The organism is Legionella stuttgartensis (genome assembly GCF_977063405.2).
Genome location: NZ_CDRUHA020000060.1, coordinates 288,357 through 519,042, shown reverse-complemented (window position 1 = coordinate 519,042; position 230,686 = coordinate 288,357). Strand labels below are relative to the sequence as shown.

The window sequence follows — 230,686 nt, the reverse complement described above, 5'->3', positions numbered from 1 at the left end:
AAAGAGTTCGCTTTTACTTTAGCCAGTGCAGTAATCATTTCCGGAGTTATTGCATTAACTCTTTCTCCTATGATGTGCTCAAGGGTATTATCTAAAGATATTAGTAGTGGCAAGCTTGTTCATTTTCTTGATACTTTTTTCAATAAACTCAAAGTAAGATATCAAAAAGCATTACATAGTTTGCTGAACACTCGGGTAATTATGTTGTTTTTTGCAGCCGTTGTTATACTGATGCTGCCTTATCTCTATACTCATACTTCAGCTGAAACAGCCCCCGATGAGGACCAGGGCTTCTTTTTTGTGATGGCGATGATTCCTCAATATGCGACACTTAATTATATTGAATCATTCACCAAGCCATTTGATGACATTTATAAAAGTTTCCCGGAAACAGAAAATTATTTTACTGTAAACAACAGCAGTCAAACCATTTCAGGAATGGTATTAAAACCATGGAATCAACGCAGTAAAAGTCAGTTTGCTTTAAAACAACCCTTGCAAGATAAATTGTCACAAGTTGCTGGGTTAAATGCTTTTGCAATTGTCCCCCCTCCCCTTCCAGGTGGCGGAGGTGGTACGCCAGTTCAATTCGTCATCAAAACCACAAATGACTTTCAAAGCTTACTTGATGTTTCCAATAAACTGACCGAAAAAGCCCAAAAAAGTGGTTTATTTATTTACGTCGATAATTCACTCAAATTCAATAAGCCGCAAATTGTATTGGATATTAATCGCTCCAAAGCTTCAGAAATGGGATTAGATATGCAAGCGGTAGGAAGCAGCTTAACCAGTGCTTTATCCGGTGGTTATGTAAATTATTTTAACTTAGAAGGACGCAGTTACCAGGTAATACCCCAATTAAACCGCTCCTATCGCATGACTCCTGAGCAATTAGGGCAAATATATGTGAAAACAATTAACGGCACCATGGTCCCTCTTTCAACGGTAGTCACCGCCAAAGAAAGAACTGCACCTAACGCAGCATCACATTTTCAACAAATGAATTCTGCGACCATTCAAGCAGTCATGATGCCTGGAAAAACCTTAGGCGAAGGTCTCGCATTCTTACAAGATGCAGCCAATGATACTTTACCTAAAGGCTTTTCTTTTGATTATGGTGGTGAGTCAAGGCAATTTATCCAAGAAGGGAGCGCCCTGCTCTTTGCATTCGTTTTTGCAATCATCATTATCTTTTTGGTACTTTCAGCTCAATATGAAAGTTTCCGCGATCCGCTAATCGTTTTAATCAGCGTACCCATGTCAATCTGCGGTGCTTTAATTCCTTTGAATTTGGGTTTGGCAAGCATCAATATTTATACCCAGGTCGGTTTGATTACCCTAATTGGCTTAATTTCAAAACATGGAATTTTAATCGTCGATTTCGCCAACCATTTACAACGTGAAAAAAACCTGGACAGACGAGCTGCTGTAGAAGAAGCTGCAGGAATTAGATTAAGACCCATTCTCATGACGACTGCGGCCATGGTATTTGGGGTATTACCTCTTTTGATTGCCAGTGGAGCAGGTGCAGTGAGTCGTTTTGATATAGGATTAGTTATTGCCACGGGCTTGTTAATTGGAACAGGATTCACTTTATTTGTGGTTCCTACCTTGTATACCTACATTGCAGAAGACCATCGCTTAAAAAAAGCCGAACCTCAGTTTGATGAAGCAAAAATTCCTGATGTTCAAGTGCCTACTAAAAATCATTAAAAGTAAGAGCTGGGGGAAGCTTAGCCAAACCCAGCATACTTTAAACCAGCATCAGCATAGCAACTAAATATTAAAGCTATCACTATTTGTCTACCTTTAATCCTTATACCTTTTGTAAACAATTCTAAATTTCTTATACTTCATGTAAGGGAGAATTATTATAAAGGGTAAAATCGTGACGCCTTTTAAACGAATGAACTTAAATTTAATATTGCATCTAGATGCTTTATTAACCGAAAAAAGTGTCAGTGCTGCTGCTTCTAAAGCATTCGTCAGTCAACCCGCAATGAGTTCTTCTTTGAAGCAACTTAGAGAATTATTTAAGGATCCGCTGCTCATTCCTGGTAAAGGGGGATATTTTCTTTCTCCAAAAGCAAAAGAATTGCAACCTCAATTAGAACAAGTAATGTTTGATTTAGGAAATATCTTGCAACCTAGCGAACGATTCGATCCCCTTCATTCAAAGAGATCATTTAAGATTGCTTTACCTGATTATGTTGAATTAATCTTATTGCCGTCCTTAATTTCAGCCCTTGAAAAACTACCCCATATTGTTATTGACACCACTATTGAATCTATGGCGGATAATCCTCTTCTGTTTATTGATGATAACGTCGATGTAGCAATAGGGGCTATTAATGAAAACTCATTTCCTTCGGTGCTTAAAGCAGAAAAATTATATGAGGAAGAAATTATTTGTTTTGCGAGCCAAAATAATCCACTCATACACAAGCCATTATCTTTAAAAAATTATTTAACCTGTAAACATATTGCCTTTAGTTTTAATCCAGAAAGATACAGTCATTCAGCAGAATATCTACATAAACGGAAAAAAATACGCAATGATATACTCTTCGTAAAAAATATTTTGCCTGCAATTTTTGCAGTAGCAAATTCCGACACAGTGATTTCCACGGCTCCAAGTTTTTTAATTAATATTTTTTCAGAACAGTTTCGATTAAAAATGCAGCCACTGCCATTCAATTTAGAACCCACCCCTATTTACCTTGTAATGCACAGTAAGAGTCAATATGACGAAGGAGTTCATTGGTTATCCCACTTAATTAGTTCGAGCATTAAAAATTTGAATAAGTGGTAAAAGACTTGCATCCTTTAAATAAAAGACTTTCAAATTTTATCCATTACTGGAATGCACTTTTAGGGCTTCTCCATAAGAAATTTGTATACCTCTTATATAAACAAGCAATTTTTAATAATTACTCAAAGCCACTGTCATGAACATAATGGTTGCTTATTAGCCACATATTCATATCATGATTTGAGTTTATAGAAGTGAAATTTTCAACGCATGAAAAAAGAATGTGTCATGCACAAGCGAAGCTAATCCCACAGACTCTCTGGGAAAAGTTTTTTATAAATGAGCTTCCCGACTATTTAATTCCACTGATGCAAGAAAAGGACAATGATTTATTTCAAATATTAACTGATGATCTAGAAGTAGTTTCATTCTCGAAAAAGAAAAAAATATGTATCTGGCTAGGAATTGCACTCAGTCATCCCGAGCTCAATTCAGAATCCCTTCACAATATAGGAGATATATTGGGGATGTCAGATAAATTGATGTTTGATGCGGCAGTTTATTGGGGGAATAAGAATTATTTTAAAGATTTAATAACAAAATATTCTACAAGTGCATTGCACGCTATGATTGCTGCGAATCATTACAACGTTTTTATTGAGTCTGCGGAGCATGGCCACTTACATATCCTCCAATACCTCGAAGAACAAGATCCTGAAAAACTACCAGAGATGATTACGTCTCAGGACTATTTGGCTTTTAGACTTGCTGCTGCAAACGATCATTTATCGGTCCTCCTCTTCTTAGCTGAAAAAAACTCTGAACAATTGCAAGAGATGATCACAGCTGAAAATTACTATGCTTTTATAGAAGCTACAAAAAATGGTTATTTATCTGTCATCCAATTTTTAGCTTCCTTACATCAAGAATAAATTGGCCCTCAATCAGGACAAAGAGTACGAACGGGCACATCTTCTTAAATTCGGCCACCTTCAGCTTGAAGAACTCCTCGAAACGAATAGCAAACAAAATGATGAAATTCAAAGTGGTTCACTAGGGCCAATCAATTTAGTCTGTTTGCTCTAGCAGAATCATCAACCTCAGATCAAAATACCTCACAATGCGCTATAGTTAATTCTAGAGAAGTTTGAAAATAAGCAAGAGTAGCAACTGCCTTAAAATAAAATTCAAGGCAGTTGCTATAATAATATCCTCTAAATTAATCTAAACACTGAGTATTGTTACCCTTATTAATTCAACTTACGATTGAATTTGTGATAATATTTCGTCTTTTATCAGTACAGGTTTAATCATGGATAAAGTCTATTCCCCTGAAGCAATCGAAAAAGCATGCTATAAAAATTGGGAAAATCATCATTATTTCCAACCGCATGGTGACGGTAAAAGATATTGTATTATGCTCCCTCCTCCCAATGTAACAGGCAGCCTGCATATGGGGCATGGTTTTCAGCATACGATTATGGATGCATTGACCCGCTATCATCGAATGTTAGGGCATAAGACTTTATGGCAACCTGGTACTGACCATGCAGGTATTTCAACGCAACTCGTTGTTGAGCGTCAACTTGAAGCCGCTGGAACCTCTAGAAAAGATCTTACCCGCGAACAGTTTTTAGAACGCGTTTGGCAATGGAAGAATGAATCAGGGAATACTATAACGCAACAAATGCGACGTTTGGGGGCTTCAGTAGACTGGAGTCGCGAACGATTTACCATGGATGAAGGATTGTCCGCCGCCGTACAAAAAGTATTCGTACAACTCTACGACGAAGGTTTGATTTATCGCGGAACTCGTTTAGTGAATTGGGATCCTAAATTAGGTACTGCAGTATCTGATCTCGAAGTACTTTCCGAAGAAGAAGATGGTTTTCTCTGGCATATTCGCTACCCAGTAGTGAACTCAACCGAGTCTCTTATTGTTGCGACCACTCGACCTGAAACGATGTTGGGTGACACGGCGGTTGCTGTACATCCCGAAGACGCACGTTTTAAACATCTTATTGGACAAGAGGTTCATCTTCCACTTTGTGATCGTACGATTCCCATTATTGCGGATGAATATGTCGATAAAGAATTTGGTAGTGGCTGCGTTAAAATTACCCCAGCGCATGATTTTAATGATCATGAAGTGGGCAAGCGCCATGAACTCCCTGTTATCAGCATCTTAACTAAAAAAGCATCTATTAATAAAAATGCCCCTTTAAAATATCAAGGCATGGATCGATTTGTGGCCCGAGAACAAATCATTAAAGATCTAGATACAGAAGGCTTATTAGTTAAAACAGAACCACATAAATTAAAAGTACCCCGTGGTGAAAAATCGAATGTCATTATAGAACCTCTATTAACCGATCAATGGTATGTTAAAACTCAACCACTCGCTGAGCCTGCAATTGCTGCAGTGAAAAATGGCGAAATTCGCTTTATTCCAGAAAACTGGAGCAAAACCTATTTTCAATGGATGGATAACATTGAGGATTGGTGTATTAGCCGTCAATTATGGTGGGGACACCGAATACCCGCATGGTATGACAGCAATGGAAATGTCTACGTAGGATATAGTGAAAATGATGTTCGCTTTAAATATAAAATTAAAGACTCAACGGTGTTAAAGCAAGATGAAGATGTCTTGGATACTTGGTTTTCATCTGCACTTTGGCCCTTTTCGACTTTGGGTTGGCCAGAACGTACTCCTGAATTAGAACAGTTCTACCCCACATCGGTTCTAGTTACCGGTTTTGATATTATCTTTTTCTGGGTAGCTCGAATGATCATGATGGGGCTAAAATTTACCGGAAAGATTCCTTTTAAAGAAGTTTTTATTACCGGCTTAATTCGAGACAGTGAAGGACACAAAATGTCCAAATCCAAAGGGAATGTTCTTGACCCATTAGACATTGTTGATGGAATTGATCTTGATTCGCTTATTGCAAAACGAACCTCTAATTTAATGTTGCAATCTGTTCGTGACACCATCATTAAAAACACTCGTAAAGAATTCCCTGAAGGCATTAGCTCCTATGGAACAGACGCTCTTCGTTTTACCTATTGTTCTCTTGCATCCACCGGCCGAAACGTACGCTTTGATATAGGTCGAGTTGAAGGTTATCGTAATTTTTGTAACAAATTATGGAACGCAGCGCGTTATGTATTGCTCAATACAGCTGAAGAACAAATGGATTTCGATGATGGAGCTTTTCAATATACCCCCGCAGATCAGTGGATTTTATCACGATTGCAACATACCATAAGTAAAGTACATCATTATTTCGAAACCTATCGATTTGACTTGTTATCAAACACAATTTACGAATTTGTCTGGCATGAGTACTGTGACTGGTATCTCGAATTGTCTAAGCCTATCTTACAAGATGAACATGCTTTGAGTGCATTGAAACGAGGTACTCGTAAGACTTTAATTCACGTACTCGATCAGATTCTTAAAATGTTGCATCCTTTAATGCCATTCATTACCGAAGAAATCTGGCAACGTACTACAAAGTTAACCATTGATAACGGTTCCAGCATTATGATCAGTGCTTATCCTCAAGTGAACCCCGAGTTTATTAATGATACCATTGAAGAAGAATTAGAATGGTTAAAAGCAGCGATTCAAGCAATACGTACAATCCGTAGTGAAATGTCAATTTCACCTGCTAAGCTTATTCCGCTTTATATTCGGAATATAACGCCAATCCTTAAAGACCGAGTGGAAAAATATCAACACACGTTAAAAGCATTAAGTAAATTAAGCCAGATCCATTATTTGGAAGCAGATGAAAAAATACCAGTCTCAGCAACTGCTGTGCTTGGTGAAATTGAATTACTTATTCCAATGGCTGATTTAATTGATAAAGAAGCGGAACTGACTCGCTTATCAAGAGAGTTATCCAAATTAGAGAAAGACATTAGTCTTGCTGAAGGTAAATTAAATAATCCTAAATTTACTGATAAAGCACCTGCGGAAATTATTGCTAAAGAACGTGAAAAATTAGCGCAAGCACAACAAACTAAAGAAAAGCTGTTGCAACATAAAATCAGAGTTGAGTCATTGTAAAAAATGGTAGCCTGGGTCCAGGTCCGCAGGACCGGAACCCGGGTTCGATTCGTCCCACCCAAGCTACAAATTATGAATTTGAGTCGTTTCCTTTTCCAACCACTCTATGATTGATCCACCAAGCAAGAAATAAGGTGGATAAAATTCCCAAATAAACACCTATATTATTCCAACTTGGTCCTACCAATTGCAAAGCATCAGGACTTTGGAAAATTGAAAATGGAATTGCAAGCAGGACGTCCATAATAGCAGAACCAGCTACCAAGCCACAGGCAATGAGTGTTCCTTTTTGTTTACGAATTACTGCCTGTTCTTTAACAGGCACTGTACGGTTTAAACGTCTTTCAACAAACAATGCAATCATTCCCCCAATAAACAATGGAAATGAAGAAGAAAGTGGTAAATACATCCCTATTGCAACGCCTAGAATGGATAAATTTAAATAGCGTCGTAATTGCAAAAAGTGATTAAGAAATATAATAATCAAAATAATTGCCGAACCAATAAACATCATGGTCCATGGTAATGAATTTCTGAAAACAGCCTCTGTAATGGCTGCCATTAAAGCAGCAGTAGGCGCAGGTAATGACTGAGTAATATCCATCCCGGCCTGTGGCATAACACCAGCAATCCCATATACATTAAATAATAATTGCATTACCGGCGGAATAACCAAGGAGGAAATTACTACGCCCAGCAACAGCATCAATTGTTGTTTCCATGGAGTTGCACCAACCAACTGCCCTACTTTAAGATCTTGGGTATTATCATTTGCAATCGCCGCAATACCAGTGACTACTGCGCCAATCATAATTGTAATCGCTTCTGCAGCCTTAATTTGTTCGGGCTTTAGCGGTAAGGGTAATAAATGATCTACCGCAACGAGTAACAACCAGGCAGCAAAAAGCATCCCCGAAATAACAACTGAACTTCCAGGACTTGCTGTGACACCAACCATACCAGAAAAATAGGCCGTAATAACTGAAAAAATAAAACCTATAATCAAGACATAAAGAACGGCAATGAAAATTAGGGTTGGAGAATATTCATTATCCAATCCTACTGAATGTAAAGGAAGAACAAGCTGGAAAAAGAGAAACAGGATTGCAGCTAAGGCACCGATACCTATCAAAATATAAGGTAAAGGAATGTCCTTATCCGTACGTGGTACCCGCGCATCCATTCCTTTATACGTATATGTTTTCAGGGACGTCTGGATACTTCTAGAAAGAGGTTTAGCCAATTTTAAAAAAGTCCACACACCAGCAAACAACATAGCCCCTATTCCCAAATAACGCATTTCACTATTCCATAATAGGGATGCAGCTTGCTCTGCAGGGTGCTGATTTAGAAATTCGGGATAAAATTGACTAACAATAGGTAAAGCAATTAGCCACGATATCACTGCACCTAAGAAGATACTGATTGCCATATCATGACCAACAAGATAACCAGCACCGATCATCGTTGCAGAAAAACCTGCGCCTAGACCAAATAGAGAGCGTTTTACCACAAACCAATAATTCCAACTGTTAGCAATTACTTTAAATCCAGTTTGGAATAATTCGATAAGCGCGCCTATTCCCCCACCGATTAATATGTCTTTGATGCCTGTTCTTTCGGCGGACGATTTTAATACTTCAGCAATTGCACGTCCCTCCGGAAATTTCAATGAGGGATCATGAACCAAAATACGTCGTAAAGGAATGGAAAATAATACACCTAGAATTCCACCACATACTGCAATGAAAAAATTGGTCATATAATCAAAATGATTCCAATAACCAATAATTATCAATGCTGGGATGGTATAAACAATCCCCCCTGCAACAGCCTCACCTGCAGAAGCTGCGGTTTGCACGGCATTATTCTCTAGAATGGTAGAGTTTTTAAAAAAACGTAAGACCCCCATGGAAATAATTGCAGCAGGTATAGATGCTGAAGTTAAAATCCCTAGTTTCAAAGCAAGATACGCATTAGACATCGCTAACAACACGGTCAATATGATAGCAAGGAACACCACTCGAAAAGTAAGTTCAGCCACTTTTTTGTCGGCAGCTATATAAGGAGTATCAGCCATTAACGACCCCAAACACTATTCTTTACTTCAGGAATTAGTAAAGAAGAAATCTGTGACAAAGGTATGTTTACCGTTTGCGGACCATAAACATAGGCTGCTACTTGATAGGTATCAAAAATAATATCTATCCCATTTTTTGAAAAAGACCAGATCTTATAATTTTTGTCTATAGGCTTAGTGCCTTCCTCGAGCCATTTTTTGTCTGAAATATTTTTCTCAGCAATTTTTTTACTGCAGAAACTGGCTATAGGTTTTAAATAATCTGTTTCAGGTCGAAATAAATCAGCTAACTGGACCTGGCTTCCATGGATAAAATTCAACACGGCAACAGTGTTTGAAGGATGGGCAGCTCCACGATGATTAATCGAAATATTAAATGCAACGCTCAAAGCATCTTGTGTTTTGTAAGGCAAAGAGTACGTGACATTCAAGCCGGATTTTCCAGGTGCATCTAAAGGCACGTCGGCATCATCAGCAAGCTCTTTAAAAAAACTACTTTTTGTTTTATCGATGAAGTCTTGCACTACTGCACTAATACGTGGATCCTTAAATCCCTGAGGATATTTAACATCAATAACATACGCAGGAGTTTCTTTTTTTATTGATATCGGATTTACGGCCCAAGCAGTAAACGAACTTACGATAATGCCTAAAGAAAGAATGGTTTTAAGTGGTTTTAACATAAATTTTATTCCTAGTAATTATCTGATGTAGAAACCCATTCCCCTGCAATCATCATATGATGGGGTAAGGGATAGGCAAAGTAATAACAAAGAGCCGCACTGTCATTAACAGACCACAATATCAAATCAGCTTTCATGCCTACAGCAATTGCTCCAAGCTCTTTTTGCAAACCTAATGCTCTTGCCGCTTGACTGGTAACCGCTGCTAAAGCTTCGGGAACTGTTAATGAAAAGAATTGACAGGCCATGCTCATCATCAAACGTAATGAAGTAGTTGGTGAAGAACCAGGATTACAATCGGTGGCAACAGCTATACCTACTCCAGCTCGACGCAAAAGTTCTACTGGGGGTTTTTGCTTTTCGCGTAAAAAGTAATAAGCGCCTGGAAGCAAAACAGCAACCGTGTTTGCTTCGGCCATAGCCGATGCCCCTTTTTCATTTAGAAATTCCAAATGATCACAAGACAAAGCACCAAATTCTGCTGCAAGTTCGCTTGCCCCAAGATTGGATAATTGCTCAGCATGACATTTTAAAGGGAGCTTTAATTCACGTGCAGCTGTAAAAACTTGCTCTGTTTGTTTCAGAGAAAAAGCAATGGACTCACAAAATACATCCACTGCATCTACCAAATTCTCTTCACATAATGCAGGCAGCATTTCCTGACAAAGTACATCAATATACGCTTGACTGTTTCCTTGAAATTCAGGACCTATTGCATGCGCGCCAAGGAAGGTTTTTCTAATTCTTAAGCCAGTTAACTCCCCTAAACGCTTAGCTACTCGTAGCATTTTCAATTCATTAGCCAAATCCAGTCCATAACCTGATTTAATCTCGACTGTAGTTACGCCATCATCGCGTAAAGCAAGAATTCTGGGCAGAGATTGTTTGAGCAACTCCTCTTCGGAAGCCTCTCGAGTGTGGCGTACAGTAGATAAAATCCCTCCCCCCGCCTTAGCAATTTCCGCATAACTAACTCCTGCCAATTTCATTTGAAATTCAGCAGACCTATTTCCTGCATAAACCAAATGAGTATGACAATCTATAAGGCCTGGAGTAATTAGTTGCCCCTGACATTCTTCTTTGTCTTGCGCTTCGTAAAATTGCATTGGCAATTGTGCTTGCGATCCACACCAGGCAATAAGACCATCTTTAATCGCAATAGCTTGCTGTGTTAATTGATTTCCCTGAGCATCAATGGTCGTCGCATTTAATAATAATTTGTCGCAGGCAGACATTAAAAATCCCAATGTTGAACTTGATGAGGTGGTTTAAGCCAGGCTTTATGGTGCTTGGTTTCGTATATATCCCATTCTTTAGATACATAAGTTTTCTTGTCTACATCCAACAAAAGCCAAGTCAAAAATTCAGCAACTGTATCCGGTGAAATCAATCGATTTTCCTCTTTCAAGCGCTGATAAAAATTTATGCGCTCATAATCTGGGTTGTCTTCGCTTCGCGCAACAACTTGCATTTTCGTATCAATTATCCCTGGCATAACGCTAGCGAAAGCAATGGACTCAGATTCCAGCTGCCAACACTTGGTTAACATCGATAAAGCAGCTTTAGAAACACAGTATGCAGCCCAACCTCTAATCGCGAAATAGGCGGCTCCAGAACCAATATTCAAAACACGACCATGAGTCAATTTATCGTATATCATTTGTGGAAGAAAAAGGGCCGCATTCAAATTAGTATTTAAGGCATGATTCCAGTCTTTAGAATCAATTTCCTTTATGGGTACCAATGGATTTAAAATTCCTGCATTGTTAACAAGCGCACTAATTTGTTTCTCATTATGTAAACGGTTTTTGATTAACTCTAAACCTTCACGTGTGGATACATCAGCGCAAACATATTGGATGTTTTCAGAAAAGGCGGCTGTTTCTTGCAGTGCCTTCTCTCTTCTACCTACAATTAAGATGGATTGCTCTCGTTTTGCCAAAGAAAAGGCCAATGATCTTCCTATCCCACTCCCTCCACCGGTAATAACAATCACTATATCCTCTTACACTTTTTTATTTAACATGCGAGAAATAATACCAGACATTGAATAAAGTTGGCATAATTTTATGCGCGTGATTGTGTTATCACTAAAAAATGAAAGAAAAATTCAAAATTTTAAAGGGTATGAAACTTCGTTCAATAACCACGCACAAGATGCTCATTTATTCTTATAATTAATTTGATTCTAGGCCACCACCCCTAGCTCCGCATCCTCGAGAACATTATAATGTGTACAAATATATCAATTCTCACTTTTCTAAACCTATGCATAAAGATACGCAACACGCTGTACATTTTATTAAGATAAATTTGGATTTCTTTTGTGCTCCATTTCTTAATCAAAAAGAGTTCCAACGTTGGACTTTGAGTTCAGGACAAGAACAGAATATTAGAAATCTGACTGATTCTCTGATGCTTCCTTTAACGAATCCTACTTCCTACATCGCAGAGTTTATTGATGCATTAATAGGAAAAGCGCTTGAACCTAAAGATACTTCGTGTTTGCGTTTCGGAGAAGAACAACGACTTATTGCTTTATTGGAAAAAAATTGGTCTTTAAGGCGTTCTATTCTGATGATTGCCAAAAATCCTTCAATCCAAAAATGGAATGAAGACCATCCACAATTAATTAACAAAACAAAAAAATTTTTTGCTATATATGAAGCGATAAAAACAATTGAAGAAAAAATTAAGAATCTTGACCAAAAATTTAATGAAGATGTTGAATACTCATTAACATCTTTATCTCTCATAAAACAAGAGCTTTATCATTTAGTGAATGCACAAAATGAACATAAAGAACAATCTGATATTCAGTTGAAATGCTATAAATTGATTGATCAAGCAAAACAAGATTTAACAAAGCGTTGGGGAGAATATCGAGAATTCAAACATATTCTTTTTTTAATTCATGAAGTATCTCATTCTTTGTTCTCCACTGAAAATCCCTATTCCTTTTTCAACGCTCATTCAAGTATTATTCAATCTTTTGGTCAATTAGAGATGACCCTCTCTCTTCTATAGCATAGAAGAGGTCTCATTTGCTCGAGTCACGTGACTCTGCTCTGGAATTTCCACTTCCGATTTATCAGGCAGTTCCTCGATGTATTGAATGAAATGGCTGTCCTCTTCACTCAAAAAAATTGTGGAATTAAAAAAATGGGCTCCTTGTGACGACTTGAAGAAATCGAGCTTATAAAATAAATAAATGCTCCCTTGATTCCCCTTTTTTTGTTCTTGCTCCAGGTAACCTTGTACCAGTTTGGTGTAATGTTGATTCCACTGCGGTGTTTTCATCCAAGAATTGATAATTTCAGCAACAAATGCTAAGAAGGGCTCGGTTTTTGAAAGTACATAATCTTGTTGAATGAGACAACGAATTAAATGAGGAATGAGATCATTATTTTTGTTCTCTCCTGCCTCAATATATAATTGAATAAATAAATGATGCCAGCGATCTTTATCTCTAGCAATCACTCCCTCCCCTACTCTCAAGCTCAACATGAGGTCATTTAAGGCTTCATAAGACGCTAATCGAAACGAACTAAGATAATACTGGATCGCTCTTTCTTGATCTCTGAGAGAAGAAGTGTCGGTATTTTGATGACATCCAGAATAGATTCTAGCCAAATAATGAGCCGCATGCTTATTTTTATTTATGACGGCTTGACTTAGGTATTCTAGTCCGCGCTGAAAAGTTAGTTCATCTGCTTGAGAAGCGGTATGAAATACACCTAAACAAAAAAGAGTTAATGAAGTTAAATCCGTTGATTTTGTCTGAGATAGCGTACATTGCAGGCGCTTAACTAACTCTGTCTTGCTTCCTTCATTTACACATAGTGAACAATCCAAAGCGGTGTGATTTTGTTGGTGGGTGGTAACGTATGCCAGATGCATGGCTATTCTCCATACGTTTTTCATTTCCTCAATAGATTGATAAGGTTGAAGGGAGAAGAATTCCATACCTGAACACCAATTTTAGCAAAACTGGCATTCTACCCTACTCGTCACTTTTATTCCATTTCGACTGGATATCTACCAATATTCAATCAAAAACAACAACACATGTTCGTTTTAAAATCCAATTGTTTATTTTTTGATATAATTATATTTAATCAGACTATTTTAAAGCTGGTGAATATGTTCTCGAAAGATAAACTCAAAAAAACGCTAGAAAACTTTGAATCAGAAGGCGTTAAAGACAACTCTGGTGGACATACAGCCGTGGTTTACAAAAAAAAAACCAAAGATACTGATAAGGTAAGTGCACGTAATAAAAAAATTTGGTTTGTTAAACAAGCATATTCCCCAGATGAACCATTAGAACTGGAAGTGATTTCAGGCGAAGTTTATCGGTTCTGGATTGGAAACACGCAACCTAAAACTCGTCTTGTAAATGACCAATTAGGTAATCGTTATGTCGCCTCCGAAGGCGTTCCTGGTTTTACAACCTACAAGACAATAATGGAGAAAGGATTAGAGCCTACTGACTATAAGACTTTTGCACGTATTCTTGTTAGTGCATTGGTCCTCGCTGAAACGGATCTAAAATCGGATAACATTGGTACTAATTCTAATGAAAGAAGCGTTAAAATTGATCATGACTCTTCTTTATGGCCTTTTGTTAAAAAATTAATGTCCATAGAAAATGATATTAATAATATCGATTTTAGTTTCGAGGATCTCGACGATATTTTGTCACCCAAAGTATTTCACCCCGTTATATGGGCTGGAGGACTTAAAAAAGAAATAAAAGAGAAACTTAAAAAAAATGAAGAATTTAAGCAAGAAGTATATCTTCAAATTTTAAGAATACTTGTTTATCCACCAGATACGCTCGATATGATCCTAGAAGTGAATGCGCCTGCTGATCTTGAGTTAAAAGCAGAGATTCAATCCTTCTTTAAGGAGCGTATAAACACATTTAGGACAGAGGCTTTAAAAAGCAAGGGTTTTAGAAAATTCGTACTAAATTTAAATATTGATAAATGCGAGGCCGATTTCAAAGAAGAATTGAAGCAATATTTTTCTGATAATAGAGCTTATGAAGGATCAGATACATCTCATTCTTTTCATGATGCCCTCCTTAAAATCAAAACCGACGTACAAGTAATACAAGGGTTAGAAAATAATAAAATTGATATTTTAAAAGAAAAGTTAAAGTTAGACCCGCAAAATCCTGAACATCTGAACTATTGGCAAGAAAAAGTATCAGTGGATGGAGGAACAACTGTACAATATGAGGATACCTCTTATAAAGTTCCTATGAGGATAGCTCAAATGATGCAGCTAAAAGTTGACACATTTTCTTCCTATCAAGACTTTAAAGATGAAATTGATAAAATTAGAAAACCCCAAACACGCGCGCTCTTTTCTTTATTTTCCGGAATCAAAAGTAAATTCGTGCGAGATAAAGCAACTCAAATATTATATGAAGCAGAAAATATTGAAGAGGTTAATCTAGAAGATCCAGGCAATCCCTCCAAAAAGATTAAGTAATAAAGAAGCGAACAACTGATAATGCTGCTTCATACTCAATCTGACTTTGAAAAATTACATACGATTTTAGATTCATTATTTATAGAACTTATCTCCGCTAGGTAAATTTAAAATTCATATGCAATAATTAACTGCTGACGTAAATAGATTATTCTGTAAAAAATAACCCAGGAGGTCTTATGTCTCAATTAGGTACATTACTCAGTAAATCAGCAAAACAATTTCCTGAAAAAATTGCCTTGGTTATTGAACAACAGAACTACAGCTACCAACAACTCGATGACTTAACCCAACGTCTGGCTGCTTCATTATTGAAGAAAGGTATCTCACAAGGGGACCGTGTCGCTTTTTTATTACCAAACAGTATTGAGATTATTTTATGCTACTACGCCTGTTTTTTGATAGGAGCTATAGCTGTCCCTGTCAACATTCGATTTAATAATCAACTGATACATTACGTTCTAGAACACAGTAAAGCGCGTATTTTTATAACCACACCCGATTATTATAATCAGTTAGATGAAAAAATATTAAACGAAATTAATGAATGCTATCTCACTTCCAAATCGGACAATTATCCTGGAGTGCACGACTTTCAACAATTACTCTCAGCCTCAACAGGGTTTCTGCCAAATATAGATATTGAATTGGAAAAACCCGCATTGATCTTCTTTACATCGGGGACCACCGGGCTACCCAAAGCCGTTGTACACAGCCATCAAAGCTTAGCTCAAGGGACACAAAATCAAATCAAACAAATCCAAATTAATCATGAGGATCACACGCTAGTGATGTTTCCAGTATGCTATTTGATTGGACTGGGATCACAAATTCTACCTTTTCACGCGGTAGGTGCAACTGTGGTGCTCTTACCTGAGTTTCGTCCCGAGGATGCATTGGTAAAACTACAGGAACATCAGATCACAAAAATATATGGCTTCCCTAAGCTTTATCTGGAACTCATCAATCACGCAGAATCTTCAGGTTATAAAATCAGCACGCTTAATTTTTGTTTTTCAGGAGGTGATGCAACACCAGTATCACTCCAGAACCAATTTAGTGCACTGTTTCATATCGAAATTACCGAAGGCTGTGGTATGTCTGAATTACAGATTTATTCCATGAACCCGCCCTATGGAAAAAAGAAAACTGGCTCAATTGGACTCCCCATAGAAAATATGGAAATGCGCTTAATCGATGAAAAAAACAAAACCATTGGGACCGCAGATAAAATAGGTGAGCTCATTATTCGTGGTAAAAGTATGTGTTCTGGTTATTGGCAAAATGCGGCTCTAACAGAAAAAACCATAAAGGATGGCTGGTTTCATACAGGTGATTTAGCTTATCAAGATAAAGAAGGATATTATTGGTTCGTAAGTCGTAAGGTAGATATTATTCGCTGTGATGAAGAACTTATCTCGCCCATGGAAATTGAAAAGATCTTTTATCAATTGGATGCTGTTAAAGAAGCCGCAGCTATTACTTTACCCAATACACATAAGAAGCTTCAGGATCACATTATCGTGTATGTAACATTAAAAGCCCAAGATCACCAACTAACACCGCAAATATTAATGAATTTTGCTCATGAATCACTGCCAATTAACAAGCGTCCTTATCAGGTCATCATTATGAACCAATTACCCTATGGTTTTACAGGGAAGATTGATCGTAATGCATTGAGGAAACTGGCGAAAAAACAAACCAATTAGCAAAGAGAGTCAAATCTTTTGACACGACGCCCTCATGTTATAATAAATTGAATAAGTACAATACACAAAGGTCAATTAAAATGAAAATTACTATTTGCATTAGCTTCTTTCTGGGATTTATCGGGTCATACCACTTAGCGTCTGCAGCAACAATCCAGTGCCCTCAGACCATTCAAACGAATCAGTCTTTACAGCATGATATAAGCAAATGGCATGGATTCTTAGATAATTTGAATAGTAACAATCATTTTGAACGGATTACATTTTATTCAGGACATCCTAAAGAACATGCAAGCCTTGCACCTGATAGTGAATCTTCTAAAATTAAAAAACTAACATGGACATTTGGAGAACAAGAAACTTGGATTGCTTGTGAGTATACACATACTCAAATTCAATTAATTCAAAAAATACCTGCAGGAACAAAATCATGTACTGTAACTTATAATGCAAATTATTTTAAAGTAGTTGCCATCAACTGCATTTAAGCTCAGAGTTAAAAGAGGGAAAAGAATAAAATTTTATAGGATTTAAAAGATAAGGATAAATACAGATTTTTATAAAACACATCTTTGAATATCATAAATGATCATAGGGGGAATTTAATGTTTGAACATCTTTCCAATTACCAACGTGCCAATCCTGCACTCTGGCAAGGTAGAAAAGATACAATTAATGCGGAGCGATTCTTTCAAAAAATTATTTTTCCTGTCAAACAAACCGATTTAATCACTAAAGAGAAAAAAATGGTTTTTCTCGGTTTCGCCAGTGATGCAGGTGTCCGTCGAAACATGGGTAGACCAGGAGCTAAATTAGGCCCTGATCAAATCAAAACTCAATTAGCAAAACTACCATGCTCTATAGAAAAGCCACTTTTTGATTTAGGTACGATTTTTTGTGAAGAAGATGAATTGGAAACAGCACAAACTCAATTTGCCAATTTAATCAGTTTTTGTCATCAACAAGGCCATCAAACAATTGCATTGGGTGGAGGACATGAAATCGCTTGGGCCCATTATCAAGGTTTAGCGCCCCATTATTCTAAATTAGGTATTATTAATTTTGATGCGCATTTTGATTTAAGACCCCATCAAAAAAATCAGCCGGGTACATCGGGAACGCCCTTTTCACAAATTGCAGCCTACTGCAAAGAAAATAATCAACCTTTTAATTATTGCTGTATGGGTATCCAAAAAATGGGAAATACTCCCTCCCTTTTTGAACGCGCTGATGAACTGAATGTTAATTACCTAACTGCTGAAGAGTTATATTCGAACAGCTTAGCGTGGCACCTGGCTTTTCTTGATGATTTCATGCTCAATCTAGATCATATTTATCTGACTATTTGTTTGGATGTTTTTGCAGAGTCATTTGCTCCCGGAGTCAGTGCGCCTCAACCGTTGGGAGTCACTCCCTGGCAAATTTTACCACTCTTGAAATACATTATTCAAAGTGGCAAAGTAGTTAGTTTTGATGTTGCTGAACTATCACCGCCTTTGGATCAAGAACAAAAAACTGCTAGACTGGCGGCTCTTATTATCGCAGAATTGCTACATACCATTTAAGGAGTCAATTTCATGAAGAACACATTACTCTGGAGTACTCTATTTGCTTTGCTTGGTACTCAAGTACATGCCGATGTTACTCAGCCAACTACGCCATCGCCTCAAACTCCAGGTGCTGTACAACAGACCCCTCCTACACCAACGCCTCCAGGTCAAAATATACCATCAATAAATCCAGCACAGGCACCCGCAGCCCCAATCAATTGTGAGTATAAAATTCCCGCAGAAACCAAAACGATTGATCAATCATTAGTTTTGAAATGGGCTGGGAAAGCAGTGAGCCAAGCTTTTGACTTTGATCCTAATAATTTGGAAACTCAACTACAAAAATTGCAACCTTGTTTTACCGAACAAGGATGGACTGGATTTAATACTGCTTTGCAAAAATCAGGCAATCTCGAAGCCATTAAATCTCAAAAGCTAACAGTAAGCAGTCAAGTAGACGGACCAGTTATCTTAACGGAAGCAAAAGACAATCAATGGAAAATTAATTTGCCTTTGCAAGTTGTTTATCAGAATGAAAAAGAAAAGGTAACACAATTACTTAGCGTGGATGTAACTATAGGTCGTAAAATGACTGGAGACTTGGGAATTACCCAGATGATTGCTGCTCCAAGAGGAACAGTAACTCAAAAACTACCGCCTGATTTTAACCCCAATCCTGCTACGGTGATGAATCCAAACATTGAAAATCCTCCAACGCCAACGAGTTCTCCGGCACCGGCAACAACGACTGCTCCAAATCAAGCAACACCATCAACTCCAATAACAACGACACAACCAACTACTGCAAATCCTTCGGCCACTCCAACACAAACCCCTCCTGGACAACCGACTCTGCCTGAAAATCGTTCCACACAACCATCATTACCCCCCAATACTCCTTAATTAGGAGTATTGTCCTTCTTGTGTTGAGAATTTGAGATACTGTCTTTAAAGCAAGCTAAGTGTTTAAAGACCGTATCTTTGAGGCATTCACAACCACGTCATCCTGAGGAGTTTACGACGAATGATCTCCTGATTTTACCCATATCCATCTTCTGGAGATCCCTTACTGTGCGAGGGAGGACGAATAGTGGTTCAAGATGACGTACTTGCTGCGATTGAAGTTCGATTGAAGCAAACGCGAACCGGGGAAATACGGTTCCATTCATAGCCGTTCACTTAATGGCATCATTTAAAACGTGAAGTATGGAGATCATGAAGCGGATCAGATTCCTGGGTTAAGGCTTACTGCCTTAACCCAGGCTACGATGACTAGTTTCCTTAATTTGTTCCCTTAAGCGGGTACAGCAGCAGGTTTATTGACACCTACTTCATTAGGATATTCTAATACAATTACTTTTGTACCTATTTTGAAAAAGTTTTCACTTAACCACTTTGCAGCACTTGGGAAAATACGTACACAGCCATGGCTCGATGGATGTTCAGGAACATCATAGGCTGCGTGAACGGTATATCCTTGATAAAAGTAGGTACAATAAGGCATTTTAGCGCCGCCATTCTTATCGACAGGATATTCTCCAGATTTACAATCGAGTCCCCGGCGATTATAAACTTTAAACGTTCCAGTAACAGTTCTGCACGACTGATTGGAATTTTCTTCGCATACATCAATACCTGCTGATCCACCGCCAGTCAATAATCGATTACCATCCTCATCGTAAGCAGCCCATGCAGAAACTTTCGGATCAAAAATAAAACGTCTCTCACCAGTTGCTTGAATCTTCTGCGGATAATAATCACGACCTCGTTTATCTTTTGTATAATGAACTGTTCGATGCACATAACCAGCATCATCAGTAATTAAAGTAGATGGATCATTCTCAACGCAGGATGTTAAGCCCCCAATACACAGTAACAAACCTGCCCAAAACAACTTATTCATTTAAATTTTATCTCCACTTAATTAAAACTTTCTTGAAGTTCTTATTCTTTTCCCTATACCCCATTCCCTGCGAATAGCTAAAAAAAATACTGCAGAGTCTAGAAATTAACTAACATATCCTCTAGACCTGCAGTTAGAAATAAGGAGTGATGTTTACTCCTTACCCCCATTTGACAGTTCGTATTCATACGTTCGATTAAAACTTAAGATTCTAATTTTCTGTATTTAATGCGTGAAGGTCTATCGGCTGCATCACCCAAACGGCGTCTTCTATCAGCTTCATAATCACTGTAATTTCCTTCAATAAAAGTAATTTGTGAATCACCTTCAAAAGCCATCAAATGGGTACAGATTCTATCTAAAAACCATCTATCATGCGAAATCACGATAACACAACCAGGGAAATTGAGAATCGCCCCTTCCAACGCACGTAACGTTTCCACATCCAAATCGTTACTTGGTTCGTCAAGTAGCAATACGTTGCCACCACTTTTCAATAATTTTGCTAAATGAACACGGTTACGCTCACCTCCAGAAAGTTGAGCCATTTTCTTTTGTTGGTCTGTTCCTTTAAAGTTGAAACGCCCTACATAAGCACGTGAAGGCATTTGAAAACTACCTACTTGCATTATGTCATGGCCATCAGAAATCTCTTGCCATACTGTTTTATTGGGATCTAATTCATCACGCATTTGGTCTACATAAGCCAATTGTACCGTTTCCCCAATACGAATCGTTCCATTATCTGGTTCTTCCTGGCCCGTAATCATTTTCAAAAATGTAGACTTACCTGCTCCGTTAGGACCAATAATTCCTAAAATACCGCCTTTAGGAAGTTTAAAATCCAAATTGTCGATCAGGATTCGGTCACCAAATGATTTGCTGATTTTTTCACCTTCGAGCACGAGATCACCCAAACGCTCCCCAGGCGGAATGTATATTTCGTTGGTCTCATTACGTTTTTGGAATTCCTTCGAATTCATTTCTTCAAATCGAGCAAGGCGAGCCTTATTTTTAGCATGACGTCCTTTAGGCGAGGTGCGTACCCACTCTAACTCCGCTTTCATTGCGCGCATATGGGCATCTTCTTGCTTTTGTTCCATCTCTAGGCGCTCTTCTTTCTGCTCAAGCCAAGCAGAGTAATTGCCTTTATAAGGTATCCCTTCACCCCGATCCAATTCTAATATCCACTCTGCAGCGTTATCCAAGAAATAGCGATCGTGCGTAATTGCAACAACAGTACCAGGGAAACTTTCCAGGTAATGTTCTAACCAAGCTACTGATTCTGCATCCAAATGGTTGGTTGGCTCATCAAGCAACAACATATCAGGGTTAGAAAGCAATAAACGACATAAAGCAACTCGGCGACGTTCGCCTCCTGATAATTTACCCACTACAGCATTCCAATCAGGTAATCGCAATGCATCAGCCGCAACATCTAATTTTCTATCCAAATCCCAACCGCCACCGACTTCAATATCATTTTGCAACTCACCCTGTTCAGCAAGCAGTGTATTCATTTCATCGTCGCTCATTGGCTCTGCAAAACGCATACTAATTTCGTCAAAGCGTGTAAGTTTTTCTTTCATTTCCTTAACGCCTTCTTCGACAACTTCTCGTACCGTTTTATTCGGATCCAATTGAGGTTCTTGTTCAAGATAACCGATTTTAATTCCGGGTTGAGGTCTTGCCTCGCCTTCAAATTGAGTATCAACACCCGCCATAATGCGTAATAAAGTTGACTTACCAGAACCATTCAATCCTAAAACACCGATTTTAGCGCCAGGAAAAAAACTCAATGAAATATCTTTTAAAATAAATCGTTGGTTTTCAACAATTTTGCTGACACGATTCATGGTAAAAATATATTGTGACATAACTACTCCGTCTTCTTTAAACTGTCTTTATAGCCTGGGTGAGGCAATTAAAATTCATCGTTTCCTACCAATCAAGAATTACTTTGCCTGATTGACCTGATGCCATAATTTGAAATGCATGCTGGAAATCATTCACTGGGAAACGATGCGTTATAACCGGTGAAATATCCAATCCACTTTGTAACATAGCAATCATTTTATACCAAGTTTCAAACATTTCACGTCCGTAAATACCTTTAATTACTAATCCTTTAAAAATAACTTGATTCCAATCAATAGCTGTTTCCTGAGGAGGAATACCTAACATGGCGACATGTCCACCATGGTTCATTGCTTTCATCATATCATTAAGTGCCATAGGGTTACCTGACATTTCCAAACCTACGTCAAACCCCTCTAGCATTCCCAACTCTGCAGTGACATCAGACAGCTTTTCATATTTAACATTTACTGCACGAGTTACACCCATTTTGCGGGCTAAATCCAAACGGTAATCATTCACATCTGTAATCACTACATGACGAGCACCTATATGTCTTACTATAGCGGCAGCCATAACCCCAATGGGACCAGCACCAGTAATCAATACATCTTCTCCAACTACATCAAAAGCTAAGGCACAATGAGTTGCATTACCAAAAGGATCCAGGATTGAAGCCTGTTCGTCAGTAATATTATCGGGAAGGACAATCACATTAGTGGCAGGGATAGCGAGATATTCCGCAAAACATCCAGGACGATTGACACCAACGCCTAAAGTATTACGGCAAAGATGACGTTTACCTGCACGGCAATTTCGGCAGAAACCGCAGGTTATGTGCCCTTCGCCAGAAACTCGTTGTCCGACATGCAGTCCTTGTACTTCCTGCCCTACTGCCACAATTTCACCAGAAAACTCATGGCCTACAGTCATTGGTACGGGGATAGTCGCTTGAGCCCATTCATCCCAGGAATAAATATGGATATCAGTACCACAAATCGCTGTTTTTTTAATCTTTATTAATACATCGTTGACGCCATATTCTGGCATAGCAACATCTTCCATCCATATTCCAGGTTCCTTTTTCGCCTTGACTAATGATTTCATAAAAGTACCTCAAAATAAGCTTTTCTATAAAATTAGAGAAAAGCGCTTTACTTAAATTACAGAAAATTCCTTACCAACGGTTTCAAAAGCTTCGATTGCCTTGTCCAAATGATGCAACTCATGTGCTGCTGACATTTGGGTACGAATTCGAGCCAACCCTTTAGGTACTACAGGATAAGAAAAACCAACCACATAGATACCTAAGTCCAACAGACGATTTGCCATACGTCCTGCCAAGCTCGCATCACCCAACATAACGGGGATAATTGGATGCTCTCCGGGGATTAACTTAAATCCTAATTTAGTCATGCCTTCACGGAAATAACGGCTGTTTCGTTTTAATTTCTCAGCCCAGTGATTATTGGCCATCAAATTATCTAAAACAACACAAGAAGTATGGGCAATAACAGGAGCCAAAGTATTTGAGAATAAATAAGGTCTAGATCGTTGGCGTAACCACTCAACTACAGTTTTATTTGATGAAGTATAACCGCCAGAAGCACCGCCTAAGGCTTTACCCAAAGTACCAGTAACAATATCAATCCGATCACTCACACCGAAATGCTCAGGGGTTCCACGCCCTGTTTCCCCCATAAAACCCACTGCATGTGAATCATCAACCATAACCATGGCATCATACTTATCTGCTAATTCACAAATTGCTGGAAGATTTGCTAAAATCCCATCCATAGAAAAAACACCATCTGTAGCAATCAAGCGAAATCGTGCACCTTTGGCGGCAATCAATTGTTCTTCTAATGCCTTCATGTCGTTATTCGCATATCGATACCGTGCAGCCTTACACAAACGGACCCCATCAATGATACTGGCGTGATTTAATGCATCACTAATAATCGCATCTTCTTCACCTAATAAGGTTTCAAAAAGACCGGTATTCGCATCAAAACATGAAGAATATAATATGGTATCTTCTTTACTTAAAAACTGACTGATTTTCTGTTCAAGCTGTTTGTGAGGGGTTTGGGTACCACAAATAAAACGCACAGAAGCCATACCATAGCCGTACTGAGCCAGTGCTTTTTGTCCTTCAGTAATAAGTTGAGGATCATTGGCCAAACCTAAATAATTATTAGCACAAAGATTGATTACTTCTTTATGATTCACAGTGACAGCAGCTTGTTGCTGGCTGGAAATAACACGCTCTCCCTTATATAAGCCTTCGCTCTTAAGTGTCGCTATTTCAGTTTGCAAATAATCAGTAAATTGCTCAAGCACTGCATTCTCCCATACGTTAGATTATCTTTTATTCCCAGTCATTCATCTCTTGAATGATGTATCGGTCATTATAAATCGGTTAAAAAAACCATTAAAAATTGCAGATCATAACAAACTTTAGACAGAGTAACCACGAAATTTGGGATTCAAACATTATTTCTTAGCACATGCGCTATTTTTTTGCTAAGATTATGCCACAGTTTTGAAAGTGTATTGACAATTCACTGCTGCCATCTCGTTTCACAGCATATTTGCGGAATTTTAAAATCATTAAAAGTAGATCACCGCGAATAAATCGCGAAACGTTATATGGCAAATGAATAGTCAATCTTAACCTAAAACAATCAACCCGGTAGAGCAAATGAGTTATCAAAGCGCACGCATTAACATGGTCAAACAACAACTTCGAACTGGCGATGTTTTAAACGAATCCATACTTAATTTGTATGATATAGTACTCAGACACGAATTCGTTCCCGAACAATTTATCCATTTTGCTTATTCAGATATGCAAATCCCTCTGAATCATGATCAACGCATGCTTACGCCTTTAGAAGAAGGACAAATCCTCCAGGCTCTAGAGTTGCAAGGCCATGAAACAGTTTTGGAAGTAGGAACTGGCAGTGGATTTTTCACCGCTTTGCTCAGTAAGCTATGTAAAAAAGTAATCAGCATAGACTATTATGCCGATTTCACGACCAATGCGGCACGTCTATTAAAGAAACACCACTGCAATAATGTAGAATTGATTACTGGTGATGCCAGCCAAGGTTGGTTAGAAAGTGCCCCTTACGATGTTGTTGTATTCACTGGCGCCAAAGAACAAATAAATGAGACTCAAAAATTACAGATACTTCCAGGCGGGAAATTATTTGTTATTGAAGGAACATCCCCTGTAATGCAAGGTCGATTGTATGAATTAGATCATAGTGAACATTGGCATGAAGCACTGCTTTTTGAAACAAATATTCCTTTGTTGATCGATAAATCTATGCAGAAAGAATTTGTATTTTAGGATTTAGTTTAAATGAAAAAATTGTTGATTTGCTATCTCATGACTTTGTGTCTGTTGTCGCCAACATTTGCTGCAACAGATTTAATGGATATCTATCATCAAGCTCTTGAAAATGATCCTATATTCAAAAATGCCTATGAAACCTATATGGCTAACAAAGAAGCTCTTCCTCAAGCTTGGTCTGCATTGCTTCCCCAAGGGGGGCTTACGGCACAAACATCGCGAAACTTTCTACATGTAAATGATGGCTTTTTTAGTGTCCAAGACGACTATTACAAATCCCGGACGTGGCAAGTTTCCGCATCTCAGGCTGTTTTCAATTATCAGGCCTGGGCAAAAGTAAAACAAGCAAGGGCCTCCGTTAGAGCGGCTCAAGCCACGTTTAACAATGCAGCTCAAGATTTGATTCTTAGAACAGCCAAGGCTTATTTTGATATATTGTTTGCCCAAGATACCTTAAATTTCGCTGAGGCAAAAAAACGTGCAAACATGCGCCAATATGAGCAAGCCAAACAGCGCTTTGAGGTAGGTCTTGATCCAATTACCTCTGTTTATGAAGCAAAAGCAGCTTATGATCAGTCAATTGCTACAGTTATTGCCTCACGGAACAACCAAATCAACCAAAAAGAAAATTTAAGAAAATTAACCAATCATGTTTACGAACTCATAGCACCCTTGCGCGATGGAAAAATTCCTCTCATTAAGCCAGAACCAAATGATGTAGATGAATGGATCGATACGGGTCTTAAACAGAACTATAAATTGTTGTCTGCCAAATGCAGTCTTGAAGTAGCACGTCAAAATATGAAAGCGCTATCTGCAGGAAACTGGCCTACTGTTGCGATCCAAGGCAGCTCCACAGAAACAACAAATGAAGTCAACACCTCAAGCCCTTTCTTGCCGGCAAATCAAAAGCAATCCAGTGTAGGTTTGGCGCTGAACTTTCCTGCCTTCCAGGGTGGACTAGTACTTTCCCAAACGCGGCAAGCAAAGCATAATTTTCGGGCTACCAGCGAACAAGTCGAGCAAACTTATCGAGATGTAGTGGTAAACAGCCGGATTGCTTTTAACACCATTACCGATGGAATTAGTAAAGTAAAGGCAGACAGGCAAACTGTTATTTCCCAACAAAATTCATTGGAAAGTACTGAGGCTCAATTTGAAGTAGGTACTCGCACCATGGTAGATGTGGTCAATGCCCAACAGCGTCTTTTCGAAGCACAAAACCAACTTGCTAATGACCAATACAGTTTAATTAATGCCGTTTTAACTCTAAAATATTTTGCCGGAACATTAAATGTAAATGATCTTGAGCTGATTAATTCATGGTTAGAAACAACTCGTATTAACGGATTAGTTTCTGCTGGAAGCACGACCACTACCACTAAATAACAATTTTTATTCAGGTTTTTAATAATGTCCAATCCCTCTCAAGTTGAAAAAAAACTACTCCATTACACAGGTAAAGCAATTGCAGATTTTAATATGATCCAGCGTGGCGATCGGGTGATGGTCTGTTTATCTGGCGGAAAAGATTCTTTTACGCTTTTAACGATTTTGGATCAATTACGCCGGCGTTCTGGTAATAAATTTGAACTCTTTTCTTTTACTCTGGATCAGGCCCAGCCGGGGTGGAATGATGCAGCATTAAGGCAATGGCTTGCTGATCGCTCCATTCCACATGAAATCCTAACTCGAGATACGTACAGTATCGTTAAAGAAAAAATTCCTGAAGGTAAAACGTATTGTTCATTATGCTCTCGCTTACGTCGTGGGATTATCTATCGTTATGCCGAAGAGCATGGCTTCAATAAAATTGCTCTTGGTCATCATCGAGATGATCTGGTTCGTACTTTAATGATGTCCATACTCTATAATGGTGATATCCGCTCAATGCCTCCCAAATTACTGAGTGATAATAAAAAGCATATAGTCATTCGCCCATTATGTTATGTTCAAGAAAAAGACATTATCAACTTTGCCCAGGAGCAATCTTACCCTATCATTCCATGTACACTTTGTGGTTCTCAGGAAAATTTAATGCGCAAAAAGATAACCCATTTAATTAATCAACTTGCAGAAGAAAATCCCAAAGTTCCGAGTAATATCCTGCATGCGCTACAAAGCATCAAGCCAAGCCAGCTTATGGATCAAAATATGTGGAATTTTAGAAATCTTGAGAATGAATTAATCACCAATCAAAAAACAAATACCGACGAACTCTTTAGCGCAGAAGAATTCGATCCAGTTGAAGTCTAAATTAATCCAAAACCTGGGTGAGGATACAGCCCCTCTCCCAGGTTATTAGCAAAACTTTCTTTCTTTGCTTCATGCTTCACTCCCTCTCCCGCTATTCTCGTTAGTTCCGTATCCAAATCACATTAATAGACATACACAATGTTCTAATACAGATCAATAAGATGGTATCAAACACAAATTCTTAACTAAAACGTAACATTTTAATAACATTTTTGTTACAATGATGTTTTAATAGATAGCACTTTAGTCTAAAATTAGAATAATTTTGCTTAACCCTTTCTTTATTTTGCTAATAGAGGATCTAACCCCATGTTTACAAATACAACGGTTGACTCACGTATATTTCGAATTTATATGAAGCGTTACTTCAAATTTGATTTTGTAGCAGCCATAGTCGTATTTCTCGTCGCCATTCCATTATGTCTAGGTATTGCCTTAGCTTCAGGTGCACCTCTTTTCTCTGGGATTTTGAGTGGAGTTATTGGCGGAATTGTTGTTGGTTGCTTAAGTGGCTCCCACGTTAGTGTCAGCGGACCTGCAGCGGGAATGGCCGCGGTGGTGGTTGCTGCCATTGCTCAACTTGGGGATTTCAATACCTTTTTAGTTGCCCTGTTTCTTGCCGGTATACTTCAAGTGGTTATAGGGAGCTTACGCGCTGGATTTGTCGCTGACTATGTCCCATCTAATGTGGTGCAAGGCTTACTTTGCGCTATCGGTATTCTATTAATAATCAAACAACTACCCCTTGCATTTACTCTTTCTGCAGATTTCAATGAACTCAAAATGCATTTGTTAGAAACTGCGGAAGAGATTACCTTAAGTCCTATTCTTGCCTTGTATCAACATATCAATACTGGGGCAATGCTGATTACGATTCTTTCGCTCAGTACGTTAATTTATTTTGATATGACCAAAAATAAAATATTAAAAGAAATACCTGCGCCAATACTCGTAGTTATTTTGGGAGTGTTACTTAATGAGTTGTTTCAATGGACCGACTCAAGCATGATCCAAAATTCACCACAATTAGTTAACATTCCTCAAACAGATAATTTTCGTGAGCTATTTAATAAATTGGAATACCCCCATTGGGCTGCTTTAACAAATCCCAAAGTCTATCTTTATGCTTTTATTATTGGCATTGTGGCTTCGCTTGAAACCTTATTGAACCTTAAGGCAGGAGAAAAACTGGATAAAAAACGTCGTCATGCTTCCTCAAACCGAGAATTAGTTGCTCAAGGAGTTGGAAACATGACCGCAGGTTTAATTGGTGGAATTCCCGTTACTTCTGTAATCGTGAGAACATCCATTAATATTCAAGCGGGTTCGAAAAGCAAAATATCAGCCATTTTGCATGGTGTTTTTATTTTCTTTGCGGTGATGTTAATCCCAGGAACTTTAAATAAAATCCCCTTATCTTCTTTAGCAGCCATTTTGATCTATACAGGGTATAAGCTAAATAAGCCTTCGATTTACCGCTCTATTTATGCTCAAGGAAGTGACCGATTTATTCCATTTATTGCTACAGTGATCAGCATCATTGTATTTAACCTCTTGACGGGTATTTTAATCGGATTATCCGTAAGTTTATTCTATATATTAAAATCAAATAGTCAGGCACGGATTAATATTCTTAAAGAAATTCATCCGACCGGAGAAATTAACCGTTTAATGCTTCCGCAACAAATGACGTTCCTTAATAAAGCCGCTTTGGTCGCGGAGCTTGACTCCATACCTAGAGAATCACAATTAATTATTGATGCCCGTTATTCTCAGTACATTGATAAGGAAATTACGGAGCTTTTAAAAGAATTTAAAGAAGAGCAAGCTCCCAATAAAAAAATTGCATTGAATCTGATTGGTTTCAAAGAAAATTATAAGATTCATAATTATATTGATTTTATAAATGTAACCACTTATGACGTACAATCGCACCTATCTCCAGCACAGGTATTAAATATTTTATATGAAGGAAACCAACGCTTCCTCAATGACACCCCGATCCACCGTTCAAACCAATTGGACATTAAACTCACTGCGAAAGGGCAACATCCTATAGCCATTGTTCTTGGTTGTATTGATTCTCGAGTTCCTGTAGAAACCATTTTTGATATGAGCTTTGGTGATGTTTTTTGTGTACGCGTTGCTGGAAACGTCGTAAACAATGATGTTCTGGCCAGCATTGAATATGCGTGTCATGTGGTTGGTGTTAAACTGATTATTGTTCTTGGCCATACTCGTTGTGGAGCCATTCAATCTGCGTGTGACGGAGTTGAAAAAGGCCATATCACCGAGTTACTCAATAAAATAAAGCCAGCGATCAATGCTGAAAACGAAACCGAAACAAATCGTCACAGTAAAAATAAAACCTTCGTAGATAATGTTACCGAGTTAAACATAGCTCACACCATGCAAGAAATTTATGATCGCAGCTCTATCTTGCATGACATGATCGAACAAAATGATATAGCCATAGTTGGTGCGATTTATAATGTTCAAACAGGTAAAGTTCATTATAAAAATTATGAGTATGAACTAAGCCAACTTGGTGGAAAAAATTACGAACACTTGGCTTCTAAATTAAATACATTATTAGAAGAATCTAAGATCCACGTATAACTTTATCTTTAGCGAAGTAGACCCCAGGACACTTTGATTTAATAACCTTGGGGACTACCTCGTTGGCCCCAATATCACACATCCATTCCTCTGTTTTTGAATAGAAACTTCTGTATAATGCTTTGCAATTCAGAACAATACTATTTTCAGGAGCAGAAATGCGTGCGTCTCAATGGTTTTTAGCCACTCTCAAAGAAACTCCAAACGATGCAGAGATTGTTTCTCATCAATTAATGCTGAGGACTGGAATGATTCGTAAGCTAGGTTCAGGTCTTTATACCTGGATGCCTTTGGGTTTAAAAGTATTACGCAAAATAGAACAGATAGTCCGAGAAGAGATGAATCGAATCAACTCCATGGAGCTGCTCATGCCCGCAGTACAACCTGCGGAGCTGTGGCAAGAAACTGGACGTTGGGATACCTTTGGCGGGCAGCTTCTTACTATGAAAGATTCTAATGGTAGAGAGTATTGTTATGGCCCTACTCATGAAGAAGTTATCACGGATATTATGCGTAATGAATTGCAATCCTATAAGCAATTACCTGCAAGTTTTTATCAGATCCAGACAAAGTTCCGCGACGAAATCAGACCCCGTTTTGGTGTGATGCGTGCACGAGAATTTATTATGAAAGATGCATATTCATTCCATTTAAATTTAGAAAGTCTTCAAATGACCTATAAAGATATGTATCAGGCTTATTGTCGCATCTTTGATCGCATGGGGCTTAAATATCGTGCAGTCGAAGCAGATACAGGTGCTATCGGAGGTTCTGCATCTCATGAGTTTCAAGTGCTGGCTGACTCTGGTGAAGATTTAATTTTCTATAGTGATAAAGGGGATTATGCCGCAAATATTGAGCAAGCAACCAGTTTAAAACCAGAAAAAGCAACTCCTACCACTCAAAAAATGATCCTGGTTGATACTCCAAACCAAAAAACTATAGCTGAAGTATCAAAATTCTTCGGTGTAGCAAGCAATCAAACCATCAAGACCTTGATTGTAAAAGGAAAAGAACATCCTATGGTTGCTTTAGTTTTAAAAGGTGATGATGAACTCAATGAAGTCAAAGCAATAAAAAATCCCTTGGTACATTCTCCCTTACAATTTATAGATGAAGAATCGGTCTTAAAGAACTTGAAGACACCTATTGGTTCACTTGGACCAGTCAATTTACCGATTCCTGTAATCGTAGATCATCATGCGTTAGCGATGGATTCTTTTATTTGTGGTGCCAATCAAGCAGACAAACATTATCAACATGCTGCTTGGGATAAAGATGTGAGCGACTACCAAGTTTATGACTTACGTAATGTAAAAGAAGGCGATATCAGTCCAGATGGGAAAGGAGTATTACGCTCTTGTCGTGGCATTGAGGTTGGCCATGTCTTTCAGCTGGGCGACAAATATGCTAAAGCCATGAATGCAGCGGTCATTAATGAACAAGGTCAATTAGAGACTATGTTAATGGGATGTTATGGCTTAGGTATCACTCGCGTAGTTGCAGCCGCAATCGAACAACATCATGATGAAAAAGGGATTCTGTGGCCTCAAAATATTGCACCATTCCAAGTGGTCATTATTCCATTAAACGGACATCGCTCCCAAGTAGTCCAAGAACAAGCAGATGCGTTATATGAACGTTTAAAAGAGTTAGGCATCGATGTATTAATTGACGATCGCAATGAAAGAGCTGGTGTCTTGTTTGCAGATCACGATCTGATCGGGATTCCTCATCGCATCATAGTAAGTGAACGAAATATGGAACAAAACTGTGTTGAATATAAAAATCGAGCGAATGGAGAGACGCAACAATTAAGCTTGGATATAGCAATTGAGACAATCTCTCAACTGGCTTCAAAAAAATAGTTCAAACCTGTAGCCTGGGTTCAAACCCAGGTTCCCCTACGTTTCATCCCGACGACACCTTCAGAGAATAGTATCTTCATCTCCAGGATTGCCTTCAGTATTCAAATAAGCCAATACCTCATTGCTTTTTAATGCCTTTATTCCGATTGCAGTGATTTGATTAAACCCCACATCTAAAGTATACAGCGTTGCAGTTTCAGCTAAGGCTAATGCCCCTTCATCTCCAATATAATTATGACTTAAACTTAAATTTTGCAGTGGTGTCGCTTTTGCTAAGCTTTTTGCCCCTTCATCCCCGATAAGATTATTATCCGCATATAAGTTATTCAGCGAACTCATTGTTGCTAAAGCTGCAATACCCTCATCACTAATTAAATTATTGTCGATATTAAGTAAAGTAAGATGACTCAACGCAGATAAAGACTGAGCCCCTTCGCTACCTATGCTACAACCAGCAATTGAAAGCCATTCAAGTGTACTGGCCTGAGCTAGAAATACTGCTCCCTCATTTTGTAAAGGATTGTTATTAAGAATGAGATAAAGTAAGTTGGGTTTTCTTGCTATAATCTCGACCCCCAATTTATCAATATTATTGTTTTCCAAATCAATAAAGTTGAGGGATTGATTTCTATCAAGAGAGGCTATACCTTCATTCCCCAAGTGGTTATTGCCTAGATATAAGCTTTTCAATGTTTGATTCTCAAACAATGCTTTCGCACCTTCAGCACCAATTTGACTTCTTTTTAGAGAAAGATGAATGAGTGATTTATTTTTTGCTAATGATTTGGCGCCCGAAGAGCCTATAGGATTACCATCAAGTGAGAGAAAAATCAAAGTAGTATTATTTGCTAGTGCTTCAGCCCCATAGGAACCAATATGATTATCGCCCAAGAGCAGGTAAATCAAGGAGGTATTATTTGCTAATGCCTCAGCACCTAGTGAACCAATACGGTTCCCTGATAGGAAAAGATATCGAATATGAGTATTAGTAGAGAGTAATTCTGCCCCTTGGTAACCAATCTGATTGTCCGAGATGCTTAAACGTGTGATTTCTGGATGCTCATTGAGATAGGCTAAAATTTGAGGAATATCACGATCATGTAGATGACACTGATCCAGAAATAAACCACCATCGCTAACACGTAGTTCTATATTTTCAACACATTCATTAGATTGGAAATCAGAATTTTTTATTTTATCTTTCGCAAATAGTGGTGAAATCATTACACTCAATACAAGCGCAAGACTTAAAGCTACTTTTCTCATTATGAAACCTAATCCTTTTGTTAAATCTGCTATCCTAAGAGGAACATGGAGTTGTATCACGAAGATAAATAAAAACCAATAACTCAACTTATGAGATTCCTTAAATGCGAGACACAACACCTCCTGGTGCAGCGATTCCATACGAGTGAGATTCTTCACTGGTGACCCGAAAATTATCAAAATCTCGGATAAAATTTGCTATATGATATGCTAACGAAAAATTAGCATGTTCTCCAAAGATATCATGATAAACCTCTTCAGGAGTTTCATCTAATTCAGCGCCACATGCTTTTAGCAGAACATCCGCGTATTTTTTATTTATCTCCCCCCATTTATCCAATATGGCATTGGCCTGAGCAAGCTTATCTTCATTTGTAAAAATACTTAATTTATTGAAATGATATAAATTACCCATTAGATAAAGGACAAAAACCCGTGTTTCCATATATTGCATAGGGATGGCATTCAATACCGAAGGAATAAGAAGTTTAAGCGCTAGAAATTTACTATCGTCTAAATTTCGAATTACGAACAATAAATTCCAGCTGTTGTACAAATGAATCCATTCTTTAGATACATAAAATTGACTGACTCGTTTAGGGAGTCGATTAACGATTAAGTCCGGTAATACGCTATATGTTTCATCCTCTGTAATTGAACTATTTGCAGGCAAAACTAAATCTCTAAAAGAATAACTATGAGATGGTCGAAGGCATTCTAACAGACGAATAAGCGTAGCTCCTGCAAGAGCATTATCAGCCGGTTTTCCATCCTCCTTACTTTTTTCTTCCCAAGTTGCCTCTAAGACATTCAAGCTCACGTTTTTAACTGAATCATCATGCATTTCGCCTAATGGAGGGGGACAAATGTTGGCATTCCACAGTGCTAATCCATGTTGATTAATAAATTCTTTTGATTTTTTAACAATTTCTTCCTGGCTAAGTTCCTCATTTCCCAATGCACGAATAAATGCACCCTCAGTAATCACCGGGTCAACAGAAACTAATTTTAAGCTTTTAAAAATAGAAAAATTATTTTTATTCGAACTAAAAAAGAAATTATTGATAGGATTTCCGGGATAAAAAGTATTCCTTTGTTTTTTAGTAAAACTATATATATCTTCATTAAATGTGAAGCTGTTTACCATAGTCACTGCAAATGCTTCAAATAAACATAATAAATTCAGCTGAATTTGCAGCTGTTCTGACATTTCTTTTAACTCTTGGTCTGTAATTAACTTTTCACGCTCTATAAAAGCAAGTAATTCGCATATGGGTGGATTGTTTAGCAAACCTTCTGTCACAGACTCAATAAGTTGTTTCAAATCAATAGATTCTTCAGTGAGTTTATCCAAGAATTTTTTGAACCCTTGATCACGAATTTTAAGTGAATTTAACCTAAAATCTTTTAGGACTTTTTGGATAATGGATGGATCTGATTGTTTCTTTAAATTTTTAATAACACGCTCTAAAAACTGTTTTGCTAAGAGTTTTGACATAAAAAAATCTATATATTTTTAAAGGAGATAGTATATGTTTATTAATTTAATTGAGGCAAATTTTATATCCCATCCCCCAAGCATTTTACCACCATATCTCATCGTGGAGTTTACAATGAAGGATCTCCTGATTTTTTGTTCAAACACCTTTTGGAGATCCCTCACTACCTTTTCAATTCGCCTTAAGTTTTAATTGACTTATTACACTACCTACGTGCCTCGGCTTATCCGAGGGATCCAGGGATTGAGGCACTAATCTCGCTTTTCCTGGATGCTGCGAACAAGTCTCAGCACATAGGCTCAATGGCTTTCGGAGAACTCAAAGCGAATTGAAAGCACTATATTCTGGATAACGTAAATGTACGAGGGGACGTGAGTTGTTCAGGATTAAGTAAATACTCGATAGTGGAAGTATTCAAAATACGCATCCAAGAGAGCATTTACTTTGCTGTTACTCTCGCAGTATAAAAGTTTAACTTTTATCTTATGAGATAATTAAACTTTAGGGTTCTTCATTGTTGGGAGGGACCACGATAGCAAACGGTTCGCTTGAACTGCCATCTATAGCTTTATTTAATAGCGTAACCCTTACTAAGACCTTCATGGTTTTACTGTCCTCAGAACATGTTGTTTCATTGGGCTCTCGCTTACAGTTTGCCACCTGGTGTACTGTATCTATAGGGCTGTTATCGCTATCAATCACTTTTTGATGTTCCAAATCGATAAGAACTATCTCCAGATGACTAAGCTTCCATTCTTGTCCTTCTGTAGTATATCCAACGCGTCGTTCATGAACCAGGGTAACTTTTTCGCCTCGTTTTAAAGTAGTTTGATACTCCCAGGTCGGCTGTTCTACGGTTAACTCACTTTCCACAATATTATTTCTTTGTTGAAATGCTTTTTCCATATTGAGATAGCCCCAACCATAAGTTCGACTCCAGGCAGAGCCCATGATTTCGGTATGTCCCGAATCCATTGTACCCGCATCAGTCCACGTATCCGCACTATTAATGAGTAAGGCTTTGATGGCCATAGGATTCTGAATCCCTGCATCTTGCAATAACAATGCAGCCGCCCCTACATGAGGGGCGGCTGAGCTCGTTCCCCCCATGAGGCGGTATCCATCTTTGTAGTTCATCGCATTGGAATAGACAAAACCATAAATTTTAGGATCAGGGGCGCACGTCATCGTATCATGGCCTGGGGCAGTTAAATCAGGTTTACGTCGACCAAAAGGTGTAGGGCCTCGACTACTGGTATTCTTTATATGATGTTTGGTTCTATCTACGGTTTTCACCATAGTTTCATTTTCAGCGACAAGCGTGTTCATATTGGCAATGGTAAGCGCATTATAATTATCGCCGGGGACTGTTAATGTGGAGGCAAAAGTAAATTTATGCGCAGGTTCTATATATCCAGCATTTCCTGCTGATTTTACCCAAAGGATTTTTTGTGTATTTACTACATAATCGATGACTTTTGCTAGCCCGCTCCATTCAGGACAAGCAGGACAATTTAAATCGAGCCGACCATTCCCCATGCTGTAATTAATAATAGTGGGTTTCAGTTCAGAACGATTCAACATCCAATCCAAAGTTTCCATCGAACGCATAATACTTGCAGGATCAGCGGTTTCCTCTCCTGCTAATCCAGAAACGATGGCTGAAGCCCCATAAGCAATACCTTTATATTTCTCATGATTACTGGCATAAATACAGGCTACGCCGGTTGCATGGGGTTCTTTTACACCATTAATCGAATTAGAATATCCAGAACCTACATCTTGACGCACCACTAATCGCTTACCGGATAAAGCAGGGTGTAAAGGATCTACTCCTGTATCGATTATGCCAATGACTCCTTTTTGACCCGTATAACCATGATCCCACCAATTACTTACATTAGGGTAAAAGGAAGATGGAGTTAGCTTTAAAACTTGCGCTGTAACATCCAACTCAGGCATAGCCGCTGGATGTGAAGAGATTTGTGCCGCTGTATTTAAATTAGCGATACGATAAAGCAGGTTACGATCTCTAGGAATTTGTATTCCTACTGCAGGCATAAATCCTAAATCTTTTATGTTTACATTAGGAATTTTTTTTATTTCTTCAATAAATGATTCTTTTTCTGAGAAATTATGTAAAAAAACCAGAAGTGATAAAGGAGCATGTGAAGAACTTCTGGAATGTTTAAAAGTTTGGAGGACGTCAGCATCAATAATTGCCTTTGCCGAAAGAATAGGACTTACAGTGAGTAAAATTATCGCAAGATAAGATCTTTTGAGTATCCGCCACATACACTATCCTCATTTTTGAGTTTCAACATATTGAACAAAGTTTACCCTCTCGATTGGCAAATCATTGTTATCATCTCAGTAATGAATAGAACGATTTTAAAGCAAGGCATTGAAAGAAGAAAGCGTTCTGCTAAAAAAATATCATTTATACAAGAACATACTGCTCCTCGGTAATCGAGGAGCGTCCTTGAATATTGGTCAGGAGGAGATGTTTTTGGAATGCGTCGCTCGTTTTGTCATAAAAAACCGAATCAGTAAGAATCCAATAATAACGCCTGCAAAATTTATCCAATAAAATGGCCATGAAAAAATTCCCAGTCCTACAATATTGGGCCCCGGGCAAATTCCACTAATTCCCCAACCGACACCAAAAGCTGTTGCACCAAGAATAAGTTGCCAATCAATTTTTTCTTTAGTAGGTAATTCATACCATGCATTTAATAAAGGTTTAACAAGCCATTTACGTAATTGGAATAAAAGAAAAGTAACCAATAAAGCGGTAACAAAAGTAAGATATAAATTTATTTTGAATGATGCTGCGCCAATTTTTAAACCGGAAATAATAATGTCTGGACTGTACATTCCCGTTAAAATTAACCCTAAGCCAAATATCAATCCAGCAATTAATGAGATTAAAGATTTCATATTTTAACTCCTTAGTGCACGAGCCAAGAGGTAATTATTGCGACAGGAAAGAAGATAGCTACTGCGATTATGGAGCGTTTGCGTAACAGGGAAAGCCCACATAACCCATGCCCGCTAGTACAACCATTACCCAGATAGGTTCCGCCTCCAACTAATACCCCTCCAAAGAATATGAACCAATAATTCGTTTTAAAAATAGCGAGGGGATCGGGAACTGTTTGCAACAAATTAAAAAGTAATCCACTTAAAAATAATCCCATAATAAATAAAAGATTATCGAGATTAGGGGTATACGTTGCAAAATTCCAGGAATTGAATAGTATACCACTGCAACCTAAAATTCTCCCTCGAACCAGCAACATTATTCCGGCCGCAACTCCAAGAAGAATACCTCCGAGAATAACATTTATTTCAATTATCATTATGGCCACTCCTTTATAACTATTCTTTTTGATGATACATAAAAAATAATTTTATTGCTTTAAATACAATGATCTACGATCTCATTTTATTTTTGCAAAAAATTTTTCCTTAAATTGAATTCCTTTTATTCTAATGTTAAATTTTGCCTCTCAATTATTAGAGATAAATATAATGACACGGACGCTTTTTACTTCAACACTCATATTTTGTTGTTCCATTGCCTCTGCACAAGATCAAGTGATTGAACATTTTTTTAAAGATGTGAATCCATCAGTAATGTCTTCCAAGACGAAAAATAATATACAGGCGAGTCATTTCCGCCTTGTTGAAATGGATCTCAGCCAACTCTACGCGGAACTTGAGAACGCTCCCCATCGAGATGAATTAAAATCAGGAGCTGGATTACAAATTGCCCTTCCTCTACCCGATGGGACCACTAAGCTGTATCAGGTTGTTGAAAACAGTACATTACATCCAGAGCTCAGTGCAAAATTCCCCACTATTAAAACCTATGATGCGTCCGGAGTTACTGATCCAGGTGAATTCGTTAAACTCGATCTTACTCCCCAGGGCTTCCATGCGATGATTCTCAGGCCCGGACAGAGTCCAATTTTTATTGATCCCTTAAGAAAAGGAAACACTCAATATTATATTGTTTATAATAAAAAGGATTTTATAACCTCCAAGCGCTTAAAATGCGACGTCCACAGTCCAAATGAATTTGCAACATCACCGGTTAGTTCAAAGCATTTTGCAAATTTTAATCCCTGCCAACTCAAAAAATACCGCCTAGCTATGGCAGCAACAGCAGAATACACAAATTTTCAAGGCGGAACAGTAAATGATGCTTTAGGGGCAGAAGCAACCACAATAAACAGAGTGAACGGTGTTTATGAAATCGATATGGCAATTACAATGCAAATTATTGCCAATAATGATCTCATTATCTATACGGATCCTGATACTGAACCCTACACCCATGGTGTTCCCGGAAAGATGATTGATGAGAATCAAAAGAATGTGAATCAAGTTATTGGTGCACCTAATTATGATATTGGCCATGTGGTCGATTCAGCAGGAAGTGGCCTAGCAGCACTATCCAGTGTTTGTAAGGACCAACTTAAAGCCAGTGGAGTTACGGGCCGAACCAGTCCTGTAGGAGATCCCTTCGATATTGACTATGTAGCTCATGAAATAGGTCATCAATTTGGAGCAAATCACGTACAAAATAACAGCTGTCAAAGAAATGGGCCTACGGCTGTAGAGCCAGGAAGTGGCAGCACAATCATGGGTTATGCTGGAATTTGTACTCCTAATGTGCAAAAAAATTCAGATGCCTATTTTAATGGTATTAACCTTCAGGAAATGGGCACTTTTGTCTCCAGTCCTTCTCATACCTGTCCTGTTACAACAGATATTCCTAGTGCTCCTGTGATTTCTCGGGTTAATGGAGGAGTCATAATTCCTGCCAAAACCCCTTTTGCTTTGACTGCATCAGCAACTAAAAGTGGTCCCAAAGTATTAACTTATACCTGGGAACAAATGAACAACGAAGTCTCTGCCCAACCTCCGGTCAGTACAGCAACAGGAGGCCCCAGTTTTAGAAGTTTCTCCCCACAACCGACAGGTACACGCTTCTTCCCTAATCTCACTGCACTTAGCAATGGAGGTCCTTTTACCTGGGAAGTTTTACCTTCAGTTTCTCGTGTTATGAAATTCAGAGTTTCTGTACGTGGAAATACCACAGGAGGTTCTTGCAATGCATATACAGATACAACGATAACTACAACGACTAACGCAGGTCCTTTTATAGTGACCTCCCCCAGTAGTAAAGGCATCCGTTGGAGGGGCTTGTCATTACAAACAATTACTTGGGATGTTGCAAATACCAATTCTTCTCCGGTTAATGCCAAGAATGTAACCATTCTTTTATCTACTAATGGCGGAAAATCATTTCCCTATACTCTTTTGTCAAACATACCAAATAATGGACAAGAACAAATCTGTGCACCTAATTTAAATACAACTACAGCCCGTATTATGGTGCAAGCAAGCAATGGGACTTTCTTTAATATTTCCAAAAATAATTTCTCAATTACTGCAGTTCCGACTGAAGCACCAGTATTAACGACAGCCGAACGTAATCCAATGAACACCAATGAAGCATTTGTCTTATATTCTAATTGTATTTCCATATCCAATGATGTCTATACAGTGAATGGTTTACCTGGTGCAACCGTGAAGTTGGATCTCAAGAACCATCGTTTCGTCATTGGAAACATCCGGACGCCGAAAAGAGTCCCTAATGTCACGATTACTGCGACGAATGAAAATCACATAAGTCAAACCTCAAACCCAATTACTATTCCCAGTATTTTATAGAAAAGGCTTTATATGAATAAACAATCCATATCAACAATCATCGCGTGTATCTTGTCATGTAATGCATATACAAGCGTTTATTCCGGTCTTAATTTAGGTATTAATGCAGTTACTGTACACAAAAACTTGAGCTATCCTCTTGAAGAGGTGACACCCACTTCTTCAAGTTTTAACAATGCATATACTAATTTTCATGGACAACTTATAGCCGGATATGAATTGCCCTTGAGTACACGATTCTCTACAGCTTTAGAGGTCGATGCAGACCTGTTCACAGGGAAGTCACGATATAAAATCAATGATTGGTTCTTTAGTGAAGATGTTGATGCTGAAGAAAAATTAGAATATGGATTCTCCTTCTTTTTCCTACCTAGCTACCAATATAATGAGTCAGCTCGTTTTTTTGTAGGGCCAGGAATTTCAGGCAGCCGTTTTGCGGTGAACATGAACAATACTGCAGGGAATGTGGGAGTTAGTACGAATTTTAAAAAATGGTTACTCGGTGGCGGTTTAAAGGCAGGAACAATCACCAAACTAAATAATACTCTGGACCTACTCTTAACCTATCAATTCACCCAGTACAGTAGTATCGAACGAACTCAAATCGAACCATTATCTGATGAAACATTGCAAGGTCGCTATAGGCCATATGTAAATACTGTATTACTCGGTCTTAGAGTCCATATGCCAGTCCAAACCGTTCAAACAGTCCTTACTAAATGATAGGTCTTAATAGTGCCGGTTGGATAAACCCAACCGGTACTTGTTAGAAAAAAGTTTTGAGTACGAATTAATTACTCAACAAATTCCAAGCATCTTTCCAAGCCAAACCAACGCCAGGTTCATAATAAAGTGGGGCTTGCGTACACCATCCTGAATAAGGCCAAGGTTTACACTGATAACGTTTATGATCAGTACGCCCCATGACTATAGTACCTGCTTTATAATTATTGATGCCGTCCGGATAGACGTAATCAACTTGACTGTTCGGCTCAATAAAATCAATTACCACATGATAATTTTGGGTCACACTATCACTTAGATAAATTTTATTTGCTTGATCGGGCTCTAAAACGACTTGTCCTGTCTGTGGATCTAACCTGCCAATATGTACTAGATTTGAATTAGCATTGACTATTTGTCCCAAAGCCAAAGGCCATTGAGTTGCCTTATTATTACTGTCAGTGACCGTCAAGCTATTATTTTCGACTTCAACTTCATTCTTGAACACACGCAAGACCACTTTGGTGTTTGCCGCAATATCCGCAGAAGCATAAAAATCTTGTAATTCAAACCAGGAGGTTGGCTGAGATACATTATCTATAAACACATCACTACACGAATAAAATGCTTCCGGACTATCGGATCGCTGCCATATTACATACACTATTTTTTTACCAGTCATATTAGTAGGTAATGGGCAGTCCATTTTGTAACGCCCGTTAGCAAGAGTTACATTAGTGATAGTACAAAATGGGCTGGCTTCTAAATCAGACCACTTTAACGGCTCATTAAAGTTATAACTGTCTTTAGTGATATAAAATTTAAAATACTTTGTTTGATGAGGTGCCGTCGCGATATAAGTAAAGGTAAAATGACCATTAGAGTCAGGTTTAATCGTAGTAGTAGTCCAATCAGCACGAGGAAGGTTAAATCCTTTAAAAAAATCTCTCCCACCTGCGCATAATTGCCCGTCAGCAATGAGATCTTGATGTCGATCATTGGCTGCTGCCTGATTGATTTCATTCCAATTATACAGCGGTTGCGCCCCCCCTACTTCAACAGCAGCGCGACACGCAGCGGATTTTGGATTTTCAGGATTTTCTTTGTAACATTGGTAAGACCTTGAAATAGGTATTTCCATTGATCCATGAGCATATGCTCCACAACTTGCACTAAATAATAGAATACCACTTATTCTAATAAGCCCTTTCATTATCATCCCTTATTTTTGAGTGAACAATTTTATTAGGTACAACAATTCAACTTATAATTAAAAAGCTATTGTCGTCAAGGACTTAGCATTCCGTGATTAAATTTAGTATCTTGAAAAAATTGAAAAAAAGACTCGAGCTAAATTGAGCCTGTTTTTCAATTAATCAATGAGTTATTTTTAAGGTTTATTAACCGAAAAAGAAGTTTGTTCCTGTTCTTCTTTAGGTTCGGTGAGTTTTCCAGTTTTTGAATTTAATCGAAAAATATAACGATGTTGGGGACCTTTAGAGTTATTGTGTTGCGGTGGAATTACATTTCCTGTTTTAGAGTCCCAAAGAAACATATTTTTATCTACAGAAATCTGCTTATCTTCTGTATTTTTTGTCTGAACATCTTTTTGATTCGCCTCTATATCCACATCCAATTCAAACATATATTGTTGCATCTGCTTATGAGGCTGTGGGCCTTTTGATCCGCTGCGTCGAGGATATTGAGTTACCTTTCCTGTTTTAGAGTTCAAAAGAAACATATTTTGATCTGCAAAAACTTGCTTTTCTTCTTTATTTTTTATCTCAAAATCTTCTTGATTAATATTTATATCAAGCTCTAAATTAAACATATTTTGTTGCATCTGCGTATATTGGTCAGGTTCATAGAAATAGAAATTTTTTCTCTTTTTTAAGGAAGGTTGACTTTCATCTTCTGGTTTTTTTATAGAATCTATTTTTCGCTTTATTAAATGTTCCGCTGGATCCATTTCTTGTGACTTTTTACCATAAAAAGCATCTTCTAATTCACTAAGGTCTTCGCTATTTAATTCTAATTTAAGAAAAGAATCGTCAGTTTTTTGTGGCTTTTTGCCATAGAATGCGTCTTTCAGTTGGTTAAGGTCTTCGTCATTTAATTCCAATTTAAGAAAATGATGGTACGGATTAGGCATGATAACTCCTATTTAAGAATATGCAACTGCACATAGTACCGACAAGGCTCATTTTTTGTCAATGAGATTGAAAATTGACACGACGGGGGTGCGATGATCCACATTGCAAACATCACACCAACAGATTAGACACATATACATTAGCTTTTAAGGGGCATCGTCTCAAAAACTTTGACTTCTTTCAGGACGATCAAAGACAATCCTCAACATACTGAACCTCTTCATGATTGCCGCTATAGATTAAGGTGATTACTTTGCCATCCGACTCAAATCGAATACCACGATTCTCAGGCTTTTCAAAAAGAGTGAGATAATGACCTTTGGGATCATAATGATGTGGTTCTATGATTAACTTACCTTTATATAGAGCTTGTACATGAGGCTCAGTATCGCCAATCTTTGCGCCTTTTGATGTCAGATAATCTGGGGAATTAATGTTAATCCGCACAATTTTATTACCTGAAACCATGAAGGATACGTTCTTCACTCCTTTCAAAGTGACATAAAAACATCCTTCATTTTCAGCTTGATCAAGATTGGGTTTTGTAGACTCAAATGTTTTCCCAGTACTACGCTCAACCTGCTTTAGTGTCATATTCATTTTAATTGGACCCAAACCATCTGGTGAAAGAGTCCATTGGGTACTATCAGTTGCAAACACCGGATATGAGGCCATCAATAAAAGAAATAGCGCGGTTCGTCTCATAGATTGCCCTCCAATAAGTCCTAAAACTTTTCTCAATAAATCAAACTTAAAATTGACACTAAAAAATAAAATTGACACATTGAAGTCCAATTTGATATGTTAATCCAATAATAGATAAAATTTAATCAAACTGCTACCAATATGAATCATCGCGATACGAACAAAAGCAATAGCTACGCTGCAGTGTTCACTGCAAAGGTATCGCCATGTCATGACACATTACCGACAACAACCTCTTCAGTAGACATTATTATTATTTTGCCCTCTTTACCCTAGAGCGGTTAGCTGTTTCTTATCCCCGAACCTCTCTAGGGAGGAACATCGGGTGTTTAGAATAACAGCTTTGTTAATACTGGAGGGTATCGTGACTCGAACCAACTTTTTTAATTTGAAAAACAATTGTTTGCCATTTGTCATGTGGTTTTTCCCACTATCATTTTTTGCGCTTCAATTTATTTTGCGTCTTTGGCCGGGATTGATGATGCAAGAAATAATGACCCAATTCTCAATAGATGCAGCCGGTTTTGGTCTTTTAGCTGCATTTTATTATTATGGATATGCAGGAATGCAAATTCCTATGGCCTTATTGCTCGAAAAATTTAGTGCCAAAAGAGTAGTTTTTACCTTTTCTCTTCTTTGCGGCTTAGGCGCCTTACTCTTTACCTCAACCCATAATTTCTATCTAGCCTTATTAAGTAGATTTTTAATTGGGGCCAGTTCTGCGGTTGGCTTTTTAGGAGTATCCAAAGTTATTTCTGAATGGTTCAGTAGTACCCAATACTCCCAAATGGTTGGATTTTCTTTTAGTGTGGGGTTATTAGGAGCAGTCTATGGAGGCAAACCCGTAACGCAACTGATCACAACCTACGGTAGTCAACATGTAGGACAGGCACTTGCACTCTGCTCAATCAGCATAGGACTTTTGGTTTATTTAGTTGTACGGACTCCAAAAAATATAAAAAACACAAAAGCGAATGAAATAAATCTATCTTCTTTATCTGTTTTATTCACCTCAAGAATATTATGGACTCTTGCCCTAGCCAATTTACTCATGGTTGGCGCATTGGAAGGTTTTGCAGATGTTTGGGGGGTATCTTATTTAACTATCGCCTATGGTTTTGCTAAATCTGATGCCGCCCTCCTCGTCTCATTTATCTTTATAGGCATGTTATTTGGTGGGCCATTACTGGCATTTTTGAGCAAAAAACTAGGAAATTTTGCGGTTATAGGAGGATGCGGAATCGGGTTGAGCTTAATTTTTTTCATGCTTCTCGCAGATTGTATGAGTAATTGGTGGATACTTAGTCTTCTATTCTTCGCGGTTGGGCTCATGTGCTGTTATCAAGTAATTGTATTTGCAGCAGGCTCTACCCTGGTTTCCCCCAAACATTTAGGAATAACTATAGCCTTTTTAAACTGTATCAATATGTTTGGTGGATCGTTTTTTCATACAGCAATAGGCAAAATAATGGATCATTACTGGGAGGGAGGTTTCACAGAACATGGTCTAAGACAATACAGTATTCAATCTTATCATCATGCATTAGTGCTTATCCCTTTGTGTGCTCTTTTGGGAACAGCATTGGTATATTTAATTCACAAGCATGCCAAAAATCAAGTATGTGTAGTGTCTGTTGAACAGGCCATAACTTCTTAAATGGGTATCAATTAATTGACTTGAGCTGCATTATAAATTCTTCTTCTATTTTATAATGCAGGCAGTTATTTTGTACTTTTTCAATATAACCTAATTCCTCCAGTCTATTTAAAGCTGGGAGGATATCTGGAGACAATTCATATCGGAATCGAGGTACAGCAGAGTTCAATATCGCGTCCTTATCAACTACAAAGAACTCTTTTATATTTTTACAATTAGGATTGGTAACGTCATTTTTAATGACACTCATAAAATGAGGATAATCATTAAAAAGTCCATCTAAATCCAATATTTTTTTCTTTTTTATATGTTCCGTTTTATTCCTATTATTCACGAATTTTTGTACTTGCCATCCACCTAAAGCAGTAGTAAAACACCCGCTTAAAAAGCCAAATAAAAATGAAGTATCCATGTTTTTTTAAATTAAGATGTTGATGATGCGAAGCATATCATTGAACGATTAAAAGTTGGTTAATTATATATCAAAATATTAATAAAAGTAACGATACTTTATATAAGATCCTGGATATTCGAGCTCAAACACCCGCTTGCTTTTTCAATTAGGCATTAATAAACTACGCCAAATTTGTTCTGTTTGACACTCATCTGCATTTTATATGGCCACCATGTCAGAACTACTACTTCACATAACTCACCAAAAGAGGATAATATGCTTCAAAAATTCTTCATTGCTTCTATTTTAGTTCTAGCTGGCATGTTGACTGCCTGTGGTCCCATCTATAATACCGAATACAGTTTTGTTCCGCCAAAATCAGATATTTCAAAAATGTGTACTGCCCAATGCATTCAAAGTAAAAATGATTGCGAACAAAGTTGTCGTGTAGACAATGAAAACTGTCGCATGAGAGCCCAACAAAATGCGATGTTTGAATACAAACAATATAAAGAAGATCAAAAAAGAATGGGCCTACCGATTAGTAAATCTGTAACTGATTTTGATCGAAGCAGCAGTTGTAACAACTCGTGTCACTGTGAATCGACCTATAGAGCATGTTATTCAGAGTGTGGCGGCGAAGTCAGAGAGCATAAAGTATGTGTCGCTTTTTGTGACAAACAACAATAAAAATTTTTACCTCTCCAACCTAATCAAAGCAAAACCAGCAATTGATGGAGCTCAAATTGCTGGTTTTAAATTCTTTACTTTTAGCACGAACAAATAGCCAAATTATTTTACAATTTAAGAAACTTTTGCCACACTTTATTTGACCCATTGTAACAAGTAGAAATAATAATGAAGAAAATAATCCTCTATTTTTTAGCCTTCATTGGCTCTTTGGCTATATTATTTTTTATCGCCCAATGGTTTAGCACAGCCGGAACGACAATGTATGGGGGAGCTCCTGCGCCCATGCCAGCGGTAGTTGGAAAACCGGATTACGCTGTTGGGACTGTAGCAATGAGTACTACAAACCCGGCTTCTGGAACTCAATCCTCAGAAAATGTGATGCGAGGAATGATTATTCGTAATGCGAATATTTCCTTGCAAGTGAATAACATTAACTCTGCGATGGAAAAAATCACTCAATTAGCGGAAAACTCAGGTGGTTATGTAGTCAGTTCCAATGTAACTCAAGATAATGATGCCACTAATAATACTAATGCGAATATCAGCATAAGAGTACCCGCTCAAGGCTTAAATAAAGCATTAAGTGCATTGAAGTCACTCGCAACCCAAGTTATGCAAGAATCAGTAACTGGCGAAGACATTACCCAACAATTTGTCGATTTACAAAGCCAACTGAGCAACTTACAAAAAGCCAAAGAACAATTATCAAAAATTATGAATAGTGCGACGAACACATCCGATGTTCTGAGTGTATTTAAGCAATTAAGCGATACCCAAGGACAAATTGATGTGATCCAAGGGCAAATTAAATATTTCAAAGAGTCTGTTGCTTATTCATTAATCAATATTAATTTAAGCATGAACCCAATCATTCAAACAGAACAACAAAAACAATGGAAAATCACCGAAACATTCATTGACTCCTATCATGCATTGATTGATCAATTACGCAATTTTACCTATGGTTTGATCGCCTTTTTTGTGTATGTTTTACCATTGCTCTTATTATGGATTTGTATCTTTTTGATTGTTTTTTGGATAGGGAAGAAAATCTGGAATAATTTCAAAAAGAATAATCTCGCGAAATAGGAACACTGTATTTAAGAAATAAGTCTGTATTAATTGGGCTATTATTTTAAATACATGATAAAACTGAAGGGAGTGTTTTGTGTTACGTCATTTTAAATCAAAACAGTTCCTTGCTTTCATAGTCGCAGGAGCAATTGCAGTTATTGTTAATTTCTACAGCAGAATTTTCTATAACTATGAGTTCAGTTTTTCAACATCTATTATCTTAGCATATATTACCGGAATGATTGTATCTTTTACTCTTGGTAGATTATTTGTATTTAAGAACAGTCAGCAAACTTTTTTACGTTCGATTATGTTTTTTATCCTCGTCAATCTAATCGGCATGCTACAAGTTTGGCTCGTTAGTTTGTTCCTTGCCTATCATATCCTGCCTGATTTAGGCATTGAATCATTTACTCTGGAAACAGCACACGGAATTGGCCTGATTTTCCCCACTTTTACAACCTATCTGGGACATAAGTATTTGACTTTTCGAGAACATATTTAATCTATTCAGCGAGTTTTTGCAAAATTGTTTAAAAATTCAGTCAGTCTTTTAACATCTTTTAAACTAATGGCATTGTAAATACTGGCCCTGGCACCCCCAACGCTGCGATGCCCCTCCAAATACAAGAGTCCTGCTTTTTTTGCTGCTAAGAAAAACTCTTCCTCCAAATGAGGGTTTGGAAGTTGAAAAGGAACATTCATCCGTGAACGATATTGAGCTGCTACTGAATTATGATAGAAATTACTTTCATCAATACATGTATAAAGCAATTTGGCTTTGGCCAAACTTCGTTTTTCCATCTCTGCAACCCCACCTTCTTGCTCAACCCAATCACATATAAGTGATGCTACATACCAGGCAAAGGTGGTAGGCGTTGCTAAAAGTGAATGATTTTTATCCTGCATCGCGTAATTAAATACCGCGGGTGTTTCAGGTAAAGCCCGCTCCAGTAAATCACGACGGACAATTACCAAACTCATGCCTGCAATACCAAAATTCTTCTGAGCACATGCATAAATACACCCTAAACGATTAAAATCTACCGGCCTTGAAAAAATATTGGAACTCATATCACTGACTAATACCAGATCACTCACTTGCGGCACATCTGGGAATTCAATCCCACCAATTGTTTCGTTATCAGTGAAATGTAAAAACGCAGCATCTTGTCGTAGATCCCATGTTTCCTCAGGAGGAATAATCTTAAATTGCTGCTCCTTACTACTTGCTGCCAAATGTACTTGAGTGTATTTTTGTGCTTCTTTTATAGCCATACCTGACCAATAACCTGTTTCGACATAATTGACACATCGAAAACCTCGCGTTAAATTCATCGCGATCATTGCGAATTGAATTTGTGCACCACCAGGTAAAAAAAGAACAGCAAAATCATTAGGAACATGAAGCAAACGTCGTACTGACGCTTCCAGCCTCTCTCCTAATTCAGAAAATTGGGGAGTACGATGACCAATCGTTAGGATTGAAACACCTGTATTGTTCCAATTGAATAAATCTCTATTAATAATATCCAATACCTGTACGGGTAGTGTTGCAGGTCCTGCATTGAAATTAATTGGTGTGTACATATTATGTGTCCTTTATCATAAACAGCGCATCAACTACAGTTTTTATTTGAATCTTTTAATTATAGAAAATAATCAATTTATTTCTTGGTTTTCCTACATTCCTAAAGATTTAAATCGATTTTAGAGAGACTGCAATAAATAGGGATTACTGGAGGGACAGTTTCTATTAGATTTAATAATCAGATAATCTTGATTATTTAACGAAGTAAGCAGATTAGTATAAGGTTGCTGATTACTGGTGCATACGTTGACATTACTCACTCCCCCCAACAAGACCCGGCCACTCCAACTTGAAGCCATAATGCAATTAAAAGCGGCTGAAGTTCCAACGTAAAAACATGTGGCAACCTGAGAATTGGATGAATCAACGGATATAGTGACATTAGACAGATCAACAGAATTAGGAGGCGCATTGCCTCCTGTACCCAGAGCAATCGTTCCTGATAGCGTTACTGCGTGTTCACTATTAATTAACGTGACATTATTATTTGAATCATAAGTGAGCACAATATCAGAGTTAGGAACTGTAACCGTGTAGGTAGTTCCAGATGGAACAGAAGGAGGGTTCGGGTTTGGATTTGCATTAGGAACTCCTGAACCTATAGCGGGTAAGCTCGTAGTCGTGTAAGTAGAGTTAAACAATTGACCACTGAGCGCCGGATCATTTTGACTAATATAACTGGCGGATACCAGAGACAAGGTTTCATTATTAGAATTGGTCCAGGTAACAATATGATCCACTTTTTTATATTTAGAATTATTGGTAATTGTCCAGGTGCGGTAAAAAGTTGAATCGAATTCGGTGGTGACATCGGAGCCCGTTGTAATGCCATTATACCCTGCAATAGTGGAGTAATTACGTAATTGCTCCATTTTTTGGTTAAACAATTGCGTTGATAGATAATCTTGATTGGTATTGGCCTTAGCTTTAATGAGATGCACCTCGGTCTTGCTGCCAGCTACCATTCCAAAAATCAATAACGAGGTCACAACCATGGCTTCAACCAATCCCAAGCCTTTCTGTTTGCCAGAGGTTGAGTTGAATTGATGAGTGCTCATCGCTCGCTCCTCAACTATCAAATCCTTAAAAATCTCGCCAAGATCCTGGAACTTTGACAAAAGATCCAACTTTGTTCAATTGATTCAGGACCGTTGCGCTATAAGTAATATTCGGTGAACCAGTAGATGTTATAGAACCCTCTACTACAGCTCCTCCGATTATATCCAATGTTCCCCCCCCACTATTATTCCAATCTCCCATGATATAAACCATACCGTAAATCGTAGTAGTACCATTAGCTTGCAGAGGACCATTAACCACTAAGACAACCGGATTGGTAGGAGAACCTATCGTAGCATTACCCGTGAAAGTAGCAGAACTTGCTCCTGTTTGGTTAATCCAAATAGATTGACTCACAACTCCATGTAAGAGTCCACTGTAATTTGTAGTACTACTATTAGTATAGGTAATATCTGCAGATTGTTGTGCTAAAGTTTTTGTAGTCCCAAAAAAATTACTAAAAAATTGATCTGCGCTCAAGCTGCTTAAACTTGAATCATTGTGCACCACATCAGTTTGCAGACCACCACTATTAGAGCCAGAACTTGCATTTGAGGTTGTACTTGCCGAGCCGCTCAAAATCGTATCCCCTCCACTCCAAATAGTTGTTCCTGTTGTCGTATTGCTAATAGTCAGCGAACCACTTAAATTCACATTATCTTTTACAAGGAGCGGCACGGGTGTAGGCGTTGGTACAAAGGGATAAATCTGCATGATTTGTACGATAGTAGTTGAAGCACTGTTATTATCAGCAGTTCCCCTCGAAGATACTGTAATGCGGTTGAAATTAGTATATACCGGGTTGCTATAAGTGACGGTATAATTGGTATTATTACTAAAAGGAACATTGGTTATCTGAGCGTTGGTGTAGGTATTTATAAAACCATCATTGTTCGAATCAACAAGAATGGCTGTTTTATTAGCTTCAAGATAAGCTAATCCATATTCTAAACCGGCTTCAGCAGCCATAAATGATTGGGATGTGCGATAAAAGTTATTTTCGATTTTTTGATCAAAATCGACTGTTTTACTGGTTAATAGTGCCGTTATTGCAATTCCCAGCAGAATCATCACTGATGTAGCAAGCAGGACATAGCCCCGTTGATGTTTCATGACAATAGACCCTCCTAATTCAGGGCTGAAATTTATCGTTACGTACTCGTATTTCCTGGACAAAAGTTCGGCTCGCCGAAGTGTCAGAAATCAAATTCCCCGTTAAACTAACAGTAACATTTCGTATCGTAAGTGTGCTTACTCCGTTACTTAATGTGAGGACCGTAGGGGTCAGAGTGAACGCTAAATTAGTCACCTGGATCTGACTGGGATCTGTTAAATTGATCCAACTGCCGTTAGTACAATCAAAGAATGAGTCCGTTGATGCCCTTGCTTGTAAGACATTATTCGAGAGCCTAAACCCAAAGCGTTTATCATAGCCAGTTGAATTTAATGAAGGCATAGCTCCATTTGAGTCGGTATCATAGGTGAATAAGATACAACTGCTTATAGGAACCGTAATATCATTAGCAGAGGCAATAAAGGGATTAGTAATAGTTCCGGTTCCTATATCATTAGCGGCGTTTGCAGAATATCCCGCTCGTCGGATTTCGATAACCATCATATTCATTGCAGAACGTAATTGTTGATCAAGTCTATTCACTGCTATGACATTGTAAAAAGAACGCATTAAAGAAATATAAATCGCGATACTGCCTCCCAATAAGAATAAGCCTATGCTAATTCCTATGAGTATTTCGAGCAGGGTATAACCCTTGTGCTGCTTATTCGATATTAAGGACATGTTTGGTATCCTGAAACAGTATTGGAACACACAGTAACCAACCCCATACTGTTGGCATTAATCGTGGCCGATTTATCTGATAAACTAACGGTGATAGAACCAGCAGAAGTAATTGTTCCATGAAATCCGTCAAAAACAATGTAAGGGGCAGAACCTGTGCCTGAAAATCCAGTTATAGAAAGAGCAACCGGATTACCTGAATAATCACTACTTCGTACTATGGTTTGGATGCCATTAACCAAACAACTATTTACTACAGTGCAATCACATGGAGCTGTATCACTAAGCCCATAACACCATGTTGTTGGTCTAAAACTAAGATAAAAAGTATTCTTTGTAGTAAGAGCCTCTGATTGCGCGATTTTTATAAAATTATACAACTCTTCCGTTCCTGTCCTCACACGTTTTTGATTCATAAAATTGGTGTATGCAGGAAAAGCTATCCCCGTGATGATCACGAGTATTATGACGGTAATCAATAACTCGAGAAAACTAAAGCCCATCATTTTATTGGTGCCAATCCTTTGAACGGTCATAAAGAAACTCCATTTACTAACCAATCAATTCAAAATGGGTAATATATATTATTAGTTTTATATTATTAGTTTAGTCTAAGATTAAAGAGGGTAACTAAGGAGAGCCTTTAAAATGGATAATTTCAAGAAAAAAAAGGGATTTTCATTGATTGAATTAGTAATCGCCCTGGCTATCATTGCTATTCTTGTAATGATTAGTATGCCAAGTTACTTTAATTATGTTATGCGTTCTAGACGAACAGAAGGAATTAATACTCTAAACAGCATCCAACTTGCACAAGAAAAATACCGTGGTCAAAACACAACTTATGGTACTTTAGCAAATGTTTGGAACGGAGTAACTACCACAGAAAATGGATACTATGCTTTGGCAGCCACTAATAATACCGCAACGGGGTATACGCTTACTGCAACCGCCCAAGGTGCCCAAGCTAATGACACACAAAATGGTGTTTCGTGTGCCACTTTAACCTTGACTGTTAATGGACTCAATACCACAAGGACGCCACAGGCTTGTTGGTCACAATAAAAGTGAAATGAGACCATACTTATACCCATCATTCCGTTTGTAGGGAATGAGGGTATTGTCATTATGCTCGTTGAAATACAATGGAAATTTGCATTTATCTGGAACAATCTACCCATTACATGCAATTCATTTCATGTCCTATACTTATTGAATAATAACTCTCAACTGTGTGAGATTTAAAATGGAAAACACATGGAAAGATCAGTTGCATAAAAAATTAAGAAAACAATTAGGTACGAAAAAGGGGAAAGAATTTGCTGAAAAATATCTTCCCGCATTATCAATGAGTTATTGTGAACAACACACCATTGAAGAGGCAATAGAAGATCTCTCGCAAATTGATAAACTATCACTAGAAAACCCATTGGCCATTGTTTTTTATGAATCACCACGCGGTGAACATCCTTTACATATTAAACTGTATCGATATGGCGGTTCTATTCCGTTGTCAGATATCTTACCCATGATTGAAAACATGGGATTACGAACTTATACCGAAAGGCCCTATAAAATCGCCATAGAGTCCAATCAATTTATTTGGATTGGTGATTTTAATGTATCTTATTCCTATCCTAATTTACTGACTCTGGATCAAGTAAAAAATAATTTTACTGAAGCCTTGATAAAAATAAATGTCGGTCTTTGTGAAAATGATGGGTTCAACAGATTGGTTTTAGGTGCGGGATTATCTTGGCGTGAAATAATGATCATTCGTGCTTATGCCAAATACATGCAACAAATTGGATTTCGTTTCAGCCAACAGTATATTGAAAAAACCATCGCCAACTATTCCCCTATTGCCAAAAAACTCATTGAACTATTTTGTTTAAAATTTAGTTTGAAACAGAATACCAAAATTAAAAATAAACGGATTGAATTGGAGAAAGAAATTCGAGCCGATATTGATGCGATTACCAGTCTAGATGAGGATTATATTATCCGTTTTTTCTGGTCTTTAATCAAAGCAACACTTCGCACCAATTATTTTCAGTTAGGAGCTGATGGAAACCCCAAAGATTATTTATCATTTAAACTCAATTCTGCCAAAGTTCCTGATTTACCCCCCGGTCAACCCATGTATGAAATATTTGTCTATTCCACACGTTTTGAGGGCATACATCTGCGCAGCGCAAAAGTAGCTCGTGGTGGTATTCGCTGGTCCGATCGTCCCGAGGACTTTCGTACTGAAGTTCTTGGTCTGATGAAAGCTCAAAAAGTAAAAAACTCAGTTATTGTACCCTCTGGAGCAAAAGGAGGTTTTATTTTAAAGAAAGCTGCCAATCTGCTTGATCGAGAGCAAATAAAACATGAGGTCATTGCGTGTTACCAATCATTTATCAGAGGTTTGCTGGATCTTACAGACAATTTTGAGGATGACCTTGTTGTCTCCCCCCTGAATACCATTTGCTATGATGATGCCGATCCCTACCTTGTTGTCGCAGCTGATAAAGGAACAGCCACCTTTTCCGATATTGCCAATGGCATTTCAAAAGAATACAAGTTCTGGCTTGGCGACGCCTTCGCTTCTGGAGGATCTGCGGGCTATGATCATAAAAAAATGGGGATTACAGCGCGTGGAGCCTGGGAGTCCATTAAACGGCATTTTCGTGAAATAGATATTAATATTGAGAAACAAGATTTTACGGTTGTTGGAATTGGCGACATGAGTGGAGACGTATTTGGTAATGGCTTAACCTATACCAATCATTCCCTTTTGCTTGCAGCTTTTGATCATCGCCATATATTTCTTGATCCTAATCCCGACGGTCGTAAATCTTTTGAAGAACGTCAGCGTCTATTTAATTTGCCCACCTCATCTTGGGAAGATTTCAATCCTCGATTAATTTCTAAAGGTGGGGGTATTTATCCACGTTCAAGCAAATCCATTACCATTACCCCCGAAGTAAAAAAAGCACTCGATATTCAAGCTGACTCTTTAACGCCCAATGAACTTATTCAGGAAATATTAAAAGCCCCTGTCGATCTACTATTCAACGGCGGTATTGGTACCTATGTAAAAGCATCCACTGAATCCAATGCTGATGTAGGGGATAAAACAAATGAATTCTTACGTATTAACGGTAATGAGCTGCGCTGCAAAATTGTGGGCGAAGGCGGTAATCTTGGATTTACTCAACTTGGAAGAGTTGAGTTTGCACTTACCGGTGGTCTGATTAATACCGATTCAATTGATAATTCCGCCGGGGTAAATTGCTCAGACCACGAGGTGAATATTAAAATTCTCCTCAATAAAGAAATGAGTCAAGGAAAGCTTACCGAAAAGAAACGCAACCAACTGCTTACAAAAATGACGGAACAAGTTGCTCAACTGGTTTTACAAGATAATTACAACCAAGCGCTGGTATTAAGCTTTTCTGCGATAAACGCACTCGCTTACAGCGGTTTATATCAGGTTTATATTAAGGAATTGGAGAGCATGGTCCATTTAGATAGAACCGTCGAATTTCTTCCAGATGATAAACATCTTTTGGAACGTAAAGCTGCTGGCCAAGGCCTAACGCGTCCAGAGCTCTCGATTATAATGGCCTATACAAAAATTTATATCACGAGTGAATTATTAAAATCTGATTTACCTGATGATCCCTACTTTGCAACCATACTGGAAACTGGTTTCCCAGCAATGTTGATGAAATCCTATGCCAAATCGATGCAGAGGCATCGTTTGCGACGTGAAATAATTTCCACGCAACTCAGTAATCAGATTGTGAATAGTATGGGTATTACCTTTATGTATCGCTTACAAATGGAAACGGGACAATCAGTCGCAGACATTGCACGTGCTTATATTATCGCTGCCAAAGCATATGGGATAGATGAATTACATCAATTAATTGATTCGCTTAATTATAAAGTAACAGTACAAACTCAGTATGAGTTACTTCATCACGTCAGACAATTGATGAATTTGGCAACTCGATGGTTCTTGCACCATAAACGTCTTGCTGGCGGAATTACCAATAATATTGCCCATTACAGTCGATCTATAGCCAAACTTGAACAATCCATTCCCAGTTTAATGGCTGGGGTTACCAAAGAATATCTTGATAAAATTGTCATTCAGTTTGTAGACATTGGTTTGCCCGAACAAGCCGCAAAAAAAATCGCCGCTACTCGTGCTATGTATACCGTATTAAACGTAGTGGAAGTAGCGACACAAAATAAATTTGACTTGGGAAGAACTGCTGAAGTTTATTTTAAAGTAGGCAGCAGATTTAGTTTGGTCTGGTTCCGTGACCAAATTGGTAATGATTCTCGAGAAGGACATTGGAATAGCCTGGCACGCTTATCTTTGCGTGATGAATTGGACAACTTGCAACGTCGCCTCACCATTGTCATTTTAATGAACAATCAAAAAGGACTAAATTCGGAGGAGCTAATTTCCTACTGGTTCTCAAAAAATCCTTTTATTCAACAGCGATGGGAAAAATTGCTGGAAATGTTACTTGGCAGTTCAAGCATTGATTATACGATTTTCTTTGTTGCACTACGTGAATTATCTACCCTAATTGCAGTAGAATAATAAAAAAATAGTTACTATAATCCAAATATCTCTAACCAACGTCCCCAGGCTTATTGGGGGACATTGGTAGAACCCGCTCAGTAATCACAGGTGCAGCAATACTCTCGGAATCTTTTAAAATACCAATTCACGCACATCTTCTCATTTTCGATTAAACGTAAACTCATAGTATTATTATATGCGTTGATGATACTTTGAGGATATTTAATATAATGCGATAAGGAGATCTTATCCATGCATCAATATTGTAGAGTTTTTTCATCCAAAAGATATTTGGTTATCTAATCCAGACTTATGCGCAGCAGCGCAGGCAGCTTATTTAGAAGCAGCGCAAGAAGACGAAGAAATATGCTTCAAAATACATCAGGGCCGCAAAGGACTTTATGAGCAAGGAAATGACCAAGCAGGCCCCTCCCCCCTTATTGGAAGCTGCTCTGCCACATTTTACAAGTTCCTCGCCCAAAAGATAAAAAAGAATAATAAAAAATAGGTTCTTTCAGTTTAATGCCTCGGTTTCCTGCACTAATGCACTCATTAACTCTTTTGCACTCGTGTTTCTGCATAACTGAGCCGATTGACCTGCCCACATGGACATAAAATCGAGATTGTTTTGCTCTTTTGCTTTTTTTCGCATCCCAGTCGTTAAGGTATTTTGAATAGGGTAATCAAGAATATTTGTTTTTTTTGCATTCATGCGCTCGATAAATTGATTGCGTATTCCTCGTGCTAATTTACCAGAGAACGCTCGTGTAAGTACGGTATTATCCTGCTTTTGTGATAGTAAAGCGTGTTTATACACCTCAGGAATCCCTGCTTCCAAACAACTTAAAAATGCAGTTCCCATTTGTATGCCTTCAGCACCTAAACTCAGTGCTGCCGTAATTCCTCTGCCATCCATAATTCCACCAGCAGCAATAATAGGAAGGTCGATTTGATCTACTAGTTGAGGTATCAAGCTAAATAGACCGATCAATCCATCCTCCGCTGGACCTATAAAAGTTCCTCTATGCCCGCCCGCTTCACTTCCTTGAGCAACAATCGCATCGATTCCACATTCTGCAAGTACATGTCCCTCAGCTAAAGTGGTTGCTGTACCCACTAAAATAGTGTGATTTCTTTTAAACTCGGCTATCCATTTCGAATCCAACAAACCAAACGCGTAACTAAAAACAGGGATTTTTTCTTCAATTAAAACGTTTATTTGTTCCTCAAAAGATTGTGCATAAGGTTCTGAAACGGCCTCAATCTCTATATTTAACTCATGGCAAGATTGTTTGATATCAATACACGATTTTCGAATTTGCTCTGCAGAGGCATAATGGTTCTCGGGAATAAAAAGGTTCACTGCAAAGGGTTTATTCGTTAATTTTCGAATTGTTTTGATCGCACTTTTTATTTCCGTTGGAGGCATATATCCCGCACCTAATGAACCTAAACCACCCGCATTGCATACTGCTGCGACTAATTCTGGGGTAGTGGCACCACCTGCCATAGGGGCCTGGATAATTGGAAATTTTAAATCTATTTTTTTAGCCAATCTTGTCTGCCACATAATTGCTCATCCTTTTTTAACTTTTTATTAATCATAGACTTGATGTTTAATGAACACTATAGTGAAGTAAAAATCAACTATGCCAATTTGCTTTTACAACTGCTATTCTAAGTGCTCAATTGCAAAGTTAATACCCCAAAAAACCCATAGAAAGCTAAGGGTCGCTGGAAAATGTTCTGCGTTTTTTTTAGAATGTTATTTTGCATTAAGGAAGATAGATTTTTCTGCTCTCTTCAATTTTTTAATAAACGTCTGGTGCATCAAGTTAGGAGGACGCTATGAAAGCACAAGCAATATCATCTTTTGGTGACTCTTCAATCTTTGAAACGATTGAACTCCCCACTCCCCAAATTAAACCCGGCTATGTGCTCATTCGAGTTGTGGCAACTAGCGTAAATCCTGTCGATTGCAAAGTTCGCTCTGGGAAATACAGCCAAATTTCCCCTCCATTTCCTGCCGTTTTACATAGTGATGTAGCAGGTATTGTTGAACAAGTTGGTGAGTACGTTACTGAGTTTGCTGTAGGTGATGAAGTTTATGGATGTGCAGGGGGATTCCTCAATGAAGCGGGTGCTTTAGCTGAATTTATGCTTGCTGATGCCCGATTAATCGCAAAAAAACCTAAAACATTGAGTATGGTTGAAGCCGCTGCATTACCTCTGGTAGTAATCACCGCCTGGGAAGCATTATTTGAAAAAGTTAAAATTAAATCCGGACAAAAGGTATTAATTCATGCCGGTACTGGAGGAGTTGGACATATTGCGATTCAGCTTGCCAAATGGGCTGGCGCTGAAGTATATGCAACGGTATCTTCTCCAGATAAAGCAGATATAGCAAAATCGCTCGGAGCCAAAGAGACAATTAATTATCGGCTTGAATCTGTGCAAGATTATGTTAATCGACTAACTCATGGCAAAGGGTTTGACATCGTATTTGATACAATCGGTGGAGAGAATCTCGATAAATCATTAGCTGCGGTTGCCTTATATGGAAATGTGATCAGCATTCAAGCTGCTTCGAATCATGATCTTTCACCCTTACATAGTAAATCGGCCAGTTTACATGCAGTATTTATGTTATTGCCATTATTACGTAACATTGAACGTGAACGTCATGGCAAAATTCTAAAAGAGATCGCGACATTAGCGGATGAGGGTTCTTTAAAGCCGCTTATCGATCCCCATCTTTTTTATTTCGAGAATATTGATAAAGCCCATGCATTGCTCGAATCAGGAAAAGCAGTAGGAAAAATTGTAGTCCAGGCTTATTGATACCGTAACCCGGGTGTAGCGCAGCGAACCCCGGGAATCCAACTAACTAAACCCGGTTTCCACTCGCTACACCCAAGCTATACCTCTAACTCATGCTTTATAGGCTGAAGCAAATTCTTATTGTGTTCACAGTAGAGAATAGTACTTGCTATTACCGCGGCAGGCATGGTCAAGAAATTTAAAATGGGTATAAAACTGGTCAGATTTATAGAAAAACCCAATCCAAGTGAACACATTTTATTACGAGAAAGTGTTCTGCGAGCTTCTTTGAAACTAATAAGGTTATTATCCATCGCAAAATCCTGGTATTGGATACTGAGTATCCAGGCATTAAAGATAAACCATAAGAAAGGATAAATAGGCTGGATAAAGGGTACAAAAAATAAAATACCTATAATGAAAAACCGGGGCAGAAAATAGCCAAGAAACTGACCTTGACGCTTTATACTGCGAAGTACGACTTGATAAAATGATAAGGAAGGAATTGCACTTCCAAAAAGCACTTTTTGTGTTTTCTCAGCTAATAATCCGTTAAACGGAGCTGCGATTAGATTAAAAAACACGGTAAAAAGAGACAAAAACATTAAGAAAAAACTCAGGATAAAAATGATAAAAAATATGCTGCTAAGAAAACTGAGCCAAGAAGGCAACTTATCAAGATAATGATAAGCATAAGGCAACACATAATGATATATCAGATAAAATAAACCGGCGAACATTATAAAATTAATTGCTAAAGGTAATAGAACAAAACGTCTCAAGCCTCGAGTAGAAAGATTACGAACCCCTCGAACCAAAAAGCTCATACCGTGAAAAAAATCCCACATTTTTATCCTCAATCAAAATCATCTCGATGCAATATAGCATTACCCACTATGTTTTAGAGAAGCGCAAGAGAATGTATATGACTGAAGCCGAGTGAACTTGCAATGTCTTATAAAATATAGTGGGTAATGCGATACAACGAATCCATAAGAACCATTAATCGTATAGCATAAATCATTTTGTCAAAAGCACATATTTTTTAGGGGCTGTTTACATTTCACGCGCTTGGGCTAAAATTACCTGTTTTTTTGAGTATTGAAGCACAACGTGCACGGGTAAAAAACAAACATCCGGATAGTTTGACCAAGTGAGTAGATCGAAACAGATCCTAATAATAGATACAAAATAATAAATAATTACTCATTAATACCTCATTAGATTTTTACAAAGGGACCTAATTATGCCAACGCAAATACCCAAGCTAATAACTCTAGCAGCACAGAAGCTCGAAAAAACAAATCCTCATCTTTTTTTTACTTTTTACAAGAATAAAAAATTGCCTCCTGAACTGGAAAATCAATATATTAATCCTTCAGTACAAAAGCTCGTGAGCCAAGAGGAGCGAATTTATTTAGCAAATGTAAAAGAACGAAAAGAAACGATTAATGAACGATCTTCAAAACTTAACGACAATTGTTGTTATAGAAAATGCTCAACCCTTGCTTCGATGGCACTGGGTTCTGGAGTTCATCTTGGTATTTATTATATTCTTCGCGCAACCGGAACACCTTATTCAACGACTATGACGTTCCTTGCTACAATACCTGCCACGGTAATAGTTACAGGATGTTTCAGTCCCTGTGCCTCTATTTTATTATCAAAACTTATAGCACATTGCAGCACGCCTAAGGTTCCTGATGGAGTAGTTGATTTAACTGAAGTAGTTACTCAGAAGGAAACTGAAATAGCTGCACAGAAAGAATTAGAACAACAAGCGAAAATGAACTGGCGATAAAATGCACAAATCCGATTCATTTTATAGATTGTTAATCACTTTGTAACAACTTTGTTACAAATTCAGATCATCTTGTTATATCCCTGTTACATTCATTATTTAGACTAGGCAGCAGATAACAATTAAAGAGGGGAATATACGAATGATGCTCAAAAAATTATTGCTGTGTGGGATGTTAGGCGCGGCTACTTTATTTTCCACTGCATCCTTTGCTTTTTATCATACTCATGATTATTATCCACGATTTAAAAATTTCCGCCATCACCATCATCATTCAAGATGGAGAAATGCTCATCGCTGGACACCACCAAGAGATTATATTGTAGTGGAAAATGGTGCACCCTACCCTAGATACCATCAACACTATTGATTATAAAAAAACGTTTTCTTAGGAATGGCCAAATTGGCCCATTCTTAAGAATTAAGAGATAAAATTTTCACTTATAGCCCACTCTTTTTGTTCAGCCTCCACAAAGATCTGCTAAACTTTTCCTAATGATTACGTCAATTATTTTGAGAGCAACATGAAGCTGTTCATGGAAATCGGTATTTTTCTCGTGCTCACAGCCATTGCTATTTATTCTTTTGTGGCAGTGTATGTTATGAAAAATGCGGAAAAAGACGAAAAAAGACAGGCCGATGTTATTTTAGTTCTTGGAGCCAAAGCCTATCGCGATAATGCCTACAACCTTTGCCTCGTGGCCCGCGTAAAACATGCTGTTGATTTATATAAAGAGAACTATGCCCCAAAACTTCTTTTTTCAGGCGGTACAGATATGGAAGATGGCGTCAATGAAGCACAAACCATGAAGAAAATTGCTGTATCCTTGGGTGTACCTGCCAAAGACATTCTGCTTGAATCTGCCTCAACCTCCACATTTGAAAATCTTCTTTTTTCTAAAAAGTTATTACAAGCAAAACAATTAAAATCCATTATCTTAGTAACTGAACCTTTTCATGCCCCCAGAGCCATTCTCGTAGCTCAAAAACTGGGACTTGAAGTATTCAGTTCTCCTGCAGTAACGAGTACATGCTGGATAAAGAACAAATATTCGCGTTACTTTTTCAAAGAACCGCTTGCAATAATTTTTTATAAAATAAAAAATAGGTTATGAGCCTATTTGCTCTTCGTGTTGTGTGATTATTGAACGTTATGATCAACAATATGATTTAGTCAGAAACTTAGTAATGAAAAGGGTTACCCTCAAGGTAACCCTTTATGCTTTTTTGAATTAACTTGATTATTTACTTTTAGTACAAGTCTCTGTTCCAAGTTGATTGTCTGATTGCAAAACCCAATTGGATTGTAATGAACCATCTGGTTTGATTTCTATCATTTGAATACCAATTACGTCTGGTTTCCTTGGATCCCAAAATGAAGAAGCAACCACATTAGTTTGATTTGGATGCATAACACCGGTACCGTAAAGAACTGGATCCCCGTTACTATTATCCCATTCTAAAGTATAAGTATCTCCTGTTTTGGATACTGTAAGAGGATAAGCAGCAGTATTATTTGCCCCATCAACACGTTGACATTGATAATCCCCTAAAAAAGTAGAAGCCCCAGCCTTACCTGTCGAAGCATCACTTGACGCAGGGGTACTTGTAGGAGTGCTTGAGTTGCTTGGCGTACTCGAACTACTACTAGGAGTACTCGGAGTAGTTGTGCTCGCATTATCTGTATCTGCATAAGCTGTTAGAGTGGGTAGGGATAATGCAGTAACTAAGTAAATACTTTTCATTACAGTTTTCATAATAAATTCCTTTTCTCACCTTTATGCGAATAAATCTACTATTGGGTTGACTTAGTACATGTTTCAGTACCACCTTTATCCTTGTTACTTTCTGCAAAAACACCATCCAAAGAACCATCAGGCTTCACAGTAAAAATTTGGATTGTTGTTACAGATGGGGACTTGGGTTGCCAAAATATGTAGCCAATCGCATTATTGACATTTTTATTAAAGATGCCTTTACCAATGTAATATGGAAATACGCTTCCAGTAGGAATACCTGAAATTTTATAAACATCACCATTTTTTTTGAACACTACGGTTTCAGTCCCGTCATTGGGCGTTGTAAAAGGATCGTGATACGAACATTTATATGAGCCAGAAATATCAGATGTATCTGCAGAGTAGATACTGGGTGACACTGCTAAAATACCTAACATGGTTGCTAGGGAAAGTTTATTGATGACACGCATAAGAACTCCTTTTCTTAATAACTTAAAAATTATTTTAAGATACCTAAGCTAATAATAAATATATGTTACGCAAAATGGAAAAGCAAATTTCAAATGGAATAATTTTTATATAAAACAATCGTTTTAATTCGATATAAAAGTTAATTAGATAGATAAGAAGTGTAATCTTCCAAATCTAAGGTTTGCTCCTCATCAAGAAAATTATCTACTTTTTTCAAACGCCCTTGATTGATGGCTAAATTTTCAAAAAATCCCAGCCTGACGGGTTTGCCAAGAATTGCTAACTTTCTTTTTTCAGCAGCTTGGCATTTCGTGTCTCCGGAAAGTGACCATACAGAATATTTGTCGCGCGAATCCTCTTCTCGATTTTTCTTATATTCTTCCAAACAAAACAAACGAGTTGCTGAACGAACTATTTTTGCTTCTTGGCTTGTTAGAATTCGTGCTTGCCGATTAACTACGGACGCAAAGCTTAAGCTTGCAGCAAGAGATTTATCTTTTCGAGTTGCAAAATCTAGCTCTAACAAATCAAATGTTTTTTCTATTAAGTTCTCTTCTGCCTCGCTCTGCTCAAGTCTTCTTTGCTGAACAAAGGGATAAAGCCAACGACTTTGGTTCGTAGCACATAAAAAATCAACACGTGAGGGTGGAATTAAATGAGCGACCTTTTGCAAAGCATCAATGAGCTTAATTGAGCGGGTATCTATGAATTCATCATGTTCATTGAAAAACTTGATGCATTCAATTGTATTTTGGGTTAACCAATTAAAAATTGCCAGCTCGGAACGTCGTTCTTCATCTGTTGTATGGGAACGAAAATAAATCAGGGTTGGTATTAAAGAACATTGTTCAACGGTGCAGTATCTATAAATTAAATAAAGAAGTGTTCTTAACAAAAACATTTCATCTTTTATTTTTGCAATCACCTGAGGCTTTTCTGAAATTGTCCCTACCTCCAATCTTAGGAGAGGATAATCCTGCTCATTGACCTCTTTATAACCTAACAGTCGACTAGCGGAAATAATTACCTGCATGAGTTCGGTTATCATCAAGCGATTCCCTGCTAGATGATTAAAATGATTGCATAACTCTTCATATAAAATAGGATGATGGATGTCAGCTTCTAACAAATTTGCTTTAACCAATGACTTTTGGAATAAAAGCCAATGCGTAACGAGCGTACCAGTTTGCCATTGGTCATAAGGAACATTATTAATAACCCATAACCAGAATTGCTTGATGAGTTCTTTAACAGGAAACATCTCATTCGAATCGACATCTTTTTCGTCCTCGAGTAAGGCAATCATCTCAGTCTTTCTTGAGAGTAATTCAACGATGTCTTTAGGAGCTCCTAATAATTCAATATTACTTTTAAGTTCACCAATTCGTATTTTTAACTCACTGACTTTCATTTTTTACTCCATGTCTGATTGAGTGAAGGCTATACGGGGAAAATTTTATGAAATAACACAAGCAAACTTACACTGACAACTGTTTCAAATTATTGACATTTTATCTAAATATATAACAAAAGATTTATTTTAAATCTATAGCAATATGCTGTTTTTTATTACATAAAACAAGCCACTTTAACTCCTAATGAAGTCAATTTTTCACAAATCTACCGCAACAACTGGTAATTATTCTCCATCAACAATTCCTGGAAGTGCATTATTATGGCAATATAATCAGCCTCTACTATTACATAGACTTTATTGTGGCAAGAAGGATACTTATTCAAAATGTTTGATTTTACCGGAAGTTATACTGATCTATATCAACTGACTATGGCACAAGTTTATTTTCTAAAGGGACACAAAAATCATACTGCCATATTTGATTACTTTTTCAGAAAACTTCCTTTTGATTCCGGATATGCAGTCTTTGCAGGGCTAGACGATTTATTAGAGATATTAAAAACCTATCGTTTTAATGAACATGATCTCGATTTTTTACAAAGTAAAGGAATGCATTCAGATTTTCTCAAATATTTAAAAAGCTTTCGCTTTAATGGAACTGTTTATGCTTCGTCTGAGGGAGATTTGGTTTTCCCTAATTGTCCAATTTTGACCATCGAAGCCAACATGATTGAAGCACAATTGATTGAAACAATACTACTGAATGTATTGAATTTTCAAACACTTATTGCAACAAAAGCAAGTCGCATACGAAACGCTGCAGGTGATTGTACATTAGTTGATTTTGGTTTACGTAGAGCCCAAGGACCTGGGGGGTATTACGCGAGTCGTGCTGCAATTATCGGAGGATTTAATGCGACCAGCAATGTATGTGCAGGACGTGATTATGGGATCCCAGTTTCTGGAACTATGGCCCATTCATTTATCCAAAGTTATGACGATGAATTAGCTGCATTTCGTGATTTTGCTGAGATATGGCCTGAGAATTGCACCCTTCTCGTGGATACGTACAGCACGCTGGACAGTGGCGTACCTAATGCTATTCGCATAGGCAAAGAGATGGAGCAACGTGGTCAACGATTGCAAGCCATTCGTTTAGACAGCGGTGATTTGGTTGAGTTAGCAAAACGATCCCGTCAACTGCTCGATGAGGCAGGATTGCATTATGTTAAAATTGTAGTCTCCAATCAACTCGATGAGACCAGGATAAAAACGCTCCGGACACAAAAAGCCCCTATCGACATTTTTGGTGTAGGCACAAATTTAGTTATTGGCGCCCCCGATGCCGCCTTGGATGGAGTATATAAACTGGCTTTTGCTGATGAAAAACCGAGACTTAAACTTTCTGAATCAATGAGTAAAATTACGTTACCTTATAAAAAACAGGTTTTCAGGCTATTAAATCAAAACACATTTCTAGGTGTTGATGTTATTGGTTTTATGGATGAGACCGATTTTGATGGAGTTTATGCGCCCTTTGCATCTGAAAAATTAATGTCTGTTGTTTCTGAGCAGCAAGAGCCTTTGCTGCAAAAAGTCATGGAAAACGGCAAACAGTTAATACCCTCGAAAACACCGCAACAAATTGCAGAATTTAGCAGGATGCGCTTGAGTCAACTACCCGAAGAATACAAGCGACTTGATAAACCAAATACCTATCAGGTTGGATTAAGCAAACAGCTTAAGATAAAACGCGATGTGTTAATTAACAATATAAAAAATAAACCGAGCAAATGAAAACCTTAATTGTTATTGATGTACAAAATGATTTTATGCCGGGTGGCTCCCTGGCAGTACCCCACGCCGATTCTATTGTTCCAATCATTAATCAAATACTTCCCAAGTTTGAATTGATTGTTGCTACTCAGGATTGGCATCCTTCAGAACATAAGAGTTTTGCCTCCAATTATCCTGGAAAAAAACCGTTTGAAAAAATTATGCGGCATGGAGTAGAGCACGTATTATGGCCTGATCATTGTGTCCAGGGAACCTTGGGCGCAGAATTTTATCCCCAGCTTGAAACAAGGCCAGTAGCAGCTATTTTTCGTAAGGCCATGGATCCTGAAATCGACACTTATAGTGCCTTTTATGATAGCGGCCATAAAAAAAACATCGGCTTGGCGGGTTATCTTAATGCCCAAGGAGCTAAAGAACTTTATTTCTGTGGATTATGCGCCGATATTTGTGTGTATTTCACTATAAAAGATGCATTGGAAGAAGGATTCAAATGCTATTTGATTGAAGATGGTACCCTACCTTTGAACGAAGAGGCTTTTAAAAAAATCAAACTGGAACTTCTAGGGCAAGGCGTCAAATTCGTACGTAGCAGTGACATTGAGTCGTGAAGGGCTTGCTGTTAAACCCTCACCCCTGCCCCTCTCCCTAAAAGGGAGAGGGGGTATATCTACACTTGCGAAGAAACTTGACCAGAAACCAACTGTATCGCTGACTTTATCGCTGCAGAGACCCGCTCTCCTGGCAACACAATTCCTACCAAATTAAGGGGATCTACAGAGGAAATAATTTGTGGTACCTCATCAAGCTCCTCATTTCGCATAGCCCGTAAGGAGTCCACAGCATAAGGTAATGCAAATTGTTCGCCTAAGAATCCGTCAACAAAACGCCCCCCGCGCACCTCACCACGTAATTCGAGACGTCGCAAAAAAATCAATAGATCACGCCAGCGAGGAATATTTTTCTCACGCACGAGCAAATCACGAAATACTACGCCATAGCGCTTCAACAGCATCCAACATGCAGCTTCAACACGTTTTTCATAATCAGCTTGTGCGTGAACATGCAACAAAGACCAACGTCCTGTACTAAGTGGGAATAATGGTCTGCGACGATGTCTACTGCTGCTTTTACGTTTTGTACTAATCAAAGTACGCACATTATCAAAGCTATCTGCGGTGACCATACCTGCTGCAACCAACTCCCATAAACCGTTTTCTACTTCAACTTTTAAATTTCCCGTGCCACGGACAATATCTGCATAAAAGGAGGCACCGTATTTTTGTAAGAATTGATAAATATTACGTGCAGGATGACTCAAGCTATCCACCTCTTCGATATTATCCACAAGTTCATGAGGAGGAATCCAATCGGCTTCTTCTCGGACAAAAAATGTAATCGGTGCATTTCGAGTTGGTGCTATACGCCTTGATTTTGTTCTTTCCTCTTCACTAACCACTATAGAAGGATGAGGAGACATCCGTCCCCATCCCACAAGACCACTCATACACAACTTATCAAGCATTAACAGATCATAATCATGCACGCGTGCAGGAAAAATCTCGGATTCCCAGGCATTTGCAGCGAGTTCAAAACCCTGTAGTTGTTTAATAACCTCCAACAACCCAGCCTCACCGCGCATTTGATTTCCTTTTGCCACATGTTGCCATTTAAGTAACCAAGCCATAAATTGCGCCCGAGTAACGGGTTTTATCTGTTTACGCAAGGATTCTGTAGTATAACGATGGATACGTGCGAGTAAACGACGCTCACACCACTCGATTTCTCCGACATGCTCTGCACGAAAATTCCCGCGTAATATATACCCACTGGCTTCCAGTTTGAGTAAAGCATGCTCCACATCCAAAGAGGAAAGCTGCAAACACTCACTGAGTATATTTTGGGTAATTGGACCTGTATGTAAAAGCCAACCACGTAACGCATTCAGAATACTCTCATCTTGTGAGCTGGGTTTATTCTCAATATCAGCAATTTCGTTAGCAAAAGTTGCTTGTGGGAAAATGCAATGAAAAGTTTTCTTCTTTTCAGCCGGCACATAATAGTTTTTTCCTGCAACTGAAGCTAAAACAGCCCTTCCCTCTTGCTGTAACTCAATAAAATAATGTTCCCATGTAGGCAAAGTAGATTGATACTCAGACAATTGTATTGTTTCAGGAAAAACAATTACCGTCTGTAAGACATCATGTAATTCATCTGCAGAACGAATATCGGGCCAAGCTTGTTCTTGTACTTCAGAAATTGCTTTAGGATCCAGTTTACCCACCTCCTCCAAAAGTGCTTCGGGAAGTACTCGACGCATTTCGACTGCTCGTGAGCGTCGCTCTTCTAAAGGTGCATCATCTAAAAAAGCGTAGGGATTAGCATTTAAAATTTCATGGGAAAATACCGAGGGAACTGGAGTATCCACTGCAAGATACGTAATACGCTTGGACTCAATTGCCTGGATAACCTCAGCAAATCCATCAATATCTAAAGCTTCCTTTAGAATATCTTTCATGGTCTCTTCAATCAGTGGATGCTGGGGCAAGATGACATCACGTCCACCCAAATTATCCTGACATGCCGCCGCATCTGGAAAAACAGCAGCCAATAAATCTTCTGCCAACATCCGTTGAATATTTGGAGGAGTTTTTTTACCGCCCCGAAAACGTAATAGAGATAATGAACGTGAGGCCACTGCACGAAATCGCACACCTAATAAAGGAGATTGCAATACTGCTTGAGTGACTACTTCTTTTAACGTGTTGGTATGCAAAAAATGGAACACATCAGCTAAAGGAAAACTATGTTGTTCTGCCAAAGAAATATTTAACCCATTATCAGTTGCAGCAGCCTGTAATTCAAAATTAAATGATCGACAAAATTTCTTACGTAGAGCCAATCCCCAAGCTTTATTGATACGCGCACCAAAAGGTGCATGAATAATCAGTTGCATACCGCCACTTTCATCAAAAAATCGCTCTGCAATCACTGTTTTTTGGGTCGGGACAGCCCCCAAAATTTGTCGACCTAATCGAACATATTCCAGTAATTGCTCTGCAGCCGAACTATCCAGTCCACAATGACTTATTAACCATTGGATCGCGGTTTTAATTTCAGGATAATGTTTTATATCAACAAGTTGAGGGCATTTTTCTGGTAACAATTCACTTATTTTTTCGCGCATCTGCGAAACCTGTAGTGATAACTCGATGCTGCGTGCCGGTGCTTCTCCTAGCCAAAAAGGTACACTTGGTGGAGCACCATGTGCATCTTCCACAAGTACGCGTCCATTTTCAATGCGGAGTACTTTCCACGAGTTAGTCCCTAATAAAAAAATGTCACCACGATTGCTTTCTACGGCAAAATCTTCATCCAACGTCCCTACCATGGCATTATCAGGCATCGCAATAACAGTAAATAACCCATTATCTGGAATAGCTCCGCCACTTGTAATCGCTGCAAGGCGGCTGCCTCGCCGGGCTTTAATCACATGATTCACCTGATCTCTATGAATATATGCACCATAGCGTCCTCGCGAGCCAGCGATTCCTTCTGATAACATCATAAGAATTTCATCAAACTTTTCCCAAGTTAAATGATGATATGGATAAGCATTTTTAAAATAATTAAAGAGCGATTTTTCTTCCCAATCCTGAGTAGCACATGCGGCCACAATTTGTTGTGCCAAGATATCAAGCGGCTCTTGGGGAATAATGAGTTGATCCAAATCTCCTTGCCGTATTGCATAGACTAATGCTGCACATTCTAATAATTCATCGCGCGTGGTTGCAAAAATACGTCCCTTAGAAATCGCGGCATGCCAGTGCCCCGCCCTCCCAATGCGCTGTAATGCGGTGGCAATAGCACGTGGTGAACCTATTTGGCATACCAGATCAATACTTCCAATATCGATACCCAACTCCAAAGAGGCTGTAGCAACTAATACTTGGAGCGTTCCATTTTTTAATTTTGTTTCTGCCTCGAGTCTTAATTTTCGCGATAAACTACCATGATGCGCTAAAACTTTATGCTCCCCTAAACGTTGCTCTAAATGATGAGCAACCCGTTCTGCCAATTTTCGAGTATTGACAAATACCAACGTAGAACGATGCTCTCGGGCGTAAGCAGCAATTTTTTCATAAATTTCATCCCACATCTCATTGGAAGCAACAGCGGCTAACTCACTGTCTGGCACCACAACGTGTAAATCCAATTGGCGCGCATGGCCTATGTTTACAAGCTTCGCTCTAGTTTTCTTAGCACCCGTTAAAAAATGGGCCACTTTTTCCAAGGGTTTTTGGGTCGCCGATAATCCAATACGAATAAATGGTTTTAAAGCGAGCGCCTCCAAACGTTCAAGAGATAAAGCGAGGTGCGTACCTCGTTTGTTGTTGGCCAAAGCATGAATTTCATCAACAATTACCGTATGAATACTTGCCAAATTGATACGACTTTTTTCAGCAGTTAATAAAATATAAAAAGATTCAGGAGTAGTTATAAGAATATGCGGTGGTTGCTTAAGCATTTTTTGGCGCTCACTGCTGGGGGTATCCCCAGTTCTCACTGCAACCCGAATTTCCTGCATATGCATTCCTCGTTCCCTGGCTAATTCAGTAATTTCTTCGAGCGGTACGAGTAAGTTTTTTTGTACATCGTTACTGAGTGCCTTGAGGGGTGAAACATACAAGACCTCAGTCATATCCTGTAAATTTCCGGATACAGCTTGACGCACCAAACCATCCAAGCATGCTAAAAATGCAGCCAGAGTTTTTCCCGAGCCTGTTGGTGAGGAAATCAGCGTATCGTTCCCCGCCAAAATAAATGGCCATCCTTGCTTCTGTGGCTCAGTAGGTTTTCCTACGTTCTGAATAAACCAATCCTGAACGAGCGGATGGGCCCAAGCAAGGCTCTGATAGTTTGGTGAATTCATAAGAATAATGGTAAATGAGCAAATTCAATACATAGTATAGGCGATATTACTAGAATATAGGATCGCTCATACCTTACTTTTTATCGATTATGTATTACTCAGCATCTATCAGAATTTGCTCAATTTCTTTATTTTTAAATACTGCATGTTGATGCAAGCCTGTCGCAATTACAGCGGGTGCCAACTCTTTCATAGTCTTAATTGCGTCTTCTTTTTGTATTTCTGTACTATTGTGTTGTTCAAGAATCTCTGCATTTGCTAAAAAAGCAGCAATAGTACCTTTTCTTACAATTGTGCCGTTGATGGATGTGTTATCCACTCCATCGGGTAATATATCTTGCGGGCGAATTGAATTATGATTTGACACCTTTTCCTCCTTATTTTTAATGACAAAACTTTCTTGTTATCAGAAACTTAAGGTAAATGCAGTTTCCTCCTCTAATTGAGCGTCGTCCCCCCTGCTTTCCCTTAACTCTTGCATTACGTTCATTTGATTGTCTGCCCATAATGACGATGCAGCATGAATTTCTTTGTGCTCAGAAATAATATTCTCAACATTTTTTTTTGTTTGTTGCACTATATCAAGGGTAGAATCTTTACCCGCCTTCTCTATTACTTCTGTTCCTGCATTTAACGTTTCTTGAGTTCTTTTAAAATTAATCCCCTGTCGCATATACATTTTTAGCATTAAAATCACCCTATTTATTAAATAACAACTGAATTTGGTATTGTTTGATCACAATTAAAACGCAGTGTTTTTATTATTTCAAGGTAAAGAATGATTATTATTGTTTGTGGTACTTCATCCTCAGGGAAATCGACTCTTTGTCTAGAGTTGCAAAGCCGACTTGATGAAGGCTGGCTCAGTTTTAGTACTGATGGGTATTTGGGTATGCTCGGAGATAAATTTGAGGGATTGCATCCTGATAATCCTGAGGTATGTGTCCCTAATGATATTTGTTATGCACGAAAACATACTGATGGAACTTATGAAATTATGCCGGGAGGGCTCTGTTCAAAACTCTATTTAACGATACCTAATGTCTTGAAACTCCTGGCTGAACAAGGATTTAATATTATTGTTGACTCATTTATTACTACCATGGATGAGTTTAATAGCTACAAAAAAACATTAGAACCCTATGGAATTTTATTTGTTTATCTTTATGCCTCCGAAACAGTAATCGCGCAAAGAGAGGAGGCGCGAGGCGACCGATTAAAAGGCTCTGCTCTTCATTGGTTAAAACGATTCGATTTTCAGGATCACTGTGAATTATGTATTAATACTGAACAAATGAATATTCATCAGATTTGTAGTGAGGTTTTTCAAGCTATAGAAACTTGTCTTACGCGGGCTAATACTTAACGATTTTATTACGATTTTTTTACACACATTGCTCTATAAACCTGCGCATGCAAAATATAGAATCAGCTCCTCACGTTCAAAGATGTTTTTATGAGCACTATGAAGAACTATGAAGAACGACGTATCCATATTCCAGGTTTTACTCTTGCCCTAAAAATTTGGCACCCTGAAAAACCGGACCCTATTTTATGTTTGCATGGAAAACTGGATAACGCAGCAAGTTTTGATTTATTAGCTCCGTTAATACCTGATCGACAACTTGTAGCTGTTGATTATCCGGGTACTGGATTTTCAAGTCATTACCCACCAGGAGTCTTACCGCATTGGAAAAATGACGCACTACTTATGTTGCATTTAATCAAAGAACTCAAATGGGAGCATTTTGATATCATTGCGCACTCATTGGGCTCGTTACTGGCAACAACCATAGCAATCATGCAACCGCAACAGGTTAGATCTTTGATTTTTCTAGATATTTTAGGACCAAAAATTAATTTTATAGAACAAGCAAAAGTCAATTTACAACGCGATGCAGCAACTTATTTATCCTATAATCCGCAGCAAAGAACCATGTTTAATGATCGCGTTTCCGCCATTCAGGATCGTATGAAAATTGGTCCGATCAGCTATCAAGCAGCCGAAGCATTGGTATCTCGAGGTGTTGTACAAAGTAAAGAAGGTTGGCATTGGACTTTTGATAAACGTTTACATTGTGTTGGGTCTACGCTTCCTTTTGAAGATGAACTAAGGGCGATGTTTGCAGCAATTGAAACACCTGTATGCCTTATACGGGCAAAACAAGGACTGCTCTATCCAAATGAAATTTTTCAAGAACGTATGAAAACAATAAAAAATTGTGGTCTTTATGAGATTGACGGAGGACATCATGTCCACATGGAAGATCCAATATTAGTGGCAAAAATCATCTCTGATTTTTTATATGATAAGCACTGTTTTTAGCCAGTTAGATGCTATTTTTTCCATGACTATTAATTTGTGATCTAGTTGTGCTAAAATGCCGCGGGCTTCTCTTCTGTTAGAGAAAATTTGATTTTTTTATAATGAAAGTAAGGGGTGGTAAAATGGCGGGATTTTTTGGTTGGACTTGGGGTGAAAAGAAATTTGATCAAGTTACAAATGCACTCAAATCATTTGATAAGCCCGATATTTATGGAACGATTGGGAAGCTAATGATCGAAATCAAACAAGAAAAAGGAAAATCAAAGCACTCTCACGATATTAGAGAGGCATTAGTGCAACTGGAAGCTAAATTAGATGAAGCAAGAGAGAAATTTGACAATGAGACCAATAAAAAAATGACTGTCTTGCAATTTGGGTTGGTCTGTCGAAATTTTGCCGAAGAATGTCGCTCTGCTTTGTATAAGTACGAACCAACATTAATGGCAGCGCCTGGTTGGGGAAATAAGTTCAAAGCATACTTCAAAGCATTTTTAGAAGAATATTTCGGGTTGGTCACCGATTTTGAAGTTACGAAAAGTACACTTGGGCTCGAGAAGAACTTTAGAGATCCATTTAACAAAGCAAAAACTGATCTTATGCCCCCGCAGGATGATTGTGAAGATCCATGTAGCTGCATGCCTGGATTCTAAGTTACCTATTTTCGTGTGACCTGGCTGTTATACAGTCCGATTCTTACTTGTAGCCTGGGGGGCAGCAAAACGTAACCCAGGCTACAAATTCATAACCTCAAAATTCATTTTCAATGAATAAATTTCACCATCCTTATTTTTAATTCTTATCCTCACCAATCAATGCTACTATTGTGATCTCAAATCAAAGAATGTGTATTATGTTCCGCGAGATACCTAAAATAATTTATAGTTTTCTGCTCGGCCATCCCATTTTTCAGGAGCTAGTTTATGAGCCGCATGATTCTGTTTACATCTGGTTTAATAATTATATGGATAGTTGGTTATTTTTTGGTAATAGGAAGCCATGTATTGATTCCTTTTGTGATTGCAGTGTTCATTTGGTATCTTCTTAATACGATAAGTAACATCATTCAACGAATACCCGCGATACCTAATTGGCTAAGTATGATCTGTGCCTTTGCAATACTTGGGGTGTCCTTTTTAATTTTTATCAATATTATTACCAATAATGTCACTAATGTCATAACAGCATCCAATCGCTATCAAGAAAACCTATTAACAATTTTTAACAATATTGATCAAAAATTTCACATTCAAATATTAGCAAGTATGAATAGCATGATCAAAAGTCTAAATTTTCAAACGATTTTTACGAGTGTCTATGGAGTATTCTCAACCCTTGCCAGCTCTACAGTACTCATTTTATTGTATGTTGCCTTTTTATTTGTCGAACAACATTTCTTTCTCAAAAAAATTGATGCGCTGTTTCCCTCTTTGGAAAGTCGTCTTTTAGTAAACAATATCATCAGCCATATCGCGAATAACACACAGACCTATCTGGGAATTAAATCTATTTTGAGCATTATTACTGCACTTTCAAGCTGGATAATCATGAAATGGGTAAGATTAGATTTTGCAGAATTTTGGGCACTCCTTATCTTTTTTCTCAATTTTATTCCCAATATTGGTGCCATTATTGCTATTGCCTTTCCAGCCTCTCTGGCTCTAGTTCAATTCGCTAGTTGGCTTCCTTTTACTGAAATCATTCTGGCTTTAGGAACCATCCAATTTATTGTAGGAAATTTGATTGAACCACGTTTCTTAAGTAATTCATTGAATTTAAGCCCATTAATTATCTTAATTGCATTAGCCGTTTGGGGCGCGATATGGGGCATATTAGGCATGTTTCTCTCAGTACCCATCACCGTCATGATGATGATTATCTTTGCCCACTTTGAAAAGACCAGACCTATAGCGATTCTTTTATCCCAAGACGGAGATATCTTCAAAACTTATGAACTATTGCCTATAGATAACTCACCCGAACAAGATTGGGTTCAATATTAGAGCAGTACTCTAAAAAACGGGTCTATACTTTTAAGTATCTTGAATTAAAAGGGACTTAAAATGGATTTTATTAAAAAGACCATTGAACTGGCCAAAGAGAATGTAAAACAAGGCGGCAGACCTTTTGCTTGTTTAATTGTAGAAAACGGTAAAATCATTGCTGAAGGAACCAATCTGGTTGCCCAAACAAACGACCCTACCGCACATGCAGAAATTGTAGCGATAAGAAAAGCTACCGCAAAACTGCATACCGAACACCTTCATAACTGTGAGTTTTATATTTTAGCCCATCCATGCCCTATGTGTTTGGCTGCGATGTATTATTGCAGTCCGCTAAAAGTAACATTTATTACTTTAAGGGATGATTATAAAAAATATTATATTGATGATCGCAAATATTTTACCTTAGACAATTTTTATGATGAATTTGCTAAGCCTTGGCAAGAAAGAAGTTTACCAATGACCTATCATGCCCATCCTGAAGGAATCAAAGTATATGAGCTTTGGCAAGAACTCAATCAAAAGAAGAACAACGAGTCATAAGATTCAGAGATTCGTGGCCAGGCACGGCGATTGCGTTGTACTGTCTTGCCTATATCCTGCGGCTTGTCCGCAGGACCCAGGTCGATCTCTAGATCCCGCGGACAAACCTAGGGACGTAGGATCCAATCAGACTAACTAAAAATCATTTACTTTGTTTCCCAGAATGCAATATGAGCCCCTGTAGGATCTTTAATAATCGCAAAAAGCCCCATATCTCCAACATGGGTAACTTCTTTAATTTCTTGAGCTCCGTTTTGTTTTGCTTTTGCTAGAGTATCGGCAACATTATTCACCAAAATATAAGCCATCCAATGGGGTGGAATTTCATTTTGTTGATTTTTAGGAATTTGCCATATGCCTGCAAATTCTTTATCGTTGGCTTGAATCAGAGTGTATGTCATTTCACCAGAATGTATTTCTTTAAATTGCCACCCCAGTACTTTGCTATAAAACTCTTTCGCTTTGTTCACATCCGCAGTAGCTAATTCATTCCAACAGAATTGACCCATAGAATTTTGTGACATAATCATTTCCTTATTTTATTAGAGGTGCTTGAATGATAGCTCATAATCACAAAAGATGTTAGAAACTATGAGCTGGAAATAAAAAATATGCCTTCTAAGCAGCTGGTGCAGCTTTAGCGGCTTCTTTTTGAAATTCCTCTAGACCTGGAAGAAGATTTTTGCGGAATGTAAAGAGATTTGCTTCAGTGGATGCAGCAAAAAATCCAGGCTTATAAGGTTTTTCCTCTTTATAATATGCCTCATAGACAGGAGCAACAATATTTTTATCTATCCATTCCATAAATTGATTGAGATAACTACCTGAAGAAAGTTTTGGAAGATCTTCATTAAATCTGTTCGTGAGGTCCTGAACTAAAGTATCCACTTTCCCTTTATTATTCACTGCAACACTTCTTAATTGTTTTTTTGAATCTTCCAGATTGTCCAGACGCAGAGCTTCCTGAGTTTCATGAACGCTTGCTGCCAATTGGTCTATTTCTGCGTTGTGCTCTGTAAATGTTTTCCGTAAATTATCCAATATCGTGAACTTTGCATTTTCTTCTGTGTCTGATAAATATAGTTGTCCTAACTGGAATATTTCTTGATTTATCTTCTGCAAAACTTGCCCCACCATGTCCGCTCTCTTTTGTATAAGCGCACTTTGTTTTTGAAGTGACTCCATTAATTCGCTAAATTCATCAATTTTGTTAAGAGGACTTTTTTGCGGCAGCTCTGAAAGTAATACTTTTATAGTCTCTACATTCTCGCTGCTCTGAAAAGCTAGCATGAGTTGATCATAAGTTTTGTTATACTCTTGGACTTGTTTTTTAAGCCCCGCATTTAGAAGATAAGTTTTCTCCTTATAAATCAAATTTCCTGACTCATTTAAAGTAAGATGTGAGTATTTTGAAAAATCACGTATTAAAGCGCCAAACTCTACTTGCTTTTCAATAAATTGAACAATATTACGATGATTATCTAATAATCGAGTAAAATTTGATCTTATCTTCTGTAAAGACTCTAAATCTATCTCTTTTGAAGAGATTGACTTCGAAGAGAGCTCATCGCGTAAAGTATTAGTTAAGGTCTCATGAAGATGATTATACCTATCAACTCTTTGTTCGGTAATGTCATCTAAAGGATAACTCCTTTCTTGAATCCGTAGAGAGGTTCCATTTACAGTAAACAGGGAAAATCCTGAAAGCTCTTTTTGTATCTCCAAAAGCTCTTGTCTTCGGTTTCTTTGCTCCTCAAGATAAGCATTGATATTATTTTGATTTTCCTCTAACCGGGTAAACCGTTCTTTTATCTTCTGTAAGAATTCGGCATTTAAAGGTTGGGACACCAACGAAAACTCATTAAAAATCTTAGCCAACTGTTCATATTGGTAATTATGCACCACCACCATTTGTTGCGTAGTATAATCCAGAACATAATTAGCACCTTCAAAAGGTAGAGCGTTTTCCTTTAAGATAATTTTCTGTAAATTTGATAACTTTTCTTTTATTTCTAAAAACTCTAGCCTGTTTTTTCTTTGCTCTTCAAGAAACGCAATAATGATTTTTTGATTTTCTTGTAATGCAGCGAACCGCTCTTTTTTATCCCTAAATGAAATTGGATCTACTGAAAATTTTTCGCCATTTAAGTCTTCGGATAATAGTTTATGAGCAAGATTATATTCTTCAACCAATCTTTTAGTTTGAATATCCAGAACATAAGTTCCTCCTTGATATTCTAATGAGTCATTCTGCAAAGTGAATTTAAGAACAGATTTTGAAAGTTTGCTTTTTACCTCTAAAAGATCCAGTCTGTTATTTTTTTTCTCTTTTTTATACGCAACAATATACTGTTCAATTTCAGTTTTACTTTCTCTAAGAGTCTTTAATTCTTGTTTAAAATCAATATTATCAGTATAACTGACCGATTTCTCTCCCGTCTCAAAAGCATCAACAATCTTTGCATGTGCTAAAGTATAATGCTCTATATTTTTTCTAATCGTATCGGAGATATAATAAGACTTGTTATCGTAATCAAAAAATTTTCTTTTTTCTGTTAGGAGTGGAAAATCTTTTTCAAATTGCTCTTTTAATTTCTTAATGTCTCTGCTTGTATTTCTAACATGGCGAACAATAATACAGTCTTCAGGGGAATCGGGTGAGAAACCTAAAGTATAAGTTAATAGTCTATGTAAATACCATTGTGACTTCTCATCATCTATTCCTTGTTCAAAATTATAGTCCAACACTTTTTGGTAATTCTGAAACCGTTGGTAAAACTCATGAGGAGCATTGGTAAATGCTTCATAAAGACTGGTCCTTTTTGCACAAAACTCTAAATCCTCGGCAATTAAATTTTTAATAATGTGCTGATGAGTTACGATAATGCTAGTAACTTGGGCAATATATTTTCTTTTCTCAGCTAATTGAGCAAGTATATTTTGTCGCTCTTTTATAATTTTTTCTCTGGTGTCTAGATCATCATCCCATTGCATTGAGGAAGTAAGTAGTTTTGCTTCATAGTCCGTAGCATTAAAACTTAAATTAACCGATCCTAAATCTGTGGCTAAATCCTTCGTACCTCTATTTGTATTATGATAAACAGAATCAATAATCCCTTTCACAGCAGATAACCCTTGCTGTCGGGTTTTAAGCTCTTTAATCTGTTTCCTAATCTCTGCATCTAATGATTTGGATATCTCTAATTTGTCTTCAATTAGTTTACAGACTTGTTCGAAATCAAATTTTTTCTTATTAATCTCATATACTTTATTAGCCATGTCCGCATATAAGTTGGAAGTTATTCTTCCCCCTTTTAAATTCTCGTAAATTTCGCTTGTTTTCTCCGTAATTTGCTCTATTTCCTCAAGAAGTTTTTGCAAACGTTCCAGATCTGCCCGAATTGCGTTCTGTAAACTAGGATCAATATTTTCTAGTTTAAATTGGATTTCAAAACTGCGTTGTTTTAATCGGGCATAAAGTGAAGCAACAGCGCTTTTGTTTTTTAAAAAAAGAGCACCATGTTTTTGAGGATCAAGTGTAGGGTATAAATCCTCTTCAATAGCAACAAGAGCCGTTTCAATCTGGCCTCTCTCTGCAATTGCTGCTTTCATCAGTTTATTATGATTCTGAAGTAAAATAATGCGCGCACTTCTGGGCATACGCTCTTCAAGACGCTCTTCGATCGCCTTTATTTGCTCCAGTAAATGAACGGTACAACTATTGAATTTCGATACTAAGGCTTTTGCATCTTGATTGATTTCCACACAGCGGTAGGTTTTTTGCTGAGTAGTTACTACTTGGGCCAATGCTTCAGCTTCGTCCGTTAAATGTTTTTCTTCTTTGTACTCCAGATCAGGTGAAAACGATTCAATTATAGGTGTCCGATTTTTTCTTTGTTTCTGTTTCGTTTTGTTATCTTTCATATAAGATACTCTTGTTTATTTGCCCCCACACCGGGTGATTATAAATTACCCACATTAAGTAATTATTAACTAATAATGTAAATTTTTAGAAAATTTGTTTATAAATTTGAAATATGAAGTTCAGCACTAGATCTATCTAAAAAGAGATTGAATATGCGTGAAAAAGAATTGAAGGAGTACAAAAAATATAATAATGAATACAGGGACAAATAAGGCTAAATTTCCTTTATTAATCGGTTTTGCTCCGCTATTGACGTTGACATTCATACTGTCTGAGTTGGTTGAATCATAAAAAGTATCTTTATCAACAACAATTGCCTGGGGTGGTAATTGTTCTGATTCTGTTCTGATACGATTGTTCTTTTTAACAGCTGTACCTATAGCCAGAAACTCGATAAGACCATTACCTAACTGATACACATAGGTTTTAACCCCTACGACATCATCGGCACCTATGGCCTGCGCTTCGTCATTGATAATTGCTAATGCATTCTCACGTGCATGATAAATCATGCGCGTCAGTTCATTAATTTCACCGCGCACAAATGCTTTTATTGCTGAAGTAATTCCTCCAACCAAACCGAGAGAGTAAACCGATGTACCTAATAATAATTTCACAGGAGCATACCCTAAACGAGCCATATTCCACATCTCAATATTCGTCATATCACTCGTTACGACATCATTATCAACATTGGTTATTAATTGAGGATTTTGAGAAGCGGTGCCTATCATGAGCATTTCATTCACTCCTCCAAACGGCAACACTGTTGTTTTAATACCCAATACCGCATTTGCTTTGTATTGTCGTGCATGATCAATAATACGATTTAAAGCCAGGTGCCTGGTTTTATTAAAAATATCGGAGTACTCCTTGATTTCACCACGTCCTAAAGTTTTTAAACTACCGATTAATCCCCGACCTAACCCCATAGAATAGGCGACATTACCAAAAGAAAAACAAATTGGTTTATAACCCGCATCAAGTTGTGCATATAACTCTTGTCCATCCGCCGAAGTTGAGAATGTTTCCTTATCCGTGTTACTTTCAGCATAAATCACTGAGCCTATTGATAAAAATTCAACATTAGCACCATGTAAAATCAATTGACTTGTAACTCCAGTGATTCCAGTTGCATTTTTGCTTACAGCTTCTTCTAACAAGCGCTTATAAGCAGTTTCTCTTCCTTCCGCAATAAGTGATGTAATCTGGTTTAATTCACCACCTAACATTGCTTTAAAACCCGAGCCAACACTGCCTATAATTCCTAAGGAATGAACACTGTTTCCCACCACAATAACACCCGGAGAATAATTTTTAAGTTGCAAACAAAATAGTTCGTTTCCAGATAATCCTGTGGTTACGGCCATAATCTATTCCTTAAAAATTATCCTTTTATATACATAGTGTAGATGGGATTTTGTCATTGTTATAAGAATGCGCTGCAGCTAACACAAGAGACAGTTGATGTAGACAATATATGATGTAGTAGCAAATTAATTATAGGCAAACTCTAAAGAGGTCTCTGATTGCTCTGAATCAAGATCTAAAATACGATAAACCTCTTGAGGAGTTTCCTCCTTAGGATGGAGTTGTTTTTGATAAGCATCATTTAATCGATACCCTATAAAGATAAGGGTTACCCCCAACGCGACTGGCCAAGAAGCTACGGCCGCAGTAATAAGAAATGCAATTCCCCCAACATTGAATGCCAAGTTTTTCAAAAATTCGAGATAATTTTTGCTGCATTCCTCATTGAGTTTTTTTAGGATTTGCCGATGATGTTCATCGTCCAAGATTGTACCATTTGTCAACTCACGTCGTACTGCAATAGAGGATCTTTGGTACTGTTTATATTCCTCTGAGGTGTTATACAGAGCATTCCCTAGCATACTAAATAAGGCTAGTCCGGCTAAAGCAAGTGGACCGCTACATAACATACTGATTGCAAAACAGGTGGCAATTATATTGGCTCCTACTATGTTAATTGCAAAATAAGTGCATTGAGCCCCCCATTCATCATTGAGTACATCAATTTGACGTTGTATGACTGCTTTTTCGAAGGGGGTTGCATCCTTTAATTGTGCCTGCAATTCGTGCATATGCTCCTGGTATTGGCTGGCTTCAAAAAGCCACTGCGCTAGAAACAATAATGTATCAAACGTAAGGAACACAACCGTGATTAGTGGAACAACAGAATCCGCTATATGAAAAAAGTTATTATAAGTAGTTAACAAACCTACTACCCCCCAAACTAAGTCACTAGCCATGATAAAACCGCGCTTTTCCATTTCTTGTTGCAGTACTTTCTTTGTTGATAATTCCTCACTTATTGCAGACTGGAGAATATGCTTGAGCATCAAGATTAAATTAATCATAAACCGGAACATATAGAGCAAAATACCCAGATCAGTAATGGCTTCACGTGAGTTATTCAGGAAATTAAGACCTTCGATAAAACTGTATTGATTACCAAGAACCTTATTGATCTCTTGAATCAAGTCGGATAAAGAACTCTTTTGCAGATAAATAATTACATAATTTGCAAGACCACGACTGTAGGAAAATTGAGAACGCCTAGTATTTAGTGTACCGATCTTTTGACGTAGCTTGGAAATACTAATGAAGGAGGACAGATAATCTAAAATACTTGTTTGAAATTCCTCTGCAATGTACCCAGGGAAACTATCAATTGATCCTCGCTTGTCTTGTGCAAGATCTATTTTATAAAATGCTTCTATATTTTTTCGAAGTTGTTTTAATTTTTTCAAATCAGAATCAACAAAATCGAGTTGATAGTAAGAAATCAGTAAATCACATAAAAAGTATAAATAATGTACTGTGGCACTCTCTTCGGTCCAAGAAGACTTATTCGATATAATCACTTGATTTAACGATAAGAACTCATCCTTTAATCGATCTAAATGAAACTCGTCTTCTTTAAAGGAAAAATCATTTTGTTTAAATGAATTATTAAAAAAAGTATGCTTTATGAGACCAATATTTGATTTTCCCATAAAAGAACTCTTTGAGATGAATTGTGAAGAATTGCTCAATTGTACTATGGGTCATTAAAAACAGATTAAATCAATACTGTTAATTTTCTGCAAAAAAACAGTTAAAAATAAAGAAATGATCAAAATAAAAATTAAACGGATGATTTAAGTACAAAGCCCCCCTCTTTTTTTTATAAAGACTAATTGATAAACTCACACCCCAAATAATCTATAATCCCGAGAAATAAAGTTGACTTTTGATGCAAATAATTCCTCTGATTCCATTGAAAAAAATTCTTTAGAAAAAGAGACAGTGGTTATTATTATTCCAACGCATAATGAAGCATTGGTCATTCAATCAACAATAGAACAAGTATTTGCATCAGTAGAACAAATTGAGCAACATGATGTGCATGTTTTAATTTTTGATAGCGCCTCTACAGATAACACCAAAAATATTGTTACTTCGTTACAGAATAATTATCCCAAATTACATTTACAAAATGAGCCCACTAAATCTGGCCTTGGGTCTGCGTACTTGCAAGCCATGAACTATGCATTAACTGCTCTGAATGCAGATATTGTTTTTGAGTTTGATGCAGATCTTTCCCACCAACCCAAATATATTCAACCCATGTTAGATATGTTACAAACGTGTGATTGTGTGCTGGGAAGTCGTTACGTCGAGGGAGGGAGTATTCCGGATAATTGGGAATTACATCGCAAATTATTCTCCGTTTTAGGTAATTACGTTGCTCGAGCAGTACTCACACCTAAATATAAGGATTTTACCAGTGGTTTTCGTGCCACTCGCCGGCAGCAACTTTTAAAAATTCTACCTCATCAATTTCTTACAAATCACTATGCATATAAAATGCAGTTGTTGTGGCTTTTACATAAAAATAAAGCAAAAATTCGTGAATATCCCATTGATTTCATCGATCGGAATAAAGGATACAGCAAATTACCTAAAAACAGCATTGTCGACTCGCTGCGTGTCGTTTTTACTTTGCGTTATCATGAAATTAAACGTTATTTAAAAATGTGTCTTGTTGGCTCGTTGGGTATTTTTGTACAATTTATTATCTACAATGTGTTGCGTGAATATTTTCAATTCTCACCTTTTGACGCGTCCCAAATTGCGGTATGCGCAGCAATCATAAATAATTTCGTTTTGAATAGCAAAATTACATTTAGCGTTCAAAAGAAATCACCATGGCCATTGAAAATAAGGCGTTTATTGTTTTTTTCTATTTATTCCATATTTATAATAAACTTACAAAGTTATTGGTTACGCCTAGGAGTTGTTTGTTTTGGCGCCGGCCCCTTACGTGAAAATATAATCATGGGTATCGGCATCGGTTTAATATCTCTTTTAAATTACTATACTTATTCACGTCATATATGGGCAGAAAAATATGTCTCTAGTAATTAAAGATAACAATTGTCACAAGAATGAATCAATCGGGAAATGGATATCCATCAGGGAAAAGAGCACACTATAGGCTTATTTCGTGGGAATTTTTTAGCTCACGAAGCGTTTATCTGTTTTTAACTCTGTATTTTATCATTTTACTCCTGTTAGCACCTATTAATGTATTATCGCTTGATACGTACTATTATTGGGATTGGAGTCGCCACTTGGCATTATCCTACTATGATGGCTCTCCTATGATTGCCTATTTCATTAGGTTAGCAACTTCATTATTCGGAGATAACTTATTTGCATTGAGCTTTATAGGCATTATCTGCATTGCATTAACGAGTGGGATTATTTATAAAAGTGCTCGATTTTTTTTATCCCGCGAAGCGAGTTGTATTGCAATGTTATCGTGGCTATTATCTCCACTGGTCACCTTAGATATTTTAAAACAAACAACCTATGATTCGCCCCTTACTTTATTTTGGTCATTAACTCTGTATTACACTATAAAATTTATTAAAACCAATAAAATAAAAGAACTCTACTTAATAGGGATTAGTGCAGGCTTGATGATGTTATCCAAATATAGCGGCATCGTTTTAATCCTTTCTCTGCTTATTTTTTTAATTTTTAGTACTTATCGCTCAATCTTGAAATCGAAACATTTTTATTTTGCTACGCTTCTAGCCATTATTATTTTTAGTCCAGTGATGCTCTGGAACTATCAAAATCAGTGGCAATCATTTATCTATCAGTTAACTACTCATAAACTTAATTCTGGAGTAAACCCTTTTTATCATACGATAGAAACATTTTTTACCTTATTTGTTCCTTCATTAAATATTATGCTGCTTCCTCCATTTTTAGTACGAAATCAAAAACTGGATGAAAAAAGTGCATTAATTATTAGATTGTGTCGTATCATTTGTATTACTTTTCTCTGTTTTTACTTATATACCGCAAGCCAAGCTGGGATAAGAGAGTTCTGGCTAACGCCTTATCTAATTAGCAGTGTGATTTTATTGGGATATTGGCTGACCACTTTTCCTTATCGTAAATTCGCTATTTTATTGCCTATATTGTACGTACTAATTAGCTTGTTCATTCTCATAGATAACACCTCTAAATTTAATCTTATCAAATCAAAAAAACTTATTTTCTATCATTTAATACAACAATTGAATGCGACAAATCCAAAATTACCCGATACGATTTTTACTTCTGGTTGGTTTGCAGCACGCATGCTCTTTTTTCTCCAAAACAAGCCTATCATCTATACTCTGGGTTGTGGCACTGAGCAAAACCAATATGCATTATGGAATACTGACATTAATAAAAAAATTGCAAATAAGACATTGAAAGAAATAGTGTATATTGATCAGTATGATCGTCAGAATTGCTTGGCACAATATTTTGATCAATGTCAAAAAATACCAACACATATATTTCCTTTTAAGCATAAGGAATATGCACTGAATGTTTATAAATGCCAGAACTTTTAAGAATTCAGTATAGCCTGAGTGAAGGCTCAGCCGAGCAGGTCCGCCTGAGTGCAACGAGAGATAGCCCTCTGTAGCTCTATGTTTCGCTAGAAGATCTCTCGTTGATGATGTAGGGCGTCACAGTTGACTAATCTTTTTTTAACGTATTTAACGAATTATGATACCATCCCTGTTATTAGATCTTGATAAGGACTATCGATGCTTAAATTACTCTTTCTTTTTATTACACTGATTTCTTCAGTATGTTTTGCTGATGAAAAAGAAATTGCCATCACTATAGATGATTTGCCCCTTGTCGCTTCAAGAATGGACACTCCAGGAAATCGCCAACGCTCCACCGAACGTTTTAGCCAAATCGTGCAAACATTCCAAAAATATAAAGTTCCAGTCACGGGATTTGTGATTGCAGGAGCGATTGAAAAAGGGCAATGGGATTTCTTAGAGCAATTCCAGAAAGCAGGCTTTATGTTGGGAAATCATACTTATTCACATTATAACCTGAATCAGATCAGTGCTGATAAATATATTGCTGATGTGGCTCGTGCCGATAAGATTCTTACGCCAATAATGACCCAACCAAAATATTTTCGCTATCCCTATCTCGCAGAAGGCAATAAAGATAAAAAGCAAAAAGTATTTGATTATTTAAAAGAACATAATTACACCATTGCCCCGGTAACCATTGATAGTAAAGATTTTGACTTTAATGAAATGCTTTATAAAGTCCCATTTCGTTCCCGAGAAAAATATGTTCAAAAAATAAAACCACGATATTTAGCTTATATATGGAAACAAACCTTAAGAGCGGAAAAAAATGCTAAGGGTGAAAACAGCAAGCAAATATTATTAATTCATGCCAACCTTCTTAATAGCTATTTATTAGGGGATATTTTAGAAATGTATCAAAAAAATGGATATAAGTTTATTAGCTTAGCTGAGGCGCTGAAAAATCCAGCACCAATCATTAATTTCTCTCCCTCTATGAAAAAAGATACCCTTGGGGAGCAACTGGAAAGCGAATTCTTGAGTTTTCCAAAGCCAAAAGAAAATTATGTAACACCTGAGTAAATTCGTTTACTACCTGGGTGCGGCGAAATGGAGCCCAGGTATTTCTTAAGCAGTCCCCGGGGTCCTCTTCGCTGCACCCAGGTATACAATGTGAACAAGTAAATCAGTACAGGAGATTATATGTTAATAATTGCTATTGTTTTTTTTCTTCTTGCAATAGTGTGTGGCTTTTTTCTTTTTACAGCAATACTACAAGACAGACCTGTAAATAGAACGGTGAGGAATTTACATGCAGTTTTTGCAGCCTTAGGTTTGCTCATCGTCATTGTTCACACGTCTGCATTCATGACAGGTAAAGCGACACTACTTGTCGCGAGCTTAATTCTTTTAATTATTGCTGCATTGGGTGGATTAAGCTTGGTTGCACTTGCTAAGAAAGGAAAACAAATTCCTAAATTGGCAGTACTCGTTCATCCTATAATGGGTCTTGCCGGATTAGTTTCTTTGATATTCTATGTATTACCCTAATTATTCCGGTTCAAACTTATTTTTCAAACGTTCACGAAGCGATTGAAGCAATATTTTTGATGCTTTATCTGGTGATCCTGAATCAAAAGGTGGTTCGGGATCATATTCCAAACCGAGCTGTAAACTTTGCGCTACGTTTTCGTCTGTCAGTTTTGCAGCAAGAAACAAGGCCATATCGATACCCGCTGAAACCCCAGCTGCAGTAATGATTTTTCCATCGGTTACAAAGCGTTTATGCATCGGTATGGCACCCCAATTTTCTAATCGATTCATTACCGCCCAATGCGTGGTTGCCTTCACCCCAGATAAAATTCCTGCAGCACCTAGGATCAAACTTCCAGTACATACTGAGGTAGTCCATAAAGTATGCTCATGAATCTCTTTGATCCATTTAAGGATTTCAGGACATTCACGTAATGCAGTTGCATTACCAGCACCTGGAATCAACACAATATCAGTATGGGAGATATCCGTTAATGCATGCTCAGCAATGAGTGTGAGTCCGGAACAAGTACGTACCGGTCCACTCTTTAAAGCAACCCGTTGCACAATTACTTCTGGCAAACGACTAAGTACCTCATAGGGACCAATAGCGTCCAGAGCGGTCATCCCTTCATAGAATAAGAAAGTAATGTGCAGTGGTTTATGCATCTCTGTTATCCTTTTTTAACAAATTGAGATTTTAATTTCATGGCACCAATTCCATCAATTTTACAATCAATATCATGATCCCCTTCAACCAAACGAATATTTTTTACTTTGGTACCAACTTTTACTACTTGAGACGATCCTTTTATTTTTAAATCTTTGATTACAGTAACCGTATCTCCATCTTGCAGAATCTGACCATTTGCATCTTTAATCACGCGTAGATCATCGTGAATCTGTTCTTCTGCTCCATCTTTTGCCCATTCATAGGAACATTCAGGACAAATTAATTGATTACCATCTTCATAAGTATATTCTGAACTACATTTAGGGCATTGAGGTAGAGAGGACATAGTTTGTTCCATTCAAAAAGAATAATAGTATAGCAAAAACTCGATTAGTCTCCTACAACGGTAATAAGCAGGTGCCGTTCTTGCGCTTGATAGCGATGCTCATAGAGATAAATCCCCTGCCACGTACCTAAAGCTAATTGCCCATTTTGTATAGGTAGGGTTAAGCTGGTTTGAGTTAATACAGTACGAATATGTGCGGGCATATCATCTTGCCCTTCAATCACATGTTTAAAAAGTGGATCCCCATCGGGAATTAATCGAACCAGAAACTGTTCCAAATCCTTGCGAACTTGAGGGTCATAGTTTTCACAAAGCATCAAAGAAGCGCTTGTATGCTTGAGAAATAAATGACATAAGCCTTTTTGGATTGCGGCTTTTGATTGCACAGTCTTTACGTTAGCAGTAATATCCTGAGTACCTCGACCTGAAGTATTAAAGGCTATGGGGAATTGTTCAATTTTCATAAGATTGTCGATTACGTTATTAGTCCATTTACTATCGCAAAATTCACGTTACGATTCAAAGCAAATCATCAGGATCTACCATAGAACCAATAATAGACAGTACTTTATGTCTGGATTTATCTCCTCGTTGCAAGGTTATTTGTCTTATTGGTACTTTAAATATCTCTGCAATATATCTCAAAAGTGCTTTATTAGCGCGACCTTCAATAGGTGGTGTATTTAAGCGAATTTTAAGCTCACCCTCATGAAGACCGACAATCTCTGTTTTTTTTGCACCTGGCTGAACATATAAACGAAGGGTTAACCCTTCAGCATCGTGTTGATACCACACTTATCCCATCACCCTTTGGCGTTTTAAATAACCCAAGTTAAAGGATTTATTAATGGGTTACAAGATAAATTAGCTTAGAGAAGATCAGATCCTGGGCTACAGCTTCGCATTCACCCAGATGATCCAATTGATTTAGTTAGTAAGACTAATAGAAGACGCTACTTGTTCCATACTACTATAATTTTTTCCAAGTAATCGGATATCACTCTCTAACATACGTCGATTAGCTTCCTCCATCTCCTTTTGAGCATCTTGCATTTTACGTGTATTAGAAAAGAACGAATCGACCGTACTTGCAATGCTTATTTGGTTTTTCCCAATTTGAGATTGAAACCATGATGTAACACGAGGAGCAGGACACTCTTTAGTGATTAGGCGCACGGGAAGTTTGCCATCGCTTAATGGTTGAGCCAAGTTATCCCCTGCTTTTTCTAAACGCTCCAATAAAGAAGGATCATTTGTTTTAATTGCATGGCGTATAGTCGCGTCACGAATGATTGTCAGCATTTTTGTGTATTTTTCAACCTTCTCTTGTGCTGCACCTTCTACGAGCTTCTTGGCGGCTGTATAAGCTAAATTCTCACCATCAAAAATAATGTGAGGATCTTTTGCAAATATTTCTAAAATTTCTGGACGACCTGTGGATAAAATAACACTCATAGTCGTTTTAGTGGCTTTAGGATTTTCAAAGCTAAGATCAGGGTGTTGTGCAATAAACTCTATCAAATCTAACGGAGGTGTTAAGAGAAGAACGACTCGCATCAGAAGACTTCTTCCACTGGTATTTACTGCATTGATTAACTCTGGATGATCATTAATCAAATTTTTAACTTGTTCATATTCTTTTTTAGTTACAGCTTGCCATAGTGCTTCTTCATGTGGCGTCATTTTTCTCTCCCTTTTATAAAAAATTAGACACATTATAGCAAAAAAGAGGCATGCTGTGGTATAAAATTTCAATTATGATACAAAAATCATTTACATTCCCACACCACTTTGTGGGCTATTTTTGAGCTGAAACATAGAGGCAAGGTTATCTTTTACTTGATTTAATGGTTCATAATCAATGCCTAAATTACATGCCTCACAAATTTTTTGAATGTGGGATGGGCTTCCTTTATCAAAGCCAATGGATTTTACATCTTCAATGAGATTTTCGATTCTTTTTATTTTTTCTGCGATTTCTGGTTCGGCTTCTTCATTCAATTCACTTAAAACAATGGATAACTCTTCGATCATTGATTCATAATTACGCTGTTTTTCCGGATCAAACTCAATGAGCTCAGTACCATCCCTGATGGTATTCATAAAGAATCGATATCGTTGAACGTGTACTGAATTACGTGGTTCTTCACTAGGAATAACTTCAGACCCCTCTTTTTTAGGACTGGCAAGTTCAATAACAGACGTATTTGGTTTCGTATCAATATTTTGCGCATCTGGAATAGGAACACTATGAGGTTTTTCATCAAGGCTATCCTTAGACGCTCCATTCATCACCTCAACAGTAGAGCTGCTCGATTTTAGGTCAACGTCTCGCTCAGTAGACATAAAAGGAATGGAAGTATGTTCATTAAGGACCGTAGAATCATGCGGTTCTTCACTCATGGGCTCAACAGTAAGGGTACTTGATTTCAGGTCAAGGTCTTGCTCTTCAGGTATGGAAGCAGAGTGGATTTCATTGAGTACTAGAGAATCAAGCGATTCTTCACTCACAGGTTCAACAACCGGTATACTTGATTTCAAATCCAAATTTTGTTCTTCAAATTCAAGGTTAGTAGGCATTTGAGGAGATGTTTTGGAATCCACATTGAGAGATTCTGGAGCTATAGAAGAATTTTTTGGAGTTAAGATAAACATTGTTTTTATTAAATTTACATTAACATCAAAACGTTTTTTTGCATCTTCTGCTAATATTGGTTCAACAATACTCACTATATTTTCTAATTCTTGATTACATTTATTTAATAAAATCTGAGTAGAATCATAATCTTTAACTGTTTTTAATTCTTCTTTATATTTTTCTAATTGCATAACGCTCATATCAAGTTTGTTAATCTGCTCCTCATTCAATTCATGAACAGGACATTTTTTTAATTCCTCTATGATTAAACTCAAACTACTATCTACATCCTCTAAAGCATGAACACGTGCAGTTTCATAATGAACAGTAAGCTCCTCCATCGCCTGTTTCCATTCGCTTTGAATCGCTTGACTTTCCTTCTGAAAATTCATGGTAATTGTTTGGTGTTCTTCATAAATCTTTTGTAATTGTGGTGACTCATGACGAACTTCTTCAAAAAATGCTTCCAGAGCTCCTTGCGCTTCTTTAAATTTTTCTTCTTTGATTTGATGCTGTTTTTCAAGAACCTGTATTTCTAAAGGAGCTTCTCCATCTACTGAAGTTATCTCCAGACATTGTGCATCCATTTCCTCTTTTATTACTACTAACTTCTTATAAAGTGATAGCGCTTTTTGTTTTGTTTCTTCATTAATATTTTCATCTTTATTAATTATATTTAAGGTCTCTCGCATTAGTTTAAGATGTTGCTCATAAGATGTATCGATTTGTTTTATTTGCTTTCCATGGTAGATATGAGTAATTCGTTTCATTTCATCTTCATAATATCGATACAACTCCATATTAGTTAAACCATAAAGCGATTTTTCCCATTCAGAAGTGGGGGGTGGAAATGATTTATGTGTTTCAGTTTGTGGTGTTGATGATTCTTTTTTTCGGGGAACAAACACAAAATCCTGTAGCTGTGCTGCTGCAGCCTGAGCTTGTTCTTTTTCTATTTCCTCAAGCAAGGCAATTTCTATTGCCAATAAATCTTTATCTTCAAAAAGCGAGCGGATAATATCAAACTGGCCAGTCACCGTAAGAAAAAAGAGTAAATTGTGCTCACACAAATGAATAAATTCACTTAAAAATTGTTCATTTTGACGAATCACATCATTTTTATTTTTGATCGAATTTAGCCTTCTAAGCCATTCTAAATAAGAAATTAAAAGAGGGTAGGTTGCTTCAGATAACTCACGTTGTTTTAAGATGGCATCGCTGGGATCGCCCATTACACGCTTTAAATGCTCATCTGGTGATATATGAAGAATTCCCATCAGTGATTACCCGCTTTATTGCTCATATTTCAATAAAGTATAGTATTTTTTATTCTATACGATCTAATTATGGGCAATCGAGTAATGGTTTTCCAATTTTAAAGAGGAATAAATCGAGCAAATCTGTGTTCAATGCCGTACATTTTTAGGTAGATAATTCATCACGCAGTAGCTCAAACATTTTGCATTGGTAATCTCAAGGTCACGAAAATAGGTTATTTCTTTTAAATAAAAATCGAACGTCTCTTGAATTGCTTCAAAATAACCTTTAATGACAACTGAATAACGCATTTTTTCGGTGTAGTGCATTTCGAGTAATTTAGAATATAAAAAAGTAACTTCATAAGCACATTGTGTATGCGCCATTAGAGAAACATCAAAACAATTTGCTTCAAGTAATTTAGCTTTCAGCCTATTTATATTGGTAAGAATGTTGGAAATGTAGAAATTAATTTTCTCTATCTTTTCTTTATAAACATCACCTACTACCTCCGGAATTGAATGGACCATATCACGTAAGAAATTTAAATCTGCAATATAATTCCCTAACACATTACTTTTCTTCATTTCTATAAATCTTGCTTGCCATTCAACTAAGTGCAGCACAATACGCTTATAGGCAATGAGTTCCTTTTCTTTAGAATGATCTTCTGTAGGAAATTGGTTGCTGGTTTTTATATGCTCGATATGTCCCATCACCATAAAACATGCATTTTTTATATCTTCAAAAGTTAATGACTCAAAATTACTTGTTTCGATTTTTTCGCTTATAGTATCAATAACTTTTATTACATCTTGAGATAACATTGCCATTCCAAAATTTCAACATCACCTAAACTTGAGTATAGTTCAATATTTAAACAAAAAAGACAATTTTGTTCGGAAGATTACTTATTTTTAATACGTAGTTGAATCAGCTTTATAATTGGGAAGCGCGGTTTCCCGCGCTACAGGTAATTACATGACCAATGTTACTGATTCAAGTTTTGTGTCAGGAATATCAATAGGTACACGTGATGGTAATACATTAGATTTTGGAATCTCTCGGCGAGACGGTTTAGCTGCTTCTTTCGCTTTAACAGCCATTAGTTCATTTTCAAATTTAAAAAGCTCTGCTACATCGGTAATTCGCAGGGCATAAATCCCTTCTTTTTTCTCTTCCTCATCAATTTTCTCATACAAGAATGCAACTTGTTGTTGCAGCGACTCAGCTTGCTCTCCCATTTGTTGACGTAACTGGTCGAGTTGACCCGCTAATGCATTCTGTTTTTTTTCAATATCCAGACGAAATGCATCATTCAAATGTCTTACAGGTCTTCCCATCAATTCATCAAACTCCAGACGCCAATCTTCCATATTTTCGGGGGTAAATACGTAAGCATAAATATTACCCCATAAAGTTTTGGGCTTCATCCCCTCTACGATTCGTTCATGCAAGTCCCTGAATCCGATTCTTAGCATTATATTTTCAATTTGTTCAATTTTTTCTTCCTCTAAATCAGGAAAATCAAATGTTTTGATTAACTCTCTGTCACGAAAATGCTTGCGAACTGGTTCAGGAAAAGAATCCAAATTTTCCGGCATTTTCTCAGCGATCAATCCTTTTAAACCAAGAATTTCTTTGACCTGCTCCTGAAATTGCTCAGGAAACTTAGCCACATTTTCCTGAGTTTGTTCTTTCCATTTAAGTAGCGGTACGTATTCTTTAATCAATTGATCTAAAGCCCTCATCTTTTCTTGAGTTTGCATTAAACTTTTTTCTAAAGAATCTTGTTGCTCCCTTAAATCCTGAGTACGTGAATTATAATGAGTAAAATGTTGCAATAGTGGATGAAAACCGGTGCCTTCAATCACCAAATCAAAATAATCGCTAAAGCCATTACTCCCCTCCTTGAGCTTAACCTCGCGGACACTAAACCCGTTTAGTCCATTAAGTTTTTCTTGGAGATTTTCAGCCTTACATCTCAAATACTTACTTGTATTAAGTAATTCTTTATGTTCCTGGCTTAATGATTCACAAAGATGTCGCACCTCTCCTCGTAGTCGAGCTAGAGGTCCCTGCAATTTAGAATTTTTTCTAGCGAGCTCTTCCATTTTATTCGAGAGGACAAAGTACATCTCATGAAAAGCATAGATCGAATTGCTCTCGGCTCGTATTGCATTTAATGTATTCTTGATTGAAATCCAATCTCTGTTTTTCTGTAAACCTATTTCCGCCTCTTCTATGGCTTGGATCGCAGAATTCAATTTTCCTTTTGTTACTGCACAAATAGACTCTTCTTTACAATCATGGATGAAATCAGCGTCTAGTTTATTTCTCTTTGTGCCAATAGCTGTTAGTCCATCAAGGGTAGCTAATGTTTCTTTAATTAGAGTGCGTGTATTCTTATGTCCCCAGGGAAATATCCATAAATCTTCAAGTTTCGCTTCATGCTCTGCCAATACTCGATACAAATTCTTCATTGCACTTTGTTGCGAAAGAATTTTTTCTTCTTCGTCTAGTGTATCATCTTCGTTTAGTTTATTGGCTTCACCTAACAAATTTGCAGCGTTTAATATGTCTCTAGCTGCATCCGTTACAGCGGTACGCTCAAGCAAATATCCTAAACCACGATGTTTATCGCTAGCCCAGGAAAGACTGGTTTGCAACTCATCAACCAGTTCGGCTATTACTCCATCAAAATAAACTGCTTTTAAATCCCCCAGCTCGCTTGGCGCTTCAAGGCCAGCTTCTTTATATACCCGGAACAACTCTTGAATTACTGGTTGCATAGCGTATTTATCAGTAAATCGATCTTCAGGCAATCTATTGGCATACTCCAATAAGTGATCAATGAGATTATCTAAATTTCTTGCATCCTTCACTTGTTGAACCAATAGGGATCGCACAATGCTCTTTAAATGAGGATTATTTTCTATAAGACCACTAATGTCCTTAACAAATAATTTCACTTGGCTTGTAGCAAAAGCTTCACGATAGCTTTCTAAATTACTATCAGCAAATCGTAACATTGCTCCGTTTATATCTAATCCGGATTCAACATAACGACGTGTTTTTTTCTTCTGAGCAAGCATTTCTTTCTTGCTTGTACGTAGAGCCAATCGATTAACTTTTAATTGTTCATCTAAGGAGACCTCATCCAGATACTGACAACGTAATGCATTAATTGAACCCTCTACTAGAAAAGTCTCAGCTTTTTCTTTAAGAAGCGCCCGATGCTGATCCCAAACATAGCGTGCAGCGACTTCATAATCGGCTAGTGATTTATCTAATGCAATAGTCTGTAACTTCTTATTTGCAGTATGGCGAATATATGGATTAGGATATTTTTTTTGTGGTTTAGAATTTTCTAGACATTCATCCCAATGTTCACTCAAGGAACGAATCAAATCTTCTCTTTGTAGTACTAAGCCTGCATCTAGTGTGCGCCACTCGGTTTTTGGATAGACAAGATGTAAAAACTCTTTCCAATCTTGGAATTGTTGCAGAACAACTTGTTGTATATTACTTACTGTTTGCATGTAATGACGGGTAACAGCAACTTCCTCATTTTGCTGACGTTGCAATTCTGCTAAAGAAGCAAGTAGTTCTTTCCGTTCACTTTGGGTCTTGTAGAACCCAGATTGTAAAACGGATGCACCTTGTGTTTTATAGAGTACAACGTAATTAGCTGGCCTATCTTTTCCACCAAGACACCGTGTGACACGTTGTGCTGCACGAACATCCAAATATGTTTGAATCCCTAAAAATCCCTTCGGATGTTGTGTCTTAAAATGAGCATCTTGTGCTAGTGTTGCAGTAGTAATCGTTATGGTATTTTGTTTTCCAGACTGATTGTTAATCCATTTTTTTCGTTCATCTACTGATTCAGTACCCGTAAATGCTGCAATATGGCTTTCCCTGAATCGTGTTTTTAGTTCTTCTTCAAGAAGTTTGACTTCATTAACATCTTTCGCAAATAGGACAATAGGTTGCCCGTCTTGTGCTTGATTAATCGCTGCTGTTATAACGCGTACATGAGCGTTTTTATTTGCAATAACTGTTGTAGCCAGTTCCTCACGTTTAATTCTTCTATGCGATGATATTGTACATGCGATATCCATATCGAACTTATTGCATAGTTCAACTAACCTCTCTTTTCGACCTAAAGTATTCGAGAGGCTAATAATCCGCCCCGGTTTTTTATAGTGATCAATAAAATCCATGGTTGAAACAGAATCAATACAATGCATCTCAGGCTCAATAACGAATTCCCAATCAGGGTATTTCTTTTGTAATCGAGCATGCAGAAATTGATGCACCATAAAGCTTAACTCATCTTGAGAGGCTTTTTGATTTAAGGGAATGGCTGCATGACGTGTTGTTTTAGACGGTGGAATAATAAAATCTACCCCTTCAACGAAACGTCGCGCCTCTATAGCGGCATTAATCCATAGACTAAATTTCTTATCAGGTAAGGCGTTTAACTGCGCTTTATGCGAACCTGTTGGTGCATGCCGGTCCAAAAGCTCTTTTAACTGGGTTATATCCCGAGTTTCGCTCCAGCCTTTGTCGAGAATTCTAAATCCTTTGTGATTAATGAATTCATTAATTAAAGGATAAACCCAGGCATAAGAACTATCCTCATCATTTCCATCTCCCTTAAGAGCGAGATTAAACAAAGTCTTTTCATCTAATTCAGAGAAATCAGCTCCATAAAGAATTAGATTACTCGATAGAGGATGACCATCCTTATACGCTGTCATGTCTTCATTTTCGAGCCTGGCCCGAGAACTATATGCAGCCAGATCACCTATAGTAGAATAATTTATCCCACCAACCTGATAAGTTCCTTTCGGTGAACCCACCTCAACACGCCTGAAATGAATACCTAGAGAAGCAAAAAAATCTTCATCATGTTGAGAACTCTGAATCATCAAATCGCGATTGGGGGCACATACATCAACAGATCCACCATCAGCTTCAACCCATTGCATTACAGAAAACAGTGCAGTGGCAATGCTACCTTCGTCCGTATTGAGCTCCATCAGCATATTGTTTTGCTGATTTTTTATTGCCATTAAAACGGCAATGAGCTGTGTGGTATCAACAAATTTACCTGTAGCCCGGAAATACTGTTCTCGTAGCACAGCAAGCAATCTCAACTGATTTTTTAGTTTATCGTGGGCATCCAGATGCGGTGCTCTTATTTCGGCAATCAGTGTATCTGATAATTCACGAAGTTGCGCACGACTGACTTGCGTTAAATCATGGTGGTTTTTAATTTGGTATGTTGTTGGTCTTCCTACTGCATTGATATAGATAATTTGTTGAGCTAAATCATATTGATCCTGACTACTTAACGCGGTTCCTTCAACAATATTTTTAATATCAGCAATAACTTGAGCAACGCTTGCGGTCTCAAATTGCTCCTTCAGAACTTGGTCTGCATGTTTTATAATAACATCAAATGCATTTTTTTGTGGGGCACGTCCCGATTTAGGGTCCTTATCAAATGCATCAACATAATCCCTAAGATCGTTAACATATCCATTTAGCACATTAATAAACGGCTCCATCTCTGGATAAGGAGGATAAGTAAATAATCCCGCAAGTTCTGAAAGGTTCAACGGATTTAACTCCAGTCCTGCTTGAACCGCCAACAAGCGATGAAGATTTGCATCCGTTGTATGCTTACCCAACACAAGTAATATTTTAGCCCAATTACTTAAATCAGAATTATTAGTACCTTCTAACGTGCAGACTAAGTTATAGTAACGACTTAATTCATCCTCATCGCATTTAGTGCATGATTGCATTAATAAAGTAAGCAATGGGACTAGTGAACGCACCTCTGCCTTCGACTGAATAACCGATACGGTTTTATTAATAACTTTATTTAGTAAGTTCTCATCAACTTTCGGACCTGCTTTTTTTATTCCATTGATTAACGCATGGAGCAAATTTTCTGAAAGTTGTTTGTCCACACCTTCTAAAGATTTCAATTCAATCATGTTTTTTAATGGAAATAAGGATTGCTGAGTTAAATTATGACTAAATGAACAACGCAATAGGATTTCATATGCCTCTTCCCCAAGCATTTCTCGGTATTTTGTTAAATAAGTAACCTCGCTCAAAGCATTTTGTAGCTGGTCTGTTGAGAAATCCGGTGTTTCTTTTAATATCTTGCATAAAATGGCTAAGGGGGACGCCACTGTACAAGTTTTTACTTGACTTAAATCATCCAGTAAATTCTTTATCTGAACTACTGTTTGAGAATTTTTTCCAAGTACTGTGGACTTAATTACATTTGTTAATAATGGAATAGAGCGGTGAAACTCAATGTTATTTTGGTTTTTAATGCGAATTAATGAATTAATTAATCCATTCACTGCATTTAATTGCTCTTCCAATTTCAACAAGGCTTCATCAATAGGTAGATCAGTATCTAATTCTTTAACCTGCTTAAATAAAATACGGTCAAAATCTTTATTTGATGTTTGTAATGTATTTATAGCGGTTCTTAAACTGGCTTGGCAACCAGCGTCTATTCTGGGTCTCAGTACTGCCAGGAAGGATTTCTGTGTAAAAAACTCGTTGCCCAAAACCTGATCCATTTGTTTTCTTTCTTCTGGAAATCCAGATAAAGTCCAAAAAAACCACCTACTGCTTAACAAATTCTTTGCGTCTTGTTCTTCCTCAGCCAAAGCCTCGTGCACTCTTCGGGCATTCACGGGACGTTGTCTCAAATACCACAAAACAGATTGATGGGAGCCTATCCAGGATTCCAAATATCCCTCGAGTTTTTCTGGAAAATCTTCAAACTTACTTTGGATTTTCCAATCATCATAAGTTTGTTCAAGCACGCTAAAGAGGTTAATTTCTGTTTCGGTAATCCCATCTTTTCCTATTTTTACCTCAGGCAATTCAGCACGAACCATAGCAAGAAGCGCTTTATTTTGATTTTCAACGCTAGCAAAGGTATCTAATTCCTTTTCTGCCTCGGTAACTGAGTTAACAATTTTTATAAGTTGCTCAAGAGAAGGCAAACGATAAGAAGCCTCTATATTAATATCAGTGAGAATTGCTAATAACTGTTCTCTACGCTCAGCCCGCATAGCATTTATGGCTTCTGCCAATGCTTTTATTTTTATTTCAAATTCACTTTCGTCTTGTTCATGTTGTGATGCTTTGGTTACTTCATCACTTACCAAAGAGAGGAGCACCAAAAACGGAGATAATGACTCAGTTTGATCATGAAAAAGCTCAGATAAAGAAGTGGCTAATTTAGAAGGAAGAACTAAATGTTGAAGCAATGAAGAAAAAGGAAATTTCTGAATGGGGACCGTTTGAGCCTGTTCTATACCCGAACGCAGTTCGTAATTGTTGATAATAGATGAAGCCGCATCACCATGTTGTATCATGAGACTCAAGGCCAGAGAACATGCTTCATAAAAATCACTCTGGTCTTGTTGTGAGATTGGGACGTTCGTTTTTTGCATGAGCGACAAGAAATCAATAAGTCTTATTAACTCATTAATGCTAGGCATTAACTCCCAACTTGAATACCTTAGAGCAGTTAAAAAAACAGGAAGCACCTTTGATAACTGGTCACTCATGTGCTCATCAAAACGATTGGCTATGGCCGTAAACCTGTTAAGCAAACATGTAAAGCTGGTATAAGGGTCTTCTGTTTTAGTACATGCCTGCTCCCCCGTAGTCATCAACGCAGCGATATTGAGTAATAATACTTTATTGTCGACACTCCACTTTGAATTGTTACTAATTTCCCGCTCAATCTTTTGATATACATCCAGACTATATGCCCACTCTTGCGTGCCAATAAAACGATAGAAACGAGTTACAACCTCCTCGTAGGGAAGGTTCATGGGGCATAACCATATACCCAGCTCCTCCGGCATTGTAGGGGTTGAATAATCAAGAGTTTCTGCATCAACATTGGATTTTAAATTCATTTGCCTTGATACCAGTTTGTAATTGTTATTACGACTGGCATGATAGGCTCCATTAAGATCTAATCCATCTAAATAAGTCAACTGCTCTTCTGGATCACTGCTGTTATTTATAATGAACAATAAGCGATCTAATGTGGGCTTCATAGGACCGATATTTTCTAATGTACAGGAGAATGGCAAGGTCAGATTTTTCTTCTCCAGTTCCCCAAGAAAATAATTATAAGCTTCAAATAAATCATTAAATTCAGTATGAACACTTGTTGCTTTATGTTGAGAAACCAAAGCAATCCACCATATTTTCTGTTCAGGGCTTAATTCACTCAACTTTTTAAGATTTGCCAAACCTTGGGATGACATTAATGCAAGATAGTTTTCGGGTTGATCAAGAAATAACTTATCAAAGTCTTGAAACAACTCCTTATCATGTAATTCCTTAAGATGTTGCAATAAAAGTAAAACGCCATCAGTTCCAGTATGAATTAACACTTGAGCCAGACCTTTATAATTAAGATCAGCTAAAGGTACTATCTGGAGTAGTCGTTTTATCTTCTTTAATTTTGGTGCATCAGGTTCTGTCACGTCAGACAAAAATAAAATAAAAGCCTCTTGCCGTTGTTCCGGCGAGCTGCTTTCACTCAGTAAATCATTAAACTCTTTTCTATAACGAGCTCGGTCTTCCAAGTCATTTTTCAAGAAACTGAATTGGCGGTAAGAACCCACGATATTACGTGGATTTTCTTGAGCAAACTCAGGAACTTGCGTCAAAGGAGTCCCTTGTTCTGGATGTTGATATGGTGGTTCCTCATTATTTTTACGCTTACGCAGCGTCGCTTTTCGTTCTTGATGCAGAGCTTCATGTTGCGAGGGAATTTGATATTGGAGTTGTAAACCCATACTGGGAGTTTTTATACCTTCAACCCAATTTTTTTTAGCTTTTCGTACTCTATTCGTATGGGGATGAAAAGCGATTGCTGAGTTAGAAAACTCTTCTACTTGTTGTTGGAATTCGAAAGAAAATTTTTGTCGTTTACTGATAAGATATGCATTATCAAAAGCTAATTGATATCGAGTCAGCGGAGGGGCAATTTCAAATTTATAAGGTCTACGTCCTGGTTTTGAAAGAAAATCAACCAACTTGTTAAAGTCTTCTTGGTTAAATGCATCACACGTCAATAGTAAAGTGACTTCTCCAGAACCCAACTTATCTTGCTCGTAGGTAGTTTCTAAATAGGCAGTAAAATTATCGATCTCATCAAAGATATATTCGCCCAGAGTGATTCTCATGCAGCCATGTCCCCCAAATAATAAATACTAAGACTTTATTATCCATATAGTGCGCAAATATATCACATTTTTAATGAATAAAATATGAAAGAAGAACATTACTGACTTAAATAGGTGAATTAAAAAACATCCAAAACAGCATTCAAAAGCTGTTGTGTATAGGCTTCTTTAGGACATTTAAAAAGAGATTCACAACTCCCAAACTCGACGCCAACTCCATTCTTCATGACTAATACTTCATCGGCAATATAGGAAACCACCCCCATATTATGCGTGATAAATAAATAAGAAATGCCTGTTTCTTGCTGTAACTCCTTTAATAAATTAAGGATCTGTGCCTGCACTGAAACATCCAAAGCACTGGTTGGTTCATCACAAATCAAGATATCTGGTCCTGTAGCTAAAGCACGAGCAATGCAAATTCGTTGTCTTTGCCCACCTGAAAATTGATGAGGATAACGGTGCAAGCTACCGCTTGGTAAATTCACCTGATTGAGTAGTTCCTTTTGTCTTGCACTAATTAATGAACGTTTCATCCCTTGGGCATGCATGCCTTCGGCGATTATTTCACCTACTGTCATGCGCGGGTTCATAGAAGAAAACGGATCTTGGAAAATAATTTGTACTTTTTTTCGGTATTCTCTTAATGAACGCCCTTTTAATGCCAACACATCCTGTTCTTTATAGTGTATTTCACCACCGCTAATGGGTAATAAACGCAACAAAGCACGACTTGCTGTGGTTTTACCACACCCTGACTCACCCACCAAAGCCAACGTTTTTCCTTGCAACAAACGAAATGAAAGACCATCTACAGCTTTAAATAAAACTTTATGACGACTAAATAGACCTTTTTTCTGGATAAAACCAACGGATAAATCATTCACCGTGAGTATTGTTTTTGCCTCCGTAGTCGCCACATCCCAAACTATTTTGTTTTTTTGCAAAGGAGGTAACTCTTCAAAGTCAGGGTAGAGATGACATCGTACCAATCGGCCCTCTTGTTCTTGTAATTGCGGCTCCTCCACGGGACAGCGTTCAAAAGCATAAATACAACGAGGATGAAAACGACACCCCGTCGGCATTTCATCCAAAGCAGGTACCAATCCACGAATTACTGACAAACGTTCTTCGCGTTTTGCCAAAGAAGGTATAGAAGCCAGTAACTGCTGGACATAAGGATGTTGTTTAACTCGCGAAAAAAATTCTTCTACAGAAGATTGAGCTACCACCTGTCCTGCATACATCACACAGACCCGTGATGCCATGGCTCTCACCACTCCTAGATCATGAGTAATCAATAATAAACTCATCTGATGGGTTCTTTGTACTTTTTTTAATAAAGCAAGGATTTGAGCTTGAATTGTAACGTCCAAAGCGGTTGTTGGTTCATCAGCAATTAAAATATCAGGCTTACAGGCTAAAGCCATAGCAATAACTACCCGCTGTTTCTGTCCACCGGACAATTGATGCGGATATTGATGGATTTTAATTTCTGGTTGAGGCATTTCCACTTCATGAAGCAAAGATAATAATGCTTCTTGCAACTCTTTAGCATTAAATGAGTTACATTTTACTAAGGCCTCTGTTAACTGTTCTCCTATTGTCATTACTGGATTAAGTGCAGTCATTGGCTCTTGAAAAATCATAGCCATCTTACGACCTCTTAATTGGCGCATCATGTGTTCTGGTAAATCCAAAATATCTTGTCCATCCACATGGATTAAACTATCAATGCCATAAACACCGGATTTAGGTAACAAGCGCATTAACGCCAAAGAAGTGAGGGATTTGCCACAACCTGATTCACCCAATAAAACTAAGGTTTCACCAGGACATAAATTAAAGCTGACTTCATCCAAAGCAGGCACCGTTTTATGGTGTTGTTGAAAAGCTACAGATAATTGGTGAATTTCAGCACTGTTTTTTTGCATATGTCTTCTATTTTGCCTGGCCTAATCAAAGCGTGCATCAGGAAATCATCTTGATTCATTTCCCAGATTAAGGCTCGCCAAATCCAGGCTGCAATAACTCATCCTGATTTCTCCCGCTTGCAGAACAGGGGATCTTTATAATAGATTTACAAAGGAACTATTCGTCTTTCGTCTACTGTATCATAATATATGGTAAAATAAACCTAACTTTTATTTGAGAAATACCCATGTCAGAAAACTATACTGCCCAAGCAATTGAAGTCTTAAGTGGACTCGAACCTGTTCAACGACGCCCTGGCATGTATACCGATACGACGCGTCCAAACCACTTGGCCCAAGAAGTGATTGATAACAGTGTGGATGAGGTGCTGGCTGGCTTTGCAAGTCATATCCGCGTCACACTTCATGAAGACGGCTCTATTGAAGTGGAAGATGATGGTCGCGGCATGCCTGTGGATTTACATCCACAATTAGGCTTAAGTGGTGTCGAAGTCATTATGACTCGATTACATGCCGGAGGTAAATTTTCTGATAAAAATTACAGCTTTTCAGGTGGATTGCATGGAGTGGGTGTTTCTGTGGTAAATGCCCTTTCTGACCGTCTTGATGTAACCATCAAACGCAATGGCATTGTGTACCAAATGTCTTTTGCAAATGGTGATAAATTATGCGAATTAAATGAAACAGGTATCACTAAAAAAAGAGATACCGGCACAATTATCCGCTTTTGGCCCAATCCTAAGTATTTTGATACGACACGTATCTCCGTAAAACATTTAACCCATGTATTGAGAGCAAAAGCCGTGCTTTGCACGGGTTTATCTATGACTTTTATTAATAAGGCAACTAATGAGGAAATGCATTGGTGTTATGAACAAGGACTTATTGATTATTTAAATCAATCATTGTCCGATGGAGATTATTTACCTGAAGAACCCTTTACCGGTGAATTCAAAAGCGATGAAGCCACTGTTGACTGGGCCTTGGTTTGGTCTAATGGGTCAAATAGTGGTTTTAGTGAGAGCTATGTAAATTTAATTCCAACCATCCAAGGTGGTACTCATGTCAATGGCTTACGCTCCGGTTTATTTGATGCGATGGCAGAATTTTGTGAGCTAAGAAATCTACTTCCCAGAGGAATAAAACTTACAGCAGATGACCTATGGGAACCCTGCCAATATGTATTATCGGTTAAAATGAAAGAACCGCAATTTGCAGGTCAAACCAAAGAACGCTTAAGCTCCCGCCAAATCTCTGCCTTTGTCAGTAATGTAGTTAAAGATGCTTTTGCACTATGGCTCAATCAACATCGTAACCAAGGTGAAGCTATCGCTTCTTTGGCAATCGATCGCGCACAGAAACGTTTAAGACAAGCGAAACAAGTAGCACGTAAACGCGTGAGCCAAGGCCCCGCTCTCCCAGGTAAGTTAGCTGATTGTTTGCTGACTGATCTTAGCCAAGCTGAATTATTTTTAGTGGAAGGTGATTCCGCAGGCGGATCAGCAAAACAAGCGCGCAATAAAGATTTCCAAGCGATTTTACCGTTGCGCGGAAAGATTCTTAATTCATGGGAAGTGGATTCCTCCCAAGTCTTAGCATCTCAGGAAATTCATGATATTTCCGTCGCTATAGGAGTAGATCCAGGCTCTTCTGATCTAAGCGGGCTTCGTTACGGTAAACTATGTATTCTCGCAGACGCAGACTCAGATGGTGCCCACATTGCTACTTTGATTTGTGCTTTATTTTTACGCCACTTTAAACCACTGGTTCAAGCCGGCCATGTATTCGTCGCGATGCCGCCACTTTATCGAATCGATGCAGGTAAAGAGGTTTATTATGCCCTGGACGATGAAGAAAAGACTCGTATCCTTAACCATTTAACAACTCGAGCGAAACCCAATGTGCAACGCTTTAAAGGTCTAGGTGAAATGAATCCCATACAACTACGTGAAACAACTATGGATCCCAATACCCGACGATTGGTTCAACTCACGATGGAAGATGAGGAAGGGGCTGAAGCAATTATGGATATGATGTTAAATAAAAAACGGGCAAGCGATAGAAAAGTTTGGTTAGAAACTAAAGGTAACTTAGCTGAGGTTTAATCTTTAATGACTACTTGCTGTTTGGATTCAAACATCCTATCGATAGCAATGAAGCTAAGTGATACCGGGGATTCACTTCCATTAAGTTAAGAATTTTTTGTCATTCCCGCGAAAGCGAGAATCTATCTTAGATTGGCACTACGTCTTGCTAGAAATGGGTTCCTGCCTTTGTAGGAATGACATTCCTTAACTTAATGGCAGCCTAGAATCCTTACCTTATTTCAAGTTACACCTTCCCCGTCCTACCATAGATGTCACCATTTTAATAACGGGATAATGTTAGAATAATCATCAGTCCATAAGATTTGTTCATCACCTTTAAAAAACTGCCAATTCGTCTCTTTCGCCAATTGAAACGCCAAATGTTCATTCGCAGTCAAAAAAGCCCATTCCGAATCAAATTGATTCAAGGACAGACTACCTTTGTTATTTATATAAAGCATCTTCAGCTGTAAAAACTTTCCTGCCGCATTGATTACTGGCAATAATTGCAAATGTCGATTACTTAAATGAATCAATATGCCCCCGTCTTTTGTAATTTTCTGTTGGTATAAAGTGAATGCTTCAAGAGTTAATAAATGTATTGGGATTGCATCTGAATTAAAAGCATCCACAATAACTAAATTTTGGGAGTGTGCAGGTAATTGCTCCACTCCTAGACGGCCATCATTTTTTATGATGGTCACACCTGGGCAATCGCGTAAATAAGTAAATAACTGGGGATTCTTTGCGAGATCAATGACTTGATCATCAATTTCAATAACTTTCACCCGGTCCTCTTCTCGAAATTGACAGACCATTGTACCAATACCTAAACCAATAATTATTACTGATAAAGAGCTCCTTTGGTGTTGCATGGCAACCACGATGGGGTTAATTGCTCCATAATAAGAAGTCATCCCATTCGGCTTTTCTCCTATAACTTGCAGTCCATGTATCGTTGATTGATTAATTAAGACATGGGTCTCTTGTTTATCTACTACTTTTTTTACCCCATAAAAATCACGTGCCTGCATCAAAATAGTGTCATTTTGTGATAATGGTGAAAAAATAAATCCAAATAAAATCAATAAAGATAAAATCAAACTAATTTTACTTTTTTGCCAGACAACTATAATAATTAACGTCAATAGGGCACACACTTGAAAAGAAGAAAAACCTCCAGGCCAATGAACACCAGGGAGGCAGTAGTGAAGCAACAAAGTAATCAGAACTACAATAGGAACCCACCAACCATTCTTCTTGGGCAATTGCGGCAAAGCAAATAAGCTCAGTAAAATTGCTAAAGGATATTCATAAATCCCGTTGAACCAATGGGGCGCCAAAATCCCATTAAATACTCCCGCTAATACACCACCAAGAGCCAAACAAAAATAAAACAATGTCAGCATTTGGGGTTTAGGCCTATCTAAAAATAGCTGGCGATGACAAAGTAAGGCCAAAATGAAAAAATTCAACAAATGAAACAAAATACTTTGCCAAATATTTATTTGCCCTGCATTTAAAATAAATCCAATAATTGGAAAAATAAGGAAAAAAATACTATTTCTTGCGATCCATGGAAATGAAATCAAGGGTTTATTAGTGAATACAAGCACAAAAGTGAGCAGGTATAGAGCCAGGGGTAGCACCCAAAATAAAGGGGTTGCTGCAATATCCGTAGTAATATACAAGGTCACTCCAAGCATTAAACTGCATGGGACAAAACTTAAAAAAATCCAATACAGCATGTTTTCCCAAGGCAAGGAGATAATAATCTCATTCTTTTTTTTCAATGATTGATAACGATTAGCATAGAGAATAAAGAACAATAGAGCGACATAAATTCCATACCCTATGCTCCATAAATAAAATTGATTTTTTATTCCGATAAAACGCTCAATTACCAAAGGATAAATTAATAAAGATAAGAGACTCCCCAGATTAGAAGCAACATATAAAAAATAAGGATCTCCGGCGTCCTTTTCTTTGCTCTGGCTGTAAGCAAATTGCAACAATGGAGCTGAAGCGCCAATAACAAGTAAGGGAAATCCCAGTTGGGTTACCAAATTAGATAAAATATTCCATTCAGGAGATCCACTCATAATCAAGGGCTGAAATAAAAGAGGCAAGGCAGTGAAACTCAAAAGAATGAAAACACTATGTATCGTTCGCCATATTATAGGTTTATAAAAAAAACCAAGCACAACAGCATATCCATAGGCGAGAAGCAACAATACCTGAAAAAAAAGCATGCAAATGGTCCAAACTGCCGGTGTTCCTCCATAAACGGGCAATAAAGATTTAGCCACCATGGGCTGTATGCTAAATAAAAGAATGGCACTTAAGAATAAGGTGATGGGGAATAAAAAACGCACCAAAGCATCCTTGACTCGAAAACCTCTCATAAAGAACATTGTAAAGTTTCAAAAACTGTTATTCAACTTATCATGTTTTAGGTTATTATTTTTAAGCTTTCAAAAACGCCAAGCAAATGAAAACTAACGTGCTTTTAAAGACAGTTTCTACGATGCATTCACGACCACGTTATCCTGAGGAGTTTACGACGAAAAATCTCCTGATTTTTATTTCTACCCATCTTCTGGAAATCTCTCACTGCGTTCGGGATTAACATATCCTCGGTTTTTTGGTCTACCGTTTAAAAATAAAGCCCAGGGTCCCGCTTCGTTTCACCAGACAACGATTTTCTGTCATTACCCTCATTCCTGAGAAGATGACTCGCCAATTCTTTTATAATCTTTTTCACCAAAAATGGCTGATCCAAATTGGTAATATTTAAATTCCAGCAAATTATTGCTGGGATCTTTCAAGAAAAAAGATTCATGTTCAATTCGAGTATCTTTAAAACGTATTTTCAATGGAATCTCAAAAGAAATCTGTTCCTTTTTAAGATGTTCCACAAAGGCATCAAACTCATCTCGCTCAAGAAAAATTAAACCAAAATGTCTCGGATAGATGCCCTCTTGTGGGGGAAGAATAGTGTCAATTTTATGGGCAACAACTTGATGATTACCAAATTCTAAAATCAATGCATGTTCGGATTCACGTCCTAATGAAAAACCTAATTGATGATGATAAAACTGTTTCGCTAAGGCGAGATCATGCACTGGAAACGCAAGATGAAATAAAGTCTTCATCATACTCCTTGTAATAGTATTTTATAAAAGAATAGCAAAGCAAATTCCCCTTAAGATATAAAATTTATATTAATTAACAAATAAGTGTGTAAAAATATTTACTCTATTTAATCCAATGTTACATAAAATGCATTTGAACTCTATTTTTGATTACATAATTCATATTGATGTCTATTTAAATACCATCGTTTCAACTTATGGTTTTTGGACCTATTTGCTTTTATTTGCGGTGATTTTCTGTGAAACAGGGCTAATAGTGACCCCATTTTTACCAGGTGATTCCTTGCTTTTTGCTGCAGGGAGTATTTCAGCCCAAGCTGGAAACCCATTAAATATTTCGATTTTATTTTTCCTACTTTTTCTTGCTTCAGTTTTAGGAAATCAAATCAATTTTATGATTGGACGCTTACTCGGACCAAGAATTTTTTCTGCTGATAAGTCCTGGTTACTTAATAAAAAACACTTACAAGAAACTCATGCATTTTATGAAAAACACGGAGGTAAAACGATCATTTTTGCCCGTTTCCTTCCAATCATACGTACTTTCGCTCCTTTTGTTGCGGGTATAGGCTCGATGCGTGTTCTTCATTTTACCCTTTACAATTTAGTAAGCGCCTTAATATGGATCCTAAGCCTATTGAGTTTAGGTTACTTCCTAGGTTCAATTCCCATAGTTAAAGAAAATTTCTCGATAGTAATTTACGGCATTATTTTCATCTCTCTATTACCTCCTGTTCTTACTTTACTAAATCGAAAGCGAACTTTGGGCAAATAGAAAGTAACCTGAATTTTACATTCAGGTTACAAACCCTAATCAACTATATTGGTACGCCGCATCTGGAATTAACAACTCTTGAAATTCGGCCAATATATCAGAATAATTTTTAGAAATATCTTTAAGATTCATTTCTCTTTTTAATATATCTTTTAATAAACCCTGTAAGAGCATCGTCCTAAATGAATGCGGATGAGTGTTACCGTTTTTACTATCGCGTAGATAATCAATTAGCATTTTTTTGGCTTGAGTAAGAGATGTTTCAGCAACAAATTCTCCACCAGTCTTAGATAACCCATCATTAAACTTAGTGAACTCACCATTAAAATTCCGAGCTCGTACCCTACCGGAATTACTATGTCTATGAAAAATTGAAAAAAAAATTCCTTCACTGTAAGAACAATAGTCCAGGACCGCTCTATTTACTATTCGGATTAACCGATTCAATTCTCTTTGCTCTGCTTTTGAAGTCATCAACTCCAAGGGTATCTCTTCACGTTGACTGAAAAAATTGCGTTTATCAGAAAAATCTTGGGGTCTACTCGGCTTTTTGTTATGCCCTTTTGCAACATTCATTCGTACAGGCTGAATTTTACCTTGAACACCCGGTTTCTTTTTCTGTGAGTCTACATCTAGAACAGTTAATGTAACCGTATCTTTCTCTTTCCCAGTTTGATTTTGGACATGAGGTTCCGAGTCCAAACTTTTTATGTTCTTTCTGTTTAAACCGAGCGAAGTAACTCCAGAGGAATCGTGAGATTGAGCGGAAGCTTTTCGGGATTTAGTTATTGCTACTTTTGTAGTCCAATGAATATTATTCTGGTTATTTAGCGTAATAGTATGTTGCGAAGGTATATCCTGGTATTCATATCGCTGCATCCCATTTTCCAACGTATGCAGATTCACCTCAAATGCATTAGCTAAATAATCCAGTTCCAAATGAGTTGCCCAAACAGAATCTTGAGTAATGTTTTGTAATGCCTGAATTACTGGGGAATTAAATTTAGGTTCGGTCAAGAGTGTAATAGTCCCTGGAGCGACCTCTTCACCATAAATTAATGAGATAAATAATGGTACCAACACCAATGCTTCGTGTTCCTCCACAATGCTGGAATGATTAATTTTTTTAAACGCTTCTTTAATGGCAGCGGATGAAAGAAATTGGTTGAAACGGGGATCTAAATCAGTTCCATGATACATTTCAGCAAATTTTCTATAGGTACTTATTGCTACTAATGCTCTATATTCATCATTTTTTTGCGCCGATGTGCATGCCCAGCGTAATTCGTCGATCTGCAAATTATAAGTCATTAATCTTAATGCTCTTTGCAATACTTCGAGTAATTTGTTATCAGGTTTGTCAAAATCAAATTTGCAAATGGCCTCATAATAATCTGTTATTGAGGGGTCCAATTGAGTCCATTTGTAAAAAGTTATTCCATTTCCTTCTTGTTGAATAATATTAATTAAACCAATTGCGAAGGCATAATAACCACAATTACCTTTGGCAGGATTATCGATTATTCTTTCTTGCAACTCTATAATAAGGTTATCTTCGGGGCTGAGATTAGCCGTGGATTGTTCCTTGCTACTTTCAGTTTTACTCATAGACATTGATTTTTGCTCCCCCCCCGATTTCACATCTAGGAATACAAGATGCTCACATATTATGCTACGAGAGAGGTTAACTCGCAATAGTAAGTATTCTGTTTTAAGAACAAGTAGGCTAATTTACAATGAGCAATTGCGATAGCATGCCCTTTTGAATCCAGCCCTTTAAATAAGAAGCAGCCGTCATACCCACTTCTTCAGGTTGTATCCATTGACATAATCCTTCACAAAGAGCACCAAACGATAGTCCTTGCGATAAGCCATCCAAAGCCCAAGCTTCTTCTTGAGATAAACTGTAAAATTGAATTTTATATTCTGGTGCACGCCAGACGACCCAAGCAGTGGACTCCGAACTTTGTTGCAATTCAGGCAGTTCCCGATCATGAACTAAAGCCTGCCAAAGGGGAATGATGTTCCATGAGTAATTGATTTTTTGTAGGGATGGATGAAGCACAAATTGTAAATTCGCCCACGCCTCAGGAGGAATAGTAGCCATATCCTCAACCCGTACAACCTGGTCATCAGCAGCATCAAAAGCCCAGTTCATTTTCCATTCAAAATCAGCGAGTTCTGCTAAATAAGGATATTGCGAGTAATTGTGTTTAATGAAATCAGATAATAAATCACCATACCAGCGAATTGAACGATAAGAAGAAGGGTGGGCGTCAATATAATAAGTTGCTAACGTGTTAAATTCCTCAGTCCCTAAATAAGCATATAGGGCAGGAAAATTAATACTCAAACTTTCAATAAGTCGAAGTTTGTACGCATCACGATATATGCTTAAACGAGTATCTACCGAAACCAATTCAGTTTGCACAATGGACTCACGAATTGCTGCCTGACCTGATAATAGAAATTTTTGAAATTGATCTTCTAACTGTAAAAGTCCACTCATACATGCACCTCCTCAATCAAAATTGATTCAGCAATCCGCCTTGCATGATTGATTTCCGCAAGCAACTCTGCAAAAGGAGGCATGTTATCATCCCGTTCAATCATTGACGATATTGGCCCCAAACGCTGTAATGTTGCAGCGTAAAGATCCCAAACGGGTTGAATTACGGGTGCATCATGCGTATCAATAATGTAATTCCCATGATTCGAATGTCCTGCTAAATGGATTTGGGCGACACGCTCAGGAGGCATGGCAAAAATATAATCCATTGGATTAAACTGATGGTTGACCGAACTGACATAAACGTTATTCACGTCTAATAAAATATAACAATCCGCTTGTTTTACAATTTCCAGGATAAATTCCCACTCCGACATTTCAGATTGTTTGTATGTTAGATAACTGGAAACGTTTTCAATTAAAATGGGCCGTCCTAAAAAATCTTGTACTTGTTGGATTCTCGATACAATGTGACTTACAGCTTCGCGTGTATAGGGTATAGGTAACAAATCATGTGCATTAATTCCGTTAACACCTGTCCAGCATAAATGATCAGAAATCCATACGGGTTCAATTCGAGTTGCGAGTTTCTTTAATTGCTTTAAATAATCACTATCCAGTGGATCAGTACTTCCTAATGAAAGGGATACACCATGCATTACGATGGGATAATGGGATCGTATTTGGTCAAGATAATAAAGTGGCTTTCCGCCCGGAACCATATAATTTTCAGTGAGTATCTCAAACCAATCTAAATTAGGCTTTTGCTGCAAGATTTCTTCATAATAATCGGGTCGTAATCCCAATCCAAACCCTAAGAAAGGCATTTTTTTAGTCACTTTATATTTTGGGCTTTCCATACATTAAATCCGAGGAATAGATAAAACCAGGCATGCATTTGCATACCTGGAATAATGCGAAACTCAATTGAAATTATTGAGCTACAGTACCACCAGCTTTTTGGCAGTCTTCTTTAGTCATTTCAGCGATTCCCTTGCCTTTGCAAGCATTTTGGCCTTTGCAAGCATTGTCAGCAGTTTTGCAAGCGCCTTGTCCTTTACAAGTGTTACCACCTTGGCATTTTACCATACCAGCAGCAGCATCATCTGCTGCAAAAGCAGGAGCAATAGCAAACATAGAAGCAGCACCAATTGCTAAAGCAACGCCAGTTAATTGTAATTTGTTCATTTACTTAATTCCTTTTAGAGTTAGTTAAATAAGCTATAGGCAAAATATAATTTAGCCACTTGCATTTTAGGAAGTAAAATTTAATTTTGTCAAGTTCACCTTTGAAAAATAATGGTTTTCCTTAAAGTGTAATCTTCAATGCAGCACACGCTTTATCATAAATTTCGATCATGTCCTTCATGTCGGTGCGCGTAAATGGGTGTAAATCGACAAACTCTCTAATTGCTGTTACCTGACGCAGAATCGCAACACGTTGCTTATCGCTGCGCAAATGAGGTGCGATGCGGGTAAAGTTTTGCAACATCCGTATTAGAATTGCCGGATTACTTCCCCCTGACTCTCGAATCATATCAAATGCGGCACCAACGAGACGGGAAAATTGTACAGGCACTTCAATAAGTCGAGTACGCCCTGCTTCATCTTGCCAAGATTCCCCAGTTTCAGGCAGATCAACTAAAACACTAATATTGTTAGTAAGCCAATCAACACACGCAACCCCGGTAAAAGTATCATTAATTGCATCTCCCAAAGCACGAGTCCCAATTTCAACAATTTGGGCAATAGCAAATTCCGGATCTTGTGATAATGTTCGATTTGGTCCTATGCGCAAAGTGTCATGGATGGTTTTTATTAAAATATGACCTTTTTCCTTGGGGATAATCTCAGCCAGGGTTGTATCAGTAATGACAAAATGACCTGGGCGAACTTTTAAAATAATCACCGCATCTTCACGTGTAGCAGCTTTGATTAACTTACTATAATTGATTGACTGTAAATAGCCTGGATTACTAGCAAGAACTGAATATCCCTCATCCAATGAGCGTTTACGTAATACCTCAGGATGCTCCTCTGCTGCGATATTTGCACTTTCCTTGGTGCGCTCCTTCCTCAATGCGACATAGTTAGTAATTACCCGAGACAAATCTTCATCAACTTTAGCAATCAAATTTCCGGTTTGAATCTCTTTGCGGATATTTTGGCTAAAATTAATCAGTGCTGCAAATGAGAGAATCATCATCAAAACAGCAGTTAACGTAGTCAAATGAGGTACAAATTCATGTCCATCCTGATACCGAACGACGACTAAGGTAAATAAACTAAAAAGAAACGTAGATGAGAATAGGCCTATTGTTCCTTGTCCATTCTGCTCAATGATAAATCGACGTAAAAGACGAGGGCCAAACTGAGTTGATGCCATGGATAACACCAGAAGTACAACAGAAAAAACAAGGCCCAGAACGGTACTCACTGCACCAATAATTGCAACAAGCATCACTCTGGCATCATCAACATCACCTATTGAAATCCAGCCTGGGTATTTGATATTACCCTTATGAGCCTGGACATCAAGAAACATGGTTAGGGCAAATAAGGCACAAGCAAGCAGACAGATACCCAGAACCGCGATACGCAAGTCTGTTCCAGTTCGTTCATCAGCATCAAACTCACTGTAATTATGTGACACGCTCCCTTTCTCCTTTTCCCTGGTAAAAAGAATAACTTATAAATTAAAGATTATTATTTAAAGGCTTTATCCTTGCAAGGCACCCTTAATTAAAAACATGTCTATAATTAAGGATAATTAGCGGACTATTAATAATAAAATATGAATCAACCCCTATTCACACCAAAAGAGATTTTTGAATTCATTCAGCAACATGAGCCTTTTAGTTTCATGAGCGAAGCATGTCTTTCAAAACTTTCCCGTGTTTTGGAGATAGAATCTCGAACTGCTGATTCCCTTTTGATTCAAAAAGGGGAAAACATGAATGATCTTTACATTCTAATTAAAGGCCGCCTTTACTATCAGGTAACAGATTCCGAAGGGAATGTGACGTTTCAAGGCGAGTTACATGAGGGCGCAATCATCGGTGAAATGGCTCTTTTATCTGATTTGCCCCGCTCTGCTAATGTCTATACATTACGCGACAGCATCATCTTGAAATTATCGAAGAAAAATTTTTTAAAATTATGTAGATCCTATCCAGAACTACTTAATAAAATAACTCAATTCACAATTAAGCGATTAACCGATTCACTACAGGGAATGCATGCTGCCTCCTCACGGAATAAATCAATTGCTTTAATTCCTATACAACCCATAAAAGACCTCGAATTTCAATTACAAGAAATGATTTTTCGTTTTTCTTATGGGGAAAAAATTCTTTTATTAACCAGTAGTTGCTTAGAGAAAAGACAAGACCTCTTAGATGACAATGGGAATATGAGTAATGAGGGAATTTTATGGATTAACCAGCTCGAAAAAGAGTACTCTTTTATTTTTTATCTAGCCGATGAAACAATAACAAATTGGACTAAATTTTGTGCCCGTCAAGCAGATTCGCTCGCCTATTTAGCGCTTGCCGAAGAACATGAAGCTGACTTATCTGAAGTAGAGCATTACATGTTAAATATGCAACATAATTTTATTAAACGAAATGTATTAGTACTTCTTCACCAAACTGCAAACCCACCTAGAAATACTAAAAACTGGCTAGAAAAACGAGCCGTAAATGGCCATTTTCATGTTCGAAGCAATACAGATGAAGGTATTTCTCGCATGATGCGAATCTTCACTGACAATACCATTTCTTTAGTTCTCAGCGGTGGTGGAGCACGCGGTCTTGCGCACATCGGTGTTTATCGCTTATTAGAAGAACGGGGAATACCGGTAGATTACATTGCCGGAACAAGTATGGGTGCAATGCTTGCCGCTGTTTTAGCGAAGGGATATTCTTCGAGTGAGCTCTTAAAATATGTAGAAGAATATTTAATCAAAGGAGCGAAAATTGATTTTACCTTCCCATATATTGCAATTGCTACCGGCAGAAGAGCCACAGACAGCTTAATTGAACTCTATGGTGAGGACAGTCAAATTGAAGATTTGTGGCTGAACTACTTTTGTGTCTCAACGGACTTAATCAGCAAAAATTTATATATTCATGATAGAGGACGGTTATGGGAATCAATTCGCTCGAGTATATCCTTACCCTTTATCTACCCACCGGTATCATTTAATGACAAACTGCTTATTGATGGTGGAGTATTGAATAACATACCTACTGATGTCATGAGACGGTATTCTCACAGTAGTAAAATTATTGCTTCGAATGTGAATAATAATAGTAGCCTCTTCAAATTAACGCCAATACCTTATTCACTTTCAGGTTGGAAGTTGCTTTACAACAAATTCATGGGGAAAGAATCAATATTGCCCATTAATTTAGGTGAGTTGGTGTTGCGATTATTAACCATCAGCTCCCATCAAAATACGGCAAAAATGATGGCCATGGCAGACTATGGTATTACTTTAAAAGTAGACCAGTTCGGTATTTTGGATTTTAAAAAATACAAAGAAATTACCGAAGCAGGCTATGAACAAGCAAAAGCTCAACTTACCGCTCAAAATTTAGCTGAGTTATTAAAGAGAAACCCTTCGTATCCTACGAGCAATGCAATGTAATTTGAGCTTTAAATTCAAACCTATTTTTTTGCCTTACGCGCCATCACCTGATCAAAGATAGCTCTTTTTTCTGGAGGCAAGGACTCTCGCCGCAAAGCCATCATTTCTTCAAGAGAACCTTGGATGCAATCTGGAGTAAGACGATCGAGAATTAAAAAGCCATTTAAATGATCAATTTCATGCTGTAAAACCCGAGCATAAAATCCTTCCTCCATATTCTGATGAAACTGGCCTGACTCATCATAATAGCTCACTGTAATTTGCTCATATCGAGGGACCTTTCCTGATTTGCTGGAAACAGAATAACACCCTTCGAAATCATGATGCATGACAGAACCTGACACTGGCTCATAGCTTGGATTAATCATCGCATGCATAGAATAGAATTTTTTAACATTATCCCTTAATAAAGTTGCCTCTTCAGGAATGTATACGGTAATGATTCTTCTTGGAAAATTAACCTGGGGAGCCGCCAAACCAACACCACCTAACTCATACAATTTACTTTTCATAGCAGTGATTAAATCTTTATCTGCTTGACTTAAAGGAAACTGAACCTCTTGGGCGTTACTTTTTAGAACCTGACGGTATTCAGGCTGTTCTATAGTTACTATATCCATAATCATACTCATTGAATTCCCGATTAAGAATAAAAATAGCATAATGCCTAAGCATAATCTGTCCATGACTGAAAGAAACTCGAGCATGAACTAAAAATAGTCTGTAGATTAATCATCGCAAATATCTTCAAATGATTGTATACATGTACTTATATGATGCAAAGCATGTATGGATGATAAATTGACAATGATTGGCATGATTATTATAAGCTGTTATTTTTTCGCGCAATCTTACTCCAAAAAATAGAGTGTTTCAAATTAAGAGTTACCCTTAATTCTTGACAATAAGAACTGTGGTAGAATTTCCTATTTCTCAAGATGCCTATCGCCCATGCACAGTACAAACAAGATATACCTGCGCCAATTAAATCAATATGATGAAGCGAATTTTCTCTTGACCATGCAAAAAAGCCGGAACTTCCACTACCCTTTTGTTACTGCACCCCAAACTCGTGAAGAATTCCAAGCCTATATACAAAAATTCGAGCACGAGGATCGTCGATGCTTTTTGGCATTAAATCAACACGATCACATTATCGGTGTCTTCAATATTAATGAAATAATTCAAGGCGTATTTCAAAGCGCCTATATGGGATATTTTGCATCAGTAACTTATGCGGGCCAAGGCTTAATGAGTCAGGCATTAAAGCTGGTTTTAAAAGAAATTTTCTTAGAACTAAAACTGCATCGGATTGAAGCAAACATTCAACCAACCAATACTGCATCCATCCACCTAGCCACCCAAAATGGTTTTCTCAAGGAAGGGTTTTCACCAAGATACTTAAAAATTAATGGCATATGGTGTGATCATTTTCGTTTTGCTCTCACCTACGAGGATTGGTTAGCCAATCAATAACGAAATTTACCACACCCTGCTTAATAATTGTCGATAACCTGTAATGACTTGATCTGCAAGCAAAAACTGATTTCGACCATATGTTGTGGTCAAACCAATTACCTGCATTCCGGCCGCTTTAGCTGCCTTTATTCCATGCAGTGTATCTTCGATGACTAAACAACGTCCTGGGATCACATTGAGACGTGTCGCCGCTAATAAATACCCTTCAGGAGATGGCTTTCCGCTTTGTACGTCCTCGGTTGTCACAATTGCATCAAAATAAGCCTGCAATTTACCCTGTCTGACTCTAGAAAGTACTGCCGATATTTCACTACGGCTGGATCCACTACAAATGGCAATTTTATTTACTTTAGAAGCTATTTTAAAAATAAATTGTTCAAAGTCTACAATCAGCGGCAACGGGTTGCAGGTATTAATAATATGAACGTAGACCTCGGATTTCTGTTGAATCAAACGTTTAGTTTCCGTATCAGAACTACTAACACCCTTATTGTGCAATAGCTTAGGGAACAGATCTTTATCGGCTAGACCTAAATAGTTTTCCATATATTCAGAATAACTTATGCTTATTCCTAGGGGCTTAAGAACATAACAACAGGCGTCATAATGAATGGGCTCACTATCTAAAATAACACCGTCAAAATCAAAGATAATCGCATCATACATGATATTCCCAAGTACCTTATTAAGCTGAGTTTCATAGAAACTTTAGCATCATTTTATAATTACATAAATCTGATTATAAAGTTGCTATCAAATCTGTGTGTCCCTATTAGAAATTTTTCACGATTAGAGGCTGACTCTCCTGATGTTGTGTTTTTGATTCGGTAGGTCTCTCAATACTAATTGAAGGGGTAATCGATTGTTCTATTTCGTTTTCTGCTGTTGGAATAGGCATCCCTAAATTGGCTATAGCCGTTGATACATTGGGGTATGCCTCTTCCTTGGATGAAACTGATGAAGTTACAGACTCCAGTTGTAGGGAGGTGCCAATTTCCCCAGTATATTTTCCTTTTATTTTTCCCGTTTCTTGATCAATGAGCATCACATAGGGAGGAGCAAATAATGACGATTTATGATCCTCATCTTCTATCTTATAAACACGGCGTGTTTCACCATAATCAAAATCTAATGTGATACCTAAAACTGTTTGAAAAAAGGCTTTGAAATTTTTTCCATGTCCAAACAACCAACAATCTTGCTGTTCCAGGTTTCTAATAAAAATATTAGTCTCTTCTATTTTGTCAGCCGCGTAATCCAAATCTTGGTACACATCATCATGTTCCTCGAGAAGAATCTTATTACCATGCTCCTGTATTTTTTCAGCCGCATGTTTTCTCTTTTCATAAAGCCTAACAAAGTCTTCCTCACTATAAATCCATAAGGACAGTTTTAAAAGAAGCTTTTTGATAGGGGATGTCCAAAAAGAGAGCTTGTCATATAATTTCTGCATATCAGCAATTGAACGAACATCATAGCCGGAGGGTGCATTACTGTTTTCTGCCAAAAAAGGCAGAACAGCGATTCTTGCATTTTTAATTTCCTTAGGAATCACCCATCCAGCGGTTTGCAGTGCTCGATTCATCGGTGAAATGGCAATTGACAAAGGCCGCTCACTTGTTGAATAAAATAATAAGTCACTAGTGGATTGACTGGTTTGTTCCATGTTTCGTTCAGCTTCTTCAGAAAGAGCAGCATTGGGGCTTAAACCAAATTTCTTTTGTTCCCAACCGCTGCATTTTCCATGACGACTAAATAAGAAATGACCAGTAATTTGAATCCCTTTTAATTCAAGATAGAGTTGGTCTGTTTCTTTAATTTGCTTTAATAGTTTGCTGCGTTCATCCTCTTGGCTTTGGTTTAATTGTTCTATGAGACAATTAATTTCTTTTATATAGACTTGGTGAATCGTTGTCAAAAGCTCAACGCGTTGTTTTGGTTCGCTGATCTCATTCAGTTTTAACCGCTCAATTTCCATTAATTCTTTAAAAGACATTCTTAATCTTATAAATAAACAAAATATCCATTTATTATACAAGCAAATAATCTATTTGATAAGAACTGTGTGCATCAGAAATTCTAAGTATTAAACTTGACAAAGTAGGAAGATGAACCAGAATTTAAGAACCAGAAGATGTTATGAAAAAACTATATAAGTCACGGGGTTTATGTGGAGAGAATTATGGCTACTTCAAAAAAAGTTAAGGAAGAAACGGCCCTAATGAGTGAAATTGACGCAATCTATAAACGTCGCGCTGTACGTAATTATAAACCGCAAAAACTGGATCAAGCGCTCATTCATTCATTGCTTGATGCTGCAGTACAAGCACCTACTGCGATGCATGAAGAACCCTGGTCCTTTGTGATAATTCAAGATCAGGATATCTTAAATCGCTTATCAGACAGCGTGAAAGCCTTGATTTATACTGAAGCCCATAATTATTCCAAAATGCAAATGAAATATCTGCAAGAACTGGTTAATAATCCTGATTTTCATGCGTTTTATAATGCAAGTACCCTTATTGTTATTTACAGCAAATTACATGGTCCTTTTGTAGCTGCTGATTGTTGGTTAGCGGCTGAAAACCTAATGTTGACTGCTTGTGCTCAAGGACTAGGTACTTGTGTTATTGGCCTTGCTGTTTCAACTTTGAATACTCCAGAGTGGAAAATGAAACTCAATCTTCCCTCTGATATCACAGCAATTGCCCCAATTATTGTAGGGATTCCAGCTGGTGAACCATCTGAGGTTTCACGTAAATCCCCAGAAATTCTAGCTTGGAAATAAAGGATTTGGGTTATTGTAACAAGCGCAGAAAGGCTCATTATCAAACAATGAGCATTAAACTCTAGATCGTTCCAAAATACGAATATTTAGATAATACGCATCAACTTTAAAGTTGATAGCTCTCATGAACTTACTTGTCTGCAAGCAAATCATGAGTCGCTTTTTGATAGGTGTTTAAAAAGTTGTCTTGAACAACCACCGCCATATCATTAATCGCTTGCACAGTATCCGTTTTTTTAAGAACTCCGGTTTTAAATTGCCAATTAGCAGGCAACTTCAATTTTGAGCCCAATTGCGACAGAGATTGCTTGGTTTGTGGGATTTTTTGAACACTATAGGATTGCATTACAAACACATTACCATCAGGGTCAATAAGTTCATAAACAGGTTTTCCACCTTCATAGATCCATGTGGTTTTACGCGCAACATCCAGAGGCCGATAAGGAGCATCTAATAATAAATCTTTTAAAGGAATATGGAGTATACCCGCCTCTCGCATAGCTAACCCGTTAAATGTTTTGACATTAGAGTTCACTAAATTGGAGTTTTGCATCCCATCTATCATCCAGTAGCGAGGACCATTTAAATGTACGTGAGTAGATCTCGTTTCTTTTTTTACATCTTCAGTGGTTATTTTTTCCCAAATTTTTTGTGGGCAATCATTAAGACCGATTGTATTGTATACCGCGTACTCACTGAGGCTTTTAGAAATAATAATCTCACAATAACGTTCTCCACGTAGATGAGATTTTTGTGCTGCCAATGAGGGCGTCGGAAGAATAAAAAAAGTCAATAAAGCAGCACTAAGAGACTTTGAAAAACCAATTCTACGCATGGGTACCTCCTGTAAGGTGTATTGCAGATGATCTTTAAAATAATACAGAAGAAATTTGCTAAAATACAGCGGCGACACAAAGACAAATGATCGTAAAAACTCAGCTAAGTTTACGTTTTGATTTTATTTTTTCACCAAATACGTTTGAGCGAGATGACAAAATATCACTGAGCCGAACCCTATGAGTCCACCCAATATAACATGCGTCAAGCGTTCTGATGCGACACTGGCTGAATGAGTGACTAACATCACTGTTGTTGCAACAAAGAAACAGCGGAAAAAATATGCAATGACATAACGACGGAAGGCAACCAAAGTTAAGAAAATGCCACAAATGGCAAGGGTCAAATCAAAAGGCGTACTGGGTAGAATCAGTCCGAATATAATGCCTAAGGGGACACCTAATGATACCCCGATAACGCGTTGACTCAATTTTTGTGGTGAGGTCGTTACGTTACCAGTAACCACACTGGCAGTCCCCCAAATCATCCACTGACCGTTTTGCATGTGAAAATATTCAACCAGAAATGCTGAAATACAAACGGCGATTGCCATAGCGATCATACTTTCAACATAAGGATTTTGCGCTCCAAAATCATTTAAACCTCCCAATCGCAATGGATGGTAATGAATCTCTCGTTTTTTGTAATATGCGCTTATTTCATCAAATTGAGCAAGCAATAAAGTAGGGACTAATGCGATCAATAAATAAGGTAAAAATTGAGGAGCCCGATGTAACATTTCTGTAGGATTAGTTTCCGCAGCAAACTCTGTAGCAAGAATTATGGCCGGAATAAAAGTCCAACTCCCTAAAGGACGCAATTTCTCCCCCTTCATCGTCACCAAAATTACTGTCGTAGCCGCGAGGGTACATGAGACAATATACAGCACTGGCATAAGTTGAGTTAGAAAAAGTAAATAAAACATTACAATGATCATACAACCATGAAGTAACACCCCTAATGCAGTCAACTCAAGTCGTTCTTCTACAATAAGGGTCGACATAGTTAAAACAGAAGATTGAAGCCAAATCGGATTATTGGTAGTCAAATAAAGAAGGGCAAAGGGCAACAATACAATGATCCCTCGCAGCAAAGATCCAATCTGAATTTCATCTTTTAGTGCTTGTATTGTCTTAGAAATAACATGCATTAGATACCTTTTAATTCATTTACGGTGACAATTTGCGCTATTTTTTCCATTAATTGGATGGAGCCTTGATGTTCCTCCTGATTTGCTGCCGCACAAATATCCTCAACGATACACACTTTATAATCCCGATCATGAGCATCGCGAGCCGTGCTTTGAACTGCCCAGGAAGTACTTACACCCCCTAGTATCACTCGTTCAATTTGATTTGCTCGTAACGCTGAATCAAGAGCCGTTCCATAAAATGCGCTAACTCTTGGTTTGACTATTATTAAACTATTACCAATCTGTAATTCTGGATGAAATTCGGTTCCTTTGGAGCCAAGCTTTAGTGCGTCCAATTCATGAACCTTACCAAAGATAGGTGAGTTCTTTGGTTGTTCCGTATAATGTGCACTAAAACCAACTTTTACCATTATGGTTAACCAATTTTTTAACTTTGCAATTTCAAGAGCTTTATTTACCTTTTTAATTATATCACGTTGCTGGGCATGCGCTGCCGAACGCGCAATCTTGCCTTGTGGATGCATAATATCAATAATATAATCCAGACCTATAAATGCGGTACGCATCATATTTACCTCCTCGAGTACCAATATCAATAAAAAATTAGAGTTTTTTTATCAAATAACACCCTATGGAGTCATTTGCATGACCAGGCCGCTCATACTCGATAACAAAACCCAACTTTTGATACCAAGAACATGCTGGCCAATCTTTTAATGTAAATACGCTCATCATCTTGCATCCTTTATGTTTCGCCCACTCTTCTGCTTTAGCAAGTAGGGCTTTTCCATAGCCTTGCTCTCGATACCGTTCATCGACCCATAAACCACCTATTTCCGCTGGTCCAAAGTTATCAAAACCAGAGATTGCGGCAATTATGTTGTTCTCATCATCGTACGCCACATAAAAATAACCGCCTGTTCCAGCAAGGCCGAGTTGAGCTGCATACTGATCAATTCCCTTGCATATAGCGCCATGATCTTCTTCACTTGGATTTTCTATAAAAACTATGGGACTCATTTTATTAAATTCTCTCATTACGTTTACTCATTGATTCATATGAAAAAATCAATTTTTTTTCATATTGTTCTTCTTGTATAAATCAGACATAATTTCATGATGCATCATAGAATTATGACTTAATTATGCAAAATAAACATACAAAAAGAATGATCGGGATCTTCCACAGCAAAACACTGAGAAGCGAGCAAGCTAATATTTCTTCAATTTCAGCACCGCACCAATATAATAGAACATAGCAACCGAGCAAGTCTCGAAAAGAGACTGATTTAGAAAGGACAATTTTTTATGCAATGGAAAGGGATACTGCATTCTTGTTTTAGTTTAGTAATCTTATTGTTGGCATCATCAGCACTAGCTTACGATGAACCGGTTGTGAATCTCGGTTATACAAGTTTTTATGATGGAAGTCCGCCTTCTGGACCAGGCTTTTACTTCCAAGATTATTTACAATACTACACCTCCAATCGCTTTAACGACAACAAGGGTAACAAACTTCCCCTGCCCCGTACTGATCTTGATGTGGTTGCAAATATAACCCAGCTTATTTATGTTACAACAATAAAAATTTTCGGAGCTAATTTAGGTTTTTCTACGCTATTACCTTGGGTAGTTAATGACCGTGTAGATGATGGATTGGGGAATACAGTATTAAAAGCAGAAAATGGCCCAGGTGATTTGTGGATTGGGCCTGCACTGCAATTTGCTCCGATTATGCGAAAAGATGGCAAAGGACCTTTATTTGTTTCGCGCCTCGAACTGGATATTGTCGCTCCAATAGGACGATACAGTAGCATTAATGCAATTAATGCCAGCAGCCGCTTCTGGTCTATAAATCCCTATTGGGCTTTTACCTTTTGGATGACCCCTAAATTATCTACGTCTGCGCGATTTCATTATCTGTGGAATGATGTCAATCATACTCCTAATGTTGCCTTTGGACCAAATGTTTCATCTATCCAAGCAGGACAGGCTATTTTTGCAGACATTGCTGTAGGTTACGCAATAATAGAGAAGTTTACTGTGGGCGTTAATGGCTACTTTTTTAATCAGATTACAGACACCTTGGTTAATGGGGTTGGCTTCCCAGGTCGTAAAGAAAGTGTTTGGGCGATTGGTCCTGGTATGGTCTATAGTCTTAGCAAAAACCATTTTATCTTTTTTAATGTCTACTCTGAACAAGATGCCAGAAATCGTCCTCAAGGTACAAATGGAATTCTGCGCTTTGTGGCTCATATTTAATGAGCCCATACCTTGCCTATGAGCCGCGCATAAAGCGCGCGGCAATCAGAACTTGAGTATATTTTATTTAATAACATTAAGTTATGCCCCTACCCCAGCATCCAGGTGTTTTAATCACAAGAAACTATTCATAAGAAAAATGAATAACTATTTTCCTTTTCCTGAAATTATGGCAAAACATATGAATATATTGCTTTCCTGAGAATCTAATGACTCTTCCATTTAAGATCATTGACTTAACACATACTCTTACTATCGAGAGTCCCTCATGGGACGTTGGCTGTGGGTTTAACCATAAAACAATTCTGAATTACGAAGAATGTTCTACTACTGTTCAATTTAAGGTACAAGAAATCAGCATGCCCGCAGGAATTGGCACTCATATTGATGCCCCTGCACATTGCATCAAAAATGGGCTTCATGTTGCGGAGCTAAATCTTGTTGACCATCATTTGATTACTCAATGTGTGGTGATTGATGTAAGTCATCAATCACATGAGTGCTATAGCATTGCTCTGAACGACATTCTGAATTTCGAGAAAATCCATGGCGCAATAGCAGAACATACTTTCGTTATTTTTTATACTGGATGGGAAAGACATTGGCATGATGCGAAGCAATATAGGAATAATTTAATTTTTCCCTGCGTTAGCAAAGAAGCCGCTCAATTATTAGTAGAACGAAATTGCGCAGGTATTGGTATTGATACCTTATCCCCAGATAGACCAGAAAATGACTATATCGTTCACCAAATTATGCTCGAAAACAAAAAATACATTGTTGAAAATATTTTTAATGCAAACAAATTACCTGCTTCAGGAGCTTTCAGCATGGTTTTGCCTATGAAAATTGCTGGTTTAACTGAAGCTCCTGTGCGTTTAATTGGTCTTTATTGATTTTGTTTGATTACTTTATATAATCCACTGTATTCATTCAATTTCCAGGAAGAAATTACATTGAAAGTCGGTATTATTGGTGGTTCTATAGCAGGTTGCGCCCTGGCCTTATTATTAAAAGATCAATTCCAAGTTACGGTTTTTGAGCAAGTAGATAATTTACATTCGCGTGGAGCGGGAATTACGATTTCTATCGAATTGCTGAACGCTCTACTCGCCAAAAATCTTATTGATCAAGACACATTATCTCATACATGTACCGCACGCAGTTTTTATTGCCAAGCAGATAATGAATCTGTTTATGGAAAATTTTTATGGCAGCAGGGAATTTCTATGGCAAGCCTGCACTGGGATACTTTATTTACTAATTTAAGAAAAAGGATACCCGAGCCGATATACCGCTCTGGCGTTAAAGTCGTGGACGTACAACTCAAGGATAAGGGTCCTGGACAAATTACTTTAGAATCTGGCGAAACACTGCAATTTGATTTAATTGTTTTTGCAGATGGGATTCAATCTGTAGGTAGATCATTGATATCCAATGTTAAACCAGAATATTCAGGTTATGTTGCTTGGCGGGGTACCCTAGAATTTGAACGAATAAAAAATCAAGCGCTTTTTAATGAGCAAGGACTTTATTACTGTTTTAATAAAGGACATTTATTAACTTATCCGGTATATCATCACCAAACAAATAAATTAAACTGGGTTTTTTACGAAAAAATAACACTTGAAGATCTACAAGACTTGGGTTCAACCTCTTTAATCGACTTCTCTGTAAAAGCAAAAGAACATCTTTATCAATTAGCACATGAAAAATTACCTCAGGCGGCAGCACAAATAATCCTTGATACCCAATCTCCTTTTATGCAGAAAATTGTTGATGTCTGTGTTCATCGTCTTGTGACTCACGGAGCTCTGTTATTGGGGGACGCAAGTACCATATTACGCCCCCATGTCGGAAATGGTGCTTCCTTAGCCATTCAGGATGCATTTAGCCTTAGCGAACATCTCAGGAAATATGATGATTTTCAGCAAGCAATTATTGAATGGGAGACAGACTCTCTTCCTAAACGAATTGCCATGTATGATTTATCAAAACGAATGGCTGATGCTTTGGTGTTACACCCTGTACAATGGCAAGAAATGAATGAGTCAACAATGCCCTCTTGGTGGGAACAAGTCATCCGTGGGGATAAATGGTATACGACTACCTCCACACAAAAATAACTTGAAGGAACTCATATGGAGCTGATAGCTCCTTGTCAGGGTATCAAATTATAAAACTAATAGCAGAAGAGTATCGTGTTAGAACTCTTCTTCGCTTTTTTTGCAAACTGGGTCTCTCAGACCCCAAAGTACTATGCCACAGACAATAAGCATTGCAAACGACAAAGAAATTAATCCCAATTTAATGAGCACTTCTTGCCAGCCTATCCCATGAAAACCACCTCCAGCAATTGGCATCATTCCTGCACCTGCCCCCCAGATGCCCGCTAACAAAGTGGTTGCCCAATTGGTATAGGTACCAAATAGGGAGAGAATGAATCCATAACTTTGTATATATGTTGATAAGTTTAATTGAGGCCAGATTAATCCTAATAGAATTAAGAAAATACCATTGAGTACTCCTTCAAGATGGCTGGAAAGCCCCATTCTAGGATTATGCATTAAAGGTAATATAAAGCCGGTTATTAATCCTAATAAAAATAAAAAAACGCCATATCTTATCAATTTGCGGCTGAGGTTTATTGCATTATTGTTCAATATTATTCTCTCTGGTAAGGCATCAATTATTTTTTATAAACCTCTAGCCCTCATCCGTCCTTACGGACACCTTCTCCCCCATAGAGAGAAGGGAGATTTCTATTTGCTCTCCTAGCCGGGGAAAACGGAACTTCTAAAAAAATCCTCTATCTCTTTTTTGGGAGAGGGTGAGGGACAAATTAAACCTTATCAAACCCTTCAGAATTACTCATATTCCATTGCCTCCACGTTCCTTGATACCCCTTCAAACGCTGTTGAGCAAACCGATAAAAATGAGCAAGGAATAAAACTCTCTGCTTATAATAAGGTGTAAGGGAAGGCTCTGCTCGATTGACTTCAAACAAATTATAATAAGGCGGTATTGAAGCGTGTCGCGCGATAATTTCTTCGAAACTCACTTTGTCTGCATTTTTTAACATATCGTACATCACAAAAAAGCTCGTTGTCCGCCCTTTTCCTCCTCTACAATGGATGTGAAACCATGTATCTTTAGGCGCATTTTTTATTATGGTTAGAAATGTATCCACTTCTGAATCGGACGGTGCACTATGATCTGTAACGTATACGCGATGATATTCAAAACCCAATCTTGAAACTAATTCCGCTTCATTTTTTATCTTTTTTACCGAGATGTTTTTACCACTGGAAAAATCCTTAGCAGCAAACTGTTGTGAAGATAAAATTCCGCTTATCTTTTTCTGAGTTTTTAATGAATTCAACCAATTTTCTTGATCTGTGAGACTTTGATCATTTGTTTTTCCGCGATTGATCCAATCGTATTCACTTACTAAGGTAATCGCTCTGCCGTTAAGATAGCCATGGCTTTCCTGACGAAGGTCCAACACCACGACTGGTTTACCCTTTAAATGCCCATGTCTGACTATATAATCAGAAATATCTTTCCATCCCTTTTCGCTTGGCTCTTCACTACCAGAAATGGTCAATTCGTTAATGCCTATTGTATTCCCTTGATACACATTAGCAATCATTGAGGCATCACGTAACCATTTTAATGAAGAAGATGAAAATTCAGTGTCTTGCACAATACAGGGATTATAAATACTCGCATCGCATATCCTCGTTTCTATATGTGTTTTCGCAAAACATAATCCCTGAGTTAACAATAAAGTATTAACAAGAATGGTAATGTGCTTCAAATAGGTCATCCATAACCCCTTAACAAGAAACATAAACCATTCTATGTTAATTTTTTTTCCTACTGCAAGAGTATTGGTTCAAAATTTATCAAATTTATTATTGTCTTTGGATTTCCATCCATTTTTTATACAGTCTTTTCCAAGCCTCTTTGCTTTCTGGATTAACCCAATCATATCCTATTAACTTCCAATCCTGATCCTCAGGATTAAAGCCAAGATTACGAATATAGTCCGCATCACAAATAAAAAATTGATTTTTATAGGGTAATAAGAAGCCCCCTTGTGCGTGCTGATGCGATTTAGCTTCGGTATAATGTGCAAACCATACATTAAGAAATCCGCCACGAATGAATGGCAATTGACATTTTAAATCGCTCCAAGAACTAAAACCTTTTCCAAGGGCGATAACAGCAAGTGCATGTTTACGCTTAATATCGGCGTGAATTATTTCTTCAAGAGAACAATTTCTAAACTCAGGTAAATTTTGAAAACGTTTTGCGGCGTTTTGTACTGTTGTCTGATTGGTAGCGCGTAACGATTTTAATAAAATAGAAGCTTGAACTTTACATTCTTCAACGCTAAATGATGGGTGCAGCTTATTCATGTGAATCCCCTTTGCTATCGCCAGACACCCACTTCTCTAGCAACAAAAAGGTTAATGAATAATTAATAAATCAATTACTAACCAGGGTGAGATCCTCTTTTGTGGGTATAGGCGTCCCATGAAGCCTATATTCATAGTACTTGATGAATGGAGTTTTGTAAATATTTTATGCGTTTTGCTCTTAAGTATCCGCTGTTGAGATAAAGGATTCTCGGATTACGGCTTAGGTCTCACCCAGGCTACCCCGAGGATATCGTTCAAGGACATGTTTGGAATCCGCGCCACAATAAGCATGAATAAAATGAATGACCGTCTCTGCAAATTGATCATTCCATAAGTTCTGATGTCCTTTATCCGAAAACTCAATCCATTCCTTAGGTTGGTTGGCTTGATGAAATAAAGTTAAACCTTGATTGTAAGGTACCACCCCATCCAGTTTCCCATGCAACATTAAGATGGGAACATGAATTTTTTGAATCCGTGATAAAGAATCATACTTATCAATCATAGGCATGGGTATCCAGGAGTAATGATAGCGAGCCAATGCCGTTAATGAGGTATATGGTGATTGCAGAACTAAGGCGCAAACTGGGAATTCTGTCGCCATTTGTGTGGCAACCCCGGTTCCTAAGGATTCCCCATAGAGAACGATATTATTTCCCTTAATCCCCTGTCGTTGCAAAAATTGCATTGCAGCTCGTGCATCTTTATATAATCCTGATTCAGTGGGCTTACCTGGATTTCCTCCATATCCTCGATATTCAAGTAATAACACGCCAAAACCTTGTGAGAGGAACTGTCGAACAAGGGGCATACGGTAACCAATATGTCCTGCATTCCCATGTAAATAGACAATTATTGGTTTCGTATCCAGTGGGGGTTTATACCAAGAGCTTAAAGTCAAACCATCCGCAACAGGGATTTTAATAATTTGCATATCTTCTGCCTGAAAATCTTGCAGCTTAGGTTCTTCAGCAGATGGGAAATAAATGAAATAACGTTGCCAAAAATACGCTACGGTAACAATTAAAATAACAAGAAAGAGACCCAGCAACCATTGCTTTAGCATCGTTTCATTCCATCCACATCATTGATTTGATTTTAAAAAAGGATAATCCGTATAACCTTTTATACTACCACCGTATAAAGTTGCACGCTCTAATTCATTCAATGGTGCATTTTTTCTAAATCGCATGACCAGATCGGGATTGGAAATAAAATATCTTCCAAAAGCAACAAGATCAGCATAACCACTAGTTACTGCTTCGTCGGCCATTTCCAATGTATAACCATTATTTACCATCCAGGGGCCATTAAATTCTTTGCGTAATGCCTGGAAATCAAAACCGTAATACTCGCGAGGTCCTTGAGTTTCTCCTTCAATAACATGAACATAAGCCAATTCAAGTCGGCTCAGTTCTTGTACAAGTGGAAAAAAAACAGCTGCAGGTGAAGTATCTGTGACTCCATTGGCATGACTTACAGGAGCAAGACGGATTCCTGTTCGATTTGCGCCAATTTCAGCGACAATAGCATCGGTCACTTCCAGCGCAAAGCGCAATCGATTTGTAATTGAACCACCATATTGATCCGTTCGTTGATTTGTCCCATCACACAAAAATTGGTGGATTAGATATCCATTTGCGGCATGAATTTCCACCCCATCAAATCCCGCTAAAACCGCATTTCTGGCAGCAGATCGATAATCTTCAATAATACGAGGAATTTCACTAAGCTTTAATGCGCGCGGCGCTCCGACTTCGACAAAAGTACCGTTTTCAATAAAGGTGCGCTGTCCTGTTGCCGGGATGGCAGAAGGAGCCACAGGAGCAATACCTCCGGGTTGCAAGGAAGGATGTGAAATTCGTCCTACATGCCAGAGCTGTAAATAAATAGCACCTCCTTTGGCATGAACTGCATCCGTAACTAATTTCCATCCCGCAATTTGTTCTGAGGAATAGATTCCCGGAGTCCAAGCATATCCCTTTCCTGTCGGCGAAATTTGGGTTGCCTCCGCGATGATTAAGCCTGCATCTGCACGCTGCGCATAATACTCTGCATTAAGCTCTGAAGGAGTATCAATTCCATGGATTGAACGATTTCGCGTTAGTGGGGCCATAACAATGCGATTTTTAAGCGGGAGCCCTCTTAAATTGAAGGGACTAAATAAAGTTTCATGGTTCATAGTATTTTGCCTCATGCGGTTGTTCATCAAAAATAATTCATTTATTTGTTTTAGCTTAATTAACCATTCTATCTATGTTTCATTCTAGATTATAGGTAAGATATTCCCCATAAGTGGAAATCGTTACCTTTATAAGGAAATAGAAATGTATCAAAATATTTTAGTTGCGATTGATGAGAGTGATACATCAATGCAAGCCTTCCAGGAAGCCATTAAGCTGAGTAAAATGCATAAGGCAAAATTACGAATTGTACACATTGCGAATGAATTTTATGCTCCTTATGTTGGAACTGGAGTTGATTATGAGAAGTTAGAGGCTTCATTCAAAGAATATGGCCAACAATTTTTGGATAAAATGCAAACCATGGCAAAAAAACAATATGCCGATTGTGAAGCGCAACTCCTTGAAATAAATCCGTCCAAGGAAAAAGTTCCAGAAAAAATCCTTGAAGCAGCAAAAAATTGGCCTGCTGATTTGATTGTCATAGGAACTCATGGTCGTCGAGGTTATCAGCATTTATTACTGGGTAGCGTCGCCGAAGGAGTTATTCGCAATGCACCCATACCAGTTCTTCTTATCCGCGGCAAACAGTCCTAAAAGAGTTGATTGCAATAATTTGTTAGCGAAGGATTATCCATATGCGAGCGTGCTAAGAATGGAGAATTCTTTCGCTGTCTTGCTTTGATAGCAATTAACACAAGCAATTATTGTTGAAAAAAATCCGTTCTCGTGGAGTATTTCTTAACTGACTTTTAATAAAGCATAGTATCCTCTCATGGGTTTGTTATAATGCAAGCAAAAATCGCTTTGGATTTATTTTATGCAAAAACTGATTAATGATTTTCATGAGTTGGAGCGGCATTTTTTCTCACTCATTAGCTTAAATTGCCTGAATCATCCGACCATAACTGCTTTTGAAACCGGAGTTCTCGCAGCCGGACTTAATCCTGCTTTTGTAACCCAAACAGACAAGGAATTTTCAACCGACCTCGCACATTGCAGATCCTACTTCGTTCAAAAGAATTTACCATGGACCATTGTAATTTCAGAGCATACACAAATTGGTTCCCAACAAAAGAGTCAATTTCTACACGATTATGAATTAACCGATAATGGTGTAGGCATGATATTCGATCTTTTATCAAGCCCACTACAAGGCTTAGATAATCAACTTGAATTCAGAGAGATGAATGATGAGCTACATACCTGGGGAATCCCTATGACTTATGCTTTTCAATCCACTCCCGAAATTAACCAGGTTTATATACAAAGACACGATGAAGCATTGAAAAAATCCCAAGGGATTTATCATTTTTCTGGTTTTTTTTCGGGGGAAGTCGTTGTATCTATGACATTAACGGTAAAAGAGCACCTTGCCCGCATCGATGATTTAGCCACAATGCCGCACTTTCAAAAGCGTGGTTTTGCTCATGCAATGATGATTTATGCCTTAAAAAAAGCATTGGATTTAAAAGTTCAAACCTGCTTTTTAGAAGCATCCAGTTCAGGGCTTAATCTCTACAAACATATTGGTTTTCAACCACTTTTTACAAATCACTACTATGAACTTAAGTAGTTGTAGCTTGGGTTAAGCACAGCAGAACCCATGCAGATAAGGATAAATCATGATGAAATATGCATTAGTTTTTTTATATACCTTATTTTTTTCCAATGCTTCTTTGGCCAATCTTGATTTAATTACTTGGAAAGGAATTTATTATAAAGCAGTCCCGCATAAAAAGGGGGTTACAAAAAAATACTGTAAGGAACATAGTCCGGGTACTTTTATTCACACCATAAAGGATGGAATTGCTCGCCCTATTATCACCAATAAAGGCATCAATCTGAAGCAGATATCGTTTAACATGGATAAAGTTGACGGCATTTATCTTATTAATGGGAGTCTGATTGCATCTGGAAAAACAGCAAAAACTGCCTGGCACGATCGAATTGATTATTTTTTATACAAATACAGTGAAGCAGGAATCACTCAAGGGGTTTGGTATAGTGATCAATGTAAAGGCTTTTATAAAGGGCTGGTACTCAACGACAGAAATAAATAATTGATGTAGAAATTTTACCTAACTCTAAATAACTGAATCGCTTCTTACTCTTATATCAGGCCAAGATAAATTTTGATTATTGAGGTTTAATTTTGATTCTAAATTCACAAAAGCCTGAGAAATAGTCTTTTTATAACACTTCATCATTCATCCCTTGGTATATACTGTATAAAACCAGTTCGTTTTTCTACTAATAAGATAATTGTCTTAAATTGGGGGGAGTGGTGGAAAATAAACAATGGCAGTTTTCGCTCTGGTATGTTCTGATAATTTTCTGGATGATCCTCTTATTCCAGAATTTTTTTTTCGCATCACATCCTGTAGATATAGCTTATAGCGATTTCATCAAACTTTTAAAAGCAGAAAAAATAGACAATGTCGTACTTACGGAAGACTACATTACCGCAAACTTAAAGCCTGAAGGTTTAACAGAATTACTTCCAGAAGATAAACTCACTGAAATCAAAGAATACGGTGGCAAAGACCCTCAGGTCACTACAGTTCGCATTAATGATCCCTCTCTTGTTTCCACCCTAGAAGCAGCGAAAGTCAAATTTAAGGGAAAGGCTGAAAACAAATGGCTAACCATGCTGCTCTCTTGGATTATTCCGGCATTGCTTTTTTTTGCTTTGTGGAGTTTTTTTATAAGACGCATAGGCTCAGCGGCTGGCGGAGTTTTAGATGTCGGGAAGAGTAAAGCCAAAATCTACATGGAAAAAGAAACCCATGTATCATTTCAAGATGTTGCCGGAGTAGATGAAGCAAAAACCGAGCTTATGGAAGTAGTCGAATTCCTCAAAAATCCGCAGCATTATACTCGTATCGGAGCTCACATACCTAAAGGAGTACTTTTAGTTGGACCGCCTGGAACCGGTAAAACATTGCTCGCAAGAGCGGTAGCCGGTGAGGCAGGAGTACCATTTTTTTCAATTAATGGTTCAGAATTCGTAGAAATGTTTGTTGGTGTTGGGGCAGCTCGTGTACGCGATCTCTTTGTCCATGCACGCGAAACGGCTCCGGCAATTATATTTATTGATGAACTTGATGCTCTAGGGAGAGCACGTGGTGCTTATCCTATTGGCGGTGGACATGATGAGAAGGAACAGACTTTAAATCAGTTACTTTCAGAAATGGATGGCTTCGACCCCAGTGAAGGATTAATCTTACTCGCCGCGACGAATCGACCAGAAATTCTTGATCCCGCATTATTACGTGCTGGACGCTTTGATCGTCATGTACTCGTAGATCGACCCGATAAAAAAGGCCGAGTAGATATTTTAAATGTCCATCTGAAAAAAATAAAACAAGCCGCTGATGTTGATCCTGAAAAAATTGCAGCCTTAACCCCAGGTTTTTCTGGTGCGGATTTGGCAAATCTAGTCAATGAAGCCGCTCTGCTTGCTACGCGCCATGATGCTGACTCTGTTAGCATGGATGACTTTACCAACGCTGTTGAACGAATTGTAGCAGGTTTGGAGAAAAAGAATCGCTTACTCAACCCCGAAGAGCGAAAAGCAGTGGCCTATCACGAAATGGGACATACTTTGATAGCTCTCTCTTTACCTAATGTAGACCAGGTCCACAAAGTTTCCATTATTCCACGCGGTATAGGGAGTTTGGGTTATACCATTCAACGCCCTACTGAAGACCGCTATCTGATGACTGAGGAAGAATTAAAAAGTAAAATGATGGTGCTGCTCGGAGGTAGGGCCGCAGAATTTGTTGTCTTGGGTCGATTTTCGACGGGAGCAGCAGACGATCTCGCCAAAGCAACAGATATTGCACGAAACATGGTCATGCGCTATGGCATGGATAAAAAACTAGGCCCTGTAACCTACCAGAAAGAAAACTCACCATTTTTAGAATCTCCTATGGTACACCACGATCGAGAATTTAGTGAAGAAACTGCCCGTGAGATTGATGCAGCAGTCCGAAAAATTATCCAAACTGCATTTGACGATGCCGTAGAAGTTATAAAAAAGCACATTAAAATTTTAGAAAAAGGTGCAGCATTGTTATTGAAAAAAGAAACACTGAATGAAGAAGATTTAACGACATTAAATATAAGTAAGTAGCCCAGGGGCACTGCAGCGAAACCCAGGATTCCTGGGATACTTCAATTAGCCACCCGTCATCCCAAATGTAGAGAGGGCTCACCAGAAGATGGGTATGAATAAACTGAGGAGTTCCTTCTTTGTAAACTCCTCAGGATGACGCAGTAGGATCTACACTCCGAAAAACAACTTCTTTTTGTTTCATTGATTACCCATAACCTGCTTTTGACTTAATGGGTGTAAAGCACTCGTTTTATCAAAATGAATTAGCCCGTCAAACTGATAAGGAAGTCGGGTAAAAAAGTAATGACTAAAGCGCTCGGTATCTGGAAGATAGATCACGCCTATTGCCCGCTGCAAGCGAGGAATATTTAAATAGTGCTCCAATTTCTCATTATTTAGTAAATTTAAGAAAAAATTTTTGCATTTTAATTGATGAAAAAGTTCCTCAAAACTTCCTTGCAAACCAGGTCTTACTTGCTTTTTCTCTCCAGGTCTTCCCCAATCGGATGCGGCCATAACAGTGCCTTCATAAGTTGAAAAACCCAAAGAATAAGCATGTATGCCATATTGCTCTCGCACTAACCGACCTAGATTAAGTTCGTCACGTTCACCCATTTCAGTCGCACGCGAATCGCCCACATGAGAATTATGTGCCCAAATGATTATTTTAGCCGGTTTATTAAATCGTGTTTCCAAATGATCTGCTAACACATTCAGTGTTTCTGCCATATGAGTGTCTCGAATATTCCATGTAGAAACCCTACCTTCGAGCATGGAGCGATAATAATTTTCTGCATTTTTTACCAATCGAGCATTTTGAGTTGCAAAAAAATACTCATCTTCAGCAGCAATTCCATCACGATGCACATACTCAAAAGCACGGTGTTGCAAATCCACTAATTGAGCCACAGCCTCATTAATACAGGATTTTTTAACGCCGGCGTTAATTAAATAACCATACATTTGAGGATCTTGATTAAGATGATCAAAACACGCATAACGCTGTTTGGCACGTTGTGCCGCTTCAGGATCGACTTTATTTAAAAAATCAATTACAGCTTGCATAGAGGAATTTAAACTATACAAATCAAGTCCATAAAATCCAATTTTTTGTGCTGCAGGCAAACTGTCATTATAGAGACGTAACCAATGAAGAAATGGCGGAAGCGTCGTATTACGCCACATCCAGGTTGGAAATCGTTCAAAAGCATCCAACGAGCGCTCACTATGAGCTATAGATCCTTCTCCTCGTAAAAAACGATGGACACGATAAGCATCAGGCCAATCCCCTTCAATTGCAACCGCCATAAATCCACGCTCTTTAATAAGACGCTGGGATATTTTGATACGAGTCTGATAAAATTCATGCGTTCCATGGGATGCTTCGCCAATCATCACAAAGCGAGCATCTCCTATTTGTTCAAGTACCGCATCGTACTCTTCATCTTGGGCATCCAAAGGTACAATGGTATTATTCAATTCATCGACTAGCTTGTGCAGAGCATCCTTATTCATAAAGCCTCCTCGGTCACAAACATTATTCAATACAATATTGGTCAAACCATTTTTTGGCTAAGTTTGAAACCTCCTGTAATGTTCCAGGCTCCTCAAACAAATGAGTTGCCCCAGCGACTAGTTCCAATTGAGTGATACAGCTCATTTGGTTCATCGCTTGCTGATTAAGCCCAATAACTACCTCATCATTGCCACCAACAATAAGTAACGTAGGGGTTTTGACTCGAGGTAAATAGGCTCCGGCTAAATCAGGCCTTCCACCACGTGAGACAATCGTTTTAACTAAATTAGGCCCCTGTGCAGCGGCTACAAGTGCTGCACCTCCTCCGGTGCTCGATCCAAACAAACCAATTGGAAAATGATATGCTGCAAATTCTCTAGTACACCAATGAATGACATCAAGAAGCCGAGAAGCTAATAAATGAATATCAAAACGAAACTCACGAGTGACATTATCAATGACATCTTCTTGTGAGGTAAGGAGATCAAAAAGCAAGGTTGCATATTTTCCTTCGTTTAAGATACTTGCCACATATTGATTTCGACTACTGAATCGACTGCTCCCACTCCCGTGTACAAAAATCACCATTCCTTTCGCCTCTTCAGGGATAAATAAAAACCCGTTGAGATAAACATTTTTACTGGGAATAGTTACTGGATGTTGGATGTCTACAGTATAAGCGTTCATGGGCATTCCTTTACCTGAACCAATATTATTCCAAAGTATAGACTGATTCCTTCCGGTGCGACGTTAAGCCTTAATTTATCTAACATCCAGGAAACATGAATTTAGGACTAGAATTATTGCATAGTAAAAAAAGAGCCTATATGATTAAGTTGCCATAGAGTCATATCAATATGATGTATATAGAGCTATTCCATAAATATAGATGGTACAAGGTATCTTTGTCTTAGAACCTACGTTTTGGGACTTGTTTCGCGGAAACTAAGGAATGGAGGCTCTTAGGTGAGAAAATATGGAAAAATACTCATAACTTGCCATTAGAATATATATGGAGTAAAGGAGCACCTCAGAAACAAAGAGATAGAAGTGCTCTAATTAATAACTTAGGGATAAGGAATTATAATGGGCAAAAACAATAAACAGACAACTTCGTTTATAAGAAAAAAGAATTTTGATATTCCTACAGGATTAGTTGCTCAAAGAAGAGCAGAGTTAATCGCCGCTAAAGAGCAATTAAGATTAAAAGAGATGGCCTCCATTAATACGGATGAGAATAATACTAATCCGAGAATGCTCACTCATCTTACTAAATTTAGGCCCCAAATAAAGCATAAAAAACCTTCACGTTCACAGCGAAACTCCACATCAATGCATGATTTTTTTAAAACAAATGAGCAAATAGCAGATGAAGCAACGGATATGGACGTAACTGTAGACTGGCTTAAAGAATTGAAAAATACGATATCGGATGCATGGGTTGCTTATAGTAATTACTATAAACTAGGTATCAATAATCGCCAACCTAATGGTTGGTTTAGTTGGTGGCGCCATTCTGATGATGGGCAAAAAAGAGCAGAGAGAATCAATGATGAGGCACTGGCAAGTGAGGATACTAATAAAATTATGATACAGATGGAGCGATTTTTCGAAGAGCCTTCTACTCGCTATGAGAACCACTCTTTTGCCTCTTATTTATTTGAAAAATTCGATCGCCTGTTAGAGCGCCATGAATATAAGCCTCAACCAGAGATAATTTATGATAAAAACTATTGGCATACAATTGCGGCACAATTGCACTTATTAATGACCAAAGAAGAGTTTAACCATAACTCAGGAACACCTGTTCTATGATCCTTAGTTTAAAAATAAGAGCTATTATTCATGCCTAATCAAAATCCCTGGGCTTTAAATACACCCATTGATAGTTTTTTCTTTGATTGTGATGGTACCCTCTCTCTTATTGAGGGTATTAATGTCTTAGCAACAACCAATGGGGTTGCAGAAAAAGTACATCAGATTACTGCACGATGTATGGGTAAAACCGGCATGACACCCAGTGATTATCGTCAGCGCTTGGATTATGTACAACCCACCCGAAAACAAATAGAAGAGTTGGCAAAGAGCTATAGACAACATATTGCTCCTGGAGCACAAGAACTCATTCAACTATTACAACGTTTGAATAAAAAAATCTATATTATTTCCGCAGGGATTAGGCTTGCAGTAGTTCAGTTTGCCAAGAGTTTGGGAATTCCTGCGAGTAATGTACTCGCAGTGGAAGTATATTTTGATGAGCAAGGTAACTATCTAGGATTTGATGAACAAAGCAATATGACCCAAGGAAATGGTAAAACGATAGAAATTGCCTCCGTACTTAAACCTGGTGAGCACTCCTTATTAGTAGGTGATGGCGTAAGTGATTGGGAAGCTCGAGAAGCAGTAACACGATTTGTTGGTTTTGCAGGCCTAAGCCCTAAAGAATGGGTGAAAAATCATTCTGATTTTTATATCAGTAATGCAAGCTTTTACCCAATAATACCTTTAGGGTTAACTCAGGATGAGTTGAAAAAATTGCCTTCCCAATATTATGCTTATTATGAACAGGGACTTACAGAAATTTACAACTCTAGTGTTCTGATCAAGGGAGATAATCATGTTTATCATTCAAATTCTTGATAATATATCGCCACAGGGTTTGAGTTTGTTCCATCCTGATATTTATCAATTAGGTCTTAACCCTGTTGATCCCGATGCCATACTGGTACGTTCCCATAAATTACATAACCATCAATTTTCAAAAAGCTTAAAGGCGGTAGCACGAGCCGGAACTGGTACTGATAATATCCCTATTGAAGTACTTACGAATATGGGGGTTCCGGTATTTTATGCTCCTGGAGCAAATGCCAATGCAGTAAAAGAATTGGTGATGGCAGCCATGATAATGGGTTATAGACATTTAGACGAAACGCGCTCATTTATTACTGAACTGTCAAAAGAGGATAATCATTTATTCAATCGAGAAATCGAAACTAAAAAAAAGAAATTTATTGGGCATGAAATTTCAGGTAAAACTTTGGGCGTTATAGGCTTAGGGAATATAGGCGTTAAAGTTGCTAATGCAGGACTGGCTTTAGGGATGAAGGTATTGGGTTTTGATACGAATATGACGTTAACTAATGCTCTGGCATTGATGCCGGGCGTTGAAAAAGTTATGGAAATGAATACATTGCTTGCTCACGCAGATATTATTACCCTACATATCCCTTTAAATGCAGCGACCACCCATTTAATTAATGAAGAAAATATTGCCTTAGTTAAACCCCATCTGCTGTTACTTAATTTTTCACGCGAACAAATAGTAAGCGAAGCGGCGATTTTGCAACAATTAAATAACCAGCAAATCATGGGATATATCACCGATTTTCCAACAATTAATTTGGCCGATCACCCCAATGTTTTGTCCTTCCCCCATTTAGGAGCAAGCACTCAGGAAGCAGAACAGAGTGCTGCAGAGATGGTCATTAGCAATATTTGTAATTATTTAGAACATGGCATTATCGAATATTCTGTTAATTTCCCTAATATATCCCTCTCTGCAACCCAAGTACCCAATTGTTACCGTATCTTAGTGATCAACAAAAATACCCCAGGAGCTATGGGTAAAATCACCCAAAATATATCTAAACTAAAATACAACATTGAACAAATGGAAAATAAATCCCGTGGAGAAATTGCTGTGAATCTGATTGATATATCTGGACCTAAAGACTCATTAACTCAACTTTGTGACCTATTAAAAAATATTCCCAATTTAATAGATGTACGATTAGTTACTAACACTCAAAAATAATAAAATTAGCTTTTTTTGAAATACTCTATTTTCTTTACTACACTTTTATAGGTTGTTCCCTTATTTAGATATTCTTTATTTTTATTTAATAAGGATTGCTGTGCATAATATTGAGTTACTCGCCATTCGTGATCATAAAACAAATGGCATGGCGGTTTGTTTAAAGCCTAAAATTCCTTATATTATTACACCGTCTCTGGTACATGAGATTCGTAAGCTGCAAAATAAAATAGCAGAGCAGTACTACGCCAAACCCTGGGATGGAGTTTACTACCTGCTTTGGTATTTACATTCTGGTACAACACCATGGAAAGGACTAGATTTTCATTTTATTCACGAAGCATTGTTAAGTCATCATGAGCATAAAATAGAACTCTACATCGAAAAAATATTTGAATTGCTTTTTATTAATTATGTAGGCTTTGGCCTTCCCTTAATTAACTGCTCTTTTGTGAATAGAAAACTAAGCGGCATTTCTCAGGATTTTTTCTATTTAAATCGAATAAACTTTATAAAACGATATAAAGAATTGAATTGCTCCTGCTTCAATAAACTCCCTTTTAGTAAATTGGATTTTAATACCCAAATAAAGAAGGCATCATTTCCCTTTAAAATTTATACTCGTAATAATTTTTATGCTTTTGATGCTATCGATTTGAATTCAATGAAAAAAATTCTGCATTCGCATCGATATTTACCTATTTCGCAGGCCCAACAAAATGAAATAAGACTTATTTTCAATCAAATTGGCCAGAATACCATCTCGAGAATTTATCAATTGGCCTCAGAAAACATCCATTTAATTGAGCGTTTCTCCTCGATCCAATCCATGGCAAGTCAAAAGTAATCATGAATATGGATGGCTTGTAGCCTGGGCAGAGCTTAGCAAACCCGGTCATCCCGAATGCAACGAGTGATCTCCTATTGGAACACCGTCCTACAGCGTGTGCACCAGGTTAGGATGTCTAATAACTTATAAATAAAAATAAATGGCAGGTGCTAACATTTTGAATGCAATAGAGTATAATATGTAAAAATTTTATACATACCAAGGTAAATCAATGTTCGGCCTGAACGAAAAAGTAGGAAAATCCTTTTTTAAAGCGGCAAATCCAGGAGAGCTCTTTGTTACCAGTCGTTTTTTTACTTTACAAGGAGAAGGACCTTTTCGAGGTCATCCAGCCTATTTTATCCGTCTAGCCAAATGTAATTTAGCATGTTCTTTTTGTGATACTTACTTTGATGTGGGTGAATGGAGAAGTTTTACTTCTTTATTAGAAGAGGCCGACGCTCTAATTGATGCTTTTTTTCAGAATCGCAGCCTCCCTACTCCATCCTGGGCGCAGGGACCAGCAAAAAAAATAGTTTTAGTCATTACCGGTGGAGAACCCTCACTACAACAAAATTTATCAGCATTTTTAGAGGAAGCCAAAACATATTTCCAATATACCCAAATTGAATCAAATGGTATTTCTATTTTATCTGACCTTCCTAAAAGCACCATATTAGTAGTGAGTCCCAAATGCTTGGAAAAAAATGGAAAAACGATTAGATACTTGGAGCCCAATACCAAAATGCTGGAACGAGCTGATTATTTGAAATTTGTCATGTCAGCCCCCGAAGAGGAACAATACAAAGCCTATAGTGAAATACCTGCATGGGCACATGAGTGGGCAGAAAAAACAAATAAACAGGTTTTTGTAAGTCCCATGAATATATATCAAAAAGAACCTCAGCGTGTTCGTGCCATCCGTGATAAAGGCCACAATTTGACTTTGGCAGAACGCTCTGAAATCAATGAGGTGGTGAGCTTTTGGGAGCCGGATCTTTTAGATCTGGAAAAAAATCAACGTAATCACGAATATGCAGCAGAGTATTGCATGAAATATGGATTCATTCTTAATTTACAAATCCACCTGTTTGCAAGCCTACCTTAGATGTTAAGGCCTGAATACGTTTGTAGCATGAGTAAATTGCGCAAGCCGTGCCTCAAAATCACGTAATCCTCAAGAATCTACGACGAAGGATCTCCCCGTTTTACCCTGGAGATCCCTCACTACCTTTGGGATGACATATCCTAATTTAATCAGAACATACCATGTCATGACCACAACATGTTGGTGATTTAATTTGCCCACACCCATGAGGACATTTTGATACCTGAACCTTGCCATGGTCCGTTTTTACAACATCACTAACTAATAGGGAATTGCACTTGCTGCACGTTAAGTTTTTCACACCCATTCCACATTTATGACATTTGTATTCCATTACAATTCTCCTTGTCAAAATAAATTTTTTTCAACACGAAAATCTCGCAGAGTTAGTACCTATAGCTTGTGCAATAGGTCTCATCACTTTTTCTAGGTTAAATATAGACACAATATAATGGACTTGTAAATTACAGATTAGCCTTTTTGGGGTTTACCTTAATGCAGCATGTAATGCCTCATCAATATGGTTTTCATCGAATACCTGCACACCGTGCTCAATTAATAATGCGGCCGTAACGCCTTCGCCATGCATTAATGTGCGTGTAAAAGATCCATCGTAAATCCCACTTGCACCGCAAGAAGGACTTCTGGCCTTCAAAATCGCAACACGTATGTGATATTTCTTTACGAGCTCGAGTGCTTTTTGTGCACCTTGAAGAAAATAATCAGTCACATCCTGATTGTTTTTTGTTTTGACTAAAGCATTGTTCTTTAATACATCTGCACCTGACTTTTTACCCTGAATCTCAGCTGGAGGTCTTGGTGTAGGTAATCCACCAGCCATTTCCGGGCAAAGGGTAATTATTTTTCCTTCTTTAAACCATTGCTGTAACAGTGGATGATTTTGCAAACAATCGCCCCCATCATAACGAACTTTTTGGCCAAGAAGACAGGCACTCAGGAGTATTTTAGGCATAAAAACTTTTGTATCAATTAAAGCACACCGATAACGAAACTATAGTTTATAGCATGCGTTGAAACAAGGCTATTTACAGTTCGACTCTTCGTAATCTGAGCGCGTTAATAATCACCGAAACAGAACTTAATGCCATTGCAGTTGCGGCGATAATGGGATTTAGCAGTAATCCTGTTACTGGATACAACACTCCTGCTGCTAAGGGAACTCCTAATCCGTTATAAATAAAAGCAAAAAATAAATTCTGACGTATGTTGCTCATTGTTGCTCGAGACAGATGGTGGGCTTTAACAATTCCATTCAGATCACCATGGAGCAAAGTAATTCCGGCACTCTCAATTGCAACATCAGTCCCTGTACCCATCGCAATACCAATATCTGCAACAGCCAAAGCAGGTGCATCATTCACTCCATCCCCTGCCATTGCTACAATAGAACCTTTCTCTTTGAGCTCACTTACGATACGGCGCTTATCTTCAGGCATAATTTCAGCAATTACATTATTAATACCTAACCGACTCGCCACTGCCTCGGCAGTTGTTTGACTGTCTCCAGTGAGCATATAGACCTCAATCCCATTTTTTTGCAACTCAAGTATGGCATCAGGTGTGCTCGGCTTGATAGGATCCTCTACTGCCAGAATCGCAACCGTTTCACCAGAGATGGCCAGAAACATCACAGTTGCTCCTGCAGCACGTAACTCATCTGCGCTATCAATAAGTGAGGTGTTATTTGTTCCATATTCTTGCATCAATTGCAGATTACCAAGCGCAATGTTTAAACCATCGACCTTGCCAATAACACCTTTTCCTGAAATTGCTTCAAAATCCGATACTTTGGTAAGTGATAATTGTTTCTCTTTTGCTGCTGTCATGATTGCATTGGCAAGTGGATGTTCACTTTGATGTTCGAGTGCAGCCGCTAAAGCCAGTATTTCATCAGCCTCAAACTTTTTTTCCGTAATTATTTGAGTTAATTTGGGGTGTCCAAGCGTTAAAGTACCCGTTTTATCAACAACGAGTATTTTAACTTTCTCCATTTGCTCCAGAGCCACTGCATTTTTAACTAAGACACCGTTCTGCGCACCTTTGCCCACACCAACCATAATGGACATAGGTGTTGCTAAACCGAGCGCACAAGGACAAGCAATAATCAGAACCGAAACCGCAGCAAGTAAACCATAGCTAAACGCAGGTTGCGGGCCTAAGAAGAACCAAACGAAGAAAGCAAGTACTGCGATTAAAATAACAATTGGAACAAACCAACCTGAAACTGTATCGGCCAGTCGTTGAATAGGAGCCCGACTGCGTTGTGCCTCACTTACCATATGTACAATGTGTGAGAGCATGGTATCGCTGCCAACATGCTCTGCTTTCATTATAAAACTGCCATTTTGGTTTATCGTAGCTCCAATCACTTTTGAGCCCACATCTTTACTTATTGGCATCGATTCCCCAGTAATCATAGATTCATCTACATTACTGCGTCCTTCGAGCACTTCACCATCTACAGGAATTTTTTCGCCAGGTCGAACACGAAGTTTGTCTCCAACCTGGACTTGATCTAAAGTTACTTCTTCTTCATTGCCCTTCAGATCAATTCGGTGGGCACTTTCGGGAGCTAAGTTTAATAAAGCACGAATAGCACCACCTGTTTGCTCTCGTGCTTTTAACTCCAGCACCTGCCCGAGTAAAACCAAAGTGGTGATGACTGCAGCTGCTTCAAAATAAACATTGATTACTCCTTGATTATGCAAAGCTGCAGGAAAAAGATCGGGAAACAGTAGTGCGATGGTACTGTAAACCCATGCAACACCTATCCCCATAGCAATAAGCGTAAACATGTTCAGTTGGCGTGTTTTCAGGGAAATAAAACCGCGCTGAAAAAAAGGAAAACCACACCATAAAACTACAGGTGTAGCCAATACAAACTGAATCCAGGCAGATTGATTAGCGGCGATAAAGTGCTGGAATAGATGGCCACCCATTTCTAATACAACTACCGGGATACTCAAAACAAGCGCAAGCCAAAACCGATGCTTCATGCTTTTGTATTCAGGATTTTCTTGTTCTGCAGAAACGGCTTCCGGTTCTAAGGCCATCCCACAAATAGGACAATTCCCAGGGCCAGACTGACGAACCTCTGGGTGCATAGGACACGTGTAAATTCCTGTTGCGATTATATGTTCAGGGAGGTGTTGCTGTTTTGTCGCATGATGTTGATGACATGACGGAGGCACGCTTCCTTGTTCTGATGAATTTTTCTGATGCTTATGCTCATGTTCACAATGTCCGTGTTTCATAATTTACCTTCCCTTAACTTTAAGAGCACGTCCTCTAGCTTGGGGCAAAGGGAAATGCATCATTTCAATATCGCTATTCTTTTTTACCCCATTTTTCGTCGGGTTGCACAAAATCCTCTAAAAAAAGATCAATAGAAACTTTTTTGGGATTCGCTACTTTCTCATACGCTACAGAGCCCTCAACAAATTGGCATAACCGATCAAAACTCCCTTTTTTCGCTTGAAAAGCAAAAGGTCCCTGAATTTTATCAGCATTTTCATGTAACGATACACCATAAATATTGACAAGCCTATTAACCAGTTCCTCATAGGGAATTTTATAGAATTGACAGGGACCGTTTAGTGGGGCCGGAACATTAGGGTCCATTAAATAAACATAATTCGCTTCTTTTCCTCGTTCTGCCCCAACAATTAAAAGCGAATGACTGCCCTCAATAGTTTCCTGGGGCCCCTGCTTCTCAGTATAAATTTGGTATTTCTCAGTAGCACGCTCGATGGTACATTTCCCAGGAACAAATACCACACAAGGTTGGGTATAAATAACCATAGGGCCATCCCCTATAAGGACATCCATGAGCTCATCAATTGGTTGGGAAGGATCCCACCCGGAGCCCTCTAATTGATAGCAGTAGGCAGCCTGATTGACCACTGCCTGATGATAAAATGGTGCCATAAACTCGGGATTATCTTTAGTTAATTCTATATTCTCACTATAGTGCTCATGAGAATTGACCACTGATTTCACACAGGATTGTAAATAACTTTGCATTACATTTTCGGGATCAAGTCCAGTGATATAGTGTAAACTGGTAAGCGTTTTTTTTGCTAATGCGACACAGTCCGCATATTCTTTTTTATTGAGGTATTCTTCAAAATCAATATATTCATCTTGCTTCTTGAGATAATCAGCACTCAGTTCGAGATAAGTTTCTATCTCTTTTTTCATTTGCCGGGTATCCGTTGAAAGCGACTTAAGGCTCTCCAGCTCCTCCTCCCACTTTTTAATGAAATTTTTTACCAATTCCGGAGGGCTACTTGTATCTTTTGTTTCTTGAATAAAATCATCAAATTCTTCTAATAATGTTTTTGCAATTTGTTTATCAGATTCAATTTTATTTAATCCACGACGATAATCAGAGAAAACTAACTCACTAAATCGTTCTTTTTGATGTTGATTATCCTTTTTACCAAAACGAAAACGCAATGGATTTAATGCATATAGGGCGCAAGTACCTCCCTTTTGTGCATGCTGTTCTCTAAGCACTGCCGGCTCACCGACATAACGTTTACCTCGAGGGACATCAAGCAATAAAATATCGGCAGTTTTGATAAGGAACTTAGGCATAATGATTATACAAAAAAAACAATAAGTATATTAATTATACAGAACCAACCAAAATATGTCTATTTATTGGGCATTCGGTATTTTATTGAATCAAGTTGTCGTGGTTATATTTATCCTTAACACAGATTTAAATCTTTCATAAACAGTAGACTTGTGTTAGTTAAGATTATCGAACCAAATCTTCCACGATATATTCCTCTCGTTCTATTACCCTCGCGATCACCTTATTAAATTCATGGGCAATTAACTCTTTGCAATGAGTGGTTACGGGCCCATTAATCGAAATTAAATACTCACCTTCCTGATTCCTGGAAAACAAAATCCATAAAGATCGATTACTTACAGGACGATCCTCACTTCCAAAATGGTTTGCATATTGAAATTTAATCGATGTATTACTCGATTCTGGAGCTGCTTTACTAAAAAACGAAGGGGTAATATTCACTAAAACTCTTAATCGTTCTGGTTTTTTCAGGGGGACATTTAATTTAAATAATTTATTAACTTTTCTTTTAAGTAAGGTATTGAAACTAATTGTCTCCGCCCAACTTAAATATTTAAGGTAAAAATCAATAATACCCGAATGAAGTTTACTTTTCTTAAATTGCTTGGTTAACCAGAGTTTATTCCATCTATAAAATAAATAATGGCTCATTGTTAATCCCGAATCTTTAAACTCACTGTTTTTAATCACATGAGAGCACTTTTGAAAAGAAGCAGTTTTTAACTGTTGCTCCTCAATAGCCTTAATAAAATCAATGAACGTGTATTGATCCTCTACAGCAATATTTACTCGTTTATATTCTGAAAACAAACCGACAACCCAATTATATTGACTGCCCTCTCTACCACTATGAATCTGGATAAAGGGTATTTTCTTTTGCCGGCTTAGCTTATAAAAAACAAGATGGCATGCAGCAATTAATCCGGTGCTAACATTCATATTTTTAGCTCGATGCCACTCAATAAATTGTTCAGCCTGATGCGAATCAATAGGATAATGGAATAAATACTTTTTCTGACTGTCTATAGGCATAAAGTATTCAGGTCCAAGATACAGCATTTTGAACCCTTTATTATAATTCTGCCAAAAATTAATTTTATGATTTAAATTCGCCTCATAAAGATGATTATTTTTTTTGACAAAATTAAGAAACGAATCCTTTTCTGCCTCCAGAATCAACGGTTTTCCTTGTGCGAGCATTTCATAATATTTTTTAAATTGACTCAATACCAGATCGCATGAAGGACCATCAACTATGATATGAGGGATTATCATGTGTAGTTCATGCAGATCACTATTTATCTTATAAAGAAAGACTCTAATCAGCGGTTGATGTGTTAGCAAAATCCCACATCTCATATTATTTTGGAATTCTTGATCGAGTACTGTCTCTTCATTGTCTAGGGAGATGTCTTTATAGATTAATTCAAATTTTCCTTTTTTCTTTAACACTTGGGTTGGCACTTCGGTATTGAAGTTCAACCAAAAAGTACTGTTTTGTTTCACCACAGCATCGAATGCTTGAGCAACATAATCCTTATTCAGCTTGCCTTGAATTTGTAATTGCGTTCCAACATTATAAGAATAGCCTTGTCTATTAAGGACCCAAAAAACGTATTGAAAATCACATAAAGGCACTTCTTCGCCAACGAAGTTTATAGCGGCATGAGGTGCTGCTTTATTATCAAAGTTAAATAAACTTTGTAATTCATTCGCAATATTTTTAGCAATCTTGCTAATACTTGGCTCATTAATAAAGTATTCTATGGATAAGTTCAGGGTAGGACTTTGTAATTTGTCATGAATACGATTGCGAATTTCTATGGCCATTAACGAGTCTAAACCTAATGAAAACAAACCATCGCCCACTTCAATTTGTTCTATATCATCTAACCCTAAAACATCCACAGTAATTTCTCGTAAAACTTGACTCAATATGGCAATAGACTCTTCCTTAGTATGTTGACGAAGAGAGTTTAAGAAATGCTGATCGGCTGGATGCGTATGCTTCATAAGCTCAACCAACCATGCCTGTTTTGGTGAATATTTAAAATAAATGTCCCAGTTGATAGGACATACAGCAATTTGCGCCAAGTGAGCGGTTAATAAAACATCAAGAACGTCGATAATGTCCTTATCTAATAAATTAAAGCCACGTTGTTGGATTGCCTGGCTTAAGTTTGCAGTCATTCCCGTTGCATGAAAAGGTCCCCAGTTAATTGAAATTCCGGGCAATCCTTGTTGTTGTCTTAAATAAGCCAATCCATCGAGAAATCCATTCGCTGCCACATAATTTGCCTGACCTCTGGCACCTAATACTGAAGCTAAGGATGAAAACAAAACGAATAGATCCAGTGGGATATCTTTGGTTAATTGATGCAAAATCAAAGCACTATCCATTTTTGCACTTAATACATTTTGCATCTCATCATCGCTTAAGTTAACCAATAAACCATCTTGCACAATGCCCGCGAGATGAAAGACGCCTTGTAGTGGTTTGGAGCTCTGTTCGATCTCTTTAATGATCTGTTCCATTTGCTGATAATTACTCGCATCTGCCTGATGATGTTTAATAAATACTTGTTTTTGGCGGGCCCGTTCGATAAACGTTTTGGTATCCTCAGAACATTCAGATCTACTGGTGATGACAATGTGATGCGCCCCTCTACGAATAAGGTATTCAATTAATGTTGGTGCCACCCCCCCGGTCCCACCTGTGATCAGATAGGTTGCATCACTCTTAAATAGCTCTTGTTGCACAAGATTTGCAGAAACCGATGCTTTCTTTAGTCGGGGAATATAGAATGCGTCGCGGATTGCAAACTGATTTTCAAGGCTGTTGGTAGCCAATAAATACTTTAATAGCTCTGACAAGGTACTCTTGGTATCCAAGTCGATTGAATAATTGTTAACAAGTTCCAGTTCATTACTAAAGGTTTTCCAAAAAGCACATGCCATAGTATGGTAAGGATTAACCTTATCTGTTTCATGAATCGCATATGCATTTTCTGTAACAAGTATGAAGCTATGAGGCCGCGACCTAAACATTTTTTGACAACAATGAAATAAATCATTGAATTGGCTTTGATTGTATAAGAACACTATATCTTTATTCTCAATAGGTCCCAACTCATCCAGACTAGATATTAATTGATAATCCAGATCACCCAATAGCGTTTTTGCTTTTTCTGGCTCATTGGATATCACCAATAACATGGGAGTCTGCTTTTGCGTCAGTCCATTAAACTTGAATGGAATCCATCGAGTTTGGTACAGATTCTGTAGATAGGATTCATAAGGAATAAAATGACTTTGTGTCACTCTTCTTAATTTAAACTGTTCAATATCACCAATCAGCAAACCTGAATTATCATAAAATTTAACATCAAAACACAGTTCATTATCATGCTCTGAGGTTCTTTGGGTTACACAGGTCCACACACTTCGAGGAACTTCCTGTATTGTAGTCATTCGTGCAAACGTATAAGGCACATAGGTGGAATGCTCAAACTGATTCATTCTGAGTAATAAAATACTTTGCATCACCCCATCAAGCAAAATAGGCGGATAATAATAGTTGAGGCCTTGGCTGCTTTTAGTTAGTGCTATTTTGGAAAGAATGCGGTCATGATGTAGGTAACTTTCTTGCAGAACCTGGAGTTCATCTCGATAAAAAAGCGCATGATTTTTAAAATACTCATAAATTTTCGATAAATCAAAACGACGCTCAAAAGATAATTTTAATTCATTTATATCAGCCGATTCAGAAAGCGCCGGCGACCGCGAATTGATTTCCATTTCAGAAAATAATTGCCAATTATCATCTTGCTTCGCAAAAATATTAATTTTGTATTGTTCGTCGCTTTTCGGTTTGACTTGCAACTGAAACTCTTGAGCCTGCTTTGGGTATAATGGACGTTCAATATGAAATTTTTCAATAGAAAAAGCATTGCGTTGCAATACAAGTTTGGCGGCCGCCAAACCCGACTCAATAAAAGCGGTTGCCGGAAAAACAACTTTATCAAAAACGAAATTCTGATTGATGTAGGTTAAATGTTCTAAGTCCAGCTTGTTACTAAATAAAAACTCATTTCCAGGCAGCGACAACATTTGTCCTAAAAGAGGATGCACGACATCTGGAGGTGACTGAGTCGAGTTTTTTTTATCAACCCAAAATTCAGTCGCATCAAATACATAATGAGGTAAATTAACTTTGTTAAATTCATTACTACTATTTTTATAATATAGATTCCAGTCGACTGATTTATCTTGCATGTAACTTGTCACAATGGACTTGAGTGTAGGCTCATTTTGTAAATCAAGAGTAATGCTTTTTCCGTGAGATAGAGCAAACTGACCTAATTTCAACAATTGACTGGCCTCTTGAGCGGTATGAGCAACCAACGCCAATCGATAAGTATAATGCGGACGACAGGTAGATGCTGTAAAACAAATATCGCTAAAATCATCTGATGTTTTTGCCAGATAGCGCTGATAACTTTGAGTCAAATGTTCTAGAGCGGTTTGCGAACTCGCCGAGAGGACCAAAAGTTGGGCTTTAGTGGATTGAACTGCCTCCTGCTCTGCAGTTTTAGGAAACTCTTGTAAGATAAGGTGAGCATTTGTTCCGCTAAAACCAAATGCACTAACGCCAGCACTTCTTAGTTTTGAGTTTGTTTCCCATTCTATGTTTTGCAAGGCGAGACGAGTATCTCCGAGATGAATATGGGGATTTAATTTTTTAAAATGGAGCAACTTATAAATTTTCTTCTTTTGCAGACTAATCACGGTTTTTATAACACTCGCTACACCAGCAGCACTTTCAAGATGGCCAATATTGGTTTTTACAGTACCAAGGTATAAGGGATTATTGGGAGCGTGTCCCGTTCCATAAACCTGATTGATTGCATGGACTTCTATGGGATCGCCCAAGGGTGTACCTGTTCCATGCGCTTCAATATAACTGATATCACCACTGGATAAATCCGTTTGACTCAATGCTTTTAGCATCACTTCTTCCTGGCTTTTGCCATTAGGAACAGTCAATCCAGCAGAGCGTCCATCACTATTTACTGCCGAAGCTTTTATAACAGCTAAAATGGTGTCTTTATCACGTAATGCATCAGATAATCTTTTCAGTAGCAGGACACCACAACCCTCTGCTCTCGCATATCCATCTGCATGTTCATCAAAAGTTTTACAGTGACCATCAGGGGCTAACGCTTTGGCTTTGCATAAAGTAATATTTGCTTCAGGCAATAAAAGCACATTGACACCACCCGCAAGCGCATAATCAATTTCTTGGTTTTTTAAACTTTGACACGCGTAATGAATGGCGACTAATGATGATGAACAGGCTGTATCCACACTGATGGATGGGCCTTTCAAATCAAAAGTATACGCTACCCGTCCTGGAATTAGATTAGATACATTCCCCGTTATCGAGTAAACACTGAGTTCTTCGTTAGAAAAGCCTGATTTCTCCAGCTGGGCATAGTATTCATTCGGACCTACCCCTGCAAAGACGCCCGTTAAACTACCCCGTAATGACTCTGGCAAATAATTTGCATTTTCTATGGCCTTGTACGAGCACTCTAAAAAGATTCGTTGTTGAGGCTCCATTAACTTTGCCTCACGAGGACTAATGCCAAAGAAGTTTGCATCAAAACATTTAATGTTTTCGATTAACCCTAGTTTATTGACATAAGACTTCCCTGGTGCATCCATATTGGGATCATAATATTTTCGATTATCCCAACGCTCCAGGGGGATATCCTTCATCCCACTTTTGCCCTCTTCAAGGAGCGTTTCAAAGGCCTCAATATCGCTGGCATTGGGAAAGGTACAACTCATGCCAATAATTGCAACTGCATCATAGGCTTTCTCTACCATGGGTTTGGGGGCTTGTTTAATAACTAAATGTTTCCCCAATTCCGACTCTATATGCTGAGCCAATTTATTAATTGATGGATAATCAAAACCTATTGTCGCAGTCACTTTAAGGGTTGGTGCTAGTTTTTCTTTGAGCTTCGTAGCCAGCTCGGTGATCATCAATGAATCGAAACCAAGCTCAAAAAATCCCTCATCTTCATCCAGCTCATCCACCTCAGTTAGCTCAAGAATTTCCTTACAAATAAAACGCACCAACTCGGTACAGACTTGGAGTCGATTCTCTGGGTTAATTTCCAAATAATCATTAAGCCATGAGGATAAATTCTTATTTGCAAATTGCTCTGAGACATGCAGATTATCAGCTAAATATTTGTGGAAACCAGGTACCGGCTTAGGAACAAAATCAAGCATAAATTTGAGATAATCCGGGGAAATAATAACTGCATGGCTCAACAGGTCATTAATAAGAATTTTAATGAACGTATGACCTTGTTCATTACTGATTAAAGACTGTTTCAACCCTTGGTCTTGAGATCGTTTTTTAGCCATCCCCACCTCGCCCCAAGGCCCCCATTCAATGGCGCTTCCGACCAATCCCAAACGTCGACGTTCCGCAATCAAAGCGTCTACGAAACTATTAGTACCACTGTAAACGGACTCTTTATTGCTGCCAAATACTGAGGAAATCGAAGAATAGACAACAAAGAAATCCAGATCGAGGTTTTTAGTTAACTCATGCAAATACCAACTGCCTTGTACCTTGGCAGAAAATAAATAATCTATATCCTCATTGTTATGTGCCAATAAAGGAGCTTTAATTGCCACACCGGCTGCGTGAACAATGCCTTTTAACAATCCATCTGCATTCAATTCAAGAAGCAAATCACGTACTTTTTCTTTATCTGTAACATCCAAACTCACAGGACGAATAATTCGCCCGGTATAACTGTATTGAATTTTTTTAATGGCTTCTTTTACTGCGGGTTTATCCACATTTCGCGAACTAAGGATAACCTCTCTTGCACCTGCTGAAAGCAAAGCTTGCGCGGTGATCAGGCCTAAACCGCCACAACCGCCGGTAATTAGATAACGACCTTCTCCATAAAGCGATCTTCGCTTATCAACTAATTTGGTTTTTTGCAATCGCGCAATAAAACGTTTGCTTTCACGATACGCGACGATGTGTTCATAGCATTCTTCAAAATTATGCCTGATTTCATCTACAATTTGTCCCGCATAATTTTCATCTTCGGTTTTTTCGGTATCAATCAAAATGGTATTCAATTGCGGCAGCTCTAATACCAAAGTTCGGCAAAATCCAATCAGTGGGCTATCGCTCAGATTCAGCGCTCCTGATGCAAGTTCAGCAATTGCATTGGTGGTAAGCACAATGAGTTGCAATTTAATAGCTTTATCATCGAGCTCTTTAACAAGCCCTAATAACTTTTTAAGGGTGTTTTTTTGAAAGTCGATGCTGGACTCAATATCTGCTGTTGAAGGAGCATCTAAACCTGCCGCAAAAATAATTCCATCCAATTGTTCCAAAGGCGGGTTTTCCTCCTCCCTCAGAATATCTAATCCCTGAGCAATTAAACGTGGAGCGAGTTCTTGTGCGCCGATTAAAAGCCAATTATTTCCCTGCATTTTGCGATTATTGCGAGTACAAAGTTGAGGCAGCCATTGCAATTGAAAACACCAATCTTGAGGTAAAGGTGCATCTTTTAATTTGTCTTTGGTTTCAAACCAATGTTCTTCACGAGCAAATTCGTATAAAGGAAGTTTAACTTTTATAAACTTGGTATTGAGTGACTGATAAAACTCAACCCAATGAATAATTAGCCCTGCTTGATAATCAGCCTGTAATTGCGTCAATGACCTTGGTTGTAGCAAAGAAGCTGGATTGCTTTTTTCTCTTTTAATCTGAGCGAGCGTGTACTCATTTTTTTCAATCATTTCAGCCGCTTCTTTCGCTGTACGTGCTTTAATAGCGACCCGAAATAAGAAATGACTTCGACATGTTGCAGCGGTATAGCATATATCCGCAAATTCATCTTTTGTATTAGCTAAATACTTTTGATAACTTGTTAAAAGCAATTCAAGGGCAGTTTTACTTTTAGCTGAAATGACTAATAAGGACTCTTGCGGCAATGTGCGTACTTCTATGGTTGGTACAGGGGCCTCTTGCAGCACAATATGTGCGTTCGCACCACTAAATCCAAACGAGCTCACACCGGCACATCGCAATCCATCTTCCTTAACCCAATCCATGGTTTCTAATGGAATGACTGTATTTTTTAACTTAATTTCAGGATTTAATTTCTTGAAGTTGAGGTGTTTGAATATCTTATGAGCGTGTAGACTTAAAACCGTCTTAATAACCCCAGCCACTCCAGAAGCACTTTCCGAATGACCTATATTCGTTTTTACCGAGCTGATATAAAGTGGATTTTCTGCGCTATGGGACTCACTAAAAATTTTGCTCAGTGCATTCACTTCGATTGGGTCGGCCAAAGGCGTACCCGTACCGTGTGCTTCTATGTAATCAATATCTTTTGGTGATAATTGTGATTTGGCAAGAGCACTGCGAATTACCTCTTCTTGAGCAATACCATTAGGGACAGTAAAACCACCACTCTTGCCATCGCTATTTATGGAAGTTCCTTTAATTACCGCAAGAATATTATCATTATCTTTTAGAGCCGTACTTAATCGCTTTAAAACGATGACACCACATCCCTCACTACGCGCATAACCATCTGCATCCTCACTGAATGTCTTGCAACGGCTTTCGGGGGATAACATTCTGGCTTTTGAAAGAGTGATATTTGAATCGGGAGCCAGCAAAATATTCACACCACCAGCGAGCGCCATATCACAATCACCGTTTTGCAAACTCAAACACGCATCATGAATGGCGGTCATTGATGAGGAACAAGCTGTATCAATTGCTTGTATTGGTCCATGAAAATCAAATGCATAAGCCACTCGGCCAGGTATCGCATTTAAAACATTCCCCGTCGCAAAATAAATATTTAGATCTTCTAAACCTACACCAAGGCCTGCTAATAATCGTGGATACTCATTCGTACCACATCCCACAAAAACTCCCGTTTTACTGTCTTTAATCGTAGCTAGGGATAAGTTTGCATCTTCCAAAGCATGGTAACTCGTCTCCAGAAACACGCGTAATTGTGGCGACATGAGTTTGGCTTCGCGTGGGCTAATATTAAAGAAATCCGCATCAAAATTTTTTATATTTTCAATTAAGCCAAGTTGTTTAATATAGAGTCGACCTAAAGCATTCACGTCCGGATCATAAAACTTCTCATTATCCCATCGCTCCAAAGGTATATCCGCCATCCCAGTTTCGCCACGATCCAATAGGGATAAGAACGCATCAATAGTTTCTGCCTTGGGAAAACGGCAACTCATTCCTATGATAGCAATCGGTTCATTACTGAGTACATTGACTGTAGGCTGTCGATAAACGGGTTCTGGCATCTGGACTTGTTGTATGTGTCTGGCCAACTTATCCAAAGTTAGAAAAGCAGGAATGGACATTTTATAGGAAAACAGTTCATAAACACTCTGCTCGAGTTCGGTTAATGATTCCTGGTTGAACCCTAAAGAACCGAAATCCTGATGTTCTCCAATGTGTCCTTTTTTTAAAAGAAATTGGATGTGAGAGGCAAGCTTCTCTTTGATCGATTCGACTTGTTGTTCTTTGGGTTGCAGCGATAAAGTATTTAGCCCATTCTTCCTAGACTCATGCCAATAGGGTTTTCTATCAAAATAATAAAGTGGTAAATCAGCTTTATTATATTGAACATTATTTGGATCAATCTTTATATTAAATCCTGCAAGATACGCCTCATGAATCTGATGTGCATCAGGAGTTATTTTTTGTATTTCTTTTTTTACAGTAATCTTGTGCAACTCATAATCACCAGACTCAATCTTTTGGATCAATGTTCCTTTATTTTGAATCACAATGGCACAACGATATTTATAATGATCGCGACAGTTGATGAGTGTAAAACAAATATCATGCAAACTCGTCGAGGTCTCTCTAAGATATCGCGAATAGCTTTCTAACATTTGCTTTAATGAATACTCACTATTTGCTGAAACAACAAAACATTTTGCTTGTCCATCATCTAATGATGCAGAGGGTACGGTATCATTGTCTGCTTCTTCAATGATGGCACTTACATTAGTACCACTGAAGCCGAAATTAGATATTTGTACATGTCTTTTTTTATTTTTTTGTTTCTTAAAAGCAATTGCTTGTACCGGTAAAAGCGCCGGTATACTTTCAGGATCTATAGTTTTGTTCGGTTTTGTATAATGTAAATTGGCTGGAATTGTTTCATGCTTCAAAGCACCAATTGCTTTAATCAGTGATGCGACCCCAGATGATGCAATACTGTGGCCTATATTACTCTTCACTGCGCCAATAATTAGAGGTTTATCTTGAGTATGATAACCTTTATGGATCTGTTGGATTGCATTAAACTCAACTGAATCACCAACAATTGTACCTGTTCCATGAGCCTCAATATAATCAATATCACTGGGAGTTAAATGAGCTTGTGCCAGCACTTCATGGTGCATTGCAATCTGTGACTTAATATTTGGAGCCACCAAAATCGTCCCATCATCACCATCCTGATTCATGGCAATACTTTTGAGTACTGCATGGATTGTGTCTTGGTCTTTAATCGCATCACTTAAGCGTTTTACAATCACAACACCACACCCTTCGCCTCGGACATAACCATCTGCATTGATATCAAAACTGCTGCACTGATCCTGTGCAGATAACATGTTGGCTTTAGTAACACTTATAAAACTTTCAGGACAAAGACTGAGATGAATTCCACCAACAATTGCCATAGAACATTGATTCATTCGCAACGAATTTGCAGCAACATATAGCGCTGCTAATGAAGAAGAACAGGCTGTATCCACAGCCATGCTGGGTCCTTTTAAATTGAGAAAGTGCGAAAGTCGTCCTGCAGCAGCACTACTGGCGGCACCAATCTGGGTATAAGCATTAAATTCAATATTGTCTTTATAATTGAGTTGACTGTAATCCTGAGTAGAAGCGCCATAAAATACCCCTGCATTTGAATTATTTAATGAGTCCAGTGAAATATTGGCATGATTTAAAGCACGAATTGCCACCTCTAAAAAAAGACGATGTTGCGGATCCATTTGTTTGGCTTCGACTGCAGATATTTTAAAAAAAGACGCATCAAATAATTGAGGATTATTAAGAAAACCTCCTTTACGACCAATTATTTTATCGGCTTTCTCACGATCAGGATCATAATATTCATCAACATCCCAACGATCTTTTGGCATTTCTTTAATAGGCGAAAGCCCTTTGAGCAGCATCGCATAAAATGCCTCAACATCTTCTATATCCGAATCAACACCAGGAAATTGGCAATTCATTCCAATGATTGCAAGAGGTTCATTAAGAATGTCTTTTAGATTAAGTTCCTGGTTTTTTTTCACCACTTTAAAATACTCCCATACCACCAGAGACAATGCCATTAAATTTAATGGCGGTGACCACCAGAGGTAGTACACAAAATAAAAATAAAAAATAGCAATAATAAGGACTTATAACAAGACACTGAATCTTTGCGCGATAGGATAAACACACCTTAATTCTATTTATTGTTGAATATCAGTTTCTTTTATATGCTTCTACAACATATCCCCACTACCTTTATTCCATCTGAACACAATAACGTTATAGCTCAAAAATTTATTCATAAAGTGCCTTGAAAATGAACATCTCGACACTCATACTTATTTAATAGCACAAAAGATTCAATAGAACAAAAAAACAGAGCAAGAATACTTCTTTGTCGCAGTTGAAAAGGAGTTGTATTTGATTAATACAACGCTCCATGATAGGTTATTTAATGCGTAATTTAATCTCGGAAAATAACATTAAAACGTATGGCCAGGCTTTAAAGCAAATTCGTTCCTTATTGAGACGAACGATGCTTCATTCCTCCGAAGTAAAATTAATTAAAAATCAAATTCAAGAGAGCTATAAAAGTTTCGCACATATTATTTTTGATAAATCCTTTTTGAATTGGGGCTTATGGAATAAACACGTATATAAAGAATACGCTGCATTGAACTTTGATTTTTCAAAAATATGTACGATACAAGATATTTATTCTCCCTTACTGGTCTTTTATCTAATAAGACCATTAATACAAAGGCAATTTTTTGATAAAAAACTGCTTGAAGTTGGGTCTGGTAATGGGATTGGTTTAAGAGTTAGTTCCGAATTACTAAAAACAAAATATGCTTTAGGTGTTGATTTAACAAACGAATTAGTAAAACATGCACACCATAATTTCTACCAAGAAAACAAAATCAATTACATACAATCCGATGCTGAGTATTTACCTTTTGCAAATAACAGTTTTGATATTATAACAAACCTTGAAAGCTCTCATCTTTACCCACAAATTGAGCTGTTTTTTTCCGAAGTAGAACGGATTTTATCTCCTAATGGTTTTTTTTGTTATTCTGATCTTAATATTAAAGATAAATTACAAGCACAAAAATTAGACGAATATCTTAAGACAAGCAAAACGTTAAAAGTAATTCAAAAGGTAGATATAACTCGAATGGTTCAATCGGCTATTTTTCATCGCTTGGTTGTAAATGAGAAAAAAATATTACCTTATATTCATTCGATGCTCGATGATGATGAAGAGGGAATGAGTTCAGAGCTTTCAGATTTCGTTGGTTCTATGGGATTAGCATTCCTTCCCTGGTGGGTATTTTTGTTTAAAAAGTCATCTCTTAGCCGTATTGCAAAAAAGGAACGTAAAAAAAACCTTATCTATGGTAAAAAACTTTATTTTTATTATTTAATTCAAAAGGTAAATCAATGAAGATCATGGATGTTAAGACCATAGATTATTCTTATGGCGATGAAGAGAAAATCAAAAAAATTCTATACAATTCAACCGAACCTCTGCTCATAAAAATAAAAAACTTTAGGGGTAACTTTACTTTAGATTATTTTGAAAAACACATTCAGGCAGATACAACTTATGCTACCTTTGAAAATAATCGTCGGGTCGCACATCAACCTGCTGATTTTGGAACAATCATAGCTAAAATAAAACAAAATATGCCCTATCGAATCTTTGGCCAAATTCTTACTGAAAAACAGTCAGCTGAGATTGAAAAGCATATACCCCTTTGGCAACATATTCCTTTAAGACCAAGATACTTTAATAAGACTTTAAAAGTAATCTATTTTTTTGGTGGCCAGAACACTCATACCTATATGCATTATGACAGAGAGCATTGTAGCAATCTTCATGTATGTTTAAGTGGAAGAAAGAGGTTCTTATTATTTACTCAAGATCAGAGCGATGCGCTCTATAAACTTCCTTTTGTGAGCGATAGCTTGATTGACTTTAGCCAACCCTTGGAGGAAATTAGTCAACAATATCCAAGAACAAACCAAGCTAAAGGGTATCGAGTTACGCTTGAAAAAGGTGATATGTTATTTATGCCAAGAAATTGTTGGCATTATACTGAATATCTCGAGCCTTCTTCTTCTGCGTGTTATATTTTTTATCCTAAAAAAATACTGCATATTTATGGATATTTTACAGGATATTTTTTCCTCGGATTTAAAGAGCCAACTGGTTTTTTAATTAGTAATTGGCCAATCGTTAAAAAGTTTAGTGAACGTTATGCTTTAGCGACAGGCGTAAAAAAATATCTGATGAAAATAATTGAATGTATTTTATTTCCAATTATATTGCCTATTGTAAGTATACTTGCCATTATTGCTCATAAATTAAAGCCCCGCCGCGTTTATTAGAAATCATTGGGCTTCAATTAATTACGGCCTCACTGCTTGCTAAGATCATCTAATTTTGTAGCTGTGGATTTGCACGAAAATGCTGAGGAAACGTAGCATACATTAAAGGCACTAAGTTAAGCTTATTATTCCTAGAGCCTACGTTCCGCGACGTGTTCGCGGTACGTAGACAGAAAACAAATATAGAAAAATATTCTTAACAAAGTGCCATCAGAGCATACAGAGTATGCGAAGCTTCCGAAGTAATATTTTCGCGAAAGATAGGCTAAATACAGCCGCTCAGTGAAGAGAGCGTAAACGTTAATTAATGTTTTACCAATTGACAAAATACATTCATCATCGCAATTTGCTCGACGTTCGTTGGGATCGCATCAAGCAATGAAGGCGAATAGACAACAATCGCCAAACTCTGGGCTCGAGAGATGGCAACGTTTATTCTGTTTTTATCAAAAAGAAAATTAAGTCCCCGAGGCGATTCATCTGCATTGCTCGCACACATACTCAAAAAAACGATTGGCGCTTCTTGTCCTTGAAATTTATCGACGCTTCCTACTTTAGCCTGTTCACCAAGTGCAATCCTTAATTTATTCACCTGATGATTGTATGGGGCCACAAAAAGGATATCCTCCCAATCGATTACTTTTTGTGTGCCATTTTTATCCTTAAAAGTTCTGCCTAACAGTTCTTTGCTTAACAATACAATCTGCTGGACCTCTTCATCACTGGCTTGAGTATTTCCCTCATGAGTGACGGGTACAGGGATAATTCCTGCTTCTTTATTCAGCAACCCCTGATATCCCTGAGGAACGATGACTAATTGATGTTCATTTTCAGGGGCAGTTTCCAGTTTGCTTTCATAAATCGCATCACTGATAAATTGATTTACTGCAGGATGCATTCTATAGGTAGTACCCAGAAAAACTCCCATAGAATCTGGAATTGTTGGGGTGGTGTGTAACAAGTACTCTAATATGGATAAACCACTTTCTTCAGGATGACTTCCTTGGGAAGGTTGTCCCAACTGCATTTGGTCGCCCATTAATATAATATTGTGCGTTGAACGACTCATGGCAATTAAATTCGCCACACTCACCTGTCCAGCTTCATCAATAAACAGATAATCAAAAGCACCAGCTAATTCCTCTCTACTCAACCCCCAAGCGGTAGTGCCTACAACACACCCAGGTTGAATGAAATTAACAATATCTTTATTCTCCAGTATAGCAATATCCAAAGCGTCAATTTTGCCATCGGTATTACGTATACAAGCAAAGTGTCCTTTTATTCCTTTTTTGTGGCAATAATCGGCGGTACTCAATAACAAATTATTGATTGCTTTATGGCTATTTGATGAAATGCCTACTTTTTTTCCTCTCTGAATAAGCTCGGCGATCAAATGTTTCCCGGTATAGGTTTTCCCCGCACCTGGAGGTCCTTGAAGTGTTAAATAACTATTATTTAAATTTAAAACAGCACGAATAATTTCATCTAATCGTTCCTCGGGATGATGACTTGGGGCTATCGCGAATCCTTCAGGATGATCCTTAATTCGCGGGTAAGATTTGTTCAGAAAATCCAATATCGCAGTATTTTCAAGTAAGCCTTGTTCAAATAAAGCAGCCTGTTTGGCAATTGCATCAGGAATCGAATGAGGATCTACATATTCATTTGGAATCAAGGTAACGGGATCATCTACTTTATTTTTCATTTGTAAGACAATAATCCCATGTTCTAAATCACTGTCTTTTTCATAATAATTGGCAGTAACTGTTTTCCCCTCTGCTGTTTCCTGACCTAAAATAAAATATTGCTGGGCTCCTCCTTTAAACTCCTGTTCTGGATCAAAAAAATACTCATAAGCCATATTGCGCGATTTTGGTGAAGGCTTATACGGTGGTTTAGGAGTTCGTCGGCAATAGGCCAAGCAATCAATGTCATCTAGTAGTTCTTCTCCAGTCAGACCCAGACGTTCAAACATACGCCAGAACACGGGTTTGGCTTCACGTCGATGAAACTCAATTGACCATGCTAAAATCAAATTGATTTGGGCTAAGGGTAAATTACCCTCTGCTTTTAAGGTTTCTGCCTTAGCCAGTAATCGATCGCGTAATAGAATACGCTCACTCAATTCTTCCTTGACCTTGAGTTCAACAGGTTCCGTTTTACCTAAATAACTAATACCTTGTTCTTGTTGTCGCGCTCTTAACCAATCAACCAACTCCTGAGTGGAATAACAATCATCAATATTGTAAGCGCGAATATCATTTAATATTTTTGACGTTTGCCAATTTTCTCCATCTGGATTTTCTCGCCAATGTTCGTAAACAACGACTGAATCCCCCCCAGATCCCACCTTCGTATCCCGTTTGGCTCGATATAAATGCTCTATATTTTTAATGGAATAACGCGGCTCACCAATAATTAGAGACGCTTTGACGATTTTATATAAGTCAACAAATACTTCATTACGTAAAAGCTGGTCCACCTCCTCTTCGCACACACCATATCGCCCCATGAGTCGGCGACATGCAGAAATTTCATAGTTGGCATAATGATATATATGCATTTGCGGATTTTCTTGCCAACGCTGATAAACCCACTTTATAAACGCTTGAAAACTTTCTTTCTCTTGTTCTGAATTATGAGCCCAAAAATCCTTATACTGGCGTTGACCTTGCTCATCAAAATAAGCAATCCCCCAAAGATACTCCAGTCCTCCTTCTTCAAGAGGAAACCCTTCAATATCAAAAAATACATCTTGGGATGATCCAAAAGGTAAAAGCGCCAAGCCTTGCTTGTGACCTGGAACATGATGGATCATTTTATATAAAGGAATGTCCTTGCCACTACTTTCTTTTTGGATTTTAGCTTGTTCTTGCAAACGCGCAAAACGATCCGGTTTAATTCCTTTTACCCAGGAACAATCTGCATGAGCTAATGCAGTCATGGTCTTAATATCCGCCTGATACAGCTTTTTGATTTGTCCTGCCGTAATGGTTGCAACCTGAATTAGATGATCTGCATTGACTAATAATTCCTCAGCATAAGTGCTCCATCTTCCCCAACTTTTAGATGCCGCAGGATCAGGACATGCAGTAGGATCAAAATTTTGCTGCGCCAATAAAAACTGGTGTTTCAAATTCTGATAAAAATAAAAATAATCGGCAGTACGGAAGCGTCTCTGCTCCTTATTTCCTAAAACGACGGTGATGTATTCTGTTCGACAACTCTGCATGGCTTCGAGCATTTCCGCATAGCAACATAATTGCAACAGAAAACTAGGTTTCACCGAGCGGGCAAGTTTGGTATCCCAAACCTCATAACTGTACTCACCAAATCGACTTTTCCCTGCAGTTTTTATTAAAAAATCTGCATAACCTTGAAAGGGAAGCAATTGCAAATGAGCCTGATAGATCACATCGACCCCATCATTCATGGCCGTTAATGTTGCTTCATATGAATTGGTCTGTTGATGCAAATTCGCAACAGATAATCCTTGTTTTTCAAAAAAGGCCAAGAGCTCTAATTCATGTTGATGACCTAAATGCTGCAATACATCAATTAAATCATCTTTCTCATCAGGCGGAGGTAATAAGTTAGGGTGCACCACGGCAAGATGCTCTATCCAAGAGACGAAAGGACTCTCCATAAACTGAGTGAGATCCGATGGTGAAAAAACTAATTGACTGGATTTAATATACATTTTGGCAAAATTGAATATTAGATTAATTCAAAGTATATCAAAACATCCGCACTGTGAACTATTTCAACTAACTTATTGATTTTATGGTGGTTTAAAATTTTGAGCAAGAGCATCGAAAATAATATAAAATCCAGCTCTATAATGCCCTTGTACTTAGTCACAATATAAAAATGATGAATAAAAACGAAAAAATATCCCCAGAGGTAAACATATCCCCAGAAAGTCAAAAAACATTAAATCGAACAGTTGGTTTTTTAACCAGCTCTTTAGCGCTTTATGCCCTACTTCGCAAAGGCAATTACAGAGCAGCTTTTCTTTTGTATGAGAAAAGCGGTGGAGGTGGCTTCAATATTTATAAGGAACTGGGAAATGGCAAATTAAGACGCTGTTTTGCCATTGACTATCATCCGTTTTGGGATAAAAAAGCCAATCAATCGGTTTGGAAATTACATTATCATCGCGGTGAAAATGAAAGCCAAATGAAGAAACATAGACCCTATCAGGGGGGATGGTAATCCACTTTCACGGCCACGTCATCCTAAGGAGTTTGCGACGAAGGATCTCCTGATTTTGACACATAACAATCTTCTGGAGTTCCCTCGTTGCGTTGGGGATGACGTATTCTCCGCTTTTTGTAGCCTGGGTGAAGCGCAGCAGAACCCAAGATGGTTGCCTAAACATTCACTGCGCTTCACCCAAGCTGCAGAATAGAAAGGAACAGTGCAATTTGGGTTTACATGGCTCCTTAAATATCCTCAACAGGTTGTTGTTCTAAACTCTTCGCTCCAGCCCAACGTGGAAAAAATGGGCCCAGCTTTTTGATAAAATCATAGGCCATCAATAATGCACCTAGAGCAAATACAACATCCCCAGGTAATCGTAACCATTGCCATAACAAGGTTGTATTATAAAATTCAAGGCTTCGTGAATGAGCAAAACCATGTTCATACACATCCATCAACTGCGCCCAACCAATAGGAAAGAAATTCAATACAATCCATAAAACAAGACCCAGGTTATATAACCAAAAGGCCCAAATTCCTAAACGATCACTCCAGGGGTAGCGATCTCCTGCGGCATAACGTAAGCAAAAATAAATTAAACCAAGACCCAATAAACCAAATGCGCCAAATAATGCGGTATGGGCATGATTTAAAGTGAGAAAGGTGCCATGCTCATAATAATTTACAAGTGGAGCATTGAGCGTACCGCCACCAAATACCCCTGCACCAACAAAATTCCAAAAAGAAGCTCCCAATATATAGATGTAGGCCAGGTTATAAGTAAATGCACGCTCTCGTTTAATCAATTGACGATGTTCAATGGAATCAATAATAAGAAGAACCAAAGGCAATACTTCAATAAATGAAAACATAGTGCCTAAAGGCACCCAGAGATCAGGAGTACCGGTCCAATACCAATGATGACCCGTGCCAATAATACCGCCTAAAAATACTAAAATTGTTTCAAAATACATTGTTCGTTCTGCTAGAGCACGGGAAACTAGTCCTGTTCCCATTAAAAGATAAGCAGTAGCGCAAGCTGCAAAAAATTCAAATGACTGCTCCACCCAAAGATGGACCACCCACCAACGCCAAAAATCAGTGATGGTGAACGACTTTTCAATTCCGGTTAACGGAATCATGCCAAAACAATATAATACAGCGATATTTATCGTGCTTGCCCAAAAAAGATGCTCTAAACGAATACGCCCTGTCCAAAACTCAACGGTTGCGGTTTTTAAGCCACTCCACGTCGGCCACATCCCACGGAACACGATAAAGCTCCAGAGGAAAAGCCCCAAACAGAATCCAATTTGCCATAATCGACCGAGCTGCAGATAAGATAATCCCTGATTACCTATCCAAAACCAGGATTCGTTCACATACCCCATAATTCCCAAGTAATTACCAACAATGGCGCCACCAACAATAAACAGAGTAACCCAAAACAGAATGTCGACAAGAAGACCTTGTCTTTTCGCTTCTTTTTTACTAATAAGCGGGGCCATAAAAACTGCAGCGCTCACCCATGAAAGAGCAATCCAAACAATCGGGGTTTGGATGTGTACATCACGCAAGAAATTAAAGGGTAAAAATTCATTAATATTTATTCCATAAAAACCCGTACGCTCTGCATAATAATGTGCCATAATTGCGCCCACAGCGATTTGAATCAGCAAAACAAGTGCAACAATTACAAAATACTGCCCCACCTTACGCTGACTCGGCGTCAACGGCTCAAATCCCCAAAATACAGGCGTTTTGAATGCATCATCAGGCCCACTTAAAAAGCGATGATAAATATAAAGTACTGCGCCAAATCCTAAGAATACGAAACAAAACGATACCCAAGTCCAGAAGAAAGTATTGGATGTAGGTGTATTACCCATTGTAGGTTCATAAGGCCAATTATTGGTATATGAACTATTTTTTCCGGGTCTATGGGCAATCGTAGTGAGCGAAGAATAAATAAGAAAATCAGCCGTCTGTAAGGCCGTTTGCTCATTCAAACTGTACGCTTTAGTCCAACCTGCTTCTGGATCATGATTGAGTAGCGTTTGTGAAATTTGATTTCGTAATTGTAATATTGCATCAGCAACTGGCTGCGACAGCATGCTGGTTGGCTCACTCAGATCCGTCTGCTGTAAATCTCGTTGCATTGTTTGGCGCACCACATATTGATTCCCTTCGTCCAGACTCATAAAAGGTTTGCCAAAACGTTGTTGTGCTATTTTATCCTCTGTAATTCGACCAAGGCTTACTAAATATTTTGCCGTATAATCCTCGCCAAAATAAGAGCCCATCCCATAAAGACTTCCATAATCCATAAGGTCTGCACGTTGAAAACCTGCTTTACCCGCGACTATATCATCTGCGGTCATCACGATCTGTCCCGAAGGAGATTGAAATTGCTGCGGTAAGGGAGGAACAAGTTGATAGGTTTTATAGGTGCCCCAAATTAATACAATAAAACAAATGATTGCCGTAATTAAAAGAACCCATTTTAATACGTTGGAGACTTGATTCGAGTCTATAGGCTCAGCATTTGAGGGTAGACTATCCATTGGACACATTCCTTATGTGAATATTCTTGTTTGCTCATAAATAAGCTCATAATTTTATAGAAGATTTATTGCAAAACAAAGTCCTTCATCGAATTGATTTTTGAGCTTGAATCATTATTTTAGAGCTCTTTTTTCATATAACTTTTTTAATAACAAATGAAAATAAACGAGCCCTGCATAGGGGTACAGTTTTGCAGTAATTTCCGCTATTTTTTTATAATCAGGCTTCTTATCCAGATGGAGCAATTGATATAAATTGTTTTGTGCGCCCACATCATCACCAGGAAAAATATCAATTCGTCCCAAACCGCGTAATATAGCATATTCAGCAGTCCAACGCCCTATTCCTTTAAAATGACCTAAAAAGTTAATGATCTCATCATTGGATTTATTCTTCAAGGAACTAAAACTTGAAGGATCGTCCACGATTGCCGCTGCGAGTTGAATTAATGTCTCACTTTTGTGAGTGCTATAACCTATTTTTTTAAGTTCAGAAACAGTGCAACTAGCAACCGCCTCTGGTCTTGGAAATGCATAAAGCACTTGCTCTTTATCCTGTAGGCTTATACTTAAGAACTCGGTCAATCGATTTTGAATTTGTAACCCTGCATCTAAAGATATTTGCTGGCAGGAAATCGCATTAACCAGTGCTTCAAAAATGGAAGGGAATCGTGGTGGTTTAAGGCCCTTAAATTGGCAAACAAGGGAATTTAATTGAGTGTCGTTTTTGATGATTTGATAAAAATCATCAAGATTTTGTTTTAAACCCAGGACCATCTCTAGTTCATCAACGATTCGGTTTGAAGGTAGCTCGTGGCATTCGCTTTCTAGAGAAAGCAACAGCTCCGGCTCATTGAGCCCTTTTTTTTGTTCAATAACCACTTTGACAGGTACATTGTCTATGACTAATAGTCTTGTGTAATGTTGCCCATCCCAGAGATCCACATTATTTTTGGTTCTTCTGCGTAAAGCAAAAACAGTATAATCCAATCTAAATGGCGCCACCGGATGTAAGATAAAAGAGGCGTTCATCTCAAATTAACCTACCCTTTCGTTGAAAATATTAATTAATCCTTTTAATACACTAGGCAAATAACGCTATAATTTCCACTTGGGGATCTACTCACCTATTCTAGTCTCGAGGAGAATGCATGGCTGCTTTTAATGACGATTTGATTTGTTATAAACAATTACAAATAACCCATGATGGGAAGCTTAAATTCTTTCTTGAAAAACACAGCACCAAAGAAGGGACTTGGGGTAAGTTACATGTTCATACCGGTGAAATTGATTTTGTTTTTTTAGATGGAAATGGAGACGAATTATCTCGCCATCGCTTGAATAAAAAGAATGCACAAATCATAATTCCCCCCGCTTCGTGGCACAAAATAATACCCATCAGCCCGGTTTTTAATGCAACTTTAGACTTTTATTGTAAAGCCCATCGCTATTTTGATAAAAAATACAAATTAGGTAATGTACATACTGATTTATATTATGTTTATACCACCTACCTCCAGCAACAAAACAAATTAAATGTTCTTGATGTAGGCTGTGGTTCAGGAAGAAACCCTCTTTTCTTCGCACTCAAAGGACATGCGGTAACTGGAATGGATCATAATGAGGCGGCAATAGAGAAAATTCGTCAAATAGCTCATGATGAAAAAATAACCACCCTTACTCCCGTACTTCACGATCTTCATCATCCGTTAAAGCTTAAAAAAGAAGCTTATGATTTAGTCATTGCAACCGTATCGCTACAATTTTTAAATGCGGAACGAATTCCATCACTTTTGCACGAATTACATGAAGCAACCGCAGTGCAAGGATTTCATTTTCTGGTCTTCCCTATTCGCTCAGAGCAATTTGAATTACCTTCATTCTTTACTTACTTGGCGGATCCCGAAGAACTCTACCATTATTACCAAGACTGCGGCTGGGCAATTTTAGAATACAGAGAAACCCTGGGAAAACTGCATAAGCTTGATGAATCAGGCAAACCTATTCAGGGCCTCTTCGGGCTTTTACTGGCGCAAAAAACGCAATAACTATTGCTTCATGCCAGAAAAGATTCTGAGTCTTTTCTGGAAGACTTATCATGCCCCTATCGATTAATTTTACGGATGTATCGATTGCTGAACGCTAGGTCGGTCAAATCCCATTTTTTCGATAATATTGGCAACTCTATCATCATCGTTAAATTTTTGTTTGAGAAACCGCAAAGCTTCTTTAGGAATTTCTGTGTTTGGACCTTTATTCTCGAATCGAACAATATGATTCAAAGTTTTCCCAGAAGACTCCATTGGATAACGCTCATTATTCCCGAAATAAGTAGTTTCAAAACCCTGCTTTTGCAGCAAGCTTCTAAAAACAGCAGCATCTTGAGGGTTATCAAAAGCAATTTTGAATGTACCATTCATTGCCCCCTTCCCAACCACTGGAATATCTGGAATTGAAGAAGAGGTCGTCATCAGCGTGCGAATCATTGTACTGACTTCCTTATTGGAATCAGGGGTGGGGGGGTTGTGAGTCAGTTGGTGCAACGAATTTTTCACGCGCGAAGAAGGAAAGCTGTCCTGTTTTGGCATGGCGTCAGGCAAATGCTTACTGAGATGAATAAGATCCGTTTTGCTGTGATTTCGGGTCATAATACCACGAGCTCGCTCAGATAAATCTCTGGGATTTTGAACGACTAAGGCGGGATGACCTTCTTGTTGATGTATACGATTGCGCTCTTCCATCAATAAAATTCCAAGCTTATTACCTGTTTTAGAATAAGCCTTGATTTGCCCCCCTGTTTGCCAACCCCAATTACCATCCTGATTTTGAGGGCTTCTACTCCCTGTATCTTCTATAAGACAAGCATTTTCTGTTTCTTTCAGTGCTTTTCGGACTAAGGGATTTTCTAATTTTGCCTGAATTGCCCTTTTCATCGCCTCGTCTGCTAATTTAAAATCTGCCCATTGTTTATCTTGCCCTAAATTTCTCGCATTCTGCGCGTCTCCCTTAAGAATCTTCTTTAGATATTCTTCATCCTTAGGATCTTTTTGATATTGGAAATAATGCTCGACCGTGGGAAACGTTCTTTCTCCAAACGGAGTTTGCATTTTAATGGGGATTTCTGCGTAATTAGATAGAATTCCCCATCCCTCATCTTCTCTATCAAAAGCTACTACATTAACACTATCCGAACGACCTTGGTAACTACTATGATTTGAAGAACCACTTAATTTTTTAATTGCACCTTTATATGATCTGGCACTCAAAGGCATAACAATGCTCCAGCTTATCTCTACTACAATATCCTTATTATAGTTGATTTATTTTTGAACACCCTGTGTATGGAGATTGTCTTTCAAAAGGATTTTTTTTCGATAACTTATAGTGTTTGATGAGTGCAGAAAAATTCAATAATAAGTTCCTATCCTTTAACACAAACAATGGGTATAAGCTTAGCGACTTTTTTTGTTAATCCCGATGCCTGGGCCGAATCAACAACAAAATCAACATTTTTGTACGCCCCAGGAGCTTCCTCTGCGACACCACGATAAGAACTACTGCGAATTAGAATGCCTTGTTGTGCTAATCGCTCAATGATTTCACTACCCCGCCATTGTTTGGTTGCTTGATGTCGACTCATCGCCCGTCCTGCACCATGACAAGCAGACCCGAACGATTTATGTTCAGCACTTGCTGTTCCAACAAGAACATAAGATGAAGTTCCCATACTGCCACCAATAATCACCGGTTGGCCTACATGGCTAAAGGCCTCGGTTAATTGGGGGTGTTGCGGACCAAAAGCTCGCGTTGCTCCTTTGCGATGAACAAATAAACGCATCATTTTACCCCCTACCTCATGCATTTCTTCCTTACAGGTGTTATGCGATACATCATAGATGAGTTTTATTTTCGTTCCTGGCATCTCATTCTGAAAAACCTCACGCATAAAATGAGTAATAATTTCACGATTTGCCAGAGCACAATTAATTGCTGAGCGCATCGCGCCTAAATAACGCTCACCCATTGGTGAACGAATTGGCGCGCAGGCTAATTCCCGATCAATGAGTTGAATACCATGTTGTTGTGCATTAATTAACATGGAACGCAGAAAATCAGTTCCAATTTGATGGCCTAAGCCCCGAGAACCACAATGGATACTTACTACCACGTCTCCTTTGGCTAAACCAAATGCGGCAGCTGTTTTTTCACAATATATGGTACGTACCTCTTGAATTTCTAAATAATGATTTCCTGAGCCTAAAGTACCCATTTCACTTTTTTGTCTCTTTTTGGCATGTTCTGAAACATGTTCGGGTAACGCCCCTTCTACTCGACCATTATCTTCAATTCGTTCCAAATCTTCACGTTCACCATATCCTTGCTTGACAGCCCAAACAGCGCCCCCACGCAGCATATCATCCATTTGCTTCATCGTTAGATTAATACGACTTTTGCTACCTACACCTGCAGGAATATGGGCAAAAAGCGCATCGGCCAGTTGCTCCTTGTAAGGTTCAAATTCTTCGCGTTTAAGACCTGTAGATAAAAGTCTTACGCCACAAGAAATATCAAAACCAACACCACCAGCAGAGACCACGCCGTCATTATCTGGATCAAATGCTGCAACACCCCCAATTGGGAATCCATACCCCCAATGGGCATCAGGCATCGCATAAGAGCCACGAACAATGCCTGGTAAAGTCGCTACATTGGTAACTTGTTCATAGACTTTCATATCCATATTGCGGATCAACTCTTCTGAAGCAAAAATAATCCCAGGCACACGCATGTTCCCATGTTTGGGAATTCGCCACTCAACATCACTTATTTTTTCTAACAGATTTAAGTCCATTAGCTTCCCACCTTAATTCCTAAGGGCCTATTGAAAATGAATTTAAGTTTTACACATCAACTACACATTGTGCGACCCAAGAATTATTGCTGTGATACACTTTTAATTCGGTGAACGTAGCACCTTTGACTTCTACTGCAGGTTGATGCCGTTTGATATCTACTGACTCTCCTGCAATTATAGCAGTTAACTGCAAATCCCTAATGGAGACATCGAACTGACTAAAGAGCATATTATGAACTGCCATTTTATAAATAATGGCATTTAACCAGTCGACGAATAAAATCTCCTCGCTTGGAGCCTCACACGTTATATGCAAGGTCTTGGCAGGTTGGACCAATTGTGCGTTAGTAATCACGTTGGTCAGAGCTAAAGCCCCCATGGCAAAAGCGGAGGATAAAGTAGAACCGTAGCCTCTCACCCCTATATCTGATTCGTGAGAGAAATGCTCCCATGTTTTTTGCGCACTCATTAGAATCCCGTTCTTATTTGCTTGAGAATGACCTGAATTAGCGAACCCTAGTTCAGGAGAAAGATACTTTAACCTTTGAAATAATGATGATCCAAATCCAAAATTTCTACCGAAAACATGATATTTAATTTATTTTCTTCTGTTTTAAAAAAATCTTCTAACAAATCAAAAAGCTTTTTAGCAATGTTTTTCTTCTTCGCATCATCTCTTCCCGGAAGTATTTTCAGAGTTAAATGTACAAATGCATTTTCTGCACTTTGATCGCCAATAAAAAACAAGGGATGCATAATACATCTGCCCCTACAATTTGATAATTGAGTAGGGAGTTTTTCTGCAAGCATATGGTGTAATTTATCAAATAACTGATTTAAAGGCCGAGACTTAATATTATTGCTTAATTCTAAAATCAAATGAGGCATAATAATCAAACTTAAAAAATTAGCATTGTAAATCATAACGTGGTTGGAGGAGATGTTGCAAAGTAAATCACCCTCACTAGCCTAACGCTTTGCATATACCCCAATAGATAGAATAACCATTCCCATCCCTATAGATTGTCCAGAGGTCAAACGCTCACCAAGCAGCATCCAGGCAATAAGTACTGTAGCCAAGGGCATCACCGCCGTAGATAAGGAAGCCATTACTCCATCTACTTTTTGACAACCAAAATTCCAAAAAACATAAAACAAACCCGAACTTAAACCTAAAATGATCAAAATAAGCCAATCTACAGGATGAATGGTTAAATCGACCCACGAACTAAAACTCAAACAAAACAATAATAAAACGGCATTGATTGCATTCAGCAATGAAGAAATTAAAAAGACTGGCAACGTATTCGCATGCATTTTACTTAAAATATAATAGGTTGCTTCAGGCAAAAGAGAAATTAAAACAAGTGCATCCCCTTTAAAAGAATGATTCACTCGCATCCCAGCAAGCTTATCACATGCAATCACAATTAATCCCAGTGTGGCAAACCCTACACAAATGGCTTTCTTACCAGAAATTTTCTCACCAAGAATAATCCAGGACATAATCGCAATTATCGCAGGCAACGCACTGGTAATAATACCTGCCACATTTGCATCCGTAGCATTTAATCCCCATAGAATAAGGAAATTAAACAATACCCCTGCAGAGACTGCCTGCGCCGCAATAAAACACCAATCTTTGCGTGTCAAACGCGAAAAATAATAACCAACCGGTTTAGTTTTAGCTGCTGTAAACCAGTGCAAAGGAAATAAAATGATCGCCGCCAAAGTAAAGCGAAGTGTTAATATAACTAAGACTGGAATTGAAGAGAGGACGTACTTGGAAAAAACAATATTTACCCCTACCATAATTTGAGCCAAGATAAGGAAAAACATACCCTGTAAAAAAGAAGCACTGGATTTATTCATAATAAATTACTTCATTGAAGGACACATGAAACGAATTCATAGCTTATCAATTTTGAACTTAATTTGAATTATCCATTTCACGCATTTTATGTGCTGATAACGCCTTTATTCTCCATTGTGACGGAGAATCACCAAATACGTTACTGAATCGTCGACTAAACGCAGACACATTTTCATAACCTACGGCTAAAGCTATGGCCTCAATAGAACAATCTTTAGAGGACAGTAATTTCTGAGCATGGTGTAATTTTTTAAATCGCCAATACTCTCCCATACTACATCCTAGAGCAAGTTTAAATCGGCGTTGCAATTGGCTTACGCTTAGATAGCAGTATTGTGCCACGTTACTTACATCAACTGGATTGGCGAAATTTAAATCAATCCAGTTTTTTGCCTTAATCGCAACGTGATCCAACTCAGGAGAGCACGATTTAGTGGCAAAATGAATTAGTAGTTGATTAATTAAAGAATCAGCAAAAATATCCCCTTCATGATCTGCCAAATAATGATGGGTAAAATATATGAGTTTTTTAATGTTCGCAGTTAAATCAAAAGCATGCGATCCGCGTTCTTCGAGCAGATGGTTTTGGGTAGGCACATCAATCACTAAAAAAAGATTTTCCCTACTCCCAGCAAAACAATGCCGTTCATTAGGCGCAATAAATACGCCAACATGATTATCCACAACCCCAGAATAATAACCAGCTTCTAACTCCATAGAGCCAGAAAGAGGAAGAACCCATTGTGCAAAATCATGGGAATGACTACAACTTTCAGTATGATAGGAACGAAGCTCCATACGATTGGTAATCAATTTAACTACTCACTAAAACAGTTTCAAATTAAAACGACCTATTATATCAGGAAATGAAATATAGTGTCCCAAAGATACACGTCATCTGACCTATTTATACTTAAACATGAGCGTATTCTCGCTTTAAAAAGCCTTTACAGTTGAGCAAGTTCACCACATAATGGTCAAATATTTGTTTTACTCATATTAACCCATTCGTCTCAATCCTATTTTTTGGAGTCTGCTGTGCAAGGTAAAAATGATTTAGCCAATCAATCCCTATTCTCTTTAGAAGAGCTCTTTGAGGAAACTGTAGAGATACACCATGTGGGTTCTACAGCAACTTCGGCCATGAAGATATTAATGTTACGCAACCAACAAAGTTATCTCAATGAGATCAATAGATTAGCCACTATATGCGCGCAGTTAATAAAACAAGGTTCTACAGTTGCCCCTTTAGTACAGACGATGAAATCCAGTATGACTGCCGGTTATCAAGATGCATTGAATAAGGTAACCAGTGAAATTGGTCTAGGACAATTTCAATTGAACCGCACCAATCCACAAACAGTTGCTGGACAAAATTTGGAAAAACGCATTAGATCCATGAGACGCTATAAAGATGAAATGTCACTCACAGACATTATGGAAGCAGTGATCACCGATACCCTGGTTCAAGCAAGTGCAAAATTTGGCGCCGATCTTGGTGATTTTGACTTTTTGAGCTGTAGCTCGCCAGTTGTTATATTATAATTTTTAATCATCGTAGCGGCATTCACAACCACGTCATCCTGAGGACTTTGCGACGAAGGATCTCCTGATTTTGACTCATATCGATCTTCTGGAGATCCCTGCTTTACCCAGGTATAACTAATGATTAATATTTGGTTACTACAATTTCATTACTAATACATCGGTAGGATGAGAATATAATTGATTCTCTGCAATAACTTCGGTCTGGGAATTTTCCTTGGCAATCCCATAAAATCGATTTAATGAAGGTTTTAAAGTATCCAGCATGATAAATTCTGCTTTCTGTGCTTTTGCTATTTCTTGCGCCGCCTCAATTATCTGCTTACCCAATCCTAATCCGCGATAGGGTTTGTCCACATAAACATACATTAACTCACTCACAGCAGGCGCTTTAAATTTCTTGTTATTAAACTCCGCCGCCATTTCTTTAGGAAAAATAGCAAAGAGCGCGACAGGTTCACCACCCAAGGTTCCTACATATACATAATCCTTCAAGCCATTAAGAACCGTCTGGCGAAATGCAACCCCTTTATTGCGAATATATCCCCACTCACCTTCTATCCAAGTTGCAGCTAGAGACAAATGCTCCATACATTCTGATAACGGAGTAAACTTCAATTTATGGTTAAATAACGCCGTGCTAAAAAGTATCATATTACATCCCCATACTTATTTATTTTATCTTGCTCTCTATGGAAGATCTTATCATTAATTGAGTAATCCCGTAATCCGCTTTGCTCCTTACGGGCTATGCTTGCTATAATCTCATAAGATATACTGATTAAGAACTGGAGTCTTTTGCCTCATGTCTCTCTGGAAAAAATTTAAAGAGTTTTATAATGCTTCAGCGGAAAATAGAATAGGATTTTATAACTTTCTTGCCTTTCTCGTTATCCCTATTCTAGGCATGACAATTTTGTACGTTTTAGTTCGTTTTTTTTGGATAAAATCCTGAGTAACTGCAGTAGTTAAGGCAGGGCCCCTAGGCCTCCTCAACTGTTTACAGTTTAAATTTGATGGCTCAAACAACCTAAGTTATTGTCACCTAAGTCCTTATATTGTCATTCCCGCGCAAGCGGGGATGACATAATTACCTTGATGATAATACCTAGGCTCCTATAGCCTTACTATAGGACCATTATAAAACTATTTGGCTTGTTCAACTTTTATATCGTGAGAACCTGTTCTAGATTCTGTTTTTTTAGGTAAATCAACCCAAAGCATTCCTTTTTTAAAGGTTGCCTTCGCTTTAGCCAAATCAACAGTTGAAGGTAAAGAAATAGAGCGCTCATATCGTCCAAAACTAATTTCTCGGGAAATATATTTTTTACCTTCATTTTTTTTCGAACTGGATTTTTCGCCACTAATAGTGAGCACGTTGTCAGATATAGCTACTTTAATATCTTTTTCATCCATACCAGGCATTTCTAATTGAACACAAAAATGCTCTTTATCTTCAACAATGTCCATTGAAGGAGCAAGATCCATTTTTTCAAATTTTCCCCAATTAAATCGAGATGGAGAAAAAAAATCATTAAAATCGCTAAATAATCTATCCACTTCATTTTGAAGACTTAAAAACGGATTTTGTGGGCGATTAATTTGAACGGAAGATCCTTTACTGGACGAACCTTTACTTGGGGTTCCTTTCTTAAATTGTGTCACTTTGCTCATGATGCACCTCCATATAATCTATGCTATTTATAAAATTTTGGTACATATAGTAGTTTTGTCAAATGAATGTATAGAGCAAAAACAGCGAGGAATTGCGCTCAATTCGTCTCCACCCAACGAGGAGGATTTCGATATTGCAGCCAGAGTAATAGAAAAGCGAGAGCAGGCATTAGAATATCAGTCCAAAATACAGTACCCGCATTACCTGGTTCGAAATTATGGGCAGTAAACATTTGAGAAAGATGCACAGCTGCAGCCCCCCATAAGAATACGGCAGGAGCTATAATCGTTGCAGCACGAAACGCTATGTTGCTTCTAAAGCTAATTATCCCATTGATAGCAATTCCCAAGCTTACAAACCCCAACTCCATTTGAAATGGGCTTTGTGGCCAGCCAATAAACTGTGCGGTAAAATCGCCAAAGAACACATGCATGATAAAGTTAAATATAAAGGACAGACCAATATTAAACAGCAAAAACCAGGAAAATATAATTTCAATAATTTTGACTTTATCCATAGGCCTGGATTGGATCAACCATCCTGCGAGCGAGAATAACAAACCTAAAATAAAAAAAGTCACTGTAGGATTGCGCGCTGCCAAAATAATCAGATTGGTCATAGTACCTTCCATAGATAAGATATTGTATTTAAATATAAATTACCTAAAAAAAACTGCAAACACAATTCAGGCTAAAAAGGACCTGGAACTTTTACTAGTGAAACTCATTTGTTCTTTTTATGGCGTTGATGAAACACATAATACAAACCCGGCAAAACCAGTAGTGTTAAAAAAGTAGAAGAAATAATTCCGCCAATGACTACGGTTGCTAAAGGTCTTTGTACTTCTGAACCGGTGCCCGTTGCCAAAGCAATAGGTACAAACCCCAAGGAGGCAACCAGTGCGGTCATTAATACGGACCTAAGTCTTGCCAAAGAACCCTCCAATACTGCATCCTTTAAATAGTACTTTTTCTGCTCCCGCAACTTATTGATAAAAGTAATCATCACAAGACCATTTAAAACAGCCACCCAGATAAAGCAATAAACCCCACCCCGGCAGAAATAGATAAGGGAATCCCTCGTATACATAGTGCAAATACGCCCCCAGTGAGCGCAAGAGGAATACCTGAAAAAACTAAGAGTGCATCACGAACATTTCCAAAACTCATGAATAATAATAAAAAGATACCTAATAAGGTAACGGGGTACCACAAGCTCTAAGCGTTGTGATGCAGATTGCAATTGCTCAAACTGCCCTCCCCAAGTAATCCAATAGCCACTGGCATCCCTTACCTTTAATTATTCCATTCCATAATACTGTTTCAGTGTAACCTGATTTACTCTGGTTTTATACCATTTAATTGCTATAACTGATTCAATAAACACAAACTTTTTAGATCATTGCATTTTATTAGGATTTGAATGAAAGGAATATCGATACCTAGATAATCTAAGAAACAAAAATTGGCTAAGTACCATAAGCTATTATTAGTATTATGAACAATAAAACGAATACCAATCCAGGATACTGGTATGCCATTCTTTCTGCCGTATTATTTGGCGCCGCGACACCAGCGGCTAAATTTTTATTAGATAAAATTCATCCATTGTTGTTAGCGGGATTACTCTATCTCGGGTCTGCTATTGGGTTATTCTTTATATTTTTTATTCAATCCTGCTTATCAAAATCAGCAACAAAAGAGGCATCGCTGAAATATAGTGATGTACCTTGGCTTTGTAGCGCTGTATTCCTTGGGGGTATTCTTGGCCCGATTTTTTTGATGATCGGCTTAATGAGACTTCCTGCTGCATCGGCCTCATTGCTATTAAATCTTGAATCGGTATTTACCGCCTTAATTGCATGGTTTGCTTTTAAAGAGCACGTTGACCGCAAAATCGCTTTAGGTATGCTGTCGATTGTTGTTGGAAGTTTCATGTTGTCCTGGAAAGGGAATTTAAATTATCAAAGCTTTTCAGGTCCGTTACTGATCGCTGCTGCCTGTTTGTGTTGGGCAATGGATAATAACTTTACACGAAAAATTTCTGCGGCAAATCCTCTGCAAATCGCAATAATTAAATGCCTTGTTGCAGGATTGACTAATACGTCTATTGCTCTGATCTATGGAGCCATTCTTCCTGCATCGGTGTTTGTATTCTTTGCAGGAATAGTGGGTTTTCTAGGTTATGGGTTAAGTTTATTATTCTTCATCCTAGGCTTACGTTACATAGGTACTGCGCGAACAGGGGCTTATTTTTCCCTGGCACCGTTCGTTGGAGCAGTATTTGCAATTCTCTTTCTAAACGAAGCAGTAAGCATTCAGCTTATTCTTGCGTCTCTCTTTATGGGATATGGTATTTGGTTACACGTTTCAGAGTTTCACGCTCATGGACATCAACATGAAGAAATGGAGCATGAACATCGTCATGTTCACGATGAACATCACCAACATGAACATCAACCTACCGATCCACCCGGCGTACCTCATACTCATTGGCATAAACATAAGCCTTTATATCATTCCCATCCTCATTTTCCAGATATTCATCATAGGCACAAACACTAAAAAGACCCTCTTTTCAAACCTGTTATCGCTCATATCCAACCGTTGCCATGGATCTCACTAGGGGTTATCCAGAATAAACTATAAAGATCACATCGATTACTATGATCGTTCTTTGTGTAAGAAATGATTAAGAACTAGGTTTTCCCAACACATCGAAACAAGATAATCAAGCTATCTTGATTTAATGTATATTTGTTGGGAGTTAAAATGAAAATACCAATTCAAAAAAATTCACAAATGAAAGAGCTTTTAAACCTGATCCACGATTTAAATCAACCATTAACAGCAATTAAAGCCTATCTTGGCGGTTGTGAACTCAGACTACAAAAAAATGACCTACATCCAAAACAAATGCTCGGGGTCTTGCAAAAAATTAATGAACATACTGAGTTATTAAAAAGTAAAATTGAATTCATGAAAGAGCTTTCAACGCAAGAACGATTATTGGAAGACTCTATTGATCTTCAAAATATTATCACAGAGATTATTTCTCTTTATTCCTATGAAATAGAACAACACAATATAAAATTAACCCTGAACTTCCAAAAAAATTTTTCCGATTTCCATATCAATCAATTTCAGGTCAAACAGGTTTTATTTCGTTTATTGAAACAATGTATTAATACCATAGAAAAAAATAAGATTCCTGAAGCAAAATTAGAGATTCAAACTCATAAAGAAAAAAATGCAGCGAAAATTATAATAAAAAGTAATTTTTTAATAAGAGAAGAAGATGTTGAAAGCGAACTAATTTATTGTCGTACCTTACTTAATAAAGATAATGATAACCTACTTGCTGAATTGTTTATGGATGCAAGTTGTTTTCAATTAATTCTCACTAAGGGTAATGGATATGCCTTCTAAAAATGTAACTGTTTTTATTGTTGATGATGATCCTGAGATATGCCAATCATTTCAATGGTTATTTGAATCGATTAATCTTTCAGTTCAAACTTTTAAAAATGCTAAGGATTTTCTTGATAATTATACGAATCAACCCGGGTGTTTAATCATCGATGTGCGAATGCCAATAATGAGCGGTTTAGAATTATTGGAGCATTTGAACTCATTAAATGCTCCACTTCCAGTGATTGTAATCACGGGTTATGGTGATATTTCAATGGCAATACGGGCTATGAAAGCAGGAGCTGAAGACTTCATTCTAAAACCGGTCAACCATCAGAGTTTATTGGAAACAACGCAAAAATGTCTTAAAAAAATTAAAAGCAGTACCATTCCATCGCAGTCTAATTTTCACGATCGCATAAATAGTTTAACCAAACGTGAAAAAGAGGTTATGGATTTAGTTGTTGAAGGCAAATTAAATAAACAGATTGCTTATGAACTTAATATATCTATATCAACAGTCGAAGTCCATCGTGCGAATGTTATGAGAAAAATGGAATCAAAGTCTTTAGCTGAGCTTATAAAAATTAACCTGATGTATGCTAGAATCATCGATTCGCCTACATAAAACATAGCTCAATTGATTTTTTTTTGCACTCCTATAAGTGAGGAACTAAGTTATATGTCAATTGCAGTAGAATATAATTTACTTCAAACCTAATTTATTAAAGGTATTGCTGCGGCAACACATTTTTTTAACTTTACTACTATAATCCATGCAATTAGAAAAAAAAGAGCAATTCATTTTATTGGTTGAAGACAACTGCGCGGTCCAAGAAGCTTTAGTTTGGGCTTTAGAATATGCAGGATACATAACTATGACTGTTCAAAATGGTGAAGAAGCATTAAATCTGCTTGATAAGGATCCTCTGCCGATGGCTATTTTTTTAGATCTTATGATGCCTGTTCTCGATGGCTTTGAATTTCGAGAGAAAAAAAAGATATCTCCGCGGCTAAAAAATATCCCAACAATTATAACCTCCGCTAAAACTAATTTGGAACAAATGGAAAAAATGCCGTATGAAACTTTTTTACCCAAACCTTTTGAACTTAATGATTTATTTCATGCCCTAAAAAAAATCTTGTAATTCAAAGATTTTACTCTTTGTGCGCATATGCGACTTGTTCCATTTTTTATAGACATCGAAATAAGTCGCCATATTTAGTTTATAGAGTAGGTAGGAACGGAAAAATTTTAAATCAAACAATTAAGCACGTTATTTAATAAGTTACAAAATTGCTTTTCAATTTAAAAATATAACATTGATAAGAAAAAAAATATTATGTAATTCATTCGATGAGCTAAGGTTTACCCTATATTTGAATCAGCAAATTTGAAATATAGTGGATCATCTTAGGAGGAGCACAGATTGTATAAAAGTTATGCTATTTTAATCGGTTGTTCTGCTGGCGGGATCCAAGCTTTACAAAGCTTAATTGCTCCTTTCCCTGCTGAATTTCCTGCAGCAATACTTATAGTAATGCATGTTCATTCGATTTGTCGATTAGATCAAATAATAAGTCGTTATTCTAAAATTCCTGTAAATAAAAATCGAGAAAGAATTTCAAATTACTAAAGAAATGGAAGGTCACATCATTAGTACGCCTCCATTTCCCGCCCTGGTTTTAGATAAACAGTTTAAGATCCTTTTAGCTAATGAGCACTTTAAAAAACAAATTTAATGAACATAAAGAAAACATCCTGGCCCAAAATATTTTCAAATCAAAATTAAAGTTAGATAAAGATAAATTGAAACATTTTTTAGAGGAATTTAGCACCAAACAAATTACCTACTATGAAGGGATGCTAGGGATTGATAATGATTCTCTTGCAAAATAGCAATTCAAAAATTATTGGATTATGTATTAGTTCTTTTTAAAATGGGTAAATAGATAAATAGATAGATATCGGTGGAATTCAAATTCATTTGAATTCCCTTACTAGCTTAGGATTTTTAAGAACGCGTGTTCTAGGAAATAGAAGAATTTTTTAATCCGACTTTAAAGGAAACTATAATGGATTCAACGGTTATTGAAGAGTCGTCGTCCCAAATTCAAAAAGAAATTAAACACTTACAAGACCGCCTGCTATTCAAAAGAAATAAGTTAAATGAAAAAGAACAAGAAATAAGCTCCCTCCATACAGAAATAGATGAATTAAAAAATCAATTTATGGAATTTTATGATTTCAATTCCTCAGCTTTTTTTACTATCGATGAGAACTTTCTTATTCATGCTGTAAATTTTCAAGGCGCTCTTTTACTCGAATACACCCGTAAGCAATTAATAAATCAGAATATCTTAAATTTTATTAATCCTTTTCACGAAAATACATTAAAAAAATGTGTCCAAAGCCTAATCAAAAAAAATGTGAAACAAGTTTGTGAAGTAGAATTATTACAAAAAGGAGGGAACCGAAGATATATCAATATCGAATGTTTCTTTACCAAAGATAAGTTAATTCTTTTGCTTCTTAGAGATATAACATATATACGTCAATTAGAGTCACAGCAAGTTCAATTAAATCAATCAATTGAGACCATTACCAATTTATTGCAAAATGTTTCGGACTCTATAGCTACTTTAAACAGTGAATTTAATTTTAAAGTAGTCACCCCATCTTTTATTAACTATTTTTCTAAAATTTTTGCCCTAAGAATCGAACGGGGAATGAATTTCTTAACGCTTATTTCTGCTTTCACAGAATATAAACAGCAGTTTACTCAAGCGTGCCATCAAGCGCTTTTAGGAATAGGAACCAGTATTTTAATTGAAAACCCTTGTGGGATACCTGAAGCTAATTTTTGTTTTGAAATAAATTTTAATCCCATCCACAACCACACTACCCAAAATACTGAAATTATTTTGCTAATTAAAGATTTAACCGAGTTTTATTTACAAAAAAAATTAAAAATGAAGGAACAAGCAAAATTAGTGGACTCTATTCGATTAAATACGATGGAGGGAATGGCATCGGCCTTAGCACATGAAATGAATCAACCTCTGACGGCGATTTTTTTATACAGTCAAACATGTCTTTTGCAAATAAAAAAACTTGTTGAAGAAAATCAATTAGATCCTAATTTATTATCCTTAATGAATAAAATTATTACACAAGCAAAACATGCTGGTGAGATAATGAAACGATTGAAAAGTTTTATTTATCAAGATGTGTATTTACTCGAGTTAACCGATTTGAATTCACTAATTAAAGACACAATCATTTTTTTAGATTATGAACTAACTAATTCAAAATTAAAAATCAATTTAGAATTGGACCAAGATCTGCCTCAGATAAATATGGATAAAATTCAAATAATGCAAATCATTATTAACTTAACTCGAAACAGTATTGAAGCAATGCAAGAAATTCCAAATCATACCCCAGAACTCACCATTCAAACCAAAAATGAAGAAGAGCATGTTGAAGTTCATTTTCGTGATAATGGTAAAGGGGTAATTCCGGAACACATAGGTAAAATTTTCAACTCCTACTTTACCACAAAAAAACAAGGAACCGGTTTGGGTCTTAATATTTGCAAGAATCTCATAGAAGCCCATGAAGGAAAACTTTCGATACGAAATCATAATGGAACAGGGGCCTGGTTTGTTTTTACTTTACCCAAGTAGCTTTCTTGTTGTGTAAATGGGATGCCGTTATTGCCTCATAATGATACACTGTCAACTTTAAATCATCACAACGGATTTAATTCGACATTTATTGATTAATATAGGATCTTAAATATGATAACAGCATTAGCAAAAAACATTACGTTGGCGAGTCTTCTTACCGGAATTTATATCAACGCATATGCACATACTCATCATGAAACAAGTTCTATAGGAAAGCCTGTGGCGGCAACAAAAAAAACCAAAATCATAAAGGTAACGGCTTCAGATGATATGCGCTTTACGTTTTCAGAAAAACCTGAACCTCGTGAGGGTGAGATTATCACATTTGAAGTGACAAATACGGGAAAAGTCGCCCATGAGTTTTCCATAGGGGATGAAGAGGAACAAAAAGAACACCAGAAAATGATGCGTGCCATGCCAGGAATGGTTCATGAAGATGGAAATACAATTACCATTAACCCAGGCGAAACCAAAAAACTGACTTGGAAGTTTCAATCTAGCTCAAAACATGAAGTGGTTTTTTCTTGCAATATCCCAGGTCATTTTGAAGCAGGGATGTATATGAAAACAAACGTTGCAAAAATTTAAGATAAACTACTAACCATAAAATTGCATCTCCTGAGGAGTGGGACTTCGGTCACGTTGACCCTTGCTCATTTCTACATCAAGCCCCCTTCTCACAATTTGCAACGCATACCTGTTTTCCTTAATTTTATAAGTACGATCAATGATGTTAAAAATAGTAGATAGAACTTAAAATGGCAACAATTGCTGCTTAAGAAATTCAATAACACTTTATTCCGGAAAATGAATACGCTAGAATGATTTTCAATCGATTTTTATTTGATAATCAAACAGACTTACTGATGTGCCAGTATAGTATCAATGTTTCATAATAGCTTAGTTGCGCTGTATCTTGATTAATACATCGAAGTAACCTAAAGAATGGAGTCATTATGGATAGTAAAAATAAAGAAACGTTTGAAGAAATAGACAATCAAATCGATGGAATCGTGGTTTATCTTTTGAAAAAATACGCAATGAAAAACGAATTCTCAGCAAAAGTTGATGCTGATTTGCCAGAAGAAATTGAAGCATAAGCGCAAGTTCAGTGATAATACATGTATTTTGTTTCAATTTAACAAAAATTAATGTGGATTTTACAAGAAGCTCCGCGGACGATGGCCCGCGGAATTTCAATGGTGGGTTTTTCATTAACTTATCTAATTTTACAACGTTTAGCCTATCAAGAAAAAAATAAAGGTGCCATAGATAAACTAAACCACTTGCACTTCCTCCGCTAAAAGACCTTTCTGTCCTTTACCTTGTTTAAAGACAACCGCATCACCTTCTTGAAGTGTTTTAAAACCATCTCCTTGAATGGAACTAAAATGTACAAAAAACTCCTGATCATTGCTTTGAATAAATCCAAAACCTTTGCGTTCATTAAACCACTTTACTGTTCCTTTTATTTTTTCTGACATTTCATATTCCTTTATTATTAGCAGTTCAAAGCAATGGTTTTTTATTGAAAAAATACTTAATGAAAACTAGTTTTAAGTCCGTTTAAATGACTATGAATCCAGGATAATTCATTTTAAATTCTAGGTATTTTTTATACAATGGCGGTTTTACTTAAAAGAATTAAGGTAAATGGGCAGTTCCGCTAATATTTTTAAAAATTAACAGTAGGATTTATTATCCTCCTACTAAAAGTTTTTCACAGTTACTTGTGGTTGTACAGTCATCGAAACTACATATTCTGCTTCTAATTGGATGTGATATTCTAAACCAGCATGCAATAAAGCCAGATTATTTTGGGCATCTTCACACATTAACTCTCTTAGCTCCGGATTACTTACGATTGCAGTTGCTCTTTCTCGTGCCAAATCTAATGGTGATTTCATAAAAAAAGCATTTGGATCGATGCTGGTACCGTCACCATACTCTTGATTGAACACTTCCTCTCTCGCCATAAAGAAATTTAACGGAATAAAAATTGGTTTACCATTAAAGTCATAAAGTTGCCGATCATCAGCACGTGTACAATAATAAGGAATTGAAGCAGAGGCCGCTTCGTTTAATAGCTCTTGGTTATAATTATTCTCACCAGCATAGATAACTGCCTTAGGTAAAGGCATTACTGGCAAATATCTTGATATCTTATCTTCACATTTTTCTTCCCTATCTCCCTTATCTTTTTTTTGAGATTGAATTTTCTCATACTGACTTAAATCATCTTGATAGGTCTGTAAACCTACTTTTAACTTCTTCTCAGCATATTCCTTAAATGATTCATAAGAAAAGTTTTGGCTACAATATTCAATATTTTGTCTTCCAAAATCTTGGGTTGCAAAAGGAATAACACGTATACACATCTCTCTCACTTTGTCTTGATCAAACCATTTTAAAAAATCATTATCTTCGGTAATAACATTTAAACCATGCCGATAACCGGCCATAAAAGATTCTTGATTTACAGCATAGGAAGTTAATTGTTGTGTATCCGCATCATAATAATACGCACGATTTTTTGCCGTAAACTCGCGCGCTCCTTCAACTTTATTATTAATATCACTATGATAATAATAGGTCTCGCAGTTCATTGAAAATGGAGAGATTGCTCCTGTTAAAGGGCCTTGTAGTGGCTGAAAAAGAAAAGAACAACCCGAAAATGTCGGAGTTACAAGCGGATTAAAAATACACTCTGCATCAATAATGGTGGGTTTTTTTCGAGAAATAATCAAATTTTCATGATGAAAATCAGAGCCAGAAACAGACTGAACTAATAGAACAGTCATTCCCATGATGTATGAAAATTGTTGAGCTTCCTTTTCTGTCCTCAAAATACAAGAAGAATTCTCATCTTGAGCAGCTAAAGATAATGCTTCGCTAAACTTAGCCCGCCCTACTTTTGTTGCCATATCATGGTCCAAATGCGATTGTGAGGGTAAAAATTCAATATAACCATAGTGCTGAGTAACAGATTTTGAGGCGGGATCGTCAGTTCTTGGTAAGATTAAATAAGTTGGGATAGTTTCTAATGCACGCCTATTAAATATTTCTGCTAAACTCTCATGTCCTTCATAACTTGCATCTAATTTTTTTAGACTGTTCACATCACCGACGAGCATAGCATCGGCTTGAACAGAGGTTGGCTTATAAACAATTTTAAGTTCTTTTTCATCCTTGTCTCTAAATGTCAAAAAATAAACTTGTTGGCCTTGCTTATGCATATCGCTACCGCTTGGTGTAATACCAACTAGTTTTGGCTCGTTCATCGTACTTAAAAAACCTTTTTCTAGTACTGGGAAATCATGTTCAATACGTTGAAGCATTTTCTCGATATTTCGTATCGCATCTTGCTGAATTTGACGAAGCGATTGTTCCATTTGAGGATAATGAGCAAAATATTCAGCAAAATCTTTGCGCTGTGCATAATATTTTTTAAGTTCATCTCTCAAAAAGGCATCAAAATACGCATTTTCCTCGTTTTCTGTCATTGGTTTTTTTTCCGTCCGACGATTTAATGCGATTTCCCTCATGAGTTTGTTTATCGTTTTATAATCAGCATCTACAGGAATTCCATATTCTTGTTCCCGATATTGTTTTAAGTCATGTTCAATAAACGATACTATGTGTTGATCCATCACTCCTGCCAAATGTTCAAGGATCACACTTAAAGACTTTTTATCTATATTAAATATTTTTGATTGAGGTTCAAAGAATTGCAGCGTATATGACTTTAAAGTTTTTTCATTTTTAACAAAATAGTTCTCGAGTTGATGAACTAAATCTCTTAACAATACAGCATATGCACTAACGTGCCTCGCATCCGGTGAAATAGCCTCTATTTCATCTAATTTTTTCGATTCAAATAACACTCGGGCTCTCATGATGACCTCTATCAGCACATCCTTATTATATTATAGACATGCAGGTCACAGTATTGAGCCCCACTGAGTCCTTGAAAATCCGCTTCACCTTGGTTAATAGATATCTCTTGTTAAAGATTAAACAAGAGATGTATGAGTTATATATTCATTGGGAGCTATATCATATTTTTCTCGGTTTTGCTTTAAATATTCCTTTAAACTATCTGGAATTTTATCATCCAGATGATTGTCATACAGAAATGTAACTAGCTTTGTAGGGCTATTTTCATCAAAAGAAACGTGTCCTTTTTCAGTAACTTCACCTAGTTGTTGAGCAAGCTTGCTGTTTTTACCAAATCTTTCAGTTGCAATAATCTTATCATGCACTAAACGTGCCGCTTGTAACCTAATAAATTCATTACAATCTGGGTGTTGAGATATGGAATTTAAAAAATCAATTTCTTGAACTCTATCGCTCTGTCTCAATACATTTATCTTAATCCAACGCCAAAATGATTTATGTTCATCATGATATGCTTGTTCGTATACCTTTTTTACATGGGGAATCACTTCTTCAAGCCGTACCTCTTCTCCTTCCTCAATATCTCTTAATTGATGATCGGCTATAGCTAACGCGACCTCCTCTAATGTGTTTTTATATGAAGTGATATTGCCTGCAAGTGTTTTATGTTCTTTTTCTAAGTTTACCATTGATATTGATTGGTTGTGTATGCCCAGGTGGCACTCACTAAAAACTTTTAAAGCGGCATAGTACTGCATTGTTGATTTTTCAAATTCCTCCTTTTTTTCTTTAAAACCTCCTTCTTTTATTGATTTTGCAGCATCCTTTTTTTCTTTAAAACCTCCTTCTCTTATTGATTTTGCAGCATCCTCAAATTTTTTCTTGGCTAGCTCAAACTCTATTATAAGCTCTGCATATTGATCCCCTCTTTTTTCCCGATTATCTCCCTTTATAATCTCATCCTTTAGTTTGTTCATGACAGATGAGAAGGATGATTCAAAAAATCGCGAGGCTCCCTTTGGCAGTTGCATTTTTATAAGAGCATCATCTAATTGTTCAATTTCATGTTTAGAAAGAGCCATTTATTTTCTCCTCTTTGCTTGGAGTACCACTAAAAGCTAATACTTACTCACTCAACGAATAGAAATATAAAAAACATACCTCTTAATTTTCTAATTATAAGCCATTTTTTGTTCTTTCATAAAACACTATGAGCGTATAATTGACCTAGCAAGGAAGCTTCTTACACTCATTCACTTTTTATCATTATAAAATACGATTGATTAAGAACTGATTAACGAATATTTAGTTTGTTAAGAAAAACGAAAACATTAAGCATCTTTCCCATATTTGAACAAAAATATAGTTTGAATAAGAAAGCGGTACTGCGGTCAACTCTTTGACCTCATTTTTTTATAACCCAAATGATTATCAACATTAATAAAGCCACTGGGGTAATAAAAAGCATCATTAATGGCCAAAGATTCGAACCCAGGAAGAGCGCAAAAACAGTATAAGCAAGCAAAGGAAGGCTAATTAATAAAGGAATGCAAGCATACGTTCTCCTTCTACCAGACCATGTCCATAACAATCTTATCTGTAAAATCCAGTATATGGGTATCGAAAAAAAAAGTAATTGTACAAAGAGAATATCCCAAGTTGAAAGAGATTCTGTGGGTCTCACACTGGCTTGCTGTTGCTGATTCAGCTCATTGACCCAAGGAGCCTTGGGATTCGATAAAGTACTGTTATCCTCCTGCCAGACTGCTGAAAGTGAAATGGATTGGGTTTCCAAAGGCTGCCAATTGGCATTATAAACCGTGACCATTACGGAATCGATTTTTGCCCCCTTAGTATAAGATACCCAAGCAATAGCTTGCCCCTCACCTACAGAGTAGGCTTGGGAGGGATTCATATGAATATTATCCTTTATCTCCTTTCCAAGATATGTTCCTATAGCCTGGAAACGTAATGGCTGCTCACTTTGATAATGAATAAGAACATACAGCGCTTCGTCTTGATGTAATACTGCAGGTGATGCCGGACTTGTCTCACTCAGTTCTACATTCAAAGCCCTCGCTATGGTGGTATATGATAACAATAGTCCGATAAAAACAATTAGAACCAATTTACTTCGAGATACTCTAGAACGAACGAATGATTCATTGCTAGAGTAAAATGCTCTACTAAAGGAACGATTCCGTGTCATGGTATACCTTGGATCAAGTAGATAATTACAGATTAGTATGACAAAACCTATCGGTCAAACCGGAACTGTCCTGTTCGCTCAGACAGCAAATTGTTTAAAAGAATGTTGAGAAAGGTGAAATAAAATCCCGTATTATGTTTTGTAATACGGGATTTTTGTAATTAGTGTCGTGCTTTTTCTTTTGCTTGACCGAATAGCCAATCAAAACTAACTTCAAGCTCATCAGCAATTTTATGCATAGAGGGAGCATCTAGAGCAACCACACCATATAACAGCGCTTCTATTTTATATTTAGGTAATTCAAATAATTTAGAACATACTTGAACTCGTTCTGTCATTAAGGCTGGAACACCTAGTTCATCAAGCTCATAGTTCAAACGTTCAGTGAGTTTTTTGTTTGACATGTTAATCTCCTCTTGCCTTTTCATCAGTGTAAAACAATTAAGCTTAAGGATTGATTAACAAATAATTTTTTTATAAAAAAATTGGGTCATTCAATGGAATCTATTTAACTCCCTACTTGCCGCGCTTTATGCGAGGTATCCAAAAGATGTTATTGCAGCACAGAAGGTTCTGATTAGGATAGACCGTTGTTCTGGATACCGCGCATAAAGCACGGTATGTGGGGGTTTAAGATTTCGCGTGGATCGCTTAGGGACAAACCGCGGGGCGTAGGAAATGAATGAAGAGGATACCTCCGACTTTTTCATGGCTAAGAGAAATTAAATAACACCAAGCCATTATTGTCTTCTCCATTACTTATAGCGCAAAACCAATCGACAACTAATTTTTGCTTATGCAGAATTGGGTCGAAGAAATCCACGTGCAGTGTCGCGGTATTATCATCAAAAACACTTAAGCGACCAGAAAGCGTTAAGAACTCCCCTGAAGAACTCTCTATCAAAATTTTCATGGACGTAGTGACAGTATCGAAAGTGCGATCTTCAATCTTTACTTTGCCATGAAAAAACTGAGTAAAATTAAAGCGAGTTGTAGCTCCTTCTAATTTTCTTCTTATTTGATCCTGAAGTGCGGAGCCTGTCACTTCACAGTCATCAAAATGAATAATTGCGCGGACATCATTACCACTCTCAACCGCTGCCACTAATTGAAGAAAACTAGTGATATTGTTAGTAGGCGTAAGTGGGGTGATGTTCGTTTGCGCATTGGACTGACTTAAGGAAAGCAGCAGTACAATTCCAACCACAATTGATTGCCAAATTCTCATTATATCCTCCGTGATACTTTACTTATTTGGAGTTTTTCCTCATATAGAGAGAAATAACTCCATCATTTATTTTGCCATTCAAACAGGAGACTTTAGATACATTAAGTGTAGTTCCATGTTCCATTTTGTCCATATTTTCTTATTTTTATAAAGTTGCTTTCATTTACAGATTATGATTTGATTTGGTAAAGGAATTAACTAATTAGTAAAATGATATACGCTCTCTTCGTGCTTATCTTAATCTTTCTACTAATTCTGGTGCACAAGCATTTCATAGCATTTAATCGAGTACTCCCAACTTTATCCTCTTATACATCCCAAGGTAATACTTTAGAACACGAAGATTTGTTGACTCTTTTTGATAAATTTAATTATGAACACGATGACGGTGTGTGCCATGGTTTTACCTTAACCTGGGCTCAAGAAGCAGCATTGGGTTTTGACTATCAATTTTATAATCGCCTAAATCTGATTAAACGAGAAAAGCAGACCTTACCCAATAGCCTATACGCCATCACTGAAAAAATAAAATTAAGTCAAACTCTATCTGAAAAAGAACAAAAACGGAATGAAATAAGGCCTTTTTTGGAGGCCATATGCCTGGCTCAGTCCCCTAATGATTACTATGAGTTCTATGCTCAGGCACTCCAACAATCGAATATCGATGCAATCTACAAAATGATCCAACTTCATCTCTGCAGAACTAAAAATACAGTTAAAAACTTATTTGGCAAAACAATGAGTTTTGCATCTCCTCGAGATGTAACCCAATTTTTATATCAGCTCAACGAACTCCTCTTCACTAAAAATGATGTCGTAATAGTCTGTAGTAGCGAAGAACACACTGTAGGTTTTAAAAAGTATAAAAACAATGAATGGTTATTCATGGATATCAACCACTTATATGAACAAAGTGAGGATTATCCTTATCAACTTTTAACAAGTGAAGAACTTTGTCCCGTATTATATCAATCTCTTTTTGAGACCAGTAAACAATTAGTATTTCATTGTTCCTTTATTGCCAAACCTGGCCAACGAAATTTAACCCAGCAAATAAAGTCTCTTGATGCGTTGTACCCCATCAATTTAAGGAACGCTCAAATCAGCAATTGTCGCGGTTATGGTGCACTGGCCATTGGAGTTCAAAATGATGACAGGAACACGGTTTCGAAAATACTGAGATTACATAATACATTTCCTGTAATTAGCCAATCTGAATTAAAACATGCATTCTTTTATGCTGCGGCCTGCAATCGCTCGCATATTATGAATCAACTAAAAAATATTCCAAAAATTGATATCAACAGTCCTTGTGATAATGGGAGCTCGCCTCTTGGTGTTTCCTGCGAGTATGGAAATGAAAGCGTGGTTCAACTGTTGCTTCGGGATAGTAATATTAAGGTGAATATCAAGGACTCCGAAGAAATGACACCATTAATGCTGGCATGTCAATCATCATACACACAAAAAAATCCTGCATTATTTAAGTTGCTTTTAGACGCTGGAGCCGAAATCGAGCTCACAAACCTCAACGGAGAAACCGCTTACGAGATCGCAAAGAATCACAATAATCAGGCGGCATTGAGTGTGATGACCCCTTATAGTTCAAAAACTCATCACCTCACTCCTGATGCCTCCTATGCGCGATCCGTTGCAACACGTCTCCAATCAACGCGGATGCTTTCCTCTTTAAAACATACTTTTTTTGATACCCAAGACTCGGCGCCGACTGCAGAAGAGGCATTACGTACTGCTGGGAATTCAAACGTTAGATAAGGTGCAAAATACTCTTAAATCATGGTATTCGAATGTTCTTCTTGTCATGATTCAGTAAATTACTATACTTATTTTATTTATTAGTTCTTAAGGATATAAGCTAATGCAAAAAATAACACCCTGTCTCTGGTTTGATAACCAAGCTGAAGAAGCGGCTAATTTTTACATTTCTATTTTTAAGAATGGGAATATTGAAAAAACTTCTTATTATGGAAAAGAAGGCTTTGAAATCCACAAAAGACCTGCCGGCAGTGTTATGACGGTAATTTTTAATCTCAATGGCCAAAAATATATGGCACTTAATGGCGGTCCTCACTTTAAATTCAATGAAGCCATTTCATTCATCGTGAATTGTGATACTCAAGAAGAAATCGATTACTTCTGGAAAAATCTTTCTAAAGGTGGTGAAGAAGGACCTTGTGGTTGGCTCAAAGACAAGTTCGGTGTTTCCTGGCAAGTGACTCCAACAGTTTTGGATCAATTAATGCAAAATCCTGCCACATCAGGAAAAGTAATGAATGCTTTATTGAAAATGAATAAACTGGATATAGCAAGTCTTAAAGCAGCTGCTGACCAATGACTAAAGTAGTCATAATCTCTATCTATGAGTCCGTAGATCCCGAGGACAAGCCGCTGGACGTTGAAGTTGAATATATTTTGTTTAAAACATTAGGCTCTAGCCCAGGACTACCAACATTTTGCAACTGTAAACACATTGCCAATTGTGCTATTTGTCTAGAAATTAAAAATTATTCAATATTTTTAGTAAGTTACTGTACTTATTCAATAATCAAAATTAAATTGAACAGAACTCTTTTAATTCTCCAAGAAATGTGGCATCTATTCATCTTGCATATTCAAGATGATATCAACACTGATAAATTATTTGACGTTTATGCAAGTTAAAAAATAGGGCTCCAACCTAGATACGTCGAGCCAATTTATATTCATTTTTTAAGCGAAAATAGACACAGGAGAAGGATAAAGATATGAATTTCGAAGAATATAGTGTTCAACAAACACTTGGAAAAGATGTAAATCTCAAAATAACTCAGCAAGAATTTGAAGTAAAAGGAGTCTGTAAAAGCTCTTTATTTACGAGTTCGAGTCTTTATAAACATAAAAGGAAGCAACCCTCATGAATGAAAATAACGATTCAGTACAATTACGTTCAAACGAAGAATTAACTAATTTCAGAAAAAAACATTTTTTACCTACCGCAGGATTTTACCACAAAGAACCAATCCAACTCGTCAAAGCCCAAGACACTTATGTATGGGACTCAGAAGGAAAACGTTATCTTGATGCCATAGGCGGAATTGTTTGCATCTCAGCCGGACATAACCATCCTAAAATCAAAAAAGCACTGATTGAAGCTCTTGAAAATGATGTCCCTCAGCACACAAGTCTTCTTTATTTAAATCAAGCACCCATTGAAGCTGCCGAACGCTTGTTGGAAGAGGCCCCATATGGTATGGATAGAGTATCCTTTACGAATTCCGGTTCAGAAGCCAATGAATTGGCAATCATGGCAGCACGCCATGCGACAGGAGAAACTATGGTCGTGAATGTACGTCATTCTTACCATGGCGGAACCTCTGCTGCCCTTGCCTCATGTGGCCATTCAATATGGCGATTCAAGGCACAACCCGTCACCGGCGTAACTTCTGCGCTTGAACCCTACTGTTATCGCTGTCCGTTTAATCAAAAACCCGATAGTTGCGATCTATCATGTGCAAAAAATGTTGAAACAACCATTCAGAATTCAACCCATGGAAAAATCGCAGCCTTTATTCTGGAACCAGTGATGGGTGTAGGTGGCTTTATTACTCCTCCCGATGAATATTTTAGTGAAGTGGCCCGTATTGTTCATAATTACGGTGGCAAATACATCAGTGATGAAGTACAAACTGGGGCTGGTCGTGGGGGAGGTGATCTCTTACTCACAAAAACCTTAGATATCGATGCTGATATGGTGACCATGGCTAAAGGCTTAGGTAATGGTGCTCCAGTCGGCGCTGTGCTTATGAAAAGTGAAGTTGCGGAAACAATGACTGGCAAAACATATTTTAATACGTTTGCAGGCGACCCACTACAAATGATCCAATCTAAGCTGACATTGGAAATTATTAAAGAAGAACAACTCGTTGAAAATGCACGTGCCATGGGAGACTTGTTAAAAGATGGTTTCTGCCAGCTACAAAAGAAATATCCTCTCATCGGCGATGTTCGAGGCCGCGGTTTACTTTTGGGAATTGAATTAGTCAAAGATCCCCAAACAAAAGTACCCGCTTCTGATGAAGCATTTCAATTAATGGATCTTTGCAAGGACAAAGGGCTCTTAGTTGGAAAAGGAGGACAGTTTGGTAATGTCTTCCGAATAGCGCCACCTTTAACAATTAATCGAGAGCAGGTCAATTTCATCCTTGAAACACTCGATCAGGCGTTATCAGAACTGTCACACGCTTATATTTCATAACAACCAACCCTAAGGTTGGGTCATTGACCCAACCTTAGTGAATTTTCGAAAGAGTTTAGATGTTTAGTAAAATTGGAAAAAAACTAAGACTCAACATGTACTTCGCGTACTAGAGCTAACCATGCTTTTGCGGCATCAGAAAGATAAGCATCGCGTCTCCAGGTCATTGCCATATTCCATTGAAACTCATCTCCTTCCAATAACGGAAAGGAAATTTGAGGGTTTGACTTTTCACGAGCAATCATTCTTGGCAAAAACGCAACTCCAAGACCTGCAGCAACAAGCTCCAACATAAAATCAATCTGACTGCTTTGGGAAACTACTTTGGGTTCAAAACCCGCCCTATGGCTCGCATCAAGTATAATTCGATATAAGGCAAAACCACTACCAAATAAGATAAATGGCGTATCTTTAAGCTCGGATAAAGAAATTGAATGCCGAGTTGCCAAAGGGTGACTCGCAGCTAGAAGAGCAACTAATGGCTCACTACGGATTAATTGGTTATCGAATTCATCAGAAGTAGTTAATAATGTTCCAGCAAAATCAATTTCCCCAGCCCGTAAACATTCGGCCAGCTTTACGCTTCCGTGTTCAATAAGTTCTACTTCAATACCAGGATAGCGTTGGTTATAACGAGCAAAAAGAGGAGCAAATAGAGTACTGCTTCCCACTGGGGCAATACCAAGTCGCAATCGTCCTTGCTTCAAACCACGAATTTCATCCAATTCTTTAAGAAGATCATCGCGATCGGCGAGAAGTTTAATCCCTCGACGATAAACAATCTCACCCGCAACCGTTGGTACACTACCCTTTTTAGTGCGCTCAATAAGAGGAATACCAAGTTCTTCCTCAAGCTGCTTTATCGCCTTACTCACGGTTGACTGCGTCGCAAAAAGAGTTTCTGCTGCTTTAGAAAAACCACCTTGTCGAACAACCTCAATAAATACCCGAAGTAATTTTAATTCCATGATTATTCCATTTTAGAATGATTATTAGTCTATAAATTCATTTTATTCATATTATGAAAAAGTGTACACTTTATTGAAATGGGAATAATCATAATGAATAAATATATAACATCAAAAATCCAGCACAATTCATTTCTCCAAGTTGGATTAGTATGTCTCTTCTGGTTGTCTAGCGAACTTATTGTTCACTTTTTAAAGCTTCCATTTTCCGGAGGAATTTTTGGTTTGGGAATGGTTTTACTACTTTTAGCAACAAAACGCTTAACCCTCAACCTCATAAAACATGGAGCTGAATTAATCCTTGCAGATATGCTGCTTTTTTTTATTCCTGCGGTACTGGCACTCCTTGAGCATCACGAGTTCATTGGTCTTTTGGGCCTTAAAATTCTCTTCGTTATTTTACTTAGTACCCTTTGTGTTATGTTAGTCACCGGGACTATTGTAGATTACTGTTATCATTGGAGGACTGACCGTGTTAAGTAACATTCGTTCTGGGCCAATAATACAAGCCGTCTTCTGGTCACTTATAACCATTAGTATGTATTTTATTTCCAAAAAATTATATAGACGTTGGCCATTTTGGTGGTTGATGCCACTGGTATTAGCTCCTATCATTATTGCCAGCCTTGTTCTTTTGCTCCATCAAAATTATCAGGATTATTTTCGCGGAACACAATGGTTAGTCCAATTGATTGGACCGATGACCGTTGCGTTCGCAATTCCCATTTATGAGAAACGTGCCCTCATTCGCCAACATTGGCTTGTATTATTAATTGGAGTATTTGTCGGAAGTTTGACTTCCGTATTATCGAGTTGGGAATTAGCGAAACTGGTAGGACTTGATAAAAACATACAATTAAGTCTGTTACCTCGCTCTATCAGTACACCCTTTGCTCTTGAAGCCTCACATAGAATTGGAGGTAACCCTGAATTAACCGCCATATTCGTGATCATTACAGGAATATCGGGAGCGATTATTGGTGATCTCATTCTCAAACGGTTTTCATTCCATTCAACCTTAGCTCGCGGGTCTCTTTTCGGTGCGGGAGCACACGCAGCAGGGGCAGCACAAGCCCATAAAATAGGGAACCCCGAAGGAGCGATTGCGGGCTTAGTTATGATTTTAATAGGTCTTATAAATGTAGTGCTTCTCCCTCTTGCTACCCATTTTCTGAACTAAGTATTGGATACAAAACTGTAGACTGTGAAAATTTTTTGACGCTTCACTCCCGAGGAGTAAAAATTTTCACAAAAAAGTCTAAGAAGCGTGTAAAAATAGATTCCATTAATACAAAAAAAGCTTTAAATTCTATCTTTCGTCTACTAATACTAAGAACTATTTCACCATGCGCTTAAGACTTCTATTTTTATTTCTCTTCTTTGCTAAAGCTGCAATTGCAAGTCCATGGTTCACAGGACCATTACTTGCACCCGCTGGAAAAACCATACCGAGGGGGCATCTAAATTTTGAACCCTATGCATTTTATAGCGGCTATCCACAAGGCTTTAGAAACTTTGAAGTGGTTCCAATTCTCAGCGTCGGAGTATTTAGTTTTGTAGATTTACAAACCTCTGTTCCTTATGATTTCAGTTGGGATAAAGGACAGCATGGAGATGGTGTTGGAGATTACAGCTTGGCTCTAGGATTTCAAGCTTTGCGACAAACAGAAGGTTCATGGCTGCCAGATCTCCGTATAGTTGTACAAGAGGTCTTCCCTACAGGACGCTTTGATAACTTAGATCCTAACAGATTGGGCACCGATCAAACAGGTTTAGGATCTTATCAAACTTATCTTGGCTTTAACTTTCAAAGATTGTTTCTGTTGAAAAATGACCATTATTTACGGACTCGTTTGAGCTTGGTCGGAGCGAAGTTTTCTGATGTCACAGTTCAAGGTGTGAATGTTTTTGGTGGTAGTCCTACGACCGAAGGTAGAGTAAAACTTGATAATAGTTATTCTGCTGACTTAGCGTTTGAGTATACGTTAACCCAAAGCTGGGTTCCTGTTTTTGAAGTGTTGTATGTACACAACCCCAGCAGTCATTTCGAAGGTAATCCAGGATTCACTCCTGGCGGTACTGTTGCAGGTATCGGCGGAAAAGCAAACGAACAAGTATCGCTTGCTCCTGCAATTGAATATAATTTTAACTCCAATCTCGGCCTTATTGGTGGTGTTTGGTTTTCTGTAACAGGACCCCATGCAGCTAAATTCGTAACTGGTGCACTAGCACTTAATTACTACTTATAAAACTCCCATCTTGATGCTTACGCTCTGACCGCTTCTTAAGCAGCCGGAGCGTTCAGTAAGCGAGTTTCGCCTTCTTCTTCCGATAATTTCTTAGCAAACCAATGATCTTTTAAATCCACTTCTCGATCCGTTTTTACCTCATTAAGAAACCTACTGAAAAAGAAAGGATTACCTGCAGCTAAGCGCCCTAACCCTATAAAAACACCTAAGCCAAAAAGAGTGAAACTCAAAATCATAGCTATATCGGCAATTAGACGGGGAGCGTCATGACGAGGTTTAAACTCAGTGTGAGCAGCAATCATTATGTCATCAGCTTGTTTTTTAATGGGAAGCTCTGACAATCGAATATCCAACGCTTTTTTATAAAATCGATCAATTGATTGATCGTATTCGTTTTCATATTCTTTCTCTTTACTTAGGGCAATTTTTTGATCGCGGAACTCTTTTAGGGTTAATAGATCTTGAAGCAAAACTGAGGTGATTTTTTTATATTTCCCTTGCCTTAGAATTGCTATCTTAAAAATTTTATCCTGCAACACGGCGTTCATTAATTGACTTTGAAGAGGCTCTTTAATGCCATCAAGTATTGGTCCGAGTTGTTTTAGAAGTAAATCTAGAGACTTGTTTGAAGATTCAAGTGAAATAACTTTGGCCTCAAGAAGCTTTTCATAAATAATTTTGATCATCGTTAATTGCTTATGAATTTTTTTGGCGCATTCAGCAGTTACTGCAGGATTTAATTGTTCAAAATTCATTATGATGCTAGAAAATAATGGATTATCAAATATAAGTTTTTTTTCCTTTACAGAAGTTGCTCTTCTTAGCTTAGAATATAATCGATACAAACTATCCTCTGTTTGTTTTATTTTATGTTCAACTTGAAACGGTTCTGCTGGTAACTCTCCAATTAATTGATTTAAGAAAGCAAAATTTCTTCCTCTCTCAGTAATCGTTTGCGCTGAATTGATTCTTTCAAGATACGTCTTAAAAGCAAGTGCTGTGCACTCGCTTAATTGAGCAGCATAATATTCTTGCTCTTTTTCTGGAAGCATCTGATATTTTTGTTTCAATAATTTAAGCGCTGCATTTTTATCTTCCTCTTTTGAAAAATTGTGCAGGAGCTCTAGGAATTCTCGTAGGTTTGCGAGCTCTACCTGAGCATTTTCAACGGCTTTGCTCGCTTCAAAAATAAAGGAAAATTCTTGGGATAATTTTTGCAATTCTGTAAAAAATTTCTCTTTGGAGATTAGATCGGCATGTTCTTTAAACTGACGAACTTGCTCTCCAAAATAGTGGATTGTGCGTAATTTAATAATTTTCTGTTCAACATTATCTTTACGCTTTTTGAAATCAGCCTCTTCAGTTTGAAGTGCTTTATCCATACGTTGCCACAATTCTTGATTATTCGTGACACGTTGTACCAAAACACTCGGCATTTCTGCATGTAACTCTTCCAAACATAGAGTAACAAGTTGCACACCATTCATTTGGTGTAGTGCTTCATCACTGATGAAATAGAAAAAAGGACTTTCAAAAACTTCGTCAGAAGGTTTTTCTATAGCACCGAGATGCTTTTTTGCTATCAATTCATTTGCTTCTTTAAATCGCTCTACGGCTTCTTGAAACATATCTACTGTATCCCTCATATCATCCCATGAGGCTTTATTCGTCTGTTGTTTTTTTAAAGTTCGGAGCATGGCAATCACATCAGAGCCTGCAGTAAGAAGTCTACTGACCTTGCTCCAATAAGAAGAAGGATGAGATGTTTCATATAGCTGGGCAGGATCTTCGTAAGGTTTAAAACGCAAAGAACCAAGATCTTTAAGATCAAGAGTAAATAAACGTCTTAAGATAGTACTTTCACGATACTGAGGTACAAAAGCATGTCCAAGACTAAGCTCTGCATTTTTATTCCAGTAGTCAACGAAAATATTTGCTGTCTGCGAAGAAGCATGCTCCCAAAGATTAAGTGTTTCTGCGTTTTGTGCTAAAAAATCCACATATTGATTAAATTGCTTAGCCAGATTATTTAAATCTAATCTCGTATAATCAATAAGATTGATTTGAGCATGGGGTAAGAGATTTTGTTGTATTCCTGATATCAGTTGAGGAAAGGAAATTTCTTCTTCAGGAGTTAAAGTAATTGGTTGAATCAATACCTTAGCTTTATCTATGATCTTTCTCAGTTTATCAATTGAATCCATGCTGATAGAAACTGGTTCATCGCACAACACCCAGCTCGTACTCAAATCGGACATCGCTTCAAGAGAAGATGGAAATGGATTTTCCAGAGTCTTAATTTGCTTTTCAATCTGTTGAAGAAAGAATTGCAGTGCTTCTTGCTCTTGGGTAATCGGCTGTTTTTGAAAATGTTTCTGAATAATCAATAACTTTTCCAAGACAACTTTACTTTCTTCCTGTAAATCATCGTATTGATTTTTTAGTAAAAGTTCCTGATGAGTTTGATTCAGTTTCGGATCAATCTTAAGCTGTAACTCAAACAACTTCTGGATACGATCTATTGCCTTCTGATAAGGAAGTGGAATATTTTTTAATTGAATAATTTCTGAAATCTGATGTTTCAACGTTTCATAACTTTCAATATGACCTTGTTGTAAATTTTTAATCGTCACTAATAAATTAGCTTGTAAATTGGAGAGGATGAGTTGACTCTCAAGATCCAATTGACACTCAATAATGAACACTTGATAAATACGTTTCAAATAACTATCAAAATCAAGCGCAATGTAACTTAAGGAACTATTTTCAATAGCTACAGCACTTTCGGGTTTGGTGAGCAGGAATGCTAGTAAATTTTCTTTATGATCTTCGTCAGCCAGTAATCTGAGTTTATCTAAAGTTTTTTTGATCTCCGGCCAATTCTTATCGGTAATTGTGACTTGCATTGCCCCATATTTATCCGGTGGAAAAACTTTTTTTTCATACATTAGCTTTGATTGATATATGGGGTCACTAAAATATAAGGAGCCGGCAGCGGTATAAGTGTCAGAGGCCCCCTTTAATGAATGGCCTTGACCGAATTGATCATGATCTTGCTGGACATTATCAGGATACTTCTTTGTCCCCATTAAAAATTCTAATGCTGAAGCGGCTGGTGCTGTTTGCTCAAGACCAAGCATAAGTAAGCAATCACTGTCATTGCGGTGAAAATAAAAATGACCACTGTAACCATTGGCTGATATTTTTTTTCCGTAAAAATTATCTTGCCCCTCACCGCCCATAGCGATATTAATACCAAAATCTTGGGGGGTTTTGATAAGTCCAGGTAATTGCCCCATTAAACCCAGCAAAAATCCCTTCCCTTCGACAACTTTGTCGTCCTTACCGCGACGCACATTATGCGTTGCTGAGCGCGAAAAAACATTTTTTCCATCAGGAGGAAAATAATTTAATAACTCCTCTCTATTTGCTAAAGTTAACCCTTTATAGTCAAGAGTAATACGACTGGCATGAGATAAATAATCAGCGATGGTTAATTGATCCGAGGGGGCTTGTAGTTCTGAGGATTTGGATAAATAAGGGCGTACCTTGAAATCACCAGAAGCTAAACAAGACAGCAATAACTGGGTCATATTAACGGCAATATCATTCTTTGGATTATAGATAAAGGTTTTAACCCATTGCTGAGCAACAGCAACCTGATCTTGCTCAATGGTACACGAAAGGATATCGAATTTTTTCTCAAACATTTTTTTAAACAATATTGAATTTGAGCCGAATAATAACAAAAAAAGCGTATGGATACAAAAAAAACCAATTGTATAATTGATGATCCAGTTAAACTTAAGTGTTCACTATGGAGTCTGGGGTACCGCAAAAAGAATTCGGTAGTTTTTTGCCGCTGATATTAAACACCCGGGTTCTGCTTTGGGGCACCCAGACTAGATTGTATTGCTAATGGTTAATATTTAAAAAATCATCATAAAAATCAATCAATAAAAAATTATCAGATAAATGGAAAGAACTCGAGAATTATTCTATTCTTAATAAACTTGAGTCATCGACTCAAGGAGATTACTTAAACAATTTATTATAAGGATAGTAATAATGAATGCATGGAATAGTGTAATTTTTGTAAAAAGTAACAAGTCAATGTCTGATATGAATGCAATGGCAAAATGGGATGGCGTAGAAAAAATGTGGTCTACATCAGGTGAATGGGATTGGTGCATCAAATTAGATCAAAAATCATCAACTCCTGAAAAAGCTGAGGAATTTGTTGCTCGTATGCGTGCAGGCCACTGGGTAACAGAAACCAAAACAAATTGGTGGAAAGAAATTGCTGCAAAATAGTAGTCTTAGCTCGGAGCAAGGGCTCCGAGCCTCGCACGAGATACTCTCATCTAATTTTCTCATAACTCAAACTTACTCGACTCCTCATTATATGCGCATATTTTAAACTCAGTGATATGCTATCATTACATAGAGTTCAAGGAGATAAAGACTGACGATGTAACGGTCCCCCTCTTCTCAATCAAGTTCAAACTTAGCAAGTAGGTACGAATATGTATGGATTTTTTGATTTTAAGAGATTGGGTATGTCATTAAAATTAACAGCACAAGATAGAATTTTTATTTATCTTTTTAACCAATCAAATCGTGAAAAACAGTTGGGGCTGATTAAAAATCAGAAGATTGAAACAATTGCGCGCATCGCCTCTCACATTCCTTCTATCGAAGTTTTTTGCAAAGATCCAGAATTAGATGAATACTGGGGGAAAATATGGAGTGCCTATGGGATAGCTTTAGCTGAACAAAATAATTTACCTTTGATGATGTTTTTTTCTCAACCCCAATTAAATCAATTTGATTTAGTACGGGGAGCCTATTTTTTTCACCTCTCGCAAGAACTAAGAAAAAATATAAAGAACAATTTTGGATTTTCTGAGCTTGAATCGCTCAAATTTGCAATTCGATATGGTTCTGTTCATGCAATTCAACGTTACAATGAATATATTTATCTAAAACTGCAACAGGCTAGCACGGAAGAATCTTATGCTCTTTATCAAGAACTAATCGCCAATAGTAAACTGATGCTTCCACATTATGGCAGTTATGGCTATATGGTTTTAGCAGAAGCAATATCTCATTACTGCTTTTGGTTGCTCAATAATTCTAAGACTGAAGAAGCAAAGTCCGAATATGCTCATGTTATAGAAGCACTGGATTATGCAGAGTTAATTTTAAAGAAGAGCGAGTACAGCATTCAAAATGCAAGTATAGGTAGGGGCCTTAAATGCAGTAATTCTATGGGATTTGAACTACCCCCACAAGCCAAGGATTTTTTTATTGCACATTATACAAATTCTATTGCAGCTAGCTCAGATCCGGGCTCGAACAGCTCAATTTCTGATCTAAAATAGCACAAATGGTCTATATTATAAATAATTACAAATGATTCTTATTTTAAATGAATAAGGGAGGTTCTGGTCATGTCCCCTAAAATTTATATCTCTTACGCAATTACTCCCAAAAAAGAGCTATTTATCTCAAGCTATCACGAAAAAGTCCAATCCATGGTTAATGGCTTCGCTTTAGTTAAAAATGATGGCTTAAAACCAGGAGACTTAAAAAAACTAGATAAAGAGCTTCCTGAGCAATATGATAATAACGATGTAAAAAATAAGCTCCTTGAATTATTAACAACCATTAAACAGAGTGGAGATTTTGATAAAGTAACTTATAGAGGCGATTTAAATCTATGTACTCACAAAAAGGAAGAGTTGGCGCCCTTTTTATTTGATGGCACGATAAATAAATTTTTCGCTGGAAAAGAGGTTAAGTTAATTTTGGAGTCAGCTAATGTTGAATATGTACAAGGTGCAATAGATTTTGCAAACACAATAGAACTAAGTAATGTAATTTTGCAAACGAAAACAGCAACTAAAGATGGGATATCTAAAACCTATCCACCACTAGATGCCAATAACAATCTGGTAGAAACATCTGTTCCGGTACCAGAGTCCGGTGCGCTAGCTAGATCATCTGTTAATATTAAAGATCCTCATGCTTTAAGTGATGCCCTAGGTAAAGTTGGGATTTTTAATGCTACAAATAGTGAGACCACTCCCACTGAAACCAATAATTCTCCAAGGCCTGGCTTTTCAACCGAAGTAGAATAAGTGATCAAGGGGAGGCACAACCAAGACCTCCCACCACCTTAAGTACTAATTACCTGATACCAGAATTCAATAAAGCCATAAATTCATAAGGACTTAGTTGGTTTGAGAAATAAGTTCCTTGTCCATATTTACAACCATATTGTTTCAATTGTTCTCTAATTTCCTTATTTTCTACTCCATCAGCCAAAACCTCTAGCTCTAAGGTTTGTGCCAACTTAATAATGGCTTCAACAATTTTAGATTTCTTCTGATCTTTAATCATGTTTAAAATAAGGGACTTATCGATTTTTATTTCATTGATTGGGAAATTGACTAAATAAAGAATCGAAGCATAACCACTACAAAAATCATGTATTGAGAGCTTCACACCCAAACTACTTAATTGATTTAACACTTCAATTGATTGTTCCTGATCCGATAAACAAGCGCGCTCATTAAACTCTAAGGTGAGATACTCAGGAGCAATTTTATTTTCTTTAAGTAATTTCTCTACAAACTTTGGTAATTTTTTATCAATCGCATCCTGAACGGAAAGGTTAACGGATGCAAAAATTTTATGTCCAGCCTGATGCCAAAGCGCTAATTGTTTCGTAACATTTATTAACATGAACGAGGTTAATTGTTGGGTTAGAGTCGATCGCTCAATAAGTGGCATAAATTTTTCCAGACTGATTAAGCCATATTGTTCATGCACAAATCGAACCATAACCTCAGCCCCAATGATTCTCCCTGTTTTCAGTTCCACAGAAGGTTGATAATAGATTTTCATCTCCTGATTTTCTATGGATTTCTTTAAGGCATTCATTACAATTCGGTTGGTAGTAAAGTCCTCTTCCATATTTGCATTATAAATAGCAAAAAGCTTTTCTTTCTTTCTTGCATGAAAAACTGCTGTTCGTGCATGACTGATTAACGAAACATCATCTTCTCCATCACGAGGATAAATGGCAGCTCCGGCAGTGGTACCAATATTTACATGAATACCATCTACTATAAAATCAAGAGTCGTGGTTTCAACAATGGTTTCCAACAGGTGATTATAATTAACATGTTTATTTAGTCTGGGTAATAATAAAGCAAATTCATCGCTTTCTACCCGAGCAATAATATTTATCCCCATAGTAGCCTTGAGCATAAAAGGATTAATTAACATATCTTTTAATTTTTTAACAAACTGAATTAAAACACTGTTGGCATTAAAATTACCGAAATTATCGTGAATCACCTTAAAGTCGTTTAATTTTAATATAATGACCGCCAATTCATTTAATTCTTCCATTTTACTAATAGCTTGTTTAATTTGCTCACTAAACAGAAAGGCATTAGGTAACTGTGTAAAATAATCATGTTCGCTTTTATATTTTAGTTTTGATTCAAGATCGCTACTTTTATATAGAAGAGCTTCAGTTTTATCAGCAACAAGTGATTCTGTGGTATTCACCAATCCATGGAAAAATGATTGTCCCCAATAAGCAAAGAGGAAAGGAGTTAAATCGAGAATCCAAATGGCAGGGTTTGTTGTTTGCGCCCTAACAAAACCATTCAGATTGACAAATCCGGTTATTTGATAAGACACAACCAGGGAAGCGATTAAAATACTGCAAAACGAAATGCTTAATCCTATATAAGCATACTTGCTCACGTATTCTTTTAAAATAATTGAACTTCTTGCGAGCTTGTAATTTATGTCCATATAAGTGAAGGTAAAGTGTATCCATAAGTTAATTTTAGTACTTTAATTTATAATTATATGAAATGAATCTACAGTGTATGTAATTCCTTATTAAATCAATAATCGAGCCCTAGAACTACCCTAATGTATATACTTCTAATCACTTAGTCGGTTTGGGCTTTACTAAAAAATAGGTTGGCATATCCCCTATTCCCTTAACTAAAATGGTTCCTCTTTTTTCAAACTCAAAGAGATCTTTAAGCAGTTGATAAGTTTCTTCACTTACATGAATTCGATCGGCCTCACCATGAGACTCCATGCGGCTGGCTATATTGATGGCTTTTCCCCACAAATCATATGCAAATTTTTTCTTTCCAATAACCCCACCTACTACAGCGCCAGTATGAATTCCTATGCGAAGATGAATGGGAAAAAGAGAGTCTTCATTTACCGTCTTAATCTTTTCCAGGACACTGCATGCAAAATTAGCTACGCTTTCAGCATGAAATCGGTTATTGATTGGTGCCCCTGCTACCGCCATATAACAATCGCCTATCGTTTTAATTTTTTCAAGACCGAATTGATCCGTAAGCTCATCCATAGCTGAAAATATGAAATTTAACATCTCGATTAACTCACTGGGAGTCAGCTTGTCAGCTAATTTCGAAAAATTGACAATATCAATAAATACGGCTGTGACCGAGGAAAATCGCTCAACTATTGTTTGTTCGCCCTGTTTTAAGCGCTCTGCAATAGCACCTGGTACAATACTCAACAATAGATCATCTGATTTTTTCTTTGCTTCTTTTAATTGGGCAAGATAAAGTTTTTCTTTATCCCTTAGCATTTTTTTCTCTATGGACGATTCTATTCGTGCTTTAAAAATAACCGGATTAAATGGTTTAAGCAGATAATCATCAGCTCCCATTTCGAGGCAACGTACAACTGCATCAATTTCTTTAAGAGGAGAAATGACAATCACAGGTAGGTAGTAATAAAGATTGTGTCCTCTAATTCTTTTTAAAATTTCAAAGCCACTTATCCCTGATGTAATTATGGATAAAAGAATTAAATCGAAATTGCCAATATCGATTTCGTCAAGTACTTTGGAAGCATCCCCGCAAGGTGTGGCATCAAACCCATAATGCTTGAGACGGCGTATTAATAAGTCTCGTGCCATTTCATTATCTTCAACCACCAGAATAGAGCCTCTGTATGCTTTAGGTTGATATATAATTTTCTTTTCGAGGGGGGGAATAGAGATAATCACATCATGAATTATTATGTTCGACTTCTTAAACTGCGCTAATAAATCAGAACCCTTCCATTGTACTTCAGCTAGTTTATTGATTTCGTCAATGTACTCAATAAAGAATTTTGCTGCCAGAAGAATTTTTTCGATATCATGAACAAACTGTTCTTGCTCTCTTGAGAACTCTTCATCTAAAAGTAACTCACAATAGCCAATCACCGAATTGAGCGGTGTAAGTAAATTAAATTGCAAATCACTGCTAAATGTTTTCAAATTAAATGCTTTAGTTTTTCTCGCAATCGTCCCAAAGCTTAATACTTCATCGACACGGCTTTGCAAAAGTTTTCCTGATTGTAAAATCTTTTTAAGATCATCCTCATGCATGTCAAGTTGATAGAATGCAAGTTCATCGAGTAAAATCTCAGCATAGCCAATAATAACATCCAGAGGTGTAGAGAACTCACTCCGAAGACTGGCAAATAAAGCTTCTCGTTCACGTGTCCGTGTTAAGTCACGATCTTGCTTTGTTTTTTTATTGAGACTCATTCTATTCCTAATCGAGTTAATCCTTTTTTACTCTGCAGGTTTTTCTACTAAGCGCTCAATTTTCTCAAGTAAACGCGGAAGCTCTATAGGCTTTACTTCGTACTCGTCACACCCTGCAGCGACCGCTTTTTCCCGATCCCCCACCATCGCATGGGCCGTTAAAGCAATAATAGGGATAACTTGGGTTTTGGGATCTGACTTGAGTTGTCGCGTCGCCTCATAACCGTCTAAAACAGGTAGACTTAAGTCCATTAAAATAAGGTCAGGATGTTCAGTTCGGGCCATGATGACTCCTTTTTCTCCATCGATTGCGCTGAGCACCTCATATCCCTTACGTTGCAAACGTCTTGATAGCATATCAAGATTCAATTCATTATCTTCCACAATCAAGATCTTTAGCGCCATAGCACTATCTCCTACCGTTTTTTAATTATTTGCCCAATCTGCTCTGTAATCGTTGCAATAAGTTGCTCGCGATTATAAGAATTTTTTTGTAAAACAACTTTACTCGAATTCATTAGAAAATCGCGTTCTTCCTGAGTTAATTCTTTTGCAGTGACGATAATTACTGGAATTTGAGCCCATTTTTCATTTTTTTGTAATTCGCGAATCACAGCAAAACCATCCATCTCGGGCATGAGTAAATCCAAGAGGATAAGAGAAGGGGTTTGTTCAGCCAAAAGAGCTAAAGCATCACGACCATTTTTAGCCTCCAGCACATTCCCATTCGATTTTTTGATGGATCGTCGCATGATTTGCCGCGCATCCGCTTCATCATCCACAATTAATACGGATTTGAGTGCATCCTGAGGCAGGATGTGCTCAATTTTATCCATAAGTGCTCTTGGCTCAATCGGTTTATTAAGATAGTCAACTGCACCTAAAGCAAAACCCAGGTCTTTTTCTAGCAACATAGAAACTAAAATCACGGGAATATCGACAAGATTGGCATCAGATTTTAATGCCGATAAAGTAGCCCATCCATCCATCATGGGCATAATAACATCAAGAGTAATTAAGTCAGGATGATATTTTCTTGCCAAAGAAAGACATTCTTCACCATGGAACGCATGCAATACACGAATTCCAGATTGATTCAGACTTTTTTCCAATATTTTATGTATTTCAGGATCATCATCGACCACTAACACCGTTTTAACTGCAGCCTCATCCTTGACCGTCAGTTTTGATAATTTTTCCGTGGGCATTTTCTCAACGCCCACGGTACTAATCGTTGGTAACATAATAGTAAAGGTCGAGCCTTTACCATATTCACTCTCAATAGTGACATCACCCCCTAAGATTTTAGAGAAGCTTTTGGTCAGATAAAGACCTAATCCAGTACCACCAAATCGACGGGATGTGGATGACTCTGCTTGAGAAAACGCTTTGAATAATGTTCCTAATTGCTCACGGGTCAAGCCAATTCCCGTGTCACTGACCGCAAATTGGATGTACGATTTACCATTACTCATTATCTGCTTCACGGATAAAACGATTGTGCCCTCTTTAGTAAATTTAGCTGCATTGCTTATTAAATTTAATAGACATTGCCTGACTTTGACGAGATCGGTGTGCATGATATTCACTTGAGGATCAAGCTCATATTTAAATGAATTCATATTCTTATTCACCAAGGGAACAATAATAGCCTCCAGCTCCTTTATCATATTGGGAACGTTGACATCTTCCAGAAAAATGTCCATCTTGCCCGCTTCCATCTTCGATAAATCCAATATATCGTTGATAAGGGACAACAGATGTTTTGCTGAGGACTCTATTTTCTTGAGGTCGTCCAAATAACTTTCATGTCCCTCATCTTCCATCTCTTCTTCTAATAATTCGCAGTACCCTATGATGGCATTAAGCGGGGTACGTAATTCGTGACTGGTATTAGCAATAAATTCAGATTTTGCTTTATTGGCTACTTCCGAATCTTTTTTCGCTTCGTTTAATTGAACCACCAGCTTTTCCAGGTTTTGATTTACATTCTTCAGCTCCATGGTTCTTGACTCGACCAATTCGTGTAAATGCTCTTGCGTGTATTGTAGGCTTTCAGACATTGCATTGAACGTTGTCACGACCTTGTTCAGATCCTCGTAGGGAGTCATGTGTAAACGATGTTGTAAGCTATTATTTTTAGTTATTCTTTGCATTGCCGCAGTCAATGTGTTCAATGCCTTAGAAATAGCATGGATTAAAATGGACGCCACAATAATCGTTAAAAACAAAATTCCAATGGGTAAACTGATCATAATCATACGATTGGTGGAAATAAGCTTTTGAAACCTCAATAATGATTGCTCCTTTAAATTCTTTATTATGGCATCCAAGTTGTCAAATTGCTTCGAGAGACCTACTAGATTTTTTTGTACTTCGCTGTGATTTATTTGTAATTGCACATGGAAATTATTGAGTTCTTTCCTTAGAGAAATAATACTTCCAGAACCTTTAGTTAATTGATTAGCAACCACATCAAATTGACGACTTAAATCTAATGCAGATTGATGGAGTTGTGGATTATCCTGTAATAAATTGATTAATTGCTGCAACTTAGAATGAATTAACGGTATCAGTGGTAACAATTGATTCTCTTCTAAATTATTCAATTCATCTGAATTCTCTTCTTCCGCAAGTTGCTCGATTAATCCTATCAGCAGCGCCAGTTCGGTATTAATTTTTTCATCTACGCGGAAGGCATCTGAAATATTATTAAAAATCAAATCTTCTAAAGTTTTATTAAGCTGGTCACTGTGTCCCAGTTTCCCCTCCTGAAGGTAACCACGAAGTTGGCGGATATTTTTTTTATATTGATACGTCAGAAGACCACTGATATTTTCTGACTGGTTGTGGATGGTTTTAACTTCTTGATCAACCATTTGTTTTTGTATAGTTAATTCCTTTTTTACTTTCAGGAAAGATTGAGTCAATATCAATAATCTATCATCGATTTTTAGAAATTCCTGATAGATGACCTTAAGATTTTTCAGGGCTTGCAAAACAGAAGCAGCTTGACTGGTCACCCTAGTTAACTTTTCTTGACCTTCAATAAAACGAATCTCTATAGGTAGACGAGGCTCTAAATTCAATAAATCACGCTCTTCACGTGCTGTTAAAATGTTTTGTTGTCTCACTAAAAATAGCGCGCGAGCATTACTCATTTTAAACCGGGCACTTTCGATTGAAAAAACGGTTAATAAAAGATTCTGATTTTGAATCAGTTGATGGTTGAGATATAGCGCCGCCGAGCTAAGAATCAGTGTGAAAATAAGGGTAAGAATAAAAAATAACAGAAACACATTGGCCAATGATAATTTTAGTTTCCGGTACATTAATGCTCCTTCCATTTATTCTGAACTGGATTTAATTCAGTCCATTCGAAAGAGGTAAATTTTCCATTTCTTAATATAGTAGGCCAAACCGTATGCAAGGCCTGGTGATTGTTTTTATCATAACTAATGGAAATACCGATTCCTATGTCCACATCATTCAAGTGTTCCATGACATCAACAATCCCTTCTCGTGTCAACTTATTCGCATTTGCAGCTCTTTGTAATGCCAACACAAATAACTTCGTCGCCAGATAACCTTCCAATGATATGTGGTCAGGAGCGGCATCCTTTGCATATTTTTTTAGACTTTCTCGATACTCTTTGACGGCGGGGAGATCCGAGGCATAATTCGGGACCACTTGGGTCACGATCACACGATTATTTCCAGCAGCTCCAAGTTCCTTTGCTAAAGTTTCACTTCCTACAAAAGAAACATTAAGAAACAAGGTATGTGGCAAGTCTTTCATCGCCAACTTAATGAATTGGGCAGCGGGCTGATAAGGAGCAACGATAATGATGGCTTTAGGAGTTTTTTTTGCATCCAGAATCTCTGATAACCCCTCTTCCACATTTAGTGTATTTCTGGTGAAGCGGCCATGGGCCAATTTGTTTGAATCTTTATAGCCGGCCTCTTTTAATGCGGTTATAGCCCCAAAATATCCAGAGTCCCCAAATAAATCATTTTGAGTGAAAAATGCAATCTCATCCGGTTTAATTCCTGCTTTCAGTAACCCTTTTACCATGGAAGCAGTTTCTTCTGCATAACTTGCCCGAAAATTAAAAACGTATCGATCAGGGGGAGTTTTACGGAGTACTTGCGCCCCAGCGTAACATCCATAGAGTAATGTCTTTAATTCTTTAGCGATAGGAACTGAAACCGCCGCTGTAGGTGATCCCACATTGCCTATAATAGCAAGTACCTGCTCGTGAGTAATTAATTTGCGCATGTTAGGCGCCGTAAGCGAAGGTTCATATGAATCGTTAAGTACGATCAATGTTAACTTTCGACCATTGATCCCTCCGGCAGCGTTTATTCTGTCAAAATATAATTTTTCACCAAGAGTGATGCCTTGTCCCAGGGTTTGTGCTGGTCCCTCTAAGGCCGTACTACTTCCAATCTTGATAGGTATTTGACTACTCGCTTGGATTTCTTGGGCAAATGAGGGCTGAACAAGATTAAGAAATATGAATATAATCCCGCCCACACTGCCGAATAAAAATGAAATCCGTCCTTTTTTCATTTACTTATCCATTAAAAAGCGAACTTTATAATAAAAAAATTATAGTTGATTAAATGAACCTCGGCATTATAAATAAGTATATTTTTAGGAAATAAATTAAAGTTTTTCGGATGAACTTCTCGCATAATCCAAGTGCTTTGCAGTATCTTGGATTACGGTTGCCATACTCTATCTTTATTCAAATTTCTACAGCTTGGGGCCAAACGCCACATTGAACCTGCCCAATATGTTTTTTCTGTAACAAAAGCATTACCAAGCGCGACTGACCAATACCGCCCCCAATTGTTTGCGGTAAAGAACCGGATATTAATTTCTGGTGCCAATCAAAATCCAATCGATGTTGGCACCCTGTTAATGCCAGTTGGTATTTTAAGATGGATTCATTAACGCGAATACCCATAGAAGAAATTTCAAAAACATCTGAAAGTATCGGATTCCAAACTAGAATATCTCCGTTTAGTCCAGTTAATCCTACTTCATTCACCGTACTCCAATCGTCATAATCCGGGGCTCGTAAATCATGGGGTTTTCCATCCGATAGTGCCCCACCAATTCCAATTAGAAACACTGCCCCATATTTTTTAGTAATAGCCCGTTCTCTTTCTTTTGGTGATAGATGCGGATACAAGGCGAGTAACTCTTCAGAATAAATAAAATGAATATATTCGGGGAGAAATGGTTTTAATCCATATAATCCACTAACCATTTTTTCCGTTTTCTTTATTGCTCCATAGAGCTCAATAACCGTTTTTTTCAAATAACTTAAACCGCGATTTTGATTATCAATGACACGCTCCCAATCCCATTGGTCTACAAAAACTGAATGGGTGGCACTTAACACTTCCTCGTCAGGTCTTAAAGCACTCATATGAGTATAAATACCCTCTTCTGCTTGAAATCCAAAGTCTGCCAATAATTTTCTTTTCCATTTCGCTAATGAATGAACAATCTCAAAAGAACGATCCGGTATGGCTTTCACCTTAACAGAGACTGCTTGTTCTGTGCCTGATAAATTATCTTGTACACCATCCCCGACACACGTTAATAATGGTCCTTGTACCTCAATCAGTCCTAATTTTTCTTCCAATTCACGAGAAAAAAAAGCCTTAACAAAGCTTATTTGTTTTTGTTTTTCGATAAATGCCTGTTTCATAATTCAACCTTCAAAATTAATAAAGTTAACATTATATTGCTTTTTTTGATTATATTTATTGTGTATTTAAAATAAATATAGATAAAGAAAAAAATATTCATTAAAATGGCAATATTTTTATAATTTATTTAAAAAACTACCATGAAAGACCTTGAAAATTATCAAATCGATGATCTGGACAAAAAAATACTTAATGCCTTAATAAAAAATGCGCGTACCGCTTATGCCGAATTAGCTAAAGCGTATGCTGTAAGCCCAGCTACGATTCATGTACGTGTAGAGAAAATGCGTCAGGCCGGAATTATTGAAGGGGTGCATGTGCATGTTAACCCTAAACGATTAGGTTATGATGTCTGTTGTTTCATTGGAATTACTCTTAATCATGCAAAAGATTACCAGGCAGTCTTAAAAAAACTGGAAGATTTAGAGGAAGTCATTGAAGCTTATTACACGATTGGCCATCATTTTAATATCTTCATTAAAGTAATGTGTCATTCAATAGACACGTTACAGCAGCTCTTAGTTAACAAAATTCAGCTTATTGAGGAAATACAATCAACTGAAACCTTGATCTCATTACAAAATCCCATCATGCGCTCAGTAACTCCTTAAGTGAGATATGATGGAGCTAATTATGTGGGGTAGTCATGCTTAGCGTGTCTTCTTTGGTTACCTCTTCTTTGGAAGAGGATGGTGAATCTTGGGGGATTAGAGGTATCTCTTTAACCGTGCCTATGTTACTCGTAGACAGAGGAGTCATATCTATAGGCTCATCATCCTCTTCCAGTGAGAGAGATTCCGTTTTACTCTGCTCAAGTGATTCAGATTTTGAATTACTTTTCTCAAGGGATTCAGAAAATTTACTCATAAAACTGGAAAAACCACCGACCACTGCATTAACGGATTTTTCTTTTAAATCTTTTCCTTCAAAACTTTGAAAGAATGACTTTATTCCCTCTAGTCCCGCGTTAACATAGGCTTTAGTCATAGTCCATAATTTTGATGGGAAACTTTGTTTTTCATCGTCAAGTATCCGATTCAAATTTTTGGTGACATTTAAAGTGTCTTTACCTAATTTCTCTAATACTTGTGGGGTAACTTTTGAAGGATTCTCTGCTTTTGAAGTATCCTTTTCTGCTTCGTTTGATTCTTTAGTGGTGTCATTTTGTGCAAGAACTGCCCGTTGCAAGAACGATAGCCCTGTGCTTTGCAAGGAGGTAGCTGCATTGCTCAATTGTAATACTTCTAAAGAACGAACTGTTTTAGAAAGATCTTCTTTAGAAGTGCTGGAGCTTAATTTTCCCTCCAGTTCTTTTAAATAGTCTTCCTCTGCCGCAATGACTTTTTTTCGCGCATTTTTCATCAAGTCTTTATCATCAGGGTCATTCAGTACCTTTTTATGTTCAGCTCTAATATCCTCTATAATTTTCTTGGCCCTATCTTGCTCATCTAAGGTGCTCATCGCAAGTGATTTAGTATATCCCTTCATGCCTTGGTCAAAACTACCTGCCCACATTTTTGCGGCCGTATCAAAAAAACCTTTGCCTTCTTCATAACCTTTTAAAGCTCCCTGACACATACCAATAGTCCCTTGAATGCAAGCCTTTGCAAAACCGATTGCTTTTTCTTTCAGCGACTTAGAATCATCGAAAGCAAAACCAGTAGCCAAGTTCCAAGCGATTTTCATCGAATTTTTAGCGTTACTAAGAACTGCACCAGGATCAATTTTTTCGTCTTTAGTCCGCTCATAAGTCATAATTACAGCGTTACTTAACAATTGTGCTTTGTTAGTATTACTATGCAAGGTTTCGAGCGACTTATGCGCTTGATCGACCTTAGTTACATCCTCTATATCTTCTTCTAACTGTTTGACTTGCAATTTAATCGCTTTTCTAAGCTCGTCCTTTGCCTGGCGATATTGAGGAGGCATTGACGAATGCTTCCAATCTTCAAGATTTTGTTTTATTTCTGAAATTAATCGTTGGGAATCCGATTTACTTTGTTTACTTTGCATAATCATTTTTCTAGCAATATTCCATACCCAAAAGTATAGCTTAAGAAGTCGATATATGCTGTTCCAAACAGCATCTTAAGCATCACTTAATAATCACTATGCTAATATAAAAAACAAACCACCTCTGGGGTAACAATAAAAATGAGAAACGCTCTAGCTGGTATATTGACCCTACTTTTATTACCCTTCACTGCACTTGCAAGCGTTGCAATAGTTGCATTGTTGCTTGCCATGCTCGCCCTTGTTTTTCCCGTCCTAGTTCTTGGCGGTACTTTCAAAGGCGCAGGGTATCTCTCAGAGAAATTTACGGAATGGTTATTCCCAAACCAAAATAAGGAATTAGATCCAGGAAATGGGCCTCTAATTAGCTCAATATCAACAACTCTCCTCTTCCTTTTATTACTCCCAGCACCCGTTGCTGTAGGAGCGGTTCTTGCAGCAGGGGTTATTTGCACTTTATTGATCCCCGCCTTAGCCGTGAGTAGCGCGTATCTTCTTGCAAAAGATGCAATAAGTCGTCTTTTTACGGCACTCGATATGAATAATGACGAAACGCCGATAAAACACAGCTACAGCAAATTACCAAAAAATTCAGATGAGGTTCTGGAAACTCTAGAGGATATCCCTTGTTTCGGTTCTTTATTTAAACAAATACCATCGTTTACCACCCCCAAAGAGGCACAGAACACGGTCGAGTCTCTGCCTGATTCATCTTCTCAGTATAATAGGTATTAATTCACTTAATTTTCTTTAATGGCATTTCTCATAATTACAATTTTTTTACCCTCATTTATAAAGAGTATTTTTGTAATTTCTACCCCAATGAAGAAAATTTGCGAAGAATAAAACATCCATATCAAGATAATAATTAAAGAGCCTGCAGCTCCAAATATAGAAAATTTATGAAATTGAATCAGATAATATTCAATGAGAATTTTACCGCAGCTAAATAATACCGAAGTGATTAATGCGCCTAACCACACATCACGCCATCGCAAAATCACATCAGGAAGAACTTTAAATGTCATAGCAAATAATAATGTAATTAGAACAAACGAGAGCAAATGGCTGATGATAAAATCCATTAAAATACTTGTACCTACAATATAATTTAAATACTTACCTAAAAGTGCTAAAAAAGTACTAAAAATTAATGAGACTAATAATAAAAAAGCCACACCTAAAACAATTACAAAAGGAAAAAAACGATTTTTTATCTTGGTAAACCATCCCCTGTTCGGATTAATTTTGACGCCCCATATCTCATTTAATCCCACTTGAATTTCCGTGAAAACGCCCGATGCACTAAACAAAAGAATAATGAAGCTTACTATTTTAGTAATAAAGGAGTTGGTGGGCTTGCTCGCATTTTGAATTATTTCTTGAATTTGTAACGCAGGTTCTCTTCCTATTAAACTGCTTGCTTGGGACAAAATTTGGCCACGAGACGCTTCCTCTCCAAATACCATACCAACAATGGAGATACAAATTAATAAAATTGGAGCAAGTGAAAACAGCATATAATATGCTAGGGCTGCAGCCTTACTTGAAACTCTATCGTCACTCCAATTATTAAATAGTTCTTTTAAAAAACTCCAAAAACTCATTAAAATCATTTTCGTCCTTATTTAGCTGAATTATTTAATATTATTTTGTTACAATCTGCAGCTGTGTTTTCCATTAAAAAATAGAACGACTTTTATAATCTTGGATAATGATTAATGAATCAATTTAAATTTATAAAAATAATTAATTATCAACTAAATACTTACGAATTGATAGCCGCATCAATCCAAAGAGACATATCGCTTTTAGAATCGAAGAACAACCAGGAACAAACAAGAGATGAAGCAAATACTCTCGAGTGTTCTAGAGAACGTTTAAATATCTTGATTGAATCGACTTTTCTACAAATTTATTCCCAATTAGAAGCAGCCTTGTATCATCAGTGCAGTGCTCATTTAATTAAGAAAAACGCAAGTATATCGCGATTTGAAATGGCCCTTAGAGAACTAGGATATCGTATTGATAGTGAGTACTGGAGCGCATTAATCGATATTTCTAAAGTTCGAAATTGCCTCGTACATGGAAATGGAAGATTAGATTCAGACCGATATGGAGTAGATACCAAAGAGACCATAAACTCTCTTAACTCAGATGCAAACGCCTCTCTAATTGAACTAATTAATTTGCAGAATCAGGAAGAAGGAGTTTCTCGAATTAAACTCAATGAACAATTTCTTCATTATTGTTTTATCAAAATTAAAGCTTTTATTGATTCGCAAAAATAAAGTTTTAGTTAGCATCAATACACAAACAACGTAGATATTTTTGATATCTTTATAAAAGAAAGGATTATGGGGATTAGATATTCGAAATCATACTAAACTATACTGTCACTTACTGCATAAAAAATAATTTTGACATTTCATCACTTGCAGAGGCACACCACAAAATATTTAGCGCATCCGTATACTGCAGAGGTTTGATAATACAACCAGATACATGCAAATCCCTGGTGATGAGCTTTTCTTCCGTAGTGTATACGCTAGTAAGCACAAAAACCTTTATATCGCCAAAATCAAAGCCTTTCCTTAACTTTTTCAAAAAATCAATGCCGTTCATTTGAGGCATGTTGAGATCAAGTAATATCACATTTGGCTTAATCTTATTCTTACCATGACGTCCATATAGCAGATCCAGCGCCTCTTTCCCATTTTTTGCTATAGCAATCCCGACTGCCTTATTCATTTTGGTAAACTCACGTTGCATCGTCTCAATATCCACCTCATCATCTTCTACATACAAAATATCAACCTGAGTAGTCATGTTGCGTCTCCCTATCTGGTACATCGAATCGAGTAGCTAACTCCATATGTACTACATTAATTATAATATACATTGGCGCCCTCGTTTTTTCTGCGGGTTTATTCCAGGATAGAATTAGGTATCTACCCGCAATTTGTTTCATTTTTCGTCATAATTCATGGGGTAATTATTTATAAGTAATAAACGTTAATTCATATAAATGAACCCCAGTATGACCCAACCAAGATAAATGCTTGATAATAATTCAGTTTGATTAAATTAAGATCAGCTACTACACTAAAGTTGCATTTATCACATGGAGGTCGTAATGAATAAAACTATCAATTTTGTATGTATTGCTTCAACTATGCTGGGTCTAGGTGCTTGTACTACAACGGAGTCTGTTAACTCACCTGGATACCGTACTAACTATGCCTATTCTTCTGGCTATGTTTCACCAGGATATACTAGAGGTTATCATGGAGTAGGATGGAATAGTGGCTACTACAGCAGTCCTTATCGCTACTATAATACTTCTTCTTATAGGTATACACCTAACTATTACTCGGGGGTCGGGTATTACTCTAACAATTTAGGATATAGCACTGGAAACATAGGATATTATTCCGGCTATAGAAACTATAATAGACATATTGGATACCACAATAATTATGTTGGATATGGTAATACCAAGTATTATAACCACCACTTAGGATATAAAAAGAACCAGGTCGGTTATCAAGGTGGTCAAGTCAATTATCAAAAAAGATATAGACATTCCCAAGTTAATTACCAAAGTAATCAGCTAGGCCAGCAAAATACCCAGTTTAATTATAGTCAAGGAACTTATCAAAAAGGACAGGTAAATTATCAGGCTGGTCAATCACAAGGAACATATAGAAAAAGCCAAATGGTTCCTCAAAATTGACAGGTAGGTTATTAATAAAATTACCAATTCCGAAACGTAGGTTAGGACCAGAGCTTGGTCCTAACCTGTTAATACCTCTGCAAATACTAACCCTGCCAAAGATATCTATAATTAGAACGAATAGAACGTAAAAAGTATGACCACTTTTAAAATCTATTGTAACCAATGTAATTAATACTTTTTACTCTGAAAAAGGAACGATAAAATGTTAACCGCAGCTTTTATTTTTTTAGTTATAGCGATTGCCTCAGGATACATTGCATTTAAAGGAACCGATCCTGGGTCCATAGCTAATGCTAAAATTGTATTTTATATTTCTACAGTGATTTTTCTCATTGTACTGATTATATATTTGTTTCATTCCCCCGCACCAGAGGTTACGATAATTCAAAATCCTCTGTTAGATTAAGCGATTTTTGCCGCTTGAAAATTTAATACATTTTAAAGCGGCAAAAGATAGAGCACCGGTATTATTTTACTGGGTTAGACTATTGTGCTGAAGTGCTTCAGAAACAGGAACGAATTGAGGCTCGACTGGAGTTTTAAGAGCATAAATACTTCCAGATAATAATGATGATTTACTAGTTTGAAGCGAGGCCGGCAACTTAGATGCTGCTTCTTTATCAAGTATTATCGTAACATCTTTATGAGCATACAAAGCGGTTGCAGGAATCTCTTCATTCGGTGAAGAGGCAGCATAAACAGCAGAAATAATATCTGCTTTGGCCGGACCTGTCGCTAGCAAATAACAGGCTTTGCTGTTTTGCAAAATCGTTCCAATTCCCATGGTTATTGCATGAGTCGGAACCTCGTTTATTGTTTTAAAAAATCGTTGATTCGCTATACGAGTCTTATCATCTAGCTCGATTAATCGTGTTATCGAATTAAATGGGGAGCGTGGTTCATTAAAACCAATATGACCGTTTAAACCTACACCTAAAATTTGAATATCTATGCCACCAACCTTTTTAATCATTTCTTCATATTTTTTCGCATGCTCTTCAATTAACTCAAGTGGCACAGTTCCATCAAGCATATGAATATTTTCTTCTTTGATATTCACATGATTGAAAAAATGATGATGCATGTAGTAGTTATAAGATTGATTATGGTTTGCTTCTAAGCCCCAATACTCATCTAAATTAAATGTAATCACTAATGAAAAATCTAAGTTTTCTTCTTTATGCAGACGAACTAATTCTTTATATAAAGGTTCAGGAGTACTTCCTGTTGCGAGTCCTAAAACTGTTGGTTTATTTTTCTTATTATTTTCTATAATTTTCTTTTGAATTTCTCGAGCAGCCCTACTTGCCATACCTTCAGGTGTTTCCCTAACAAAAATGCGACTAAACATAAATATTTTCTCCGAGAGTTCGAGGCGTTATATCCGATATAAACAAGAATTCAGAATAAAAAAGAGTGGCTGACTAAAAGCGACACAAACCATTCATTCATCTCACTCTTATATTTTGTTACAATTACGATTGCGCAGGATGCCAATGAATAGTAAAACACTTGATTTATCGACTTACGATTCTAGCTAATTTAGCAGCGGAACTCTAGGGCATTTCCTGAGGGGGTTAAGTTCTTAAAGATATATTTTAGATTATTTTAGATCCTTAACTGGAGTTTATCCCTATGAGGGTATTTAGATGCTAATTAAAAATATTTATGTTTATAACGATGAAGGGATTAAAGAATTAAAGCATGTACAAGTTACCAATGAGGGTGTCAAAGTATTATTCAATTTAGAGGATGATTTATCGCTTCTGCAAGAGGAAAAAATTATTGATTCTAAAGGCTCCTATTTCTTAATGCCAGGGATGTTAGACGCTCATGTTCATGGTCAAGGTGGTATTGATTTCGCTGACTTAAACAATGAAATGAGTGACGAACCATTAGAATGCATCGTTAAAGCTCTAGGAAAAACCGGACTTTCTTACGCATTAGCAACTTTAGTATCTATGCCAATTCCCGCCCTAAAAAAATCACTGATAAAAATTAATGATTTTATTCTGAAACAAGACCTTTCCCCTACCGCAGGACACACTCAAATTGTTGGAGTGCATCTAGAAGGCCCCTTCATTGCCAAGAGTTGTAAGGGAGCTCATGCTGAAGATGCGCTCCAAGACAGTATTTCTCTAGAAAAATTTAGAGATATTATTAGCGTGGCACCTAATATAAAACAATGGAAAATTACCATTGCCCCCGATTTACCTGGTGCAGAAGAATTTATTAAACAAACAAAAGCGCTTGAGCAAGAAGGCATTTTTGTAAAAGTATTCATTGGGCATTGCAATCCAAGTGATAAAGAGGTCATTGGGCGTGCTGTTGCAGCAGGTGCCTGCGGATTTACCCATCTCGGTAATGGCTGCCAAGAATCATGTAGCCGAGAAACACGAGAACTTACTTTAAACGATTCGAAAAGTCACGTTGTCCAATGGATACTTGAAAATCCGGATCGTTGTCCCGCTGGCGTGGAGCTCATTGTTGATGGAGTACACTTATCACATTCATTTATTTCTCTTATACAAAATACAATTAAAAACAAAATTATTCTTGTCACGGATGCTTTAGGTCCCACAGGTTGTAAAGATGGAGCCTATAAACTAGGAGCCTTGGATATTTTCAAGGAACAAAATAGTTTCTATTTGGCAGATAATAAAGGTGATTTTCTTCTGAAAAAAGGGATTTTACCCTCAGGAGAGTACGGATTAGTAAAAACTCTTGCAGGCAGCGCAGCCCCATTATCCCTTTGCGCGCAAAAATATTTTGAATCGATGTCTAATGAATTGCTAGAAAACCGTATGGACTCTATGTATGCCGCCCTCATCACCAATCCCAGAATGACCTCCTTATCTGTGGAAAGAATACAAAATTTACCGGATGACAAAAATTTTTCTATTTTTAATCGTAATGGACAACTTATTTTGAGTTCGTGTAATGGTAAAGTAATGGAGCATCAGCAACTACAATGGCCTTTATCAAGCATGCTTCAACATGGCTTTTTATCAAAGCCAAATACTATCGACAACAATCCCAATATAGAAGCCCATTGCACGTACAATTAGAGCGGCTGGAAAATTTTCTCTCCTGCCACCCTACAAACGTTATCTATTAATATGGAAAAATAGGTGTTATCACAATGACACTAAGTTCCGCTTATTCTCCTGGAGCCTACGTTCCGCTACGTGTTCGCGAAACGTAGGCTTTCTAGCTGGATCCCCCGAACAAGTCGCGGGACGTAGGCAGACAGGATATAGAAAAGTATTCTTAAATTAGTATCATTAAGGTTGACCTTAGTTCTTTGGTATTAACCTTCATTGTGAAAAAGGCCTATGCTATATTTATATTAATTTAGTTATTGCGAATAATTAACAATTAAGAGATTTAGAGCCTGTTTTGCAAGCATGCATCTAAAACATGGAGTAGGTTAGATGAGCACTCAGCAATCCATTCGTGTTGGACAGTCCTCTTCGAAAGAACCGCATACCGCAGTCAGGGAGTTTCATGCCGCAGTATGTCAGCCTAATATGGAACTTGTTCTATTTTTTTGTTCAAGTCATTATGATCTTAATGGCATAGCTAATGCAATAAATTCCCTTTTTCCAAATGTGAAGGTGATTGGATGTACAACCGCAGGTGAAATTGGACCCCATGGTTATACAGATCATACTCTTTCAGGGGTTAGCTTCGCATCGGATGGATTTACAGCCGCTGCTGGATACCTAAGCGATTTAAAAAATATTAATTACGATAAAGGGCAGGTGTTTGTGAATAACCTGCTACAGCGACTTGAAGCACGAGCGCCTTCTACTAATTCTGAAAATAGCTTCGCCTTTTTGTTAGTGGATGGATTGTCTCAACGCGAAGAACAAGTAACTAATGTATTACAAGATATCTTAGGAGAAATTGCCCTTTTTGGTGGTTCCGCCGGCGATGATCTCCGTTTTAAGAAAACATGGGTCTTTGCTGAAGGTGCTTTCCACACTGATTCTGTAGCCCTTATCCTGATTAATACGATCTATCCGTTTAAATTATTCAAAGCCCAACATTTTGTTTGTGGAACCGAAAAAATGGTCGTGACCCAAGCAGATCCCGAACAACGTATTGTGAATGAAATTAATGGCTATCCGGCAGTGGAAGAATATGCTCGCATAGTAAAAACGCAAGTGGATAAACTAGATCCCATGCAGTTTTCTGCGACACCCTTAGTGATACGCATTAACGGTGTTGATTATGTGCGCTCGATTCAAAAAGCTAATCCAGATGGCAGTTTAAAGTTTTACTGCGCAATCGATAACGGTTTAGTGTTTATGGCTGCTCACGGAATTGATCTAATAAAAAATGTAGAGCAAACATTCCAAGACATTCAAACATCCATTGGCAAGCCACAATTGGTCCTGGCTTGTGATTGCATTCTCCGTAATTTGGAGATGCAACGTCAGGGACTGAAACAAGACGTAGAAAAGATTTTTCAGAATAATAACGTTGTTGGCTTTAGCACTTATGGAGAACAATTCAAGGGTATTCATATAAATCAAACCATTACTGGCCTAGCTATAGGTGCATTACAGGAAAACCGCGATGCCTGAAAAGAGCACCCTTAATAACAAAGAATTGCAGGCGGAAATCGAACGCCTCAATAAAATTGTTAAGGCGTTGATTGATAGAGCAGAACAAGATATGAATGCTCCACGTACCGATTTTGGAGTATTTCAAAATACTATTATTCTTGAAGATAAAGTCAGAAAACGCACCCAAGAATTAGAAGAAGCACTCCAAATAAATGCAAAAATAGCCCGTGATTTACAACAAGCCAAAAAGCAGGGGGAACAAAGTGAACAATATTTACGTGACATTACATCTGCACTAGGCGAGGGATTATTAGTTATCAATAAAGAAGCTAAGATCGAGTTTGTGAATGCCGCAGCGTGCAACATCCTAGGTTATGAAGAAGCCGAAATGCTTGGTCAAAACGCCCATCAACTATTTCATTACTCCTACCATAGTGGCATCCCCTATCCAATCGAAGATTGTAAAAATTTGGAAGTAATACAAACAGAAAAACCTTACATGAGTGATGAGGATTATTTTTGGCGTAAAGATGGTACCTGCTTCCCTGTTTCTCTAATTACAACGCCAATTAAGTTAAAAAAAAATACCCACGGGATTGTGGTCGCATTTCATGATATTACTCAATCCATGCAGGAGAGAAATCGTTTACGTGAAATGCAAGCGGCTATCGAACAAAGCCCCGCATCAGTTCTGATCGTTGATAAACAAAGAACAATTATTTACGCCAATCCGCAAATTATCAAATTGACAGGCTATTCCAGAGAAGAATTGCACGGTCAAAAAACAGATATTTTTCATGGGAACATGACACCAAGAAATGACTTAGCTAATTTATGGAAAACAATTAAATCGGGTATGTGCTGGAGGGGAGAGCTTCTCTACCATCGAAAAAATGGCATTACCCTCTGGCAATCGTGGAGCATTGCCCCTGTTTTTAATACTCATGGAGAAATTCAACATTTTGTGGGTGTAGGTGAAGATATTACTGAAAAAAAGAAGCTCCAAGTTTTACTACAAGAAATGTCATATTTGGATGGATTAACCGGGATAGCGAATCGTCGTCGATTCGATGACTTTCTTCAACAGGAATGGAGCCGTGCCTTGCGGTATGCCAAACCCATAGCAATTATTATGATGGATATTGATTTCTTTAAACGTTACAACGACAGTCTTGGTCACCTGGCGGGTGATGATGCTTTAAAATATGTCGCTCAAGCATTAAAAAACAGAGTTACCCGTAGCACTGATTTACTTGCACGCTATGGTGGTGAAGAATTTACCTGTATTTTGCCCGATACTCAAATTGCCGATGCAATCAAATTCGCCGAGTCATTACGACAAGCCGTTTGTAAGTTGGAGCTCCCCCATCCAGATTCAGATGTATCTCCTTTTATAACGATTAGTGTTGGTGTAGCTGTTTGCATTCCCAAGGAAAATAATTCAACCAGTCTATTAAATCTTGCTGATGATGCATTGTATCGTGCAAAAACGCGAGGACGAAATCGGGTCGAGTTCATTGAGGCCTAGGATTGGACATTTTAATCAAGCTTGATTCGAGAAAGAATCCATTCACTTAATGCCCTGGTTTTAGGCGATATATGGCTTTTAGATGGGAAAACTAAAAAGAGCTCCGTATCAGTTTGCAATTCGATTCTTGGAACAAGTTCTTTTATCGTGCCAGCCTCAACTTCATTTTCAAATATTAAACGAGGTAAGAAACCAATACCAATACCTTGCATTATCAGCGTTCTTACTGCAGTAATGTTATTTACTTGATACGATGCTATTTTATTCGGTGAAAATTCAAATTCTCTTCCTTCCTTTTTTATTTTAATTTTATTACCTGCTTTTTTATTATGGGGCTCGAATAAAATCCAAGGTAATTGTTCAATGATATTAATAGAACAATTTTCGAGATTAGGAATTTTCAATTCGGGCGAAGCAAACGCCCTAAAAGAAGCTTTTCCGATCTTTCGAATTACCAGAGAGTCTTCAAGTGGACGACCCGCACGAATCACTAAATCAAGTCGATTCTGCAATAAATTTCTTTTCTCAGAAGAAAAATCCCATTCAATTTTAACTAACGGATAAGCTTCAAGAAAACCTGGCATAACATGCTCAAGCAAATAAAGCCCTAATTCTACAGGTGTAGAAATCCTCACCGTCCCATGCGGAGTACTTTGAGTTGATTGCACGGATTCAATGGCCTGATCAAAAATATGAACCCCATCGCGAATCTCTTGAAAAAAAGTCTGACCTTCCTCTGTAAGTGCTACCCTGCGTGTAGTCCGATGAAATAGCCTGACTCCAAGTTGTTTTTCAAGCTCAGCAATATGCCTACTCAGTAATGATTTCTGAATATTCAATTCATTGGCCGCCTGCACAAAACTTAATTTTTCCGCAACCTTATTGAAATATTTAATACTTTCGTAATCGACTTTCATAGTTCTATTATTGCAATAGTTTAATTCCAAATCAAATGATTATCCCATAGATAAAACATGCTATCTTTTAATAAAAGGAAACATTTAAGGATCGTTTTATGAACACTTTAAAACTTATATCGCCCCTAAACAAATTGAATCTTCAATTTAAAAATCGAGTCTTTATGGCACCAATGACGCGGTCTAGAGCCACTACCCAAATACCTAATGATCTTATGGCAGAATATTATGCGCAAAGGGCTTCTGCAGGTTTAATCTTTACGGAAGGAACACAAATTAGCCCAGAGGGAATTGGTTATATTTTCACGCCAGGAATTTATACCGAAGAACAGATTAAGGGATGGCAAAAAGTAACTCAGGCAGTACATGAAAATGGAGGCCAAATATTTGCTCAATTGTGGCATGTGGGAAGAGTATCTCATCCTGATTTTCAGGGAGGAAAACTACCTGTTGCCCCCTCTGCGATTTCATTTAAAGGACAAGCATTTACTCTGCAAGGGCCTAAAGATACCCTGACTCCACGTGCACTCCTCCTTGATGAAATCAAAAATACAATTGAAGAGTATAGAAAAGCAGCTGAGGCAGCCCAATTGGCAGGATTTGATGGAGTAGAAATACATGGTGCCAATGGGTATTTACCCCATCAGTTTTTAGAAGATGGTTCAAATCATCGTGATGATATGTATGGTGGATCACTTGAAAATAGAGCGCGATTTTTACTTGAGGTCACCGATGCGGCCATTAGTGTTTGGGGACCTGAACGCGTTTCTGTCCGCTTATCGCCGAGGAATCCCTTTAATGGTATGAGTGACTCAACACCTGAGCAAACCTATTTATACGTAGTAGAGCAACTGGAAAAAAGAAAACTGGGAATTCTTCATTTTATGGAGCCTACCCATCTACCTAAAGAGATACAACCTCTTGCTCCTCAGATACGAAAAATATTTTCTGGCATTCTCGTTTTGAATATGGGCTACACTAAAGAAACAGCTGAAGAGGTTCTCTCACAAGGGCTCGCAGATGCAATATCTTTCGGCTCCTTGTTTATTGGAAATCCGGATCTTCCTGTACGGTTTACTGAAAATGCTCCTCTTACTGTGGCTGATAATAGGACTTATTATGGTGGTGGAAAAGAAGGATATACTGATTATCCAAGACTTCGTTAAACACCATTTTTACTGGTCAACCCACAGCGATTTGAATTTTGAGAACACTGAATTTTTAATTATGAGCTGTGGGTTTTAAATAGAGCACACACAAAATACTCGCAATCAATGCGGTAATACAACATAAAACAATGGGCAAAATAATGGATACAACAATCAGTAAGCCCCCGGTAAAGCAAATAATAGCATCACCTAATGTCCGCAAACTTACTTGAGCGCCCATGACTTCCCCCTGAATGGTAGTATGAGACCTATTTGAGATATGTATTGTC

At 37.5% G+C, this 230,686-nt stretch carries 189 protein-coding genes and 1 pseudogene (2 of these 190 only partly in view); 88 read left to right on the top strand and 102 right to left on the bottom strand.

Annotation, left to right across the window (positions count from 1 at the left end):
• From ACWTEW_RS21595 to ACWTEW_RS21580, 4 genes are all read left to right on the top strand, one after another.
• Positions 1-1,713, top strand: partial view of an efflux RND transporter permease subunit gene (locus tag ACWTEW_RS21595; RefSeq protein ID WP_454780572.1) — the 3' portion only. 1,377 nt of this gene lie to the left of the window's left edge; 1,713 of the gene's 3,090 nt are visible here — the last part of the coding sequence; its start codon lies off the left edge, out of view; it ends in the stop codon at positions 1,711-1,713.
• 172 nt (positions 1,714-1,885) lie between these two features.
• Positions 1,886-2,812: a LysR family transcriptional regulator LelA gene (gene lelA / locus ACWTEW_RS21590; protein WP_454780730.1), complete on the top strand. Its 927-nt coding sequence runs from the start codon at positions 1,886-1,888 to the stop codon at positions 2,810-2,812.
• A 194-nt stretch (positions 2,813-3,006) separates the two neighbouring features.
• Positions 3,007-3,684, top strand: a complete 678-nt coding sequence (locus tag ACWTEW_RS21585; RefSeq protein ID WP_454780571.1) for a hypothetical protein — start codon at positions 3,007-3,009, stop codon at positions 3,682-3,684.
• Between the two features lie 380 nt (positions 3,685-4,064).
• Positions 4,065-6,830 (top strand): valine--tRNA ligase, encoded by a 2,766-nt coding sequence (locus ACWTEW_RS21580; RefSeq protein ID WP_454780570.1) that lies wholly within the window; start codon positions 4,065-4,067, stop codon positions 6,828-6,830.
• Between the two features lie 70 nt (positions 6,831-6,900).
• Here the strand turns inward: ACWTEW_RS21580 and ACWTEW_RS21575 are convergent, their stop codons facing one another.
• Genes ACWTEW_RS21575 through ACWTEW_RS21560 form a run of 4 tightly spaced genes read right to left on the bottom strand, consistent with a single transcriptional unit; the run spans position 6,901 to position 11,589 of the window.
• Positions 6,901-8,910: an OPT family oligopeptide transporter gene (locus ACWTEW_RS21575; RefSeq protein WP_454780569.1), complete on the bottom strand. Its 2,010-nt coding sequence runs from the start codon at positions 8,908-8,910 to the stop codon at positions 6,901-6,903.
• Positions 8,910-9,593 (bottom strand): DUF3298 and DUF4163 domain-containing protein, encoded by a 684-nt coding sequence (locus ACWTEW_RS21570; RefSeq protein ID WP_454780568.1) that lies wholly within the window; start codon positions 9,591-9,593, stop codon positions 8,910-8,912. Before ACWTEW_RS21570 ends, ACWTEW_RS21575 begins: the two co-directional genes overlap by 1 nt.
• 11 nt (positions 9,594-9,604) lie before the next feature.
• Positions 9,605-10,828 carry an imidazolonepropionase gene (gene hutI, locus ACWTEW_RS21565; RefSeq protein WP_454780567.1) on the bottom strand — a complete coding sequence of 408 codons (1,224 nt, stop codon included), beginning with the start codon at positions 10,826-10,828 and terminating at the stop codon, positions 9,605-9,607.
• Positions 10,828-11,589, bottom strand: coding sequence for an SDR family NAD(P)-dependent oxidoreductase (locus ACWTEW_RS21560; RefSeq protein ID WP_454780566.1), 762 nt, complete (start codon positions 11,587-11,589; stop codon positions 10,828-10,830). The genes hutI and ACWTEW_RS21560 overlap by 1 nt, the downstream gene beginning before the upstream one ends.
• Before the next feature lie 272 nt (positions 11,590-11,861).
• Between ACWTEW_RS21560 and ACWTEW_RS21555 the strand changes: the two genes are divergently transcribed.
• The gene (locus ACWTEW_RS21555) at positions 11,862-12,620 is read left to right on the top strand and encodes a hypothetical protein (protein WP_483099561.1); all 759 of its coding nucleotides are present in this window, start codon (positions 11,862-11,864) and stop codon (positions 12,618-12,620) included.
• Here ACWTEW_RS21555 and ACWTEW_RS21550 read toward each other — a convergent pair.
• Positions 12,615-13,493, bottom strand: coding sequence for a hypothetical protein (locus tag ACWTEW_RS21550; RefSeq protein ID WP_454780564.1), 879 nt, complete (start codon positions 13,491-13,493; stop codon positions 12,615-12,617). The two genes, ACWTEW_RS21555 and ACWTEW_RS21550, sit on opposite strands and share 6 nt — an antisense overlap.
• Before the next feature lie 243 nt (positions 13,494-13,736).
• Here ACWTEW_RS21550 and ACWTEW_RS21545 point away from each other — a divergent pair, with 243 nt between their 5' ends.
• The 5 genes from ACWTEW_RS21545 (at position 13,737) to ACWTEW_RS21525 (ending at position 19,260) form a co-directional block, all read left to right on the top strand.
• A complete protein-coding gene (locus tag ACWTEW_RS21545) occupies positions 13,737-15,095 on the top strand; it encodes a hypothetical protein (RefSeq protein WP_454780563.1) in 1,359 nt (452 codons plus the stop codon).
• Between the two features lie 179 nt (positions 15,096-15,274).
• Entirely contained in the window at positions 15,275-16,807 is a 1,533-nt protein-coding gene (locus ACWTEW_RS21540; protein ID WP_454780562.1) for a class I adenylate-forming enzyme family protein, read from the top strand.
• An 80-nt stretch (positions 16,808-16,887) separates the two neighbouring features.
• Entirely contained in the window at positions 16,888-17,295 is a 408-nt protein-coding gene (locus ACWTEW_RS21535; RefSeq protein ID WP_454780561.1) for an STY0301 family protein, read from the top strand.
• A gap of 117 nt (positions 17,296-17,412) precedes the next feature.
• The gene (hutG, locus tag ACWTEW_RS21530) at positions 17,413-18,372 is read left to right on the top strand and encodes a formimidoylglutamase (protein WP_454780560.1); all 960 of its coding nucleotides are present in this window, start codon (positions 17,413-17,415) and stop codon (positions 18,370-18,372) included.
• 12 nt (positions 18,373-18,384) lie between these two features.
• The gene (locus ACWTEW_RS21525) at positions 18,385-19,260 is read left to right on the top strand and encodes a DotI/IcmL family type IV secretion protein (RefSeq protein WP_454780559.1); all 876 of its coding nucleotides are present in this window, start codon (positions 18,385-18,387) and stop codon (positions 19,258-19,260) included.
• Positions 19,261-19,651: 391 nt separating this feature from the next.
• Here the strand turns inward: ACWTEW_RS21525 and ACWTEW_RS21520 are convergent, their stop codons facing one another.
• The 4 genes from ACWTEW_RS21520 to ACWTEW_RS21505 form a co-directional block, all read right to left on the bottom strand.
• Positions 19,652-20,260: a L,D-transpeptidase gene (locus tag ACWTEW_RS21520; protein WP_454780558.1), complete on the bottom strand. Its 609-nt coding sequence runs from the start codon at positions 20,258-20,260 to the stop codon at positions 19,652-19,654.
• A 203-nt stretch (positions 20,261-20,463) separates the two neighbouring features.
• On the bottom strand, positions 20,464-22,137 hold the full coding sequence (ettA, locus tag ACWTEW_RS21515) for an energy-dependent translational throttle protein EttA (RefSeq protein WP_454780557.1): 1,674 nt from the start codon (positions 22,135-22,137) through the stop codon (positions 20,464-20,466).
• Positions 22,138-22,201: 64 nt separating this feature from the next.
• Entirely contained in the window at positions 22,202-23,224 is a 1,023-nt protein-coding gene (tdh, locus tag ACWTEW_RS21510) for an L-threonine 3-dehydrogenase (protein ID WP_454780556.1), read from the bottom strand.
• A gap of 51 nt (positions 23,225-23,275) precedes the next feature.
• Complete coding sequence (locus tag ACWTEW_RS21505; protein WP_454780555.1) at positions 23,276-24,460, bottom strand: glycine C-acetyltransferase; 1,185 nt, start codon at positions 24,458-24,460, stop codon at positions 23,276-23,278.
• 361 nt (positions 24,461-24,821) lie between these two features.
• Here ACWTEW_RS21505 and ACWTEW_RS21500 point away from each other — a divergent pair, with 361 nt between their 5' ends.
• From ACWTEW_RS21500 to ACWTEW_RS21480, 5 genes are all read left to right on the top strand, one after another.
• The gene (locus ACWTEW_RS21500) at positions 24,822-25,475 is read left to right on the top strand and encodes a protein-L-isoaspartate O-methyltransferase family protein (RefSeq protein ID WP_454780554.1); all 654 of its coding nucleotides are present in this window, start codon (positions 24,822-24,824) and stop codon (positions 25,473-25,475) included.
• Between the two features lie 12 nt (positions 25,476-25,487).
• A complete protein-coding gene (locus ACWTEW_RS21495) occupies positions 25,488-26,867 on the top strand; it encodes a TolC family outer membrane protein (RefSeq protein WP_454780553.1) in 1,380 nt (459 codons plus the stop codon).
• Between the two features lie 24 nt (positions 26,868-26,891).
• Positions 26,892-27,734, top strand: coding sequence for a tRNA 2-thiocytidine(32) synthetase TtcA (gene ttcA / locus ACWTEW_RS21490; protein WP_454780552.1), 843 nt, complete (start codon positions 26,892-26,894; stop codon positions 27,732-27,734).
• A 309-nt stretch (positions 27,735-28,043) separates the two neighbouring features.
• Positions 28,044-30,353: a bifunctional SulP family inorganic anion transporter/carbonic anhydrase gene (locus ACWTEW_RS21485; RefSeq protein ID WP_454780551.1), complete on the top strand. Its 2,310-nt coding sequence runs from the start codon at positions 28,044-28,046 to the stop codon at positions 30,351-30,353.
• A gap of 158 nt (positions 30,354-30,511) precedes the next feature.
• Positions 30,512-32,221 carry a proline--tRNA ligase gene (locus ACWTEW_RS21480; RefSeq protein WP_454780550.1) on the top strand — a complete coding sequence of 570 codons (1,710 nt, stop codon included), beginning with the start codon at positions 30,512-30,514 and terminating at the stop codon, positions 32,219-32,221.
• 60 nt (positions 32,222-32,281) lie between these two features.
• Here the strand turns inward: ACWTEW_RS21480 and ACWTEW_RS21475 are convergent, their stop codons facing one another.
• The 5 genes from ACWTEW_RS21475 to ACWTEW_RS21455 form a co-directional block, all read right to left on the bottom strand.
• On the bottom strand, positions 32,282-33,487 hold the full coding sequence (locus ACWTEW_RS21475) for a leucine-rich repeat domain-containing protein (protein ID WP_454780549.1): 1,206 nt from the start codon (positions 33,485-33,487) through the stop codon (positions 32,282-32,284).
• Between the two features lie 100 nt (positions 33,488-33,587).
• The gene (locus tag ACWTEW_RS21470) at positions 33,588-34,985 is read right to left on the bottom strand and encodes a hypothetical protein (protein ID WP_454780548.1); all 1,398 of its coding nucleotides are present in this window, start codon (positions 34,983-34,985) and stop codon (positions 33,588-33,590) included.
• 502 nt (positions 34,986-35,487) lie between these two features.
• Positions 35,488-37,281: a S8 family serine peptidase gene (locus ACWTEW_RS21465; protein WP_454780547.1), complete on the bottom strand. Its 1,794-nt coding sequence runs from the start codon at positions 37,279-37,281 to the stop codon at positions 35,488-35,490.
• Positions 37,282-37,479: 198 nt separating this feature from the next.
• Positions 37,480-37,926: a DUF6691 family protein gene (locus ACWTEW_RS21460; RefSeq protein WP_454780546.1), complete on the bottom strand. Its 447-nt coding sequence runs from the start codon at positions 37,924-37,926 to the stop codon at positions 37,480-37,482.
• Between the two features lie 11 nt (positions 37,927-37,937).
• Entirely contained in the window at positions 37,938-38,348 is a 411-nt protein-coding gene (locus ACWTEW_RS21455; protein WP_454780545.1) for a YeeE/YedE family protein, read from the bottom strand.
• A 172-nt stretch (positions 38,349-38,520) separates the two neighbouring features.
• Here ACWTEW_RS21455 and ACWTEW_RS21450 point away from each other — a divergent pair, with 172 nt between their 5' ends.
• Positions 38,521-40,731: a reprolysin-like metallopeptidase gene (locus ACWTEW_RS21450; protein ID WP_454780544.1), complete on the top strand. Its 2,211-nt coding sequence runs from the start codon at positions 38,521-38,523 to the stop codon at positions 40,729-40,731.
• Between the two features lie 12 nt (positions 40,732-40,743).
• Positions 40,744-41,454 carry an outer membrane beta-barrel protein gene (locus ACWTEW_RS21445; RefSeq protein ID WP_454780543.1) on the top strand — a complete coding sequence of 237 codons (711 nt, stop codon included), beginning with the start codon at positions 40,744-40,746 and terminating at the stop codon, positions 41,452-41,454.
• Positions 41,455-41,521: 67 nt separating this feature from the next.
• On the opposite strand, the gene ACWTEW_RS21440 is transcribed toward ACWTEW_RS21445, so the two are convergent.
• The 3 genes from ACWTEW_RS21440 to ACWTEW_RS21430 all read right to left on the bottom strand — a co-directional run bounded on the left by ACWTEW_RS21440 (position 41,522) and on the right by ACWTEW_RS21430 (position 44,312).
• The gene (locus ACWTEW_RS21440; RefSeq protein WP_454780542.1) at positions 41,522-42,667 is read right to left on the bottom strand and encodes a lytic polysaccharide monooxygenase; all 1,146 of its coding nucleotides are present in this window, start codon (positions 42,665-42,667) and stop codon (positions 41,522-41,524) included.
• 177 nt (positions 42,668-42,844) lie between these two features.
• Positions 42,845-43,606 carry a hypothetical protein gene (locus ACWTEW_RS21435; RefSeq protein WP_454780541.1) on the bottom strand — a complete coding sequence of 254 codons (762 nt, stop codon included), beginning with the start codon at positions 43,604-43,606 and terminating at the stop codon, positions 42,845-42,847.
• A 190-nt stretch (positions 43,607-43,796) separates the two neighbouring features.
• Positions 43,797-44,312: a hypothetical protein gene (locus ACWTEW_RS21430; protein ID WP_454780540.1), complete on the bottom strand. Its 516-nt coding sequence runs from the start codon at positions 44,310-44,312 to the stop codon at positions 43,797-43,799.
• A gap of 364 nt (positions 44,313-44,676) precedes the next feature.
• On the opposite strand from ACWTEW_RS21430, the gene ACWTEW_RS21425 reads away from it, so the two are divergent.
• Positions 44,677-45,969 carry an MFS transporter gene (locus ACWTEW_RS21425; protein ID WP_454780539.1) on the top strand — a complete coding sequence of 431 codons (1,293 nt, stop codon included), beginning with the start codon at positions 44,677-44,679 and terminating at the stop codon, positions 45,967-45,969.
• A gap of 7 nt (positions 45,970-45,976) precedes the next feature.
• Here ACWTEW_RS21425 and ACWTEW_RS21420 read toward each other — a convergent pair whose 3' ends face one another.
• Complete coding sequence (locus tag ACWTEW_RS21420) at positions 45,977-46,381, bottom strand: hypothetical protein (protein ID WP_454780538.1); 405 nt, start codon at positions 46,379-46,381, stop codon at positions 45,977-45,979.
• Positions 46,382-46,639: 258 nt separating this feature from the next.
• On the opposite strand from ACWTEW_RS21420, the gene ACWTEW_RS21415 reads away from it, so the two are divergent.
• The 3 genes from ACWTEW_RS21415 to ACWTEW_RS21405 all read left to right on the top strand — a co-directional run bounded on the left by ACWTEW_RS21415 (position 46,640) and on the right by ACWTEW_RS21405 (position 48,635).
• Entirely contained in the window at positions 46,640-47,053 is a 414-nt protein-coding gene (locus ACWTEW_RS21415; protein ID WP_454780537.1) for a hypothetical protein, read from the top strand.
• A 168-nt stretch (positions 47,054-47,221) separates the two neighbouring features.
• Complete coding sequence (locus ACWTEW_RS21410; RefSeq protein ID WP_454780536.1) at positions 47,222-48,145, top strand: DUF4349 domain-containing protein; 924 nt, start codon at positions 47,222-47,224, stop codon at positions 48,143-48,145.
• A gap of 79 nt (positions 48,146-48,224) precedes the next feature.
• Positions 48,225-48,635 (top strand): GtrA family protein, encoded by a 411-nt coding sequence (locus tag ACWTEW_RS21405; RefSeq protein ID WP_454780535.1) that lies wholly within the window; start codon positions 48,225-48,227, stop codon positions 48,633-48,635.
• 5 nt (positions 48,636-48,640) lie between these two features.
• Here ACWTEW_RS21405 and serC read toward each other — a convergent pair whose 3' ends face one another.
• The 5 genes from serC to ACWTEW_RS21380 form a co-directional block, all read right to left on the bottom strand.
• Positions 48,641-49,720 (bottom strand): 3-phosphoserine/phosphohydroxythreonine transaminase, encoded by a 1,080-nt coding sequence (serC, locus tag ACWTEW_RS21400; RefSeq protein ID WP_454780534.1) that lies wholly within the window; start codon positions 49,718-49,720, stop codon positions 48,641-48,643.
• Positions 49,721-49,840: 120 nt separating this feature from the next.
• Positions 49,841-50,779: a type IV pilus modification PilV family protein gene (locus tag ACWTEW_RS21395; protein ID WP_454780533.1), complete on the bottom strand. Its 939-nt coding sequence runs from the start codon at positions 50,777-50,779 to the stop codon at positions 49,841-49,843.
• Positions 50,780-50,804: 25 nt separating this feature from the next.
• A complete protein-coding gene (locus tag ACWTEW_RS21390) occupies positions 50,805-51,893 on the bottom strand; it encodes a pilus assembly PilX family protein (RefSeq protein WP_454780532.1) in 1,089 nt (362 codons plus the stop codon).
• A 19-nt stretch (positions 51,894-51,912) separates the two neighbouring features.
• Positions 51,913-52,578, bottom strand: coding sequence for a prepilin-type N-terminal cleavage/methylation domain-containing protein (locus tag ACWTEW_RS21385; protein WP_454780531.1), 666 nt, complete (start codon positions 52,576-52,578; stop codon positions 51,913-51,915).
• Positions 52,569-53,114, bottom strand: a complete 546-nt coding sequence (locus tag ACWTEW_RS21380) for a GspH/FimT family pseudopilin (RefSeq protein ID WP_454780530.1) — start codon at positions 53,112-53,114, stop codon at positions 52,569-52,571. Before ACWTEW_RS21380 ends, ACWTEW_RS21385 begins: the two co-directional genes overlap by 10 nt.
• A 112-nt stretch (positions 53,115-53,226) precedes the next feature.
• Between ACWTEW_RS21380 and ACWTEW_RS21375 the strand changes: the two genes are divergently transcribed.
• Positions 53,227-53,643 (top strand): type IV pilin protein, encoded by a 417-nt coding sequence (locus ACWTEW_RS21375; RefSeq protein WP_454780529.1) that lies wholly within the window; start codon positions 53,227-53,229, stop codon positions 53,641-53,643.
• 181 nt (positions 53,644-53,824) lie between these two features.
• On the top strand, positions 53,825-57,184 hold the full coding sequence (locus ACWTEW_RS21370; protein WP_454780528.1) for an NAD-glutamate dehydrogenase: 3,360 nt from the start codon (positions 53,825-53,827) through the stop codon (positions 57,182-57,184).
• A gap of 496 nt (positions 57,185-57,680) precedes the next feature.
• Here the strand turns inward: ACWTEW_RS21370 and ACWTEW_RS21365 are convergent, their stop codons facing one another.
• Positions 57,681-58,736, bottom strand: coding sequence for an NAD(P)H-dependent flavin oxidoreductase (locus tag ACWTEW_RS21365; protein WP_454780527.1), 1,056 nt, complete (start codon positions 58,734-58,736; stop codon positions 57,681-57,683).
• A 278-nt stretch (positions 58,737-59,014) separates the two neighbouring features.
• Here ACWTEW_RS21365 and ACWTEW_RS21360 point away from each other — a divergent pair, with 278 nt between their 5' ends.
• Positions 59,015-60,007: a zinc-dependent alcohol dehydrogenase family protein gene (locus ACWTEW_RS21360; protein ID WP_454780526.1), complete on the top strand. Its 993-nt coding sequence runs from the start codon at positions 59,015-59,017 to the stop codon at positions 60,005-60,007.
• Positions 60,008-60,084: 77 nt separating this feature from the next.
• On the opposite strand, the gene cysZ is transcribed toward ACWTEW_RS21360, so the two are convergent.
• Positions 60,085-60,834 (bottom strand): sulfate transporter CysZ, encoded by a 750-nt coding sequence (gene cysZ, locus ACWTEW_RS21355; RefSeq protein ID WP_454780525.1) that lies wholly within the window; start codon positions 60,832-60,834, stop codon positions 60,085-60,087.
• A 398-nt stretch (positions 60,835-61,232) separates the two neighbouring features.
• Between cysZ and ACWTEW_RS21350 the strand changes: the two genes are divergently transcribed.
• The 3 genes from ACWTEW_RS21350 (at position 61,233) to ACWTEW_RS21340 (ending at position 62,902) form a co-directional block, all read left to right on the top strand.
• Positions 61,233-61,787 (top strand): hypothetical protein, encoded by a 555-nt coding sequence (locus ACWTEW_RS21350; protein ID WP_454780524.1) that lies wholly within the window; start codon positions 61,233-61,235, stop codon positions 61,785-61,787.
• Positions 61,788-61,929: 142 nt separating this feature from the next.
• Positions 61,930-62,157, top strand: coding sequence for a hypothetical protein (locus tag ACWTEW_RS21345; protein WP_454780523.1), 228 nt, complete (start codon positions 61,930-61,932; stop codon positions 62,155-62,157).
• Positions 62,158-62,311: 154 nt separating this feature from the next.
• Positions 62,312-62,902 (top strand): YdcF family protein, encoded by a 591-nt coding sequence (locus ACWTEW_RS21340; protein WP_454780522.1) that lies wholly within the window; start codon positions 62,312-62,314, stop codon positions 62,900-62,902.
• A gap of 126 nt (positions 62,903-63,028) precedes the next feature.
• Here the strand turns inward: ACWTEW_RS21340 and ACWTEW_RS21335 are convergent, their stop codons facing one another.
• The 3 genes from ACWTEW_RS21335 to ACWTEW_RS21325 form a co-directional block, all read right to left on the bottom strand.
• Positions 63,029-63,544 carry a hypothetical protein gene (locus ACWTEW_RS21335; protein WP_454780521.1) on the bottom strand — a complete coding sequence of 172 codons (516 nt, stop codon included), beginning with the start codon at positions 63,542-63,544 and terminating at the stop codon, positions 63,029-63,031.
• Between the two features lie 38 nt (positions 63,545-63,582).
• Entirely contained in the window at positions 63,583-63,996 is a 414-nt protein-coding gene (locus ACWTEW_RS21330) for a hypothetical protein (RefSeq protein WP_454780520.1), read from the bottom strand.
• 140 nt (positions 63,997-64,136) lie between these two features.
• Positions 64,137-65,408, bottom strand: coding sequence for a hypothetical protein (locus ACWTEW_RS21325; protein ID WP_454780519.1), 1,272 nt, complete (start codon positions 65,406-65,408; stop codon positions 64,137-64,139).
• A gap of 330 nt (positions 65,409-65,738) precedes the next feature.
• On the opposite strand from ACWTEW_RS21325, the gene ACWTEW_RS21320 reads away from it, so the two are divergent.
• Positions 65,739-67,151 carry a nicotinate phosphoribosyltransferase gene (locus tag ACWTEW_RS21320; RefSeq protein ID WP_454780518.1) on the top strand — a complete coding sequence of 471 codons (1,413 nt, stop codon included), beginning with the start codon at positions 65,739-65,741 and terminating at the stop codon, positions 67,149-67,151.
• On the top strand, positions 67,148-67,759 hold the full coding sequence (pncA, locus tag ACWTEW_RS21315; protein ID WP_454780517.1) for a bifunctional nicotinamidase/pyrazinamidase: 612 nt from the start codon (positions 67,148-67,150) through the stop codon (positions 67,757-67,759). Before ACWTEW_RS21320 ends, pncA begins: the two co-directional genes overlap by 4 nt.
• A 59-nt stretch (positions 67,760-67,818) precedes the next feature.
• Here the strand turns inward: pncA and ACWTEW_RS21310 are convergent, their stop codons facing one another.
• The 3 genes from ACWTEW_RS21310 to ACWTEW_RS21300 form a co-directional block, all read right to left on the bottom strand.
• Positions 67,819-72,081, bottom strand: a complete 4,263-nt coding sequence (locus tag ACWTEW_RS21310; RefSeq protein WP_454780516.1) for a DEAD/DEAH box helicase — start codon at positions 72,079-72,081, stop codon at positions 67,819-67,821.
• A 94-nt stretch (positions 72,082-72,175) separates the two neighbouring features.
• Complete coding sequence (locus ACWTEW_RS21305; protein ID WP_454780515.1) at positions 72,176-72,448, bottom strand: hypothetical protein; 273 nt, start codon at positions 72,446-72,448, stop codon at positions 72,176-72,178.
• Between the two features lie 39 nt (positions 72,449-72,487).
• A complete protein-coding gene (locus ACWTEW_RS21300) occupies positions 72,488-72,769 on the bottom strand; it encodes a hypothetical protein (protein ID WP_454780514.1) in 282 nt (93 codons plus the stop codon).
• Between the two features lie 90 nt (positions 72,770-72,859).
• Between ACWTEW_RS21300 and ACWTEW_RS21295 the strand changes: the two genes are divergently transcribed.
• The 5 genes from ACWTEW_RS21295 to ACWTEW_RS21275 all read left to right on the top strand — a co-directional run bounded on the left by ACWTEW_RS21295 (position 72,860) and on the right by ACWTEW_RS21275 (position 76,950).
• Positions 72,860-73,447 (top strand): phosphotransferase-like protein, encoded by a 588-nt coding sequence (locus ACWTEW_RS21295; RefSeq protein ID WP_454780513.1) that lies wholly within the window; start codon positions 72,860-72,862, stop codon positions 73,445-73,447.
• Positions 73,448-73,537: 90 nt separating this feature from the next.
• Positions 73,538-74,407, top strand: a complete 870-nt coding sequence (locus tag ACWTEW_RS21290; RefSeq protein WP_454780512.1) for an alpha/beta fold hydrolase — start codon at positions 73,538-73,540, stop codon at positions 74,405-74,407.
• Between the two features lie 122 nt (positions 74,408-74,529).
• Positions 74,530-75,057, top strand: coding sequence for a hypothetical protein (locus ACWTEW_RS21285; protein WP_454780511.1), 528 nt, complete (start codon positions 74,530-74,532; stop codon positions 75,055-75,057).
• Positions 75,058-75,327: 270 nt separating this feature from the next.
• Positions 75,328-76,407, top strand: a complete 1,080-nt coding sequence (locus ACWTEW_RS21280; protein WP_454780510.1) for an AI-2E family transporter — start codon at positions 75,328-75,330, stop codon at positions 76,405-76,407.
• 60 nt (positions 76,408-76,467) lie between these two features.
• Complete coding sequence (locus ACWTEW_RS21275; protein ID WP_454780509.1) at positions 76,468-76,950, top strand: nucleoside deaminase; 483 nt, start codon at positions 76,468-76,470, stop codon at positions 76,948-76,950.
• Between the two features lie 146 nt (positions 76,951-77,096).
• Here the strand turns inward: ACWTEW_RS21275 and ACWTEW_RS21270 are convergent, their stop codons facing one another.
• From ACWTEW_RS21270 to ACWTEW_RS21255, 4 genes are all read right to left on the bottom strand, one after another.
• The gene (locus tag ACWTEW_RS21270; RefSeq protein ID WP_454780508.1) at positions 77,097-77,474 is read right to left on the bottom strand and encodes a VOC family protein; all 378 of its coding nucleotides are present in this window, start codon (positions 77,472-77,474) and stop codon (positions 77,097-77,099) included.
• Positions 77,475-77,568: 94 nt separating this feature from the next.
• Positions 77,569-80,874, bottom strand: coding sequence for a hypothetical protein (locus ACWTEW_RS21265; protein WP_454780507.1), 3,306 nt, complete (start codon positions 80,872-80,874; stop codon positions 77,569-77,571).
• Positions 80,875-81,006: 132 nt separating this feature from the next.
• Positions 81,007-82,245: a heavy metal-binding domain-containing protein gene (locus ACWTEW_RS21260; protein WP_454780506.1), complete on the bottom strand. Its 1,239-nt coding sequence runs from the start codon at positions 82,243-82,245 to the stop codon at positions 81,007-81,009.
• 126 nt (positions 82,246-82,371) lie between these two features.
• Entirely contained in the window at positions 82,372-83,892 is a 1,521-nt protein-coding gene (locus ACWTEW_RS21255; protein ID WP_454780505.1) for a hypothetical protein, read from the bottom strand.
• A 229-nt stretch (positions 83,893-84,121) separates the two neighbouring features.
• On the opposite strand from ACWTEW_RS21255, the gene ACWTEW_RS21250 reads away from it, so the two are divergent.
• The 4 genes from ACWTEW_RS21250 (at position 84,122) to ACWTEW_RS21235 (ending at position 88,332) form a co-directional block, all read left to right on the top strand.
• Complete coding sequence (locus ACWTEW_RS21250) at positions 84,122-85,306, top strand: glycosyltransferase family 2 protein (protein ID WP_454780504.1); 1,185 nt, start codon at positions 84,122-84,124, stop codon at positions 85,304-85,306.
• 20 nt (positions 85,307-85,326) lie between these two features.
• A complete protein-coding gene (locus tag ACWTEW_RS21245; RefSeq protein ID WP_454780503.1) occupies positions 85,327-86,796 on the top strand; it encodes a glycosyltransferase family 39 protein in 1,470 nt (489 codons plus the stop codon).
• 198 nt (positions 86,797-86,994) lie between these two features.
• Positions 86,995-87,864 (top strand): polysaccharide deacetylase family protein, encoded by an 870-nt coding sequence (locus tag ACWTEW_RS21240; protein WP_454780502.1) that lies wholly within the window; start codon positions 86,995-86,997, stop codon positions 87,862-87,864.
• Positions 87,865-87,984: 120 nt separating this feature from the next.
• A complete protein-coding gene (locus ACWTEW_RS21235) occupies positions 87,985-88,332 on the top strand; it encodes a hypothetical protein (RefSeq protein WP_454780501.1) in 348 nt (115 codons plus the stop codon).
• Here ACWTEW_RS21235 and ACWTEW_RS21230 read toward each other — a convergent pair whose 3' ends face one another.
• The 9 genes from ACWTEW_RS21230 to ACWTEW_RS21190 form a co-directional block, all read right to left on the bottom strand.
• The gene (locus tag ACWTEW_RS21230; protein WP_454780500.1) at positions 88,333-88,983 is read right to left on the bottom strand and encodes a DJ-1/PfpI family protein; all 651 of its coding nucleotides are present in this window, start codon (positions 88,981-88,983) and stop codon (positions 88,333-88,335) included. It lies immediately after the preceding gene.
• Positions 88,984-88,988: 5 nt separating this feature from the next.
• A complete protein-coding gene (locus ACWTEW_RS21225; protein WP_454780499.1) occupies positions 88,989-89,333 on the bottom strand; it encodes a zinc ribbon domain-containing protein YjdM in 345 nt (114 codons plus the stop codon).
• Between the two features lie 44 nt (positions 89,334-89,377).
• Entirely contained in the window at positions 89,378-89,797 is a 420-nt protein-coding gene (locus ACWTEW_RS21220) for a secondary thiamine-phosphate synthase enzyme YjbQ (protein ID WP_454780498.1), read from the bottom strand.
• A 55-nt stretch (positions 89,798-89,852) separates the two neighbouring features.
• The gene (locus ACWTEW_RS21215) at positions 89,853-90,128 is read right to left on the bottom strand and encodes a DUF167 domain-containing protein (RefSeq protein WP_454780497.1); all 276 of its coding nucleotides are present in this window, start codon (positions 90,126-90,128) and stop codon (positions 89,853-89,855) included.
• 132 nt (positions 90,129-90,260) lie between these two features.
• On the bottom strand, positions 90,261-91,016 hold the full coding sequence (locus ACWTEW_RS21210; protein WP_454780496.1) for a hypothetical protein: 756 nt from the start codon (positions 91,014-91,016) through the stop codon (positions 90,261-90,263).
• A gap of 90 nt (positions 91,017-91,106) precedes the next feature.
• Positions 91,107-93,248, bottom strand: coding sequence for a hypothetical protein (locus tag ACWTEW_RS21205; protein ID WP_454780495.1), 2,142 nt, complete (start codon positions 93,246-93,248; stop codon positions 91,107-91,109).
• Positions 93,249-93,377: 129 nt separating this feature from the next.
• Entirely contained in the window at positions 93,378-94,055 is a 678-nt protein-coding gene (locus ACWTEW_RS21200; RefSeq protein WP_454780494.1) for a hypothetical protein, read from the bottom strand.
• 150 nt (positions 94,056-94,205) lie between these two features.
• Positions 94,206-102,488 (bottom strand): hypothetical protein, encoded by an 8,283-nt coding sequence (locus ACWTEW_RS21195; protein WP_454780493.1) that lies wholly within the window; start codon positions 102,486-102,488, stop codon positions 94,206-94,208.
• Between the two features lie 119 nt (positions 102,489-102,607).
• Positions 102,608-104,422 (bottom strand): ABC transporter ATP-binding protein, encoded by a 1,815-nt coding sequence (locus ACWTEW_RS21190; protein ID WP_454780492.1) that lies wholly within the window; start codon positions 104,420-104,422, stop codon positions 102,608-102,610.
• Between the two features lie 227 nt (positions 104,423-104,649).
• Between ACWTEW_RS21190 and parE the strand changes: the two genes are divergently transcribed.
• Complete coding sequence (gene parE, locus ACWTEW_RS21185; protein WP_454780491.1) at positions 104,650-106,527, top strand: DNA topoisomerase IV subunit B; 1,878 nt, start codon at positions 104,650-104,652, stop codon at positions 106,525-106,527.
• 254 nt (positions 106,528-106,781) lie between these two features.
• Here the strand turns inward: parE and ACWTEW_RS21180 are convergent, their stop codons facing one another.
• Positions 106,782-108,887 (bottom strand): spermidine synthase, encoded by a 2,106-nt coding sequence (locus ACWTEW_RS21180; RefSeq protein ID WP_454780729.1) that lies wholly within the window; start codon positions 108,885-108,887, stop codon positions 106,782-106,784.
• Between the two features lie 339 nt (positions 108,888-109,226).
• A complete protein-coding gene (locus ACWTEW_RS21175; RefSeq protein ID WP_454780490.1) occupies positions 109,227-109,667 on the bottom strand; it encodes a VOC family protein in 441 nt (146 codons plus the stop codon).
• Between the two features lie 124 nt (positions 109,668-109,791).
• Between ACWTEW_RS21175 and ACWTEW_RS21170 the strand changes: the two genes are divergently transcribed.
• Entirely contained in the window at positions 109,792-110,439 is a 648-nt protein-coding gene (locus ACWTEW_RS21170) for a DedA family protein (protein ID WP_454780489.1), read from the top strand.
• Between the two features lie 39 nt (positions 110,440-110,478).
• Here the strand turns inward: ACWTEW_RS21170 and ACWTEW_RS21165 are convergent, their stop codons facing one another.
• From ACWTEW_RS21165 to ACWTEW_RS21145, 5 genes are all read right to left on the bottom strand, one after another.
• Positions 110,479-112,053, bottom strand: coding sequence for an OTU domain-containing protein (locus ACWTEW_RS21165; RefSeq protein ID WP_454780488.1), 1,575 nt, complete (start codon positions 112,051-112,053; stop codon positions 110,479-110,481).
• Positions 112,054-112,165: 112 nt separating this feature from the next.
• Positions 112,166-112,948: an HvfC/BufC N-terminal domain-containing protein gene (locus ACWTEW_RS21160; protein ID WP_454780487.1), complete on the bottom strand. Its 783-nt coding sequence runs from the start codon at positions 112,946-112,948 to the stop codon at positions 112,166-112,168.
• Positions 112,945-113,808 (bottom strand): MNIO family bufferin maturase, encoded by an 864-nt coding sequence (gene bufB / locus ACWTEW_RS21155; RefSeq protein ID WP_454780486.1) that lies wholly within the window; start codon positions 113,806-113,808, stop codon positions 112,945-112,947. Before bufB ends, ACWTEW_RS21160 begins: the two co-directional genes overlap by 4 nt.
• Positions 113,809-113,881: 73 nt before the next feature.
• Entirely contained in the window at positions 113,882-114,136 is a 255-nt protein-coding gene (bufA2, locus tag ACWTEW_RS21150; protein ID WP_454780485.1) for a BufA2 family periplasmic bufferin-type metallophore, read from the bottom strand.
• Positions 114,137-114,257: 121 nt separating this feature from the next.
• The gene (locus tag ACWTEW_RS21145; RefSeq protein ID WP_454780484.1) at positions 114,258-115,601 is read right to left on the bottom strand and encodes a DUF2254 domain-containing protein; all 1,344 of its coding nucleotides are present in this window, start codon (positions 115,599-115,601) and stop codon (positions 114,258-114,260) included.
• 141 nt (positions 115,602-115,742) lie between these two features.
• On the opposite strand from ACWTEW_RS21145, the gene ACWTEW_RS21140 reads away from it, so the two are divergent.
• On the top strand, positions 115,743-117,599 hold the full coding sequence (locus ACWTEW_RS21140; RefSeq protein ID WP_454780483.1) for a cyclic nucleotide-binding and patatin-like phospholipase domain-containing protein: 1,857 nt from the start codon (positions 115,743-115,745) through the stop codon (positions 117,597-117,599).
• A 20-nt stretch (positions 117,600-117,619) separates the two neighbouring features.
• On the opposite strand, the gene def is transcribed toward ACWTEW_RS21140, so the two are convergent.
• Positions 117,620-118,225, bottom strand: a complete 606-nt coding sequence (gene def, locus ACWTEW_RS21135; RefSeq protein ID WP_454780728.1) for a peptide deformylase — start codon at positions 118,223-118,225, stop codon at positions 117,620-117,622.
• 325 nt (positions 118,226-118,550) lie between these two features.
• Here def and ACWTEW_RS21130 point away from each other — a divergent pair, with 325 nt between their 5' ends.
• On the top strand, positions 118,551-119,075 hold the full coding sequence (locus tag ACWTEW_RS21130; protein ID WP_454780482.1) for a GNAT family N-acetyltransferase: 525 nt from the start codon (positions 118,551-118,553) through the stop codon (positions 119,073-119,075).
• A 6-nt stretch (positions 119,076-119,081) separates the two neighbouring features.
• Here the strand turns inward: ACWTEW_RS21130 and ACWTEW_RS21125 are convergent, their stop codons facing one another.
• The gene (locus ACWTEW_RS21125) at positions 119,082-119,744 is read right to left on the bottom strand and encodes an HAD family hydrolase (protein WP_454780481.1); all 663 of its coding nucleotides are present in this window, start codon (positions 119,742-119,744) and stop codon (positions 119,082-119,084) included.
• Positions 119,745-119,850: 106 nt separating this feature from the next.
• On the bottom strand, positions 119,851-121,074 hold the full coding sequence (locus ACWTEW_RS21120; protein WP_454780480.1) for a histidine phosphatase family protein: 1,224 nt from the start codon (positions 121,072-121,074) through the stop codon (positions 119,851-119,853).
• Positions 121,075-121,260: 186 nt separating this feature from the next.
• On the opposite strand from ACWTEW_RS21120, the gene ACWTEW_RS21115 reads away from it, so the two are divergent.
• Positions 121,261-121,866 carry a nitroreductase family protein gene (locus ACWTEW_RS21115; protein ID WP_454780479.1) on the top strand — a complete coding sequence of 202 codons (606 nt, stop codon included), beginning with the start codon at positions 121,261-121,263 and terminating at the stop codon, positions 121,864-121,866.
• Positions 121,867-121,996: 130 nt separating this feature from the next.
• On the opposite strand, the gene ACWTEW_RS21110 is transcribed toward ACWTEW_RS21115, so the two are convergent.
• The 4 genes from ACWTEW_RS21110 to ACWTEW_RS21095 form a co-directional block, all read right to left on the bottom strand.
• Positions 121,997-122,701 (bottom strand): hypothetical protein, encoded by a 705-nt coding sequence (locus ACWTEW_RS21110; RefSeq protein ID WP_454780478.1) that lies wholly within the window; start codon positions 122,699-122,701, stop codon positions 121,997-121,999.
• Positions 122,702-122,824: 123 nt separating this feature from the next.
• Positions 122,825-123,853 (bottom strand): FUSC family protein, encoded by a 1,029-nt coding sequence (locus ACWTEW_RS21105; RefSeq protein WP_454780477.1) that lies wholly within the window; start codon positions 123,851-123,853, stop codon positions 122,825-122,827.
• Positions 123,853-124,425 carry a cysteine hydrolase family protein gene (locus tag ACWTEW_RS21100; protein ID WP_454780476.1) on the bottom strand — a complete coding sequence of 191 codons (573 nt, stop codon included), beginning with the start codon at positions 124,423-124,425 and terminating at the stop codon, positions 123,853-123,855. Before ACWTEW_RS21100 ends, ACWTEW_RS21105 begins: the two co-directional genes overlap by 1 nt.
• A 34-nt stretch (positions 124,426-124,459) precedes the next feature.
• Positions 124,460-124,894: a GNAT family N-acetyltransferase gene (locus ACWTEW_RS21095; RefSeq protein ID WP_454780475.1), complete on the bottom strand. Its 435-nt coding sequence runs from the start codon at positions 124,892-124,894 to the stop codon at positions 124,460-124,462.
• Between the two features lie 270 nt (positions 124,895-125,164).
• Here ACWTEW_RS21095 and ACWTEW_RS21090 point away from each other — a divergent pair, with 270 nt between their 5' ends.
• The 3 genes from ACWTEW_RS21090 to ACWTEW_RS21080 all read left to right on the top strand — a co-directional run bounded on the left by ACWTEW_RS21090 (position 125,165) and on the right by ACWTEW_RS21080 (position 128,244).
• A complete protein-coding gene (locus tag ACWTEW_RS21090; RefSeq protein ID WP_454780474.1) occupies positions 125,165-126,118 on the top strand; it encodes a SphA family protein in 954 nt (317 codons plus the stop codon).
• A gap of 209 nt (positions 126,119-126,327) precedes the next feature.
• Complete coding sequence (locus ACWTEW_RS21085) at positions 126,328-127,014, top strand: cyclase family protein (RefSeq protein WP_454780473.1); 687 nt, start codon at positions 126,328-126,330, stop codon at positions 127,012-127,014.
• Between the two features lie 60 nt (positions 127,015-127,074).
• Positions 127,075-128,244 carry an FAD binding domain-containing protein gene (locus ACWTEW_RS21080; RefSeq protein ID WP_483099560.1) on the top strand — a complete coding sequence of 390 codons (1,170 nt, stop codon included), beginning with the start codon at positions 127,075-127,077 and terminating at the stop codon, positions 128,242-128,244.
• Between the two features lie 78 nt (positions 128,245-128,322).
• Here the strand turns inward: ACWTEW_RS21080 and ACWTEW_RS21075 are convergent, their stop codons facing one another.
• The 5 genes from ACWTEW_RS21075 to ACWTEW_RS21055 form a co-directional block, all read right to left on the bottom strand.
• Positions 128,323-128,781 (bottom strand): hypothetical protein, encoded by a 459-nt coding sequence (locus tag ACWTEW_RS21075; protein WP_454780471.1) that lies wholly within the window; start codon positions 128,779-128,781, stop codon positions 128,323-128,325.
• A gap of 179 nt (positions 128,782-128,960) precedes the next feature.
• A complete protein-coding gene (locus ACWTEW_RS21070; protein WP_454780470.1) occupies positions 128,961-129,947 on the bottom strand; it encodes a phosphatase domain-containing putative toxin in 987 nt (328 codons plus the stop codon).
• Positions 129,948-130,035: 88 nt separating this feature from the next.
• A complete protein-coding gene (locus tag ACWTEW_RS21065; protein WP_454780469.1) occupies positions 130,036-130,542 on the bottom strand; it encodes a hypothetical protein in 507 nt (168 codons plus the stop codon).
• A 223-nt stretch (positions 130,543-130,765) separates the two neighbouring features.
• A complete protein-coding gene (locus ACWTEW_RS21060; protein WP_454780468.1) occupies positions 130,766-131,611 on the bottom strand; it encodes an alpha/beta hydrolase in 846 nt (281 codons plus the stop codon).
• Between the two features lie 18 nt (positions 131,612-131,629).
• Positions 131,630-132,727, bottom strand: coding sequence for an alkene reductase (locus ACWTEW_RS21055; RefSeq protein ID WP_454780467.1), 1,098 nt, complete (start codon positions 132,725-132,727; stop codon positions 131,630-131,632).
• A gap of 145 nt (positions 132,728-132,872) precedes the next feature.
• Between ACWTEW_RS21055 and ACWTEW_RS21050 the strand changes: the two genes are divergently transcribed.
• From ACWTEW_RS21050 to ftsH, 4 genes are all read left to right on the top strand, one after another.
• Positions 132,873-133,325, top strand: a complete 453-nt coding sequence (locus ACWTEW_RS21050; protein WP_454780466.1) for a universal stress protein — start codon at positions 132,873-132,875, stop codon at positions 133,323-133,325.
• A 223-nt stretch (positions 133,326-133,548) separates the two neighbouring features.
• Entirely contained in the window at positions 133,549-134,304 is a 756-nt protein-coding gene (locus ACWTEW_RS21045; RefSeq protein WP_454780465.1) for a GNAT family N-acetyltransferase, read from the top strand.
• Positions 134,305-134,353: 49 nt separating this feature from the next.
• Complete coding sequence (locus tag ACWTEW_RS21040) at positions 134,354-134,791, top strand: hypothetical protein (protein ID WP_454780464.1); 438 nt, start codon at positions 134,354-134,356, stop codon at positions 134,789-134,791.
• A gap of 224 nt (positions 134,792-135,015) precedes the next feature.
• On the top strand, positions 135,016-136,866 hold the full coding sequence (ftsH, locus tag ACWTEW_RS21035) for an ATP-dependent zinc metalloprotease FtsH (RefSeq protein ID WP_454780463.1): 1,851 nt from the start codon (positions 135,016-135,018) through the stop codon (positions 136,864-136,866).
• A gap of 180 nt (positions 136,867-137,046) precedes the next feature.
• On the opposite strand, the gene ACWTEW_RS21030 is transcribed toward ftsH, so the two are convergent.
• The gene (locus tag ACWTEW_RS21030; RefSeq protein WP_454780462.1) at positions 137,047-138,363 is read right to left on the bottom strand and encodes an erythromycin esterase family protein; all 1,317 of its coding nucleotides are present in this window, start codon (positions 138,361-138,363) and stop codon (positions 137,047-137,049) included.
• A 22-nt stretch (positions 138,364-138,385) separates the two neighbouring features.
• Positions 138,386-139,051: a dienelactone hydrolase family protein gene (locus ACWTEW_RS21025; RefSeq protein ID WP_454780461.1), complete on the bottom strand. Its 666-nt coding sequence runs from the start codon at positions 139,049-139,051 to the stop codon at positions 138,386-138,388.
• A 399-nt stretch (positions 139,052-139,450) separates the two neighbouring features.
• Between ACWTEW_RS21025 and ACWTEW_RS21020 the strand changes: the two genes are divergently transcribed.
• The 5 genes from ACWTEW_RS21020 to ACWTEW_RS21000 all read left to right on the top strand — a co-directional run bounded on the left by ACWTEW_RS21020 (position 139,451) and on the right by ACWTEW_RS21000 (position 144,115).
• On the top strand, positions 139,451-140,179 hold the full coding sequence (locus ACWTEW_RS21020) for a hypothetical protein (protein ID WP_454780460.1): 729 nt from the start codon (positions 139,451-139,453) through the stop codon (positions 140,177-140,179).
• Between the two features lie 30 nt (positions 140,180-140,209).
• Positions 140,210-141,004 carry an HAD-IB family phosphatase gene (locus ACWTEW_RS21015; RefSeq protein ID WP_454780459.1) on the top strand — a complete coding sequence of 265 codons (795 nt, stop codon included), beginning with the start codon at positions 140,210-140,212 and terminating at the stop codon, positions 141,002-141,004.
• A complete protein-coding gene (locus ACWTEW_RS21010) occupies positions 140,982-142,178 on the top strand; it encodes a 3-phosphoglycerate dehydrogenase family protein (protein ID WP_454780458.1) in 1,197 nt (398 codons plus the stop codon). The genes ACWTEW_RS21015 and ACWTEW_RS21010 overlap by 23 nt, the downstream gene beginning before the upstream one ends.
• A gap of 100 nt (positions 142,179-142,278) precedes the next feature.
• Positions 142,279-143,025: a hypothetical protein gene (locus tag ACWTEW_RS21005; protein WP_454780457.1), complete on the top strand. Its 747-nt coding sequence runs from the start codon at positions 142,279-142,281 to the stop codon at positions 143,023-143,025.
• Positions 143,026-143,239: 214 nt separating this feature from the next.
• On the top strand, positions 143,240-144,115 hold the full coding sequence (locus ACWTEW_RS21000; RefSeq protein ID WP_454780456.1) for a 7-carboxy-7-deazaguanine synthase QueE: 876 nt from the start codon (positions 143,240-143,242) through the stop codon (positions 144,113-144,115).
• 487 nt (positions 144,116-144,602) lie between these two features.
• Here ACWTEW_RS21000 and ACWTEW_RS20995 read toward each other — a convergent pair whose 3' ends face one another.
• The 4 genes from ACWTEW_RS20995 to ACWTEW_RS20980 all read right to left on the bottom strand — a co-directional run bounded on the left by ACWTEW_RS20995 (position 144,603) and on the right by ACWTEW_RS20980 (position 160,157).
• Positions 144,603-145,088 (bottom strand): 2-thiouracil desulfurase family protein, encoded by a 486-nt coding sequence (locus ACWTEW_RS20995; RefSeq protein ID WP_454780455.1) that lies wholly within the window; start codon positions 145,086-145,088, stop codon positions 144,603-144,605.
• A gap of 73 nt (positions 145,089-145,161) precedes the next feature.
• Positions 145,162-147,390, bottom strand: coding sequence for a copper-transporting P-type ATPase (gene copA, locus ACWTEW_RS20990; protein WP_454780454.1), 2,229 nt, complete (start codon positions 147,388-147,390; stop codon positions 145,162-145,164).
• A gap of 73 nt (positions 147,391-147,463) precedes the next feature.
• Positions 147,464-148,735 (bottom strand): V-type ATP synthase subunit I domain-containing protein, encoded by a 1,272-nt coding sequence (locus ACWTEW_RS20985; RefSeq protein WP_454780453.1) that lies wholly within the window; start codon positions 148,733-148,735, stop codon positions 147,464-147,466.
• Positions 148,736-148,901: 166 nt separating this feature from the next.
• Positions 148,902-160,157, bottom strand: a complete 11,256-nt coding sequence (locus tag ACWTEW_RS20980) for an SDR family NAD(P)-dependent oxidoreductase (RefSeq protein WP_454780452.1) — start codon at positions 160,155-160,157, stop codon at positions 148,902-148,904.
• 413 nt (positions 160,158-160,570) lie between these two features.
• Between ACWTEW_RS20980 and ACWTEW_RS20975 the strand changes: the two genes are divergently transcribed.
• The gene (locus ACWTEW_RS20975) at positions 160,571-161,563 is read left to right on the top strand and encodes a class I SAM-dependent methyltransferase (protein WP_454780451.1); all 993 of its coding nucleotides are present in this window, start codon (positions 160,571-160,573) and stop codon (positions 161,561-161,563) included.
• Positions 161,560-162,510, top strand: coding sequence for a cupin-like domain-containing protein (locus ACWTEW_RS20970; protein WP_454780450.1), 951 nt, complete (start codon positions 161,560-161,562; stop codon positions 162,508-162,510). Before ACWTEW_RS20975 ends, ACWTEW_RS20970 begins: the two co-directional genes overlap by 4 nt.
• Positions 162,511-162,814: 304 nt before the next feature.
• Here the strand turns inward: ACWTEW_RS20970 and ACWTEW_RS20965 are convergent, their stop codons facing one another.
• Entirely contained in the window at positions 162,815-166,213 is a 3,399-nt protein-coding gene (locus ACWTEW_RS20965; protein WP_454780449.1) for a TM0106 family RecB-like putative nuclease, read from the bottom strand.
• Positions 166,214-166,383: 170 nt separating this feature from the next.
• On the opposite strand from ACWTEW_RS20965, the gene ACWTEW_RS20960 reads away from it, so the two are divergent.
• Positions 166,384-166,728 (top strand): hypothetical protein, encoded by a 345-nt coding sequence (locus ACWTEW_RS20960; RefSeq protein ID WP_454780448.1) that lies wholly within the window; start codon positions 166,384-166,386, stop codon positions 166,726-166,728.
• A 230-nt stretch (positions 166,729-166,958) separates the two neighbouring features.
• Here ACWTEW_RS20960 and ACWTEW_RS20955 read toward each other — a convergent pair whose 3' ends face one another.
• Together ACWTEW_RS20955 and ACWTEW_RS20950 are read right to left on the bottom strand one after the other, a co-directional pair.
• The gene (locus ACWTEW_RS20955) at positions 166,959-169,280 is read right to left on the bottom strand and encodes a nitric-oxide reductase large subunit (RefSeq protein WP_454780447.1); all 2,322 of its coding nucleotides are present in this window, start codon (positions 169,278-169,280) and stop codon (positions 166,959-166,961) included.
• Positions 169,281-169,394: 114 nt separating this feature from the next.
• Positions 169,395-170,312, bottom strand: coding sequence for a DNA-3-methyladenine glycosylase family protein (locus ACWTEW_RS20950; protein WP_454780446.1), 918 nt, complete (start codon positions 170,310-170,312; stop codon positions 169,395-169,397).
• A gap of 119 nt (positions 170,313-170,431) precedes the next feature.
• Between ACWTEW_RS20950 and tehB the strand changes: the two genes are divergently transcribed.
• Complete coding sequence (tehB, locus tag ACWTEW_RS20945) at positions 170,432-171,328, top strand: SAM-dependent methyltransferase TehB (RefSeq protein WP_454780445.1); 897 nt, start codon at positions 170,432-170,434, stop codon at positions 171,326-171,328.
• A 69-nt stretch (positions 171,329-171,397) separates the two neighbouring features.
• Here the strand turns inward: tehB and ACWTEW_RS20940 are convergent, their stop codons facing one another.
• The 6 genes from ACWTEW_RS20940 to ACWTEW_RS20915 all read right to left on the bottom strand — a co-directional run bounded on the left by ACWTEW_RS20940 (position 171,398) and on the right by ACWTEW_RS20915 (position 176,806).
• Positions 171,398-172,552, bottom strand: a complete 1,155-nt coding sequence (locus ACWTEW_RS20940) for an NADAR family protein (protein ID WP_454780444.1) — start codon at positions 172,550-172,552, stop codon at positions 171,398-171,400.
• A gap of 149 nt (positions 172,553-172,701) precedes the next feature.
• Positions 172,702-174,132: an RtcB family protein gene (locus tag ACWTEW_RS20935; protein ID WP_454780443.1), complete on the bottom strand. Its 1,431-nt coding sequence runs from the start codon at positions 174,130-174,132 to the stop codon at positions 172,702-172,704.
• 49 nt (positions 174,133-174,181) lie between these two features.
• A complete protein-coding gene (locus ACWTEW_RS20930; RefSeq protein WP_454780442.1) occupies positions 174,182-174,604 on the bottom strand; it encodes an archease in 423 nt (140 codons plus the stop codon).
• Positions 174,605-174,672: 68 nt separating this feature from the next.
• Positions 174,673-175,023 carry a 5-carboxymethyl-2-hydroxymuconate Delta-isomerase gene (locus ACWTEW_RS20925; protein ID WP_454780441.1) on the bottom strand — a complete coding sequence of 117 codons (351 nt, stop codon included), beginning with the start codon at positions 175,021-175,023 and terminating at the stop codon, positions 174,673-174,675.
• A gap of 81 nt (positions 175,024-175,104) precedes the next feature.
• On the bottom strand, positions 175,105-176,007 hold the full coding sequence (locus ACWTEW_RS20920) for a DMT family transporter (protein WP_454780440.1): 903 nt from the start codon (positions 176,005-176,007) through the stop codon (positions 175,105-175,107).
• Between the two features lie 58 nt (positions 176,008-176,065).
• Positions 176,066-176,806 carry a helix-turn-helix domain-containing protein gene (locus ACWTEW_RS20915; protein ID WP_454780727.1) on the bottom strand — a complete coding sequence of 247 codons (741 nt, stop codon included), beginning with the start codon at positions 176,804-176,806 and terminating at the stop codon, positions 176,066-176,068.
• 240 nt (positions 176,807-177,046) lie between these two features.
• Here ACWTEW_RS20915 and ACWTEW_RS20910 point away from each other — a divergent pair, with 240 nt between their 5' ends.
• Positions 177,047-177,553, top strand: coding sequence for a hypothetical protein (locus ACWTEW_RS20910; RefSeq protein ID WP_454780439.1), 507 nt, complete (start codon positions 177,047-177,049; stop codon positions 177,551-177,553).
• A gap of 138 nt (positions 177,554-177,691) precedes the next feature.
• On the opposite strand, the gene ACWTEW_RS20905 is transcribed toward ACWTEW_RS20910, so the two are convergent.
• The 4 genes and pseudogenes from ACWTEW_RS20905 to ACWTEW_RS20890 form a co-directional block, all read right to left on the bottom strand.
• Positions 177,692-178,207 carry a GNAT family N-acetyltransferase gene (locus ACWTEW_RS20905; RefSeq protein WP_454780438.1) on the bottom strand — a complete coding sequence of 172 codons (516 nt, stop codon included), beginning with the start codon at positions 178,205-178,207 and terminating at the stop codon, positions 177,692-177,694.
• 492 nt (positions 178,208-178,699) lie between these two features.
• Entirely contained in the window at positions 178,700-179,227 is a 528-nt protein-coding gene (locus ACWTEW_RS20900) for an Hsp20/alpha crystallin family protein (protein ID WP_454780437.1), read from the bottom strand.
• Between the two features lie 98 nt (positions 179,228-179,325).
• Entirely contained in the window at positions 179,326-179,847 is a 522-nt protein-coding gene (locus ACWTEW_RS20895; protein WP_454780436.1) for a DUF6790 family protein, read from the bottom strand.
• Between the two features lie 104 nt (positions 179,848-179,951).
• Positions 179,952-180,397 (bottom strand): annotated as a pseudogene (locus ACWTEW_RS20890) (efflux RND transporter permease subunit).
• Positions 180,398-180,724: 327 nt separating this feature from the next.
• Between ACWTEW_RS20890 and ACWTEW_RS20885 the strand changes: the two are divergent.
• From ACWTEW_RS20885 to ACWTEW_RS20845, 9 genes are all read left to right on the top strand, one after another.
• Positions 180,725-181,792, top strand: coding sequence for a DMT family transporter (locus tag ACWTEW_RS20885; RefSeq protein ID WP_454780435.1), 1,068 nt, complete (start codon positions 180,725-180,727; stop codon positions 181,790-181,792).
• 207 nt (positions 181,793-181,999) lie between these two features.
• A complete protein-coding gene (locus tag ACWTEW_RS20880; protein WP_454780434.1) occupies positions 182,000-182,656 on the top strand; it encodes a sensor histidine kinase in 657 nt (218 codons plus the stop codon).
• Positions 182,646-183,266 (top strand): response regulator transcription factor, encoded by a 621-nt coding sequence (locus ACWTEW_RS20875; RefSeq protein WP_454780433.1) that lies wholly within the window; start codon positions 182,646-182,648, stop codon positions 183,264-183,266. The genes ACWTEW_RS20880 and ACWTEW_RS20875 overlap by 11 nt, the downstream gene beginning before the upstream one ends.
• A gap of 148 nt (positions 183,267-183,414) precedes the next feature.
• The gene (locus ACWTEW_RS20870) at positions 183,415-183,786 is read left to right on the top strand and encodes a response regulator (RefSeq protein WP_454780432.1); all 372 of its coding nucleotides are present in this window, start codon (positions 183,415-183,417) and stop codon (positions 183,784-183,786) included.
• Between the two features lie 282 nt (positions 183,787-184,068).
• The gene (locus ACWTEW_RS20865) at positions 184,069-184,275 is read left to right on the top strand and encodes a chemotaxis protein CheB (RefSeq protein WP_454780431.1); all 207 of its coding nucleotides are present in this window, start codon (positions 184,069-184,071) and stop codon (positions 184,273-184,275) included.
• An 80-nt stretch (positions 184,276-184,355) separates the two neighbouring features.
• Positions 184,356-184,538, top strand: coding sequence for a hypothetical protein (locus tag ACWTEW_RS20860; protein ID WP_454780430.1), 183 nt, complete (start codon positions 184,356-184,358; stop codon positions 184,536-184,538).
• Between the two features lie 176 nt (positions 184,539-184,714).
• Complete coding sequence (locus ACWTEW_RS20855) at positions 184,715-186,328, top strand: PAS domain-containing sensor histidine kinase (protein WP_454780429.1); 1,614 nt, start codon at positions 184,715-184,717, stop codon at positions 186,326-186,328.
• 114 nt (positions 186,329-186,442) lie between these two features.
• Positions 186,443-186,919, top strand: a complete 477-nt coding sequence (locus ACWTEW_RS20850) for a cupredoxin domain-containing protein (RefSeq protein ID WP_454780428.1) — start codon at positions 186,443-186,445, stop codon at positions 186,917-186,919.
• Positions 186,920-187,287: 368 nt separating this feature from the next.
• Complete coding sequence (locus ACWTEW_RS20845) at positions 187,288-187,431, top strand: hypothetical protein (protein WP_454780427.1); 144 nt, start codon at positions 187,288-187,290, stop codon at positions 187,429-187,431.
• A 177-nt stretch (positions 187,432-187,608) separates the two neighbouring features.
• Here the strand turns inward: ACWTEW_RS20845 and ACWTEW_RS20840 are convergent, their stop codons facing one another.
• The 6 genes from ACWTEW_RS20840 to ACWTEW_RS20815 form a co-directional block, all read right to left on the bottom strand.
• Positions 187,609-187,815 carry a cold-shock protein gene (locus ACWTEW_RS20840; protein WP_454780426.1) on the bottom strand — a complete coding sequence of 69 codons (207 nt, stop codon included), beginning with the start codon at positions 187,813-187,815 and terminating at the stop codon, positions 187,609-187,611.
• A gap of 225 nt (positions 187,816-188,040) precedes the next feature.
• A complete protein-coding gene (locus ACWTEW_RS20835; protein WP_454780425.1) occupies positions 188,041-190,227 on the bottom strand; it encodes a DUF4135 domain-containing protein in 2,187 nt (728 codons plus the stop codon).
• 117 nt (positions 190,228-190,344) lie between these two features.
• Positions 190,345-191,310: a hypothetical protein gene (locus ACWTEW_RS20830; RefSeq protein WP_454780424.1), complete on the bottom strand. Its 966-nt coding sequence runs from the start codon at positions 191,308-191,310 to the stop codon at positions 190,345-190,347.
• A gap of 323 nt (positions 191,311-191,633) precedes the next feature.
• Positions 191,634-192,437, bottom strand: coding sequence for a hypothetical protein (locus ACWTEW_RS20825; protein ID WP_454780423.1), 804 nt, complete (start codon positions 192,435-192,437; stop codon positions 191,634-191,636).
• Between the two features lie 161 nt (positions 192,438-192,598).
• The gene (locus ACWTEW_RS20820; RefSeq protein ID WP_454780422.1) at positions 192,599-192,841 is read right to left on the bottom strand and encodes a hypothetical protein; all 243 of its coding nucleotides are present in this window, start codon (positions 192,839-192,841) and stop codon (positions 192,599-192,601) included.
• A 308-nt stretch (positions 192,842-193,149) separates the two neighbouring features.
• Positions 193,150-193,665: a hypothetical protein gene (locus ACWTEW_RS20815; protein WP_454780421.1), complete on the bottom strand. Its 516-nt coding sequence runs from the start codon at positions 193,663-193,665 to the stop codon at positions 193,150-193,152.
• A 210-nt stretch (positions 193,666-193,875) separates the two neighbouring features.
• On the opposite strand from ACWTEW_RS20815, the gene ankG reads away from it, so the two are divergent.
• From ankG to ACWTEW_RS20795, 4 genes are all read left to right on the top strand, one after another.
• Positions 193,876-195,441 carry a Dot/Icm T4SS effector AnkG/AnkZ/LegA7 gene (gene ankG, locus ACWTEW_RS20810; protein WP_454780420.1) on the top strand — a complete coding sequence of 522 codons (1,566 nt, stop codon included), beginning with the start codon at positions 193,876-193,878 and terminating at the stop codon, positions 195,439-195,441.
• A 103-nt stretch (positions 195,442-195,544) separates the two neighbouring features.
• Positions 195,545-196,021, top strand: a complete 477-nt coding sequence (locus ACWTEW_RS20805; RefSeq protein WP_454780419.1) for a VOC family protein — start codon at positions 195,545-195,547, stop codon at positions 196,019-196,021.
• 409 nt (positions 196,022-196,430) lie between these two features.
• On the top strand, positions 196,431-196,583 hold the full coding sequence (locus tag ACWTEW_RS20800; protein WP_454780418.1) for a hypothetical protein: 153 nt from the start codon (positions 196,431-196,433) through the stop codon (positions 196,581-196,583).
• On the top strand, positions 196,580-197,920 hold the full coding sequence (locus tag ACWTEW_RS20795) for an aspartate aminotransferase family protein (protein ID WP_454780417.1): 1,341 nt from the start codon (positions 196,580-196,582) through the stop codon (positions 197,918-197,920). The genes ACWTEW_RS20800 and ACWTEW_RS20795 overlap by 4 nt, the downstream gene beginning before the upstream one ends.
• A gap of 83 nt (positions 197,921-198,003) precedes the next feature.
• Here the strand turns inward: ACWTEW_RS20795 and ACWTEW_RS20790 are convergent, their stop codons facing one another.
• On the bottom strand, positions 198,004-198,888 hold the full coding sequence (locus tag ACWTEW_RS20790) for a LysR family transcriptional regulator (RefSeq protein ID WP_454780416.1): 885 nt from the start codon (positions 198,886-198,888) through the stop codon (positions 198,004-198,006).
• Between the two features lie 93 nt (positions 198,889-198,981).
• Between ACWTEW_RS20790 and ACWTEW_RS20785 the strand changes: the two genes are divergently transcribed.
• From ACWTEW_RS20785 to ACWTEW_RS20775, 3 genes are all read left to right on the top strand, one after another.
• Positions 198,982-199,371 carry a CidA/LrgA family protein gene (locus ACWTEW_RS20785; RefSeq protein ID WP_454780415.1) on the top strand — a complete coding sequence of 130 codons (390 nt, stop codon included), beginning with the start codon at positions 198,982-198,984 and terminating at the stop codon, positions 199,369-199,371.
• Complete coding sequence (locus tag ACWTEW_RS20780; protein ID WP_454780414.1) at positions 199,361-200,068, top strand: LrgB family protein; 708 nt, start codon at positions 199,361-199,363, stop codon at positions 200,066-200,068. The genes ACWTEW_RS20785 and ACWTEW_RS20780 overlap by 11 nt, the downstream gene beginning before the upstream one ends.
• 166 nt (positions 200,069-200,234) lie before the next feature.
• Positions 200,235-201,137: a hypothetical protein gene (locus ACWTEW_RS20775; RefSeq protein ID WP_454780413.1), complete on the top strand. Its 903-nt coding sequence runs from the start codon at positions 200,235-200,237 to the stop codon at positions 201,135-201,137.
• Between the two features lie 35 nt (positions 201,138-201,172).
• Here ACWTEW_RS20775 and ACWTEW_RS20770 read toward each other — a convergent pair whose 3' ends face one another.
• On the bottom strand, positions 201,173-204,847 hold the full coding sequence (locus ACWTEW_RS20770) for a LepB GTPase-activating domain-containing protein (protein ID WP_454780412.1): 3,675 nt from the start codon (positions 204,845-204,847) through the stop codon (positions 201,173-201,175).
• A gap of 358 nt (positions 204,848-205,205) precedes the next feature.
• Between ACWTEW_RS20770 and ACWTEW_RS20765 the strand changes: the two genes are divergently transcribed.
• The 3 genes from ACWTEW_RS20765 (at position 205,206) to ACWTEW_RS20755 (ending at position 207,280) form a co-directional block, all read left to right on the top strand.
• Complete coding sequence (locus ACWTEW_RS20765) at positions 205,206-205,451, top strand: hypothetical protein (RefSeq protein ID WP_454780411.1); 246 nt, start codon at positions 205,206-205,208, stop codon at positions 205,449-205,451.
• 245 nt (positions 205,452-205,696) lie between these two features.
• Positions 205,697-206,521 (top strand): DUF5630 domain-containing protein, encoded by an 825-nt coding sequence (locus ACWTEW_RS20760; protein WP_454780410.1) that lies wholly within the window; start codon positions 205,697-205,699, stop codon positions 206,519-206,521.
• Positions 206,522-206,590: 69 nt separating this feature from the next.
• Positions 206,591-207,280, top strand: coding sequence for a hypothetical protein (locus tag ACWTEW_RS20755; RefSeq protein WP_454780409.1), 690 nt, complete (start codon positions 206,591-206,593; stop codon positions 207,278-207,280).
• A gap of 49 nt (positions 207,281-207,329) precedes the next feature.
• Here ACWTEW_RS20755 and ACWTEW_RS20750 read toward each other — a convergent pair whose 3' ends face one another.
• The 6 genes from ACWTEW_RS20750 to asnA form a co-directional block, all read right to left on the bottom strand.
• Positions 207,330-208,973, bottom strand: a complete 1,644-nt coding sequence (locus ACWTEW_RS20750; RefSeq protein WP_454780408.1) for a putative bifunctional diguanylate cyclase/phosphodiesterase — start codon at positions 208,971-208,973, stop codon at positions 207,330-207,332.
• A gap of 139 nt (positions 208,974-209,112) precedes the next feature.
• Positions 209,113-210,750, bottom strand: coding sequence for an adenylate/guanylate cyclase domain-containing protein (locus ACWTEW_RS20745; RefSeq protein ID WP_454780407.1), 1,638 nt, complete (start codon positions 210,748-210,750; stop codon positions 209,113-209,115).
• 27 nt (positions 210,751-210,777) lie between these two features.
• Entirely contained in the window at positions 210,778-211,155 is a 378-nt protein-coding gene (locus tag ACWTEW_RS20740) for a response regulator (RefSeq protein WP_454780406.1), read from the bottom strand.
• 11 nt (positions 211,156-211,166) lie between these two features.
• Complete coding sequence (locus ACWTEW_RS20735; RefSeq protein ID WP_454780405.1) at positions 211,167-214,082, bottom strand: response regulator; 2,916 nt, start codon at positions 214,080-214,082, stop codon at positions 211,167-211,169.
• On the bottom strand, positions 214,082-215,323 hold the full coding sequence (locus tag ACWTEW_RS20730) for an ABC transporter substrate-binding protein (protein WP_454780404.1): 1,242 nt from the start codon (positions 215,321-215,323) through the stop codon (positions 214,082-214,084). Before ACWTEW_RS20730 ends, ACWTEW_RS20735 begins: the two co-directional genes overlap by 1 nt.
• A gap of 178 nt (positions 215,324-215,501) precedes the next feature.
• Entirely contained in the window at positions 215,502-216,476 is a 975-nt protein-coding gene (asnA, locus tag ACWTEW_RS20725; RefSeq protein ID WP_454780403.1) for an aspartate--ammonia ligase, read from the bottom strand.
• A 141-nt stretch (positions 216,477-216,617) separates the two neighbouring features.
• On the opposite strand from asnA, the gene asnC reads away from it, so the two are divergent.
• Positions 216,618-217,088 (top strand): transcriptional regulator AsnC, encoded by a 471-nt coding sequence (gene asnC, locus ACWTEW_RS20720; RefSeq protein WP_454780402.1) that lies wholly within the window; start codon positions 216,618-216,620, stop codon positions 217,086-217,088.
• Positions 217,089-217,104: 16 nt separating this feature from the next.
• Here asnC and ACWTEW_RS20715 read toward each other — a convergent pair whose 3' ends face one another.
• On the bottom strand, positions 217,105-218,490 hold the full coding sequence (locus ACWTEW_RS20715; RefSeq protein ID WP_454780401.1) for a hypothetical protein: 1,386 nt from the start codon (positions 218,488-218,490) through the stop codon (positions 217,105-217,107).
• Between the two features lie 141 nt (positions 218,491-218,631).
• Here ACWTEW_RS20715 and ACWTEW_RS20710 point away from each other — a divergent pair, with 141 nt between their 5' ends.
• A complete protein-coding gene (locus ACWTEW_RS20710) occupies positions 218,632-219,225 on the top strand; it encodes a hypothetical protein (protein WP_454780400.1) in 594 nt (197 codons plus the stop codon).
• A 5-nt stretch (positions 219,226-219,230) separates the two neighbouring features.
• Here ACWTEW_RS20710 and ACWTEW_RS20705 read toward each other — a convergent pair whose 3' ends face one another.
• Complete coding sequence (locus tag ACWTEW_RS20705) at positions 219,231-220,106, bottom strand: YihY/virulence factor BrkB family protein (protein WP_454780399.1); 876 nt, start codon at positions 220,104-220,106, stop codon at positions 219,231-219,233.
• A 105-nt stretch (positions 220,107-220,211) separates the two neighbouring features.
• Here ACWTEW_RS20705 and ACWTEW_RS20700 point away from each other — a divergent pair, with 105 nt between their 5' ends.
• Positions 220,212-220,781, top strand: coding sequence for a hypothetical protein (locus ACWTEW_RS20700; RefSeq protein WP_454780398.1), 570 nt, complete (start codon positions 220,212-220,214; stop codon positions 220,779-220,781).
• Between the two features lie 109 nt (positions 220,782-220,890).
• Here the strand turns inward: ACWTEW_RS20700 and ACWTEW_RS20695 are convergent, their stop codons facing one another.
• Entirely contained in the window at positions 220,891-221,319 is a 429-nt protein-coding gene (locus ACWTEW_RS20695) for a response regulator (RefSeq protein ID WP_454780397.1), read from the bottom strand.
• A 307-nt stretch (positions 221,320-221,626) separates the two neighbouring features.
• Between ACWTEW_RS20695 and ACWTEW_RS20690 the strand changes: the two genes are divergently transcribed.
• Both ACWTEW_RS20690 and ACWTEW_RS20685 read left to right on the top strand, forming a co-directional pair.
• Entirely contained in the window at positions 221,627-222,226 is a 600-nt protein-coding gene (locus tag ACWTEW_RS20690; protein WP_454780396.1) for a hypothetical protein, read from the top strand.
• A gap of 205 nt (positions 222,227-222,431) precedes the next feature.
• A complete protein-coding gene (locus ACWTEW_RS20685) occupies positions 222,432-222,635 on the top strand; it encodes a DUF1328 domain-containing protein (RefSeq protein ID WP_454780395.1) in 204 nt (67 codons plus the stop codon).
• A gap of 66 nt (positions 222,636-222,701) precedes the next feature.
• Here ACWTEW_RS20685 and nagB read toward each other — a convergent pair whose 3' ends face one another.
• Positions 222,702-223,580, bottom strand: a complete 879-nt coding sequence (gene nagB, locus ACWTEW_RS20680) for a glucosamine-6-phosphate deaminase (RefSeq protein WP_454780394.1) — start codon at positions 223,578-223,580, stop codon at positions 222,702-222,704.
• Between the two features lie 298 nt (positions 223,581-223,878).
• Here nagB and ACWTEW_RS20675 point away from each other — a divergent pair, with 298 nt between their 5' ends.
• From ACWTEW_RS20675 to ACWTEW_RS20665, 3 genes are all read left to right on the top strand, one after another.
• Positions 223,879-225,297, top strand: a complete 1,419-nt coding sequence (locus ACWTEW_RS20675) for an N-acetylglucosamine-6-phosphate deacetylase (RefSeq protein ID WP_454780393.1) — start codon at positions 223,879-223,881, stop codon at positions 225,295-225,297.
• A 366-nt stretch (positions 225,298-225,663) separates the two neighbouring features.
• Positions 225,664-226,821, top strand: a complete 1,158-nt coding sequence (gene nosP, locus ACWTEW_RS20670) for a nitric oxide-sensing protein NosP (RefSeq protein WP_454780392.1) — start codon at positions 225,664-225,666, stop codon at positions 226,819-226,821.
• Positions 226,814-228,331, top strand: a complete 1,518-nt coding sequence (locus tag ACWTEW_RS20665; RefSeq protein ID WP_454780391.1) for a sensor domain-containing diguanylate cyclase — start codon at positions 226,814-226,816, stop codon at positions 228,329-228,331. Before nosP ends, ACWTEW_RS20665 begins: the two co-directional genes overlap by 8 nt.
• Before the next feature lie 11 nt (positions 228,332-228,342).
• Here ACWTEW_RS20665 and ACWTEW_RS20660 read toward each other — a convergent pair whose 3' ends face one another.
• Positions 228,343-229,248 (bottom strand): LysR family transcriptional regulator, encoded by a 906-nt coding sequence (locus ACWTEW_RS20660; RefSeq protein WP_454780390.1) that lies wholly within the window; start codon positions 229,246-229,248, stop codon positions 228,343-228,345.
• Positions 229,249-229,346: 98 nt separating this feature from the next.
• Here ACWTEW_RS20660 and ACWTEW_RS20655 point away from each other — a divergent pair, with 98 nt between their 5' ends.
• Positions 229,347-230,414 carry an alkene reductase gene (locus ACWTEW_RS20655; protein WP_454780389.1) on the top strand — a complete coding sequence of 356 codons (1,068 nt, stop codon included), beginning with the start codon at positions 229,347-229,349 and terminating at the stop codon, positions 230,412-230,414.
• Between the two features lie 55 nt (positions 230,415-230,469).
• On the opposite strand, the gene ACWTEW_RS20650 is transcribed toward ACWTEW_RS20655, so the two are convergent.
• Positions 230,470-230,686, bottom strand: the final stretch of a protein-coding gene (locus ACWTEW_RS20650; protein WP_454780388.1) for an MFS transporter. It continues 1,037 nt past the right edge of the window; only the last 217 of its 1,254 coding nucleotides appear in the window; the start codon falls outside the window, past its right edge — the gene reads right to left on this strand; its stop codon occupies positions 230,470-230,472.

Bases quoted from the DNA above. Each gene is read 5' to 3' on its own strand.
- ACWTEW_RS21580 (WP_454780570.1), top strand. From the start codon at position 4,065: ATGGATAAAGTCTATTCCCCTGAAGCAATCGAAAAAGCATGCTATAAA.
- ACWTEW_RS21575 (WP_454780569.1), bottom strand. From the start codon at position 8,910: ATGGCTGATACTCCTTATATAGCTGCCGACAAAAAAGTGGCTGAACTT.
- ACWTEW_RS21570 (WP_454780568.1), bottom strand. From the start codon at position 9,593: ATGTTAAAACCACTTAAAACCATTCTTTCTTTAGGCATTATCGTAAGT.
- hutI (WP_454780567.1), bottom strand. From the start codon at position 10,828: ATGTCTGCCTGCGACAAATTATTATTAAATGCGACGACCATTGATGCT.
- ACWTEW_RS21555 (WP_483099561.1), top strand. From the start codon at position 11,862: ATGCATAAAGATACGCAACACGCTGTACATTTTATTAAGATAAATTTG.
- ACWTEW_RS21550 (WP_454780564.1), bottom strand. From the start codon at position 13,493: ATGCATCTGGCATACGTTACCACCCACCAACAAAATCACACCGCTTTG.
- ACWTEW_RS21545 (WP_454780563.1), top strand. From the start codon at position 13,737: ATGTTCTCGAAAGATAAACTCAAAAAAACGCTAGAAAACTTTGAATCA.
- ACWTEW_RS21540 (WP_454780562.1), top strand. From the start codon at position 15,275: ATGTCTCAATTAGGTACATTACTCAGTAAATCAGCAAAACAATTTCCT.
- ACWTEW_RS21535 (WP_454780561.1), top strand. From the start codon at position 16,888: ATGAAAATTACTATTTGCATTAGCTTCTTTCTGGGATTTATCGGGTCA.
- hutG (WP_454780560.1), top strand. From the start codon at position 17,413: ATGTTTGAACATCTTTCCAATTACCAACGTGCCAATCCTGCACTCTGG.
- ACWTEW_RS21525 (WP_454780559.1), top strand. From the start codon at position 18,385: ATGAAGAACACATTACTCTGGAGTACTCTATTTGCTTTGCTTGGTACT.
- ACWTEW_RS21520 (WP_454780558.1), bottom strand. From the start codon at position 20,260: ATGAATAAGTTGTTTTGGGCAGGTTTGTTACTGTGTATTGGGGGCTTA.
- ettA (WP_454780557.1), bottom strand. From the start codon at position 22,137: ATGTCACAATATATTTTTACCATGAATCGTGTCAGCAAAATTGTTGAA.
- tdh (WP_454780556.1), bottom strand. From the start codon at position 23,224: ATGAAATCATTAGTCAAGGCGAAAAAGGAACCTGGAATATGGATGGAA.
- ACWTEW_RS21500 (WP_454780554.1), top strand. From the start codon at position 24,822: ATGAGTTATCAAAGCGCACGCATTAACATGGTCAAACAACAACTTCGA.
- ACWTEW_RS21495 (WP_454780553.1), top strand. From the start codon at position 25,488: ATGAAAAAATTGTTGATTTGCTATCTCATGACTTTGTGTCTGTTGTCG.
- ttcA (WP_454780552.1), top strand. From the start codon at position 26,892: ATGTCCAATCCCTCTCAAGTTGAAAAAAAACTACTCCATTACACAGGT.
- ACWTEW_RS21485 (WP_454780551.1), top strand. From the start codon at position 28,044: ATGTTTACAAATACAACGGTTGACTCACGTATATTTCGAATTTATATG.
- ACWTEW_RS21480 (WP_454780550.1), top strand. From the start codon at position 30,512: ATGCGTGCGTCTCAATGGTTTTTAGCCACTCTCAAAGAAACTCCAAAC.
- ACWTEW_RS21475 (WP_454780549.1), bottom strand. From the start codon at position 33,487: ATGAGAAAAGTAGCTTTAAGTCTTGCGCTTGTATTGAGTGTAATGATT.
- ACWTEW_RS21470 (WP_454780548.1), bottom strand. From the start codon at position 34,985: ATGTCAAAACTCTTAGCAAAACAGTTTTTAGAGCGTGTTATTAAAAAT.
- ACWTEW_RS21465 (WP_454780547.1), bottom strand. From the start codon at position 37,281: ATGTGGCGGATACTCAAAAGATCTTATCTTGCGATAATTTTACTCACT.
- ACWTEW_RS21460 (WP_454780546.1), bottom strand. From the start codon at position 37,926: ATGAAATCTTTAATCTCATTAATTGCTGGATTGATATTTGGCTTAGGG.
- ACWTEW_RS21455 (WP_454780545.1), bottom strand. From the start codon at position 38,348: ATGATAATTGAAATAAATGTTATTCTCGGAGGTATTCTTCTTGGAGTT.
- ACWTEW_RS21450 (WP_454780544.1), top strand. From the start codon at position 38,521: ATGACACGGACGCTTTTTACTTCAACACTCATATTTTGTTGTTCCATT.
- ACWTEW_RS21445 (WP_454780543.1), top strand. From the start codon at position 40,744: ATGAATAAACAATCCATATCAACAATCATCGCGTGTATCTTGTCATGT.
- ACWTEW_RS21440 (WP_454780542.1), bottom strand. From the start codon at position 42,667: ATGAAAGGGCTTATTAGAATAAGTGGTATTCTATTATTTAGTGCAAGT.
- ACWTEW_RS21435 (WP_454780541.1), bottom strand. From the start codon at position 43,606: ATGCCTAATCCGTACCATCATTTTCTTAAATTGGAATTAAATGACGAA.
- ACWTEW_RS21430 (WP_454780540.1), bottom strand. From the start codon at position 44,312: ATGAGACGAACCGCGCTATTTCTTTTATTGATGGCCTCATATCCGGTG.
- ACWTEW_RS21420 (WP_454780538.1), bottom strand. From the start codon at position 46,381: ATGGATACTTCATTTTTATTTGGCTTTTTAAGCGGGTGTTTTACTACT.
- ACWTEW_RS21415 (WP_454780537.1), top strand. From the start codon at position 46,640: ATGCTTCAAAAATTCTTCATTGCTTCTATTTTAGTTCTAGCTGGCATG.
- ACWTEW_RS21410 (WP_454780536.1), top strand. From the start codon at position 47,222: ATGAAGAAAATAATCCTCTATTTTTTAGCCTTCATTGGCTCTTTGGCT.
- serC (WP_454780534.1), bottom strand. From the start codon at position 49,720: ATGTACACACCAATTAATTTCAATGCAGGACCTGCAACACTACCCGTA.
- ACWTEW_RS21395 (WP_454780533.1), bottom strand. From the start codon at position 50,779: ATGAGCACTCATCAATTCAACTCAACCTCTGGCAAACAGAAAGGCTTG.
- ACWTEW_RS21390 (WP_454780532.1), bottom strand. From the start codon at position 51,893: ATGAAACATCAACGGGGCTATGTCCTGCTTGCTACATCAGTGATGATT.
- ACWTEW_RS21385 (WP_454780531.1), bottom strand. From the start codon at position 52,578: ATGTCCTTAATATCGAATAAGCAGCACAAGGGTTATACCCTGCTCGAA.
- ACWTEW_RS21380 (WP_454780530.1), bottom strand. From the start codon at position 53,114: ATGACCGTTCAAAGGATTGGCACCAATAAAATGATGGGCTTTAGTTTT.
- ACWTEW_RS21375 (WP_454780529.1), top strand. From the start codon at position 53,227: ATGGATAATTTCAAGAAAAAAAAGGGATTTTCATTGATTGAATTAGTA.
- ACWTEW_RS21370 (WP_454780528.1), top strand. From the start codon at position 53,825: ATGGAAAACACATGGAAAGATCAGTTGCATAAAAAATTAAGAAAACAA.
- ACWTEW_RS21365 (WP_454780527.1), bottom strand. From the start codon at position 58,736: ATGTGGCAGACAAGATTGGCTAAAAAAATAGATTTAAAATTTCCAATT.
- ACWTEW_RS21360 (WP_454780526.1), top strand. From the start codon at position 59,015: ATGAAAGCACAAGCAATATCATCTTTTGGTGACTCTTCAATCTTTGAA.
- cysZ (WP_454780525.1), bottom strand. From the start codon at position 60,834: ATGTGGGATTTTTTTCACGGTATGAGCTTTTTGGTTCGAGGGGTTCGT.
- ACWTEW_RS21350 (WP_454780524.1), top strand. From the start codon at position 61,233: ATGCCAACGCAAATACCCAAGCTAATAACTCTAGCAGCACAGAAGCTC.
- ACWTEW_RS21345 (WP_454780523.1), top strand. From the start codon at position 61,930: ATGATGCTCAAAAAATTATTGCTGTGTGGGATGTTAGGCGCGGCTACT.
- ACWTEW_RS21340 (WP_454780522.1), top strand. From the start codon at position 62,312: ATGAAGCTGTTCATGGAAATCGGTATTTTTCTCGTGCTCACAGCCATT.
- ACWTEW_RS21335 (WP_454780521.1), bottom strand. From the start codon at position 63,544: ATGAAAACTGTAATGAAAAGTATTTACTTAGTTACTGCATTATCCCTA.
- ACWTEW_RS21330 (WP_454780520.1), bottom strand. From the start codon at position 63,996: ATGCGTGTCATCAATAAACTTTCCCTAGCAACCATGTTAGGTATTTTA.
- ACWTEW_RS21325 (WP_454780519.1), bottom strand. From the start codon at position 65,408: ATGAAAGTCAGTGAGTTAAAAATACGAATTGGTGAACTTAAAAGTAAT.
- ACWTEW_RS21320 (WP_454780518.1), top strand. From the start codon at position 65,739: ATGTTTGATTTTACCGGAAGTTATACTGATCTATATCAACTGACTATG.
- pncA (WP_454780517.1), top strand. From the start codon at position 67,148: ATGAAAACCTTAATTGTTATTGATGTACAAAATGATTTTATGCCGGGT.
- ACWTEW_RS21310 (WP_454780516.1), bottom strand. From the start codon at position 72,081: ATGAATTCACCAAACTATCAGAGCCTTGCTTGGGCCCATCCGCTCGTT.
- ACWTEW_RS21300 (WP_454780514.1), bottom strand. From the start codon at position 72,769: ATGCTAAAAATGTATATGCGACAGGGGATTAATTTTAAAAGAACTCAA.
- ACWTEW_RS21295 (WP_454780513.1), top strand. From the start codon at position 72,860: ATGATTATTATTGTTTGTGGTACTTCATCCTCAGGGAAATCGACTCTT.
- ACWTEW_RS21290 (WP_454780512.1), top strand. From the start codon at position 73,538: ATGAGCACTATGAAGAACTATGAAGAACGACGTATCCATATTCCAGGT.
- ACWTEW_RS21285 (WP_454780511.1), top strand. From the start codon at position 74,530: ATGGCGGGATTTTTTGGTTGGACTTGGGGTGAAAAGAAATTTGATCAA.
- ACWTEW_RS21280 (WP_454780510.1), top strand. From the start codon at position 75,328: ATGAGCCGCATGATTCTGTTTACATCTGGTTTAATAATTATATGGATA.
- ACWTEW_RS21275 (WP_454780509.1), top strand. From the start codon at position 76,468: ATGGATTTTATTAAAAAGACCATTGAACTGGCCAAAGAGAATGTAAAA.
- ACWTEW_RS21270 (WP_454780508.1), bottom strand. From the start codon at position 77,474: ATGTCACAAAATTCTATGGGTCAATTCTGTTGGAATGAATTAGCTACT.
- ACWTEW_RS21265 (WP_454780507.1), bottom strand. From the start codon at position 80,874: ATGAAAGATAACAAAACGAAACAGAAACAAAGAAAAAATCGGACACCT.
- ACWTEW_RS21260 (WP_454780506.1), bottom strand. From the start codon at position 82,245: ATGGCCGTAACCACAGGATTATCTGGAAACGAACTATTTTGTTTGCAA.
- ACWTEW_RS21255 (WP_454780505.1), bottom strand. From the start codon at position 83,892: ATGGGAAAATCAAATATTGGTCTCATAAAGCATACTTTTTTTAATAAT.
- ACWTEW_RS21245 (WP_454780503.1), top strand. From the start codon at position 85,327: ATGAATCAATCGGGAAATGGATATCCATCAGGGAAAAGAGCACACTAT.
- ACWTEW_RS21240 (WP_454780502.1), top strand. From the start codon at position 86,995: ATGCTTAAATTACTCTTTCTTTTTATTACACTGATTTCTTCAGTATGT.
- ACWTEW_RS21235 (WP_454780501.1), top strand. From the start codon at position 87,985: ATGTTAATAATTGCTATTGTTTTTTTTCTTCTTGCAATAGTGTGTGGC.
- ACWTEW_RS21230 (WP_454780500.1), bottom strand. From the start codon at position 88,983: ATGCATAAACCACTGCACATTACTTTCTTATTCTATGAAGGGATGACC.
- ACWTEW_RS21225 (WP_454780499.1), bottom strand. From the start codon at position 89,333: ATGTCCTCTCTACCTCAATGCCCTAAATGTAGTTCAGAATATACTTAT.
- ACWTEW_RS21220 (WP_454780498.1), bottom strand. From the start codon at position 89,797: ATGAAAATTGAACAATTCCCCATAGCCTTTAATACTTCAGGTCGAGGT.
- ACWTEW_RS21210 (WP_454780496.1), bottom strand. From the start codon at position 91,016: ATGACGCCACATGAAGAAGCACTATGGCAAGCTGTAACTAAAAAAGAA.
- ACWTEW_RS21205 (WP_454780495.1), bottom strand. From the start codon at position 93,248: ATGGGAATTCTTCATATATCACCAGATGAGCATTTAAAGCGTGTAATG.
- ACWTEW_RS21200 (WP_454780494.1), bottom strand. From the start codon at position 94,055: ATGTTATCTCAAGATGTAATAAAAGTTATTGATACTATAAGCGAAAAA.
- ACWTEW_RS21195 (WP_454780493.1), bottom strand. From the start codon at position 102,488: ATGAGAATCACTCTGGGCGAATATATCTTTGATGAGATCGATAATTTT.
- ACWTEW_RS21190 (WP_454780492.1), bottom strand. From the start codon at position 104,422: ATGCAAAAAAACAGTGCTGAAATTCACCAATTATCTGTAGCTTTTCAA.
- parE (WP_454780491.1), top strand. From the start codon at position 104,650: ATGTCAGAAAACTATACTGCCCAAGCAATTGAAGTCTTAAGTGGACTC.
- ACWTEW_RS21175 (WP_454780490.1), bottom strand. From the start codon at position 109,667: ATGATGAAGACTTTATTTCATCTTGCGTTTCCAGTGCATGATCTCGCC.
- ACWTEW_RS21170 (WP_454780489.1), top strand. From the start codon at position 109,792: ATGCATTTGAACTCTATTTTTGATTACATAATTCATATTGATGTCTAT.
- ACWTEW_RS21165 (WP_454780488.1), bottom strand. From the start codon at position 112,053: ATGTCTATGAGTAAAACTGAAAGTAGCAAGGAACAATCCACGGCTAAT.
- ACWTEW_RS21160 (WP_454780487.1), bottom strand. From the start codon at position 112,948: ATGAGTGGACTTTTACAGTTAGAAGATCAATTTCAAAAATTTCTATTA.
- bufB (WP_454780486.1), bottom strand. From the start codon at position 113,808: ATGGAAAGCCCAAAATATAAAGTGACTAAAAAAATGCCTTTCTTAGGG.
- bufA2 (WP_454780485.1), bottom strand. From the start codon at position 114,136: ATGAACAAATTACAATTAACTGGCGTTGCTTTAGCAATTGGTGCTGCT.
- ACWTEW_RS21140 (WP_454780483.1), top strand. From the start codon at position 115,743: ATGAATCAACCCCTATTCACACCAAAAGAGATTTTTGAATTCATTCAG.
- def (WP_454780728.1), bottom strand. From the start codon at position 118,225: ATGATTATGGATATAGTAACTATAGAACAGCCTGAATACCGTCAGGTT.
- ACWTEW_RS21130 (WP_454780482.1), top strand. From the start codon at position 118,551: ATGCACAGTACAAACAAGATATACCTGCGCCAATTAAATCAATATGAT.
- ACWTEW_RS21125 (WP_454780481.1), bottom strand. From the start codon at position 119,744: ATGTATGATGCGATTATCTTTGATTTTGACGGTGTTATTTTAGATAGT.
- ACWTEW_RS21120 (WP_454780480.1), bottom strand. From the start codon at position 121,074: ATGTCTTTTAAAGAATTAATGGAAATTGAGCGGTTAAAACTGAATGAG.
- ACWTEW_RS21115 (WP_454780479.1), top strand. From the start codon at position 121,261: ATGGCTACTTCAAAAAAAGTTAAGGAAGAAACGGCCCTAATGAGTGAA.
- ACWTEW_RS21110 (WP_454780478.1), bottom strand. From the start codon at position 122,701: ATGCGTAGAATTGGTTTTTCAAAGTCTCTTAGTGCTGCTTTATTGACT.
- ACWTEW_RS21105 (WP_454780477.1), bottom strand. From the start codon at position 123,853: ATGCATGTTATTTCTAAGACAATACAAGCACTAAAAGATGAAATTCAG.
- ACWTEW_RS21100 (WP_454780476.1), bottom strand. From the start codon at position 124,425: ATGATGCGTACCGCATTTATAGGTCTGGATTATATTATTGATATTATG.
- ACWTEW_RS21095 (WP_454780475.1), bottom strand. From the start codon at position 124,894: ATGAGAGAATTTAATAAAATGAGTCCCATAGTTTTTATAGAAAATCCA.
- ACWTEW_RS21090 (WP_454780474.1), top strand. From the start codon at position 125,165: ATGCAATGGAAAGGGATACTGCATTCTTGTTTTAGTTTAGTAATCTTA.
- ACWTEW_RS21085 (WP_454780473.1), top strand. From the start codon at position 126,328: ATGACTCTTCCATTTAAGATCATTGACTTAACACATACTCTTACTATC.
- ACWTEW_RS21070 (WP_454780470.1), bottom strand. From the start codon at position 129,947: ATGACCTATTTGAAGCACATTACCATTCTTGTTAATACTTTATTGTTA.
- ACWTEW_RS21065 (WP_454780469.1), bottom strand. From the start codon at position 130,542: ATGAATAAGCTGCACCCATCATTTAGCGTTGAAGAATGTAAAGTTCAA.
- ACWTEW_RS21060 (WP_454780468.1), bottom strand. From the start codon at position 131,611: ATGCTAAAGCAATGGTTGCTGGGTCTCTTTCTTGTTATTTTAATTGTT.
- ACWTEW_RS21055 (WP_454780467.1), bottom strand. From the start codon at position 132,727: ATGAACCATGAAACTTTATTTAGTCCCTTCAATTTAAGAGGGCTCCCG.
- ACWTEW_RS21050 (WP_454780466.1), top strand. From the start codon at position 132,873: ATGTATCAAAATATTTTAGTTGCGATTGATGAGAGTGATACATCAATG.
- ACWTEW_RS21045 (WP_454780465.1), top strand. From the start codon at position 133,549: ATGCAAAAACTGATTAATGATTTTCATGAGTTGGAGCGGCATTTTTTC.
- ACWTEW_RS21040 (WP_454780464.1), top strand. From the start codon at position 134,354: ATGATGAAATATGCATTAGTTTTTTTATATACCTTATTTTTTTCCAAT.
- ACWTEW_RS21030 (WP_454780462.1), bottom strand. From the start codon at position 138,363: ATGAATAAGGATGCTCTGCACAAGCTAGTCGATGAATTGAATAATACC.
- ACWTEW_RS21025 (WP_454780461.1), bottom strand. From the start codon at position 139,051: ATGAACGCTTATACTGTAGACATCCAACATCCAGTAACTATTCCCAGT.
- ACWTEW_RS21020 (WP_454780460.1), top strand. From the start codon at position 139,451: ATGGGCAAAAACAATAAACAGACAACTTCGTTTATAAGAAAAAAGAAT.
- ACWTEW_RS21015 (WP_454780459.1), top strand. From the start codon at position 140,210: ATGCCTAATCAAAATCCCTGGGCTTTAAATACACCCATTGATAGTTTT.
- ACWTEW_RS21010 (WP_454780458.1), top strand. From the start codon at position 140,982: ATGTTTATCATTCAAATTCTTGATAATATATCGCCACAGGGTTTGAGT.
- ACWTEW_RS21000 (WP_454780456.1), top strand. From the start codon at position 143,240: ATGTTCGGCCTGAACGAAAAAGTAGGAAAATCCTTTTTTAAAGCGGCA.
- ACWTEW_RS20995 (WP_454780455.1), bottom strand. From the start codon at position 145,088: ATGCCTAAAATACTCCTGAGTGCCTGTCTTCTTGGCCAAAAAGTTCGT.
- copA (WP_454780454.1), bottom strand. From the start codon at position 147,390: ATGAAACACGGACATTGTGAACATGAGCATAAGCATCAGAAAAATTCA.
- ACWTEW_RS20985 (WP_454780453.1), bottom strand. From the start codon at position 148,735: ATGCCTAAGTTCCTTATCAAAACTGCCGATATTTTATTGCTTGATGTC.
- ACWTEW_RS20975 (WP_454780451.1), top strand. From the start codon at position 160,571: ATGCGTAATTTAATCTCGGAAAATAACATTAAAACGTATGGCCAGGCT.
- ACWTEW_RS20970 (WP_454780450.1), top strand. From the start codon at position 161,560: ATGAAGATCATGGATGTTAAGACCATAGATTATTCTTATGGCGATGAA.
- ACWTEW_RS20965 (WP_454780449.1), bottom strand. From the start codon at position 166,213: ATGTATATTAAATCCAGTCAATTAGTTTTTTCACCATCGGATCTCACT.
- ACWTEW_RS20960 (WP_454780448.1), top strand. From the start codon at position 166,384: ATGATGAATAAAAACGAAAAAATATCCCCAGAGGTAAACATATCCCCA.
- ACWTEW_RS20955 (WP_454780447.1), bottom strand. From the start codon at position 169,280: ATGGATAGTCTACCCTCAAATGCTGAGCCTATAGACTCGAATCAAGTC.
- ACWTEW_RS20950 (WP_454780446.1), bottom strand. From the start codon at position 170,312: ATGAACGCCTCTTTTATCTTACATCCGGTGGCGCCATTTAGATTGGAT.
- tehB (WP_454780445.1), top strand. From the start codon at position 170,432: ATGGCTGCTTTTAATGACGATTTGATTTGTTATAAACAATTACAAATA.
- ACWTEW_RS20940 (WP_454780444.1), bottom strand. From the start codon at position 172,552: ATGCCTTTGAGTGCCAGATCATATAAAGGTGCAATTAAAAAATTAAGT.
- ACWTEW_RS20935 (WP_454780443.1), bottom strand. From the start codon at position 174,132: ATGGACTTAAATCTGTTAGAAAAAATAAGTGATGTTGAGTGGCGAATT.
- ACWTEW_RS20930 (WP_454780442.1), bottom strand. From the start codon at position 174,604: ATGAGTGCGCAAAAAACATGGGAGCATTTCTCTCACGAATCAGATATA.
- ACWTEW_RS20925 (WP_454780441.1), bottom strand. From the start codon at position 175,023: ATGCCTCATTTGATTTTAGAATTAAGCAATAATATTAAGTCTCGGCCT.
- ACWTEW_RS20920 (WP_454780440.1), bottom strand. From the start codon at position 176,007: ATGAATAAATCCAGTGCTTCTTTTTTACAGGGTATGTTTTTCCTTATC.
- ACWTEW_RS20915 (WP_454780727.1), bottom strand. From the start codon at position 176,806: ATGGAGCTTCGTTCCTATCATACTGAAAGTTGTAGTCATTCCCATGAT.
- ACWTEW_RS20905 (WP_454780438.1), bottom strand. From the start codon at position 178,207: ATGATACTTTTTAGCACGGCGTTATTTAACCATAAATTGAAGTTTACT.
- ACWTEW_RS20900 (WP_454780437.1), bottom strand. From the start codon at position 179,227: ATGAGCAAAGTGACACAATTTAAGAAAGGAACCCCAAGTAAAGGTTCG.
- ACWTEW_RS20895 (WP_454780436.1), bottom strand. From the start codon at position 179,847: ATGACCAATCTGATTATTTTGGCAGCGCGCAATCCTACAGTGACTTTT.
- ACWTEW_RS20885 (WP_454780435.1), top strand. From the start codon at position 180,725: ATGAACAATAAAACGAATACCAATCCAGGATACTGGTATGCCATTCTT.
- ACWTEW_RS20880 (WP_454780434.1), top strand. From the start codon at position 182,000: ATGAAAATACCAATTCAAAAAAATTCACAAATGAAAGAGCTTTTAAAC.
- ACWTEW_RS20875 (WP_454780433.1), top strand. From the start codon at position 182,646: ATGCCTTCTAAAAATGTAACTGTTTTTATTGTTGATGATGATCCTGAG.
- ACWTEW_RS20870 (WP_454780432.1), top strand. From the start codon at position 183,415: ATGCAATTAGAAAAAAAAGAGCAATTCATTTTATTGGTTGAAGACAAC.
- ACWTEW_RS20860 (WP_454780430.1), top strand. From the start codon at position 184,356: ATGAGCACTTTAAAAAACAAATTTAATGAACATAAAGAAAACATCCTG.
- ACWTEW_RS20855 (WP_454780429.1), top strand. From the start codon at position 184,715: ATGGATTCAACGGTTATTGAAGAGTCGTCGTCCCAAATTCAAAAAGAA.
- ACWTEW_RS20850 (WP_454780428.1), top strand. From the start codon at position 186,443: ATGATAACAGCATTAGCAAAAAACATTACGTTGGCGAGTCTTCTTACC.
- ACWTEW_RS20845 (WP_454780427.1), top strand. From the start codon at position 187,288: ATGGATAGTAAAAATAAAGAAACGTTTGAAGAAATAGACAATCAAATC.
- ACWTEW_RS20840 (WP_454780426.1), bottom strand. From the start codon at position 187,815: ATGTCAGAAAAAATAAAAGGAACAGTAAAGTGGTTTAATGAACGCAAA.
- ACWTEW_RS20835 (WP_454780425.1), bottom strand. From the start codon at position 190,227: ATGAGAGCCCGAGTGTTATTTGAATCGAAAAAATTAGATGAAATAGAG.
- ACWTEW_RS20830 (WP_454780424.1), bottom strand. From the start codon at position 191,310: ATGGCTCTTTCTAAACATGAAATTGAACAATTAGATGATGCTCTTATA.
- ACWTEW_RS20825 (WP_454780423.1), bottom strand. From the start codon at position 192,437: ATGACACGGAATCGTTCCTTTAGTAGAGCATTTTACTCTAGCAATGAA.
- ACWTEW_RS20820 (WP_454780422.1), bottom strand. From the start codon at position 192,841: ATGTCAAACAAAAAACTCACTGAACGTTTGAACTATGAGCTTGATGAA.
- ACWTEW_RS20815 (WP_454780421.1), bottom strand. From the start codon at position 193,665: ATGAGAATTTGGCAATCAATTGTGGTTGGAATTGTACTGCTGCTTTCC.
- ankG (WP_454780420.1), top strand. From the start codon at position 193,876: ATGATATACGCTCTCTTCGTGCTTATCTTAATCTTTCTACTAATTCTG.
- ACWTEW_RS20805 (WP_454780419.1), top strand. From the start codon at position 195,545: ATGCAAAAAATAACACCCTGTCTCTGGTTTGATAACCAAGCTGAAGAA.
- ACWTEW_RS20800 (WP_454780418.1), top strand. From the start codon at position 196,431: ATGAATTTCGAAGAATATAGTGTTCAACAAACACTTGGAAAAGATGTA.
- ACWTEW_RS20795 (WP_454780417.1), top strand. From the start codon at position 196,580: ATGAATGAAAATAACGATTCAGTACAATTACGTTCAAACGAAGAATTA.
- ACWTEW_RS20790 (WP_454780416.1), bottom strand. From the start codon at position 198,888: ATGGAATTAAAATTACTTCGGGTATTTATTGAGGTTGTTCGACAAGGT.
- ACWTEW_RS20785 (WP_454780415.1), top strand. From the start codon at position 198,982: ATGAATAAATATATAACATCAAAAATCCAGCACAATTCATTTCTCCAA.
- ACWTEW_RS20775 (WP_454780413.1), top strand. From the start codon at position 200,235: ATGCGCTTAAGACTTCTATTTTTATTTCTCTTCTTTGCTAAAGCTGCA.
- ACWTEW_RS20770 (WP_454780412.1), bottom strand. From the start codon at position 204,847: ATGTTTGAGAAAAAATTCGATATCCTTTCGTGTACCATTGAGCAAGAT.
- ACWTEW_RS20765 (WP_454780411.1), top strand. From the start codon at position 205,206: ATGAATGCATGGAATAGTGTAATTTTTGTAAAAAGTAACAAGTCAATG.
- ACWTEW_RS20760 (WP_454780410.1), top strand. From the start codon at position 205,697: ATGTCATTAAAATTAACAGCACAAGATAGAATTTTTATTTATCTTTTT.
- ACWTEW_RS20755 (WP_454780409.1), top strand. From the start codon at position 206,591: ATGTCCCCTAAAATTTATATCTCTTACGCAATTACTCCCAAAAAAGAG.
- ACWTEW_RS20750 (WP_454780408.1), bottom strand. From the start codon at position 208,973: ATGGACATAAATTACAAGCTCGCAAGAAGTTCAATTATTTTAAAAGAA.
- ACWTEW_RS20745 (WP_454780407.1), bottom strand. From the start codon at position 210,750: ATGAGTCTCAATAAAAAAACAAAGCAAGATCGTGACTTAACACGGACA.
- ACWTEW_RS20740 (WP_454780406.1), bottom strand. From the start codon at position 211,155: ATGGCGCTAAAGATCTTGATTGTGGAAGATAATGAATTGAATCTTGAT.
- ACWTEW_RS20735 (WP_454780405.1), bottom strand. From the start codon at position 214,082: ATGTACCGGAAACTAAAATTATCATTGGCCAATGTGTTTCTGTTATTT.
- ACWTEW_RS20730 (WP_454780404.1), bottom strand. From the start codon at position 215,323: ATGAAAAAAGGACGGATTTCATTTTTATTCGGCAGTGTGGGCGGGATT.
- asnA (WP_454780403.1), bottom strand. From the start codon at position 216,476: ATGAAACAGGCATTTATCGAAAAACAAAAACAAATAAGCTTTGTTAAG.
- asnC (WP_454780402.1), top strand. From the start codon at position 216,618: ATGAAAGACCTTGAAAATTATCAAATCGATGATCTGGACAAAAAAATA.
- ACWTEW_RS20715 (WP_454780401.1), bottom strand. From the start codon at position 218,490: ATGCAAAGTAAACAAAGTAAATCGGATTCCCAACGATTAATTTCAGAA.
- ACWTEW_RS20710 (WP_454780400.1), top strand. From the start codon at position 218,632: ATGAGAAACGCTCTAGCTGGTATATTGACCCTACTTTTATTACCCTTC.
- ACWTEW_RS20705 (WP_454780399.1), bottom strand. From the start codon at position 220,106: ATGATTTTAATGAGTTTTTGGAGTTTTTTAAAAGAACTATTTAATAAT.
- ACWTEW_RS20700 (WP_454780398.1), top strand. From the start codon at position 220,212: ATGAATCAATTTAAATTTATAAAAATAATTAATTATCAACTAAATACT.
- ACWTEW_RS20695 (WP_454780397.1), bottom strand. From the start codon at position 221,319: ATGACTACTCAGGTTGATATTTTGTATGTAGAAGATGATGAGGTGGAT.
- ACWTEW_RS20690 (WP_454780396.1), top strand. From the start codon at position 221,627: ATGAATAAAACTATCAATTTTGTATGTATTGCTTCAACTATGCTGGGT.
- ACWTEW_RS20685 (WP_454780395.1), top strand. From the start codon at position 222,432: ATGTTAACCGCAGCTTTTATTTTTTTAGTTATAGCGATTGCCTCAGGA.
- nagB (WP_454780394.1), bottom strand. From the start codon at position 223,580: ATGTTTAGTCGCATTTTTGTTAGGGAAACACCTGAAGGTATGGCAAGT.
- ACWTEW_RS20675 (WP_454780393.1), top strand. From the start codon at position 223,879: ATGCTAATTAAAAATATTTATGTTTATAACGATGAAGGGATTAAAGAA.
- nosP (WP_454780392.1), top strand. From the start codon at position 225,664: ATGAGCACTCAGCAATCCATTCGTGTTGGACAGTCCTCTTCGAAAGAA.
- ACWTEW_RS20665 (WP_454780391.1), top strand. From the start codon at position 226,814: ATGCCTGAAAAGAGCACCCTTAATAACAAAGAATTGCAGGCGGAAATC.
- ACWTEW_RS20660 (WP_454780390.1), bottom strand. From the start codon at position 229,248: ATGAAAGTCGATTACGAAAGTATTAAATATTTCAATAAGGTTGCGGAA.
- ACWTEW_RS20655 (WP_454780389.1), top strand. From the start codon at position 229,347: ATGAACACTTTAAAACTTATATCGCCCCTAAACAAATTGAATCTTCAA.